Here is a 229,249-nt window from a genome sequence, read left to right as displayed (position 1 = left end):
GACGGAGAGGGCGATGAGCCCGTGGACGTGGGCGATGCGGGCCAGCAGCGTGTCGTCGCCGTCGAGGACGGCGCCGGGCCAGATCCGGTCGAGCAGGACGAGGGCTGTCTCGGGGTCGGAGCGGGAGGCGAGCCAGGCGGCGAGCCAGGACGCGGTGGCCGCCGACGGGTGGTCGTCGGGGCAGCGGGTGAGGAGTTGGAGGAGGTAGCGCAGCCCGGTCGGGGTGTGGCCCGTGACCCACCAGAACCACAGGCGGGTGGCGATCTCCAGGGCGTTGCCCGCGGCCTGCGGGTCGGGGTCGGTCAGCGCGTGCCGCAGCATGGCGTTGAGGTTGTACTGCTCGTCGGCGATCAGCCGCACCGCCTGCGTCTGATGGCCGTGGTCCCACAGGTGTTCCGCGAGCTGTACGACCCTTCGGCAGTGGCCGGCCCGGCGCCCGATGGCGATACCGAGTTCGCCGGCCTCGGTCAGTCGGTGCTCGCCGAACTCCCGTACGGCGGACGGCATGCGGTAGCGCGGCTCGCCCGGTCCGTGCGGGTCGTTCGCGTGCCGGAGCAGGCCGAGCGTGGCGAGTTGGGTCAGCAGTCCCGGCACCTGGTGCGGGGCGATCTCGCCGCCGGTGCACAGCAGGACGGCGGCCGCCTCGCCGAACGGCCCGGCGAGAACGCTCGCGCGGCTCCACACCATCCGCATCCACGGAGTGCACAGCGTGTGCGCCGCGCCGATGGCCTCCTCGAGGGAACGGTGCCGCCTCAGGCGCGTGTGGGGACTGCTCAGCCAGCCCTGTCCGTGCTCCACGAGTTCGGCGAGATCGTGCAGGGCGTACGACTTCAGCTGCGCGGCGGCGAGTTCGACCGCCAGGGGCAGGCCTTCGAGGGTGCGGCAGACGGCCTCGACGCGTTCGAGGGTGGCCGCGTCCCGGCGCCGCAGCGTGCCACCGGCCGAGGCCAGGAACAGGCGCACGGCGGGGGAGTGGCCGCCGTCGCCTTCGGGTTCGGTGGCGAGCGGGTCGAGGCGCAGCACCGCCTCGTCGCCGAGGCCGAGGGGCTGCCGGGCGGTGACCAGGACCTGGAGCGTGGGGTGGTGCAGCAGGCTCCGCTGGACCACGCCGACGCACTCGTCGTGGACCGGGTCGATGTCGTCCAGGAACAGCAACACCCGTGGGGTCGGGCGCCGGGAGGCGCGTGCGGCGTCCTGCGTGAGCGGGGTGCCGAGCAGTGCCTGCCGCACGGCGTCCCGGAAGGCGCCCGGCGGTCCGGCCGCGTCGGGCCAGGACACCCGTACCACCTGCCGCCGGGACGGCCCCCTGCGCTGCACCGCCACCTCGCTCAGCAGGCTCTTGCCGACGCCGACCGCGCCGGTGACGGTGACCAGTCGGTGGTCGGCCAACAGGCCCCGCAGATCGGTCAGTGCCGCCTCTCGCCCGATGAGGGAGTCGTCGGCCCTGCTGTCCGCGACCAGCCTGAGAAGCGTGCCGACCTCGCCGGCTTGCTTGCGCACCTTGTGTCCTTTGCCGCTTCGACGAATGGGAACGAATGGTGGGTGAAGCAAGATCAGCAGAATCGTTACTCTCGACAACTCCCGGCAGTTTCAACGCGGGTGTTACGCCCCGGTAGTGCGCTGGGGCGCAGCCGTACCCGCAGGGCAGATATTTCGGATGCACCCGATGACACATTCCATGGAAAACCCCCGTCGGGTCCACATTTCACCTACGCCGCACCACGAAATCTACACATCCGAGGTCCGGCTCGACGGGACGAGCAGCCCCCGCGTGGCCTCAGCCGTTCACATGCCGCCCGAGTGCCCCGACGAAGTCGCGGAAGTACGCCAGAGTCACGCGGGCGTCCGGCACCAGGTCGTACGCGTGGAACGCCCCCGGATACACGTGCAGTTCGGTCGGCACCCCCGCGCGGATCAGCCGCGTGGCGTACGTGACGTCCTCCTCCAGGAACAGGTCGAGCGCGCCGACGCTGAGGTAGGTCGGCGGCAGGCCCGCCACCGACTCGACGCGCGCCGCGGCGGCGTACGGGGAGACGTCGCTCCCGCCGGGTGCGTGGCCGAGCAGGGACGCCCAGCCGAAGCGGTTGTCGCCCGGCGTCCAGATGAACTCGCCCGCGTGCGGGTGGGCGTCGACGGTGCTGGAGGTGCGGTCGTCGAGCATCGGGTAGATGAGGAGCTGGTACGAGACCGGGATCTCCCCGCGGTCGCGGGCCAGGAGAGTGAGGGCTGCGGCCAGGCCGCCGCCCGCGCTCGCGCCGCCGATGACGATCCGGTCCCGGTCGACGCCGAGTTCGCCTGCCTGGTCGTGCACCCAGCGCAGGGCGGCGTAGCAGTCGTGCACCTGGCCGGGCGCCCGGGTCTCCGGGGCGAGCCGGTAGTCGACCGAGACGATTTGGACGCCGGTCTCCGTGGCGATGCGACGGCACAGGAGTTCGTCGGCGTCGGCCGTGCCGAGTACGTAGCCGCCGCCGTGGATCCACACGAGCGCGGCGGTGGTCGTGGACGCGGGGCGGGTCCTGTGCCCGTAGTGGAGGACACGGACTTCGGGGTCGCCGTCCTCGAAGCCCGGCAGCCGACGCTCGGTGGTCGTGATGCCCGGGTACAGGGCCTGCGGATCGGGCGCGTCCGGTACCGGTGTCCGCGAGCCCTCGCGGGCCAACGGCAGGGTGTCCGGGCCGAGGCCGAGGGGCGGGAAGACGTCCAGGAGCGGCGCGATCTCGGGGTCGACCAGGTGCCGGGTGCCGAACGGCCCGGGGGGTGCGGCGCGGGTGAGGGCGAAGCCCCGGTAGCCGTCCTCGGCGACCTCGTCGCAGATCTCCCGGTAGGGGCCGACACCACCCACGTAGGGCATGAAGATCCGGGGCTTTCCGGGGACGTTGGCGCCCATGTACCAGGACGCGGCCCGGGGATAGAGGGTCTCCTGCGCCACCTCGTTCACGTGGTCGACCCACTTGTCCTGCGCGTCGCGCTCCGCCTCGATCCGGACGACGCCGGTCCGGCGCGCGTGGTCGATCGCGTCGGTGATCCAGTCCACGTGCTGCTCGATGGAGACGATCATGTTGCTGAGGACGGACGGGCTGCCCGGCGCGGTGATCATGAACAGGTTCGGGAACCCTGCCGAGGCGACCCCCAGGTACGTACGGGGCCCGGCGGCCCACTCCTCGCGCAGCGCGACACCGTCGAGTCCCCGGATGTCGATCGCGTCGAGCGGACCGGTCATGGCGTCGTACCCGGTGGCGAAGACGATGGCGTCCACGGTGTGGTCGACGCCGCCGACCCGCAGGCCGTGGGGTGTGATGCGCTCGATCGGCTGGTCCCGCAGGCTCACCAGCGTCACGTTGTCGCGGTTGTACGTCGCGTAGTAGCCGGTGTCGACGCAGATGCGTTTGGTGCCGATGGGGTGGTCGGTGGGGCAGAGGAGTTCGGCGACGGCCGGGTCCCGGACCGTGGCGCGGATGCGGTCGCGCACGTAGTCGGCCGAGACCTGGTTGGCCGCCTCGTCGATCGAGGTGTCCTCGAAGGCGCCCATGAAGGTCGTCCCGCCGAAGGTCCAGCGGTGGTCGAGTTCGGCGGTGCGGCGGGCCTCGTCGATGTCGAGCGCGTTGCCCAGGGGCGGTGGCACGACGACTCCGGAGGCCGAGACACGGGCCTCGGCGCGCAGTTCGGGGTAGTCGGCCTTCACCTCGCGCTGCTCGGCGGGGTCGAGCGGCCTGTTGCGCGCCGGGACGGAGAAGTTCGGGGTGCGCTGGAAGACGGTGACGTGGGCGGCCTGCTCCGCGATCACCGGGATGGCCTGGATGCCGGAGGACCCGGTGCCGACGACGGCGACGTGCCGCCCGGTGAAGTCGACGCCCTCGTGCGGCCAGCGGCCGGTGTGGAAGGTCGGCCCGGCGAAGGAGTCGAGGCCCGCGAAGTCCGGCACGCGGGAGGCGGACAGGCAGCCGACGGCCGTGACGAGGTAGGACGCGCTCGTCCGGCGACCGTCCTCGAGCGTCACGGCCCAGGTGTTGGTCTCACCGTCGTAATCGGCGCTCCGCACCGAGGTGTTGAACTCGATGTCACCGCGCAGCTCGAAACGGTCGGCCACATGGTCGGCGTACCTGAGGATCTCGGGCTGGGACGGGTAGCGCTCGGTCCACTCCCACTCCTGCTGCAGTTCCTCGGAGAAGGAGTACGAGTAGAACATCGACTCGACGTCGCAGCGGGCGCCGGGATACCGGTTCCAGTACCAGGTGCCGCCCACGCCGCCGCCGCGCTCGAAGACCCGTACCCGCAGGCCGAGATCGTCGCGGAGCCGGTGCAGGAGATACATGCCGGCGAATCCGGCACCGATCACGATGGCGTCGTACTGAGGAGTCTGCCGGGGCTGCTGGGGCTGTTGGGATTGCCGCACGGTGCACCACCACTCCCTCCCCGGCGACGGGGCGCCGGGCTCGGTTGGCCGATCATCAGCAGCATCACCAGGCGGTGTGACGCGCGTCATTGGACAGATGGCTCGCTTGACGCGCCATCTGTCCCACCCGCCGTGCTCTCGGCCCGGAAGAGGTCACCGGACTCCTGCAGCCGCCGCAGCACCAGGGCGAGGAAGAGCCGGGTGCGCCCGTACGGTTCGGTGAAGCTGAACCCGAGGTAGCGCTGGGCGCGTTCCACGCGGTACGCGACCGAGTTGTGGTGCCGGTGCAGCAGGCGGGCGGCCTTGCGGACGGAGTCCGTGGCGGCGACCGCTTCGAGGCAGACCAGCATGTCGTCGCCGTGGTCGTCGACCAGCCGGCCGAGCCGTCGCACATCGGGCACGGGGGCGATCTGCTCGGCGCTCAGCGTCTCGGCGAGCAGCGCGTACCCGCCGAGCCCGGCCCCGTCGACGAGCATCGCCTCCTCCACGGCGTACGGTCCGCGCGCCCGCGTGCTGGGCCGGGCGAACCGCAGCGCGGTCCGGGCCAGCCGCCAGGCCCGTGGCGCGTCCGCGGTGGGGCCTGGCCCGACGAACGCGGCGCGCGCCCCGACCGGTACACCGGGCACGTCGCCGGGACGGAAGTCCTTCGCGACCACCAACTGGACGGACCCGACGGGCGCGTGCAGCACGACAGGCGCGTGCCCCCGCAGCCCGTCGACGAATGCCGCGGCCGTCCCTGGCGGCCCCACCAGCGCGAACACCGTGGCGAGCGACGCATCGCCGAACCCGAGCCGCAGCCACGCACGGGCCCGCTCCGCCGCGTCGACACCGGGATCGACGACGGACCGGAGCACGCCGTCGTCCGAGCCGGGACGGGCCTGCGGGACGCGCCCCAGGAGGGCGACCTTGGCGGCGATCCCGAGCCGCCGCAGCAGCAACGACGTCTCGTCCCCGGTCAACGCCAGGCCGTCGGTGTCGACCCAGACCTGTCCTGTGCCGGGGAGGGTGCGGGTCGAGGCGGGACCGCTGCCTGCCTGACGAGCGTCGGGCCCCGCCGTACGGACCTCGCCGTGCACGGTACGGACTCCGACGGAGCGTCCGAGGGCGTCGGCGGTGCGGTCCACCAGCACGTCCAGGTCCGCGTCGGACTCGGCCAGCTCGTCGATGAGCCGCAGCACCGCTTCGAGGTCGAGCGTGCCTGACACGGCGCCCCCTACTCCTTGACCGCCCCGCTCAACATCCCCTCGATGAACTTCCGCTGCAACGCCACGTACACGACCACCACCGGCAACGCGATCAGCACCGAGGCCGCCGCGAGCAGGGTCGTGTCCGCGCTCTGCTGTCCCTGGAAGAAGGCCAGGCCCAGGGGGACCGTGCGCAGGGACTCGTCGCTGATCATGACCAGGGCCATCAGGAACTCGTTCCACGTCCACATGAACGTGATGACGATCAGCGTGGTGATGGCGGGACGGCCCATGGGGACGAGGATGCGCCACAGCGTGGTCCACGTGCTCGCGCCGTCGACCCGGGCCGCCTCGATCACCGAGCGCGTGCTGTTCATGAAGTAGGTGCGCATCCAGAACACGCCGAACGCGAGGGACTGCGCGGTCTGCGGGAGGATCAACGCCCAGTAGGTGTCCGTGAGGTGGACGTACCGCAGGTCGAAGTAGAGCGGGACGACCAGCGCCTCCTGCGGGAGGGTGAGGCCCAGGACGAACAGGTAGAACAGCAGCGTCGAGCCGGGGAACCGCATCGTCCCGAAGGCGTACGCGGCCAGGATGGACAGGACCGTGGAGGCCGCCACCACGACCACCGTGACCAGCACCGAGTTGCCGAGGTACGTGCCGAAGCGGCCGCGCTCCCAGGCGTGCTGGAAGTTGGCCCAGTGCAGCGTGTCCGGGAGCGCGAAGCCGCCGCCGAGCGCGTCGGGGGAGGAGAAGGCGGTGGAGAGGATGCCGACGACGGGCGTGAGGGCCAGCAGCGCGAAGAGCGCCAGGATCGCGTACGTGGCCGTGCGCTCGATGCGGGAGGTCATGCGCGGCGCCCTTCGACGAGACGGGAGACCGTGACGGTCAGGGCGAAGATGAGGACGGTGAGCGCCACGCCGATGGCCGCGGCAGAGCCGACCTGATTCAGTTCGAAAGCGCGGTGGTAGACCTCGTAGGCCGGTACGGACGTGGCATTGCCGGGGCCGCCGCCCGTGGTGATGTAGATGAGGTCGAAGTTGCGCAGACCCGCGATGATCGTGAGGGTCAGGGCGACCGCGATCTCCGCGCGCAGGCCCGGCAGTGTCACCGCGAAGAACTCCCGCACCGCGCCCGCCCCGTCGAGCCGCGCCGCCTCGTACAGCTCGCGTGGAATGCGCTGCGCCCCGGCCAGGAAGAGGACCATGCACAGGCCGGTCATCACCCAGGTGCCGACGACGCCCACGGCGGGCAGTGCCCACGTGTCGTCGCCCAGCCACGGGCGGGCCAGGCCGCCGAGACCGATGCCGCGCAGCACGTCGTTGAGCAGGCCGTCAGGAGCCAGGATCGAGCGCCAGGCCACGCCCACGACGACCATCGCGAGCACCTGCGGCAGGAACAGCACCGTACGGAAGAAGGTCAGGCCCCGGACCCGGATGCGGGACATCGTCGCCGCCAGCAGGAGCCCGATGGTCACCGGCAGCGCCGCGTAGAAGACCAGCAGCACCAGCGCGTGGCCGAACGGGGCGCGCAGCGTCGGGTCCGTGAACAGCGCCGTGTAGTTGTCCAGGCCGGCCGACGTGGCGCGGGTCAGTCCGTCCCAGTGCAGGAACGACAGGCCCACCGCCTGACCGAAGGGGTAGAGCAGGAACAGTCCGTAGACCGCGAGCGCGGGCACGACGTAGAGGTAGCCGACGGCGCGGGGTTCGCCGGGGGCCCGGCTCGCGGAGGTGCGTTTTCCTGTCACGTGCCCGACGCTCCCGAACCGGCCTTGGCCTGCTGCTTCTTGATGAACGGGGCGTAGTCGGACTGGAGTGTGCGGGCGAAGCTCCGCGGTGAGGTCTTGCCCGCGATGAGGTCCTGGAGGGCCGCGGACGACGTGTCGTAGAACGTGGGTGTCGCGTAGTCCAGGTACGGGACCAGGCCGTCCGCCGATGTCAGCTGCCGCCAGCCGGCCACCATCCGGCCGTCGGGGGACTTCGCGTCGAGGGCGTCCGCCGCCTTGCCGGGGACCGCCGGGAGCACACCGTTCTGTGTCATCACGTCGGCCGCGTGTTCGTTGGTGATGAAGTCCAGGTAGGCGGCCGCGACATCGGGGTGCGCGGAGCGCGAGGTGACCGACCAGGCGAGGCCCTGGCCGCCGGTGGTGGCGGGCTTGCCGCCCGCGGTGGCCGGTGGCGGGGGCATGATGCCGAGATCGTCGCCGAGCTGCTTCTTCAGGTCGGCCTGCATCCAGATGCCGGTGATCGTGTACGCGCCCTGCCCGGACATGAACTTCTTGTTGGCGTCGTCGTAGCCGAGCCCGTTGGCGTCCTTGGGCAGGTAGCCGCGGTCCAGCCAGTCGGTGAGCGTGGTGGCGGCCTTCGTCGTACGGGAGGTGGCGAAGCCGTCGCCGCGGCCGAGGACGGTGGCACGGGCAGCCTCGGCGCCCTGCTGGTCCTGGAGCATGCCGAAGGTGTGGATCGCGGGCCACTTGTCGAGGTTGCCGAACTGGATCGGCAGCTCCCCGGCCTTCTTGAGGCTTTCGAGGCTGTCGACGAACTCCGCCCAGGTGCGCGGAGGTTGGAGTCCGGCCTTCTTCAGGATCGCCCTGTTGTAGTAGAGGCCCACGTATTCACCGGTCTGCGAGATCCCGTACAGGCGGCCGGTGCCGAAGCGGCGGGAGGCGCCGGTGGCGGTGACCCGGTTGAGGTTGAGGAGGGTGGCCGGGTAGCGGGTGTTCCACTCGTAGATGCCCGCGTAGTTGTCGAGCGGTGTGAGCAGGCCCGCTTCGACGAACGCCACCATGTCCGGGTAGCCCTGGTTGGCCTGGACGACATCGGGCGGATTGTTGCCGGACAGCGCGAGCTTGAGCGTCGTCTTAAGGTCGTCGAAGCTCCGCGAGACCCGCTTGACGGTCACGTTCGGGTACTTGTGCTGGAACTCCTTGTTGAGCTGCTCGATCTCGGCGTTGGTGCCGCCGCGGGTCTCCTGGTCCCAGACGCGCAGCGTCACGTTCCCGGCCTTCGCCGGGTCGGGTACGCCGCCTCCGCCGCCGGGCGCGTCGCCGCCTGCCACGGCGCCGGAGCCGTCCGTTCCCGGCGTGCAGCTCGCGGCGCCGACGGCGAGGGCGGCCGCGAGCACGGACCGCCGGGTGGCGCTCGATCGCATGGACACTCCTACGCGGCCCGGAAGCCGAGGGTCGGTGTGGCCCGGTGGCGCGCCACCTCGTGCAGCCGGGCGGGGACCAGGTCGTGCAGGAATCCGTAGCGGCGGGCGAGCTCCGCGGCCGCGGCGTCACCGGCCTTGGCCCGCTTCGTCAACTCGCCCCACCAGGCGGCCACTTCCACCCAGCCCGGCGCGGACAGCGAACCGCCGAAGTGCTGCACGGACAGGGCGGCCGTCAGATTGGCGAAGGCCAGCCGGTCGGCGAGCGGCCACCCGGCGAGGGTGCCGGTCACGAACCCGGCCATGAACACGTCCCCGGCGCCCGTCGGATCGAGCGCCTCGACGCGCAGTCCGGGCACGTCGGCGTGCTCCCCGGTGAGCGAGTCGACGGCGACGGCGCCCTCGGGGCCCTTGGTGACCACGGCGATGGGCACCAGTTCGGCCAGCCTGGCCACCGCGTCGCGCGGGGTGTCGGTCCGCGTGTAGTGCAGCGCCTCCGTGGCGTTGGGCAGGAAGGCGTGGGCGTAGGGGAGTCCGGTGAGTGTCGCGGTGTCCCAGCGGCCCGACTCGTCCCAGCCGACGTCGGTGAAGAGCAGGGTGCCCTGGTCGTGCGCCTGCCGCAGCCAGGCGTCCTCGCGGTCGGGTTCCAGCGAGGCCACGCCCGCGCGGGCCCGCGGCACGGTGTGCTCCGGCGGGGGCGGCGCGTGCTCGTGCGTCACCATCGTGCGCTCGCCGTCGTACGCCATGGAGACCGTGACCGGGGAGTGCCAGCCGGGCAGCCGCTGCGAGTGGGTGAGGTCGACGCGCTCGACGTCGGCGAGGGACTCCCAGCAGTAGTCGCCGTACAGGTCGGTGCCGAAGGCGGCGGCGAGCGTGGTGCGCAGGCCGAGGCGGGCGAGCGCGGTGGCCATGTTCGCGATGCCGCCGGGGCTCGAACCCATGCCGCGGGCCCAGTTCTCGGTGCCGATCCGCGGGGCGCCGTCGAGCCCGGTGAAGACCAGGTCCATGAAGACGGTTCCCGTGAGGAAGACATCGTGCTCCGGGTCACCGGTGGCGCGCACCGCCGCCAGCGGATCGATGCAGTCGCACACCGCCCTGCTCGGACTCACCCTGAACCCCTCCCTGTTCGGCCGCGCCGACCGGATGCGGAACGGCGCTGACCGATACCTTGCACCGCAGGTCACGTACGTGCAAGGAGATGATCAGGGTGAGGCCGTGCCCGGGACTCAGCTCAGCGTCTTGAGCGACGCCGCGTCGTACGGCTTCAGCTCGTCGAAGCGGCCCGCGAGCACCTTCGCCGCCCACTCCGGGTCCTGGAGCAGGGCGCGGCCGATCGCGACCATGTCGAACTCGTCGCGCTCCAGGCTGTCCAGGAGGTCGTCGATGCCCTTGACGGGGGAGTCCTCGCCCATGAAGGCACCGATGAAGTCGCCGTCGAGACCGACGGAGCCGACCGTGATGGTGGGCTTGCCCGTGAGCTTCTTCGTCCAGCCCGCCAGGTTCAGGTCCGAGCCGTCGAACTCCGCGTTCCAGTAACGGCGCGTGGAGGCGTGGAAGACGTCGACACCGGCCGCGGCGAGCGGGTTCAGGATCGCCTCCAGCTCCTCCGGGGTCTCGGCGAGGCGCGCGCTGTAGGCCTCCTGCTTCCACTGCGAGTAGCGGAAGATCACCGGGAACTCGGCGGAGACGCGCTCGCGGATCGCGGCCACGATCTCGGCGGCGAACTTCGTCCGGGCCACGGCGTCGCCGCCGTAGGCGTCGGTGCGGCGGTTCGTGCCCTCCCAGAGGAACTGGTCGAGCAGGTAGCCGTGCGCGCCGTGCACCTCGACACCGTCGAGACCGATTCGCTCCGCGTCCGCCGCGGCCTGCGCGAACGCGCCGATGACGTCGTCGAGGTCGGACTGGGTCATCGCCCGGCCGGCGTTCTCGGTGCCGTCGACGCGGATGCCGGAGGGGCCGACGGCCGGGGCCTCGGCGAAGGGCGGACGGCCCTCCTTGCGCACCATGCCGATGTGCCACAGCTGCGGAACGATCGTGCCGCCCGCCGCGTGCACGTCCTCGGCGACCTTCGCCCAGCCGGCCAGCTGCTCCTCGCCGTGGAACCGCGGCACCCGGTCGCTGTCGCCCGCGGAGTCGTGGCCGACGTACGTGCCCTCGGTGATGATCAGGCCGACGCCCGCGGCGGCCCGCCGGGAGTAGTACGACCGCACGTCCTCGCCGGGGACGCCGCCGGGCGAGAACATCCGGGTCATCGGGGCCATCGCGATGCGGTTCGGAACGGTCAGACCGTTCAGCGCGACGGGACGGGAGAGTATCTCGGCGGCGCGGGAGGTCGGGTCGGCCACGGGGTGCTCCTCAGTGGTACGGGGCGGTGGGATGCGAGTGGTGATCGCGCGGGTGCCAACCTCTGCACGGCCATGCGCATTCCGTCGTCCGGGCACGCCGCCCTGTGATCCCGGCCACGGCCCGCCCTGCCGCGTGGGTGGCGGCAGGACGGGCCGGACTCCTGCCGGCCCGCGAAACGCCGGGCTACTGCTGACCGGCGAAACGGGGGCGCGTCAGTTCGGCGAAGGAGTCCGGGGCCGCGCCCGTCAGCCGGTCCGGGGCGAAGTCCGCGAGCAGCGGATCCCGTTCACCGGTCAGCAGCTCCTGCGCCGCGAGGCGCCCGAGCAGCGGTCCCAGCGTGATGCCGCTGTGCGTGGCCAGCGCGTACACCTTGCTGTCCGGGCGCAGCCGTCCGGCGACCGTGAGGCCGTCCGCGGGCAGGGCGCGCTGTCCCACGCGGAACGATTCGAGGCGTGCGCCCCGCGTGCCGTGCAGCAGGTCGGCGAGCCGGTCGAGAAGCTGCGCGGCGTGCGGCCCGTCCACCGGCGGCGGCGCGGCAGGGTCGGCGTCCACGTCCAGGTCGAGACCCTGGACGACGAGCCGCCCGCCGCCGTCCGGGCGCACATTGATGCGGGGTGTGGTGAGCACCGCGTCGAGGCGCGTCGCCGTCGGGGAGGTGTAGCCGAGGAGGCCGACCGTGGCGGAGCCGGGTGCGGTGGTGTCCGCCATGGGGAGCGACACCCCGGTCAGGGCCGCCGTCCGGGCGCTCCAGCGGCCGGTCGCGCTGACGACCAGGTCGAAGGTCTCGCTCGTACCGTCCGCCAGCTCGATCCGGACGTCGCGGGCGCGCTCGTCGATGCCGGTCACCTCGGCCGGGCAGCGCAGCCGGGCGCCGTGGTCGCGGGCCTCGCCCCACAGGCGGGCGACGAGCGGGTGCGGCAGGACGTGGCCCTCCTTGGGGAAGTACGCGATGCGCGGCACTTCCTCGGGAACGCGCAGGTCGGGCACGAGCTCGCGGGCCTCGTCGGGCTTCAGCCACCGCCACGGGTACGCCCGCTCCGTCAGGAGTTCCAGGGACTGGGCGAGGCGTGCGTCGCCCGCCTCGTCGGCGGCCCACTCCAGGTTCCCCGAAGGGAAGAACCAGGCGGGCGCCGGTCCGCCGGACTCCCGCAGCGCGTCATGCTCGGCCACGCCCGCCACGTTCAGCTCGTGGTACGAAATCGGCTGCTTGGCATGGGAGTTGACCCAGGCGAACGTCGTGCCGGTGGTTCCCGCGGCGAATCCGGTGCTCTCGTAGAGGGTGACCGAAGCGCCGCGCAGGGCGAGGGCCCGGGCGGTCGCGGTGCCGAGGACACCGGCGCCGACGACGGCGATGCGGGGGGTGGGAGCGCTCATGCGGAGGTGGTTCCTTCCGGTGCGGGTACGGGGGAGGACTGGGCGGGTACGGCGGCCGTCGGACGGCCCGACGCGAGGGCGCAGCCGAGCAGCACGACGGCCGACGCGGCGATGCCGTACACCGCGTACGGCACGACGGTGTCGGCGAGTTGGGCCGCGCCGCAGCCGACGAGACCGGCCACCATCGCGGCGAGGGCGGCGGTGGGTGTCAGCCGGAAGCGGCGGCGCAGTGCGTAGCCGAGGAAGAGCGGAGCGGCGAGCGCGGCGGCCGAGTACGCGTAGGTGGCCACCAGCCAGGTCAGTGCGGTCGGGAAGGAGATGGCGAGCACGGCGGCGACCGCGGTGACCACGACGGTGCAGAGCCGGGAGAGTGTCACCATGCGGCGGTCGGTGCGCCGTCGTCCCGCGACGCTGCCGTACAGGTCGCGCACCAGGCTGGTCACCACCGACTGCAGGGCGCTCCCGGACGTCGACACGATGGTGGCCACCAGGAACGCGCCGTAGGTGACGAGCAGCAGGGGCGGCAGCTGCGTGATCAGCCAGCCCGCCGCCTCCTCCGGGTTCGTCAGGCCGGGGTGCTGCGCGCGGACGGAGAGGCCGATGGCCGCCGCGTAGACACCGCCGATCAGGATGGTGACTCCGCTGAGGACGATGCCCCGGCGGGCGTCGGAGACGTTCTTGGTGGCGAAGATGCGCTGGTAGTAGAGCTGGTTGGTGAGAGTGCCCGGCAGGATCGCGGCCACCCACAGCCACACCTGGTCGCCCCCGGCGGCGAACAGGCCCGACGGCTGCCACAGCCGCTCGGGCACATGGGTCGTGATGCCGCCCCAGCCGCCCGCGAGATGCACGGCGTAGGCGGCGACCACGAGCGACATCACGATCTTGAAGATACCGAAAATGAAGTCGGTCCAGGCCACCGAGGTCAGCCCGCCCGGCAGCACGAACAGCAGTGAACCGGCCGCGATGACGGCGATCAGCAGGCTCGGCGACAGGCCGGTCAGCTGCCCGAACAGCTGGGAGAACGCGACGAATTGGGTGGCGAGCCAGCCGAACGGCACGACCAGGGCGCACACCCCGGCCAGCGCGACGACGACACGGCTGTGCCCGAACAGGCGGGTGACGACATCGGGCACGGTGCCGAAGCCCTGGTCGCGCAGCCAGCGCGCGGTCAGGGCCAGGCCGAAGAAGCCGAGCACGACGCAGAGTTCGTACGCGAACACCGACCAGCCGGAGGCGTACGCGATGCCGACGTGGGCGATCAGTACGCCGCCGCCCGCCGCGGTCGCGAACTGGGTGATGACCACGACGACGAGGGGCAGTGACTCGGGCGCGGAGAGCCAGTCGGCGGAAGTTTTCGCCCGGCGCCCGAAGTAGACCGAGAGCAGCGCCCCGGCGGCGATGATGACCAGGCCCGCGACGACGATCGCGGCTATCTGGGCAGTGGAGTGGTGCGGCAAGAGGTCACGCTCCTAGGGAGGGCAGGGGGAAGCCAGGAGGGTGTGCGGTGCCGTGCGGGTGGGGGAGTGCTGAAGCGGTGTGTCTCAGCCCGTGAAGCGCGCCGGATCGAGGAACGAGATGTCGTACGGCGACGTCCCGTTCGTGACCAGCGAGGCGGCGATCTCGCCGAAGACGGGGGCGAGTTTGAAGCCGTGGCCGGAGAACCCGGCGAGGAGCGTGGCGTCGCGGGCGCCGGGCAGCGGACCGACCAGCGCGTGGTCGTCGGCGCTGAACGCCTCGGCGTACACACCGATCCGTACGGGGTGTGGGACGAGGCCGGGCAGCAGCCGGGCCACGGCGGCGGACGCGGCCTGCGCGAACTCGGTGTCCGCGCTGCGCGGCAGGTCCTCGGGGGCGCCCGTGTCGTGCCAGGGCAGGTGGTGCGGCACGATCTTGACGGCGGTTCCGTCGAGGACGGGGAAGCAGGAGAAGCCGGCCTCGTGGTGGCGCCGGATGGCGATCGGGAGCCGGTCCGGTCGGTGCGCGGCGACATCCTTGGCGGCGAACCACGCCGCCGTGATGCGCCGTCCCTGCAACGGAAGCCCCGCGAGCCGCGCGAACGATCCGGCCCAGGGGCCGGGACTCAGCACCACGTGGTCGACGTCGTACGTGCCCTGCCGGGTATGGATGTGCCAGCCGCCGCCGGGTCGTTCGTCGAGCCCGTCCACCCGGTGGTACGGGAGCAGTCGGGCGCCCAGCTCCTGTGCGCGGGCGAGCGCGGACTGCACGGCGGGCTCGGGTCGCAGGACCCCGGCGCCGGGGTCGAGGACGGCGATCTCGTCCGCGTCGAGCCGGTGCTGCGGGAAGCGCCGCGCGGCCTCGGTGGCGTCCAACACCTCGACGTCCAGGCCGTGTTCGGCGGCGCTGCCCCGCACGGCCCGCAGATCGGGGTGGCCGGGCGGCCCGAGGGTGAGCCCGCCGCACAGTGTGAGCAGCTCGCGGTCCGCCTCGCTCTCAAGGCGGCGCCACAGCTCGTACGAACGCCGCAGCAGCGGAACGTAGGACGCACCCTCCTTGTACGCGGTGCGGAAGATGCGGGACTCGCCGGCCGAGGCACCGCGGTCGTGGCCGGGGGCGTACGCGTCGAGGGCGAGCACCTCGGCGCCCCGGGCGGCGAGGTGCCAGGCCGTCATGGCACCGATGACACCGGTGCCGATCACGCCGACGCGCAGCGGGGGAGTGGACATGAGGGTTCCTTCCGGCGAGTACGAGAAGGGGTCAGGGGCCGCCCGGCGACCGGGGCGCCTCCGGCACGTCCAGGACCGACTGCTCCACGAAGAACTCGGTCAGGCCCGGCCGCATGATGTGCCACATGGCCTCCGCGAGTCCGCCGTCGGTCAGCCGGGTCAGCCGCCGCAGCCGCAGGACGGCCTCTCCGGGCGGGGTCTCCAGCAGGGCGGCGGTGGTCTCGTCGAGAACCTGCGCCTCGACGTACATCCGTGAGGTGCTGACAGGGATTCCGGTGCGGTGGAAGTAGTGCAGGACGGTGAGCTGTTCGAGGTCCTCGTCCAGCAGGCGCGGGGCGAGGGAGAACGGCACGGCGGACAGCTCGACGGCGAGCGGTTCGCCGTCCTCGCTGTACTTGACGCGCCGCAGTTCGTTGACGGGGTCGGTGTCGGAGACTCCGGGCAGGGCGACGCCGGCGTCGCCCGCCGGAACGACCTTGGCGGACTGGACGATGTGCGGACCCGGTACTTCGGGCCCCGTCTGCCGCACGTCGGTGAAGCGCAGCAGATTCTCCTGGCGGGCCCCTTCGGCGACGAACGTGCCGCGCCGCCGGTAGCGGACCACCAGTCCTGCTTGGGCCAACTCGTGCAAGGTGCGCTGCGCGGTGGCGCGGCTCACCCCGTACTCCTCGCGCAGCTCGGCCTCCGTCGGTACACGGGAGCCGGGCCGCCATTCACCCGAGGTGATCCGGGCCTCGATCTCGGCCCGGATCTGCTGGTACTTGGGGATGCCCATTGATTTGATCCAACCATTCGCCAATTGACCGGTCAATAGTGCGGAGCCGTGTGATCTCCACCCACGGGGTCATTCTCGTGGCGCGGCGGGGTGCGGAAGCGGTCGGGGCGAAGGCGGTGTCGGGGCGAGGGCGCGGTCAGCGTGCTCGCTTGCCGGGGATCGCGGCGATGAGCTCGCGGGTGTACGGGTGTTGGGGGTTGTCGAAGATGGCGGTCGGTGTGCCCTCCTCGACGACGCGGCCCCCGCGCATCACCAGCACGTGGTGGGAGACGAGACGGACCACGTCGAGGTCGTGGCTGATGAACAGGTAGCCGAGGCCCAGGTCGCGCTGGAGTTCCACCATGAGGTCGAGGATCTGGTCCTGCACCAGGACGTCAAGGGCGGACACGGCCTCGTCCATCACGATCAGTCGCGGCCCCAGCGCGAGGGCGCGGGCGATGGCCACGCGCTGCCGCTGGCCGCCCGAGAGTTCATGGGGATACCGGTGCAGGCATACGGCGGGCAGGGCCACTTGGTCGAGGAGGTCGGCGACCCGCGCCCGCTGGTCGGTCCGGCTGTCGCCGATCCCGTGCACGCGCAGGGGCTCGGCGACGATCCGGGCGATGGTGTGGCGCGGGTCGAGGGAGGCGTACGGGTTCTGGAACACCGGCTGGACGGCGCGGCGGAACGCGAGGAGGCGACGGCCGTGGGCCCTGGTGACTTCCATGTCCTCGAAGTGTGTGGTGCCCGTGTCGCAGTCCTCCAGGCGCAGAGCGATGCGTGCCGTCGTGGACTTGCCGGAGCCCGATTCACCGACCAGGGCGACCGTGCGCCCCGGCGGCACGCCGAGGCTGAGGTCGTCCACGGCGCGCAACGGCTCCCGGCGGCCGCGCAGCCGGTACTCCTTGGTGACACCGCGCAGTTCGAGGAGGGGCGCGGGGACGGGTGCCTGGTGCGGGACCAGTGTCACCTTGGCGCGGGCGATGCCGGGGGCGGCCGACAACAGGCGGCGCGTGTACGGATGTCGGGCCTCCGCGACGATCTCGTGCGAGGGGCCCGTCTCCACGACGCGACCCTCGTGCATCACGACCACCCGGTCGGAGCGTTCGGCCGCGAGGGCCAGATCGTGCGTGATGAGCAGCACCGACGTGCCCAAATCACGGGTGAGCCGCGCCATCTGGTCCAGGACCAGACGCTGCACCGTGACATCGAGCGCCGACGTGGGCTCGTCGGCGATCAGGACGTCGGGGCGACAGGCCAGGGCCATGGCGATCAGCACGCGTTGCCGCATGCCTCCGGAGAACTCGTGCGGGTACTGGGAGAAGCGGGACGCCGCGTCGGTGATGCCCGCCTGCTCCAGCAGCGCCACCGCCCGGTCGCGGGCCCGCTCGCCCCGCGCGATGCCGTGCACCCGGAGCGCCTCCGTGATCTGCGAGCCGATCGTGGCGACCGGGTCGAGGTTCGTCATGGGATCCTGCGGCACCATGCCGATCCGCGCGCCACGCACCTGGCGCAGGACCTTTGCCGAGGCCGTGGTGAGATTCACGTCGTCGAGGTGGACCGAGCCGCGGGTGATCCGTCCGTTGTCGGCGAGGAGCCGGTTGACGCTCGCCGCCAGCGTCGACTTGCCCGACCCGGACGCCCCGACCACCGCCACCGTCTCGCCCGCCGCGAGGTCGAGGTCCACCCGGTCCACGGCGGTGACATCACGGCCGGAGGTCCGGTACGCCACCGAGAGGCCGCGGATGCGCAGCGTGGCTCCGCGGCGCGTGCCGGCGCCGTCACGCGGGTCGGCCTCGGCCGGGACGGGGGCGGTCATGGCGACTCCAAGGTGTGTCCGGGGGAGCGGGACGGCTGGTCGGTGCCTGCTGGGGCGAGGGCCCGTACGACGCCGCGGTGGGCGACGGCGGCCAGGTCGCCCACCGGCACCAGACCGGCCCGGTCCGTGCGCGTGCCGTGCAGTCGGGTGGCCGCGAGGGCCAGCGCGAGCGGACGGTCGGTGGCCACCGCGACGTGTGTGCCGGTGAAGCCGTCGTGGCCGACCATCGGGACGGGGCCGTCCGGTGTGTCCAGCGCGAACCGGCGGAAACCGAGGCCCTGTTCGGGACTGCGCGGGTCCGCAGCCGCGAGGAACCTGGACCGCACCGCGGCCGGGACGAAGGACTCGTCGTGCACGAGGGCCGAGGCCAGCCGGAGCAGTTCGTCCAGCGGCGCGAACAGGCCGGCGTGCCCGCCGACCCCCGCCAGGGCGTGCGCGGCGTTGCAGTCGGCGGCCGAGCCACGGACGGGCGTCGTGCGCCAGCCGGTGAAGTCCGCCGCCGCGCAGGGCACGGGGTACGGCTCGCCGGTGGCGACCATCCGCCGCTCGATCCCGTCGCCGTCGCTGCTCACCGCAGCGGTGGCCGGGGGAACGGGCCCGTACCGGGTGCGGGTCAGGGCGAGCGGTGCGGCCACCCAGTGGCGAAACGCCGTGGCCAGGTCGGTACCCGTGACCCGCTCGACGAGACGCCCGAGCAGTATGAACCCCGGGTCCGAGTACGCGCGGTGGGTGCCGGGCGGTGTGTCCAGCGGAATCCGCTCGGCCAGGTCGAGCGCCGTCTCGCGGTCCGTGGTCCGGCAGTACAGCGGCCACCACGGGGGCAGTCCGGAGCGGTGGGCCAGCAGCTGCGCGGCAGTGACGCGGTCCTTGCCGCCCCCGCCGCGGAACCCGCCCAACTGCCGCGCCACCGGAGCGTCGAGGTCCAACCACCCCGCCGCGACGAGCCGCATGACCACGGCCGTCGTGGCCGCCACCTTGGTCACCGACGCAAGGTCGAAGACAAGTCCGGTCGTCATCGGATCGCCCGGGACGTCGCCGTCCGGACGCCGAGCCCAGCCCGCCGCGGCGTGCACCGGGCCCGTGGCGGGGGTGGACACACCCAGACACACCCCGGCAGGGCGCCGGCCGGGGTCACCCGTGTCCAGGACGTCGGCGGCCACCCCGGCAAGGTCGACACTCACGCCGGACCGCCGGTGACCACCAGCCGCTCGGGCCGTACCCGCGGCGCACCCGACGTGGGCAACCCCCGCCCACCGAGCGTGAGTTGCCCGAGCACTCGCTCGTCCGACGCCCCCGTGCACGTCACCACGTTCCCCGGCAGCCCGTGCAGGCTGTGCCAGCCGATGAGGGCGAACGCGAACGCCTCCTTCGCGTCGGACGGCATACCGAGCGCATCGCTGGGCCGCACCGCGACCCCGTCGAGCCGGTCCGTGAGCGCGGCCATCAGCGCCGGATTGCGCAGGCCGCCCCCGGACACGTACAGCACGTCGAGTCGCGCCTCGCGCACGGCGAGCGCGACGGTCTCCGCGGTGAGCGCGGTCAGGGTTGCCACCACGTCGGCGAGGGCAGGGCGGCGGCCTGCCTTCTCGGCGTGAGCGGAGACGTACACCGCGTCGAAGAGCTCCTTGCCGCAGCTCTTGGGCGGCGCCAGCGCGTAGTAGGGCTCGGTGAGGAGCGCGGCGAGCAGGTCGTCGTCCACCGTTCCGGACGCGGCGAGACGGCCGTCGCGGTCGAAGCCGTCGGCCGTTTCGGGGGAGTCGGCCACGACGGCGTCGATGAGGGCGTTGGCCGGGCCGATGTCCCAGGCGGCCGGTTCGGTGCCGGGGGCGACCACGGTGAGGTTGGCGATGCCGCCGAGGTTGAGCGCTCCGACGCGCCGCCCCTGTTCGGCGTCCGGCGCGAGCAGCAGCCGGTCGAGCAGGGGGACGAGCGGGGCGCCCTGGCCGCCCGCCGCGATGTCGGCGCTGCGCAGATCGCTGACCACGGGCAGGCCGGTGGCCCGTGCGAGCCAGGCGGGCCGGCCGATCTGGAGGGTGCCGCGGGCCGTGGCGCCCTCCACCCAGTGGTACAGCGTCTGACCGTGACTGCACACCGCGTCGGCGGGCGCCTCGGCGAGCGCGGTACGGGCCGCGTCGGCGAAGGCCTGGCCGATGCGGGTGTCCAGGGCGCAGACCGCCGCCGCGGTGGTCTGCCGGGGCGGCAGAGCGGCCACGAGGTCGGCGCGCAGCTCCGGCGCGTACGGGGTCGAACCGTGATGGGTGAGGTGGGCGCGCAGGGCCGTGCCGTCCTGCGTGAAGTCGACGACGGCGACATCGATCCCGTCGTGCGAGGTCCCGGAGATCATGCCGAGTACGCGCATCGAATCCCTTGCCCTTCCGAGGTGACAGCGGTGCGGGGCGTCATCGGCGGCCTCCCGTACGGGGATCGAGCACGTCCCGCAGCCCCGCGCCGAGCAGGTTGAGCCCGAAGACCAACACGATGAGCGCGACGCCGGGCCCGGCGAGCAGCCAGGGCGCGACGCTCGACAGGGTCCGCGCGTCGAACACCATGACGCCGAGCGACGCGGCGGGCGGCGGCGTGCCGAAGCCGAGGAAGCTGAGCGAGGCCTCGGTCAGGACCGCCCAGGAGAGGCTGAGCGTGACCTGGACCAGCACGATGCCGCGCATGTTGGGCAGGACGTGGGTGAAGAGGGTGGCGAGGCGCCGCTGGCCGACGGCGGTGGCGGCGATGACGTAGTCCGCGCTGCGCAGCGTCAGGACAGGCCCGCGCGCGACCCGTACGAAGATCGGTGCGTAGACGACCGCGATGGCGAGGGCGACCGTGGCCCGGCTGCGGGAGAGCGTCGCGGCCAGGGCGAGCGCGAGCAGCAGCGAGGGAAACGCGAACAGCACGTTGGTCAGCACGCCGACGACCCGGTCGAGCACCCCGCCGAAGTAGCCCGCGAGAACGCCCAGGACGACCCCCACGGCCCCGGACACGGCGACGGCCCCGCCGGCCACGAGCAGCGAGCTGCCGAGCCCCGCCGCGACCCGCGAGAACACGTCCCGGCCGAACTGGTCGGTGCCCAGCCAGTGTTCACCGCCCGGTGCCGTCAGCGCCGCCGCGACGTCCTGCGCGGCCGGATCGTAGGGCAGCGCGCCGAGCAGCCCCGCGGCGGCGGTGGCCACGACGACGAGCGTGAGCACGGCGCCGACGAGACCGGCCCTGCTCCGGGCGAGGGCGCGGATCAGGGAGACGCGCCGGGGCGGCGCGGACGGGGCGAGCGGCCTGGCCGACAGCGTGCTCATCGCGACCACACCCTCGGGTCGACGAGCCGGTAGACGAGATCCGTCGCCAGGTTGACCAGCACGAACAGCACCGCGATCACCAGGACCGTGCTCTGCACCACCGCGTACTCCTTCTGGCCCATGCCGAGCAGCACCTGGCGCCCGATGCCCGGCAGCGAGAAGACCTGCTCGACGACGACGGCCCCGCCCAGCAGGAACCCGAACTGCAGGCCGCTCATCGTGACCACGGGAATCAGCGCGTTGCGCAGCACGTGCCGGACCTGGAGCGCACGCTCGGGTACGCCCTTGGCGCGCGCGGTGTTGACGAAGTCCTCGCCACGGATGTCCAGGACCGCCGTGCGCGTCGTCTGCGCGATCGGCGAGGCGATGCTCACGCCGAGCACCAGCGCCGGCAGCACCATCTGCTGGAGGTTGAGGGCCGGGTCGCCGGTCGGCGGCGCGTACACCTGGCCGTTGGGGTTCCAGCCGAAGGAGTCGGCGAGGACCCGGGCGAGCACCGTGCCGGTGAGGAAGACGGGCGCGGACAGGGCGAGCAGGCTCACCGTCTGGGTCGCGCCGTCGCGCAGCGCACCCGGCCGCGAGGCGGCGAACAGGCCACCGGACACGCCGAGGACGAGCGCCAAGGCGATGGCGAGGACCGCGAGTTCGATCGTAACCGGCAGAGCATGCGCGGTGAGGTGCGCGACGCTCTGGCCCGCGTTGGAGGAGAACCCCAGGTTGCCGGTGAAGAGTCCGCCGAGCCAGGAGAGGTACTGCCCGGCCAGCGGCTGGTCCAGGCCGTAGTACTCCCGGAGCTGGGCGCGCTGGGCGCCGGTGAGATCGCCCGCGTCGGTGCCGTACGCGGCGGTGATCTGGTCGCCGGGCAGCACCCGCAGCACCACGAAGGTCAGCACGGACACGCCGATCAGGGTGAGCACGGCCTCGGCGACACGGCGCGTGACCGGGTGCGTGGCGAGACGGCGGACCCGGTCCGGTGGAGACAACGGGACAGAGGCCGTCATGCGAGCTTCGTCTCCCACAGGCTCTGCAGCCCCGCGTCGATCACCGGGCGGAAGCCGTGCACACGCGTGTTCGTGGCGATGTGACTGCGGCCGCTGTAGAGCCAGATCCACGCCGCGTTGTCCTCCAGCTCCCGCGAGATCTTGGCGTAGATCTTCTTGCGGGCGCCGGTGTCACTGGTCGCGATGCCCTCGGCGAACAGCTTGTCGAGGCGTGCGGAGTGGTAGCCGGCGACCTTGTTGAAGTTGCCGTCGCTGGTGAAGTAGCGGGCGTACGCGGGGGAGGGGTCGGCCACCGCCCCGTTGAGCGCGATCGCGGCGTCGAACGTCCCGGCCAGCCAACGGTCCACGTATGCACTGGAATCCAGCGTCTCGATCTTCATCTTGATCCCGACGTCGCCGAGTTGGGCCTGGAGATTCTGCGCCTCGTCCGCGGCGGTGGAGTACAGCCCTTGTGGGACGAGCGCGGTGAACGTGAATCCCGTGGGTTCACCCGCCTTCGCGAGGTGCTTCTTCGCGGCCTTGACGTCGCGCTTCGGGCAGGGCCGGGCATCGGGGTCGGAGGCGAAGGCGGGCGAGGTGAAGGGGCCGACGACCTTGCCCTGGCCGAGCGCCGCGGTCTTGACGACCTGCTTGCGGTCGATGGCGCACTGCACGGCGAGCCGGGCGTCCAGCTTGCGGAACGTGCGGGAATCGGTGCGCAACTGCAAGGCGTGGTAGTCGAGTTGGTCGACGACGTGCACGTCCACGGACCTCGATTTCGCGGTCTTGGCGGTGACCGGGTCGTCGAAGACGGCCATGTCCACGCTGCCCGACCGCAGCGCCGAAGCCAGGGAGTTCTTGTCCTGGATGACGCGGAACTCCAGAGAGCCCAGTCCAGGCTTGCCGCGGAAGTAGTCGGCGTTGCGCACCAGGGTGAGGGACTGGTTGGCGGTGCGGCTCTTGAACGCGTAGGGGCCGGAGCCGACGGGCTTGCGCTTGAGGCTCGCGAGCGGCTTGTCGGACGGCAGGACGACCGTGTTGACACTGGTGAGCGCGGTGAGCAGGGAGGCATCCCGCGCTGAGAGGGTGAGGACGACATGCGTCTTGTCGGGAGCGGCCACCTTCTTCACCGCGGCGAGCGAACTGCGCGCCACGGCCTTCGTGTCGGGATCGAGGATGCGGTCCAGGCTGTACTTGACGTCCGCGGAGTCGAGCGCGGAACCGTCGGTGAAGGTGACGCCCGGCTTCAGGGTGAAGGTGTACGTGCGGCCGTCCTTCGAGACGTCCGGGAGCTTCGCGAGCCCGGCGACCGGATCGAGCTTGTCGTCCTGGTCGAGGAGCGAGCTGTAGACCTGGCCGAGCACCTGCTGGGACTGCACGGCGGTGGCCGTCCAGGGCAGGAGCTGCGTGGCGTCCGCGGTGATCCCGAACACCAGTGGGCCGCCCGCGCCCTTGGACGACGCGCTGTCGGAACCGGAACATGCGGCCACGGTCGCGAGGGCGGTGGCTGCCGCGGCGGCGGCCACCAGGCCCCGCGTCGTGCGGCGGTCTCGTCTGAGCACGTGTGTTCTCGCTTTCTCCGGAGGACCTGGAGCGGCGCTGTGCGGCCGCCTTCGGGCGCGTACGGATGGTGCCGAGAGAACTCAGGCGCAAGGATTTCCAGAAACGGACGTTTCCATGTGTGTTTCGGGAAGCCAACGAAAAGGGCCTCCGGTCGGCGACACGACCTGTAGGAGCAGGTGCGCCACCAGCCGGAGGCCGGTGAAAGGGAAAATCGAGATCTGTCGGATGGATACGGGCGGCCCGCCCTCACCCCTTGAGCGCGAGGATGTCCGTTCGGGCACGCAAGAGCGTTTCGCGGGTGATGACGACGATCTTCTCGTGCTCCGCGCACGCGGCGTCGGCGGGCAGCCTGTCACCGAGCTGGTCGGTCCTGTCCGTCCCGATGACCGCGAAGCTCCCGTCGCCGAGCTCGAAGATGTCGGGGCACGCCTGGCCACCGACACTTCCGCGCTCGACGGGGGCTACGCCGATACGGCGCACAATGTGCAGGTCGGGACGGTCATCACCGTGAAGGGAATTAGCCACGGCGGACAAACTAGCGCACCGGAAGTGGGCGGCAGGCCCGGACATTTCACTATCTTGACGCCGTCGGCAAAAGGGCTGTTCGAGCGTTAGTCCTCAGGGGGCCGGCCGACGACCCACCACGACTCGCTCTCGTCCAGATCGTCGTTCGCGTCGAGATCCGCGACCAGCGCGTCGACCACCCGGCCGAGCCGGGCCTCCTCGGAGCCCTTCGGGAGGCTCGCACGGTGATGTCTGGTCGCCTCCCAGTACTCGCGCATGGAGCGGCTCTGGAAGACGTAACGCAGGTGGCCGTGGAGCTCGGTGAGGGTGAGGAGCCCGACGTGGTAGCCGTGCAGGGCGTGCTGGTACAGCTCGTTCGCGAAGAGATGACGGCGCTGCAGATCGGGCGACAGCTCCTCCTCGTACGCGTCGAGCACGGGGAGCAGGGAGGGGTCCGCCGTGGCTCGGGCGACGAGTTGTTGATGGTCGCGCCGGTACTGGGTGAGGGCCTCGCGTCGGTGGTCCTGCGCCGTCAACTCCTCGAGCCGGCGCAGGGCCACATGGACGCGGTAGACGGCGATCACGACGCCCGCAGCCTGCACGCCCGCGGCGATGTAGGCCACGGGAACGGAGCGGTGCTGCCTGCCCCCTGCTTTTCTTGTGATCATGAGTGTCCCCGCCTCGGTGTCGCCAATCCACGCGATCGGCGATGGAGAACGACACAACTTTACGTCCAGATTGTCCTGTTGGATCGTCCGGTGTGAAGTGCGGCAGACAGGCTCACTTCGGCATTGCCGGGACCCTGTCCATGCCCAGCATGTCCTCCGTGAGCCCCTTGTGCGCCCCCCTCGGGAGGGCTACGCTTTCGGCGGATCCTGGTCGGACGGGGACACCGTCTCGCCCTTGATGACGCGCGACGACCGCTGTGCGTCGCCCGCCGGGTCGTCCATTTCCTTCGCGGCCCTCGTCTCCGCCTTGAGGATGCGGGCCGCCTTGCCCGCGCTGCGCGTCAGTTCCGGCAATTTCTTCACGCCGATCACGACCGCGATCACGATCAGGACGATGGCGAGCTCACTCAGTCCGAACATGGTCAGTCCTCGCCACCCTCGTCGTCGCCCTCGTCCTCGTCCTCGAAGAAGTCGCCTACCTCGTCGACTACTTCCGCGGCGACCATACCGCCCACCACGCCGACCGCGAGGCCGGCGGCGCCCGCCGCCACGGCCGTGCCCACACCGGGCCCGGAGCGGTGCTCGCCGCCGTGCGCGTACGTGCCGTGATGGTCGACGTGGTGGCCCGTGTGGTGATCGGTGCGGGACTCGACCAGTTCCCGTACCCAGCCGTCCACGATCCCGTTCCAGTCCTGGTGGGCCACGTTCTCGTGGGACACGGTGAAGCGGGTGAGCGCGTCGTGGCCGCCGGAGAAGAGGCCGCCGCGCTTGTCCGCCTCCAGGACCACCTCCATGCCGCCCGGCGCGGCGAGGAAGGTCACCTCGATCTCGTTGACCGCGTGGGCGTACTGGGGCGGCGGCGTCAGCTCGATCTCCTGGTAGAAGGGGAGCTGCTGGCCGGTGCCGCCGATGTGCCCGTACTCCAGGTCGGCGGACGTGAAGCCGAAGCCGAGCTGCCCGAAGGCCTCCAGGATCGCCTCCTGCGCGGGGAGCGGGCCGACGGAGAGCGGGTCCAGGTCGCCCTTGTCCTTGGCGCCCGCGACCGCGAGTTCGGTGCGTACGCCGAGGGCGATGCCGAGCGACTGCCCGTACAGCTCGGTGATCGGCGTCTCCCACGGCAGCGGCACCGTGAACGGCACGCTGTGCTCGGCGCCCGCGGCGAGCCGGAAACCGCCGCCGACCGTGAACCGCTCGAACAGCACGGTGCCGTGGCCCTCGCCGCCCCCGTCCTGTCCGCTCTCCGTCTCGACCCCGGCGATGAGCTCCAGGGTGATGCGCTCGATCTCGAAGTCCCCGCTGCCGCCCTTGAGGTGGACCTGTCCGGAGACGGTGCCGCCGGGGGCGGTGGTCCAGTCGGGGAGAACGGTGTCGACGGTGGGCCCGCCCACGCCGAGCGAACCGAGCAGTCGTTTGAACACCATCGAGGCGTGAACTCCCTTGTAAGCGAAGGAGATGAGGGGATGAAGAGGGAGCGCGGACGTCCGGAAGACGCCCACGTTCTACAGACGTGTAGAAGTATAGGGGGGAGGCGGAACTTTCCGGGAGACCCGCTAGTTTCTACAGTGCTGTAGAAGAACATCTCGATCTGAGGAGCACCCGTGGCCCTGTGGGACCGCATCAAGGAATCCGCGTCGACCATGCAGACGCAGCTGGTGGCGAAGAAGAACGACCTGAAGTCCGGGGCCTTCCGTGACGCCTCCATGGCGATGTGCGCGCTGGTCGCCGCCGCCGACGGCACCATCGACGCCTCGGAGCGCCGCCGCGTCGCGCAGCTCATCATGAGCAACGAGGTGCTGCAGAACTTCGACGCCACCGACCTCCAGAAGCGTTTCGAGGCGAACCTCGACAAGCTGACGGCCGACTTCGACTTCGGCAAGGTCAGCGTGTTGCAGGAGGTCGCCAAGGCGAAGAAGAAGGAGGCCGAGGCCCGCGCCGTCATCCAGATCGGCATCGTCATCGGCGGCGCCGACGGCGACTTCGACAAGACCGAGCAGGGCGTCGTGCGCGAGGCCTGCCAGATGCTCGGTCTGGCGCCGCACGAGTTCGACCTCTAGGCCCACCGGGCGGTGGAGCCGTCTCGCGTCATAGGGGTGTGGCCGCGTGCAGCGTCGCCGCCAGGGTGAACGCGGAGTTGGCGGACGACATGGCGGAGACCGCCGCGCCGCACCCCGCCGTCCACGTGGCGAGCCCCACGGCCGTGAACGCCGTGGCCCGTCCCGGCGCGGTGGGCGGCGGCGACAGGAGCGCGGCGACACGGCGGGGCAGCGGACCAGGAGCGGCGAACGCCGCGAAGACCGGCTCGCGCGCCCCGCCCGACGTCAGCGCCACCTTGCCGATGGCCCGCGCGACCACCGTGCGGTCGCCCACCAGGGAGGCCGCCTCCTCGTCGGCCCACCGCTCCGCCGTGTACGCGACGGCCGAACTCAGCGGACGCAGAAAGGGGTTGGCGCGCGCGGCCAGCCGCACGGTCAGCAGATGACGGTGGTGCCGGGCCGTCAGATGCGTCCGCTCGTGGGCGAACAGGGCGCGCCGTTCCGCGGGCGAGAGCAGGTCGAGCAGCGCGGTGCTGACGACGATCCGGCCGCGCCCGCCTCCGGGCAGCGCGTAGCCGTACGCCTGCGGGTCGGGCAGCACCGCGACCTGCGTGGCGGGCAGGCCGGCGAGCGCGGCGTGGGCGCGGCGGCGCAAGGCGAAGTGGCGCCAGAGCGTGCGGGCGCAGGCGGCGACGACGGCGAGCAGCGCCGGGATCGCCGCCTTGCCCGCGAACTCGTCCTGCGGCACGGCGGCCCGCACCTCGGGGTCCGACCAGCCGTCCGGCAGCGGATTGCCCGGCAGCTGGGCGGTGCCGACCACCATCAACAGAGCGAGGCACACCGTGCTGCACACCGACATCACGGCGGCCACGCACGTCAGCAGCCGGGTCGCGGTGCGCGGATGCAGCCGCTGCGCGGCGAGCCGGGCCACAGGCCAGGCCGTCAGCGGCAGCACCAACGGAAGAAAGACGAAGATGCCCACAGGCTCAGTCCGTGCCTTCCCCGTCGACCGGTCCTGCGCCGCCCGCGTCCGCGCGGCGCAGCAGATCCCGCAGCAATTGCTCGTCGCCCTCGGGCAGCGACGTGACGAAGCTGGCCAGGACCGCCTCCCGGTCCGCCTCCGCGTCCAGCACCTTGCGCATCTTGAACGCGGCGAGCCCGGCCTCGTCGGCCACGGGCGTCCAGACGAACGAGCGCCCCTCGCGCCGCCGGGTGACCGCGTCCTTGGCCTGGAGCCGCGCCAGGATCGTCACCACGGTCGTGTAGGCCAGCTCGCCGCCCACCCGGTCGCGCACCCACCCGGCGCTCACCGGCCCGTCCGCCGTCCGCAGGGCCGCGAGGACCTGCGTCTCCAGCTCGCCCTGGGCGCGTCGTGGGGTCCTGTGGCGTGGCGTCGGCACCGGCTCCTCCTGATGGCTGGGTGTGCGGGCCCGTTCATCATCCCTGTTGGCACCCGTGGGGCGGGAGTCAGGTGCGGTGGCGCGGCGTCCGGACGCGGCGGAGAGTGGTCGGGAACGACCGCGCCGGCTCGGGCGTTGTCGGAATGCAGGCAAAGAGAAAGTAAAGCGCGAAGGAGCAGCCGGTTGTCCGCCAGACCGACGGACCCAGCGGGACACAGTCCCCGACCACCCCGCCCCATGATCCATGAGCCCGGCACGCGGCGAGGTGGTGGCACATGCTGAGTGCCGTGCTCGGCCTCCTCGCGGTCCTCGTGCTGACCGCGGGCACCGGCTATTTCGTCGCCCAGGAATTCGCCTACGTCGCGGCCGACCGTCTCGCCCTCGCCCGCGAGGCGGAGGCGGGCGACAAGCGGGCCGCGAAGGCCCTCAAGGTGCTGGAGCGGCTGTCCTTCATGCTGTCGGGCGCCCAGCTCGGCATCACGGTCACCGGACTGGTCGTCGGCTTCCTCGCCGAACCGTCCGTCTCGACCCTGCTGCGCCCCGCCCTCTCCGGGATCGGCATCCCGGACGCCGCGGTGACCGGGATCTCGGTGGTCCTGGCGTTCGTCCTCGCCACGGTCGTCCAGATGGTGCTGGGCGAGCTGGCCCCGAAGAACCTCGCGCTCGCCGTCCCCGAGCGCCTGGCCAAGTCGCTCGCCGGGTCCACGCTCGGCTATCTGAAGGTCGTCGGCCCCGTCGTGCACCTCTTCGACAGCGCCGCGAACAAGCTGCTGCGCAAGGTCGGCATCGAACCCGTCGAGGAGCTGCACCACGGCGCCACCCTGGAGGAGCTCAGCCACCTCATCGGCGAGTCCCATCAGCAGGGCGAGCTGCCCCGCGAGACCGCCACCCTCCTCGACCACGCCCTGGAGTTCAACGAGCGGACCCTGGACCAGGTCCTCGTGCCGCGCGCGGACGCCGTCTTCGTCCGCGCCGGAGCCACGGCCGCCGAGGCCGTCGAGCTGATCGCCAAGCACGGCCACTCGAACTACGCGGTCATGGGCGACCACCCCGACGACGTCACCGGCGTCCTCGGCGTGCGCGAACTGACACCGCTGCCGCAGTCCGCGTACGCGAGCACCACGGCCGAGCAGCTGGCCCGCCGTCCCCTCCTGCTGCCCGACCGGCTGCAGCTCCCCGCCGCCGTCGACCGCATGCGGGAGGCCGACGACGAGTTCGCGGTCGTCCTCGACGAGCACGGCGGGGTGGCAGGCGTCGTCACGTACGAGGACATCGCCGAGGAGCTGGTCGGCGACATCGCCGACGAGACCGACCGCGAGACCCGGCCGGCGGTCCGGGACCCGGACGGTACGGGCTGGGTGATCGACGCGGGCCGCCGCCCCGACGAGATCGCCGAGGCCACCGGCGTCCAGCTGCCCGAGGAGGAGGGCTACGACACCGTGGCGGGCCTCATCGTCGACCGCCTCGGCCGCTTCCCCGCGATCGGCGACCGGATCACGGTCGAGCTGGACGGTGACGGCGGGCACGCGGTCATCGACGTCCGCACCCTCGACCGGCACGTACCGGAGCTCGTCCACCTGACCCGTACACCCGCCACCGATGCGGCGGACGCCGCGGACGGTTCCGGCACCGACGAGGAGCCGCGCTCATGAGCTTCCCCATGGCCCTCTTCATCACGATCCTGCTGCTGATCGGCAGCGGATTCTTCGTCGCCGCCGAGTTCGCCCTCGTCGCCGCCAAACGGCACCGCATGGAGCAGGCCGTCGCATCCGGCGCGCGCGGCGCGAAGGCGGCGCTCGCCGGTATGCGGGAGCTGTCGCTGATGCTCGCCGGCGCCCAGCTCGGCATCACCATCTGCACGCTGGGCCTTGGCTCGATCTCCAAGCCCGCCATCTCGCACGAGCTGGACCCGCTGCTGCACAGCTGGGGCCTGCCCAGCGGGCTGAGCTACGGCGTCTCCTTCGCCTTCGCGATGGTCGTCGTGGTGTTCCTGCACATGGTCGTCGGCGAGATGGCCCCCAAGTCCTGGGCGATCGCGCACCCCGAGCGCTCGGCGATGCTGCTCGCGCCCCCGTTCCGTGCCGTGGTCCGGATCGTCCGCCCGCTGATCTGGGTCCTGAACAAGGTCAGCAACGCACTTGTGCGGATGTGCCGCGTCACGCCGCGCGACGAACTGGCCGAGGTCCACAACCGCGAGCAGCTCACCCACCTCGTCGTCGAGTCCGAGCGGCTCGGCCTGATCAGCAAGGACGACTCCGAGCTGATCACCAGCTCCCTGGTCGAGCCGCTCACCCCTGTCGACGACCTCCAGACCCCGGCCGTGCGGATCTCCTCCGTCCCCGCGGACGCCGACCTCGACGCGATCCTCGCCACGGCGGCGGCCCGCGACCGCAGCCGTCTCCTCGTCCGGGCCGGGGACCGCGTCGTCGGCTCCGTGCACGCCCGCGACGCGCTGATCGCCCGCAGCCGGGGCCGCGCCACCACGGCCGGTGAACTGGCGCGCCCGGTACCCGAGTTGCTGACGACCGACACGGTCGGCCAGGCCATCGAGCAACTCCGCCAGCGCCGCGCCTCGCTCGCCGTCGTCCACGACGACACCGGCCGCCTCACCGGCCTCGTGGCCCTCGACGACCTGCTGGCCCGGTTCACCCACCCGCAGGCGGCGGCCTGAGCGGCGCCGTCAGTCCAGCGACTTCCAGAAGGAGTCGTGGTGCTCCCCGGCGAAGTCGACGGGCCGGATGCCACCCGGCCCCGAGGCGAGGGACTGGACGTTGAGCGCGGACGCGGTGGTGGGCTTCCACGGGGCCCTGCCGTCGCGGGCGAAGTCCGACCAGATGTCGATCATCGCGGCGGACAGGGTCCGCTGGCGCCGGTCGAGCGGCCGGTGGGCTGAGAGGTCGAAGAGGTAAGGGAGGTCGAACGTGTGCATGGCGCCGGCGGGGAACGAGGGCTCGGGGTAGGCCGGATCGGCGTACCAGGGGCTGGGATCGTCGGCGAACTCGTAGGTGTACGTGGGGGTACGGTCGGCCAATGACTGCCCATTGGTCACCGTGGCGCGGCCATGGTCGGCATCGGTGAGCGCCGCCCCGAGGGCGAGCGCGGGGGAGCCGTCGTGGGCGGCGACGGGGTATTCGGCGGCGACCTTCCGCGCCTTCTCCTCGCCGAAGGTGGCTTCGAGCCCGTCGCGGTAGTCGTTCTCGTCGAGAGTGGCGTCCGGGTCTCCAGTGCTCCGCCGCTTGGTCAGCTCCATGCTGTAGACGGCGCCGAGGTTCTCGTCGCGGGTGATGCCCTGGAGGACGGGCACCTTGTTGAACCGGCCGGTGGAGAAGGCCTGACGGGGCGTGCGAGGCAGCAGCTCACCGCCGTACACCGGACCGTAGTGCGGCCCGGTGCCGAAGGGGTGCACCAGTTGTGCGGGGGACGCGGCGCGCCAGTCGTCGATGCCTTGCGTCTTCTCGATGTCCCGCGCCGTCGCCCCGCCCTGCCGCAGCGCGTCGGCCCGCTTCGTCGTCGCGTCGGCCCGAGTGCAGGCGCCGCTCTGCAGGATCACCCGGTCGAACAGCCCGGCCGAGGTGGGGGCGACCAGATGTGCGCAGGTGCTGGTGGCTCCGGCGGACTGGCCGAAGAGGGTGACGTTGTCGGGGTCGCCGCCGAACGCGGCGGCGTTGCGCTGCACCCACCGCAGGGCGGCCTGCTGGTCGAGGAACCCGTAGTTCCCGGACTCGCCGCCCTTCTTCTCCAGCGCGGGGTGGGCGAGGTAGCCCAGGGCGCCCAGCCGGTAGTTGACCGTCACGACCACGACATCGCCCCGGGCGGCGAGCCGCGCGGCCCCGTTCATAGCGCCCTCGCCGTCGGTGTGATCACCGCCGTGCAGATAGACCATGACGGGACGCGGCTGCGACGAACGTCCCTTGGGAGTCGTCACGTTGACGGAGAGGCAGTCCTCGTTGTCCGAGCGCGGGCCGACGGGCGGGACGAGCCCGGTCTGCGGGCAGGCGGGACCGGGCCGGGTGGCGTCCCGGACGCCGTGCCACCGGGCGGCGGGCGCGGTCGGCGCCCATCTGAGCCTGCCGACGGGCGGGGCCGCGTACGGGATCCCTTCGAAGGTGCGGACGGAACCGTCGGCCGAGCCGCGTACGACCCCTGTGTCGGTCCGCACGGTGGTGCCAGTGGTGGCGGTGGCGGTCGCCGCGGTGGCGACGAGGGCTCCGGAGGCGAGGGAGACGGCGATGGCTGCGTGTGCTGTCCGCTTCAACATGCCCATGAACCTAGGGAGTTGTGATCGACGCCGGGAGCCGGGCAGCCACCGTCTCCATGGTGGGGCCAACACCACCTTCGGCGCTCAACCGTCGGCGACGGGACTGCGTCCCCCATGCCGGGGAACACGTAAATCGACATTCGACAGCTGTGTCGAAACGTCGAAGTGGCAGATCAAGGAGAGGCAGACAGGCATGGAGATCTCCGGAATCTTCACCGCGATCGTCGTCGGCATCGTCATCGGCGTGCTGGGGCGCCTGGCCATCCCCGGCAGGCAGCGCATCGGCATCCTGTGGACGCTCTTGGTCGGCATCGTCGCGGCACTCATCGGAACCGCCCTCGCGACTGCCTTCGACGTCGCCGAGACCAAGGGCATCGACTGGATCGAACTCGCCATCCAGATCGGCCTCGCCGCGATCGGTGTGGTGGGCGTGGAGCGGATCAAGGGGCGGCGCTGAGCGGCGCCCATGGACCCTTCACGTTCTACGGACGGCGGACGCCGCGCCGTCAATCCGTAGCGGAATTCGGCTACCCTGGGGCAACGCCCGGCGGAGGAGCACGGATTGAGCAAGGCGACCGGATCGGGGAGCGCGCGCTCCCTGCTGCTCACCGTGCTCGGTGAGTACGTGCTGCCCCGCGGCGTCCCAGTCTGGACCTCGGCGCTGTTGCGCGTCCTGGACGGTCTCGGCGTCGAGGAGAAGGCGGCCCGGCAGGCGCTGAACCGGCTCTCGGCGGGCGGCATCGTCACCGCCGAGCGGTCCGGGCGGCGGGTGCGGTGGGCGCTGACCGAGCACGGCAGGACGCTGCTGAGCGAAGGCGCGGAGCGCATCTACGCCTTCGGCAAGGGGCGGGAGCGCTGGGACGGACGCTGGCTGGTGCTGCTCGTCAGCGTCCCGGAGACGCGCCGCGAGCTGCGGCACCGGCTGCGCACCCGGCTGACCTGGGTGGGCCTCGGCAGCCCCGCGCCCGGCCTGTGGGTGGGGCCGCACGCCGCACGGGAGGCCGAGGCCAAGCAGGTGGTCGAGGAACTGGGCCTCGGGACCGAAGTCTCGTCCTTCTGTGGCCCTTTCGCGGGGATCGGTTCCGAGCGCGACATGGTGGAACAGGCGTGGCGGCTCGGCGATCTGGCCACTCAGTACGAGGAGTTCGTCCGCGCCTTCGCCGGGATGCGCGTCGAGTCCGGCGAGGCGACGCTCCTCGCGCAGATCCGGCTCGTGGACGCGTGGCGCCGCTTCCCGGCCCTCGACCCGCAACTGCCTCTGGAGTTGCTGCCCCCGCACTGGATCGGCGTCCGGGCCGCGAACCTCTTCACCGAACTGCACGAGCGCTGGCACGAGGACGCGCAGCGCCGGTGGAGTCGCCTCACGGCCGACGGCTGACGGCCGGCCGCCGCACTCACTCCTCCAGCTTCAGCCGGTACACGTGTGCCGCGTTCCCCGCCAGGACGAGTCCCGCGGTCGCCTCGTCCGGGCACAGGGCCGCGACGGCGCGGGCGTTCTTCGCGATGCCCGGCACCCCCGGCCAGTCGGTGCCGAAGATCATGCGGCGGGTGAGGCGGTTCCAGTCGTACCGGCTGTAGTACGAGCGCAGCCGGGACGGCGGGAGGCCGGAGAGCTCGATCCAGACCCGTTCGTTGGAGAGGGCCATGAAGGCCGCCGCGTCGTACCACCAGCCGCGCCCGCCGTGCGCGAGCGCGATGTCGAGCCTGCGGAAGTCGCGCAGCACGTCGTCGAGGAAGAGCGGGTCGGCGTACTTGTTGAGCGCGCCGGGGAACGTGCTCGTGCCGCAGTGGACGACGAGCGGGATGCCCGCGGACTGGCACAGCTCGTACGCCGGGTAGAGCCGCCGGTCGTTGGCGGCGACGCCCGCGTGCACGGGATGCAGCTTGCAGGCGACCGCGCCCAGGTCGAGCTGGCGCCGCAACTCCTCCTCGATGGGGTAGTGCAGGTGCGGGTTGATGTTGGCGATCGGCTTGGCCCTGGCCGGATCGTAGGCCGTGAGCGGCAACAGGTCCTCGATGGGCTGAATACCGGTCGTGCGGGGGCTGTACTCCGACAGCAGGAGCGCGATGTCGACGCCCTCGGAGACGAGGTGCCGGTGGAACGCCTCCGGGTCCACCGTGTCGCCGTCGTACACGCGGGCGAGGAGGTCGTGGTCGGCGACGCCCTGCGTCCACTCCTCGTACGTGGGCTTCAGCGTGGACAGGCGCGCCGGGTGGAGATGGACGTCGATCAGCGGGTGTCCGTCCAGCATCAGGTCTCCTCGTGCTCTGCTCGGGAAGCGGTCGGGTCGCCGGTCGCGGTCGTCGGCAGCGCCTCGGTGAAGTGCAGCTCCGCGTAGCCGAGTTCGCTCATCCTCGACTCCCGACGTCAGGTGAGGTGCACGTACTCGTAGTCGAACGGCTTGCCGTTGATGCCCTGGCGCGGCGGGGCGATCCAGGAGGCGATCCGGCCGGGCTCGTGCACGGGCCGCATCAGGGAGCGGATGTACGCCTTGTCCACCTCGGTCGGCAGCCAGGCGCCCTTGCCGTCCTCCCAGGCATCGGGCGTGAGGACGGTGCCGTCGGGCCCCGACTCGATCCCGGCGAAGGCACCGACCTGCCGGTTGAACGCGACGTGCGGCAGATGGAGGCGGCGGTCGACCCCGGCCTCGTCGAGCAGCCGGTTCCAGCGGTTCAGGCCGCTGTGGCAGTCGCGGATGTACTCGCGCCGCAGATCGGTGTTGAGGCCCACGAGCGCCGCTACCTCCCGCTGCCCGAACGCGCCGTCGACCAGCGCGTCGACGAGGTACGAGTCGTCGGTCAAGGTGTGGTCGTCCTTGCGGCGCTCCTCGCCCCAGCGGCCCTTGAGCCCTGAGGTGTAGTAGTTGGCGACGTTCGTCGACGTCTCGGAGCCGAACAGGTCGAGCGAGACCGAGTAGTGGAAGTTGATGTACTTCTGGATGACGTCGAGCGGGATGCCGCCGCGGGCGGTGACGTCGTCGGTGTCGTGTTCGCGCATCAGCTCGGCCGTGCGCCGCACCACCCGGTCGATGCCGGTGGTGCCGACGAACATGTGGTGCGCCTCTTCCTTCAGCATGAACTCACACGTGCGCGACAGCGGATCGAAGGCCGACTCCTTGAGCGTGCCCAACTGGTACTTGCCGTCGCGGTCGGTGAAGTACGTGAACATGAAGAAGGACAGCCAGTCGGGCGTCTCCTCGTTGAACGCGCCCAGGATGCGCGGCGATTCCTCGCTCCCGGAGTTGCGGTGCAGCAGTTCCTCGGCCTCCTCGCGGCCCTCCCGGCCGAAGTGGGCGTGCAGCAGATACACCATCGCCCACAGGTGCCGGCCCTCCTCCACGTTCACCTGGAAGAGATTGCGCAGGTCGTAGAGGCTGGGCGCGGTCGCCCCCAGGTTGCGCTGCTGCTCGACGCTGGCCGGTTCGGTGTCGCCCTGGATGACGATGAGGCGCTGCAGATCGGCCCGGTACTCGCCGGGCACCTGCTGCCAGGCGGGCTCGCCGCGGTGCGCGCCGAAGGCGATACGGCGGTCGGGCTGCGGTTCGGCGAGGAAGACGCCCCAGCGGTAGTCGCGCATCGCCACGTGCCCGAACCGCGCCCAGCCGTCACGCCCGACGTCCACCGCGGTGCGCAGATACACGTCGTCGGTGGGAAGGGTGGGGCCCATGGAGTCCCACCAGGTGAGGAAGTTGGGCTGCCAGGACTCCAGGGCCCGCTGGAGCCTGCGGTCCTCGTGCAGGTCCACATTGTTGGGGATCTTGTCCGTGTAGTCGGCGGTGAGCGCCATCGTCACACCCGCTTCCGGTCGAATTCGGCGCGCTGCCCGGTGCCGTACCTGCGCAGGGCCCCATCCGGGCCCGAGGCGTTCGGGCGGTTGAAGATCCAGTTCTGCCAGGCGGTGAGCCGTCCGAAGATCTTGGTCTCCAGGGTCTCGGGGCCCGCGAAGCGCAGGTTCGCCTCCAGGCCGGTGAGGGCGTCCGGGCTGAACCCGGCCCGCTCCTCCAGGCTGATGCGCACCTCCTCGTCCCAGTCGATGTCGTCGGGGGCGAAGGTGACAAGGCCGAGCCGCTCGGCCGCCACGGCGTCGAGCGGCTGCCCGTCGGCGGCCCGCGCGGCGGCGAGCGACTCCTCGTCGCCGAGGAACCGGGTCTGCAGGCGGCTCAGACCGTTGCTCATGGGCAGCGGGCCGAGGTTCATCGGGCCGACGACGACGGTGGCCGGAGCGGCATCGGGGTCGATCTCCTCGAAGACACCGGCCAGATGGAAGGAACGGTCGGCCGCGAGCACGACCTCCAGGAGCGTCCCGGCGAAGCAACTGCCCGGCTCGACCAGGGCGACGATGCTGCGGCTGCTCAGGTCGAGGCGCTTCAGCGTGCGCTTCAGGTAGAGCGTGATCTCGCGGGCGAGCCAGTCGTCGCCGTGGGCGAGCAGCAGGGCGTCGTGGTCCAGGACGCGGGAGACGTCGCCGCGGCTGCGGAGGACCCAGGTGCCCAACTCCGGTTCGTTGGTGCGCAGATCGAGGACGAGGTCTTCGAGCTGGCGGGCCAGGGCGAGCGACCAGCCTGCGTCCCCCTGCGCGTGCAGGGCGGCGAGATCGGCCGGGGCGTCCTCCCGCGGTCCTTCGAGGGTGATCTCCACGGTGCGGCGGGCGCGGTCGAGGGCCGCGTGCACGTACCCGTAGTCGACCCGGTCGTCGGTCCGTGTCTTCTCCAGCGGGGTGAGGCGGATCCCCCGCGGTTCGCCCGCCGGGCGGTCGGAGCGGGCGGCGGCCTCGGCCGCGCGGGCCGCGACGGCGCCCTCCCACTCCCCGCGCGGCACGGCCTCGTCGACCAGCCGCCACTGCGCCGCCCGCCTGCCGCCCACACCCTCCGGCTTCGTCGCGAAGTAGTCGGCGCGGTCCCGGCGCACGTGCCGCTTGTCGACCAGCCGGGTGAGGCCGCCCGTGCCCGGCAGGACACCGAGCAGCGGCAGCTCGGGCAGCGACACCGTCGACGAACGGTCGTCGACCAACAGGATCCGCTCGCAGGCGAGCGCCAGCTCGTAACCGCCGCCCGACGCCGTGCCGTTGACGGCGGCGAGATAGCTCTGGCCGGAGTGCGCGCAGGCGTCCTCGATGGCGCCCCGCGTCTCGTTGGTGAACTTGCAGAAGTTCACCTTCCAGGCGTGACTCGACGCCGCGAGCATCCGGATGTTCGCCCCCGCGCAGAACACCTTCTCCTTGCCGCTCGTCACCACCACGGCCCGTACCTCGGGGTGCTCGAAGCGCAGCCGCTGCACGGCGTCGTACAGCTCGATGTCGACACCGAGGTCGTACGAGTTCAGCTTCAGCTCGTAGCCGGGGACGAGGCCGGCCTGCTCCGCCACGTCCATGGTGAGCGTGGCCACGGACCCGTCGACCTTCAGCGTCCAGTGGCGGTAGTGCGTCGGGGCGGTCCGGAACTCGACGCTCGGCATGGCGGTTCCCCTCGTCCTCGGACGGTCCTCGGACGGTCCTCGGATGCTCCTCGGATAACACAACACTCCACGCTCGGTTGCAGCAGCGTCAATAACCCGTAGTACGTTTCCCGGTGCGGCTGCGCGCCATCGCGACACCGGGGACACGAAAGGTATGGTCGCGATCATGACGGCCTACAAAACGGTGAACCCCGCGACCGGCGAGACCCTCAAGGAATTCCCCGAGGCGACCGCGAAGCAGATCGAGACCGCGCTGGCGGACTCCCACGCGGCCTACCAGAGTTGGCGCGACTCGTCCGTCGAGACCCGCACCGCGGTGCTGCGGCGCGTCGGCGAGATCTACCAGGAGCGCAAGGACGAGCTCGCCCGCATCATCAGCCTGGAGATGGGCAAGCCGCTCGCCCAGGCCAAGGGCGAGATCGACATCGTCACCAGCATCTACGAGTACTACGCCACCGAGGGCCCCGGCTTCCTCGCCGACGAGGAGCTCTCGGTCAGCGGCGGCGGCACCGCCACCGTGCGCACCGCCCCGCTCGGCTCGCTGCTCGGGATCATGCCGTGGAACTACCCGTACTACCAGGTCGCCCGGTTCGCCGCGCCGAACCTGATGCTCGGCAACACGATCCTGCTCAAGCACGCCCCCAGCTGTCCGCAGTCGGCGCTCGCGATGGAGCAGATCTTCGTCGACGCGGGCCTGCCCACCGGTGCGTACCTCAACATCTTCGCCACCAACGACCAGGTCGCCGACATCATCGCCGACCCGCGCAACCAGGGTGTCTCGCTCACCGGCAGTGAGCGGGCCGGCTCGGCCGTCGCCGAGATCGCGGGCCGCAACCTCAAGAAGTGCGTCCTCGAACTGGGCGGCTCCGACGCGTTCATCCTTCTGGACACCGAGGACGTCGCGAAGACGGCCCGCGCCGCGGCGGGCGGCCGGCTCGGCAACGCGGGCCAGGCCTGCAACTCGCCGAAGCGCTTCCTCGTCCAGGACGGCCTCTACGAGGACTTCGTGCGCGAGCTGACCGCGAACGTCGGAGCGGTGCAGGCCGGCGACCCGCTGGAGCCCGGCACCAAGTTCGGCCCGCTGTCCTCGCGCGCGGCCGCCGACCAGCTGCTCGAACAGATCAAGGACGCCGTCGACAAGGGCGCCACGCTGCACACCGGCGGCGGCCGCGGCGAGGGCCCGGGCGCGTACGTCCAGCCGACCGTGCTGACCGGCATCACGCCCGAAATGCGCGCCTACACCGAGGAGTTGTTCGGCCCCGTCGCCGTCGTCTACTCGGTGTCCGACGAGGACGCCGCCGTCGAGCTGGCCAACAGCTCGCCCTACGGCCTCGGCGGTGCGGTGTGGAGCGGCGACGTCGAGCGCGCCAAGCGCGTCGCCGACCGGCTCGACACCGGCATGGTGTGGATCAACGGCTTCGCCGGCACCCAGGCAGACCTGCCCTTCGGCGGCGTCAAGCGCTCCGGCATCGGCCGTGAGCTGGGCAAGTACGGAATGGCGGAGTTCGCGAACAAGAAGCTGATCCGCGTCCAGGGCTGATCCGCGTCCAGGGCTGATCCGCGTCCAGGGCTGATCGGCTGAGCGGCCACCCGGCCCGTCCTCGCACGTCAGGGGCGGGCCGGACGGCCGTGACGCTACTTCCGGCGGCTACTTCCGGCGCCGGAAGAACAGCAGCACCCGCGTCACCATGAGGCCGAGGACCACCACGCCCGCCGTGATCTGGAGCCAGCGCGGGACCGCGTCCAGCATCGGCAGGTACAGCGCGAGCGGCGTCATGGGCACCCACCTGATCGGCGTCGGGTTCGGGGACGGGGTCGCGACGCTACCAAGGCGGGCGCGGGACGGAAGCCCCCGCGCGGTGGCTCGGCGCGCCGCGCGGTACGCTGTGCGCGGCGGTGGTCGCGATCACCGTACGGCGGTGGGGCCCGCCGTACTCCAACCGCGGCGACGACGCCGCCAACGGTCCCTACTTGCGACGACGCGCACCCGTACCGTGTGCCCGGCGAGTAGGAGACATCCGTGGGAGAGGCCCGCACCCCAATGCTGAACGAACCCGTCGACCCGGACGTGGAGCTGCACACGCCCGTCCGCCGCAGACCCGCATGGCAGGGTCAGGGGCCCGTCGTCGCCGTCGTCTCCCTCGGCGGAGCCGTCGGCGCGAGCGCCCGCTACGGCGCGACCCTGCTGTGGCCCACGGCGACCGGCGCCTTCCCCTGGACGACCCTCGTCGTCAACGCGATCGGCTGCGCGGTCATAGGCGTCTTCATGGTCGTCATCTCCGACGTGTGGGCGGCCCACCGATTGGTCCGGCCGTTCTTCGGCACCGGCGTCCTCGGCGGCTTCACGACCTTCTCCACGTACGCCGTGGACATCCAGAATTTGATCGACGAAGGCCACCCGCGCACCGCTCTCGGCTACCTCGCCCTGACGGTGTGCGTGGCGCTCGCGTCGGTGTGGGCCGCGGCGCACCTGACCCGCCGCGCCATCGAACGGAGGAAGCGGTGATGACATCCGCGAACCAGTCCCGCCTGACCGGCACCGCCCTGCGCGTCACGATCTTCATCGGCGAGAACGACACCTGGCACCACAAGCCCGTGTACGCCGAGATCGTGCACCGCGCGCACGCCGAGGGCCTCGCGGGCGCCTCCGTCTTCCGCGGCATCGAGGGCTTCGGCGCCTCCTCGCTCATCCACACCAGCCGGCTGCTCTCGCTGAGCGAGGACCTGCCGGTGGCCGTGATCATCGTCGACACCGAGGACCGGATCCGGGCCTTCCTGCCGCGGATCGACGAACTCGTCGCCGAAGGTCTCGTGATCCTCGACGACTGCGAGGTCATCCGCTACGTGGGACGGGAAGCGAAGGAAGCGGACGAGGGCGGGGGCGGCGCGTGAACTGGCTGTTGGTGATCGTGGGCGCGATGGTCGGCGCCCCCCTGCGCTATCTCACCGACCGGGCCGTCCAGTCCCGGCACGACACGGTGTTCCCCTGGGGAACGTTCGCCGTCAACGTGACGGGCTCCCTGATCCTCGGCTTCCTCACCGGCGCCGTCGCGGCCGGTGGCGCCTCCTCCCGGGTGCAGCTGCTGATCGGCACGGGCCTGTGCGGGGCGTTGACGACGTACTCCACGTTCTCGTACGAGACGCTGCGCCTGGCCGAGGGCGGGGCGCGCTTCTACGCCGCCGTCAATGTCGTCGGCAGCATCGCCGCCGGACTCGGCGCCGCCTTCACCGGCGCGGCGCTCGCGGCGGCCGTCTGGGCATGAGGGGGACGGGCCACTGCCCCCCCCATGAGGCATGATCGGGGCCATGGAGCATCCGCGTCTGCCGAGCACCGAGTCCGCTGTGGCGGCGGTGCGTGAGATCGCCCGGGAGTACAACCTGGACGTGGCCGTCACCGACGACATCGGTGCCGACCAGACGTCCCGCCGCGCCTCGGCCGGGGCGTTCGTGGTGACCGATCCGGACGGCTCGCTGCCGCACGAGGCGCTCGTCGAGCTGGGCGGAACTCCTGCCGTGACCGTCCGGATCTTCCCGGAGGACGACGCGCGGATCACGGTCGAGAACATCGACTTCGAGGACGTGCCCCGGGACGCCGTCCCGGCGTTCCTGCGCTCCGTCTACGGCGGACTGGCCCATGTGAGGCGGAGGGCCTTCCCTCCTGCCCTGTGGCTGATCGTCCCCCTGCCCGGTGACGAGACCTACAAGGAGCTGATCCCGCCGGTCGCGCTCAGCCCCTGGCTCGCCCGCCACGTCCGCGGCTAGGACGGATCCCGCCGCAGGAACGTCGCCCCGCGGTCAGGCCGCGACGGCCAGCTGCCCGACGAGGGTCGGGTACGTGCGGTGCGGGGCCACGACGCCGCCGTCGGGCCGCAGCTCACCCGTGTCGTCGAAGACGATCGTGCCGTCGCAGCACAGGCTCCAGCCCTGCTCCGGGTGGGCGGCGACGACGTGCTCGGGGTTCGGGCACGCGGGGTGGTGGAAACACATGGCGAACCTCCGGGGCGGTCGGTGGTGCGGCCCTGGCGGGCCGCTTCCCTGTGTCGACGATGCGCCCGTCCGGCCGCGCGGAACAGACCGGGGCGCCGACTGTGACAGCTCCCGGACACTCCCGGAACCGTTCCACGACCGCCGTACCCGCCCGGTGTCGTAAGAGACGCGTCAAGGGCGTGTCCGGCGCCGTATGGGAGCCGTCAAGGGAGCGTGAAACCGGCTCTGACCGGGGGTTTCCTCTGAGTGTCAGTTTCACGTCACGACCTTCACCCAGGGAGCTCACGATGGCCGACGTGGCCTTCGTCGTCACCACGATCGCGGTCTTCGCGCTGGTGGCCCTCGTCGCCAAGGGGGTGACCAAGCTGTGACCGCCGAGAACATCGTCGGCCTCGTCGTGGCCGTCGCCCTCCTGGGCTATCTCGTCCTCGCCCTCATCTACCCGGAGAGGTTCTGAAGCCCGACATGAGCCCCGAACTCGCCGGCGTGCTCCAACTGCTCGCGCTCATAGCGGCGCTCGCACTGGCGTACCGCCCCCTGGGCGACTACATGGCCCGGGTCTACTCCTCCGCCAAGCACCTCCGGGTGGAGAAGTGGATCTACAAGGGCATCGGCGCCAACCCCGACGCCGAGATGCGCTGGACCGCCTATCTGCGTGGCGTCCTCGCCTTCTCGGCCGTGAGCGTCCTCTTCCTGTACCTGCTCCAGCGGATCCAGGGCAGCCTGCCCGGCTCGCTCGGCTTCACGTCCATCGACCCGGACCAGGCCTTCAACACGGCCGCGTCCTTCGTCGCCAACACCAACTGGCAGTCGTACGCGGGCGAACAGTCCATGGGTCACGTCGTGCAGACCGGCGGCCTCGCGGTGCAGAACTTCGTCTCGGCGGCCGTGGGGGTCGCCGTGGCGGTGGCCCTGGTGCGCGGCTTCGCCCGCTCGCGCACCGGTGAACTGGGCAACTTCTGGTCCGACCTGGTGCGCGGCACCGTCCGCATCCTGATCCCGATCTCCGTGATCGGCGCGCTGGTCCTCGTCGCCTGCGGCGCCATCCAGAACTTCTCCGGCATCCACTCGGTCGGTCAGTTCATGGGTGGCTCGCAGCAGTGGAACGGCGGCGCCGTCGCATCCCAGGAGGTCATCAAGGAGCTGGGCACCAACGGCGGCGGCTACTTCAACGCCAACTCGGCCCACCCCTTCGAGAACCCCACCGGATTCTCGAACCTCTTCGAGATCTTCCTGATCCTCGTCATCCCCTTCGCCCTCACCCGCACCTTCGGCACGATGGTCGGCTCGGTGAAGCAGGGCTACGCGATCCTCGCCACGATGGCGACCATCTGGGTCGGCTTCGTCGCCCTGATGATGTGGACCGAGTTCTCCCACCACGGCCCCGCCTTCGACGCCGCGGGCGGCGCCATGGAGGGCAAGGAGACCCGCTTCGGCATCGGAGCGTCGTCGATCTTCGCCGTCTCCACGACGCTCACCTCGACCGGAGCCGTCAACTCCTTCCACTCCTCCTACACCGGCTTCGGCGGCGGACTCACCATGCTCGGCATGCAGCTCGGCGAGATCGCGCCCGGCGGCACCGGTTCCGGCCTCTACGGCATGCTGATCATGGCGGTCATCGCGGTGTTCATCGCGGGCCTGATGGTCGGCCGCACCCCCGAGTACCTCGGCAAGAAGATCGGCACCCGCGAGATCAAGTTCGCGGCCTGCTACATCCTGATCACCCCGGCCCTCGTCCTCGTCTTCACGGCGCTCGCGATGGCCCTGCCGACCCCGCCGAACTCCATGCTCAACTCCGGCGCGCACGGCTTCTCCGAGATCCTGTACGCGTACACGTCCGGCGCCAACAACAACGGGTCCGCCTTCGCGGGCCTCGCCGCCGACACCCAGTGGTTCAACACCACGATCGGCCTCGCCATGCTGCTCGGCCGCTTCCTGCCGATGGTGTTCGTGCTCGCGCTCGCCGGATCGCTGGCCGAGCAGAAGCCGATCCCCGAGACGGCAGGCACCCTGCGCACCAACAAGCCGCTGTTCACCGGACTCCTGGTGGGCACGCTCCTGATCATCACCGGTCTGACGTACTTCCCGGCGCTCGCGCTCGGCCCGCTCGCGGAAGGGCTCGCGTCATGACCGTACGTACTGAGGGACCTGAGGAAACCGAGGACGAGATGTCCACTGCGACACCCACCAGGGCGCCCCACCAGGACGTGCCCACCGGGCACAAGTCCCGGCAAGACGGAGCCGGCAAGGTCGGCGCGGGCCTGTTCGACCCCAAGCAGCTGCTGAAGTCGCTGCCCGACGCCTGCCGCAAGCTCGACCCGCGCGTCATGGTCAAGTCGCCCGTGATGTTCGTGGTGCTGATCGGGTCCGTCCTGACGACGGCGTTCTCCTTCACGGACCCCACCGACTGGTTCGGCTGGGCGATCAGCGCCTGGCTGTGGCTCACGGTGATCTTCGCGAACCTGGCGGAGGCCGTCGCCGAGGGCCGCGGCAAGGCGCAGGCCGACACGCTGCGCAAGGCGAAGACCGACACGGTGGCCCGCAGGCTCACCGGCTCCGCCGAGGAGCAGGTGCCGGGTACGCAGCTCAAGGTCGGCGACCGCGTCGTGTGCGAGGCCGGCGACATCATCCCCGGCGACGGTGACGTCGTCGAGGGCGTGGCCTCCGTCGACGAGTCCGCCATCACCGGCGAGTCCGCCCCGGTCATCCGCGAGTCCGGCGGCGACCGGTCCGCGGTCACCGGCGGTACGAAGGTGCTCTCCGACCGCATCGTCGTCAAGATCACGGCGAAGCCCGGCGAGACCTTCATCGACCGCATGATCAACCTGGTCGAGGGCGCGGCCCGGCAGAAGACCCCCAACGAGATCGCGCTGAACATCCTCCTCGCGTCCCTCACCATCGTCTTCCTGCTCGCCGTGGCCACCCTGCCGCCGTTCGCCACTTACGCGGGCAAGCACCTCAACATGGTCGTCCTCGTCGCCCTGTTGGTGTGCCTGATCCCGACCACCATCGGTGCCCTGCTCTCCGCGATCGGCATCGCGGGCATGGACCGCCTCGTTCAGCGCAATGTGCTCGCCATGTCCGGCCGCGCGGTTGAGGCCGCCGGAGACGTGTCCACCCTGCTGCTCGACAAGACCGGCACCATCACCCTCGGCAACCGCCAGGCCGCCGAGTTCCTGCCGGTGCGCGGCACCACCGAGGCCGAGGTCGCCGACGCCGCGCAACTCTCCTCGCTGGCCGACGAGACACCCGAGGGCCGCTCCGTCGTCGTCCTCGCCAAGGAGAAGTACGGACTGCGCGAACGGCACCAGGGCGAGCTGACCGGCGCCGAGTGGATCGAGTTCACCGCCCAGACCCGGATGTCCGGCGTGGACGTCGACGGACGCAAGATCCGCAAGGGCGCGACCGGCTCCGTCATGGCCTGGGTCGAGGAGCGTGGCGGCGAGGTCGCCGAGGACGCACAGGAACTCAACGACCGCATTTCACAGGCTGGTGGCACGCCGCTGCTGGTGGCCGTGGAGGACGCCGAGGGAGTCCGCGTCCTGGGAGTCATCCACCTCAAGGACGTCGTCAAGGACGGCATGCGCGAACGGTTCACCGAGCTGCGCCGCATGGGCATCAAGACCGTCATGATCACGGGCGACAACCCGCTGACCGCCAAGGCGATCGCCGAGGAGGCGGGTGTCGACGACTTCCTCGCCGAGGCGACTCCCGAGGACAAGATGGCCCTCATCAAGCGGGAGCAGGCGGGCGGCAAGCTTGTCGCGATGACCGGCGACGGCACCAACGACGCCCCGGCCCTCGCCCAGGCGGACGTCGGCGTCGCGATGAACACGGGAACGTCGGCCGCGAAGGAGGCCGGCAACATGGTCGACCTCGACTCCAACCCGACCAAGCTCATCGAGATCGTCGAGATCGGCAAGCAACTCCTCATCACCCGAGGCGCGTTGACCACGTTCTCGATCGCCAACGACGTCGCTAAGTACTTCGCGATCATCCCGGCCCTGTTCGCGGCGGTCTACCCCGGCCTGGAGACGCTGAACATCATGCAGCTGTCCTCGCCGAACTCCGCGATCCTGTCCGCCGTCATCTTCAACGCGCTCATCATCATCGCGCTGGTGCCGCTCGCCCTGAAGGGCGTCCAGTACCGGCCGGTGAGCGCGGACCGGCTGCTCCGACGCAACCTCGCGATCTACGGACTCGGCGGGCTCGTCGCGCCCTTCGTCGGCATCAAGCTCATCGACCTCCTCATCTCCCTCGTCCCCGGCCTTTGACCCGCAGAAAGCGTGCTGATCACCATGAACAACGCGGTAGGAAACACGGGCCGGTTGCTGTGGGCGGGGCTGCGCGCCCTGATCGTCCTCACCGTCGTGTGCGGCGTGCTCTACCCGCTCGCGATCACGGGCGTCGCGCAGGCGGCCTTCCACGACAAGGCCAACGGCTCGGAGATCACATCCGAGGGCAAGGTCGTCGGCTCCTCCCTCATCGGCCAGCGGTATCTCACCAAGGACGGCAAGCCGGACCTGAAGTGGTTCCAGCCCCGGCCGTCCAACGGGCTCGGGGAGAACAGCGTCAACACCCAGTACAAGCTGCTCATCTCCGGTGCCACCAACCTGGCCGGTGACAGCAAGGAGCTCGTCAAGCAGGTCGACGCCGCCAAGGCCGCCGTCGTCAAGGACAACTCCACGGCGACGTACACGGTGCGACCCTCCGACATACCGGCCGACGCCGTCACCTCCTCGGGCTCGGGCCTCGACCCGGCGATCTCGCCCGAGTACGCCGACCTCCAGGTGCACCGGATCGCGGAGCGCAACCACCTCTCCGTCGCGCGGGTGCAGAAGCTCGTCGACGCGCACAAGGACGGCAGGACCCTCGGCTTCATGGGTGAGCCGCAGGTCAATGTCCTCGAACTCAACGTCGCGCTCAAGCAGGTGACGGCGGAGAGCTGACCAGCCCCCGACGGCCGAGGGCCTGACGGAACCGGCCGGGAGCCGGCGGACCGGGAACGCGCTCCCGGTCCGCCGGCTCCCGGCCGGGCGTCACAGCTGGCCGGGGAGAATGAAGATCAGCCAGGTGGCGAGCGGGGCGATCAGCGTCATGCTGAGGCCCCATGTCATCAGCCGTCGGAACACGGTGTCCCGCATCTCCTCCGGGGCACTGGCGACGGTCAGCGCGCCGCTCGTGGAGAACGGCGAGGAGTCCACCACCGAGGACGAGATCGCCAGGGCGCTGATCATGCCGATGGCGCCGATCTCGCCGCCCGCCAGGAACGGGACGGCCAGCGGGATGAGGGCGCCGAGGATGCCGGTGGTGGAGGCGAACGCGGACACCACACCGCCGATCACGCAGATCAGCAGCGCCGACACCAGGGGAGTGCCGAGATCGCTGACGCTCTCGCCCGCCCACTTGATGGTGCCCATCTTGTCCATGAGGCTGACGTACATCACGATGCCGCACACCAGCAGGACCGTCGGCCAGGCGCAGCGCTCCACTGCGCCCTTCGCGGAAGCGGGGGAGACGAGGCACAGGACCGCGGAGACGACGAAGGCCATCAGACCGACGTCGAGGTCGAAGGTGAGCGAGCCGACCGCGAGGCTGATCACCCCGAGCACGGTGAGCGCGCGGACGGGGTCGAGCCGCATCACCTCCTCCTCGGCCGGGGCCGTCCCTCCGCCCTGCGCCGGGACCCGGTGGGCCGTGGGGGCCGGAGCGGTCGCGGTCGCGGTGCCGTCGCCCGGCCCCGCGCCGTCCGCGGGGACCGGGACCCGGCCCGCCACCACCGCGTCACCGTCGTCGTCCGGCGCGGGGCCCGCCCCGGACGACGACGTGGCGCCGCCCGGATGCGTGGAGGGGGTCTCGACGCGTCGGCCGATCAGCTTGCGCCCGCCGAACAGGAAGAAGACGACGACGCTGAGCGCCAGGTTGAAGAGGAACGAGCCGAGGAAGAGCATCCCCGAACTGCCCGGCAGATCCTCGCGCTGCACCACGCCGTTGGTGATGGTGCCGAAGATGCTGATCGGGGAGAATCCGCCGGCGCTCGCGCCGTTGATGATGAGCAGACCCATCAGGATCGGGTTGATCTTGTGGCGTACGACGAAGCCCATGCCGATGGGGGCCATGATGCCCACGGCGCCGGGCACGACCGCGCCGGATGCCGTCAGCGCCGCGGTGATCAGGAACATCACCCACGGGATCAGGGCGATCCTGCCGCGCACGGCACGGGTCGAGGCCTGTACGAGCCAGTCCACGGTGCCGTTGTTCTTGGCGATCGCGAACAGCAGAGTGACACCTACGAGCACCACGAACAGGTCGCCGGGAAATCCGGCGAAAATATCGTCGGCCGACTCACCGGCGACGGCCGTGCCGACGACGAACGCGGCGACGATGGCGAGAACGCCCATGTGCACCTTGGAGAAGGTTGCAATGACGAACACGAGCACGAGGCCGATGATGGAGATGACTTGATCTGACACGAGGCTTCCTCGCCTTCGGTCGGTGGTCACCACACATTCAGGACATTCCGGGATCCGGAATCTGCGTTTCGGGTTGGGGCGAGAGTATGGAAGCGGGCGTGACGACTCGTCAAGACATGTCACATGAGGCCGAGTTCAGCCACGGGTGAGGTGTCAGGAGATTCGGGCGCTGATGGTCCGGGCCGCCGCCTGCACCAGTTCCCCGAAGGTCTCGGTCGCGTCCGCAGTCATCCGGCTGGTCGGGACATTGACGCTGACGCTCGCCACCGGCAGCCCTTCGGAACCGATCACCGCGGACGCCACCGCCGAAACGTCCGTGCGCCACTCGCCGCCGTTCGTCGCATAGCCGCGCGCCCTGATCTCCCGTACCTCCGCGAGGAGTTCGGCACGGTCGGTGACGGTGGTGCCGGTGTAGCGCGGCAGTCCGGAGTCGAGGTACCGCTCGATCGCGTCGTCCGGGTCGGCGGCCAGCACGGCCTTCCCGTTGGCCGAGGCATGCATCGGCAGATCCTGGCCGAGCGGCAGGATGATGCGCACCGCCTTGGTGGTCTGGAGCCGCTCGACCAGTAGCACCCTGCCGCCCTCCCGGACCGCCAGGTGCACCGTCTCGTCGGTCTGCCGGCGCAGCTCCTCCATCACCGGCAGCGCCGCGTCGCGCAGCCCCAACTCGTCCGTCGCGTGCCGCCCGACGTGCAGCGCCTTGGTGGTCACGACCCAGCGGGTGGGGGTGCCGCCGGCCGGGCGGATCCACCCCGTGCTGTGCAGCGTGACCAGCGAGCGCTGGACCGAACTCTTCGGCAGGTCGAGGGCCCTGGCGAGATCGGCCACGCCGACGGGCTGACGGGCCGCCACTTCCTCGAGCGCCCGCAGGGTGTTGGCGACGTTCTGCATCATCGCGAGTCCTTACGCGTCCGTTGATCGCAACCGGCAGCCCTTGCACGGCCGTTGACTCGTTGGCGAGGGGAAGCCTACGCTCCACGTGCCGCTCAACGGTACGGCGTGCCACCTCACGGCACAACACCTTTGAGGAGTCGACCGCATGACGCTCCGCACCGGCCGCCACTTCCTGCAGATCCCCGGCCCCACCAACGTCCCCGACCGGGTGCTGCGCGCCATGTCGGCGCCCACCATCGACCATCGAGGACCCGAGTTCGCCGAGCTGACGAAGCGTCTGCTCAAGGCGCTGGGGCCGGTGTTCGGCACGACGGGCCCCGTGGTCGTCTATCCGGCTTCGGGGACCGGCGCCTGGGAGGCCGCGCTCGTCAACACGCTCAGCCCCGGCGACCGCGTGCTGTCCTTCGAGACCGGCCACTTCGCCGTGCTCTGGCGGGAGATGGCCCGCACCCTGGGCCTCGACGCCGACACCGACGCCGTTCCCGGCGACTGGCGGCACGGGGCCGACCCGGAGGTGCTCGCCGAGCGGCTCGCCGCCGACACCGCCCACCGCATCAAGGCGGTCTGCGTCGTCCACAACGAGACATCGACCGGAGTCACCAGCCGCATCCCCGAACTGCGCGCGGCCATCGACTCCGTGGGCCACCCGGCCCTGCTGTTCGTCGACACCATCTCCTCGCTCGGCTCCATCGACTACCGGCACGACGAGTGGGGCGTCGACGTCACCGTCGCCGGATCGCAGAAGGGGCTGATGCTGCCGCCGGGCCTCAGCTTCAACGCCGTCAGCGACAAGGCCCTCGCCGCCGCCGGGACCGCCCGGCTGCCCAAGTCCTTCTGGAGCTGGCAGCCCGTCATCGACGCCAATGCCAAGGGCGCCTTCCCGTACACCCCCGCCACCAACCTCCTCTACGGCCTCGACGAGGCGCTGCGCATGCTGGCGGAGGAGGGCCTCGGACACGTCTTCGCGCGGCACGCCCGGCATGCCGCCGCCACTCGCGCCGCCGTGCGGGGCTGGGGACTCGACGTGCTGTGCGCGGACGAGCGCGAGCACTCCGGCTCGCTGACCGCCGTACTGATGCCCGCCGGACACGACGCGGACAAGCTCCGCAAGATCGTCCTGGAACGCTTCGACATGTCACTCGGCGCCGGACTCGGACAGCTCGCGGGACGGGTCTTCCGCATCGGCCACCTCGGCCACTTCAACGACCTGACCCTCGCGGGCACCCTCTCCGGTGTGCAGATGGGGCTCGAACTCGCAGGAGTGCCCATCGAGCGGGGCGGCCTGGAGGCGGCATTGGACGTGCTGCGATGACGGCCCCCGGAGACATCCGCGCCGCCGCTCCCACCGGCGCGGCCAGGACCACCGCCCGCGACCTCGAAGCCGCGCTCCGCCGCGACCTCGACGGCGAGGTCGCCTTCGACGACTACACCCGCCACCTGTTCTCGCGCGACGCCAGCATGTATGCCATCGAGCCGCGCGGCGTCGTCTTCCCGCGGCACGCGGGTGACATACAGGCCGCGGTCGCGGCGGCGGCCGAGCACGGTGTGCCGCTCGTGCCGCGCGGCGCCGGGACCAGCCTGGCCGGGCAGACCGTGGGCCCCGGACTCGTCCTCGACCTGTCCCGCCACATGCACCGCATCGTCGAACTCGATCCCGAGGCGCGCACCGCGCTCGTCGAACCCGGCGTCGTCCAGGACCAGTTGAACCGGGCCGCCGCACCGCACGGCCTGATGTTCGGCCCGGACACCTCCACCAGCAACCGCGCCACCATCGGCGGCATGGCGGGCAACAACTCCGCGGGCAGCGGATCGATCCGCTACGGCATGACCATCGAACACGTACGCGAGATGGACGTCGTGCTCTCCGACGCGAGTACGGCACGCCTTGCCCCCGTCGACGAGGAGGAGCGGGCCCGGCGCGCCGGTCTCGACACCCTGGAGGGGCGGATCCACCGCGAACTCCCCGAGATCGTGCGCGCCCACGCCGCGTCCATCGCCTCGGACTTCCCCGCGTACTGGCGCCGCTCCGGCGGCTACCGCCTCGACCGGCTCGCCGGGTTCTCCGGCGCCGGCCACCACGGCTCCGGCGACGGCCGCTTTGACCTCGCGAAGTTCGTCGTCGGCTCGGAAGGTACCCTCGTCGTGGCCACCCGCGCCCTCGTCGACCTCGTGCCCAAGCCCGCTCGCACGGTCATCGCCGTCGGCCACTTCACCTCCGTCGCCGGGGCCGTCGAGGCCACCGAGGACGCGCTCGCCTGCGATCCGGCCGCCGTCGAGATGATGGACCGGACGATCCTCGACCTCTCCCGGCAGAAGATCGAGTACGCCTCGCTCGGCAGCATCCTCGAAGGCGACCCGGAGGCCCTCCTCTTCGTCAGCTTCACCGGCGACGACGAGGCCCAACTCATCGGCCGCCTAAGGAAGTTGACCGCACTGTGGAAGCGGCACGGCCACGGATACCACACCCTCCAGGCCGTCACCCCCGCCCAGCAGTCCGGGCTGCTCAAGGTCCGCAAGTCCAGCCTCGGCCTGCTGATGGCGGCGAGCGAAGGGACCCGCCGCCCGCTCGCCTTCATCGAGGACACCGCGGTCGACCCCGTGCACCTCGCCGCGTACACCCGCCGCTTCAAACAGATCCTGGACCGGCACGGCCTCAACGCCGGTTTCTACGGCCACTGTTCGGTCGGCTGCCTGCACATCAGGCCCTTCGTCGACGTCGCCGACCCCGACCAGGTGCGCACGATGCGGACGGTCGCCGAGGAGATCAAGGAGCTGGTACGGGAGTACGGCGGCGTCAACTCCAGCGAGCACGGCGACGGACTCGCCCGCAGCGAGTTCAACCGCGAACTGTACGGCGACGACCTCTACGAGGCGATGCGCGAGGTCAAGGGCCTCTTCGACCCGGACAACCGGCTGAACCCCGGAAAGATCGTCGACGCACCGGCGATGACCGAACACCTCCGCGACGCCGCCCTGCCACCCGCGCCGCCCCTGCGGACCCACCTCGACTTCGAGGTCGTCGGCGGAGGCGGCGGCATGCGGGGCGCCGCCGACCGCTGCATGAACATCGGCCTGTGCCGCAAGAGCGACGCGGGCGCCATGTGCCCCTCGTACATGGTCACCAAGCACGAGGCCGACTCCACGCGCGGCCGGGCGAACGCCCTCGTCAAGGCGCTCTCGGAGCCCGACCCGAAGGCCGCGCTCGGCGACGAGCGGCTGCACGAGGTCCTCGACCTGTGCCTGATGTGCAAGGCGTGCAAGAGCGAGTGCCCGCTCGGCGTCGACATGGCCACGCTCAAGGCCGAGACACTCGCACACCATCACGAGCGGCACGGCACACCACTGCGGTCGCGGGTGTTCGGCGCCATCCGCCGCCTCAACCGCCTCGGATCGGCGACCGCGCCCCTCTCCAACCTCCCGCTGCCCCGCCGACTGCTGGAGCGCGCGCTCGGCATCGCCGCCGCCCGGCCGCTGCCGGTGTTCGCCCGCCGCAACCTGGTCTCCTGGTTCCGCCGCAGGCCGGCGACGGTCGCGGGCAGTCAGGGCACCGTCACCCTGCTCGCCGACTCCTTCACCACCTACACCGACCCCGATGTCGGCCGGGCCGCCGTCGAACTCCTCGAACGGGCGGGCTGGCAGGTGCGGTTGGAGAGCGGCGGCTGCTGCGGCCGCGCCGCCTTCTCCAAGGGGCTGCTCGACCAGGCGAAGGCACAGGCGGGTGATCTCGTGCACCGACTCGCGGACGCGGGCGACGGACCCATCGTCGGCTGCGAACCCTCCTGCCTGCTGACCCTGCGCGACGAACACCGCGCCCTGCTTCCCGGCGACCCCGCCGTCGCCGACGTGTCAGGCCGGGTGCGGCAGATAGAAGAGCTGCTCACCGAGGCGATCGACGACGGCAGGCTCCGGCTGCGCGACGACGTGCGGCCCGCGGGCCACCGCATCGTCTTCCACGGCCACTGCCACCAGAAGGCCGAGGTCGGCACGGCGGCCACCGTCGCACTCCTCCAGCGCATCCCCGGCGCCGAGGTCGTCGAGCTCGACGCCGGATGCTGCGGAATGGCGGGCTCGTTCGGCTTCGAGGCCGAGCACTACGACACGTCCATGGCGGTCGGCGAGGACCGGCTCTTCCCGGCGGTCAGGGCCGAACCCGGCGACACCGTCCTCGCCGCCACCGGAGTCTCCTGCCGCCAGCAGATCCACCACGGCACCGGACGTGGCGCGCAGCACCCGCTGCAACTGCTGCGGGAGGCGCTGCGATGACCGGCGCACCGGGAGCCCTGGACGGCGTCCGCATCCTCGACCTCTCCCAGGTCATGGCGGGCCCGTACTGCACGATGCTGCTCGCCGACCTCGGCGCGGACGTCATCAAGGTCGAGTCACCACGGGGCGGCGACCAGACCCGCACGTCCATGGGCACGCCACGGCCCGGCAGCGACACCCCGGCCTTCCACGCCCTCAACCGCAACAAGCGCAGTGTCACCCTCGACCTGCGCACCGACGCCGACCGCGCGGAGTTCCTCCGGCTCGCCGCCGACGCCGAAGTGGTGGTGGAGAACTTCCGCCCCGGCGTCGTCGACCGCCTCGGCGTCGGCTACGAAGCCGTCCGCGAGGTCAGGCCCGACATCGTCTACGCATCGATCTCCGGCTTCGGCCAGTACGGGCCGTACGCCGACCGCCCCGGCTACGACCTCATCGCCCAGGGCATGGCCGGTGCCGTCAGTGTCACCGGCGACCCGGAAGGGCCACCCGTCAAGTGCGGGCTCCCGGTCGGTGACCTCGGGGCGGGCATGCTGTGCGCGCTGAGCATCGCCGCCGCACACGTCCACCGGCTGCGCACGGGGGAGGGCCAGTACCTCGAAACATCGCTCTACGAGGCGGTGCTGGCGATGTCCGTCTGGGAGTCGGTCGAGTACTTCTCCGGCGGCGAACCCCCGCAGCGCCTCGGCTCGGCACACCGGATGTCCGCGCCCTACCAGGTCGTCCGCACCAAGGACGGCCATGCCACCGTCGCAGCCAACAACCAGCGCCTGTGGCTGCGGCTGTGCGAGGCCCTCGGCCTCCAACACCTGGCGGACGACGAACGGTTCGCCACCAACACCGACCGGATGCGCCACCGCGCCGAACTCATCGCCCTCCTGGAGGGACGGCTCGCGGCCACCAGCACCGAGGAGTGCGTGGACCTGCTCCTCGCCGCGGGCGTCCCGGCGGGCCCCATCCTCGACTACGGCCAGATCCTCGACCACGACCCGCACGCGCGGGCCCGCGGCATGGTCGAGGAGTACGACCACCCGGTCGACGGCCGCGGCCGCGTCGTGGGCTTCCCGGTGAAACTCGCCCGGACCCCGGCCAGGCTGCGCTGCCATCCGCCGGTACTCGGCGAGCACAACACGGAACTCCTCAGAAAGGGGGCCGAGTTGACGTCCGACGACGAAGTGGGCGGTGGCTCCGTCACCTGGACCCGCCACCCGGTCCCCGGCACCGACACCTACGCCGCTCACCTCACCCTCGCCAACCCCGACCGGCGCAATGCCCTGACCCTGCGCATGTACGACCAACTGGAGCGCGCCTGCGAGGAGATCGACGCCGATCCGGGGATCAGGCTGACGGTCCTGCGCGGAGCCGGCGGACGGGCCTTCGCGGCCGGGACCGACATCCGCGAGTTCCGCGACTTCGAAAGCGGCGAGGACGGAGTGGCGTACGAACGCCGGGTCGCCCGCGCCGTCGACCGGCTTGCGGGGCTGCGGATGCCCGTCGTCGCCGCGGTGGAAGGGCCGGCCGTCGGGGCGGGCAGCGCGCTCGCGAGCTGCTGCGACGTGGTGCTGTGCACCCCCGACGCGGTGTTCGGCGCCCCCATCGGCCGCACCCTCGGCAACTGCCTGTCTCCCGCCGTGCTGGCCCGCCTCTACGCGGGGCTCGGCCGCGCCCGCACCCTGCGCGCCCTCCTCGCCGCCCGGCTGATCACCGCGACGGAGGCCCACGAGGCGGGATTCGTCGCGGAGATCGTCGACCCGGCCGACCTGGACGAGCGGCTCGCGCTGCTCACGGGAGACATCGCCCGCTGCGCCCCGCTCACCCTGGCCGCCCTGAAGGAGGCGGACCGCCGTGTCCTGTCCGCCTCCGCACCCGCTCACGCCGAGGACCTGTACGCGAGGGTCTACGGCAGCCGCGACTTCGCGGAGGGTGTGACGGCGTTCCTGGACAAGCGGAAACCCCACTGGCAGGGCCGGTAGCCAGAGCGCCGCCGCCGGCCCTGTGTCACCTGGCAGGCGGCGTCGTCTCCCGCACGAAGTGCCGGGTGTCCAGGCGCAGCCGCCACACATTGCGACGGTGTGCCAGCGCGAGCTCGGCCGCAAGCGCGGGCGGCGGGACGGCGAGCACCGGGCACACGGCATGGGTGAGGCAGTAGCGGCTCACCGACGGGTGCAGCGCCCGATGGAGTCGGCCGCGGTGTCCGGCGCCGAGGACCAGCAGATCGTCCTCCCGGTCGGCCGTCTCGGCCAGGGCCCGGCCCGGTGTGCCCCGGGCGAGGACGGCGCGCAGCGGTACGCCGGGTCCGTCGGGGAACACCTCGTGGATCGCGGTGACGAGCGTGGTGCGGGCCAGGTTCTCCCAGTCGGCGCCCGCGAGCGGAGCGGCCGGGACCCGGCGTGAGTGGAGTTCGCCGCCGGGCGGCTGCCAGGCGAGCACCGCCCAGAGCGCGGCCTGCCGCCGCAGTGCCTCGGCCGCGGCCCGGCGCAGGGCGGCGCGGCTGCCCGGCGACCCGGTGACTCCGACCACGACACGGGGCACGGTTCGCTCCCCGTCGGAACCGGACATCGCCTCACGCTCCCTGATCCACCACTCGTGCGCCCCACCCGGGGCCTCCTGAGCCATCTCACCCCCGTGCAGGGGCCCGCGCCCAGCTCTTGGGTCGCTTCTTGGCGCACCTCTGACGGTCGCCGACCGCCGTCGTGGCACCACCCGTCACGAGGGCGTCAGGGACACGGCGTTCGACGTCAGGGTGCCGTCAGGACGGCGCGGAGGCGGGGGAGTACGGGCATAGCGTCCTTGCCGATCACCAGATCTCCAGGAGGCACCCCATGGCAGAACCTCTGAGCGGCGAAGACCCGGAACCTTCCGAACGGTTCCCGGCCGGACCCCTGTACGTCCCCGTCCGGCCGGGCCCGCTCGGGCACGCCGCCCGGCTGTTCCGCACCCCGCTCGGCGACCGCACGGCGGTCGGCTTCACCTCCGTGCGCGCGCTGACCACCACGCTCGGCCCCGACCAGCCGTGGATCCGGCTCGCCGAACCCGCCCTGCGCGCCCTGACCGCGCCGCTCGGCGCCGCAACCGTCACGGTGGACCCACAACTCTCGGCGCCCGCACCGACGTCGGCCACTGACCGGCGTGTCGGCGTGCCCCGGAGCGCCGCGGTCGCGGCCCTCGTCATGGCGCTGTCGTACGGGATCGGCTGAGGAAGGGCGACGACACACGATGACCACCGTTCACGAACCCACGTCCACCACCGCCGAGGAACTGTCGGTGTGGCCCGCCTCGACCGCCGAACCGCATCCCGGAGACGCCGCCGTCGCAGGTGTGCCGCTCGCGGAGGTCGCGGGCCGCTACGGCACCCCGGTGTACGTCCTCGACGAGAGCGAGGTCCGCAGCCGTTGCCGCGGCTACCGGGACGCCTTCCCGGAGGCCGAAGTCCACTACGCCGCCAAGGCGTTCCTGTGCCGTGCGATGGCGCAGTGGGTGTCGGACGAGGGCCTCGGCCTCGACGTCTGCTCGGCCGGCGAATTGGAACTCGCGGTCGCCGCGGGGTTCCCCGCCGACCGCATCGTCCTGCACGGCAACGCCAAGACACCGCAGGACCTGCAGCGGGCCCTGTGGTACGGAGTCGGCCGCATCGTCATCGACAGCCCCTCCGAGATCGCCCGGATCGCCGCCGCGGTCGGCCCCGACGGCCACCAGAAGGTGATGGTCCGCGTGGTCCCCGGCATCAGTGCGGGCGGCCACGACAAGATCCGCACCGGCACCGAGGACCAGAAGTTCGGCCTGTCCATCAGCGACGGCTACGCCCAGCACGCCATCACCCGCATCCTCGACCAGCCGCAGCTCGAACTCACCGGACTGCACTGCCACTTGGGCTCACAGATCACCGACGTCAAGCCGTACCTGTCGGCCGTGCGCCGGATGGTCGGGCTGATGGCCCGCCTCAAGGAACAACACGGTCTGGTGCTGCGGGAGTTGGATCTCGGCGGCGGGCACGGCATCGCCTACCGCCCCGGCGAACCCGCCATGGACCTGACCCGGCTGGCCCGCAAGGTACGCGCCGAGCTGACCGAGGCGTGCGCGGCGGCCGGGCTCACCGTGCCGCGCCTGATCATCGAGCCGGGCCGGGCCGTCGTGGGGCCCGCCGGGGTCGCCCTGTACCGCGTCGTGTCCGTGAAGCGCACCGGCGGGCGCACCTTCGTCGCCGTCGACGGCGGCATGAGCGACAACCCGCGGCCCGCGCTGTACGGAGTGCGCTACGTGCCCCGCCTCGTCGGCAGGCGGGGCCGCGCTGACCTGGCGCCGGTCACGGTCGTCGGCCGGCACTGCGAGGCCGGTGACGTGCTCGCCACCGACGTCCGGCTCCCCGCCGACGTGCGCGCGGGCGACCTGCTGGCCGTGCCGGTGGCCGGCGCGTACCACCTGTCGATGGCCTCCGGTTACAACGCGGTCGGCCGTCCGCCGGTGGTCGCGGTCCGGGGTGGCCGCGCCCGACTCCTCGTACGCCGTGAGTCGTTGGAGGACATCCGCAGCCGGGACGTGGGTCTGTAGGGCCTGCCCCGGCCGGTGTCGAGCGGTCCCGCGGTTCAGTCGTCCCACCGTTTGCGGGCGGCCGCCGCGGGACCGGTCACCAGCGTGTTCGGCGGCACGTCCTTGGTGACCACGGAGCCCGCCCCGACCACGGCGCCGTGTCCGATGGTGACACCGGGCAGCACCGTCACGTGCGCGCCGAGCCACGCGTTCGCCCCGATGGTGACGGGTGCCCGCGTGATGAACTCGACGCGGTCGGAGGCCCGGAGCGGGTGGTCGGACGAGATCAGGTTCGTCTTCGGTCCGACGAGTACACCGTCGCCCAGGTGGATGCCGCCCTGGTCCAGGAACGTGCACCCCTGGTTCACGAAGACGTGCTCGCCGAACTCGATGCCGAGCCCGTGGTCCGTGTAGAAGGGCGGATAGACCGTGACGGACTTGGGGACCGGCCTGCCGAGGATGTCTCCCAGCAGCGCCGCGCGGGCGGCCTTGTCGTCGAAGGGCAGGACGTTGAGCCGTGATGTGAGTCCGGTGACGTACTCGATGCGCTCGGCGGTGCGCGCGAACTCGGGCGTGCGGACGTAGAGGCGGTTCGTATCAGGCATGACCGTCAGCAAAGCGGTCACCGTGTGCCGGGATCAAACAACGCGCGGGGTGCGGTGCACAACGGTTGGTTGTGCAGCTCGCATCGTGAAAAAGGCAACTCGGTTACGTTATTCTCGTGTGCGTGACGATGGACGATACGCAGCAGCAGGAGAAGACGGACAGCGGCCAGGACGGGGCGCGACCCGTGCTCGTGACAGGGGCCACCGGACGGATCGGCCGGGCGGTGGTCGACGAGCTCCTGGCCGCGGGGGTGCCCGTGCGTGCGCTCACGCGCAACCCTGTGGCCGCGAACCTCCCGGACGGGGTCGAGGTGGTGGCGGGCGACTTCACCGAGCCGGGCTCGCTCGACGACGCACTGCGAGGCGTGCGCTCGGTGTTCCTCCTGTGGACCGCGCCACCCGCCACGGCCGGAGCCGTCGTCGAACGGATCGCGGCGCACACCCGACGCGTCGTCCTCCTCTCCTCGCCGCACCGGACCCCGCACCCGTTCTTTCGGCAGCCCAACCCCATGGCCGACCTGCACGCAGGGATCGAGCGCCTGATCACCGCCGCGGGTCTCGACGCCACGTTCCTCAGGCCCGGCATGTTCGCCTCGAACGCACGGCTGTGGTGGGAGCCCGCGATCAGCACGGGTGCCCCCGTCCGATGGCCCTACGCCGACGTCGAGACCGCACCGGTCGACGAGCGCGACCTCGCCGCCGTGGCGGCCCGCACCCTGTACGAGGACGGGCACACCGGCGGCGACTACGTCCTCACCGGCCCCGAGGCGCTCAGCCACGCCGAGCAGGTAAGGGTGATCGGCGACGCCGTCGGCCGCCCGATCCCCTTCGAGGAACTCTCACCCGAGGAGTTCCGGCGCGCGACCGAAGGTGTCTGGCCGCCGCCGGTCGTCGACATGCTGCTCGACGCCTGGGGTGCGAGCGCAGGACACCCGGCGTACGTGACCACGACGGTGGCCGATGTCCTCGGCAGGCCCGCGCGCACGTTCCGTGAGTCGGTCACCGATCACTGGAAGACGCCGCTGTAGGCGTTGAGGGCCGGCTGGCCGCCCAGGTGTGCGTACAGAACGTTCGAGTCCTTGGGGATGTCTCCGTCGCGCACGAGGTCGATGAGGCCGGCCATCGACTTGCCTTCGTAGACCGGGTCGAGGACGACACCCTCCAGTTCGCCGGTCAGCCGGATCGCGTCCACCGTGGAGTCGACCGGGATCCCGTAGCGGTCACCGGCCCAGCCCTCCAGGACGGTGATCTCGTCCTCGCGCACCTCCCGCCCCAGGCGGATGAGTTCCGCCGTGTTGCGGGCGATCTTCGCCACCTGTGCGCGCGTCTCGTCGATCTTCGCCGACGCGTCGATGCCGATGACGCGGCGCGGCCGGTCCTGGCCCGCGAATCCGGCGATCATGCCCGCGTGGGTGCTGCCGGTGACGCTGCACACCACGACCGTGTCGAAGAAGACGCCCAACTCACGCTCCTGCTGCTCCACTTCGTACGCCCAGTTGGCGAAGCCGAGGCCGCCGAGCGGATGGTCGGAGGCGCCCGCCGGGATCGCGTACGGGGTGCCGCCGGACGCGCGTACGTCCTCCAGGGCCTGTTGCCAGCTGTCCTTGAAGCCGATGCCGAAACCGGCCCGCACCAGGCGTACGTCGGCGCCCATGATCCGGGACAGCAGGATGTTGCCGACCTTGTCGTTGACCGCGTCCGGCCAGTCCACCCAACTCTCCTGCACCAGAACGGCCTTGAGGCCCAGCTTGGCGGCGACCGCCGCCACTTGCCGGGTGTGGTTGGACTGCACGCCGCCGATGCTGACGAGCGTGTCCGCGCCCCGGGCGAGCGCGTCGGGGACCAGGTACTCCAGCTTGCGGGTCTTGTTGCCGCCGAAGGCGAGCCCGGAGTTGCAGTCCTCCCGCTTGGCCCAGACACGCGGGCCGCCGAGGCGGTCGCTGAGCCGGTCCAGCGGGTGCACGGGGCTGGGGCCGAACAGGAGAGGGTGGCGCGCGAAGTCGTTCAGTGACATGGGGACTCCTTGCGTGGACGGGCCGGTCGGACGCGGATCATCGAGGGGTGGTGCCGCGGCGGCGCAGCACGGCGAGGGAGGCCAGGCTCGCCACGGCGGCGCACGCCACCCAGTAGGCGGGAGCGGCGTCCTGCCCCGTCGTGTCGAGCAGCCAGGCCACGATCATCGGGGTGAAGCCGCCGAAGACGGTGACACCGATGTTGTAGCCCACCGCCATGCCGGTGGCACGGGTCCCGGCCGGGAAAATACCCGCCATCAGGGCGCCCATGGGTCCGTAGTAGCAGGCCTTGAACAGTGCCATCACCATGACGACGCCGATGAGCAGGCCCAGCGAGGGCGCGGCCACGAGCAGCGCGAACATCGGGTAGATCAGCAGCAGGACCGCGCCCGCCGCGGGCGCCATGATGGCGATCTGGCCCACCCGGTCGGAGAAGTGGCCCGCCACACTCGTCACCACGAGCAGGACCAGGCCACCGGCGAGCGCCGCGACGAAACCGGTGGAGTCCGGGAGGTCCAGGGTCTTCGTCGCGTACGTCGGGATGTACGTGATCAGGTAGTTGAGGCAGGTGGTCACGGCGAGCAGTCCGACGGTGAGCAGGACGCCGGTCTTGTGCTCGCGCAGCAGGGTGCGGACCGGGCGGGCCGGGCCCGCCTCCGGGGTGGGTGCGGTGGCCGGGGGCTCGGGGACGTTGCAGCGGATGTAGAGGCCCACGGGTGCCACGAGCAGGCCGATGAGGAACGGGATCCGGAAGCCCCAGGAGGTGAGCTGTTCCTCACTGAGCGACGAGGTGAGCACCGTGCCGAGCAGGGCGGCGAGCAGGGTGCTCGCGGCCTGGCTGGTGAACTGCCAACTGGCGGCGAAACCGCGCCGGTTCGGCATGAGCTCGACCATGAGGGCGGTCGCGCTGCCGAATTCGCCGCCCGCGGCGAAGCCCTGGACGAGCCGGGCGACGAGGATCCCGACCGGTGCGACGACACCGATCGCCGCGTACGACGGCATCGCGCAGATCAGCAGCGTACCCAGCGCCATCAGGCCGATCGACCAGGTCAGCGCGGCCTTTCGGCCCGCCCGGTCCGCGTACGAGCCCAGCACGAGGGCGCCCACGGGCCGGATCAGGAACGAGACGCCGAAGGTGCCCAGGGTCAGGAGCAGGGACAGCGTCGGGTCGTCGTTGGTGAAGAAGACCTTCGACAGGTACGTCGCGAAGTAGCTGTAGACCGCGATGTCGTACCACTCCAGGGCGTTGCCGACGCACGCCGCGGTGATGATCTTCCCCGGGCTCGGGGTGGCGGCCCTCCGCGCCGTGTCGCTTGCTGGTGGCGCGCTCATGGGGCGGTCCCGTCGATGACGGCGGCGGTGGCGGGGGACGGGGGAGGCCAGGTGCCGGCGTCGGCGAGTTCGGCGAGATCCCAGAAGAGGCCGGCCATCACCTGGAGCGACTCGCGGACGAGAGGGGCGGGCAGATGCTCGTCGGGGGCGTGCTGGGAGCAGCCGGGGTAGGAGTGCGGAACCCATACGGTGGGCAGGCCGAGGCCGCGGGAGAAGGCGGCGTTGGGCAGCGAGCCGGCGAGGTTGGGCAGGAGCGCGGGCGTGGTGCCGGTCGTCCGCTCCAGCGAGTCGAGGGTCCAGCGCACCCAGGGGTCGGACGGGTCGAGCCGCGACGCCTCCATGCCGTAGTCGGCGGTGACCTCGACCGTGTCGAAGCCGTGCTCGTCGAGGTGCTTGCGAAGAGCCCGCTGCACCTCGGACGACTCCAGGCCGACGACGAAGCGGAGCTGGCAGTGGGCGCGGGCGTTGCCCGGAATCGCGTTGGTGGGGTTGTCCGGCTGGCCCGTGGTCATGGCGAGGACCTCGATGGTGTTCCACGCGAAGAGGCGCTCGTTCGGGGTGAGCCCCGGCTCGCCCCAGCCGGGGTCGGGGGTGGGCCCGTCGGCGCTCGCCGGGATGTCGGCCAGGGCCTGGCGCACCTCGTCGGGGATCCCGGCGGGCCGCAGACCCTCGACGCGGATGCTGCCGCGGTCGTCGACGAGGCAGGCGATCGCATGGGCGAGGACGGTGCCGGGGTTGCGAAGCAACCCGCCCCAGTTGCCCGAGTGGTGGGACCCCTCGCGCAGATCGAGGGACAGCGTGAAGTTCGCGGCGCCGCGGGAGCCGAGGAAGACGGTGGGCCGGTCCTGTGCGACGCGCGGTCCGTCGGAGCCGATGAGCAGGTCCGCGGCGAGGAGCCCCTCGCGTTGCCGCGCGCAGAACTCGGCGAGGCCGGGGGAGCCGAACTCCTCGCCGGTCTCCAGCAGAAGCACCACGTTGTGGCCGAGGCGCCCGCCGCGCTGCTCGATGACGTGTTCCAGGGCGACGAGGTTGACCAGGTGCTGCCCCTTGTTGTCGGCGACACCGCGCCCGTACCAGCGCTCGCCCTCGACGGTGAGCCGCCAGGGATCGAGGCCGGTGCGCCATCGGGCCGGGTGGCCCGGCTGTACGTCGGCGTGCCCGTAGGTGAGGAGCGTGGGCAGGCCCTCGGCCTCGGTCCGGCGGGCGACGAGGAACGGATGGCGGGCGGAGACGGGGTTCTCCGCGATCTCGACGGCGAACCCCATGCGCTCGAGGCGGGGAGCGATCTCCTCGGTCAAGTAGCGGTGCAGCGCGGGTTCCTGGTGCGGGTCGTGGCTCTCGGTCGGGACCGCGACGAGACGGGTGAGTTCTTCCAGGAACGTCCCGGAGTCGAAGTGGTGTGCTGCGTTGTCGATCGCGTCCTGTCTGCTCATGGGCCACGACGGTGACACCGTGCGGAAGGCGTCAACAAGGGTTGGTGGGACGTCCGTCGGTGACAATATGGGAACGCGTGCGTTGCCGTAGCGGCAACGCGGTGCCGATGCGGCGCATGGAGCGGAGAGACACCCGATGCCCCTGATCGACCCGGCCCTGAAGTACTTCATCGCCGTCTTCGAGACGGGTTCGGTGAACGCGGCGGCCCGTCGCCTCTTCGTCGCGGGCTCCGCGGTGAGCCGTCAAATCGCCCGCCTGGAAAGGGAGGTGGGCGCACCGCTCTTCGACCGCCGGCCGAGCGGGGTCACCGTCACCGCGGCCGGGCGTGCCTTCGCGGGCTTCGCGCGGCGGGCGATCCAGGACGCCGAGGCGATCACCGAAGAGGTGCACCAGCGGCGCACCACACGTGCGGTCATCACGGTCGCCGCCACCATCGGCGTCACCCACCACCTGCTGCCCGACGTCGCGGCCGCCTTCCACGCGGAGCACCCGGAGGCGCGCGTCGTCCTGCACGTGGCGCGGCCGACGGAGGCGACCCAGATGGTGGCGGAGGGCATCGCCGACCTCGGAGTCACCTTCAACATCGCGCTGCCGGCAGGGGTGTCGATCCGCTACACGCAGGAGGCCCCGCTCTGCGCGATCGTCCGCAGAGGCCATCCGCTCGCGGAGCAACCGGCCGTCTCGGTACGCGACCTCGTCCGGCACCCCGTGGCTCTGCCGTCGACCGACACCACGAGCCGTCTCCTCCTGGAGGCCTCGGCGGCCGCGCACCAGCTCTCGGTGGAAGGTGTCTTCGAGTGCACCACGGTGGACGCCCTGCTGCGCTTCGTCCGGGCCAGTGGCGCGGTCACCCTGGCCAGCCGCGTCACCCTCAGCCCCTCCGACCGCCGGGCACTGACCGCCGTCCCCCTGGAGGAGAAGGAGTTCCGCCAGCGCACCCTCCAGGTCCAGTGCCGTGCGGGCCGCGAACTGCCGCCGGCGGCAGCGGACTTCACGGACCGGGTGATCGACGCGCTGGGGCATCGGTCGGTGTGAGGCGGCGACGGCCCGGCACACCATGGCAAAAGGCCGCGGGCGGGGCAGTGGTCTGCCCCGCCCGCGGCGGTGTGATGTCAGGCTTTGGTGAGCGTCAGTCGCCGTGGCCGAGGGCGACGTCGAGGTCGCCCGGGTTGCCGCTGCCCGCCACCGTGACCGGCTTCGACACCGGCGGGTAGCCGCTGGCGATCACCGTGTACTGGGCGCCGGACAGACCGGCGAAGGCGTAGGCGCCGTCGGAGCCCGTGGTGTGCACCGCGACCACGTTGCCCGCCTGGTCGAGGAGGGTGACGCGGGCGTCGTTCACCGGGGTGCCGTCGGTGCCCCGGACCGTACCGGTGAGGCTCGCGGCCGAGCGGAGCACGGCGTCCTGGCGGGTGGCGGTGCCGCCCGCGACCGTGGCCTGACCCGCGTACGGCTGGAAGCCCTCCGCGCTGGCCGTGAACGTGTACGTGCCCTGCTGCAGCTGCGGCAGCGAGTACTCGCCCTCCGTGTCGGTGAGCGCCGAGCCGACGGTCTCGCCGCGCTCGTCGGTCGTGACCACGAGCGCGCCGACGACGGGCGCCGAGTCGGACTCGGAGCGCACGGTGCCGAAGAGGCCGCCGTCGCCGCTGAGGACGAGGTCGAAGCCGACCGGTCCGTCCGCGCGCAGCGCGAGCGCGGCGACCCGCGGGTCCCGGCCGGGGGCCGAGCCGACGAGGACGTAACCCTCGCCTGCGGCGGCCGGGGCCGACACCGCGTAGCTGCCGTCGGCGGCGGCGCTGCCGCGACCGAGCTGGGCGCCCGCACTGTCGATCAGAGTGACCACGGCGTTCGGCAGGGGAGCGCCCTGCTCGTCGAGGACCCGGCCGTGCACGCCCGGACCCTCCACCGCGGGGGCGGTGGCCACGGGGGTGACGGGCGCCGCCGCGGCCACGGACTCACCGGCGGTCTCGGCGGCAGGGGCGGTCTCGGTGGCCTCGGCGGCCGACTCGACCTTCTGCTGCGCCTGAGCGTGCGGACGGCCCGCGCGGTACATCAGGACCGACACGATGAGACCGGCCGCGAAGAACCCGGCGGCCCACCAGTACGCGGTCGCGTAGCTGTGCACGGCGGCCTCGGCCTGGCTGGCCTTCGAGACACCGTGGTCGGCGATGTAGTTCGAGGCGGCCGTCGCGGCCATGGTGCTGAACAGCGCGGTGCCGATCGAGCCACCGACCTGCTGCATCGTGTTGACGGTCGCGGCGGCGACGCCCTGGTCCTTCGGGTCGACACCGAGGGTGGCGAGGCTCATCGCGGGCGGCATCACGAGACCGATACCGACACCGATCATGATCAGCGGCGGCAGCACGTGCGAGGCGTAGCTGCTGGTCACGTCGAGCGCGGTGAGCCAGGCCAGACCGCCCGCGGTGAGACCCATGCCGACCGGGACGACCGGCTTCGGGCCGAGCTTCGGGATCAGCGCCATGGTGGCGATCTGCGCCGTCACCATCAGCGAAAGGATCATCGGCAGGAAGGCGACGCCCGTCTCCATGGGGCTCTTGCCGAGGATCGTCTGCAGGTAGTACGTCAGGAACAGGAAGATCCCGAACATGCCGGCGCCGGTGATGAACACGCTCACGTAGGAAGCGGCGCGGTTGCGGTCGGCGAGGACGCGCAGCGGCAGCAGCGGGTGCTTGGCCCGGGTCTGCCACACGATGAAGAGCGCGAGCAGGACGACGCCCGCGGCCAGGAAGACCCAGCACATCCAGTTGCTCCAGCTGTGCGTCTCGGCGTTGGAGAAGCCGAAGACGATGCTGAAGAGCCCCGCCGCGACGAGCAGTGTGCCCAGCAGGTCGAGCTTGGGGCGCGGGCCGGGGGCCGGCTTGCGGATGAAGACGAGCGCGCCGACGACCGCGAACGCGGCGATGACCAGGTTGACGTAGAGCGTCCAGCGCCAGTCGAGGTGCTCGGTGAGGAAGCCGCCGAGCAGCATGCCGATGGCGCCGCCGGAACCGGCGATGGCACCGAAGATGCCGAAGGCGCGAGCGCGGTCCTTGGGTTCGGTGAACGTCGTGGTCAGCAGCGCCATCGCGGTCGGCGCGAGGACGGCGCCGAAGACACCCTGGAGGGCGCGGCCCGCGACGAGCATCGAGAAGCCGGTGGCGGCACCGGCGAGGGCGGACGAGCCCGCGAACCCTATGAGGCCGATGAGCAGCGTCGCCTTGCGCCCGAAGAGGTCGGACAGCTTGCCGCCGAGCAGCAGGAGGCTGCCGAAGGCGAGCGAGTACGCGGTGACGACCCACTGGCGGCCGTCGTCGGAGAAGCCGAGGTCCGCCTGGGCGGACGGCAGGGCGATGTTCACGATGGTGGCGTCGAGCACCACCATCAGCTGGGCGAGGCCGATGACGGCCAGCACCCACCAGCGGTGGGGTACGTGGTGCGCGGCCGGGGCGCCCGGCGGCTGTGCGGACGAGGCCGCGGCCGGACGCTCGCGCGCGTCGAGCGGGGTGGGCATTGCGTGGTCCTTCGAGGTCTGTCGTGAGCCGGAGGCCGTCAAGGGGCCGGAGGCGGTCAGGCGTCCAGCAGCAAGGGGAGGACGACGGTGTCCACATAGCGCTGGAGATATTCGGTGTCGGCCGCCTGCCGCTCGAGGAGCGGCCGGGAGAAGACGGAACCGACGAACATGTGCGGAAGGAAATCGCAGGCGGGTGCGGAGCGGTCGATCTCGCCGCGCTCCGCGGCCCGCGCGAGCATCGTCTCGAACAGGTCGAGCTCGGGCTGGACGAGCGCCTCGTGCACGGCGTCGGCGAGCTCCGCGTCCTTGCGGATGGCCAGCGAGATGCCGCGTACCAGGTCGATGTCCTTGTGGGCCTCGCCGATCCGCTGCGCGAGCGCGTACAGATCGCCCTTGAAGGACCCGGTGTCGAGATCGTCGAGGGAGAACGGCCGCATCTCGCGCAGCGCCCGGGACACAAGCTGTGGCTTGCTGCCCCACTGCCGGTAGAGCGTGGCCTTGCTGCACCGCGACTCCGCGGCGACGGCGTCGAGCGTCATCGTCTCGTAGCCGACGTCGCGTACGAGGTCGAGAGTGCGTCCGTACAGTTCGCGCTCCCGCTCGGGGGTGAGCCGGGTACGCCGCTTCCGGCGCGTGAGGGGTTCGGGCAGCCCCATGGATTCCTTGCCTGACGGGTTGGTCCGCGGGTCCGCCCGCGCTGTGCGCCGTACGAATAAGCGAACCGAAACGGTTTCGTACCGCTAAAGGTACGCCCTCCCCTGATCGAAACGCAAACGTTTCGTTGTGTGTCCTCGTCCGTGTGTCCGGCGCTACGCTGTCGCGACCGGAGGAGGGGGCGCTGTGACGGTTGGGGTGTTCGGCGACGGCTGGGCGGACGCGGCGGCCGAGGTGGAGCGATTGCGGGCGGCCGGGCACTGGTCGCCGGGAGCGGCCACGACGCTCGAGGTCCTCGGCGCCGTTCACCTGGAGCGCCATCACCAGTGGCTGGTCGCCTGGCTCCTCGACCCGGCCGGATCCCACCACCTGGGCTCGCGCGTGCTCGCCGCCGTACTCCGCCGGGCGGGGCGGGCCGACCTGGCGGCCGCGCTTCCCCCGTCGGCCCTGGTGCGCAAGGAAGTCGTCCATCCGGCCGACACCCGGGCGGACATCGTGGTGACGACCGACATCTGCACGGTGGTCGTCGAGATGAAGGTGTACGCGTCCGAGGGTCAGGACCAGACCCGGCGCCTCGTGCGCGGATACCTGCAGGCGGTCGAGCCGGTCTGGATCTACCTCACGCTGAACGGCGAGGCCCCGAACGACGCCCGGTTCGACTCGATCACGTTCGCCGAATTCGCCGCGGACCTCGGCCAGGTGCTCGACGATGCCCCGGAACCCCGCACCAGCCATGAGACCGCCGGCCGGGCCACCGCCCTGGACTACCTCACGACGCTGCGAAGGATGACCGGCATGACGGCTTTGGACCATGAGGCGGCCCGTTTCTGGCTGACCTACGGAGCGGAGATCACGAGGGCCGAGGAGGCGTCACGGCAGCTGCTCCGCGACGTGGCCCTGGGTATGGAGGGCAGGCTGCTGAAGCTCGCGGCCGCTCTGGGGCCGGATGTCGAGGTCCGCACCGTCGACTACAGCTTTCAGTCCGAGGTGAAGAAGGTGTTGCCGTACGAGGAGAGCGCGGTGGTGCTCACCCGCAGGTCCTGGCTCGACGCGGCAGGCGGCGCACGAGTCGGCATCGGCTTCGGAGTGCGGCGCAAGAACATCGACGCGTTCCGCAACGACCACCGGCCCTTCGTGGGAGTGTGCGCACTCGACCCGGGGATCTACCAGGCGCTCGCCCCCGAGACGTACGCCTGGGCCGGTCGCTGGCCCTCGTGGCAGGTCGCGGACCTCACCCCACCCGCGGAATCCGTGGATCTGGTGGCACACCTGCGGGACCGGATCGCCGATCAGATGGCCGCGTTCTGGGCCGGGCACGTGGACAGGATCGAGGCGGTCGTGTCCGCCGCTCCATGACCTCGGAATCCGGCACCGACCTCGACTCCGCGGATTGATTCCCAACGGGCATCGCAAGATGCGAAATCGGTGTTGGACGTGCATCAGCGGCAGCTCATAGCGTCTCGCCAGACCAGTGACGCGGGCCATACGGGAGATGGGCCGCCTCCGGTACGTCTGTCGCACACCTTGAGTTCGGGAGCACCACCGCTATGACCGCATACACGCCTGCCGACCTCGGTCGACGACTCGGTTCGGGCCTGTTGTCCTTTCCCGTGACCCACTTCCGGGCCGCGGACCACTCCAAGGCCTTCGACTTCGACGAGGACGCCTACCGGGAGCACGTCGGGCGCCTCGGCGCGTACGACGCGGCCGGGCTGTTCGCGGCGGGTGGCACCGGTGAGTTCTTCTCGCTGAGCGTGTCCGAGGTGGAGCGCGTCGTCGCCGCGGCCGTGGCCGCCGCGCCCGAGGGCACGCCCATCCTGGCGCCGGTCGGCTACGGCACGGCGATCGCCGTGGAGATGGCCCGGGCCGCCGAGCGCGCGGGCGCCGACGGCATCCTGCTCTTCCCGCCGTACCTCACGGAGGCCCCGCAGGACGGGCTCGCCGCACACGTCGAGGCCGTGTGCCGGGCCACGGAGCTCGGTGTCATCGTCTACAGCCGGGCCAACGCCAAGTACAGTGCCGACACCGTGGCCAGGATCGCCGAGAGCTGTCCCAACCTCATCGGCTTCAAGGACGGCGTCGGTGACATCGACGCCATGACCCGCCTGTACGCGAAGCTCGGCGACCGACTCACCTACATCGGCGGACTGCCCACCGCCGAGACCTTCGCCCTGCCGTACCTCGAACTCGGTGTCACCACCTACTCGTCGGCCCTCTTCAACTTCGTCCCCGAGTTCGCGCTCTCCTTCTACGAGGACGTCCGGGCGCGTCGGCACGGCGAAGTGCTGCGCAAGCTCGACGAGTTCGTGCTCCCTTACACCGAGATCCGCAACCGCAAGAACGGCTACGCGGTCAGCATCGTCAAGGCCGGACTCACCGCCACCGGCCACCACGCCGGACCGGTCCGACCGCCGCTGACCGACCTCGAACCGGACGAGCTGGACGAGCTCACCACGCTGATCAAGGGCATCGGCCGCTGAGGCGACCCGACGCCTCTCCACCCCCACCACAGTCGAAAGCCCCGCGCAACGCCCCAAGAACCGCCCCTTCCGTAGGCACCCCTCAGCCGCCTGCGAGCCGCACGCGAAAGGCCCCACCGTCCATGAGTACTCAGGCCGTTCCGCCCACCGCCACCCCCGTCGTCGCCTCGATGCGGGTCGTCCCGGTCGCAGGCCAGGACAGCATGCTGCTGAACCTGAGCGGCGCCCACGCCCCGTACTTCACCCGCAACCTGGTGATCCTCACCGACTCCGAAGGACGTACCGGCGTCGGTGAGGTTCCCGGCGGCGAGCCCATCCGCGCCACCCTCGACGAGGCCCGCGACCTCGTCGTCGGCCGGCCCGTCGGGGACCCGCAGGCCGTGCTGCGCGCGATACGCGAGCGCTTCGGCGACCGGGACGCGGGCGGCCGCGGCGCGCAGACCTTCGACCTGCGGATCACCGTGCACGCGGTCACCGCCGTCGAGGCGGCCCTGCTCGACCTCCTCGGCCAGTACCTGAACGTGCCGGTCGCGGCCCTGCTGGGCGAGGGCGTGCAGCGCACCTCCGTCCCCGTCCTCGGCTACCTCTTCTACGTCGGCGACCGCCGCCGCACCGACCTCCCGTACCGCGACGAGTCCGACGCCAAGGACAACTGGGAGCGGCTGCGCAGCGAGGAGGCGCTCACCCCCGAGGCGGTCGTCGCCCTCGCCGAGGCGGCTCAGGAGCGGTACGGTTTCCAGGACTTCAAGCTCAAGGGCGGAGTCCTCGACGGCCGCGCCGAGGCCGAGGCCGTCACCGCGCTCGCCGACCGGTTCCCCGAGGCCCGCATCACCCTCGACCCCAACGGCGGCTGGCTGCTGAAGGACGCCATCGAGATCGGCCGCTCCCTGCGCGACGTGCTCGCCTACGCCGAGGACCCCTGCGGCGCCGAGGGCGGCTACTCGGGCCGTGAGGTCATGGCCGAGTTCCGCCGCGCCACCGGTCTGAAGACCGCCACCAACATGATCGCCACGGACTGGCGGCAGATGGGCCACGCCATCAAGGCCGACGCCGTCGACATCCCGCTCGCCGACCCGCACTTCTGGACCATGAACGGTTCGGTGCGCGTCGCCCAGCTCTGCGACGCCTGGGGCCTGACCTGGGGCTCGCACTCCAACAACCACTTCGACGTGTCGCTGGCGATGTTCACCCACGTCGCCGCCGCCGCGCCCGGTGACATCACCGCCATCGACACCCACTGGATCTGGCAGGACGGCCAGCGCCTCACCCACGAGCCGCTGCCCATCGAAGGCGGCGCCATCGCGCTGCCCGAACGCCCCGGCCTGGGCATCGAGCTCGACCTTGACCAGGTCGAGGCCGCCCACCAGCGCTACCTCTCCCTGGGCCTCGGCAGCCGGGACGACGCCGCCGGCATGCAGTACCTGATCCCCGGCTGGACCTTCGACGCCAAGCGCCCCGCACTGGTGCGCTGAGTCTCTCTTCTCTCTTTCCCCCGGCCGGGGCGGTTCCCCACCGGCGCGGTGTCGTGCCCCGCTCGTCCGACGCCGCGCCGAGCCGTCGCATGCCCTGATTTTCCGAACGTGCCCCCCTCGTCACTTCGAAGGAGAAGTGATCATGCCAATGCTCGTCGTTGCGCTCAGTGTTGTGGCGCTGCTGTTCCTGATGACCAAGGTGAGGCTCAACGGCTTCATCGCCCTGCTCCTCGTCGCGGTGGTCGTCGCGATGGTCCAGGGCATCAGCCTGCCGGAGATCTCCGATGTCCTGGAGACCGGTATCGGTGACCAGCTCTCCGGCACCCTGCCGGTGATCGGCCTAGGGGCCATGGTCGGCCGCGTGATGGGTGACGCGGGAGCGGCCCAGCGCATCGCGACCAAGCTGACCAAGGCCTTCGGCGACCGCTGGGTGCAGGTGGCGATGGTCGTCACCGCGATGCTCATCGGCGTCACCATGTTCTACGAGGTCGCCTTCGTCATCATCGTCCCGGTGGCGTTCACCCTGGTGCGGGTCACCCGGCAGAACCTGCTGTGGATCGGCCTGCCGATGTCCATCGCGCTCTCCACGATGCACAGCTTCCTGCCGCCGCACCCCGGACCGACGGCCGTGGCCGAGATGTTCGACGCCTCCGTCGGCCAGACCCTCTTCGTCGGCCTGTTCATCGCCGTCCCGGCCGGCGCCCTGATCGCCCTGGTCTGGCCCCGCCTGCCGTTCGTCCGCCGGATGAACCCCTCGATACCCACCGGCCTCGTCACCGAGCGCGTCTTCGAAGAGGACGAGATGCCGGCCCTCGGCTGGTCGCTCGCGGTCGCCCTGCTCCCGGTCGTGCTCATCGCCGGCGCCGCCATCGCCGAGATGTCCCTCGACGACCACGCCCCGGGCATGGGTGTCATCAAGTTCATCGGTTCCCCCGAGTTCGCCCTGCTGCTCACCCTCCTGCTCGCGATCTACGTCTTCGGCCCGCGCGTCGGCCGCTCCCTGAAGGACATCGCGACCTCCTGCGGCGACGCCGCCAAGTCCATGGCCATGATCATGCTGGTGATCGCGGCCGGCGGCGCGTACAAGAACGTCCTCGTCGAGGGCGGCATCTCGGACTACATCAAGAACACCACCGAGCACTGGTCGATCTCCCCGCTGCTGCTCGCCTGGCTGATCGCCGCGATCCTGCGCATCGCCCTCGGCTCGGCCACGGTCGCCGTGTCCACCGCCGCCGGCATCGTGGCTCCGATGGTGGCCGGCAGCGGCAGCTCGCCGGAGCTGATGGTGCTCGCCGTCTCCTGCGGTTCGATCGCCTTCTCGCACGTCAACGACCCCGGCTTCTGGATGTTCAAGGAGTACTTCAACCTCTCCGTCCTCGACGCCATCAAGGCACGGACCACGTACACGACGGTGCTTGCCGTGCTCGGGCTCGGTGGTGTCATGGCGCTCAATGCCGTGATGTGACGAGCCGGTAGTCGTTTGTAACAGCCATGTATGAGTGCGCGGTCGACAGGAACGGTTCACCCGTCGGTCGGGGTCTTGAGGAGCAGTGACGCTCGCCCCCACCGAACGCACAGCACCACCGACCACGGAGGAACCACGACCATGCGTGCTCAGAAGACCACCCTCGTCTCCCTGGCCCTCGTCGCCGGGCTCTCACTGACGGCCTGCCAGGGGAACGGGGACTCCGCCGCGGGCAGCGACGACTCGGGCTCCTCCGCGTCGTCCCCGGCGCAGAACTCCGGTGGCGGTGACTCGCAGCAGGGCTCGGACGACAAGCAGTCGAGTGCCCCCGCCGCGGGGAACGGCGGAGCCGACACCGGCTCCGCCGACCCCGCCGAGGGCAGCGGCGGCGGACAGATCAACACCGGGCCCTGCAAGACCGCCAACCTCGCGTTCAGCACCGCTCACGGCATGGGCGAGGGCGACCTCATGGTCACCATGAAGAACACCAGCGACGCCTGCTCCCTCAAGGGCTTCCCCGGCGTCGACCTCAAGGCGGACAACGGCCCCGGCGGCATCAGCGCCCAGCGCAGCGACCGCACCGCCCCGGCCGTCGTCCTCAAGAACGGCGAGGAGACCCGCTTCACGCTGCACACGCCGCGCAACGACACCGGCGGCTCGGGCCTGGACATCGTCAGCATCGTCGTGACACCGCCGAACGAGACCCACTCCAAGACGCTCCCGGTCTCCCTCAATCTGCCGGTGAGCGACTCCACCGAGTCCAAGGTGACGGTGGACCCGGTCGGCTCCGGCAAGCAGTGACACCGGCTCACGGGAGGAGCGCGGCGACCTTCCGCCAGCCCTCGCGCGGCAGCCGGTCCGACGGTGTGCCGTCCACCACCTGCAGCGCCACATGGTCCGCGCCCGCTTCGAAGAACGCGCCGATGCGGGCGCGGATGCGGTCCTCGTCGCCCCACGCGTACAGCGCGTCGACGAGGCGGTCGCTGCCGCCGTCGGCGAAGTCGTCCTCGGTGAAGCCGAGCCGCAGCCAGCTGTTCGTGTAGTTGGGCAGGGCGAGGTACATGGCGAGGACCTCACGGGCCAGCGTCCGCGCGCGCTCCGGGTCGGTCTCCGGCACGACCTTCAACTCCGGAGCCAGCAGCGGCCCCTCGCCGAGGATCTCGCGGGCCCGCGCCGTGTGCTCGGGCGTGACCAGATAGGGGATCGCGCCCGCCGCCCGGTCCCCGGACAGCTTGAGGGTCCTCGGGCCGAGCGCGGCGAGCAGCCTGCGCTCGGCGGGCACCCCGGCCGCGTCCAGCGCGTCGAGGTAGTCGACGAGCGCGGAGTACGGCCGCCGGTACTGCTCAGCCAGCTTCGCGTGACTGACCCCGAGGCCCAGCTGGAAGCGGCCGGGGTGGGCCTTCTCGACCTCGGCGAACGCCGCCGCGCTCGCCTGCGCGTCGTACTGCCAGATGCTCTGGATGCTGGTGCCGACCGTGAGCCGCGACGTGGCGTCCAGCAGCGGCAGGGCGTGCGGCGCGGAGCTGTTGCCGCCCAGCCAGACCGCTCCGTACCCCAGTTGTTCGAGTTCCGCGGCGGCCTCGGGGATCTCGGCGCGCAGGGCGGGGTCCTCCGAGCGGAGCCCGCCGCTCCAGACGCCGTACCGTCCGACCTTGTCCTTCAGGGTGGTTCCAGGGGTGGTGCTCATGGGTGTGCGATCCCTCCGATGGGTGGGTGTGGGGCGCTCACAGCTAGACGATCACAACCGGTGCGGGGGCGCGCTGTATTCCGCTCGCCGTGTCCGAGAGGCGTTCTCGTCCGGGACGGGAGCGTTCTCGTACGCACCCCCTGGACGGACTCCGCGAATCATCCGATGATTGCTGGGCATCGCACGCGCTCCACTTCCGCCCCAACGGCCACCGGAGACGCCCCAGATGACCGAGACCGGACGATCCGCCTCCCCGCCGCCCGCCCCGTTCCCGCTGCGCACCAAGCTTCTCCCGCCACCCGCCGTCCGGGAGCTGCCCGCTCCGCCCGCGAAGACCTGGCGCATCATCGGCCCCGGTGTCGTGGCCGCCGGGGTCGGGCTGTCCTCCGGCGAGTTCATCCTCTGGCCCTACATCGCCACGCAGGCCGGCCTGGTCTTTCTGTGGGGCGCCGTGGTGGGTGTGGTCACGCAGTGGTTCCTCAACATGGAGATCGAGCGCTACACCCTCGCCACCGGCGAGACCGCGGTGACCGGCTTCAACCGCTACTGGCGCCACTGGGGCCTGGTCATGGTGGTGTTCACCTACGCCGCCAACCTCTGGCCCGGCTGGGCCACCAGCTCGGCGACGATGCTCAGTTACGTCTTCGGCGGGAGCCCCGCCTACATCGGCATCGGGCTGCTGGTCCTCATCGGCCTGATCCTCACCCTCGCGCCCGTCGTCTACAACGCGCTGGAGAAGCTGCTCGGCGTCAAGATCCTCGTCATCGGCGGCTTCTTCCTCCTCGCCCTGATCCTCGCGGTCACCGCCACCACGGTGGGCGACCTGCCGAAGGCCGTCACCGAGGCGACGTTCCCCTCCGAGCTCGGGGTCGCCGTCCTCATGGGCGCGCTCGCCTACGCGGGCGCGGGCGGCGGGCAGAACCTGGTCCAGAGCAACTGGATCCGCGACAAGGGCTTCGGCATGGGCCACTACGTGCCCCGCCTGGTCAGCCCGGTCACCGGCAAGGAGGAGGCCGCGGGACCCGTCGTCGGCTACGTCTTCGAACTCACCGAGACGAACATGGCGCGCTGGCGCCGCTGGTGGCGGTTCGCCAACGTCGAGCAGGCGATCACTTTCGTCCTCGTCACCGTCGTGACCATCGTCCTGTCGTCGATGCTGGCGCACTCGACGCTGTTCGGGACCGGCGGCCTGGAGAACAACGTCGGCTTCATCGAGAAGGAGGGACAGGTACTCCAAGCCCGCGTGGGGGACTGGTTCGGTGTGTTCTTCTGGCTGGTCGGCGCGTTCTCCCTGTTCAGCGCCGCCACCGGCATCATCGACTACACCAGCCGGATGGCGGCCGACGTCCTCAAGTCGACGTATCTGCGCGGCAGCCGGGCCAGCGAGTCGCGGATGTACGCGCGGCTGGTGTGGGCGGTCGTCGCCGTCGGCGCGATCGTGCTGCTCTCCGGGCTCGACCAGCCGCTCGTACTGCTCGTCATCTCCGCCTGCGTGTCCGGCCTGATGATGTTCGTGTACTCGATCCTGCTGCTCGTCATGAACCGCACCGCCCTGCCGAACCCCCTGAAGGTGCGCGGCTTCCGTGTCGCCGCGCTCGTGTGGGCGGTGGTGCTGTTCGGTGTGCTGTCCGTACTGACGGTGCGGCAGCAGCTCACGGACCTTTTCGGCTGAACTACCCGGCTACGTACAGGAGTGGAACCGCATGACGGATGGTCGTACGCCCCGACGCAGCCAGGCCTGGTTCGGTGCCGCCGGGCGCGGGGGCATGGTGTACCGGTCGTGGATGCGCAACCAGGGTTTCGGGCCCGAGGTGTTCGACGGGCGGCCGGTGATCGGCATCGCCGTGTCCGCGTCCGAACTCGCGCCCTGCAACGCCCACTTGACGCGCGTCGCCGAGGCGGTCAAACGCGGGGTGTGGCAGGCCGGTGGCTTCCCCCTGGAATTCCCCACCATGGCGACCGGCGAGACACTGATGCGGCCCACGGCCATGCTGTACCGCAACCTCATGGCCATGGAGGTCGAGGAGCTGATCCGTGCCAATCCGCTGGACGGGGTGGTGCTCCTCTCGGGCTGCGACAAGACGACACCCGCCATGCTCATGGGCGCCGCGAGCGTCGACCTGCCCGCCGTGATGGTGACCGGCGGCCCGATGCTCAACGGCAAGTTCCAGGGCCGCGACGTCGGTTCCGGCACGGCGGTGTGGCAGATGGAGGCCGAGGTCAAGGCCGGGCGGATGACCGAGGAGGAGTGCTTCTTCGCCGAGGGCTGCATGGCCCGCTCCAACGGCCACTGCATGACCATGGGAACCGCCTCCACGATGGCCTGCATGGCGGAGACCCTCGGCATGCAGCTGCCGGGCTCCGCCACCTGGCCCGCCGTCGACATGCGCCGCTACGAGACCGGGCAGGCGGCGGGCCGCCGCATCGTGGACATGGTGGACGAGGACCTGCGCCCCTCCAGGATCCTCACCCGCGAGGCCTTCGAGAACGCGATCCGCACCAACGCGGCGATCGGCGGCTCCACCAACGCCATCATCCACCTGACGGCGCTCGCGGGACGGGTCGGCGTACGCCTCGACACCGAGGACTTCGACCAACTGGCGCGCGACGTACCGACCTTGCTGAACCTGATGCCGTCCGGCAGGTACCTCATGGAGGACTTCTGCTACGCGGGCGGACTGCCGGCCGTCCACCAGGAGCTGGTCAGGGCCGGGCTGCTGCACGGCGAGCAGCTCACGGTCACCGGTCGCCCCCTCGCCGAGAACGTCGCCGACGCGGAACGCATCGGAGACGAGGTGATCACGGGAGTGCTCGCCCCGTTCCAGCCGGCCGGTACCGGCACCGCCGTCCTGCGCGGCAACCTGTGCCCGGACGGCGCGGTCATCAAGCAGTCCGCCGCCTCGCCCCACCTGCTCAACCACAGCGGCACGGCCCGCGTCTTCGACACCCCCGAGGCCTACCACGCGGTGTGCGACGACCCCGACCTCGACGTCGACGAGAACACCGTGCTCGTCATCCGCGGGGCGGGCCCCAAGGGCTACCCCGGCATGCCCGAGGTCTCCAATGTGCCGCTGCCCACCAAGCTGTTGAAGGCCGGTGTCACCGACATGGTGCGCGTCTGCGACGGCCGGATGAGCGGCACGGGATACGGCACGGTCGTCCTTCACGTGGCACCGGAAGCCGCGGTCGGCGGCCCGCTGGCACTCGTCCAGGACGGAGACACCATCACGCTGGACGTACCGAAGCGCTCCCTCCACCTGGAGGTGGACGAGGCCGAACTGGAGCGCCGCCGCGCCGAGTGGCAGCCGCCCGCGCCGCGCCACACGAGCGGCTACGCGTGGCTGTACACGCACCACGTCGAAGGCGCGGACCGAGGCGCGGACTTCGACTTCCTGCGCGGCTGCCGGGGATCGGAGGTGCCGCGCGACTCGCACTGACCGTCCCGGACTCGCCGGGGAAGGCCATGTCAGCCGGACCTGCGGACGGCCCGGCGCACCAGTGGATGGTTCACCGCCTCCACCAGCCAGTCGAGTTCCTGCTGTCCGACGGTCACCCGGTTGGTCAGGACGCCCACACCGTCGATCGACGTCTCGACCACGTCGTCCGCGTTGAGGGTGAAGTCCAGGTCCGGCACGATGCCGGTGCCGGTGGAGAGGACGGCGCCGTCGGGGAACGGCTGGCAGTGCCACAGGTGCTCCGCCAGTTCCTCCGGCGAGCGGTGGAACGCGGCGGTGGAGATCGCGCCACGGAACGCGGCGGAGCCGTTCCGCCACACGGTCAGGGAGATCTTCAGCGCCCGTGGTGAGTCGATCTCCCACACCGGGACGATGCCCGAGGACACCGCCGCGCTCCCGGCGTAGATCTTGGCCTGGGGGAGGTAGAGCGGGTTCTCGCCCTCGATGGAGCGCGAGCTGACGTCGTCGTCGATCACGTATCCGACCGTCTCGGCCGACCGGTTGAGGACCACGCCCAGCTCCGGCTCCGGCACGTTCAGCTCGGAGTCGTCCCGCACCGCGATCGGCTCGTCGTCGGTGATCAGTCGCCACGGCAGCGCCTTGAGGAACAGCTCAGGCCGGTCGGCCTCGTAGACGCGCTCGTACACGGACTGTTCGGTGCTCTCCTCGACACGTGCCTCGCGCGAGCGCTCGTACGTGACGCCCGCGGCCCACAGCTCCATCAGGCCGTCCATCGGCGGGAGCAGGAGCACGCCGGACTCGTCGGTGTCGGGTTGTGGCCGTGCGGCCGTCGTCCCCACCAGCTGCCGCAGGTCTCCGACCGGCAGCCGCAGCAGATCGGCGATGCGGGGTGCGCCCTCGAAGTCGCGGATCGCTCCGGAGGCGTCGGCGATTCCTGTCCTTACGGTCCCGGTGTCGTCGGCGAAGCGGACGATGCGCGTCATGCGGGGGTCCTTTCCTCGGGCTTCCGGTGCGTGTGCCGTGCGGGCGCGTCGCGGTCGGTCGGGTGCCGCGATGCAGGCGATGCGCCGACGTCGCCACCAACAGCGCGTCGCTGACGGCCTTCCGGGTGGGCATCGCCTCGTTCAGTACCCAGTACGACGCGAACCGGAACTACGTGCGGGCCGCCGCCGTGGTCGCGGTCGTCCCGATGCTCGCCCTCCTTCTCGTCCTCCGGCGCCGGATGGTCGAATCCATGAAGACATCCGGCCTGAAGCAGCGACAGAAAGGGTGGCCACCGTGCCCCAGTCAGCAGTCATCGGCGTGGACATCGGCACGTCCAGCAGCAAGGGGATCCTCGTCGCCCTCGACGGCACCGTGCTGCACACCGCCGTCCGCGAACACACCGTCGACCGCCCCGCCCCCGGCCACGTGGAGATGCCGGGCGAGGTGTGGTGGGACGAGTTCGTCTCCCTCGCCCGCGAGCTGACCACCGCCGAGGAGGCGGACGTGGTCGCCGTCGGCGTCAGCGGCATGGGACCGTGCGTGCTGCTCACCGACGCCGACGACACGCCGCTGCGGTCCGCGATCCTCTACGGCGTCGACACCCGCTCCGTCGCACAGATCGAGCGTCTTGAGCGGGAGTTGGGGGCGGAGGAGATCGTCGAGCGGTGCGGCTCGCGGCTCACGTCGCAGGCGGCGGGCGCCAAGGTGGCGTGGGTCGCCGACGAGGAACCGGAGCTGTTCGCCCGCGCCCGCCGCCTCTACATGCCCAGCTCCTGGCTTGCCCGCAGGCTCACCGGCGCGTACGTCCTCGACCACCACTCCGCCAGCCAGTGCACCCCGCTCTACGACATCACGGCCCGCGACTGGTACGCGCCGTGGGCCGAGCGCATCGCACCGGGCCTCGAACTCCCGCCGCTGCGCTGGTCCGGAGAGGCGGCCGGCACGGTCACCGCCGAGGCCGCCCGCGCCACCGGCCTGCCCGAAGGCATTCCCGTCACCACCGGGACCGTCGACGCCTGGGCCGAGGCGCTCAGCGTCGGGGCGCACGGCGTAGGCGACCTGATGCTGATGTACGGCACCACGATGTTCCTCGTGCACACCGTGCCCGACCTGCTGCGCGATCCGGCGCTGTGGAGCACGGTCGGCGCGCTGCCCGACACCCGCAATCTCGCGGGCGGCATGGCCACCTCCGGCGCCGTCACGGGCTGGCTGCGCGACCTGTTCGGCGACGTCGACTACCCCGAACTGCTGGGTCTCGCCGAGAAGTCGGGGCCCGGCGCGAACGGCCTGCTGATGCTGCCGTACTTCGCCGGGGAGCGCACGCCCGTCGACGACCCCCGCGCCCGTGGTGTCATCGCCGGACTGACCCTCGGCCACACCCGCGGCGACCTGTACCGGGCCGCCCTTGAGGCCACCGCCTTCGGCGTGCGGCACAACATCGAGGCCCTCGAAGCGGCCGGAGGCGACATCCGCCGCGTCGTCGCCGTCGGCGGCGGCACGCAGGGGCGGCTGTGGACCCAGATCGTCTCCGACGTCACCGGCCGCACGCAGGAGGTGGGCACGACCTCCGTCGGCGCCTCCTACGGAGGGGCGCTGCTCGCCGCGCAGCTCGTCACGGACGACGCCCGCATCGACGACTGGAACCCCGTCGCCGAACGCCTCGCCCCGCGCCCCGGGATGACATCCCGCTACGACGAGCTGTACGCGCTGTACCGCGACCTCTACCCGGCGTCGGCGGACGTGGCACACGCCCTGGCCGACCTCCAGACCCGCTGACGCCGACGTCGGCGGGGCGCCGCGGCACCGAACAAGGCGGAGTCGTTCTCAGACGAGCGCCGGGGCGGGAGTCGGCAAGTAGGGAGTGATGTTGCGCCACGCGCGCTCGACGTACTCCTCCTTCTCGCCGACCGGGGCGACGTAGTGCAGCGCGCCTTCGGCGGCCTCGTTGCCCTGGAGCCGGGCGATGATCCAGGCGGCGAGGTAGTGCGAGGCCAGGCATCCGCCCGCGGTGGCGATGTTGTCCTTGGCGTAGAAGGGCTGGTCGAGGACCTCGACGCCGGCGGCGACGACCCACGGCCTGGTGGTGAGGTCGGTGCAGGCGGGGATGGAGCCCAGCAGGCCGAGCCGGGCCAGCACGAGCGCACCGGAGCACTGCGCCGCGATGAGCTGGCGCGAGGGGTCGAGGCCCCGCAGGATGTTCATGATCGCCGGGTCCTCGGTGACCTCGCGGGTGGCGATGCCGCTGCCGACGATGACGGCGTCGGCGGCGCACGCCTCCTCCAGCGTGGACATCTGCTCGATGACCACCCCGTTCATCGACGTCACCTTGGGGCTGGGGGTGGCGATGGTGACGCGCCAGTCGTCGGTCCTGATGCGGTTGAGCACACCGAGGGCGATCAGGGAATCGAGCTCGTTGTAGCCCTCGAAGGTGAGGATGGCGATGTGCACGACGGCTGTCCTTTCCGGGAGTCGGGACTCGACGGGGACTTGAGGTTATGAACCCGCGAGCAGGACAGCCAAAGAATTGTCATGGATACAATCCGGCGCATGGCGGCTCCGCGGTACAAGAAGCTGGTCGACGCGCTCGCGTCCGACATCCGGAGCGGGCGCCTCGCCCCGGGGGCGCGGCTGCCGACCCACCGCGCCCTCGCCGCCCGCGAGGGCATCGCCGTGGTGACCGCGACCCGGGTGTACGCCGAACTGGAAGCGATGGGCCTGGTCAGCCGGGAACAGGGCCGCGGCACGTTCGTGCGGGACATCGCGGTCCCCGCCGGGCACGGCATCGATCAGCAGGCCGTCGCCACGGACGCGGTCGACCTCAACTTCAACTACCCGTCGCTGCCCGGCCAGGCCGATCTCCTGCGGCAGGCCCTGCGAGAGGTGGCCACCTCCGGTGACCTCGACTCGCTGCTGCGCTACCAACCACACCGGGGGCGCCCCCGGGACAGAGCCTCCGTCGCGCGACACCTCACGCGTCGGGGAATCACCACCGATGCGGACCGGATCCTGATCACCAACGGCGCCCAGCACGGCCTGGCCGTCACCGTCATGGCCACGCTGGGCGCCGGCGACGTCGTCGTGGTCGACGCGCTCACCTACCCGGGTTTCAAGGTGCTCGCGCACGCCTTCCATCTCGACCTGGAGCCCGTCCCCGCCACCCCCGACGGGCCGGACCTCGATGCCCTGGAGGAACTGTGCGCGACCCGCCCGGTGCGTGCGATCTACACGATGCCCACCCTGCACAACCCGCTGGGCTGGGTCATGCCGGACACCGACCGCGCACGCCTGGTCAGGATCGCCCGACAGCACGGTTCGCTCCTCATCGAGGACGCCTCGTACGCGTACCTGGCCGAGGACCCGCCACTACCGCTGGCCGCGACGGCACCGGACATCACCGTCTACGTGTCGGGACTGTCCAAGAGCATCGCCACCGGCCTGCGGGTCGGCTTCGTCCTCGCCCCGCCGTCCACGGTCGCATCCCTCGAACGCGCCATCCGGGCAACCACCTGGAACACCCCCGCCCTCACCACCGCCATCGCCTGCCGCTGGCTCGACGACGGCACGGTGGACGACCTGGAAGCGCGGAAGCGGGACGACGCGAGGGCCCGCCAGGCAATCGTCAGGCAGGAGTTGGCGGGCCTCCCGCTCATCGGCCACCCCTCGTCCTACTTCACGTGGCTGCCGCTGCCCGACGACGCACGCGCCGACCGCCTGACCGCCACCCTCGCGCGCCGGCACATCTCGGTCACCACGGCGGAGCCGTTCAGCACCTCGGCACAGACGCCACAGGCGATCCGTCTCGCCCTCGGCTCGACGGATCCGGACAGTCTCCGGTCGACGCTGCGCACGGTGCGCCGGATCGCCGTCGAGGACGCCTACACCTGAACCGGGGCGTCGGCCTCTCGGTCGGTGTCCCGCAGCGCCGACCTGCGCCGACCGAACGCCAGGTACAGCGCCGCGGCCAGCGCCAGCCAGCCCAGGAACAGCGTCCAGGTCAGGCCCGGCAGTTGGTAGGCGAGGTAGCAGCAGGCGGCGGCGGTCAGGACCGGCACGGCTGGGTAGAGCGGGACCCGGAAGGGACGCGGCGCGTCCGGGGCGACGCGGCGCAGCACCATGACGGCGGCGGCGACCGCCACGAAGGCGATCAGCGTGCCCATGCTGGTCAGGTCGGCCAGCTCCTGGAGCGGCACGAACCCGGCCAGCGCGGCCACGGCGGCGCCGACGATCCACGAGTTGGCGGCGGGCGTGTGCCGCTTGCGGTCCACCCGGCGGAAGATCTGCGGCACCAGCCCGTCCCGTGCCATCGAGAACAGGATGCGGGTCTGCCCGTACAGCGTGACCAGGACAACGCTGAAGATGGAGACGACCGCCCCGGCCGACAGGATGAGGGCGGCCGTGCCGGATCCGGTGACCGACGTGAGGATCGACGCGAGCACCGCCTCGCCCGCCGCCTCCTGACGGGCGAACGCCCCCTGCGGCTGGGCGCCGATGCCGGCGACCGCGACCAGGATGTACAGGGCCGTCACCACGAGGAGCGTGAGCAGCAGCGCGAGCGGGATGGTGCGGCGTGGATTGCGCACCTCCTCGCCCGCCGTGGAGACCGTGTCGAACCCGACGTACGAGAAGAACACCGCGGAGGCGGCGGCCGTGATGCCGCCGATGCCGTGCGGGGCGAAGTCGGCGAACCGGTCGGCGCGGAACGCGGTGAGCGCCACCACCGCGAACATCACGAGAACGCCCAGCTTCACGCACACCAGCACCGAGTTGACCAGGACGGACTCGCGGGTGCCGCGGGCGAGCAGCGCCGTGCACGCGAGGACGACCACGACGGCCGGGATGTTCACCAGGCCGCCCGCGCCCGGCGGCTGGCTGATCGCGTCGGGCAGCGTGACACCGAACAGCGCGTCCGACACCTCGTTGAGGTACTGGCCCCAGCTCACCGCGACGGTGGACACCGCAACCCCGTACTCCAGGACCAGACACCAGGCGACCAGATACGCGATGCCCTCGCCGAGCGAGGCGTACGCGTACGAGTAGGTGCTGCCCGCCACCGGGATCGCCCCGGCCAACTCGACGTAGCAGAGCGCCGCGAGGGCGGCGACGGTGCCCGCGATGACGAACGACAGCACGACGCCGGGACCGGCCGTGGGCACGCTCGTCCCGAGCACGAAGAAGATGCCGGTGCCGAGCACGGAGCTGATCCCGAGCAGCGTCAGCCGCCCGAGCCCCATGGTGCGCTCCAGGCGGGGGCCGTCGTGCGCCGTCGTGCCCTCGGCATCCGCGACGATGCTGTCCAGGGGTTTGCGGCGGCACAGCTGAGTGGCCACGGGGCCCATGGGTCCTCCTGTACGACGAGTACGGTGACGGGTCGTCGGTGATCGGTCGGTGAGGCTGCGGATCCTTCGGGACGGGCGGGCCCCGCACATTGGCCGATCGGCACAAGTGCCGCGCGGGGTGTTGGCCGATGTCACAACCCGCTGCCGGGGCGGCCGTCCGAGCATGGTGGGCGCACCCCGCGGACACCCCGCGCCGCAGACGCGAAGGAGATCAGCCGTGCCCCTCGACCTCGCCGCCGACGTCGTCGCACTCACCGAGGCACTGGTCGACATGCCCTCCGAGAGCGGCGCCGAGGGGCCGCTCGCCGACGCCGTGGAGGAGGCGCTGCGCGCGCTGCCGGGCCTGGCCGTGGAGCGCGTCGGCAACTCCGTCGTCGCCCGCACCGACGCGGGACACCCCGAGCGCGTCGTCGTCGCGGGACACCTCGACACCGTCCCGGAGGCGGGCAACCTCCCGGCGCGCCGCGAGGGCGAGCGGCTGTACGGGCTCGGCGCCTGCGACATGAAGGGCGGCGTCGCCGTCGCCCTCAAGCTGGCCGCCGCCGTGGCGGGCCGCCCGCTGAACCGCGAGGTGACCTTCGCCTTCTACGAGTGCGAGGAGACCGTCGGCGACCGCAACGGTCTCGCGGTGATCGCCGCCCGCAGGCCCGAACTGCTCGAAGGCGACCTGGCGTTGCTCCTCGAACCCTCCGACGGCGGCGTGGAGGCCGGCTGCCAGGGCTTCCTCCTCGCCGACATCGTCGTGCCGGGACAGCGGGCACACACCGCCCGCGCCTGGATGGGCAGCAACGCCGCACACCTCGCGGGCGACGTCCTCACCCGGCTGCACGCGCACGTCCCGGAGCGGATCACGATCGACGGCCTGGAGTACCGCGAGGGCCTCAACGCCGTCGCCGTACGCGCCGGGGTGTCCTCCAACGTCGTCCCCGACGAGTGCGTGGTCACCGTCAACCTCCGCTTCGCGCCCAGCCGTTCGCCCGAACAGGCACAGGCGTACCTGCGCGGGCTCTTCCCGGAGTACGAGGTGCGGATCAGGGAGGCCGAGCCGGGCGCGCTGCCGGGCCTCGACCGGCCCACGGCGGCCGGTCTCGTGCGGGCCCTGGGCGTCGCACCGCGGCCGAAGCTGGGCTGGACCGACGTGGCACGCTTCGCGTCGCTCGGCGTACCGGCGCTGAACTGCGGCCCCGGCGACCCGCAACTGGCTCATACGCCGAGCGAGTTCGTACCGATGGGAGAGGTGCGGGCGTGCGAGGAGCGGCTGCGCGGCTGGCTCCTCGACCGGGACTCAGCCTCGTAGCCCCGCCAACGTACGCAACTGCACCCACAGCACGAGCCGCTGGTCCGGATCGTCGAGGTCGATGCCGAGCTGCTGCTGGGCCTTGCGCAGCCGGTAGCGGCAGGTGTTGGGGTGCACGACCAGCTTCTCCGCCGCCCGCCCGGCGTCGCAGCCCGCGTCCAGCCAGCTGATGAGCGTGCGGGCGTACTCCGTGCCGTACGCGGCGTCGTGCGCGAGGACGTCCCGCCAGGGACCCGCGGCCTGGTCCCTGCGGTCGGCCAGGAACTCACCGAGCACGAGCAGCGAGGTCTGCGCCCGCACCTGCCCGGCGTCCGCCACCTGCCCGGCCCCGAGCACCCGCAGCACCAGATCGGCGTCGGCGCGCGAGTCCCGGACCCCGCCGACGCCCGCCACCGCGTGCCCGAGCCCGGCCCGCACGGAGATCCGCAGCGCCTCCTCGGCGCGGCGCACGATGTCCTCCGCGATCCGCAGATGCCGGTCGGCCGCGTGGTCGGCGGCGCCGACCACCGGAAGCAGTGCGTACACCACCCCGTCGAGCAGGACGCAGGCGTGCTGCCCGTACCGGGTCTGGCACTGCAGCCGTACGAGGTCGAGCAGGCGCAGCGCCGCCTGCCCGCCGTCCTGCGCGGTCGCCGCGCCCGCGAGCGCGAACGCCGCGACCCGCACCGGGGCGTCGGGCGCGAGGCCGAGGCGGTGCGCGGCGGCGCCCGGTTCGATGGAACCGTCGAGGAGGCGGCGCAGCAGGTCGCTGCTCAGGTGCCGGGCCAGCTCGTCGGCGGCCCGCGCCCGCAGCAGCAGCATCGCGGCGGCCGAGGCGCCCTGACGCAGCGCGTCCGCGGCGTCGGCGGCCAGGTCCCCAGCGTCCACCGCCCAGATCGAGCCGAGCAGTTCGCCGCCCGCGCGCACGGTGGCGGCCAGTCGGGGCAGCTCGTCGGCGGTCACTCCGGGAAGCCTCAGCGGGCCCTCGGCGGCGTACAGCAGGCGGTAGTCCTCGTCGTTCTCGGGGCTGCCGGGGACCTGGCGGCCGAGAATGCCCTGCCGCCGGGTCTCGTCGACCTGCTGGCCCGCGATCGTGGAGTACGCGAGGATCTGCCGGCCGAGGTCCTCCACGGCGATCGCCCCGCCGACGGCCGCCGCGACCGCGTTGGCCAGGGCGAACAGATCGCCGGGCAGTGCGTCCTCGCCCAGCGGCGCGGTGCGTGCCCCGTGCGCGCCGACGACGGACGACAGTAGCTGGAACACCTGGTGCCAGGCGGCGTCCCGGTCCGTCCCGAGCAGCGCGGCCCCCGCCGCCTCGGCGTCGGCCGCCGCCCCCGCCCCGTCGCCGCGCACCACCACGCCCGCCATCCCCGCTCGACCGGCGGCCCGCACCAGCGGCCCCGCCTCGTCCGCCCGCACGCCCACCGCGAGGAGCAGGGCGCCCGGCGCCCGCTCCGGCAGCGGGGCGTGCGGATCGTGCAGCAGCACCTCGGTCACGGGGACGGTCAGTCCGTGCGGGGCCTGGAAGAGACGCAGCGTGGAGCCGCCGAGGGCGTCGAGGAGGTTTCCCAGCGTGCAGGTGTCCATGGGTGAACCTTTCGCCGACGGCGGGAGCGGGGGGTTGGCCGATCGCAACAGGCTAGACGCCGATGATTGGCCTCCTCCACAAGCCCCTCCCCGGCGCCCGCCCCGAGACTCGTGCCATGAACGATCTGACGACCTCGACCGTCGACGACGTGGCAGGGCTGCGGGCGGTGGCCGACTTCCTCGCCGACGTGTGGCAGATGCCCCGCTCCGCGCCGCCCTTCCACACCGACGTGCTGCACAGCGTCGCCCACGCGGGCGGCGCCGTGCACGCCGCCCGCGTGGGCGACGACGTGGTCGGCGCGTCGGTGGCGGTGTTCGGCCCGCCGGCCGAGCGGGACGTGTACTCGCTCGCCGCCGCGGCCGCCGTCTCCGACCGCGGCACCGGACACGCCGTCAAGCAGGCCCAGCGGGTCTGGGCCCTTGAGCGCGGCGCCCGCACCATGCGCTGGACCTTCGACCCGCTCGTCGCCAGGAACGCCCGCTTCAACCTGGTGAAGCTGGGCGCGGTCGCCAGCGAGTACCAGGTCGACTTCTACGGGCCGATGGACGACGGCATCAACAACGGCGACGAGACCGACCGCCTCACCGCCCTGTGGGACCTGACGGCCGACGCCCCGTACGCCCCCGACCCCGTGGCGGGCCGCGCCGAGGCCGCCGTGCTCGCCAAGGCCCCCGACGGCGGTCCGCTCGCCGCACGCGACGACGACCGGGTGTGGTGCCGCGTGCCCGAGGACGTCGTCGCCCTGCGCGCCACCGACCCGGACACGGCGCTGCGCTGGCGGCACGCCGTGCGGGAGGTCTTCACCTCGGCGTACGCGGAGGGCCTGCGCGCGACCGCGATGTCCCGCGACGGCTGGTATCTGCTCACCCACCCGACCGCCCCCACCGCCCCGGAGGACCAGGCATGAAGATCGAGCGCGTAGAACTCCTGCACATCGCGATTCCGCTGGTCAAGCCGTTCCGTACGTCGTTCGGCAGCGTCGACACCAAGGACGCCTTCCTGCTGCACGTGGTGACCGACGAGGCCGAGGGCTGGTCGGAGTTCGCCGGCGACCCCGATCCGCTGTACTGCTCCGAGTTCATCGCCGGCGCCGAGATCGTCATCCGGGACTTCCTGCTGCCCCGCGTCAAGGCGCTTCCCGAGCCGCGGGCCGCCGCGGCCGGGGCGGCGATGGAGCCGGTCAAGGGCAACGAGCTGGCCAAGGCCGCCCTCGAGACGGCGCTGCTCGACGCGGAACTGCGCGCCCACCACATGCCGTTGGCCACCTACCTCGGCTCGGCCACCGGGCAGCGGGTGCCCGCCGGTGTCTCCGTCGGCATCAAGAACTCCATCCCCGACCTCCTCGACGACGTGGAGGAGTATCTGGCCGAGGGGTACGTCCGCATCAAGCTGAAGATCGAGCCGGGCTGGGACCTCGAGCCGCTGCGCGCGGTGCGCGAGCGCTTCGGCGACGCGCTGCCCCTCCAGGTGGACGCCAACACCGCGTACACCCTCGCCGACGCCGAACGCCTGCGAAAGCTCGACGAGTTCGGGCTGCTGCTCATCGAGGAGCCGCTCACCGAGAACGACCTGCGCGCCCACGCCCGGCTCCAGCAGCGCATCAGCACGCCCGTCTGCCTGGACGAGTCGATCCACAGCGCGCGGGACGCCGCCACGGCCATCGCCATGGAGGCCTGCCGGATCATCAACGTCAAGCCCGCCCGCGTCGGCGGCTACCTGGAGGCCCGCCGCATCCACGACGTGGCCGTCGCCAACGGTGTGCCGGTGTGGTGCGGCGGCATGCTGGAGACGGGCATCGGCCGGGCCCCCAACCTGGCGCTCGCCGCGCTCCCCGGCTTCACCCTGCCCGGCGACACCTCCGCCTCCAGCCGCTACTACGCCGAGGACATCACCGAACCGTTCGTGCTCGACAAGGACGGCTGCCTCTCGGTGCCCACGGGGCCCGGCATCGGCATCGAACCGCTGCCTGACACCCTGGCGCGCTTCACCACCGCCACTCACCGGCTGTAACCGGCCCCATCGGCTGTAACCGGCCAGTCGGTACCCGGTCATGTTCGTCGGACGACTTCCCGGGTAGCGGCCCGAACGTCGCCACCGGAGGGCCCGCCCGCACTGGGCCCCACTGTGGGCGTCAACTGTCCGGCAACAAGGGAGACTTGGGTGTCAGAGAGTCAAGATCGGATAAAGCGGGCGCACCGTCTCGACGGGATCCCCGACCGCATCGACACGTACTACGGCGACTGGGCGGCCTCGTACGACGAGGACCTCCGGATCACCGACTACCGCGGGCCCGGCGAGATCGGCGAGCTGTTCGGCGCCATGGCGGACGACCATCCGAGTGCGATAGGGGCCGGGTCCGTGGTCCTCGACGGGGGGTGCGGGACCGGCCTCGTCGGATCGGTGCTCACGCGGCGCGGTGTCACCGTGATCGACGGGTTCGACCTCAGCGAGGGCATGGTGGCCGAGGCCCGCAAGACGGGCATCTACCGCTCGCTCACCGCGGGCGTGGACATGAACAAGGGCCTGGTGGAGTTCGCGGAGAACACCTACGACGTCAGCGTCTCGTGCGGCGTGTTCACCCTGGGCCATGTGCCTCCGACGGCCCTTCGCGGGCTGCTGCGTGTCACGAAGCCCGGCGGCCTCGTCCTGGTGAGCACCTTCTCGAAGTACCTCCAGGGCACGGACTTCGTGGAGTACGTGCAGGGGCAGGTGGACGACGGCGCCGTCAAGGTCGTCGAGCGGCGGCGCGACGTGCCGTACACCGCTGAGGGCCCCGCGGACTACTGGGCGCTCGAAGTACTGCGCTGACGGATCGGTCCCCTCCGGGCGCGGCCCGGAGGGGACCGCTGTCGGTGGGCTGTCGGCGGCGGTCGGTGGTCTGTAGGCGCCCTGTCGCCGGGCGCGGCGAGATTGTGGTCATGACTTCCTCGACGACACCTTCCGCGACCACCACCGTCACGATCGTCGGCGCCGGCCTCGGCGGCCTCACGCTCGCCCGCGTCCTGCACCTGCACGGCATACCGGCGACCGTCTACGAGGGCGAGTCCTCGCCGATGGCACGCGCCCAGGGCGGACTGCTCGACATCCACGACTACAACGGCCAACTCGCCGTCGAGGCCGCGGGCCTGATGGACGAGTTCCGCGCGATCGTGCTGGAGGGCCACCAGGCGATGCGGGTCCTCGACCCGGACGGCACCGTCCTGTTCGAGGAGGACGACGACGGGACGGGCGGCCGCCCCGAGGTCTACCGCGGCGAGCTGCGCCAGATCCTGCTCGACTCCCTCCCGGCCGGCACCGTCCGGTGGGGTCACAAGGTCACCGGCGTCCGCGCGCTCGGCGAAGGCCGCCACGAGGTGACCTTCGCGGACGGCACACAGGTCGACACCGGCCTGCTGGTCGGCGCCGACGGAGCCTGGTCACGGGTCCGGCCGCTGCTCACCTCCGCCACCCCCGAGTACTCCGGCAAATCGGTCGTCGAGACCTACCTGTACGACGCCGACACCCGGCATCCGGCCACGGCGAAGGCGGTCGGCGGCGGGATGATGATCTCGATGAAGCCGGGCCGCGAGCTGTTCGCGCACCGCGAGCGGGGCGGCACCCTGCACGCCTACGTGGGTCTCGAAGAGCCGCGGGAGTGGTTCGACGCCCTCGACTTCACCGATGCCGCCGCGGTCACCGAGCGGCTCGCACGCGAGTTCCACGTCTGGACGCCGGAGCTGGCCGCGCTGATCACCGAGGCGGACGGCACGCCGGTCCTGCGTCCGCTGTACGGGCTGCCGGCCGACCAGCACTGGGACCGCGTCCCCGGCGTCACCCTGCTGGGCGACGCCGCCCACCTCGCGCCCCCGAACGGCGAGGGCGCCAACCTGGCGATGCTCGACGGAGCCGGCCTCGGCCGGGCCCTGGCCGAGCACCCCGGCGACGTCGAGGCCGCGCTGACGGCGTACGAGCGGGAGATGTTCGTCCGCACCGCCGAGACGCAGGGTGCCGACGCCGACGACCACGACCTGGCGGCGATGATCGCCGAGCTGAACCGCCAGAGGCGGGCCGCCTGAGCCGGTCGGCCGGTCTTCCCGGTGCGGGGGCGCGGCCGACGTCGAATAATGCGGAAGTCCGAGCACTCCACGCGAATCATCCGGAAAGGAACGTGCTGTGGCTTCTCGCCTCAACCCCTACATCGCCTTCAACGGGGACGCCCGCCAGGCCATGGAGTTCTACAAAGAGGTGTTCGGCGGCGAACTCGCCCTGAACACCTTCGGGGAGGCCGGTGGCGGCGGTGCGCCCGCCGACTTCGCCGACAAGATCATGCACGCCCTCCTGGAGACCCCGGACGGCTTCACGATCATGGGCTCGGACACCCCGCCGGGCATGGACCACACGGCGGGCACCAACATCTCGGTCAGCGTCAGTGGCGACGATGCCGCGGCGCTGCGTGGCTACTGGGAGGGGCTGTCCGCGAGCGGGACGGTCGCCGTGCCGCTGGAGAAGCAGATGTGGGGCGACGAGTTCGGCATGTGCACGGACCGCTTCGGCGTCAACTGGATGGTCAACATCAGCGGCCAGTGAGCCGGAGGCGGCCCGCCCGGCACGGTTCAGGGGGCGCTGAACCGTGCCGGGCAGTCAGGGGCGCGGCACGTGCCGACGCACGTGCGGCAGCAGTTGAGTGAACCGTGCATCCACCACCATCGGTCCGATCTTGACCACCTGTTGACCGCTCGTGAGCGGAAGCTTTCCGCAACGGTGAGTACCGCTTGGTGAGCGCTTGAGGACATCCGCGTCCGGCACCGGCAGTTGGACCCGGATTCATGTGTCGGGGCTTGTGATTGACTGGCCGCATGGCCCCGCTCCTGTCACCGTCCCCGCACCCGTCGGCCCGTTCATGACGGCGGAGCCCATGGCGGCCACGCGCCCCCGCAACCGCAGGCAGCTCATCGTCGAGGCGGCCGGCCGTCTCTTCAGCGAGCGCGGCTACCACGCGGCGTCCATGGAGGAGATCGCCGCCCAGGTGGGCATCACCGCGGCGGCCCTGTACCGGCACTTCCCCAACAAGTACGCACTGTTCTCCGAGTGCGCGCACGCCATGGTGGACGGGCTCGTCGCCACGCTCGACGCGCTGCCGCCCGAGGCGGACACGGCGGAGCTGCTCACCGCCCTGATCCGGATCACCGTCAAGCGCCGCGCCGAGGGTGGCGTGTACCGGTGGGAGGCCCGCTATCTCAACCGGGAGGACCGCAGGCTGCTGCGGGGGAAGTTCGCGCGCCTCGTCGGGCGCGTCACCGAGGCGGTGCGCCGTGAATACCCCGCAGGCCGCGAGGAGTTGCGGGTCGTGGCGGCGCTCGGCGCGGTCGGCTCCATCACGATGCACCGCACGTCCATCGCCCAGCGCCGCGCCGAGGAACTGCTGCTGACGTGCGCGCTGCGGGTCGTCGAGGCGGACCCTGCGCCCGGCCCGCAGGCCGCGGGCGGGGAGCGCCCCGTCGAACTCCCGGTCCTCCCCGTGGCGCGCTCGCGGCGCGCGGAGATCCTCGCGGCGGCCGTCCCGCTGTTCGCGCGGGACGGATTCGCCCAGGTCACCAACGGCCAGATCGCGGAGGCCGTGGGCCTGGCCCCGTCCGCGCTGTACCGGCACTATCCGGGGAAGGTCGACATCCTGGCGGCGGCCTGCCTGCAGGCGGCGGGGCTGCTGGCCCAGGCGGTGGAGCAGAACCTGCACGGGACGACCGGCCCGCACGAGGCGCTGTCGGCGCTCGCGGCGACGTACGTGGCCTACAGCTTCGAGCACACCGCGCTGACGAGCGTCGCCGAGGCCGAGTTCGTCGGCCTGCCCGCCGAGTTGCAGCGCCCCCTGGTGCTGGCGCAGCGTGAGCACATCGCCGTGTGGGAGCAGCAGTTGCGCCTTGCACGGCCCGAGTTGGACCCGCGGCAGGCCCGCGTCCTTGTGCACGCCGCGTTCGGCGTCGTGGTCGAGGCCGGGCGGAGCATGCGGTGGCGGGACGGCGCCGAGCAGCGGGGCACCGTGGCCGGGCTCGTCGTGCGGGCGCTGGGGCTCTGAGCGGTGAGCCCCGGCGCCCGCACGGGCCTTGTCAGTCCTGCCGGTTGTGCGTCGGGATCACGATCGGCGTGGTCTGCCCGGAGGCGCCCTTGTTCAGGAACGCCATGGCCAGCGCGCGGATGAACTGGTCGAACATGTAGAACGCGCTGGGTGCGACGGGGTTCAGCCCCTCACGGAAGAGGATGAAGGCGGGCCACACCGTGCGGATCAGCGTCGCCGACGCGTAGTCGCGCTTGAGCCCCAGCCAGTCGCCGATCTCGTTGCTGAGGACGTAGCGCACGAACTCGTTGAGGAACCCGCGCGTGACGCCCAGGTCGATCTGGGCGGTCAGCCCGAGCAGGTCCTCGGCCAGCTCGATGCCCTCGGTGGTGGGGGAGAGGATCGGCGTGAGGACCTGCGCCGACTGCTTGTCCGCCTCGTCCCACGACTTGGGGATGTACTCCGTGCGCACACCGAGCAGGTGCAGGGCGACCTGCCAGCTGTGCAGGAACGCCTCCTGGTCCTCGGCCCCGAACGGCACCTTCCACTCCAGCAGCTTCCTGCGCACGAACGTGCCGAGGCTGTGGAACGTGACCAGGATGTCGGCGTTGCTGATCGGGATCTTCTGATCCGCGACCGCCGACCAGTGCGGCGACTGCGGCAGCATGTGCCGCACCGCTGCGTGCACCATGCGCGTCTTGTTCGCGGTGACGATGAACTGGCCCTCGGGCTCCAGGCCCTTCAGCTGCGCCAGGTCGTAGCCGAACGTGAAGGTCTTGGCCGCGCGGTCCTGCATGTCCGCGCCGCCGGCCGACCAGTAGACGCTCTTCGCCTCACGCGGGATCACGGTGCTCATGATCCCGCTGCCGAGTCCGTACAGCAGGAACAGGTAGGTGTCCTTGCGCCGGTTGAAGTCGGCGGCGCGCGCCAGCTTCTTCGGATCCGCCCAGCTCGGCAGCTTGTTGACGCCTTGCAGGTACGTCGTGAGCTCGGGGGGCAGTCCGCTGGGCAGTGGGTCGTTGTTGTTGACCCAGGGCTCCATGGCCTTGTTGACCGCCGGGACCTGACCACTGGTGATGATCTTGGCCATCAGCGGGTCGATCTCGTCGTCCCACACGTACTCGGGGTCGGTGCCCGCGCCGGCTCCCGCGACCGAGCCCGTCGGCGACCAGGCCCAGGCGTTGGTGGCGGTGCCCGTCGCGCCGACGAGCCCGAGTGCGGCGCCGAGCGACAGGACACTTCTGCGGCTCAGATTTGTCATTGACTTACTCGCTTTCCTGGTTGGCCAGGCGGTTCAACAGGCCAGCTTGTGCAGGCCGTTGGCGTTTCCGCCACGCTTCAAATCTTGTTCCAGGATGTGATTTCTGATTAACATAGCGAGGCGCGCAGTCATCGACAAGAGAGTCGGCAAGAGTGCCGACAGAGTGTCGGAGTGACCGGTGCGCATCGGACCCCGACACGGGCCCGGTCCCGTACGAGCGAGGAGCCCGCATGACCACGGAACAGGCCCGACCCGCCTGGGTGACCGAGGAGTTGATCGCGCGGTGGTGCGGGTGGGTGCGCCGGGACGCGAAACGTGCGGAGGCGGAGAGCCCCGAGCCGCTGACCGCGGTGGCCCCCTTCGACCTGACGCCGACCGCCACCGTCCCGACGTGCACGCCGGACGACGCGGCGGAGGCGGTGACGGGCGCCCGGGCCGCCCAGACGTCCTGGGCGGGGACACCGCCGAAGCGCCGCGCCGAGGCCGTGCTCGCCTTCCACGACCTGCTCCTCGCACGCCAGGACCAGGCGCTCGACCTCATCCAGTGGGAGACCGGCAAGGCCCGCTACCACGCCTGGATGGAGGTGGCCCAGGTCGCGACGATCGCCCGCCACTACGCCCGGCGCGGCCGTCACTACCTCGCCGACCGCCGGGTGCGCGGGATGGTGCCCGGCGCGACCAGGGTCAGGGAGGTGCGGGCGCCCAAGGGCGTGATCGGCATCATCTCGCCCTGGAACTACCCCCTCTACCTCGGCGTCGGGGACGTCCTGCCCGCCCTCCTCGCGGGCAACGCCGTGGTCTCCAAGGCGGATTCGCAGACGGCGCTGACCCTGCTGTGGACGCGGGACCTGATGGGGCAGGCTGGTCTGCCGGCCGACCTGTGGCAGATCGTCACCGGGCCGGGATCCGTGGTGGGCACGGCCCTGGTCGAGGCCGTCGACTACGTCTGCTTCACCGGCTCGACCGGCACCGGACGCACCGTCGGCGAGCGCGCGGGCCGCCGCCTGGTCGGCGCCTCCCTCGAACTCGGCGGCAAGAACCCGCTGATCGTGCGCGCGGACGCCGACATCAAGGCCGCGGCCGCCGGCGCGGTCACCGCGGCCTTCGCCAACACGGGCCAGATGTGCATCCACATCGAGCGCGTCTACGTGCACGAGTCGATCTACGCCGCCTACCGCGACGAACTCGTCCGCGCGACCAAGGCCCTGCGCCTCGGGCGGCCCTACGACTACTCGGCGGACATCGGCTCCCTCACGTCCACGGCCCAGCTCGCCTCCGTCGAGGAGCACGTCGACAGCGCGGTGGCCAAGGGCGCGACCGTCCTCGCGGGCGGCAGGAAGCGCCCCGACATCGGCCCGCTCTTCTACGAACCCACCGTCCTCGAAGGTGTCACGCCCGAGATGGCCGTGTGCGCGCAGGAAACGTTCGGCCCGGTCGTCTCGCTCTACCCCTACGCCTCCGACGACGAGGCGGTCGACCTCGCCAACCAGGGCACCTACGGTCTCTCGGCGTCGATCTGGTCGAAGGACACCCGCGCCGCGGCCCGGCTGGCGGGCCGGATCCGGGCCGGATCGGTCAACATCAACGACGGCGCCGCCGCGGCGGCAGGCAGCATCGAGGCCGGGATGGGCGGCATGGGCGACAGCGGCCTCGGCCGCCGCCACGGCGCCGAGGGAATCCGCAAGTACACCGAGAGCCGGACCATCGCGACCCAGCGGCTGCTGCCGCTCGGACCGACCACACCCGAGGAGAGTTCGGTGAAGGCCTTCATCCGCCGCACGAACGGCCAACTGGCCCTGATGCGCCGACTGGGGGTGCGATGAGCACGGTGAACGAACGCTGGCAGGCACTGCGCACGGCGGACGGACCGCTGGACCCGGCCGAACTCGACGCCCTGTGGGCCGATCTGGAGACGCTCGACGCCTCGGAGCTCCTCGGCTCCTGGCGCGGCTTCGCCTTCCTGACCGGCCACCCCATCGAAAAGGTGCTCGCCGCGAGCCGCTGGCACGGAAAGCGCTTCGACGCGCTCGACGACGCCAAACCGCTGATCTGCCGCGCCGAGGACGGCGCCCTCTATTCGGACACCACGTCGGGCCGCGGCGAGGCCAGCGTGTGGAACGTGGAGTTCCGCGGCGAGGTGACCGCCACCATGGTCTACGACGGCATGCCCGTCCTCGACCACTTCAAGCGGGTCGACGAGGACACGCTGATGGGCGTGATGAACGGCAAGCCGGGCGTCGTACTCGCGGACGGGCGGCACTTCTACTTCGGCCTGGAACGCGAAACCCCGGACCACGCATGACCGGACCACACAGGAAGACGTCGGTTCTGCTTTCACGCGGCGCCGCGCCCAGTGAACTCGTCGAGGCCGAACTCGACGATCCCCGGCCGCACGAGGTGCTCGTCCGTATCGAGGCGGTCGGCGTCTGCCACACCGACCTCGCCACCCGCAAGGCGCTCGGCGACCGCCCGGCGGTGCTCGGCCACGAGGGCTGCGGTGTGGTGGAGCGGCTCGGGTCGGAGGTCGACACCCTGGAGGTGGGGGAGCGGGTCGTGCTCTCGTTCGCGCACTGCGGCCGCTGTGGCCAGTGCCGGTCGGGACATCCGGCCTACTGCGACCTCGCGACCACCCTCAACAACTCCGGACGACGCCCCGACGGCACCCCGACGATCCGTGTCGGCGGCGCCCCGGTGTTCGGCTCCTTCTTCGGGCAGTCGTCCTTCGCCACGGCCGCGCTCGCCGACGCCCGCTCCTGCGTGCCGGTCGGCGACGTACCGCCGTGGGTCGCCGCCCCGCTCGGCTGCGGATTCCTGACCGGGGCGGGCGCGGTCCTCAACGTCCTGCGACCGGGTCCTGGCGACCGGCTCCTGGTGGTCGGCGCGGGCGCCGTCGGTACCGCGGCCGTGCTGACCGCCCTGTCCGAGGGCGCGGAGGTCGTGGTGGCGGAGCCGGTCGCCGCGCGCCGCGACCTCGCGGTCCGCTTCGGAGCGACCGCGGTCGCCTCACTGGACGACCCGCTCCCGTCGGTGACCCACGCCCTCGACACCACCGGCCGCCCGGAACAGCTGACCCGCGCCCTCGCCCTGCTCCGGCCGCGCGGCGCGCTCGCCGTGGTCGGCCTCGGCCCCGCCAGGGCCGAGATCGACGTGCGGGACCTGATGCTGCGGGGGATCCAACTCCGTGGCTGCGTCGAGGGAGACGCGGAACCCTCGCAGCTCGTGCCGGAACTGCTGGGGCGTTACGAGAAGGGAAGGCTGCCGCTGGACGAGCTGGTGACGACGTACGGTCTCGGGGAGTTCGACCGGGCGGTGGCGGACCAGCGGGGCGGGCGGACGCTGAAGGCGGTGCTGCTGCCGGGGAATTGACGGCGGCCCGGCACCCGCCCGCAGCCGACGGGCGGGTGGTCAGGCGTCGTGCCGCAGCGGGACATGCCCGCGGGCGCGCCCCTCGTCGTCCAGCAGACGTCCCATCCGCTTGGCGGTCAGCAGACTGACATCACGGCGCAGGACGCGGGCGGCGGGCAGCCGGGAACCGAGGCGGACCTCGAAACCGGCGGCGTCACTCAGCGAGCGCGCCCAGGTCGACACCAGCAGATTGGCCTCGCCGGTCACCGCCATGCACAGCCGCACACCGGGCAGCGCGGCCACCAGGTGTCCCGCGGCGTCCAGTTCGGCGGAGGGCACGGCGACCCGGTACGTGCTGATGACGGGGCGCCCCGCCGCCAGATGGGAGACGTCGCAGCGGATCCTGACCTGGCCCGAGGACAGCATCCGCGCCAGTCTGCGGCGGACCGTCGCCTCGCTGGTCCCGGTGGCGCGGGCGAGGTCGCTGTAGGGGCGGCGGGCGTCGAAGGACAGGGCGTGCAGCAGCGCGCGGTCGGCGTCGCCGTGGCCTTGGCCCGCCGCGCCGCCACCGGCCCCGTCGGACGCGAGACGGGAGCGCTGGCCCCGGTCGAGCGCGTGCACTTTCCAGTCCGCGCCCTCGCGGTATCCGTGCAGCACCACGGCGAGTTGGATGTCGCGGACTCCCGGCAGCCGGGCAAGCGGACCGTCGGCGAAGCGCGCCAGGGCCGCCGTACCGGAGCAGAAAAGCGTGAGGAAGAGGCCGCCGTCCGTGCCGCCGGAGCCGCCCCCGGTGGTCCGCTCGACGCTGGCCACGCGCGGATCCGCGCACGCCGCCTCCACGGCGGCGGCCATGCTGCCGGGAGCCACCGCCACATCGGCGAACGCGGTGCACAGCCCCTGCCCCCGCGCATGCCGCTCCCACGTCTCGTAGGCGGTGCTCCAGGCGAGGCCGGAGACGCGCAGCCGGTCCCAACGGCGGGCGGCGGTGGTGGCGTCGATGCCGAGGACCGCGCCGATCCGCGACCACGGGGCACGGGGACTCGTCTGCAAGGCGTCGACGAGCGCCATGTCCGTCTCGTCGAGGTCCCGCATATCGCACATGTCGGCAGTGGGGGAGCCGGGCAGGTCGACGGCGTGTGTGTCGTACATGTCGGCAGAGGGGGAGACGGAATCCTGCGCCTCAGGGGCGCTGGATTCCGGCATCGGTGCGGGAGCGGACGGCATGGCGACCATTGTGGGGCCACTCGCACCCGCCGTTGCGGCGGCCCCGGCACAGGGGCGGACACCCGCCGCACGGACCTGTGCGCGCCTGCCCGGACGTCGACCCGTCCGCGGGTCCAGGCGTGCGCGCCCACCCCCAGACGCGACACACACCGTGGAGCCGCCGTGAGCGCCACCAAGACATCCACCGACGAGAACACCGCGCCCGCCGAGGGCCGGGTCCGGCTCGACCGGGCCGCGAAGACGACCGTCGGCCTGCTGTTCCTCGCCTGGATCGTCGACTACATCGACCGGCTCGTGATCAACCTCGCGCTGCCGCACATCGGCGCCGAATTCGGCATCGACCGCACCCAACAGGGCCTCGTCCTCTCCGCGTTCTTCCTCGCCTACGCGGCGTGCCAGATCCCCGGCGGACTGCTCGCCGACCGGTTCGGATCCAAGCGGATCCTGCTGTGGGCGATGCTCGTCTGGTCGGCGTTCACGGCACTGACCGGGACCGCCTGGTCCTTCGCCGCGCTCGTCGTGATCAGGGTGCTGTTCGGCGCCGGGCAGGGCATCTTCCCCGCCGCCGCGATGAAGGCCGTCGCCGAACGCACCGGGCCGCGCGAGCGGATGACGGCGAGCGGCTGGATCTCCTCGTCCAACTCCTTCGGCGCCGTCGTCGCGCCGCTGATCGCCGGACCCGTCATCGCCCTGTGGGGCTGGCGCATGTCGTTCTACGCCGTCGCCGGCCTCGGCGTCGCGACCTTCGTCCTCGTCCAACTCCTGCTGCCCCCGGCGCGCCCCGTCGCCGCGCGGGAGTCCGCCGAGGGCGGCGGCGGAACCCGTGCGCTGCTCGCCACCTCCGCGATGTGGCTGTACGTGGGGATGCTGTTCGGCTACGGCATGCTCGCCTGGGGCCTCACGTCGTGGGTGCCGTCGTACCTCCAGACCGAGCGCGGTCTCTCGCTGGAGAGTTCGGGACTGCTCACGGCGCTGCCCGCACTGTTCGGCGGCCTCGCCATGATCGTCAGCGGCTGGTGCGCGGACCGGGTGAAGGGCCGCCCCGCGCTGCTCGTCGCCCCGTCCATGACGGTCGCGGGCGCCTCGGTGCTGGCGATGACACAGGCCGAGGGCCTGGCCGCGTTCGAGACCCTGCTGTGTCTCGCCTTCGCCGCCTGCACATTCTGTTTCACACCGGTCTTCGCCGTCCCGCTGCGGACGCTGTCCACCCGGCTGAGCGGCGCCGCCTCCGGAATGATCAACTTCGGCGGTCAGTCGGCGGGCGTTCTGGTGCCGATCCTGATGGGATATCTGGCGGACACGTACTCGTTCACCGTCGCCTTCGCCGTGCTCGCCCTGGGGGCGGCGCTCACCGCCGTCCTCGCCCTGATCGCCCCGCAGACCTCCGAGGCCCTGCGCTCCCGACTCGGACCCGCCGTCCGCGACTGACCCACTCGTCCCACGTACTCAGCGAAGGAGCTCCGACGCATGACCGTCACCACGCCGCCCGCCTGCCCGGTCGACCCCGCCCGGCTCGCACTGCCCGCGGGCACCCCGGCCGACGAGGGCCTCGCACAGCTGCTGCCCGTCCTCGGCGAGCTGTACCGGGACCTGCACACCCACCCCGAGCTGTCGATGCACGAGACCCGCACCGCCGCGATCATCGCGTCCGTGCTCCGTGCCCAGGGCTGGGAGGTCACGGAGCACGTCGGCACCACCGGCGTCGTCGGCACGCTCACCAACGGCGAGGGCCCCACGCTCCTGCTGCGCGCCGACACCGACGGGCTGCCGCTCGCCGAGGACACGGGACTGCCGTACGCGTCGACCGACACCGCCACGGGCCCCGACGGCCACGAAGTACCGGTGATGCACGGCTGCGGTCACGACCACCACGTCACCGCACTGCTCGGCGCGACCGCCCTCTACGCCGCGGACCGCACCACCTGGAGCGGCACACTGCTCGCCGTCTTCCAGCCGGGCGAGGAGATCGCGGCGGGCGCGCAGGCCATGGTCGACGACGGTTTCGCGGACCGCTTCCCGCGGCCCGACGTCTGCCTCGGCCAGCACGTCAGCCCGCTGCCCACGGGCACGGTGGCACTGCGTCCCGGCACCACGATGTCGGCGGCGGACAGCTTCCGGATCCGCCTCTTCGGCTCCGGGGGACACGGCTCGCAGCCCGAGCTGACGGTCGACCCGATCGTGCTGGGCGCGCACGTGGTGACCCGGCTGCAGACGGTGGTCTCCCGCGAGATCGCCGCCCAGGACGCGGCCGTGGTGACGGTCGGCTCGTTCCGGGCCGGGCACAAGGAGAACATCATCCCGGACACCGCCGAACTGAAGGTCAACGTCCGCACCTTCGACCCGAAGGTGCGGACGCGGGTCCTCGCCGCGATCGAGCGGATCGTGCGTGGTGAGGCGCAGGCCGCGGGAGCCCCGCGCGAGCCGGAGTTCGAGCCGCTGAACGCCTTCCCGCTCACCGTCAACGACGACGACGCCACCGAGCGGGCGCGCGCCGCCCTGGTGGAGGTCTACGGCGAGGAGGGCGTGCAGCACATGGCGCGCCCGCTCTCCGGCAGCGAGGACTTCGGCGTCTTCGGCACGACGCTGGACTGCCCCTCGGTGTTCTGGATGTGGGGCAGCTTCGACCCCGGGCTCTACGCGGGCGAGGACCCGACGCAGCCACGGCCCGGCATCCCCGGCAACCACTCGCCGCGCTTCGGCCCGCAGGCGGAGCCGGTCATCGAGTACGGGGTGCGGGGGCTGCGCGCGGCGGCCGCGGCGTTCCACGGCCCGCGCGCCTGACCCCACCCCTTCGAGCCCCATCGAGGGCTCACGGCTCGATCTTCTCCAGGTCCTCGAGCAGGCCCGGACGGGTGGGCTGCCAGCCGAGCGCGGCGCGGGTGTGCGCGCTACTGGCCGGCTGGTCGGTCGCGAAGATCGGGCCGAGGGGCCCGAAGTTCTCCTCCGGCACGGACTCGGACGGAACGCCGAGCCGCCGACCGATGACCGCGGTGATGTCCCGTACGGCATCGCCCTCGTCGGCGACGGCGTGCCACGCGGTCCCGGCGGGGGCCTTCTCCAGCGCGAGCCGGAACAGGACGGCCGCGTCGAGCGCGTGCACGGCGGGCCAGCGCTGCGTGCCGTCTCCGGGGTAGCCCGCGACACCGGTGCGGCGGGCGATGTCGGTGAGGAGCCCGGCGAAACCGCCCTGGCCCTCGTTGTGCACGGTGCGCGGCAGCCGGATCGCCGAGCTGCGCACGCCGCGCGAGGCCAGGTCGAGGGCGCGCTGCACCGACACGCTGCGACCGCCGACGGGGCCTTCTGTGGGCAGCGGGTCCTCCTCGGTCGAGGCCCGCCCCTCCGTGTGCGGCGTGCCGGACACCGTGACCAGAGGCCGGTCCGTTCCGACGAGGGCGTCGCCGAGCGCCGCGAGCGCGTCACCTTCCTCGGCCACTCCGCGCGCGAGCGCCTCGGGGGAGCTGAAGTCGTTGCTGAAGGCGAGGTGGACGACGCCGTCCGCCTGCTCGGCGCCGGTGCGCAGCACGTCGAGGTCGGTGAGACCGCCGCGGACCACGTCCGCGCCGGCCGCCGCGGCCTTCTTGGCGGAGGCGTCGGAACGGGCGAGGGCGGTGACCGAGTGACCCGCGGCGATCAGTTCGGCGACGACGGACGAGCCGATCAGGCCCGTGCCGCCGGTGATGAAGACGCGCATGGCGGACTCCAAGGGGTGAAGGGAAGTGATGCGACACATGTCGCATCACTGACCAAGGTACACCCGGTGATGCGACATGTGTCGCATCACTTAGGATGGTCGTATGCCGAGATGGAAGCCGGACGCCCGGCAACGCCTGGTCGTGGAGGCGCTGCGCCTGTTCGCCGAGCAGGGCTACGACGACACGACGGTCGCCCAGATCGCCGAACGCGCGGGGCTCACCCGGAGCACGTTCCACCGGCACTTCGCCGACAAGCGGGAGATCCTCACGGCGGGCCAGAAGACCCTCAGCCGGCTGCTCGTCGAGGGCATCGCCGGAGCGCCCGACGACGCGACGCCGGTGGCGGCGGTCGCGGCCGGTCTGGAGCGCGCGTCCGGCGAGATGACCTCGTTCAACCGCGAGCTGAGCCCGCTGCTGCAGGCGGCCGTCGAGGCGAACCAGGAACTGCAGGAGCGCAACGCGCTGAAGAGCATCGGCATGGCCGCCGCCATGGTCGAGGCGCTGCGCGGCCGCGGCGTCCCGGAGCCCACGGCGCGGGTGGCCGCCGAACTAGGCGTCCTCGCCTTCAAGCTCGGCTTCGACCAGTGGGTCGACCCGTCCCGCGACGAGAACCCCGGCGAACTGGCGACCCTCACCCTGGCCGCCCTCGAAGAACTGCGCACGGCGGCAGCCGACCTCCGCTGACTCTCCACTGGAGGGCCCCGGGGGCTGTCAGCTCCCGGCCCGCTCCTGCTGATGCTCGGTCAGCTCCAGGTCGACGAAGGCCGCCACCATGGCCCGCCACACGGCCTCCGCGACCTGCGGGCTCAGCCCGGCCGCCTCCGCGCTGGCACGCGCCGCCTCGATGACGCGCTGAGCGCGATCGGGCGCGCGCACCGCGTCCTCGTCCTTCTTGAAACCGGCCGCCGCACGCACCAACGCCTCGCGACGGGCCAGGAGTTCGACGAGCTCCGAGTCCAGGGCGTCGATACGGTCCCGGACCTCGGCGAGCGAGGCGGGGACGGCGGGGGCGGCGGGTGTCGCGGGGCGCTCGGGCTGCGGCATGTGCGACATCGTGGCGCAGGGGGCGTCAGCGGTCCGTCGCGGCTGCGAGGACGAGTTGCGTGAACTCCTTCGTGGTCGCCGTTCCGCCCAGGTCCGGTGTGCGGGCGTCCGTCGTGGCGAGGACGGAGGCGAACGCGTCGAAGACCTCGGTCGCGGCCTCGGGGTGGCCGAGGTGGTCGAGCATCATCGACGCGCACCAGATCGCGCCGAGCGGGTTGGCGACACCCTGCCCCGCGATGTCGGGGGCCGAGCCGTGCACGGGCTCGAACATCGACGGGTACTCGCGCTCCGGGTTGAGGTTGGCGGCGGGCGCGATGCCGATGCTGCCCGCGACGGCGGCAGCGAGGTCGGAGAGGATGTCACCGAAGAGGTTGGAGCCGACGATCACGTCGTACCGGGCCGGGTCGAGGACGACCTTCGCGACGAGCGCGTCGATGTGCTCCTGCCGCCACTCCACGTCGGGGAAGCGCTCCCCGGCCTCCCGCACCAGCTCGTCCCAGAACGGCATGGTGTGCACGATGCCGTTGGACTTCGTCGCCGAGACGAGGCGCCCGTCGCGTCGCTGTGCCGCCGTGAAGGCGTAGTCCAGGATGCGCTCGACGCCGGGGCGGGTGAACACGGCTTCCTGGACGGCCATTTCGTTGGGGAAGCCGCGGTTGAGGCGCCCGCCGATCTCCGAGTACTCGCCCTCGACGTTCTCCCGCACGACGACGAAGTCCACGTCCGCGCCGGCCTTCGCCACCGGGCTGGGCACGCCGTCGAGCACCTTGATGGGCCGCAGGTTCACGTACTGCCGGAACTGGCGGCGGATCGGAATGAGCAGCCCCCACAGGGAGACGTGGTCCGGCACGCCCGGCCAGCCGACCGCGCCGAGCAGCACCGCGTCGTGGTGCCGGATCCGGTCCAGGCCGTCCTCCGGCATCATCGCGCCCTCGGCGAGGTAGCGCTCGCAGGACCAGTCGAACGAGTCGTAGGAGAAGGAGAGTCCGTGGCGCTTGCCGACGGCGTCGAGGACGGCGCAGGCGGGCGGCAGCACCTCGGTGCCGATGCCGTCACCAGGGATGAGAGCGATGCGGTGGCGAGTGGTCGTCATGGTGACCATGGAATGCCGAGGTGTCCGGGGCTGTCCAAGACACGTTTGCAGCCCCTTCGATAACACGCGCCTATCGGTTGTCCGGGGAAGCCTCCCGCTCCGCACTGCGCGACTTCTCGATCACGTCGATGAACGCCGCGGCCGCCGGACTCAGCCGGTGCCTGCGCCACACGAGCCCCACGTCGAGCGTGTCCTCGATGGCCAGCCGGCGCACACGCAGCCCCACCGTGTCGGCGAGCGGCCGCCAGGAGTCGGCGACGACCGCCACCCCCACACCGGCCATGACCAGGGGTAGCAGCCCCTCGCGGTGCTCGATCTCGACCGCGATACGGGAGTCGGTCGCGGCCACGATCGCGTCGGCGACCCGCCGCATCCCGGTCCCCGGCTGACCCGCGACGAGCCGCAGCGCGGGCAACTCCTCCAGCGACAAAGGGTGTTCGCCCGCCGGAAGCTCGGCGTCGTCCCGCGCCACGAGCACGAACGACTGCGTCTCGATGGGCACCCGGTCCAGATCCGCGTACGCCTCGTGCGCCCCGGACGCGGCGAGAACACCCACCTCCGCGACACCCCGGGCCAGCGCGTCGCGCACGTCGTCCGGCCGGGCGGCGGCCACCACCGCCACCTGCACCTGCGGATACGCCTCCGCGTACGCGGCGACGAGCCCGGTCAGCGGGCTGACGACCTGCGAGGGCATGGCCGCGATCCGCAACTGTCCGCCCCGCAGCCCGTCCACCGCGAGCACCGTCTCCCGGGCCACCTCCAGCGAACGCACCACCTCGCGGGCGGGAGCCACCAGGGCCGCACCCGAGGGGCTGAGCACGAGACCGCGGCCCTGCCGCAGAAACAGGCTGGTGCCGAGCGCGGTCTCCAGTCGGCGGATGGTCTGTGTCACCGACGGCTGCGCCACGAAGAGGTGCTCCGCGGCCCGGTGCACGCTGCCGTGGTCCACCACGGCCAGGAAGTGCCGCAGCTGTCGTACGTCCATGGTCTTCCTGTTCTGCTTCCGCTTCTGCTTCTGCTTCTGTGGCGGCGGTGTTCCGATAGGCCGACGTTATCGGTCGGGCTGCAAATGGGTCTTGGACGCGAGGAGTGACCGTCGTCACGATGTACGGCAGTTCGCAACGGAGCGAGAACGAGAGCGGAGCCTGCCGTGTCCCACGAAGCCCTGTTGTTCCTGAGCACGGCGGTCGCCATCGGCGGCATTGTCGTCGCGATCACCTGGCTGAAGGTCCCGCCGGTGCTCGCGCTGCTCTTCGGCACCCTCTTCCTCGGGCTGACGACCTCCGTCGGCGCCAAGGGCACACCGGACGCGGTCGCGGACGGATTCGCCGATGTCCTCGGGGAGATAGGCATCCTGGTGTCCCTCGGTGTCATGCTCGGCGCGCTGCTCACCGCGGCGGACACCATGCGGCGACTCGTCGAGCGAACGCTCAGGGCGTTCGGCCGGCGCGGCATTCCCTACGTGTTCGCGGTGACGCTGAGCTCGGTGTTCACGGCGATCTACTCGGACGTACTGCTGGTCCTCTCCGCGCCCCTCGCGCGCCGCCTCGCCCCGAAGCTCGGCGAGCGGGGCCGCGCCCTGATGGGCGGCGCGCTCACCGCGGGCATCGAGGTGGGCCTGGTGTTCGTGGCGCCAGGCGTCGCGGCCGTCGCCGTCGCCGGCATCCTGGACGTCCCGCTGGGGCAGATGTTCCTGCTCGGCCTCGTCGTCGCGCTGCCGACGGCGCTGCTGACCATGCTCGTCTTCTCGATCGTCCTGCGCTGGATGAAGTGGGACCCCGCGAGCGACGAGATCGAGACGGTGGAGGGCGCAGAGACGAGCGACGACTTCGACGCACCCGCCGCCATCCCCGCCGCCCGAACCGCCGACCCCACGCCGCGCTCGGCCCCAACACCACTCTCAGAAGCGGCCGTTGGCACGGTCACCGACGCTCCGGCCGCGATCACGACGTCCCCGGTACGCAAGCCCCGCCCACTGCCCCTCGCCCTCGCGGTCGCCCCGGTCCTGCTGGTCCTCGTCCTCATCGCGGGCGGCGCCTTCGCCGACGGGCTGTCCGTGGATGCGGCGGCGGTCGGCTTCCTCACCGACCCGGTGGTGGCCCTGCTCCTCGGCACCACCGTGGCCTACGTGTTGGCGCGGCGGGTCCGGTCCAGGGACGAGATCGGCGATGTCATCGGGAAGGCGCTTTCGCAGTGCGGATCCATCCTGGTGCTGAGCGGCATCAGCGGCTCGCTCGGAGCCATTATCGAGCGCTCCGGCATGGGCAGGACGCTCGGCGACCTGTTCTCCTCCGGCATCCTGCCGCCGCTGCTGCTCGTCTGGATCATGGCCGCGGTGCTGCACGTCGCGCTCGGCTCCATGTCCGTGGCGGGCATCACCGCCGCGGGCATCCTGGCCCCGATCGCCGGCCACCTGGACACACCTCTGGTCCTGGTGGCCCTCGCGGCGGGCTCGGGCGCCCTCTTCGTGCCCCACGTGTCCAGCAACTTCTTCTGGATGTTCCAGTCGCTGCTCGGCTTCTCCACGCGGGGCACGATCAAGACCCACACCGTCCCGATGACCCTGGCCTCGCTCATCTCGCTGCCGATCATCCTGACCGTGTCGGTGTTCCTCTGACCTCTCCGTCGGTCAGGTCTCCTGGAGCCGCACCGTGTCGACCGCGGCGCCGCGCGCGGCGCCCATCCGGTACGTGGCGTCGGCGCGTACGCGGGCGTCGGGGGAGCCCGGCCCACCCGTCCCGGACACCGTGAACCGGCCCGTGAACGCCTTGCCGGGAGCCACCTCCGCCGCGTCCACCGGGCCGTCCGCCCGGGCGGTCAGCCCGGCGGGCAGGTCGAGCGAGAGCCGGACGTCGCGCGCCGCCGCGAGACCGTTGCGGTTGGTGAACGTGACATCGACGGTGACCGGCCCGGTGTGTGCGGCCGAGACGTTCAGCGTCGCCTGGTGTGCGGCGCCCGCGAGGGTGTCGTGGATGCGGCGGGCGAGCCGCTCGGTCGATCCCGAGGGGCGCGTCGGATACGCCTCGTGCCCGTGCGCCCACGCGTCGTCCACCGCGAACCAGTCGATGTCGGCGGGCTCCCGGTCCTCGGCGAGCGCCGCCGACAGCTCGGTGAAGTACCGGAGCCAGCGCGGCAGATAGAGGCCCGAGACCAGTCCCGCCCACTCCCGGTTGGCGTAGTCGCGCAGCCCCGCCTCGCTGCCCGCCCGGTCGCCCCACGTGGTGAGAATCGACCGCGCGTCGTACTCGAACCGGTCCGCCTCCGCCCGGTCGGCGCCCCGGGAGCGGGCCTCGGCGAGCCATCGGCCCAGCAGGTGCTGCTCGGAGGTGGCCAGCGCGTCGTCGAGGAGCTTCATCCAGTCGAGCCACGTCCGCGTCAACTGCCCGAACAGGGCCTTGTCCCGCACCTCGTAGGCCGCCCTGATCTGCGGCAGCAGCACCCGGCTGCGGTTGGCGAGGACCTGCCGGGCGACGTCGAGGAGGTCGTACCGGTACGCGGAGCTGTCCCGCAGTCGCGCGTCCACGTGCAGGAGGTGGGTGAGGGCCCCGTCGAACGCGGCCGTGTCGTACCGCTCCGCCTTCGGGCTCCACGAGGCGGCGGACCGCGCGCCGAGGCCGGGTCTGGCCCCGAAGAGACCGTCGGGCGCCTCGCTCCAGGAGTCGGTGCGGCGCATCCCGTACGCCGTCTCGCGCAGCACCCGCCAGGCCGCGGCCGCGTGCCGGTCGGCGCCGCCGTACCGGGCCGCCGCCCACCGCCCGAACCACTCGTCCAGGTCGATGTCGCCCGCCGTCCACGCCAGGTCGCCGAGGAGTGCGAGCGCCGCCGGATTGTTGTCGGCGCCCTCCGGCATCGCCGCGATCCCAGACAGCCCGCTGCCGTCCTTGTCCCGCCAGCGCGGGTAACTCTCCACCCAGTCCGGGGTGTTGGCGCCGAGTGCGGTGTGCCCGCCGAAGTTCCAGATGCTGCCGTACGCGTACGGGGTGTCGGCCCAGTCGCTCTCCCGGTCGGTCACCTCGGCGTACCGGTCGGACAGCCCGTCGACGACGAGCATCCGGGAGCGGTCGACCGCGTCGAGGATCTCCCGGCGTGGATTCGTCTGCCAGCCCAGGATGACCCACACGGCCTCGGGGTGGGCCGTGCGCAGCGTCTTCTCGACGGCGCGCGCGGCCTCGCCGACCGGTACGTCGCCGGGTCTGCCGCCCTCGTGCAGGAGATCCATCTTGTACATCGAGGTGCCGCCGAGCCGTTCGTCGAGCCGCGCGTAGAACTCGGCGCCCACCTCGGCGAACGGCCCCGTGCGCGGGTCGAGCCAGTCCGGCCGGTCGAACCCGCTCCAGGTGCCCTGCGGGACCACCTCCGCCCCGTCGACCCGCTCGGCGAACCCGTCGGGCACGGTGCCGAACCAGCCCGGCAGCACCGGTGTCATGCCCAACTCCCGCACCCGGTCGGCGATTTTGCGGCCGAGGTCGGCGCGCCGCTCCACCAGGCGCCGGCTGACCGGGCCACCGAACCCGGACATGTTCTGCAGCAGCCACCACGGCTGGTGCGCCGGGGCCGGGATCCATGCCAGCAGCTCGGCCTCGGAGTACCCGAAGCGGCGGAACGTGTCGAGGTACGCGGCCTCCACGCCGGTCGTCACCAGCACCTCGTTGAAGCCGTGCAGCGCCAGCACGTCCAGCTCCCGCTGCCAGGCGTCCCAGCCCCGGTAGGGGCCGGTGTAGCCGTCGTTGGTGTCGTTGAGGGCGAACCGGTGGGACACGTTCGCCGAGGCCGACAACTCGCCCGTGGGGGAGGGGAGTCGGCCCGGCAGGTTCAGCTGCTCGCCGTTCCAGGTCACGCAGGCGTGGGCGACGTCGCGCAGGTAGTGGTGCAGGCCCGCGAGAAGGGTGGCCGGGCTCGACGCCTCGACGACGATGTGACCGCGCCCGCCGGAGACGCGGAACCGGTCGGCCGCACCCCTGCCGCTCGCGGGGCGGAAGGTGACCTGATCGTGGTGGCGGGGGAGCAGCCTGCGCAGCGCCGCGACGGCGGGCGCGGTGTCGAAGCCGCCGACGCTGCCCCCGCTGCCGCCGTCTTCGGTGGCGGCGAAGGCGGGCGTGCTCGGCATGGGCAGGGAGGTGAAGCCCAGGACGAACGCCGCGCCCGACAGCAGCCGTCTGCGGCTCGGCCGGGGCTGGTCGATGTGGTCCGGTGAGGGTCGGGTCACGAGGTCAGCTCCCGTATGACGGCCGCTCTGGCCTGCTCGATGTCGGCATCGCTTCCGGTGGTCCACGAGTGCGTCGCGCGTCAGCGTGATCGACTCGAAGGACAGGATGCCCTCCCCGAGTTGTTCCCACCGGGCGCGCCGCATCGGCATGTCGGCGCCAAGATGCACCAGATGTTTGCCGGGCGGTCCCTCGGACGTCCGCGTCAGGCGGCGTCCGCCTCGGCCCCGCGTCGACGGACCGAGCGGGCCGCGGCCGCCGCCAGGATCAGCGCGCCCGCCCCGAAGACGACATTGCCCGTCAGGGCCACGCTCATCGTGACGCCCATGTCCGACGCGTGCGTGAAACCCACCCAGACGTACGTCAGCAGCGCGCCGACAGCCAGTGCGATCCGGTGGCCGGGGCCCCAGGAGGGGCTCCGCGACCAGCGGGCGCCGAGGTGGACGGCCACCGCGGCCAGCAGCACCCAGAAGGCGACCACGAGCCAGTCCGACACACGGTCCCGCAGCAGCGACTGACCGGCCCAGTAGGCGCTGGTGAGCGCGAAGGCGGCGCAGCCCGTCCACCACGGGCCGGGCGCATCGGGCCGGAGCGCGGGCTTGGGGAACCGGTCGACGCGGAAGGCCGCGACGACCAGGGCGACCATCAGCACGACCGCCACGGCCCACTGTCGCGCCGAGGCCATGAACTCGTCGTTGTACGCGTACTGCAGGGCCGCGAGACCCAGCGAACCCAGCACGAACACCGCCACGGTGGCACTCAGCGCGAGCCGCCCCGTCCAGGGGCGCTGCGGCTCGCGGCTGAACGCCTCGACCAGCGCGATCGGCACGCAGATGCTCCAGACCATGTGCATCGACACGACGTCCTGGAGCAGGGCGACGCTGGTCCCGAGCAGGGGCACCGTCGTCCCCTCGTAGACGAGGCCGAACGGGACGCCGCCGTAGTCGGGGTTCCAGAGCATCTGGTCGACCGGCCCCTCCTCGAACAGCCCGTACGCCGCCCCGAGCAGCAGCATCGTCGGCCAGCCACTGCCCGTCCGCCGCGCGATCTCGCGGACGAGCAGGGCCCCGCACCCGTACAGCGGGAGGTAGAGGAAGAACGAGCCCGCGTCGCTGATCGGCGTGTTGCCCAGCAGGAACTCGCCCACCAGCGGGGCCAGCAGGACCAGCGCCAGGGCCGACCGCCGTCGGTGCGGGGTGTCTCGCAATGCGGTCACGACCCGAGGCTAGCGGCGGGGCCCGCCCCGGCAGCCGTGGCCGCGGGACGGGCGCCGGCTGATGCGTACGTGAACCACCCACGTAGAAGGGACGTACGTTGTAAGAGGCGGGCGTACGCCTCCCGTGACGTACGCGCGTCCTGCGAGACACAGGACTTGAGGCACCAGGTAAGGACACACGCGTCATGAGCACCATTCCCGAGGTCACCCTCAACAACGGCGTCACCATGCCGCAGCTTGGCTTCGGCGTCTTCCAGGTCCCCGACGACGAGGCGCACGCCGCGGTCACGAGCGCCCTGGAGGCCGGTTACCGCAGCATTGACACGGCCGCCCTCTACAAGAACGAGAAGGGCACCGGGCAGGCCGTCGCCGACTCCGGCCTGGCCCGCGAGGACGTCTTCGTCACCACGAAGCTGTGGAACACCGAGCAGGGCCGGGACACCACGCTGCGCGCGTTCGACGCCTCCCTCGACCGGCTCGGCATGGACTACGTCGACCTGTACCTGATCCACTGGCCGGTGCCGTCGCTGGACAAGTACGTCGAGACGTGGAAGACGTTCGAGGAGATCCTCGCCAGTGGCCGGGCCCGCGCCATCGGCGTCTCCAACTTCCTGCCCGAGCACCTGGACCGGCTCGCCGCCGAGACCTCCACGGTCCCGGCGCTCAACCAGATCGAGCTGCACCCGCGCCTCCAGCAGGAGGCGCTGCGCACATACGACGCGAAGCACGGCATCGCCACCGAGGCCTGGTCCCCGCTGGGCCGCGGCAACGGCGTCCTCGACGACGAGACGGTCACCGCGCTCGCCCGCAAGCACGACCGCAGCCCCGCGCAGATCGTGCTGCGCTGGCACCTCCAGCTCGGCAACGTCGTCATCCCGAAGTCGGTGACCCCGGCCCGGATCCGCGAGAACATCGCGGTCTTCGACTTCGAGCTGGACGCCGACGACCTCGCCGCGCTCACCGGCCTGGAGACGGGCGAACGCGTGGGTCCCGACCCGGCCGTGCTCGGGTCCTGACGGAGCCGGGCCCCGCGGGGCTCACAGGTCGAGCGGTCGCCCCTCCCACAGCTGGAGCTCCCAGCCCTGCTCCGGCGAGCCGGAGAGGGCGACGACGCCGGTGTTGGGCAGCGGGCGGGCCGCGACGAAGTCGACGTCGACGTTGCCCGCCCGCGCGGCCGTCCACGTCCGGATCACGGCGCCGTGGCTGACCATGGCCACGGTGTCCGCGCCCGTCCCGGCCGCCTCGGCGACCACGGCGTCGAACCGGCCGAGCGTCTCCGCGCCGGTCTCGCCGCCGGGCATCCGGCGTGCCGTGTCACCGGCGGACCAGGCGAAGGCCGTGGAGAGATAGGCCAGGGCCGCCTCCTCGTCGCCGCGCATCTCCAGATCGCCTGCCGCGATCTCCCGGATCCCGTCCCGGATCTCGACGTCGAGACCGGTCGCGCGGGCCAGTGGCTCGGCGGTGAGCTGCGTACGGACGAGGGTCGAGGCGTACAGGGAGTCGATCCGCTCGTCCGCCAGCGTCCGCGGGAGCGCCGCCGCCTGCTCCAGGCCCAGCGGTGTCAGGCCGGGCCCCGGCACCCCGGAGTCCAGGAGCCGCTTGAGGTTGGACGGGGTCTGGCCGTGGCGTATGAGCAGCAGGCGCATGCGGTGGGTACCTCCACGAGACGAACGGAACGCTTGCGTCCCACTGTGTCATCCGTGGAGGAAATCGGTGGTCAGGCCAGCTTTTCCAGCAATGTGGCCGCGAGCGGGCCGGCGGACGCCGGGTTCTGGCCGGTCACGAGATTGCGGTCGGCGACGACGTGCGGCGCCCACGCCTCGCCCTCCTGCACGTTCACCCCGGCCTCGGTGAGCCGGTCCTGGAGCAGCCAGCGCGCCTTGTCGGCGAGCCCGGCCTGGGTCTCCTCGACGTTGGTGAACGCGGCGACGTCGTAACCGGCGAACACATTGCTTCCGTCGGGCTTCGTGGCGGCCAGCAGCGCGGCGGGGGCGTGGCACACGACGCCGAGCGGCTTCCCGGACTCCAGGGCCCGGGTGAGCAGGGCGCCCGATGTGGCGTCCACGGCGAGGTCCTCCATCGGGCCGTGGCCGCCGGGGTAGAAGACGGCCGCGTAGTCGTCCAGATCCACCTCCTCCAGCTTGACGGGGGAGTGCAGCTCCGTGTTCTCGGCCACGGCCGCGGCCATCCGGTCGGCGTTCTCCTGGCCGTCGTTGAACTCGGGGGCGAGGCTGCCCGCGTCGACTGTGGGGACGACGCCGCCCGGCGTCGCCACGACGATCTCGTACCCCGCCGCCTTGAACGCGTCGTACGGGGCGATGGCCTCCTCCGCCCAGAAGCCGGTGGGGTGACGGGTGCCGTCGGCCAGCGTCCAGTGGTCGGAGCCGGTCACTACGAAAAGAATCTTCGACATGGGGTGCTCATCTCCGCGGGATGCGTCGGTGGTGTGCGGTCATGACGGTGAAGTCCTGACCTCTACGAAGGTAGGGCCGGGGAGCGGGTCCGACCAACGGTGGGCTACCGTGCCCGGCGTGGCAGAGCGGATCCAGTCGGTTGAGCGGGCGGCGCTGGTCCTGCGGCTGCTCGCGTCCGGGCGCCGGTCCTTCGGGGCGACGGAGCTGGCCCGCGCGATGGGGCTGCCCGAGTCGGCCCTGCACGGAATCCTCGGCACGCTGGTCACGGCGGGCCTGGTGGAGCGGGACCCGGTCACCGACGGCTACCGGATCGGCGCGGCGCTGCTCCACCTGAGCAACGGCGAGCTCGACGCGAACGAACTGCGTGCCCGCTCTCTGCACAGCGCCGACACCCTGGCCGCGCGCAGCGGCGAATCGGTGTGGATCGCCACGCCCCACGAGTGCCGGGCCCGCGTCGTCCACCACGTCTTCCGCCCCGACGACAGCACCCAGGCCCTCCGCCTCGGCGCCCACCTGCCTCTGCACGCCTCGGCCGTGGGCAAGACCCTGCTCGCCTTCGACCACGAGCTCGACGTGCCCGAGAAACTCCCGCCCCACACCGGCCACACCCTCACCGAACGCGCCGCTCTGGCCGCCGAGTTGTACGAGATACGCCGCCGCGGCTGGGCTGCCGCCGTCGACGAGCACACCACCGGAAGAACCGCGATCGGCGCCCCGCTGCGCGCCCCCTCGGGCCGCACGGTGGGCGCCATCAGCATCGCGGGCCCCACCTCGCGCCTGACCGAGGCCGGCCGCGCACGGGCGGACCTCGCGGCGCTGGTCGTGGCGGCGGCGGAGGAGATCGGCAGCGCCCTGGCGCGCTGAGCCCGTGGGCGCGGCACGGTCATCTACCGCCGCCGCGAGCCGGGTCAGCCGGCGGGCGGGACGAACTCCGGCTGGTCGAGCAGGCGCAGCCAACTGCCGTCCGGCTGGCGGCGGACGACCTGCGCCCGCGCGCCCGCCCCGTCCTTCGGCGGAGTCGACGTGAGGGCGATGTCACCGCTGACGAGCGTCGGCAGCGGCTGTTCCGGTGTGAAGTGGGGGCGACCGGCCAGCACCTTCTCCCACAGCGCGCGGATCGCCTCCCGGCCGACCGTCTCCTGGCCCGGCGGATAGGCGAGCACCGCGTTCTCCTCGTAGAGCGCGGCGACCCCGGCCGCGTCGCCCGCGTTGGACCGCTCGACGAACAGGCGGGTGATGTCCTCGGGCCGCATGGCCTTCTCGTACCCGGACTCCGGCATGGGCTCCTCCTCGGTTCGCTGTCGTCCTTACAGCGTCGTCCCCCACGGGGTAGAAGTCCAACAAATGGTTTTGTTGCAAACTAGAACCTGTGGTCATGAAAGGCGGGTCATGGATCTGAGACAGCTCGAATACTTCGTCGCGGTCGCGGAGGAGCGGAACTTCACGCGGGCCGCCGAGCGGGTGCACATCAGCCAGTCCGGCGTCAGCGCGCAGATCCGGCAGCTGGAGCGCGAGCTGGGGGCGGAGCTGTTCGACCGCTCGTCCCGCACCGCCACGCTCACCGTCGCGGGCAAGGCCGCGCTCGAACACGCCCGCGCCACCCTCGCCGCGGCCGGGACGATCGGGCGGGCCGTGGCCGAGGTGTCCGAACTGATCCGGGGCCGGCTCACCGTCGGCATGGTCATCGGCTGCACCGTCACCCCGCTGTTCGACGCCCTCGCCGCGTTCCACGCGGCGCACCCCGGCGTCGAGGTCTCGTTGCTGGAGGACAACTCCGACCGCCTCGTCGACGGCGTACGCGGCGGGGACACCGATTTGGCGCTCATCGGTGCCGCGCACTCCACCCCCGACGACCTCGAATCGCTCACCGTCATCGACGAGCACCTCGTCGTGGCGGTACCTCCTGATCACCCCCTGGCACGCCAACCACGCGTCCTGCTCCGTGATCTGATGGACCGTCCGGTCATCTGCATGCCGCCCGGCACCGGCCTGCGGACCGTCTTCGACCGTGCTTGCGCCGCGCAGGGCCTGCGCCTCACGATCGCCCTGGAGGCGAGCGCCGCGGACGCCATCGCGGCCCTCGCCGACCGCGGCCTCGGTGTCGCCGTCCTCAGCGAGTCGATGGCCGCCGCCTACGGTGACCGCCTCACCGCACGCCGGATCGACGACGTCGACACGCCGGCCCTGCTCGCCCTGGTCTGGAAGCGGACGCACAACCCGGCCCTGCGCGAGCTGCTGACGTACGCGCGGCAAGCGTTCCGGTGAGTCGCCGGGGCGCCTCACTCCGGGGTTCGGCTACCACGGCCGGATCGGGCGGACCCCGATGCGGCGGCTGTCCTCGTCCAGTAGGTGGCCCATGCGCTTGACCGTGTGGAGGCCGACGATGCGGTCGGTCACCTCCAGCGTCGGCAGGCGTGCGCACAGGGCGGCCTCGCGGCGTTGGATGTCGCCGAGGTCGCGGACCCACAGGGTGGCGAAGACGTTCGTGCGGCCGGTGACCGCGGCGACGAGGCGGCACTCCGGCAGCGCGGCGAAGGCGCGGTGGACGGCGGCGGTGTCGCGGGCCGGGGCCCGGCCGAGCAGTGAGACCGGGAGCGGGCGACCGGCGAGCGCGTTCGCCATGTCGCAGCGGAAGGTGAGGACGCCCGATTCGGTGAGGCGGCGCAGGCGCCGGCGGACCGTGGCGGGGCTGGTGCCGGTGCGCCCGGCGAGCTCCGCGAGGCCGAGCCGGCCGTCGCCGACGAGCGCGTCGAGCAACCCCCGGTCCACCGCGTCGAGTTCGACGGTCGCCGCGGGCTCGGGCGGGACCGCGCCCGTCCGGCCGAGGGCGGTCAGCTGCGTCGGGTCCAGTGAGCGGAGCCGCCAGCGGCTGCCCTCCACGGACAGCGACGTGGCGAAGAGGCAGTCGACTCCGACGACTCCGCGGAGCGGTTCGAGGTGGGTCGTCAGGAATCGGGTGAGCGCGGGCAGGTCCGGCGCGAGGACGTCGATGAGCAGATCGGCGCTGCCCGGACCGGTCAGCTCGATGGTCACGGCCTCTTCGTGCACGAGCAGCTGCTGAGCGATCCGCATACGGCTGCCGGGACGGCAGCGCACCAGGACGAACGCCGTGCAGCGCGTGCGCGAGAACTCCCGGCCGGGTGCCGCGTACACCCAGGCCAGACCCTCCGCGGTCAGCCGCTCCCAGCGGCGGGCGAGGGTGCTCGCGGTGACGCCCAGCGGCGGTGCGAGTTCGGTCCAGGAGGCGCGGGGACGCAGCTGGAGGGCGTTGACGAGGGCGAGGTCCAGCTCGCTCACGGCGACTGTTTCTCGCATGCCACCCACCCTGCCTGCTCGTTTCCGACGAATTCGCGGCCCGATACGACCGCAGACCGCACAGTAGCCAGCGCATTCGAATCCGGCCAGACGAGTCGGCACAGCCGCCGTCGCCGTAGCCGTCAGAAGGGACGTCTCCTATGCGTACGGATGTGGGCACCGGGCGCGGCATGCTCGGCGCGATGGCCGTGGTCGTCGTGTTCAGCGGTGTCGTACAGGGGTATCTCACGCCGCTGCTCCCGGAGCTGGGGCAGAGCCTCGGCATCGGCGGAGTGGCTCAGAACAACCTGTATCTGCTGTCGCAGTGCGCGTTCGCCGTGCTCACCCCGCTGCTGTCGCGCCTCGGCGACCTGTACGGACACCGCCGGCTGCTGCGGGTGGCGCTCACGATGGTCGCGGCCGGTTCGCTCCTCATGGCGGTGCGGCCGACGGTGCTGACCCTCGCCGTGGGGATGGTGCTGCAGGGCGCGGTCGTCGGGTTCTTCCCGCTGCTCGCCGGGATCCTGCGCTCCCGCGCCCCCGAACGCGGCCGCACCGGCATGTCGCTGCTCGTCGGCGCCCTGCTGATCGCCGTCGGCGTCGGTGGCCTCGCCGCGGGCGCCCTCAGCGAGCGGCACGCCGAGGCCGGGCTGTGGGCGGCCGTGCCGGTGGCGGCCCTCGCCGTGACCGCCGGCCTGCTGCTCCCGGACAGCGACGGCGAGTTCGGCGGACGCTTCCACTTCGGCGCGGCGGCGCTGCTGACCGTCGGCCTCGTGGCGCTGGTCCTGGTGCTCGCACAGGGCGGTACGTGGGGCTGGACCTCGCCGCGCGCCCTGGGCACGGCCGCCCTCGCGGTCGTGGTCTTCGTCGCCTGGGTGGGGGTGGAGCGCCGTGCGAAGAGCCCCCTGGTGAACGTCGGCATGCTGCGCGACCGACGGCTCGCGGTGGTGAGCGTGCACACGTTCTGCGCGGCGTTCGGCGCCATCGGATTCCTGGGCGCCAACGCCCTGTTCCTCGGTGCCGACCCCGCGGCCGTCGGCTACGGCATGGGCCTCGGCCCGCAGTCCATCGCGACGGTGTCCCTGGCGATGGTGGTGGCGGGCTTCGCCGGGTCCACGGCCACGCCGCGCCTGGCCCGCCGGATCGGCGACCGCGCCGTCCTGGCCACCGGCGGGATCCTCATCGGGGCCGGCTTCCTCGGCATGGCCCTCTTCCACGCCACGCTCCCGCAGTACGTCGCCTCGGCGCTGATCGTCGGCCTGGCCACCGGCGTCTTCGAATCCATCACCCGAACCCTGTCGGCGGAGATCGTGCCCGAGCGGCAGACCGCGCTGGCCGTGGGCATCAACGAGCTCGCGCTGTCACTGGGCGCGGCGATCGGCGCCGCCGTCATCGGCGGGCTCTTCGCCGCACATCAACTCGGCGGCTCCAGCGGCCACATCGCGGTCTCCGGCTTCGTATGGAGCTGGGGCGCCTGCGCCGCGGTGGCGCTGGTCGGCGGCGCGTTCGCCCTGCTCTACGGGAGCGACCGACAGGCCGCCGGGACGGCTGCCGCCGCCGACCATGACGTGCCCGCAGACCTGAAGGAAGGCCTCGTATGACCACGGCGAAGACCACGCGACCCACGACGACGGCGGACTCCGCGCACTCCGCCCACGGCGAGGTGGCACAGGCCGTCCAGGCCTGGCGCGAAGAGCTCGTCGCGCTCAGCCACAGCCTGCACGCCGAACCGGAGCTCGCCCTGGAGGAGCACCGCTCGGCCACGAAGATCGCCGAACTCCTCGACGCGGCCGGCTTCACCGTGACCCGCCCCCTCGACTCCCTGCCCACCGCGCTCGACGCCACGTACGGCAGCGGCGAGCTGGTGCTCGCCTTCTGCGCCGAGTACGACGCGCTGCCCGGCATCGGCCACGCCTGCGGTCACAACGTGAACGGTGCGGCGTCCGTCGGCGCGGCGCTCGGTCTCGCGGCCGTCGCCGACCGGCTCGGCATCACCGTCCGGCTCATCGGCACCCCGGCCGAGGAGGACATCGGCGGAAAGGTGCTGCTCATCGAGGCGGGCGTGTTCGACGACGTCGCCGCGGCGCTGATGGCGCACGCCGCCGCCGAGGACTCCGTCGGCGCCTCCTCGCTGGCGATCGGCGCCTGGGACGTCACCTACCGGGGCCGGCCGGCCCACGCGGCCCTCGCGCCGTGGGAGGGCGTGAACGCGCTCGACGCGCTGACCGTGGCCCAGACCGCGATCGGCGTGCTGCGCCAGCAACTGCCGCCGGGCTCCCTGGTCCACGGCATCGTCACCGACGGGGGCCGGGCACCCAACGTCATCCCCGACACCGCCGCCGCCCGCTACGAGGTGCGGGCCCCCACCGTCGAACAGCTCACAGCGGTCCAGGGCCGGGTCCGCGCCTGCTTCGAGGCGGGCGCCCTCGCCACCGGCGCCGCACTCGAACTCGTCCCGCACGGCCGGGACTTCGCCGACCTCCGCCAGGATCCGTTCCTGACCGAGGCCTACGTGGCGGCGGCCCGCTCGCTCGGCCGCACCCCGCTGCCCCGGCACGGCGCCACCACCGCCTCCACCGACATGGGGAACGTCTCCCGGCTCCTGCCCGCGATCCACCCCACCATCGGCTACGACACCGGGGGCGCCACCCAGCACACGGCCGAGTTCGCCTCCTACGGAACGTCCCCCGGCGCGGACCGCGCCGTCGTCGAAGGGGCGACGGCACTGGCGCTGACCGCGCTGGCCGCCGCGACGGACGAGGAGCAGCGAACCCGCCTGCTGAGCGGAGTGCGGGAGCGCCGCTCCTGAAGCAGGAGGGGTGGCCGGGGGGGGGCTTTCAGCCCTCCTGGCCCCTCGCGCTCGCCTGGCGTGAGTTGAACTCCTCGACGTTTTTCTTCTGCTCCTCGTAGCTGTCGGTGAACCGGGTGTCTCCCGGCCCGACCGTCACGAAGTACAGCCAGTCGCCCTTGGGCGGATGGATCGCCGCGTCCATGGCGTCCTGCCCCGGATTGCCGATGGGCGTGGGCGGCAGACCCTTGTGCTTGTACGTGTTGTACGGGCTGTCGAGCCGGGTGTCCGCGTGGCTGGTGTCGAGCGTCGAGCGGTTCAGGGCGTAGTTGATCGTGGAGTCCATCTGGAGCGGCATGTCCCGGGCGAGCCGGTTGTAGATGACACGGGCCACCTTCCCCATGTCCTCGTGGGTGTCGGCCTCCGCCTGCACGATACTGGCGATGACCACCGTCTCGTAGACCGTGACGCCGTTGCGGTCCGCTCCCTCGGTGACATGCTCGGCCCGCAGCCGCTGGTTCGCGGTGTCGTTCATGTAGGCGAGCAGGGACGCGGAGCTGGTCCTGCGGCCGACCGGATACGTGGCCGGGAACAGATAGCCCTCCGGGTTGCCGTCCGCCGCGCTCGGCAAGGTGAAGTCCGCCTTCGCGGCCGCCTTCTTCGTGGTCCCCCCGTCGACCCCGAGCGCCTTGTCCACGGCCTCGTACACCTGGCTCGAACGGTATCCCTCCGGGATCACGAGCTTCTCGGAACGTCCTGACCCCCGCTCGCCGGAGAGCACGACCAGCGGTACGACGACGGCCGCGGCCACCGCGAGCAGCACGACGGCCAGCACGATCAGCCTGCCGCGGGTGAGCCGCCGCTTCTTCTCTGCCCCCTGATCGGTGGGGGTCTTCTCGTCCTCGGGCACAGCGGAACGCTAGCGTGCCCCGCGGTGCGAACTCGACACCATCCGCACCACCAGCCACCTCCGGGCAGTCCGGTATGCGGTCCGAGCTTGACGAAACCGCCCCGCGGACGGCTCAATTGACCCATGACTGCCCAGCGCCTGGTCTCGCGTGACCACATCGACTTCGGTCGGGTGTGGTCCGCGGCGTGTTGCGCCTGATCCGGCAGCGGGCCCTCTGACCGGCCCTTTTCTCTCTCGGTGACCCCGTAGCGGGCCGAGTTCCGACGCTTTTCGCGCGCTGCCGCCGCACCTCCTCCCACGACGTACCGCGTCGCTTCCGTGTTCTCACACCCGTGTCGGCCCGTCCTCTGACGGATCGTCACCGCCGCCTGCGCGCAGGGCTGTTCCGGCATGCCCCCGTGCGGTCGCCGCCGCCTCCGAAAGGCCATCCCGTGCCCGTGGAATTCCTCGGCATAGCCGCCACCAACGACGGCTCCGAAACCACCGCCCGCTCCGGCGAGGCCTTCGACAAGGAGTACACACTCCGGCTCGCCCGCGCACACGAGGAGCACGGCTGGGACCGGGTGCTGTTCGCCTACGGATCGGGTTCCCCGGACCCGGCGCCGGCCGCCGCGTACATCGCGAGCCGTCTGGACCACCTGCAGATCCTGCTCGCCCACCGGCCCAATGTGTCGTATCCGACCTACGCCGCCAAGACCTTCGCCACCCTCGACCGGATCAGCGAGGGGCGCCTGACGGTCCACTTCATCACCGGCGGCAACGACCACGAGCAGGGCCGTGAGGGGGACACCCTCACCAAGGACGAGCGGTACGCCCGCACCCGCGAATACATCCGCATCGTCAAGAAGATCTGGACCACCCGCGAACCCTTCGACCACGAGGGCGAGCACTACCGCTTCCACGATTTCGTCAGCGACGTCTTCCCGGTCCAGCAGCCCCGGCCGAACGTCTCGTTCGGCGGCTCCTCGCCCGCCGCGTACGCGGCCGGGGGCGCCGAGGCCGACATCTACGCCCTGTGGGGCGAGCCGCTGGCGAAGACCGCCGAGCAGATCGAGACCGTCAAGGCCGCCGCACGGGCCGCGGGCCGCACCGACGTACCGCGCATCCAGGTCGCCTTCCGCCCGATCATCGCTCCGACCGAGGAACTGGCCTGGGAGAAGGCCCACCGCACGGTCGGCGCCATCCGCGAGCGCCGCGAGGCCGGTCTCGTACGCCACCACCGCAGCGGCGCCCCGCAGAACACCGGCTCCCAGCGGCTCATCGCCATCGCCGAGGCGGGCGAGCGCTACGACCGCGCCCTGTGGACCCCGACCGCCGCCGCGACCGGCGGCGCGGGCAACTCCAACGCCCTCGTCGGCACCCCGGAGACCGTCGCGCAGGCCCTCCTCGACTACTACGACCTCGGCGTCGACATCCTCTCCGCCCGCGGCTACGACCTGCTGGACGACGCGATCGACTTCGGCCGGTACGTGATCCCGATCGTGCGCGAAGAGGTCGCCAAGCGCGACGCCGAGCGTGCGCAGCGCGGCGCCGAGGCACCCGCGGCGGTGGGCGCATGACCTCCGTGACCCAACCACCCACCAGAGACGTCGAGGTGACGGTCGTTCACGTCCCCGTGTCCGATCCGCGCGTCGAGCCCCTGCTGCGCGAGCTCGGCGACGAGTACTCGACGCGGTACGGCAAGGACGCCCACGCGGAGATCGCCCGCTACCCGGACGAGGAGTTCACACCCGACCACGGCGGTCTGCTGCTCCTGATCCTGGAGGACGGCGAACCCGTCGCGGGCGGCGCCTTCCGCCGCTACGACGCGCACACCGCCGAACTGAAGCGCATCTGGACGCACTCCGCACACCGGCGGCGCGGCCTCGCCCGCCGCGTGGTCGCCGAGCTGGAGCGCGAGGCGGGGGAGCGCGGCTACCGCCGGATCCACCTCACCACCGGCCCGCGCCAGCCCGAGGCCCGCGGACTGTACCTGGCCGCCGGGTACACGCCGCTGTTCGACACCGAGGCCGACCCGGAGACCATCGGCCCGCTCCCGTTCGAGAAACGGCTTCGGGGCCGCGCGACCGACGATCCGGGCGCCCTCACCGTCGTCCCCGTCCGGCACTACGCGCGCTGGGCGGCGGCCGCCGCGGTGCTGGTGGTGGTCGCGCAGCTCCTGCACGGACTGCTGACCAACCCCGTGTGGGAATGGGACGTCTTCCGCGACTACGTCCTGTCCGAAACGATCGTGCAGGCCGTCTGGGTGACCCTCCAACTCACCGCCTACGCCACGGTGTTGGGCTTCCTGCTCGGTACCGTGCTGGCCTTCATGCGGCTCTCGCGGAGCCCGGTGCTGCAGTCCGTGGCCTGGACGTACATCTGGATCTTCCGGTCCATCCCGATGATCGTCCAACTGGTCTTCTGGTTCAATCTCAGCGCGCTCTACAAGGAGTTGGGCCTCGGCATCCCCTTCGGCCCGGTGTTCTGGTCCGTCGACAGCAACAGCCTCATCGGCACCATCGGCGCCGCCGTCATCGGCCTGACCCTGCACCAGGCCGCGTACGCCGCCGAGATCGTCCGCGGTGGTGTCATCTCCGTCGACGGCGGGCAGCTGGAGGCCGCCGCCGCGCTCGGCATCCCGCGCCTGCGGCAGATTCGCCGGATCGTCCTGCCGCAGGCCATGCGCGCCATCCTGCCCACGGCGGGCAACGAGATCATCGGCCTGCTCAAGGGCACCTCGGTGGTCTACGTGATGTCCATCGGCGAGCTCTTCTACCAGGCCCAGGTCATCTACGGCCGCAACGGCCGCGTGATCCCGCTGCTCCTCGTCGCCACCGCCTGGTACGTGGTGCTGACCTCGCTGCTCTCCGTCGCCCAGCACTACGTGGAGCGCCGCTACTCCAGGGGCACCGCCCCGAAGACCCGCCGAACCCAGGGAGCCCGACGATGATCAGCCCGACGAAGACCGAGCCGATGGTGGACATCCAGGACGTCCACAAGAGTTTCGGCCCGCTGGAGGTGCTGCGCGGCGTCGACCTCCAGGTGAACGCCGGCGAGGTCACCGTGATCCTCGGCCCGTCGGGCTCGGGGAAGTCCACGCTGCTGCGCACCATCAACCACCTGGAGAAGGTCAACCGCGGCTGGATCAGCATCGACGGCGAACTCATCGGCTACCGCCGCTCCGGGAACCGACTGCACGAGCTGCGCGAGAAGGACGTTCTCAAGCAGCGCACCAACATCGGGTTCGTGTTCCAGGACTTCAACCTCTTCCCGCACCTGACCGTGCTGGAGAACCTGGTCGAGGCCCCCGTCTCCGCCCTGCGCCGCCCGCGCAGGCAGGCGGAGGACACCGCCCGGACACTCCTTGAGCGGGTGGGACTCGGCGACCGCGCCGACGCCTACCCCCGCCAGCTCTCCGGCGGCCAGCAGCAGCGCGTGGCCATCGCCCGCGCGCTCGCCCTCGAACCCAAGGTGCTGCTCTTCGACGAGCCCACCTCCGCGCTCGACCCGGAACTCGTGGGCGAAGTCCTCGACGTCATCAAGGACTTGGCGAGCACCGGAACCACCATGATTGTCGTCACGCACGAGATCGGCTTCGCCCGCGAGGTCGCCGACACGGTGGTGTTCATGGACGGCGGTGTCGTCGTGGAGCAGGGGACACCCGCGGCCGTCCTCGACGCACCGCGGCACGAACGCACCCGCGCCTTCCTCTCCAAGGTCCTGTGACCGGCGTCCTGTGACCGGCGTCCTGTAACCGGCCTCCTGTGACCGTCTCCCACCCCGCTTCCTACGCAAGGACAACCACCGTGCCCACCACCCTCACCCGCCGCCGCACCACCACGGCCGCGCTCTCACTCGTCGGCGCCGTCCTCCTCGCCGCCTGCAGCAACCCCTCCGACGGCGGCACGACCGAGGTCGCGGACGGATCAGGCGCCAAGGCGAAGATCAACCTCAGCCCCGAGCAGCACCGCGTCACCACCGGCAAGGTCGACTCCATAGCCGACGAGGTGCCCGAGCGGATCCGCAAGAGAGGAACCCTCGAGGTCATCGGCTCCTCCAGCTCCGCCGCTCCGCTCGGCTTCCACGCCACCGACAACAAGACCGTCATCGGCGTCGAGCCGGACCTCGCCCACCTCGTCGCCGACGTCCTCGGCCTCAAGGTGCACCGCACCACCGCCTCCTGGGAGAACATCTTCGTCGGCCTCGACAGCGGCAAGTACGACGTGGGCCTGAGCAACATCACGGTCACCGAGGAACGCAAGGAGAAGTACGACTTCGCCACCTACCGCAAGGACAACCTGGGCTTCGAGGCCAAGAAGGGCAGCGGCCTGAAGGTCACCGGGCCAAAGGACGTGGCAGGCAAGACGGTCGCCGTGGGCAGCGGCACCAACCAGGAGAAGCTGCTCATCGAGTGGAGCAAGGCGAACGTGAAGGCCGGTCGCAAGCCGGTCGACATCAAGTACTACCAGAACGACAGCGACACCTACCTGGCCCTGCAGTCCGGCCGCATCGACATCTACCTCGGCCCCAACCCGACCGCCGCCTACCACGCGGCGAGCACCGGAAAGACCGAGGTCGTCGGCACCTACTCCGGCGCGGGCGCCGAGCTCCAGGGCCTCATCGCGGCCACCACCAAGAAGGACAGCGGGCTCGTGAAGCCGCTCGCCGACGCGCTCGACCACGTCATCGACAACGGCAGCTACGCGAAGGTGCTGAAGCGCTGGGGCCTGTCCGACGAAGCCGTGTCGAAGTCGAGGATCAACCCGCCCGGACTGCCCAGGACGGGCCAGTAGACCCCTCGCTCAGCCGCTTCAGAAAGGCACCCGTCGTGTCCCCTTCTCCTTCCTCCTCCACCGCCCCCTCCACCTCCCTGCACCTCGCCGTGGCCCTCGAAGGCACCGGCTGGCACCCCGCGTCCTGGCGCGAGCACGTCGCACGGCCGCACGACCTGTTCACCGCCGCGTACTGGGCGGAGCTCGTCGCCGAGGCCGAGCGGGGCCTGCTCGACTTCGTCACCATCGAGGACGGCCTCGGCCCGCAGTCCGGCCACTTCCTCGAACCGGACGAGCGCACCGACCAGGTCCGCGGCCGTCTCGACGCCGTGCTGATCGCCTCGCGCGTCGCCCCGCTGACCCGGCACATCGGGCTCGTCCCGACCGCCGTGGTCACGCACACCGAACCGTTCCACCTCTCCAAGGCGATCGCCACCCTCGACTACGTCAGCTCCGGCCGCGCGGGCCTCCGGGCACAGGTCACCGCCCGCCCGAACGAGGCCGCCCACTTCGGCCGCCGCACGATTCCCCGCATCGACGCCTACGACAGCCCGGACGCACGGGAGTTGGTGACCGAACTCTTCGACGAGGCCGCCGACTACGTGGAGGTCCTGCGGCGGCTCTGGGACAGCTGGGAGGACGGCGCCGAGATCCGGGACGCCACAACGGGCCGCTTCATCGACCGGGACAAGCTGCACTACATCGACTTCGAGGGCAGCCGGTTCAGCGTCCGCGGCCCCTCCATCACGCCCCGTCCGCCGCAGGGTCAGCCGCTCGTCACCGCGCTCGCCCACGACACCGTCCCGTACCGTCTCGTGGCCCGCGCCACCGACGTCGGATACGTCACCCCGCACGACGCCGAACAGGCCCGCACCATCGTGGGCCGGGTCCGTACCGAGCAGGAGGCGGCAGGGCGGGCCGACGAGCCCCTGCACGTCTTCGGCGACCTCGTGGTCTTCCTCGACAAGGACCAGGGCGCCGCGACCGCCCGCAGGGAACGGCTCGACGAGGTCGCCGGAACGCCGTACGTGAGCGACGCCCCGACCTTCGCGGGCACCCCCGCTCAACTTGCCGACTGGTTGCAGGAGTTGCACGGTGCCGGGCTCACCGGCTTCCGGCTGCGCCCCGCCGTCGCGGGACACGACCTTCCCGCTGTCACCAGGGAGCTCGTCCCCGAACTCCAGCGCCGCGGCGTCTTCCGCCGCGCCTACGAGGCCGACACCCTGCGCGGACTGCTGGGCCTGCCGCGTCCCGCCAACCGCTACGCCACGGCGACCGCCACCGCCTGAGCCGGAGGACACACCATGACCAAGCCACTGAAGCAGATCCATCTGGCCGCCCATTTCCCCGGCGTCAACAACACCACCGTGTGGAGCGACCCCGAGGCCGGAAGCCACATCGAGTTCAGCTCCTTCGCCCACTTCGCGCGCACCGCCGAACGCGCCAAGTTCGACTTCCTGTTCCTCGCCGAGGGGCTGCGGCTGCGCGAACAGGGCGGGGAGATCTACGACCTGGACGTCGTCGGCCGCCCCGACACCTTCACCGTCCTCGCCGCGCTCGCCGCCGTCACCGAGCGCATCGGACTCACCGGCACCATCAACTCGACGTTCAACGAGCCCTACGAGGTGGCCCGCCAGTTCGCGAGCCTCGACCACCTGTCCGCCGGCCGCTCCGCGTGGAACGTCGTCACCTCCTGGGACGCCTTCACCGGCGAGAACTTCCGGCGCGGCGGCTTCCTCCCACAGCGCGAACGCTACTCACGCGCCAGGGAGTTCCTCACCACCGCCAACGAACTCCACGACTCCTGGCGCGGCCACGAGATCCTGGCCGACCAGGAGACCGGCACCTTCCTGCGCGACGCCAAGGCCGGTGCCTTCGCCCACACGGGAGCACACTTCGACATCCACGGCCGGTTCAACGTCCCGCGCTCCCCGCAGGGCCGCCCCGTCGTCTTCCAGGCCGGCGACTCCGACGAGGGCCGCGAGTTCGCCGCCGCCGAGGCCGACGCCATCTTCAGCCGGCACGGCACCCTCGACACGGGCCGCGCCTTCTACGCGGACGTGAAGTCCCGCCTCGCCGCGTACGACCGCCGCCCCGACCAGCTGCTCATCCTGCCCTCCGCGACCTTCGCCCTCGCCGACACCGACGCCGAGGCCGCGGAGCTCGCCCGCGAGGTGCGCCGCCGCCAGGTCAGCGGGGCCACCGCCCTCAAGCACCTGGAGTTCGTCTGGAACCGGGACCTGTCCTCCTACGACCCGGACGGGCCGCTGCCGGACATCGACCCGGACGTCCGTGAAGGACACATCGCCGAGGGCCGCGCCCAGGTCCGCATGTACCGGGATCCGCTGGCCACCGCCCGCGAATGGCGCGAACTCGCCGCGGCCAACAAGTGGTCCATCCGCGACCTCGTCATCCACACCGGCAACCGGCAGAACTTCGTCGGCTCCCCGGCCACCATCGCGCAGACCATCAACGAGTACGTCCAGGCCGACGCCGCCGACGGCTTCATCCTCGTCCCGCACCTCACCCCCGGCGGTCTCGACGAGTTCGCCGACAAGGTGGTCCCGCTCCTCCAGGAACAGGGCGTCTTCCGTACGGAGTACGCGGGCACGACCCTGCGCGACCACCTCGGCCTGGCCCACCCCGACGCCGTGTCCGCGCCCACCGAGGAGCTCTCCCGTGCCTGACACCCCACTCGCCGTCCTCGACCTCGTGCCGATCCCCTCCGGGGCGACGGCGGCCGACGCCCTGCGCAACTCCATCGACCTCGCCCAGCAGGCCGAGCGTCTCGGCTACGCCCGGTACTGGTTCGCCGAGCACCACCTCAACCCCGGTGTGGCGGGCACCTCGCCCGCCGTCGTCCTGGCCCTCACCGCGTCCGCCACCGAGACCATCAGGCTCGGCTCCGGCGCCGTACAGCTCGGACACCGCACCGCACTGTCCACCGTCGAGGAGTTCGGGCTGCTCGACGCCCTGCATCCGGGCCGCATCGACCTGGGTCTCGGCCGCTCCGGTGGCCGCCCGCCCGCCGGGCCCTCGGCTCCCGGACCGACCTCGACACCGGTCGTCGACGGCCGCGCCCCGGGCGGCCTCGTCATCCCGCCCCGGTTCTCCTTCGCCCATCTCCTCGGCTCGCCCCGCGTCGCGTTGCAGCGCAAGCTGCTCCAGCAGCCGGGTGCGCAGGCGCAGGAGTACGCCGAGCAGATCGACGACATCCTCGCCCTGCTCGCCGGCGAGTACCGCTCACCGGACGGCGTCGAGGCACACGTCGTACCGGGGGAGGGGGCCGACGTCGAGGTGTGGATCCTGGGCAGCAGCGGCGGCGAGAGCGCCGAGGTCGCGGGTGCGCGCGGACTGCCGTTCGCCGCGAACTACCACGTCAGCCCCGCCACGGTCCTGGAGGCCGTGGAGGGCTACCGGTCCTTCTTCCGGCCCTCCGACACCCTCGACAGGCCGTACGTCAGTGTCTCCGCCGACGTCGTCGTCGCCGAGGACGACGCCACCGCCCGCGAACTCGCCACCGGCTACGGCCTGTGGGTGCGCAGCATCCGCACCGCCGAGGGCGCCATCGACTTCCCGACCCCGGAGGAGGCACGCAAACACGTGTGGAGCGACGCCGACCGCGCACTCGTGCAGGACCGCGTCGACACCCAGTTCGTCGGCTCCCCGAAGACGGTCGCCCGCCGTCTCGCCCAACTCCAGGAGGCCACGGGCGCGGACGAACTGCTGGTCACGACGATCACCCACGACCACGCGGACCGGGTGCGTTCCTACGAGCTGCTGGCCGAGGAGTGGCACCGCTCTTGACGCGGCGTCGCACGGGCCACAGACTCAACCACAGGAATCCTAGTGAATTGGTAGGGAATCATGGGTGGTGCGGCGCGCGAGCTCGGCGGGGCGGCTGCCCGCGCCGCCGTCGCGGCGCTGCCCCGGCTCACGTCCCGGCGTCACATCGATCTGGAGCGCGTGTGCAGCGCGGCGAGTTCTCCCCTCGGCGGAGGACAACTCGCCGCCCGCGCCTGACACTTCCGTACGCCGTCGCGTACGCCCGTGATCGAGCACCCCCAGGGAGACGCATGTCCGCCCCAGCCCCCTCCGCCGTGCCGCCCTTCCGGAGCAGGATCGGCGGCGACGCCCGCAGCGGCTACTACGCCGCCCCGCACCGCTACCGCCTCCACCTGTCACCGTCCTGCCCGCATTGTCTCCAGATCGCCGTCACCCACAGCCTGCTCCGCCTCGACGACACCCTCCCGGTGACCCTGCTGCCCGCCGAACCCGACACACCCGACGGCGGGCACCGGGCACTGCTTCCCCTGTACGAGGCCACGTCCCACCAGCACCCCGGGCCGGCCGTGGCCCCCGTGCTCAGCGACGACTGGACCGGACGGATCGTCAGCACCCACCCCGCCGACATCCTGCGCGACCTGGCCCGGCACTTCGCGGGCCGCGGCCCCGACCTCAGCCCGCCCGGTGCCCGGGAGGCGATCGACGCGGTGGGCCGGCTCGGCGAGCAGGGCATCGTCGCGTCCGCCCGGCGCGCGGCGCAGCCCGGCGGCGACACCACCCTCGGCACCCTGCTGCACACGCTGGCCGTCCTGGAGCGGCGGCTCGTGGGCCGGGAGCACATCGTCGGCGACGCGCTCACCCTCGCCGACGTGCGGCTGTGGGCGGCGCTCGTGCAGCTGGACACCGTCCACCGCCACCACCTCGACGCCGAGACGGTCCGCCGCATCACCCGCCACCCCCGGCTGTGGCGGTACGCGCGACGCCTCGGCGCACACCCCGCCTTCGCCCCCCACCTCGACCGCTGGAATCGCGTCCCGCACCCGCAGGACTGACCCCCCGGCCTCACACCACCCGCAGCGCCACCGCCAGCAGTGCCGCGTCCGCCGGCCTGCGCAGATCGCGCCCGGTCAGCTCGTGGAACCGGTTGAACCGGTGCTGCACCGTGTTGCGGTGGCAGTACAGTGCCTCAGCCGTGTCCGCAATGGAACCGGACCCCGACAGATGGGTGCGGACCGTGTGCAGGAGACGGTCCGCCTCGCTGCGGGTGACGCCGGGGCCGCGCAGCGCGCCCAGCACGTCCGCGGCCAGGTCGCGGCCGAAGTCCCCGGCGCGGTGGGCGAGGACGTCCAGCCAGGAGTCTTCCAGGAGGCGCGGCGAGCGCGTGTCGGCGGGCAGCACCTGCGCCGTCGCCACCGCGAGCACCGTGGCGCGCGGCACGGCGGCGAGCCCCGCCGCGGGCGGCGCGATCCCGCACGGCGAGTCGTGCAGCTGGTCAAGCAGGTACGGGCGGGTGACGCGCGTACTGAGCTGCACCACCAGGACCGCGTCCCCGCCGACCATCTGCTGCTGCACCTGGGCCCCCGCCGCGCGCAGCGCCATCCCCGCACGGTGCAGGCCGGGACCGGCCGCCGCGGACGACGCCGCGCACAGGAACCGGCCGTCGTCCGCGAACCCCAGCGCGCGGCCCGCGTCCCGCACGACCGTGGGATGGCGGCCCTCGGTCTCCAGGAGCCGCGCGAACCACATCCGCCGCTCGTCGTCCTCGCGTCGCCCCATCTCCAGGACCGTGCGCTGATACGCCGTCATGATCCCGGTGACGTGCCGCTCCACCGCCTCCCACACGTGGTACGCCGAGCCCGCCAGATCGGCCATGTCCTGCGGGCCCGCCCGGTTCACGAGCGCCTGCCACACCACCCGGAAGTCCAGGCGCGCCGCCTCCAGGAGCGCGTCCAGCGGGACGCCCTGCCGGGCCCGCTCCTCGCCCACCCGCCGTGAGACGTCCGCGACGTGCGGCGGCACCGGCAGCCGCGCCACCGAGCGCAGCAGCAGCTCGAAGGCCTGCCAGGCCGAATCGCGGAACTGGCCGTCCGGCACCTGCGTCGCGTACGAGGTGCGCACCGGGCCGACCATTTCCAGCCACTCGCCGATCAGGTCGTCCACGGTGTCCAGGCACTGCCCGGCGAGTTCGGCGATGCGCGGCGAGGTCGGGGGAAGTCCGGGGCGGCCCCGGCCTGCGGAATTGTGCATGTGACCAATTCTCGGTGGTGCGATGGCGATGTTTCAACGTTGGTTCGGTGCCCGATGCCAAGGATCCTGGTGCGGTCCCTGGGCGGAGCGTCCGGGGCCCGCCGAGCAGGAGGGCCAGCCGACCGTGCACTTGACCCCTCGTGAACAGGAACGGCTCCAGCTGTTCACCGTCGCGGAACTCGCGCGCAGACGCCGCGCGCGGGGCCGCCGTCTGAGCGCCCCCGAATCGATCGCCCTGATCTGCGACGAGATCCTGGAGGCCGCCTGGGACGGGCTGAGCCTCGACGAGGTGATCGAGGCGGCGGGCCGGGTCCTCACCGTCGACGACGTCCTCGAAGGCGTCGCCGACATCGTGACGACCGTGCAGGTGGAGGCGCTGTTCCCGAGCGGTACGTCGCTGGTGGCCGTCGACCGGCCGATCGGACCCGCCGGCCCGGAGGGGCCGGGCGCGGTACGGACCGCCGACGCCCCCGTCGAGATCAACGTGGGACGCCCGCGCACCGGCCTCACCATCCGCAACACCGGCGACCGCGTCGTCTACGTTTCCTCGCACTACCCCCTGCACGAGGCCAACCAGGCCCTCGAACTCGACCGCGAGGCCGCCCGCGGGCTGCGGCTCGACATCGCCGCCGGCACCGCCCTCGCCTTCGAACCCGGCGAGACGCGCGATGTCGTCGTCATCCCCGCCCGCCACAAGGCCCGTACGACCGAGGAGCGCGCATGACCAGCCTCGACCGCCGCACGTACCACGCCCTGTACGGGCCCACGACCGGCGACCGGATCCGCCTCGGCGACACCTGCCTGTGGGTGGAGGTCGAGGCCGACGACGGCACTCCGGGTGACGAACTCCTCGGCGGCTGCGGCAAGACCGTCCGTGACGGACTGCTCGCCTCGCCGCGCTCCGACCGGGACTCCGCGCTCGACATGGTGGTCGCCGGGGTCGTCCTGATGGACCCGGTGCTGGGTGTGCGCAAGACCGACATCGGCATCAAGGACGGCCGGATCGTCTCCGTCGGCGGCGTCGGCAACCCGGACGTCATGGACGTCGAGTACGCCATCGACTCGCACACCTCCGTCGTGCCGGGGGAGGGGCTCATCGCCACGCCGGGCGTCGTCGACAGCCACGTCCACCTGTCCTCGCCCGAGGTGGCGCCCGCCGCGCTGTCCGCCGGAGTCACCACGCTCGTCGGCATGGGACTCGGCGGCGTGTGGGAGATCGGCTGCAACCCGACGCACAACCTGCACACCCTGATGAGCGCCTGGCAGGACACCCCGCTCAACATCGCTTTCCTGGCCCGCGGTTCGTCCAGCTCGCGGGCGCTGCTCGACGAGATCACCCTCGCGGGCGCCGGCGGCTTCAAGATCCACGAGGACTTCGGGGCGACGCCGCGCATCATCGACACCTGCCTCGACACCGCCGAACAGGCCGACCTGCCGGTGGCGCTGCACACCGACTCCATGAACGAGTCGGGGTACTTGAGGGACACCCTCGGCGCCACCCGGGGCCGCACCGTGCACGCGTACCACGTGGAGGGCGGCGGCGGTCACCCCGATCTCCTGGAGATCCTCTCCGAGCCGAACATCCTGCCCTCGTCGACGACGCCCACCGTCCCGTACACCCCGAACACGGTCGGCGAGCTGTTCCCGATGACGATGACCGTGCACCGGCAGAACCATGCCTCCGCGAGCGATGTCGCGATCTCGAAGGGCCGGATCCGCGCGCACGCCATCGCCGCCGAGAACGCCCTGCACGACCTCGGCGCCATCTCCATCGTCAACTCCGACTCCATGGGCATGGGCCGGATCGCCGAGACCGTGCGCAGGACGTGGCAGCTCGCCCACGTCCAGGCGCTCGCGAACGGCGGCGGGGGAGTGGAACACCCCGACAACGCGCGCGTGCTGCGCTACCTCGCGAAGATCACCCTCAACCCGGCGCTCGCGCACGGCCTCGCCCACGAGGTCGGCACCGTGCAGTCCGGGCGGATGGCCGACCTGGTGCTGTGGGACCCGAAGTGGTTCGGCAGCAAGCCCGAGCTGGTCATCAAGTCGGGTTTCGTGGCGTGGGGCAACACGGGCTCGGGGTCCGGGTCGACCCGTCTGACCCAACCGCGCTCCTACAAGCCCTACTTCGGTTCGCTGGGCGCCGCGCCCGCCCGCCTCGCCAAGGTCTTCGTCGCCGAGGCCGCGCTCACCGACCGCGCCGCACGGGCCGCCCTGCCCAAGGGCCTCTCGTACGCCCCGATCCGTGACAGCCGCGGACTCACCCGCTCCGACATGCTGCACAACACGGCGACGCCACGGGTCGTGGTGCCACGTGAGCCCGCGCCGGTCCTCGTCGACGGGGTCGAGACCGGGACGCCGCCCGCCACCGAGGTGCCACTGGCGCAACTGCACCACTTCGCCTGAGGACTTTCGCCTGCGACCTGAGGGGGCTTCCGTCTCATGCAGCTCAATCTGCTGGTCCGCAACGCCCGCATCCGCCCCCTCGCCCCCGAACGACCCACCGCCACCACCCTCGGCGTCCTCGTCACCGTCATCGGCGGCGACCCCGCCCACGACCCGCACCACCTCACCCGCACACCCGCACGCTCCGGTCCCCCTTCCGCTCCGGCCGTCCAGGCCGCCCCTCCCCAGGAGACCCCGTGAGCACGACAACCAAGCCCCCGGTCAAGGACATCAGAAGGCTGCTGTTCGCCGCGTTCAGCGGCACCGCCCTTGAGTGGTACGACTACTTCCTCTACGGCACCGCCGCCGCGCTCGTCTTCAACAAGCTCTTCTTCACCGACCTCAACGCGGCGGCCGGCACCCTCGCCTCCTTCGGCACCTTCGCGGTCGGCTTCGTGGCCCGGCCCATCGGCGCCGCCCTGTTCGGGCACATCGGCGACCGCTACGGGCGCAAGGTGTCCCTGATCATCACCGTCGTCATGATGGGCGCCACCACCGGCTGCATCGGCCTCCTGCCCTCGTACGACACCATCGGCATCTGGGCACCCGCCCTGCTCACCGCGCTGCGTTTCCTCCAGGGCATCTCCGTCGGCGGCGAGTGGTCCGGGGCGATGCTGCTCACCCTGGAACACACCCCGAAGGAGAAGCACGGCAGCTACGCCTCCGTGCCGCAACTCGGCTCACCCGTCGGCACGTTGATGTCCAGCGGTGCCTTCGCCCTCGTCGGCATGCTGCCGGACGACGCCTTCTACTCCTGGGGCTGGCGCCTTCCGTTCCTCGCCGCGTTCCCGCTCCTCGGCTTCGCGCTCTACCTGCGCGTACGCATCGAGGAGTCCCCGGTCTTCCGCGCCATGCAGGACGACGCCGAGCGCAACGGTCTGCCGCCCGCGCCGCTCGTCGAGGCGTTCCGCCGCACCTGGGGCCGCATGATCGTCGGCATCGGCGCCGCGCTCCTCGGCGTCGGCGGCTTCTTCCTCATGACCACATTCATCATCAGCTACGGCACCGGTGAACTCGGCATCGACAAACAGACGATGCTCAACGCCACCGTCGTCGGCGCCGTCGTCGAGATCGTGGTCATCATCATCGGCGGACGCCTCGCCGACCGCATCGGCTCGTGGAAGGTGTGTGCCATCGGCGCCGCCGTCACCATGGTGGCCGCGTTCCCCGCCTTCTGGCTCGTCGACACCAAGCAGACCCCGCTGGTGTACCTCGGCGTCGCGCTCGGCATCGGCGCGCTGTCCATCCCGTACGGCCCGATCGGCGCGGTCGTCGCCTCCCTCTTCCCCGAGGAGTTCCGCTACAGCGCCGTCGCCATGTCGTACAACCTCGCCGGTGTCCTCGGCGGCTTCATCCCGCTCGTCGCGGCCTCGGTCACCGGCGCCGCGGGCGGCGCCTCGTGGGGCGCCGCGCTGCTCCTCGTCGGCGTGGCCGCCTGCACTGTCGCCGGGTCGGTGGCGGCCGGCACGGTGCTGCGCAGGCACGGCTCCCTTCCCTCCAGCGACACACTGAACGAAAAGGTTGCAGCATGACCGTGCACCCCCCTGCCCGCACCGGCGGCCAGGTCCTCGTCGACCAGCTCCGGGCGCACGACGTCGACACCGTCTACGGGGTGCCCGGCGAGAGCTACCTCGCCGTGCTCGACGCCCTGTACGACGCCCCGGTCCGTATGGTGGTGTGCCGCCACGAGGGCGGCGCCGGGTACATGGCGGAGGCGTCCGGCAAGCTCACCGGGCGCCCCGGCGTGTGCTTCACGACGCGGGGCCCCGGCGCCACCAACGCGCTGGTCGCCCTGCACACCGCCCACCAGGACGGCACCCCGCTGGTCCTGTTCATCGGCCTCGTCCCGCGCGACCACACCGACCGGCACTCCTTCCAGGAGCTGGACCTGCGGGGCACGTTCGGCACGAACGCCAAGCTCGTCGAGACCATCGACGATGCGGCCCGGATCCCCGAGTACGTGGCCCGCGCCTTCGCCGTCGCGCGCAGCGGACGGCCGGGGCCCGTGGTCCTCGGCCTTCCGGAGGACATGCTGACGGACGTCGTCGAGGTCCCCGACGCCAGGCCGCTGCCGGTACCGCAGGGCGGGGTGTCGAGTGATGAACTCGCGGCGCTGGAAGGGCTCTTGAGCGACGCCGAGCGGCCCATGGTGCTGCTCGGCGGCAGCCGCTGGACGGACGCGGCACGCGCCGACGTCCGCGCCTGGGCCGAGGCCTGGTCGCTGCCCGTCGCCGTCGACTTCCGCTGCCAGGACCTGCTGGACAACGAGGCGGACGGATACGTCGGGAACCTCGGCTACGGCCGGGCCAGGCCGCTCGCCGAGCGGATACGCGGGGCGGACCTGCTCATCAGCGTCGGCACCGCGCCCGGCGACGTGGCCACGGACGGCTTCCGACTGCTGCCGCACAACACTCCAGACGGGCCGGGACCGCGCCTGGTGCAGGTGCTCCCCGAGGCGCAGCCGCCGGGCGTCCTGCACCGGGCCGAACTCACCCTGCTCGCCGCGCCCGAGGCCTTCGGCACGGCGATCCGCACCCTGCGCCCCGCCACGCCCGTGCCCTGGGCGGAGCACACCAAGCAGGCCCGCTCCGCGCACCTCGCCAACCGCACCCCGGAGCCGGACGGCGACCCGCTCGACCTCGGCGCGGTCTTCGCCCACCTCGACGGGCGGCTCCCGGACGACACCATCGTCACGTTCGGCGCCGGGAACCACGCCATCTGGGCGCAGCGCTTCCTGACGTACCGCGACGGCATGCGCCAACTCGGCCCGCGCAACGGCTCGATGGGCTACGGCGTGCCCGCCGCGGTGTCCGCCGCCGTCGCGCACCCGGACCGGCGCGTCGTCTCCGTGGCGGGCGACGGCTGCTTCCTGATGAACGGCCAGGAACTCGCCACCGCCGTGGCCGAGGGCGCGGCCCCGCTGATCCTCGTCCTGGACAACTCCCAGTACGGCACGATCCGCGCACATCAGGAGCGCGAGTACCCGGGCCGGGTGAGCGGCACGGCCCTCGGCAATCCCGACTTCGCCGCGTACGCCCGGGCCTTCGGTGCCCACGGCGAGACCGTCACGACGACCGAGGAGTTCGCCCCGGCCCTGGAGCGCGCGCTGACCTGCGACCGCGCGGCGCTCATCCACCTGAAGGTGACGGAGGGGCGGCTGTCGCCCGGCGTCACCGTCGACTCGCTCCGGGAGAGGGGGCGCGCCAGGCTCTGAGCCTCACGGACGCAGATGGATCAGGCCCGCCTCGGTGGGCCTGAATCCGCACGCCTCGAAGTAGAAGTCGCGGAGCCCGGGCTCGAAGTCGACATGGAGCCACTCGCAGCCCGACTCCCGCGCGCGGGACGCCGCGAGCCGTACGACCGCCGTGCCGATGCCGCGGCGCTGATGCGAGCCCCGCGTCTTGGTGTCGATCAGGAAGGCGTGGTCGCCGCCGTCCCACGCCACGTTCACGAAGCCGACGAGGAGCCCGTCGCCGTCGCGGGCCGTCACCCAGCCGAGACTGTACTTCCGGACCTTGGCCCACCAGCCGGAGACGTCGTTCCCGCCGTGGGACCGGACGAGATCGACCATCTCCTCGTCGGAGACCGGGTCGCGCCATGTGTACGTGATCGCTCCGCTCATGGGGCCCCACCCTGGCACAGGGCACGCCCGACGTGACTCGGGCCACGTACGAAACGGTTTCGTTTCATATGGGAGGCGGGATAGTCTGCCGCCGTACGAAACAGTTTCGTTCGGCGCACCTGTGGCGCGTGAGGATGTGGGCGTGATGCTGCGTGCCTGAGACCGGCACCGTGCGGCGCGGACGCATGACGGCCGAGCGCCAGGCCGAGTTGTACGACGCCGTGCTCGGACTGCTGCGCGAGGTCGGCTACGACGCGCTGACCATGGACGCCGTCGCCGCCCGCACCCGGTCGAGCAAGGCCACGCTCTACCGCCAGTGGGGCGGAAAGGCCGCGCTCGTCGTCAAGGCGATGCGGCACCACAAACCGGTCCACATCGCCGAGATCGACACGGGCACCCTCCGGGGCGACCTGCACACCCTTGCCCGCCGGCACGACGACTGCTCGGTCGAGGAGTCGACGGCGCTGATGCGGGGACTCGCCATGGCGATGCACAGCGACCCGGATCTGCTGCGCGCGTTCCGCGAGCTGCTGATCGAGCCGGAACTGGAGGAGCTGGACCAGGTCCTCCAGAGAGCCGTCGGCCGGGGTGAGATCCGCGAGGACAACCCGGCGATGGACTACACGCTGCACTTGATGGTCGGCGCCATGGCCACCCGCGGCGTGATCGACGAACTGCCGCCCACCCAGGAGTACCTCATCTCATACATCGACGCAGTGGTCCTCCCCGCCCTCTGCGCCTGATCCCCCCCACCACCCCCTACAGACTCTCCCCGTTCCTGACGCCACCGCTCACCGTCGTCGGGCCGAAGTCCCCTGCCCAGCACCAATCACGACCTGACCGGGAGTACGCCCTCGTGGCACGTTTTCTCTACAAGATGGGCCGATTCGCCTTCCGGCGGCGGTACTTCGTCGCCCTGTTCTGGGTGGCGGTCCTCGCCGCGGTGGGAGTGGGCGCCTCCCAGGCCCCCACGGCCGCATCCTCCTCCTTCTCGATTCCGGGCACGGAGGCCCAGAAGGCCTTCGACCTGCTGGAAGAACGATTCCCCGGTGCCAGCGCCGACGGCGCCACCGCACGCGTCGTGTTCCAGGCACCGGACGGGGAGAAGATCACCTCCGCCGCCAACCAGGGCGTGGTGCGCGACACCGTCAAGGAACTCGGCGGCGGCTCCGAGGTCCAGAGCGCGACCGACCCGTTCCGGTCCAAGTCCGTCAGCCGCGACGGCACCATCGCGTACGCGCAGGTGTCGTACAAGGTCTCCGGCATGGAGCTGGAGGACTCCTCGCGCGACGCGCTGGAGGACGCCGCCCAGGACGCCCGTGACTCCGGACTCACCGTCGAGGTCGGCGGCGACGCGCTGCAGACCGTGCCCGAGACCGGCTCGACCGAGGTCATCGGTGTCGTCGTCGCCGCCGTCGTCCTCGTCATCACCCTCGGTTCGCTGATCGCGGCCGGACTGCCGCTGGTCTCCGCGCTGTTCGGCGTCGGCATCGGTGTCTCCGCCATCACCGTGCTCGCCAAGCCGCTCGACCTGGACTCCACGACGTCGACCCTCGCGATGATGATCGGCCTCGCCGTCGGCATCGACTACGCGCTGTTCATCGTCTCCCGGTACCGGGCCGAGCTGGCCGAGGGCCGAGAACGCGAAGAGGCCGCGGGGCGGGCCGCCGGTACCGCCGGGTCCGCCGTCGTCTTCGCCGGACTGACCGTCGTCATCGCCCTCGTCGGTCTTGCCGTCGTGAACATCCCGATGCTGGCGAAGATGGGCTTCGCGGCCGCAGGCACCGTCGTCATCGCCGTGCTCGTCGCGCTGACCCTGATCCCCGCCCTGCTCGGTATCGCCCGCGGGCGCGTGCGCCCCGCCGGAGCCAAGAGCGAGCGCAAGCAGCGCAAGGCGGAGAGCAAGGCGCAGGAGCAGGGCCACGTCCACGGCGAGCACGCCGAGCCCAAGCCCGCCATGGGCACCCGCTGGGCCCGCCTCGTCGTGAAGCACCCGGTCGCCGTGCTGCTGCTCGGTGTGCTCGCCCTCGGCGCCGCCGCCGTACCGGCCACGTCGCTCGAACTCGGCCTGCCCGACGACGGTTCGCAGCCCACCGACACCACGCAGCGCAAGGCCTACGACCTGCTGTCCGAGGGCTTCGGCCCCGGCTTCAACGGGCCGCTGATGGTCGTCGTCGACGCCAAGGGCAGCGACCGGCCGAAGTCCGCGGTCGCCGATGTCACCAAGACCGTCAAGGGACTCGACGACGTCGCCGTGGTGACCCCGCCGACGTTCAACAAGTCCGGCGACACCGCGATGCTCAACGTCGTCCCGAAGTCGAAGCCGACCTCCACGGACACCGAGGACCTGGTGCAGAACATCCGCGACGCGGGTGACGGCATCAAGGCCGACACCGGCGCCGAGCTGATGGTCACCGGCACCACCGCGATGAATATCGACGTGTCGCAGAAGCTCAACGACGCGCTGCTGCCCTATCTCGCGCTCGTCGTGGGTCTGGCCTTCCTGCTCCTGATCGTCGTGTTCCGGTCGATCCTGGTGCCGCTGAAGGCCGCGCTCGGCTTCCTCCTTTCGGTGCTCGCCGCGCTCGGCGCCGTCGTCGCCGTGTTCCAGTGGGGCTGGCTCGCCGACCTCATGGGCGTCGAGGAGACCGGGCCCGTGATGTCGATGATGCCGATCTTCATGGTGGGCGTCGTCTTCGGACTCGCGATGGACTACGAGGTCTTCCTCGTGACGCGGATGCGCGAGGCCTACGTCCACGGTGAGACGGCCAAGGAGGCCATCGTCACCGGGTTCCGGTACAGCGCCCGGGTGGTGACAGCGGCCGCCGTCATCATGATGGCCGTGTTCGCGGGCTTCATCGGCTCGACCGAATCCATGATCAAGATGATCGGCTTCGGGCTCGCCGTCGCCGTCTTCTTCGACGCGTTCATCGTGCGCATGGCGATCGTCCCCGCGGTCCTCGCGCTCATCGGGCGCGGCGCCTGGTGGCTGCCCAAGTGGCTCGACCGCGCGCTGCCCAACGTCGACGTCGAGGGCGAGGGCCTGCGCGAGCTCGACGAGGCCCGCGCGGCGCAGCCAGCCGACGAGGTGCCCGGCGGCGCCGTCCCGCACCCGACCGAGCCGGAGCGCGAACTCGTCACGGCCTCGGTCGGCGCGCAGGGCGCGGCCCAGCCGCAGAAGCACCTCGTGACCGCGTCCACCGCGGAGGCCGACGGAGCCCGCTCGTTCACCCCGAGCGGCAACGGCATCCTCGGCACCGTCCGCACCGGCGGCGGCGAGCCCGTCTCCCGCGCCGCGATGACGCTGATCTCGACCGGCGGCCGGCAGATCAGCCGCTCGGTCACCGACGGAGGCGGCTCCTACAGCCTCGACGTGCCGGGCGCGGGAACGTACGTGCTGATCGTGGCGGCCGACGGCCACCAGCCGCAGGCCTCGACGGTCACCGTGGACGGGGAGCTCCTCTCCCACGACATCGTGCTCACCGGCACCGGCGGCCTCGCCGGTCTGGTGCGCGAGGCGGGCGGCCGGCCGGTGCCCGAGGCGATGGTCGTGGTGACGGACGTCCGCGGCGAGGTCGTGGCCACCGCGCGCACCGGACTGCACGGCGACTTCGCCTGCGGCGGCCTGGTGAACGGCCTGTTCACGCTCGCCGTCAACGCACCGGGCTTCCGGCCCACGGCGCAGCAGGTGGAGACCGGCGCCCAGGGCGTCACGCAGGTCGAGATCGTCCTCGGCATCGGCAAGCGGGTGCAGGGCGTGGTGCGCGCGGGCACGGACGACGGTCCGCTGGCCGACGCGCGGGTCACGCTCGTGGACGCCGCGGGCAATGTGATCGCCACGACGACGACCGGGACGGACGGCGCGTACGCCTTCACCGACCTGGACGCCGGCGACTACTCGGTCATCGCCACGGGCTACCCGCCGGCCGCGCAGACGCTGCGGGTGGGGAGCACCGAGCCGGACGACATCGACATCAGGCTCCAGCACCCGGAGGCGTAGCCACCGCCTGAAGCCGTCTCAGGGGCGGCATCCGCCGGCAAGGTCGGCGGGTGCCGCCCCTACTGATGCGCAGTTCAGGAGTACGAGCCCGGCGGCTCCCCGAATGTGGGAGCGTGGCCAAGATCCCTGTTACCGATCGCCACGCGAGAATTCCGATCTCCACGCGAGAGAGAGCACGTCACCGATGGACCTGGACACCCGCCGCAGACGGACGGCACTGTTCCTCTTCTTCCTCATACCCGGCCTGTCGATGTCGTCCTGGGTTACGCGCACACCGGCCGTACGCGACCAGCTGGGCGCATCCACCGCGCAGATGGGCCTCATCCTCTTCGGGCTCTCGGTGGGCTCGATGCTCGGCATCCTGTGCTCCGGCACGCTCGTGTCCCGGTACGGCACCCGGCCCGTCATGGCCCTGGGGACCCTGCTGATCACCGTCAGCATGGCGGTCGTCGCCGTCGGCGCGATGCTCTCCGCCGCGCCCGTCGTCACCGCGGGACTGCTGCTCTTCGGCGCCGGAATGGGCGGCGGAGAGGTCGCCATCAACATCGACGGCGCCGAGGTGGAGCGCATCACCGCGCGCACGATCCTGCCGACGCTGCACGGATTCTTCAGCCTCGGCACCGTCGTGGGAGCCGCGATCGGCATCTGGTGCTCGGCGGCCGACGTGCCGGTGAAGTGGCACCTGATCGTCGTCGCCGTGGTCACCACGGCCATGTTCGGGTACGCGATCCGGGCCGTTCCGGCGGGCGTCGGCAAGGCCTCGGGCAGCTCGCGGACGGAGGACACCACCGACGGTGCGGCCAAGGCGAAGGTCTGGCGCGACCGGCAACTGCTGCTGCTCGGCGGCATCATCCTCGCCATGGCGCTCGCCGAGGGCGCCGCGAACGACTGGCTGCCACTGCTGATGGTCGACGGCCACGACATGGACCCGGCGCTCGGCTCGGCCGTCTACACCGGCTTCGCCGCCGCCATGACGATCGGCCGGTTCGTCGGCGGATTCTTCATCGGACGCCTCGGCCGGGGCCCCGTCGTTCGGGCCAGCGCCGTCTCGGCGACGATCGGCATCGCCCTCGTCGTCTTCTCGGACTCGGCGGCCCTCGCCAGCGCGGCCGTCTTCTTCTGGGGCCTGGGCGCCTCGCTCGGCTTCCCCGTCGCGCTCTCGGCGGCCGGTGACTCGGGCGAGAACCCGGCGGCCCGGGTGAGCCTGGTGGCGATGATCGGCTACGTGGCGTTCCTCGTCGGGCCGCCGTGTCTCGGCTTCCTGGGGGACCACTACGGGCTGCGGACGGCCATGGTGGTCGTGCTCGCGTTCACCACGCTGGCCGTCTTCCTGGCCCCGGCGGTGGGGCCGCGCTCGCCGGCGACGGTGGCGTCCCGGGCCGAGGGCGAGCGGTCGCACCAGCATTGCGAATGACCGAAGCGGCCCCGCCTCCCGAAGGAGGCGGGGCCGTGCCGGCTACGGCAGCGTGTGCCCGGCCGCGCGGAACAGGCGGTACCACTCCTCGCGGGTGAGCGGAATGTCCGAGCCCGCGGCCGACTCGGCGACCCGGCCCGGATTGGTGGTGCCGAGCACGACCTGCATGTCGGCCGGGTGCCGGGTGATCCACGCGACCGCGATGCCGGTCGGGGTCACCTCGTACGTGGCCGCCAACTCGTCGAGCGCGGTGTTCAGTTCGGCGAAGTTCTCGCGGTCGCCGATGAAGACGCCGTCGAAGAAGCCCTTCTGGAACGGCGACCACGCCTGCAGGGTCATCTTGTGCAGGCGCGAGTAGTCGAGCAGCCCGTTGTCACGGCTCACCGACTGGTCGAGCCCCGCCATGTTCGCGGCGATTCCCTGAGCGATCAACGGGGCGTGCGTGATGCTCAGTTGCACCTGGTTGGCGACGAGCGGCTGGCGCACCGCCGACTTCAGCAGCTCGACCTGGCCGGGCGTGTGGTTGGAGACACCGAAGTTCACGACCTTGCCCGCGGCGTGCAGCTCGTCGAAGGCCGCCGCGACCTCCTCCGGCTCCACCAGGGTGTCCGGGCGGTGCAGGAGAAGGACGTCGAGGTAGTCGGTGCGCAGCGCCGCGAGGGACTCGTCGACGGTGCGCAGGATGTGCTCGCGTGAGAAGTCGAAGAAGCCGGGTCGGATGCCGACCTTGCTCTGGATGACGATCGACTCGCGCTCCGCGGCGCTCAGCGTGACCGCCTGCCCGAAGCGCTCCTCGCAGGCATGCCGCGTGGGCCCGTAGATGTCGGCGTGGTCGAAGCTGTTGATCCCGGCGTCGCGGGCGCTGTCGAACAGGACGCGGATGTCCTTGTCGTCCATCTCGGCGATGCGCATCAGACCGAGGACGACGTTGGAGGACGGCGTCCTGGCACCGGGGAAAGAGATCGATTTCATGGTGCCATCCTCGCAGAGCCCGCTACGCGTCGTCCGCATCCGAAAGCGCGTACAGCTTCGGAAGGTTGACCACGATCGCCTCCTGCGTGCTGCGGGCGATGACGACCACGGCCTCGTCGGCGGGGTCGGGGTTCTCCTCGCGGTGCGGCACGAACGGCGGGACGAAGATGTAGTCGCCGGGGGAGGTGCGCAGCCTGACCTCCTCCTCGCCGTCCCCGGAGTCGTCGAGGAACACGAACTCGGGGTGCCCGCTCACCACGTAGATCGCGGTCTCGGACTCGCCGTGGTGGTGGTCGGAGGACGCGGTCGCCGGGGCGACATGGGTCTGGCCCATCCACAGCTTCTCGGACCCCACCGTGTTCCCGCTGACGGCCGCGAACCGTCGCATGCCGCCGCTCTGCGCGGTGTCACCGTCCAGACCGTCGGCGCGGATGTGGTGCAGCCGTGAACGCAGGGGAGTGGAAGAGGAGTTCGGGGCGTCGTGGAGATGGGGGTGGAAGCCCTCACCGGGTGTCGTCAACGGCTCGGTCATGAGGGGGAGGCTAGAGCGGCCACGGAAAAGATGTCAAGAGGTGTCCATTGCCTCTCACCTGCGGCAATGTTCCCGCAACAATCGAGGCGACGCTCCCGTGGACCTTGCCCCGCGAGCGTCGTCGGGCATCATGTGCCCATGCATATCTCCGCGAAGGCGGACTACGCCACGCGCGCGCTCCTCGAACTGGCCCGCGCCCCCGAACGACCGCTCACCTGCGAGGCCATCGCCGACGCCCAGGGAATCCCGTTCCGCTTCCTCAAGTCGGTGGTGGGCGAGCTGCGCAGGGCCGGGCTCGTGCGCAGCCAGCGCGGCTGCGTGGGCGGGTACTGGCTGGGTGTGCCGGCCGACGCGATCACGCTGCTCGATGTCACCCGCGCCGTCGACGGTGAGCTGATCACCTTGCGCGGCGAGCCGTTGTCCGGGCTCGGCTACTCCGGCGCCGCGCAGGGGCTGCCGGAGGTGTGGCGGCGGATCGAGGCGGACGCCGCCGCCGTGCTGGGCGGGGTGACGGTGGCCTCGCTGCTGGCCGAGGCCGAGGCCGCGCCGGAGGCCCGACCGGGGGCGGCGCCCGTCGCCGCCCGGGGCGCCGCATGAGCGCCGGGCCCGTGGCCTCCCCGCTCGAAGTCGTCGAGTACACCGACCCGCTGTGCCCCTGGGCCTGGGGCTCCGAGCCGACGTTCAGGATGCTGCGGCAGGCGCTGGAGGGGCGGGCCCGCTGGCGCCGGGTGTACTGCATCCTCTTCGACGACGACGATGACCCCGCTCCCGATCCCGCCGCGGAGACCGCCTGGTACGCCCGGTACATCGAGGAGGTCGGCGCACACACGCGAGCCCCCTACGCCGCCCGACTGAGCAGGGTCGCTGCGAGCTCCTGGCCCTCGTCCCTGGTGGCGAAGGCGGCGGAGGCCCAGGGCGAGGAGGTGGCCGCGCGGGCGCTGCGCCGCCTGCGCGAGACCGTTTTCGTCCTGGGGGAGCCCGCCGACACACTCGCCCTCGCCCTGGCCGCCGTACGCGACGTGCCCGGCCTCGACATGGGTCGCCTGCGCGGTGATGCCACGTCGGAAGCCGTGCGGGACAAGGTCCTCGCCGACCGCGCCGAGGCCCGGCGGCCGGTCCCGGACGTGCTCGCGCCGCCGCCCGGCGACTCTCCGCACCCCGGCACCGCCAAGGAGACGGACGACGGGGAGGGGCTGCGGTACGCCCTGCCCACGGTCCTGGTGCGCGGCGAATCGGGGCATCGAGTGGTGCCGGGCTGGCGGCCCTACCGCGAGTACGTCGCGGCCGTCGAGGAGTTGAGCCCCGGCGCGACGGCACCGGTGCGGGCACTGCCCGCCGACGCGGCGCTGCGCCGCCACCGCACCCTGACCGAGCCCGAGCGGACGGCCCTGGCGAGCGGACCGTGGCCGCCCCCGGAGGCGGTCCGTGTCGACACCGCGAACGGACCGCTGTGGCTCTCGCCGGACGAGGCCGAGGCGCACCCGGCGACACGCGCCGACAACAACTCGACACCTTCGGAAGGGCGTTGACCAGCGACGTCACGGCATCCCGCGTAATGAGACACCAATTGGTGTCCATTGACAGCCGGGGACCGGGCAGGTCAGGATGTGCAGCATGCTGACGACGCACCCCGGCGTGGTGTGCCGCTACGTGGACCTGCGGCGCACGTGCAGCGCGCTCTGTCGCTGACACCTTCCCTCTCCACGTAACTTCCCGCGTGCCTGAAACCTCCCCCTGGGGCCCTCTCGGCTCCCCGGACCCTTCGCGCGCTCTTTCCTGACGGCCGGCTCTTCGAGCCCCTCACCCGTCATGCCCTCTTCACCGTGTTCCGCCCCGCTCGTCGGTGTGCCCCGGCGCACCCCGCGCGGTGGCGACGCGTGCCTTGTCCTTCGCTCCTCCGCGCTGCCCTCGATGCGCGGGAGCCGTCGCAGAGAGACACACATGTCCCGACGCCCCATGCCCAGAATGCGCCGACGACCCCTCCGTGCCGCCGTCCCGGCCGCCGGGGCCGCCCTTCTCCTCGTCTCCACCCTCAGCGGATGCGGTGGCGACAGCGCCTCGGCGGCCGGCGGGGACGCCACCCTGAAGTGGACCTCCACCTACTTCCCGAGCCACTGGGACCCGGTGGTCGGCGGCAGCGGCGCCCAGTTCCGTGAACTCTCCATGGTCTACGCGTCGTTGACGCGCACCGACGAGAAGGGCGACGCGGTCCCCGACCTCGCCAAGAGCTGGGACTACAACAAGCGCGGTGATCAGATCACCTTCCATCTGCGCCCGGGACAGAAGTTCAGCGACGGCGAACCCGTCGACGGAGCCGCGGTCAAGGCGGCGATCGAGCGGGCCAAGAAGCAGAAGAACTCCGCCCTGTTCGGCGACCTCACGTCGATCGAATCGGTGCGCGCCAAGGGGCTCGACGCCATCGTCGACCTCAAGCAGGTCGACTACCAGATACCGCAGTTGCTCGGTCAGCGCGTCCTCCAGATAGCCAGCCCCAAGGCCGCCAAGTCGCCCGCGAAGCTCGACCAGCAACCCGTCGGCGCTGGACCGTTCACCGTCACCCAGCTCATCCCCGGCACCAAGGCCGTCCTGAAGAAGAACCCGGAGTACTGGGACGCCAAGAACATCCACATCGACCAGGTCGAGCTGACCTCGGCACCCGACGCCTCCACCGTCGTCTCCGGTCTGCAGACCGGCGTCTACAACTTCGCGGACATCGAGCCCAGCCAGGCCGACGCCGCGAAGAAGGCCGGACTCGACGTCTTCGTACAGCCCGGCTTCAACGCCTCCAACATCAGCCTGAACGTCAACAAGAAGCCCTTCGACAACGACAAGGTCGTCGACGCGGTCCGGCATGCGGTCAACCGTCAGGAGTTCGTCGACAAGCTGACGTTCGGCTACGGCGAGGAGACCGACCAGCCGTTCCCCAAGGGGTACGTGGCCTACGACCCGAAGTCGGCCAACGCCTACCCGTACGATCCCGCGAAGTCGAAGAAGCTGCTCTCCGAAGCCGGATACAAGGCGGGTGACATCAAGCTCGACCTCGTCATCCCCGAGGAGCAGCCCGAGGCCGAGATCGTGCAGTCGCAGCTCGCCGCGGTCGGCATCAAGGTCAACATCAAGATCGACAAGAACTGGGCGACATCGTTCTTCGCCAAGGACCTCACGTTCTCCCTGTACGCGACGACGGGCCGTGACGCGGCCGCACAGACCCTCACCGCGCACTTCGGCCCCGACGGACCGCTGAACCTCAGCACCCCGTACCAGCCGAAGGGCTTCGAGGACGCCGTCGCGAAGGTCCGCGAGACCCGCATCGACGACCCCGACTACCCGAAGGTCCTCCGGGCCGCGACCCGCGCCGGACTGCACAGCAAGGCGCTGGTCTTCACGTACTCCCAGCCGAACCTCATCGCGAAGAGCAAGAAGGTCTCCGGCCTCCCGAAGAACCCGGCCCACATCGACTGGACCGGCGTCACCATCAAGCCCGGGGTGTGAGCGGCATGCCTCTCACGCGCAACCGGACCGCGCACGTGCTCGGCCGGATCCTGGCCGTCGTCGGGCGCTCCGTCGCCATCTTCGTCCCCGTCTTCGTGGTGGCGACGTTCGTGACGTTCGCGCTGCGCTCCATGAGCGGGCTCAGCCCGGCCCGCATCCAGCTGGGGGAGAAGGCGACCCCGGAGGCCATCGCCCGTGTCGAGGCCCAGTGGGGACTCGACCGGCCCTTCCTCGCCCAGTACGGCGACTGGTTGGGCGGCATCCTGCACGGCCGGCTCGGCACCAGCTGGACCAGCGGCTCCGACATCTCCACCCTCATCGCGACCGGCCTCGGCGTCAGCCTGTCCGTGGCGGGCGCCGCCCTCGTCATCGGCGTGGTCCTGGGCTTCGTCCTCGGCACCGTCGCCGCGCTGCGCCGCACGACCTGGATCGACCGGGCCGTCACCGGCTTCGTCACCGTGATCTCGGTGATGCCCGCGTTCGTCGTCGGCATCGTCCTGGTCACCGTGTTCGCCGTCGGGCTCGGCTGGTTCCCCTCCGCCGGATACGTACCACTGGCCCAGGGCTTCGGGCCGTGGTCGCTGCACATCCTGCTGCCCGCGCTCGCGCTCAGCTGCGACGTCGTCGCCGACGTCGCACGCCAACTGCGCACCAGCCTGATCGCCGCCTCCCGCGAGAACTACGTCACCGGGGCCGTGGTCCGGGGCCTGAGCCCCCGGCGGATCTTCCTCGGACACGTCCTGCGCAATGCCCTCGGCCCGACGCTCGCCACCCTCGGCCTGAAGTTCCCCGCCCTCGTGGGAGCCTCCGTCGTCACCGAATGGATCTTCGGCCTCCAGGGCTTCGGCCGCTTCGCCAACGACGCCGCGCAGGCCGGCGACGTACCCGCCGTACAGGGAGTCCTCGTCGTGTCGATCGTCCTCGTCGTCGGCTTCAACCTGATCGTCAACCTGGTCCTGGCGCGCGTGACGCCGGCCGCCCAGCGGGGGGTGTGAGCCACCATGATCCGTCGCATCCTCGCCCGCGGCACGGGCCGCGTGGCCGTCGTCATCCTCTCCGTCGTCGCGCTCCTCGCGCTTCTCGGTCCGCTGCTCGCCCCGCAGAGCCCTCTCGCGACCAGCGGAGACACCCTCGCCGCCGCCTCCGGGGAGCACTGGCTCGGCACCGACTACCTCGGCCGTGACGTGCTCAGCCGACTCCTCGACGGCTCCCGCGTCAGCGTCCTCGGCTCGCTCGAAGTCGCCCTGACCGCGCTGGTCGTGGGGGCGATCCCCGGAATCCTGTCGGTGTACCTCGGCCGGGTCTTCGAGTGGCTGACGCTGCGCCTCGCCGACACCCTCGTCGCGCTGCCGTTCCTGCTGTTCGCCGTCGCGGTGATCGCCCTGCTCGGCAACGGCATCACACAGGCGATGCTCGTAACCGGTGTCCTGGTGTCACCGCTGTTCTACCGGGTGTCCCGCGCCGCCACGCTGGGGGTGGCCCGATCCCCGTACGTGGAGGCCGCGTTGATCTCCGGGGCGTCGATCGGCTGGATCGTCCGGCGCCATGTGTGGGCGAAGGTGCTGCCGCCGCTCGCGGTCGCGCTCGCGCAGACCATCGGCACCGGCTTCGTGATCGTGTCCAGCCTGACGTTCCTCGGCATCGGCGTCCAGCCGCCCGAACCCACCTGGGGCGGGCTGCTCGCCTCCGACCTCGGATACCTCGGCCAGCAGCCCTGGGCCCCGCTCCCGCCCGCCCTCCTGATCATGGCCACGGTCTGGGCCGCGAACCTGCTCGCCGACGCGATCCGTGACGTGTCGGACCCGGCCGCGATCGGCCGGACTCCCGCAGGCACCGGCGAGAACCGCCGCGCCGAGACCGCCACCGCCACCGCCGGAGGTACGACATGACGACAGCGCCCACCGACCTCGACCGCGAGCAGGACCGCCGCGACGACCTCCGGGCCGCGCCCGTGCTGTCCCTGCGCGACGTGCACATCGCTGACACGGCCACCGGCCGGGAGTTCGTGCACGGCGTCGGCTTCGACCTCAGGCCCGGCACGACCGTCGGCATCGTCGGCGAGTCCGGCAGCGGGAAGACCCTCACCTGCCGCGCGGCGCTCGGCATCCTGCCACCGCACTTCGGGATCACCCGCGGCCACGTCGAACTCGACGGCACCGACACCGCCGCCCTGACCGCGAAGCAGTGGACCCGGCTGCGCGGCACCACCATCGCCGCCGTCTTCCAGGACCCGGCCTCCTACCTCAACCCCTCCATCCGCGTCGGCGCACAGCTCGCCGAGGTACTCCGCGTGAAGAAGGGCCTGAACCGGCGCGAGGCGCGTGAGCGGGCCGTCGAACTGCTCCGCACCGTGCACCTGCGCGACCCGGAACTCAGCTACGGCCAGTACCCGCACGAACTCTCCGGCGGCATGCTGCAACGCGTCCTGATCGCCACCGCGATCGCCGCGGAGCCCCGCATCCTCATCGCCGACGAGGCCACGACGGCGCTCGACGTCACGGTCCAGGCGGAGATCCTCGACCTCCTGGCCGACCTGCGGGACCGCGAAGGCCTGGCCCTCGTGGTGGTCTCCCACGACCTCGCCGTGGTGGCCCAGCTGTGCGACGAGGTGCTGGTCATGAAGGAGGGCACCGTCGTCGAACAGGGCCCCACGAGCGAGGTACTGCGCACCCCGCGCCACGCCTACACCCGGCTGCTCATCGCCGAACACGAGCTGTACGGCCTGGAGCGGTTCCGCACGCAGGCGCCGGCCGATGCCGTCAAGGAGGACGCATGAGTGACAACGCCCCCACGGAATCAGCGGGTTCGGTCCTCGACATCGCCTCGCTCGACGTCCACTACGGCCCCCGACGGCGCCGCCGCCAGGCTCTGCACGGGGTCTCCCTCAGCGTCGCACCCGGTGAGACGCTCGGGCTCATCGGCGAGACCGGATCGGGCAAGTCCACGCTCGCCCGCGCCGTCCTCGGCCTCGTCCCCGCCACCTCCGGCACGATCACCGTCGGGGGAGCGGACGTCACCGCCCACAGCCGCCGCCAGTGGCGCGCCCTGCGCCGCCAAGGCCTCGTCCAGTACGTCTTCCAGGACCCGCTGCGCAGCCTCGACCCGGACCTGACCATCGAGGAGTCGCTGAGCGAGCCCCTGCGCGTCGGCGGCGTGCCGCGCGCGGAGGCGGCCGAGCGGATCCGCGCGTACCTGGAACGGGTGCGCCTGAGCGAGGAGCTGCTGGCCCGCCTGCCCGGTGAACTCTCCGGCGGACAGCGCCAACGCGTCGCCGTGGCACGGGCCTTGGTGACCCGGCCCCGCCTCGTCATCCTCGACGAGCCCGTCAGCGCCCTCGACTCCGCCAACCGCGTCCAGATCCTGGAGATCCTCAAGGAACTGCGCGCGGACGGCACGGCCCTGGTGTTCATCTCCCACGACCTCGGCTCCGTCGCCGGCGTCGCCGACCGCGTCGCCGTCCTCTACCGGGGCGAACTCGTCGAGGTCGGCGCGACCGACACCGTCGTCAACGAGCCACAACACCCGTACACCCGGCTCCTGCTCGGCTCCGCACCCACCCTGCACGGCGCCCCCGTCGACCGGAGTGAACGCGAGGCGCTGCGCGCCCTGCTGCCCGCCTGACGAGCCACACCACAGCATTCGAAGAGAGGCACACGCATGCCCCGCAAGAAGATCCACCTCGCGCTGCATCCCTACGGCGTCGGCGGCCCCGGCCAGCACGGTCTGTGGAAGGACCCGCGCGTCGCCAACAACGCCAGCATCGACATCAACTACTACATACGCCAGGCGCAGGCCGCCGAACACGCCCTGTTCGACGCCCTGTTCATCGTCGACAGCCAGTTCATCAACGCCACCTACCCCTCCCACTACCTCAACCGGCTCGAACCCCTCACCCTGCTCTCCGCCGTCGCCACGCACACCCGGCACCTCGGCCTCGTGGGCACGGCCAGCTCGACGTACAACTCCCCGTTCAACCTGGCCCGCCGCTTCGCCTCCCTCGACCACATCAGCGGCGGCCGGGCCGGCTGGAACGTCGTCACCAGCTTCGACACCGGCACCTCCCGCAACTACGGCTTCGAGGAACACCTCGACTACGCCACCCGCTACGGCAGGGCCCTGGAGTTCGTCGAGGTCGCCCGCGGACTGTGGGACTCGTACGAGGACGACGCGTTCCCCGCCGACGTCGAGGGCAATGTGTTCCTCGACCCGGCCAAGCTGCACGAACTGAACCACGTGGGCGAGCACTTCAGGGTCGCCGGTCCGCTCAATCTGTCGCGCTCCCCGCAGGGCCAGCCGGTGATCTTCCAGGCCGGTGTCTCCGAGGAGGGCCGCGACCTGGCGGCCCGCGTCGCCGAGGGCATCTACGCACCCGGCGCCTCCCTCCAGCAGGCCCGGGAGTACTACGCCGACATCAAGCGCCGCACCGCCGCGCACGGCCGCGACCCCGAGCACATCAAGATCTTCATCCACGGCGGCCCGGTCGTCGCCGCCACCGACGAGGCGGCCCGCCGCCGCGAGCGCGAGATCTTCGAGGAGGACAACGACTTCGACCGCCACCTCGCCCTGCTCGGCCGCTCCTTCGGCGCCTACGACTTCAGCGTCCACGACCTCGACGCGCCCTTCCCCGACGTCGCCCACCTCGCCGAGAAGGGCGGCAGGACCGGCGCCGCGAAGATCATCGAACGCGCGCGGACCGAGAACCTGACCCTGCGCCAGGTCGCACAGTCGCTCGCCGAGTTCCGCCGCTCGCCGTTCGTCGGCGCACCGGAAACCGTCGCCGACCGGATCGAGGAGTGGTTCGACGCCGGCACCTTCGACGGCATCAACCTCGCCTTCCGCACCGAGGAGGAACTGGAGCTCTTCGTCGACGGAGTCGTCCCGATCCTCCAAAAGCGCGACCTGTTCCGCACCGCGTACGAGGCCGACACCCTGCGCGGCCACCTCGGCCTGCCGATCCCGGCCAACCGACACACCACCGAGACCGCCCTCTTGGGAGCCCAGCGATGACCCAGCAGTACACCGACCACCTCGCCCCCGAGGGCCTGTTGACCCGCGGCACCGTCATCGTGGTGCCCGGACGCGGCGAGACCCGCGCGGTCTACGAGCGGTTCGGCAGGCGGCTCGCCGCGGACGCCTACCGCGTACGCGTCGTGGACACCCCCGACCTGAGCGGCGACGACCTCGACGCCACCCTGGACGCCCTCGACGCGCGGCTCGCCGAGGCGGCCGAGGGCACGGCGTCCGGACCCGGCGGCGCCGTGGCCTCCCCGCTGGTCCTGGTGGGCGCCGACAGCGGCGCCGCGGCGCTCGCGGCCCTCGTCGCGGAACCGGCCCGGGCGCGCCGGCTGCGCGCGGACGGCGTGGTCCTCGCGGGACTCCCGGGCAGCGCGGCCGCCACCACCGAGGCATGGGACGACGAACTCGACGTCCGCACCGCCTGCCCCACCCACCGTGGTGTCCTCACCGACGACACCCGCGTACGCCGCGGAGCGCTGAACGCCCCCGTCCCGGAACCGGTACTCGAAGCGGCCCACGACAGCGCCACGGACCTCCCGCAGCTGCTCCTGGTCGGCGACGCCGATCCACTGGCGGACCGCGACGCCCTCGCGCTCACCGCGCAGAAGCTGGCCTCCGCGCGCCTGGCCGTCGTCCACGGCGCCCACCACGACGTACTCAACGACAAGCAGCACCGCTCGGTGGCCGCGGAGGTCGTGACGTTCCTCGAAGCACTGCGCGAAGTCCTGACCCCCGCGGTCACGGTCGTGTCGAGCGCGTGGTGACCGGCACGGCGCAGCGACACCGCCCGCACTGATCCCCACCTCTGACGAAAGGTCCCACCATGGCCACCATCCTTTCCGTGTCCGGCAGCCCCTCCGCCACGTCCCGTACCGCGCGGCTCCTGGAACATCTCGACGACCGGCTGCGCGGCCAGGGGCACGAGGTGACCTCGCTCCAGGTGCGCACCCTGCCGGCCGACGCGCTGCTGGGGGCGCAGTTCGGGCACCCGGCGATCGTCGAGGCCGTCGCCCGGTTCGAGCGGGCGGACGGCGTCGTCATCGGCACACCCGTCTACAAGGCCGCCTACTCGGGCCTGTTGAAGTCGCTCCTCGATCTGCTGCCGCAGTTCGCGCTGGCAGGAAAGACCGTCCTGCCGCTGGCGACGGGCGGCACCACGGCCCACGTCCTGGCCCTCGACTACGCCCTGCGCCCCGTCCTGAACTCGATGGGGCCCCACCACATCCTGCCGGGGTGGTTCACGCTCGACAAGGACGTCACGGTCGGCGAGGACGGCGAACTGGTCGTCGCGAAGCCGTCCGCAGAGGCGCTCGCGGAGGTCACGGACCGGTTCTCCGCGGCGCTGGGTGGGCGGACGGTGGCGCTGGCCCAGGCGGGGTGACCCGCACCGCCCCTGTGTCGGTGGCGGTCGTGGACCGCCACCGAGGGCAGGTGCGGTGGCGGACAACTGCATGTCGTCGCAGCGGAGTTGTGGTGCCCCGTGTTCGTCGTCCTCGTGGGCGACGAATTAGGGTGTGGGCCCTGGGCCGGTTCGAACACATGCTGGGAGACGCATCTCGTGACAGACAACGCGCAGCCGGAGAATCTGCGTACCCGTATCGACACCAGCAGGCCGCACACCGCCCGCATCTGGAACTACTGGCTGGGTGGCAAGGACTGCTACCCCGTCGACGAGGCCGCGGGCGAGCAGATCCGCAAGCTGCACCCGGGCATCGCCGACTACGCCCGCGCGGACCGCGCCTTCCTGGGACGGGCCGTGCAGTACCTGACCAAGGACGTGGGGATCCGCCAGTTCCTCGACGTCGGCACCGGGCTGCCCACGGTCGACAACACCCACGAGGTCGCCCAGCGCATCGCCCCGGAGACCCGGGTCGTCTACGTGGACAACGACCCGATCGTCCTGCGCCACGCCCAGGCACTGCTGACCAGCACGCCGGAAGGCCGCACGGACTACCTCGACGCCGACCTGCGCGATGTCGACCACATCCTCGAACAGGCCGCCAAGACCCTCGACCTCACCCAGCCGGTGGGGCTGATGCTCCTCGGCGTGATCATTTTCGTCGGCGACGACGAGGACCCGTACGGCTTCGTGCGGCGCCTCCTCGACGGGCTGCCCGCGGGAAGCCACCTCGTGCTGTCGCACACCATCACCAGCCCGGCCATGCCCGACGTGGACGAGGCAGTGGCGTTCTGGAACGAGAACGGCACCCCCAAGCTGCATCAGCGCACGCCGGAGCGGATCGCCCAGTTCTTCGACGGCCTTGAGCTGCTGGAGCCGGGTGTCGTCTCCTGCTCGCGCTGGCGTCCCAAGACGAGCGACCCCGAGGAGCTCGCGGAGGTCGCGATGTTCGGCGGGGTCGGGCGGAAGGCCTAGCGTCGGCGTGCGCTGAACTGGTGGCGTGACTTCAGGCGGTCGTGGCACGCACGAGGTGGCCGGATCCCAGGGAGTCCGTGACGGTCCTGCCCAGGTAGCGGCCCAGGACCTCCGCGGCGGAATGGTCCTCGACCTCGGAGAAGCCGGTCCCGCCCAGTTCGCCCCGCAGCTCGTCCGCCGTGAACGACGACAGCCACGGTTCACCGGCGGCCGCGACGCGCTTGGCCCGTTCGTCCAGGGACGCGGCCGACGCGCCGGCCGCCGGGTGCAGGTAGTCCATCACCAGGACCGGGCGGCCGCCCTGCTCGGCCACGAAGCGCCAGGTGGCGGTCAGGGAGGGCGGCGTCAGGTACATCGCGACGCCGAGCATCAGGAACGCCGTGTCGCACTCCCGGTCGAAGTCCACTCCCGCGAGCCCCTCGGCGAGCGTGGTGGACTCGAAGTCGACGGGGACGAACGCCAGCGTGTCCGGCACCGCGATCCCGGCCTCGGCCAGCCGGTACCGCTTCCAGCGCTGCGTGTCCGGGTGGTCGACCTCGAAGAAGCACACGTCGGGGTGCGTGTTGCGCAGGGCCGATGTGTCGAGCCCCGCCCCGAGAACCACCACCTGCCGACACCCCGAGGCAACCGCGTCGGCCACCGTGTCATCGGCGAAACGGCTGCGCGCGGCGATCCACAACCGCCGCCGACGCACCAGCCCCTCGTCGAGCCCCCGGTCGAACTCGCCCTCGCTCAGCGCCTCTTCGCCCACGATGCGCACGGCGAACGCGTCGGTGAACACCCGCGGCTCGTCGGCGAGCTGGTGCTGCGCCCTGGCCCGTGCGACGGCCGTCGCGGTCCTGCTCGGCTTCCCGGTCTCCATGTCGGTCACCCTAGCCGCGCCACGACAGGCCCAGACGGGCCGGGCGCTATGTGCCGCGCAATGCCTCCACGGCCGCGGAACCGGCGCCCTGGACGATGGCCCGGAGCGCCGCGACGTGCCCCTCGAAAGCGGTACGACCACGGTCCGTCAGTCGCACGCGGGTGCGGCGGCCCCGGCCCCCGCCCTCCTTGCGGAGCTCCAGGTAACCGGCCTCCTCCAGGGTGTGCAGCTGCTTGGAGAGCGCGGAGTCGCTGAGCGAGAGGCTGTCGCGGACGAAGGAGAACTCCGCCCATTCCGTGGCGGCAAGCAGCGAGACCACCGAAAGCCGGGTGGCGGGATGGATCAGCTCGTCGAAGCCTGCGGGAACGCTCATCGGCCCGCCTCCGTGTCCGCCGCTCCCGTGCCGACCGGCCCCGGGGCCGCCGTCCGTGCCTCGTGGCCCCGTGCCGACCGGGCGGCCCAGCGGCTCGTCGGACCCACGAACAGCACGTACACCGCCGCCGAGACCGTGGCCTGGATCAGGCTGCCGCTCAGCGGTTCCAGCGAATCGACCAGGTGGCCGGAGAGCAGGACCGTCCCGCCGGTCACCACCGCCGCCGCCAGGAAGGTGGCGAGCATCCACGGAGTGCACCGGGTGTGATGCAGGAGCACCCGGCTGCGGCGCTGATGGCGCACGACCAGCCCGCCCAGCAGTGCGACGTACACCGCCGTGACCAGGCCCACGCCCCACCCCGGCAGGTCCAGTCCCAGGCAGGCCAGGAACAGCCACATGAGCGCGGCCGTGGCCCACGGGCTGCCCGAGCCGGCCGCCGCGGACCGCTCCACCTCGTCGTAGACCCGCTCCTGCGGCACACGGATGCGCTGCAGATCTCTCCAGGCCTGTTCGGCGTCGACCGGCGTGCTCACGCGTCTCGCCCTCCCGTCCCCGCTTTACTTTCCCAGCAGGAAAGTTACGCTCGGCTTTCCTGGTAGGCAAGTCGAATTCGTGTCCATGCCGGTGCGGACGCCGGTGTCGGCGGAAACGGAAAGAGGGCTCATGAACAAGGACCTGCTCGTCGTCGAAGACCTCGTGCTGCTGATGTTCGACGACGACTCGGGGGCGATCGCGGGCGCCGGAACGCTCTACTACACGCTGGGCGGCGCCGTGCTGGTCGAGCTCGCCGAGGCGGGCCGCATCAGGGTCGACGAGCAGGGCAAGGGGCTGAACGGGCTGCGCGTGCACGCCGTCGCCGGTGAACCCCTGGCGGACCCCCTGCTCCGCGACGCCCACGCGAAGGTCGCCGAGCGGGTACGGGGTGTGCAGACGCTCCTCATCGAGATCGGCACCGGGCTGCGCGAGACCGTGCTCGACCGGCTCGTCCGGCGTGGAATGGTGCGGCAGGAGAAGAAGACGAGGCTCGGCGTCTTCCGGACGACGGCGCTGCGGGCGGCCGACACCCGGCACAAGAAGGCCGTCCTGGAGCAGGTGCGCGCAGTGCTGGTGGACGGCGCGGAACCCGATGCCCGTACGGCGGCGCTGATCGGCCTGCTCTCCGCGAGCGGCACCCTGCCGAGCCTGCACCGTGTCGTCCCCTGGTCCGGCACCGTCTACAAGCGGGCGAAGCAGCTGGAGCAGTCGAGTTGGGGCGCCGAAGCGGTGAACACGGCGGTACTGCGCACCCTCGCGGCGGTCTCCGCGGGAGCGGCCGGAGCGGCGGCCGCGGCCAGCAGCTGACATCCGTCGTGTAAAGAAAAATTTGATACGGGCACAGCCCATTGTTGTCCGGCCACAGGCTTGTTAGGTTCCGGCCATGGCGAACGATCACTCCGGCCGCCCGGCCGAGGTCGGCGCACGGCTGCGTCGCCGTCGGAAGGCCCTGCATCTCACCCTGAAGGAAGTGGCCGAGCGGACCGGACTCACGGAGGGGTACCTCTCACAGGTCGAGCGCGACCAGGCCAACGCGAGCGTGCGCACGCTGCAAAAGCTGTGCGAGGTACTGAAACTGACGGTGGGTGACCTCTTCGACCAGGCGGGCAGCGCGGCCGGGCCCGTGCTGCGATTCCGGGACACCCACGGGATGTCGTTCGGCGAGGGCGCCACGAAGATCAAGCTCACCCCCGGCTCCTTCGACCACCTCGAAGTCCTCCTCGGCCACTTCGCGTCAGGCGGCTCCACGGGCGTCGAGCCCTACACCCACGGCAGCTCCGAGGAGTTGCTGCTCGTCCTGACCGGCGAGGTGGACGTGTGGGTGCGCGGCCAGCACCACCGGCTGTCCGCGCTCGACTCGATCCACTACCGCAGCAGCGACCCCCACCGCGTGGCCGAGGCCACGGGCACGGACGAGGCCAGGGTCCTGTGGGCGATGGCACCCCCCACCTACTGAGCCCACGCACGCGCACGAAGGAGCCACCGATGCCCGCCCACCGCAACGGCCGGATATCCCACTGGATGCAGGACGCCAAGAATGCCAGGACCGCCGGTGTCCCGCCCGAACGCAGTACGGAACTACCCGACGAAACACAGGACTTCGTCATCGTCGGCGGCGGCCTCACCGGCCTGTGGACCGCCTACCACGCCGCCCTGCGACAGCCCACCGCGAAGATCACCGTCCTGGAGGCCGAGGAGGTCGGCCACGGCGCGTCGGGGCGCAACGGCGGCTGGCTCTCCCCGCTCATCCCCGGCAACCGGGCCGTCTACGCGAAGGCCGCGCACAGGCGGGGCCAGGACGGCGCCGCCGCCGTCGCCGCGTTCCAGCGCGCGATGGACGGCGCCGTCGACGACGTCCTGCGGATCCTCGACGACGAGGGGATCAAGGCGGACCAGTGGCGCGGCGGACACCTGCGCGTGGCCACCACCCCCGCGGCGATGAAGCGCCTCGAACGCACCCACGCCGCCGACCTCGGGAGCGGCTACCGCGCCGACGACCTCGAACTCCTCGACGCCGACGCCGTCAAGAAGCGCATCGCGATCGGCCCCGCGCTCGGCGGCCTGCACACCCGGACCACCGCACGCGTCGACCCGGCCAAACTCGTGCACGGCCTCGCCGACGTCGTGACCGCCAAGGGTGTACGCATCCTGGAGCACACCCGCGCCACCCGCATCGCACCCGGCGCCGTCACCACACCGCGCGGCACCGTGCGCGGCACGACGGTCCTGACGTGCCTCGAAGCGTATTCGGGACAGGTCGAGAGCGAGGTGCCCGCGCTCGGCGCCCGCGAGGTCATCCCGGTCAACTCCTCGATGATCGTGACCAATCGGCTGTCCGACGAGGTGTGGGAGCGGATCGGCTGGGCGGGCCGGGAGTGCCTGGGCGACGCCGCCCACACCTTCGTCTACGCCCAACGCACCGAGGACGGCCGCATCGCCATCGGCGGTCGCGGCACCCCTTACGCGTACAACTCCGGCACACCGGGGGAGGGCCGGGTGGACGCCCGCACGGTGCGCACACTGAGTGAGCGGCTCCAACTGTTCTTCCCCGACGTGCCGTTCACCGTCGAGCACGCATGGCGCGGTGCGATCGGTGTGACCCGCGACTGGTGCGCCGGAGTCACCTTCGACCCGGCGACGCGCATCGGCGTGGTCCGCGGCTTCGCCGGCCACGGCGTCACGGCCACCCAACTCGCCGCGCGCACCCTCCTGGACCGCGCCGAAGGACGGGACACCGACCTCGCGCGGCTGCCGTGGAACGACCACGACTCGGGCCGCTGGGAACCCGAACCGCTGCGCTGGATCGGCGTCCACGCGATGTACCGGCTGTTCGGCGTCGCCGACCGCTGGGAGGAGAAGCGGCACTCCCACAACACCTCGCTCATCGCCCGCGTCGGCTCCAGATTGGCAGGACTCAGCGAATGACCGGAACTCCGTCTCCGAACACGGCACTTCGCGACGACACCCGGCAGGCACCGGCCGACACGCGGTCCCTGCGGCGCGGCCTGTGGAGCATGGCCTTCACCGAGCTGTGGGAACGCTATTCGTTCTACGGGCTCCAGGGCATCCTCTCCTTCTACCTGCTGTACAAGGTGGCCGACGGCGGCCTCGCCCTCGACCCGGCGGTGGCGTCGGGCATCGTCGGCGCGTACGGCGGCGCCGTCTACCTCTCGCAGATCCTCGGATCCTGGCTGGGGGACCGGCTCGTCAGTCCGCGGAACATGGTGCTGTACGGCGCCGTGGTGATCACCGCGGGACATGTCGTGCTCGCCTTCGCACCCGGCCTCACGGGGCTCGCGGCCGGACTGGTGTGCATCGTGCTCGGCACCGGCGCGCTGAAGACGAACATCACCTCGATCGTGGGCTTCGTCCTGGACCAGCACCCCGATGAACGCTACCGCGACGCCGGATTCACGTACTTCTACATGGCCATCAACATCGGCGCGGTCGTCGGCCCCCTCACCACCGGCCTGGCCCAGAACGAGCTGGGATTCCACTACGGCTTCGGGCTCGCGGCCATCGGCATGGCGGGCGCCCTCGTCCAGTACACCGTCTCGATGAAGCACCTGCCCGAGCGGGCCCGCACCGTCAACAACCCGCTCCCGGCGGGCCGCCGCCCGCTGGCCGTCCTCGCGGCGGTCGGCTTCCTCGCGGTGGTGGGCGGCGCCGTCGGCGCCGGGCTGCTGCGGGCCGAGAACCTGTCCACGGTGGTGACCGTGACGGCGCTGGTCGCCGCGGCCGTCTACTTCCTGACGATGACGACGTCGAAGGCCGTCGACCGCGACGAACGGCGCCGCGTCCTCGGCTATCTGCCGCTGTTCCTCGCCTCCGGTGTCTACTTCGGATTCCTCTTCCAGAAGTTCACCGCGATCTCGATCCTGATCACCGAACGCATCGACCTGCACATCGGCGGCTGGACCTTCCCCGTCGCCTGGATCACGACCGTCAGCCCGCTCGCGGCGGTCCTCATCACACCGCTGATCGCCCGGCTGTGGACCCGCCTCGGCGAGCGCCAGCCCGGCCCGGTGACCAAGGTCGCCATCGGCCTCACCCAGATCGGCTGCGCCTATCTGTTCCTGCTGGTCCTGTCCGAGGCCACCGGGAACGCGGAGATCCCGCTGGTCCTGATCCTCGTCTTCATGGCGGCGGCCGGGTCGTCGGAGGTCTTCGTCGGACCCATCGGTCTTTCCCTGGCCACCCGGATCGGCCCGCGGACCTTCCGCTCCCAGATGGTCGGCCTCAATTTCCTGACGCTCGCCCTGGGGTCATCGCTCGCGGGCCTGCTCGGCCAGCTGTTCACCGCGATCGACAACGCCTCGTACTTCACCATCACGGCCGTGTGCGGCATCGGAATCGGTCTTGCGCTGATCGCCACCCGCAAGCCGCTGGGGCGGCTGCTGAACGCGGGTCTGGACGGCTGAGCGGCGCGGTCACACCACCGCGTCGACGAGCATGAACGCCGCCACCGCCAACAGGACGAAGGCGAAGACGCGTTGCAGTGTGTTCCCGGTGACGCGGGCGGCGAGGCGCTTGCCGTCCCAGGCACCGAGGACGGCCGCGCCCGCGAAGGGGGCGATGATCTCCCAGCGGAGATCGCCGCTGCCGGTGCGGGCCGCGAGCGCGGCGAGCGAGTTGACGACGATGACCAGCAGGCTGGTGCCGACCGCCTGCTTCATCTTCAGGCCGACCACACCGACCAGCGCGGGCACGGCCAGAAAGCCGCCGCCCACCCCGAGGAATCCGGTCACCGCACCGAGCCCGGCCCCGGCGCCCGCCGCCTTCACCGGTCGGACACTGCTCGCCGCACCCCCCGCCGCGGGCCGCAGCATGCGCAGCGCCGCCAGCGCCGCGATGACGGAGAAGGCGACGGTCAGCGCAGCCTCGGGGACCCGCGCAGAGACCAGGCCCGTCGCGTAGGCGGGCACGATCCCGGCCGCCGCGAACAGGGAGCCGGTGCGCCAGGCCACGTTCCCGTCGCGGGCGTGTGCGTACAGCGCGGTCGCGGAGGTCGCGGTGACGATGATCAGGCTCGCGGTGGTGGCCGCGGCCGGCGAGAAGTCGAGCAGGTAGAGCAGGGCGGGGACGGCGAGCACGCTGCCGCCGCCACCCAGCGCGCCCAGCGCGAGGCCGATGACGGCACCCGCGGCGAGCGCGAGGAGGAGCGCACTCACGCGATCGTGCCGCCGTTCCCGTGCGCGTCGACGACCGGGTGACCCGCGGCGGCCCACGCGCTCATGCCGCCCTTGACGTCCACGGCGTCCGCGCCGCGCCGGGCGAGCAGGGCCGCCGCCCGCTGGGAGCGGTGGCCGCTGCGACAGATCACCACCAGTGGCCGGTCCTGCGCGGCGGCGGGCACCGGGGCGCCCGCGGCCAGCGCGGTCAGCGGGGCGTGCACCGCGTCGGGCGCGTGCCCCGCCCGCCACTCGGCGTCCTCACGGACGTCGAGCAGCACGGCGTCGTGGCCGGTGGTGCGGGCGAGTGCCTCCTCGACGGACAGGCGGCGCCGGTCCTTGCGGGAGCGGAACATCGTACGAATCCTTCCTGTCGGGCCCGGTCAGGCGGTGACGACGGGCAGGCCCGCTGCCGCCGCCCCGTCGAATCCGTCGTCGACGGCCACGACGTCGCGGCCGTTTGCGTCGAGGAAGGACGCGGCGATGCCCGCGCGCATACCGCCCGCGCAGTGCACCCACACGGTGCCCTGGGGGATCTCCGCGATCCGGCGGTGCACCTCGTGGACGGGGATGTGCACGGAGCCGTCGATCCAGCCGCCCGCGCGCTCGCTGTCCCGGCGCACGTCCAGGACGACGACGTCGTCCCGGTCCCGTGCGGCGAGGTCCGCGAAGGTCGCGCGGGGGAAGGCGGCGGGGCGCTCGCCGTCGCGCAGCCAGCCGTCGACCTCGCCGGTGGCCGCGGCGGCGGGGCGGTCGATGCCGACCCGGACCAGCTCCCGCTGGGCGTCGGCCAGCTGCTCCGCCGACTCGGCGAGCAGGGTGACGGGCTTGCCCCACGGGATCATCCAGGCGAGGTACGTGGCGAGGCCGCCGTCGGCGGCGAAGTTGAGCGAGCCCGCCACGTGGCCCTCGGCGAAGGCGATGCGGTTGCGCAGGTCGACGACCCACTCACCGGCCGCGAGCCGCGAGGCGATCGCCTCCGGGTCGGCGACCTCGGGCGGGGTGAGGTCGACCGGGGCGGGGCCCGCGGCGTTCGCCGGGCTCATGTGCGCGTAGTAGGCGGGCACGTCGTCGAGGTCGGCCAGGAGGTGGGCGACGAAGGTGTCGACGTCGGTGGTGAGCGCCGCGTTGGCGGTCCGCTCGTGGCCGATCGTCGTGCTGTCGCCGTCCGCCTGCGCGGAGGAGCAGAAGCTGCCGAAGCCGTGGGTGGGCAGCACCGCCGTCGCGTCCGGCAGCGCGTCGGCGAGCCGTCGCGCCGAGGCGTGCTGGGCCCGCGCGAGCTCCTCGGTCAGCCGGGGGTCGACCAGGTCGGGCCGGCCGACGGTGCCGATCAGCAGCGAGCCGCCGGTGAAGGCGGCGACCGGGGTGCCGGACTCGCCGAGGACGTACGAGGTGTGGTGCGGGGTGTGGCCGGGGGTGGCGACGGCCGTCAGGGTCAGCCCGGTGTCGATGTCGAGCGTGTCGCCGTCCGCGACGGGCACCCGCTCGAAGGCGACACGCGCGTCCGCCGGGACGACATAGGCGGCGCCGGTCGTGCGCGCCAGCTCCAGACCGCCGGTCACGTAGTCGTTGTGCAGGTGTGTCTCGACCACGTGCGAGATGCGGACGCCGCGGCGTGCGGCCGCCGCGATGACCTGGTCGATGTCACGGGGCGGGTCGACCGCCACCGCGGTGGCCGCGCCGCCTGCCAGGTAGCTGCGGTTGCCGAGGCCCGGCAGCTCGATGGTGTCGATGAAGAACACGACGTACTGCTCCTTCCGTGCGAAAGCCCAGGCTGCTTACCCCCTGGGGTATGTATTCACCGTAACAGTTTTACCCCAGGGGGTATGTGTGGGGGCAGGGTGACGTACGTCCCTCACGGGGCACATACGCGTGACACCCATGGCGCTGGTGCCATGGGTGTCACGGGTGCAGGGCTTGCGGGCGACGAGGCGGATTCCGGTGCCGCCTCGTCCACGGGATCAGGTCTCCGTCGGCTCCACCGCGTTGATCAGCGGTTCGCCGTTCGCCCAGCGTCGTACCTGATCGGCGACCAGGCGCTCGGCCCGCGGCCGGAACGTCGCCGAGCCGCCGCCCACGTGCGGGGTGACGAGCACGCCCGGCAGCGCGCGCAGCGGGTGGTCCGCGGGCAGCGGCTCGGGGGAGGTGACGTCGAGGGCCGCGCGCAGCCGGCCCGTGCGGGTCTCGGCGAGCAGTGCCTCGGGGTCCAGGGTGCGGCCGCGGCCGATGTTGACGACGAGTGCGTCGTCGGGCAGCGCCGCCAGCTCGGCCGCCCCGAACAGGCCGACCGTGGACGGGTTCTCGGGCAGTACGAGCACCGCGATGTCCACCTGCGGCAGCAGGTGCGGCAGGTCCGTGACCGCGTGCACGTCGCTCTCGAACCGGGCCCGGCGGGCCACGCGCACGACGGTGGCCTCGCACGCGAGCAGCCGCCGCTCCAGCGCCTCGCCGATGGATCCGTAGCCCACGATCGCCACCCGCGAGTCCGCCAGCGAGCGCGTGAAGTGCGGCTCCCAGCGGCCCCCGTCCTGGTCGCGCACCCAGCGCGGCAGGTCGCGCTGTGCGGCGAGGGTCAGCGCGAGGGCGTGCTCGGCGGCGCTGGCGTCGTGCAGGCCCCGCCCGTTGTGCAGGGCCACCCCCTCGGGCAGCAGTGGCCGCAGCTTCTCCACGCCCGCGCTCAGCGACTGCACGGCCCGCAGCCCGGGGAGCTCGGGCAGCAGCTTCGTGGCCTCGGGGGTCGCGTACGGCATGACCCAGTAGCCGATCCGGGCGAGCTGCTCCGCGTCGAGGTCCATCGGCGCCACCCCGTCCCACACATGGACGCGCACGCCGTCCGGCCAGGGGCCGTGGGCACGGTCGAGGCCGGGCCAGGGCACCAGCACGTCCGGCGCCTCGGAACGGGGGCCGGTCTGGGCGGACATGGGGGCGGAGTCGTGGTGGGACATACATGCACCTTTCCGGGCGGCATCGGCCGAAGGGCGGTAAATCGCGGCTGCGTCACGCCTGTTGACCTGGCGACGCGTCGACCCTAACGTCTTTCCGTCTCGCAGAACACTTTCCGCCCCACGGAAAGATTCCTCGGAAAACCCTCACGGAAACAGGAGGTGCGACGGATGACAGCGACGTCGTCCCGCGCCGCACGCGGCAGTGGATTCTGGTCGTCCACGCGGACCAAGCACATGATCCCGATCGCGTTCGTCACGTACTCGCTGGCGTATCTCGACCGGTCGAACTACTCGATCGGCTCTGCCGGCGGCATGGCCGAGGACCTCAACATGTCCAGCGGCATGGACGCGCTGGTCGCCGCCTCCTTCTTCCTGGGCTACTTCTTCTTCCAGATCCCCGGCACCATCTACGCCGAGCGCCGCAGCGCCCGCCGCCTCGTCGCCTACTCGACCATCGCCTGGGGCATCCTCGCCGCCGTCCAGGGGCTCCTGCACAGCCCGACACTCCTCGTCGCCGTGCGCTTCCTGCTCGGCGTGGTCGAGGGCGCGGTCATGCCGTCCATGGTGATGCTGCTCGGCCGCTGGTTCACCCAGCGCGAGCGCGGACGCGCCAACACCTTCCTGATCCTCGGCAACCCGGTCACCGTGATGTGGCTCTCCGCCGTCTCAGGACTGCTCATCGAGGCCACCAGCTGGCGCGAGATGTTCATCATCGAAGGCGCCCCCGCGGTGCTGTGGGGCCTGCTCTGCCTCAAGATGATCAAGGATCACCCTTCGGAGGCCGCATGGCTGCCCAACGACGAACGGGCCGCGCTGGACGCGGAGCTGGCGAAGGAGCCCACCGTCGCGGTCGCCCGCACCGCCGAGTACCGCAAGGTGCTCTCCTCGCGCCCCGTGCTCATCCTGGCGGCCCAGTACTTCTGCTGGTCGATCGGCGTGTACGGGTTCGTCTTCTGGCTGCCCTCGATCATCAAGGAGGCGTCGGGGCAGGGCATCGGCGCCACCGGACTGCTCTCCGCCGTCCCGTACCTCTTCGCCTCGATCGCGATGCTCGTCAACTCCCAGCTCTCCGACCGCAGCGGCCGGCGCAACATCGCGATCTGGCCGTGGCTGGTGGTCGCCGCCGCCACGCTGTACGGCTCGTACCTCGCGCACGCCTCGTTCGCCATGTCCTTCGTGCTGCTCGTCGTCGCCGGACTGTGCCTGTACGCGCCCTACGGTCCGTACTTCGCGCTCGTCGCCGACCAGGCGCCCAAGAACGTGTCCGGTGCGGCCGTCGCGCTCGTCAACTCCTTCGGCGCGCTCGGCTCGTTCGTCGGCACGTACCTCGTCGGCTGGATCCGCGGCAGCTCCCTGGGCGACATGGGCGCCTTCGCCGTCATGGCGATCGGCACGCTGATCTCGGCGGCCCTGATGGCCCTCGTGCGACGCCCGGTCGCGCTCGACGCACCGGCTGCCAAGGTCGGCCGGGAACACGCCGCGTAAGCTCGGCGACGACAGCGAAGCACCAGGTGGGGAGGCGTGCACGGTGGGCGACGACATGTTGGGCCGCGGGCTCAGGCTGCTGACCACGCTCTCCCGGCACCCCGAGGGCCTCGGCGTCAGCGCCGCGGCCCGCGCCGCACAGCTCCCGGTGAGCAGCGCCCACCGGCTGCTCGCCCGACTGGCCGACGAGGGCTTCGTCGTCCACGACCCCACGGCACGGACCTACGCCCTGGGGCTGCGCGCCCTGGAACTGGCGCACGGCTTCCACCGGACACCGGCCGGGTTCAACCATCTCCTGCGCCCCATGCGGCAGTTGGCCGAGCGCACCGGCCTGGTCGCCATCGCGGGCATCCTCGACGGCGACCAGGTCCTCCTCGTCCGGTCCGTCCAGGGCAGCCAGCACCTGCAACTGCGCAGCGACGAGGGCACCCGCAACCCCTGGCACGCCACCTCGCTCGGGAAGGTGCTCGTCGCCGCCCGGCCCGAGGCGGAACAGGACCGCCTGCTGGCCGGCCCGCTGCCGCGCTCGACGCCGAACACCCTCACCGACCCGGCCGCGCTCCGCGCCGAACTGGCCCGTGTGCGGGAGCTCGGCTGGGCGGAGGCAGAGGAGGAGAACGAGCGCGGGGTCCGCTCCATCGCCGCCTGCGTCCCCGCCACCGACCCGGACGGCGGGCCGCCGCAGCTCGCCCTCTCGCTCGGCGCGACCGTGGTCCTCACGGGCCGCGACGAACTCCACGACATGGTGCCGCTGCTGCTGACCGCGGCGCGGGAGGCGGCGGCGTACGGCAGGTGACCGCACGGCGACCGCCCGCCCGAGTCACCCGTGTCGGCGCAGGTCCCGCAGCTGGGCCGACTGTGCGCGCAGCTTGCCGAGCAGCCAGCCCTGGAAGATGCCGACGGCGAAACCGGCGGCTGCCGGGCCGTACTTCGCGAGCAGCGGGCCCGCGACGAGGGACATACCGTCGAGCTCGGCGGACGCCTGTGTGCTCCCGGCCGCGGGGCGCGCCGCCACCGGAGCGGCAGCGGCCGACGTGGTGGCGGTCGGGGCGGCCTCCTGCTCCAGCAGCAGGTTCCCGAGGTTCTGTGCGAACTGCTGAAGGATCCGGTCGGACACCGTGGCGATCGCGCCCTTGCCGAACTGGGCCAGCTTGCCGCGGATCAGCAGATCGGTGGCGAGTTCGAGCCGTGCGCCCTCCGGGGCCTCGCCGATGTCCAGCACCACCTCGGCCTCGGCGTCGCCGTTGCCGTGGGTGTCGGCGCCGCTCGCGTGGACGCGCAGCCGGCGCTTCTCGGCGTCGACCTCCAGGAACCGCACCGTGCCCGCGTACGCGGCGCCGATCGGCCCCACCTTGACCTTGACGGAGCCCCGCCAGGCATCGCCGTCCCGGCCTTCGAGCGCCGCGCCCGGCATGCAGGACGCCACCTTCTCCACGTCGCTGACGAGCGCGAACACCGCGTCCGGAGCGGCGTTGACGACGACGGTGTTGCTCAGCTGCATGCTGTCTCCTCGGTCGCGGTACAGGTCTTGGCGCAGCCGGCGCGACGGGCCGTGGCGCAGGCGTCGATCGCCTCGACGATGGTCTGGTAGCCGGTGCACCGGCACAGGTTGGCGGCCACGACCTCGCGGATCTCCTCCTTGGTGGCCTCCGGCCGCTCCGCGAGGAACCCGTCCGCGAGCATCAGGAAGCCGGGCGTGCAGAAGCCGCACTGCAGTCCGTGATGCTCGGTGAACGAGCGCTGTAGATCGCCGAGTTCACCGGTCGCCGGGTCCCCGAGGGACTCGACGGTGCGTATCCGGGCCCCCTCGGCCTGCGCGGCGAACATCAGACACGCCCGCGCGGGCCGTTCGTCGACCAGGACCGTGCACGCGCCGCAGATGCCGTGCTCGCAGCCGACGTGGGTGCCGGTGAGCCGCAGGTCGTGGCGGAGCACGTCGACCAGGGTGCGACGCGGCTCGGTGATCACCTCGTGCTCCTCGCCGTTCACGTTCAGGGTGAGCAGCAGCAGGTTGTCGGGGGTGGTGGTCATGAGGTGGGCTCCAGGTTCAGGGCGCGGTGCACCGTCTCCGGGGTGATCGGCGTGTGGTCGAGTTCGGTGCCGGTGGGGCGCAGTGCGTCGTTGACGGCGTTGAGGACCGCGGCGGGCGCGCCGATGGTGCCGCCCTCGCCCGCACCCTTCGCACCGGTCTCGTTGAAGGTGCACGGTGTCTCGAGGTGGTGGATGAGCACGTCGGGGATCTCGTGCGCGGTGGGCACCTTGTAGTCCATGAAGCTGGTGGCCGACGGCTCGCCCTGCGCGTCGTACGTCACCTGCTCGAAGAGGGCGCCCGCGATGCCCTGGGCGATGCCGCCCCGGCACTGCCCCTCCACTACCTGCGGGTTGATGGCGACACCGCAGTCCTCGACGCACACGTACCGCAGGATCTCCACCTGCCCGGTGCCCCGGTGGAGTTCGACGACGACGGCGTGGGTGGCGTTGGAGAAGGTGCCGTCGTTGAACACGTCGAAGGTGGCGGTGGCGCTCAGCCCCGGCTCGATGTCGCGGGGGAGCAGGTGGGCGCGCAGGTACGCGATGTCGGCCAGTTCCTCGTACGTGAGGACGCTGCCGTCCGCGCGCCGCACACCGCCGCGCGTCACCTCCGCCTCGCCCGGGTCGCACTCCCAGAGCGCCGCCGCGATCCGGCACAGCTTCTCGCCGAGCTTGGCCGCGGCGAGGCGGACCGCGCTGCCGCCGATGGTGACGGAGCGGCTGGCGAAGGTGCCGTAGCCGTAGGTGATCCGGTCGGTGTCGCCCTGGTGCAGCTTCACCTTCTTGATGTCCAGGCCGAGCTCGTCCGCGGCGATCTGGGCGAGCGTCGTCTCGTGGCTCTGGCCGTGGCTCATCGTGCCGCTGGTGACGGTGACCGCGCCGCTCGTGTCCATCCGCACCTCGGAGATGTCGAAGCCGGGGACCACCTGCATCTTGCGCTGGGCGAAGGCCGTGGACCCGTACCCGGTGCGCTCGCTGAAGCAGGAGTAGCCGATGCCGAGGTACCGGCCCTCGGCGGCCGCCGCGTCCCGCTTCTCGTACCAGCCCTCGTCCTTGACGAGGCGCTCGCACAGGTCCAGGGACTCCAGGTAGGAACCGGGGTCGTACGTGATGTTGTTGACGCCCGTGTACGGGAACTCCGTGATGACATTGCGGCGGCGGATCTCGACCGCGTCCAGGCCCAGTTCGCGGGCGGCCCGCTCGAAGAGGCGCTCCATCACCATCACGTACTGCGGACGGCTGACCCCGCGGTACGGGGCGGTGGGCGCCTTGTTGGTGGTGACCGCCCGGCCGCGCACCCGGTAGGCCGGCACCTTGTAGACACCGGGCATCTCCGCCGACGCCATCAACGGCTCGATGCCGGCGGTGAACGGGTAGCAGGAGTACGCGCCCATGTCGCACACCACGTCCGCGTCGAGCCCGAGGATGTGTCCCTCCGCGTCGAAGGCGGCCCGCACATCGTAGTGCTGCTCGCGGGCGAGGAACGACGCGGACAGCGCGTCCTTGCGGTCCTCGATCCACTTCACCGGCCGGCGCAGGCGCAGCGCGGCGGCCGCCGCGGCGATCTCCTCGCGGCCCACGACACACTTCTGGCCGAAGCCGCCGCCCATGTCCGGCACCACGACCCGTACCGCCCGCTCGTCCAGGCGCAGACAGCGGGAGGCCACCGTCCGTACCTGGTGCGGGACCTGGGTGCAGGTGTTGAGGACGAGCTGTTCCTCGCGGTCGTCCCAGTGGGCGACGGCGCCGCGCGTCTCCAGCGGCAGCGCGTTCTGCCGTCCGGTCCGCGCGTCGACGTGGACGACGCAGTCGGCGGTGTCGAAGACCGTGTCGATGCCGTCCGTGGCGAACAGCGAGACGTCCACCAGCGTGTTCCGTGCGGCCTCCTCGTGGACGAGCGGGGCGCCCGGCGCCAGGGCCTCGTGCTCGGAGGTCACCGGTGGCAGCGTCGTATAGCGCACCTTGGCGGCCTCAAGGCCGTCCTCGGCGGCGTACGCGTCGCGTGCCACCACGATCGCGACGGGCTCGCCGACGTAGCGCACCAGGTCGCGGGCGAGGACGGGCATGGCGGTGGGCACGAACTCCTCACGCGGGCGGCCCAGTTCCGCGGTGATGTCCGTCAGGTCCAGGTCCTCCGCGGTGAACGCGGCGACCACGCCCGGCACCTCGCGTACGGCCGTCAGATCGACCGAGGCGATGTCACCGTGCGCGACGGTGCTGCGCACGAACTGGGCGTGCAGCATGCCCGGCAGCGCGATGTCGTCGACGAACCGGCCGCGCCCTGACAGTAGCCGCGGGTCCTCCCGGCGCGCCACGGAGCGTCCTTTCAACTGCCCCTTGCTTTCTGCCGGTTCGGTCATCGGCTCATCGCCTCCTCACAGGCCCGCAGGACCAGCGTGCGGACCAGCTGTTTGCGGTAGTGCGTGCTGCCCGATGCGTCCGCCGGCGGATCGACGGCCTTGGCCGCGGCTCCCGCGCAGTCGGTGAAGGAACCGCCGTCCGCGAGCACCGCCTCGGCGTCCGGCACCCGGACGACCGAGGCCGCCACGCCGCCCAGCGCCACCCGGCCGCCGCGCACCGAACCTTCCGCCACATCGAGGTCCACGGCGGCCGACGCGAGCGCGAAGTCGCCCTGCCGTTCGGCGAACTCGGTGAGCGCGGCGTGCGGCGCCGGGCGCGGGAAGACGACCTCCACCAGCAGCTCGTCGGGTTCGAGCACGCTCGTGTAGTAGCCGAGGAAGAAGTCCCCGGCCGCGATGCGGCGCTCGCCGCGCGGCCCGCGCGCCACGAACTCCGCCCGCAGCGCGAGCGCCAGCAGACACCACTCGGCGGTGGCGTCCGCGTGCGCGATGCTGCCGCCGACGGTGCCGCGCGTGCGGATGGGCAGATGCCCGATCCACCGCATGGTGTCGCGCAGCACCGCGAACTCCCGCCCGAGCACACCCTCGGGGTCCGTCTCCACCGTGTGATGGGTGGTGAGAGCCCCGATGTGCAGCGCGCCCGCCGAGTCACGCTGCATCCGGTCGAGTTCCCGCAGGCCCGCGATGTCGACCAGGTGACCGGGCCGGGCGAGCCGGAAGTTCATCATGGCGACCAGGCTCTGGCCGCCGGCGATGACCTTCGCGTCGTCGCCGAGCTCGGCGAGGAGCCGGGTGGCGCCGTCGACGTCACGAGCCCTGTGGTAGCCGAAGGGGGCTGGTTTCATGGTTCTCCTGGTTGTCCTGGTTCTCCTGCTGCGGGGAAAGCGGCGTGCCGCCGTCGTGCTCCGGGTCGTCCAGCTCCCGGCCCTTCGTCTCCGGGGCCGCCACGGCCATCCAGCCGACGGCGAGGAGCACGGCCGCGCCGAGCACCGCGAACGTCAGCGGGAGACCCAGCAGCGGCCACATCACGGACCCGAAGAGCATCGGGGCGAAACCGGTGAGCGCCCGGCTGACGGAAGAGGCCCAGCCGAAACCGCTGGCCCGCAGCTCGGTGGGGTAGAGCTCGGAGACGTACGCGTACAGGGCGGGGATGGCGAGTTGGGCGAGGAAGCCGAACACGGCGATGGTGACGACGGCGCCCGTCGGCATGTCCCGCAGCATCGCGAACACCACGAGGGCGGCCGAGGCGATGGGGGCCGAGACACCGATCAGCCACTTGCGGCCGACCAGGTCGACCAGTGCGGTCGAGGCGAGGACACCGACGATGCCGACACCGCTCATCAGTGTCGTGCTCATGAAGGCGGCCGTGTCACCCTGCCCCTCCTCCTTGAGGATCGACGGCATCCAGCTCAGCGCCGCGTAGTACACGAGCATGATCGTGGCGAACAGCAGCCAGGAGGCGGAGGTGATCCGCGGGCTGAACGACCAGATCAGGCGCAGCTGCCGGGTCGCCGCCGCCACTCCGCGCGGGCCCTCGTCGGGGACCGGCTCGGGGATGACGTACGGCTCGACCGGCGCGCCCGTGCGGGCCACCAGGTCGTCGATGACGGCGCGTGCCTCGGCCTCGCGGCCCTTCTTCGTCAGGTAGATGGGTGACTCGGGGATGCCGCGGCGCGCCCAGAAGAGCAGCAGCGCGGGCAGCACCATCGTGGCGAGCATCCACCGCCAGTTGCCGTCGAGGGTCAGCATGCCCGTGCAGACGAGGCCGCACAGCGTCACCCCCACCGGCCACCAGGCGTCGAGCGCGGTGAGGACCCGGCCCCGGTACTTGCGTGGCGAGAACTCGCCCACCAGCGCGTAGTCGACGGGGATGCAACCGCCGAGCCCGACCCCCGCGAGGAAGCGCAGCAGCAGGAAGACCGGGTACGTGGGGGAGAGCGCGCCCAGGACCGAGAAGAGGGCGAAGATCAGCAGGGTGACGCTGAAGGCCTTCTTGCGGCCGATCCGGTCCGCGACCGCGCCCCAGGCGATGGCGCCGACCGCCATGCCCACCAGGTTGGCGGTGGCGACGAGCCCTCGTGCGCCGAGGGAGAGGTCGAAATGCTGGCCCAGGAGCGGCATGAGGAAGCCGTTCAGGGCGATGTCGTACGCGTCGAAGAGGTAGCCGAGACCTCCGATGATGAAGATCTTGCCCTGGACGTGCCATCTCCAGGGGAGATCCTGAACGATCTGATCGCCTGTTCTCACGTGCGCTCCACAGGGTCGTGTCGGGGACGAACTGCGACGGGAGGTGCCTGAGTTGCCGATGAGGCGGGGTGAGCGGGGCGGTGCGGGAAGCTGCGGTGGAAACCGTCAGTGCGCGAACGGTTCGGGGCCTGTTCGGCGCTGTCCGGGAATGGAGGTAATCCGAGCACGTACGAATGTGCTTGGCAAGGGGTCGCGCACGGAGTTAACGCGGTGGTTTCACGGCGCGGTCGGGGCGGCCAGCAGGCTGCCCGCGTTCGGGGCCACCGGCGGCAGCCCCAGCTCGGACAGGATGCGGAACGCGGTGGCGGTGGCCGCCGACAGGACCGGGAGGCCCAACTCGTCCTCGACGGGCTGGATCGCCGGCAGCGACGGCATCTGTACGCAGGCCGACAGCACCAGCGCCTCCGCGTCGCCCAGCTTCAGCCGCTTGTAGTGCTCGCGGAGGTCCTGCGGGTCGAGCCGGGCGACGGCCAGATTGTCCGGCACCTCCAGGCTCAGCGCGTCCACCACCTCGACGCCCGCGTCCTCGATGTAGTCGGCGACCTTGCGGGTCAGCGGTTTCATGTACGGCGTGACGATGGCGACCTTCTTCGCGCCGAGCGCGGCGATCCCGTCGAGCAGCGCGCCGGCGCTGGAGACCACGGGGACCAGCGCCTCCTGGGCGCGCAGCACGTCCTTGATCTCGTCCTCGGCCGTGCAGTGATGGCCGGGTCCCTGCGCCATGATGGCGACGAGGCAGGCCGTGGCGACGACGTCGGGGCGGGCGTCCGCCAGCTCCAGGACGGCGCGCTCCGTCTGCGCGTTCATCGCCCGCAGCTCCTCCGGCGTGACGTGCTTCATCCGCATCCGGCTGCTGTGGAAGACGAAACGGTCCTCGGGGGCGACGGACTCGCGCGCCCGCAACAGTCGGGGGAGCTCGGTCTCCATCGTGAGGTTCGAGCTGGGGACGATCATCCCTATGTGGTGATCCGGCATGGTTCACTCCAAGTTTTGAGGCATGCCTGATGAGGGCGGGGGCCTGAATGTGTGTTGCGAAAAGGGTCGGTCGCGAAAGGTCAGTGCTCCTGGCCGAGCCGCTCCCAGTGGTCGGCGAGGACCGCCAGGTGCCGCAGCACCTCGCCGCGCTGCTCCGCCGGGATCGGCCGCAGCAGCTCCTCGTCCAGCTTGCGCGCCCGCAGGTTCGCGTCGTGCACCGTGGCGCGGCCCTCGTCGGTGAGGTTGAGCAGCTTGCGCCGCGCGTCGGCGGGGGAGGGCGTGCGGGACAGCAGGCCCCGGTTCTCCAGGCGCCGGGCGACATCGGCCATCGTCGAGGTGTCGAGCGCGGCCAGGGCGGCGATGGACCGCTGGTCGCAGCCGGGGTTCTCGCCGACGATCTGCAGCACGGCGAACTGCGGCCCGGTCAGCGTCGCGTCGACGTCGTGGAGCCACGCGGCGAGGTACGCCTGGTACATCCGGCGGGCCAGGAATCCGGGGGCGTGGCTGAGTTCGTCGGGCGTGGCGACGTCGTCGGCCCGGTCGGGAGTGGAGGGCAAGGTCATGGCACCGCTGTCGTGTGGAGGAATCGGTTCGTGCGCCGGCTCCGGGGACAGGGTCTGCCGCAGCGCGGTGCGCAGCAGCTCCAGGGCCGGTGCCGGGTTGTCCCAGAAGACCATATGTCCCGCGTCCGGGATGCGAACCAGGCGCGCGGCGGGGTGCGCGGCGGCGGCCTCCGCGGCGCCCTCGGCGGTGACGACGGGGCTGTCGGCCCCGTACAGCAGCGTCGTGGGCGCGGGCACGCGCGGCCACCAGGCGAAGAAGTCCTCGCTCTCGAAGCCCCGGTGGGCGCCCTCGATCGCCTCCAGGGCGCAGCTGGCGAGCCAGCGGGCCCGCAGCTCCAGCTCCCGGCGCGGCCAGGTCGGCCAGAAGCCGCCCACCTCGTCGGCATCGGTGCCGCGCCGCGCCTGCGACAGCTGTCGGGTGAACGCCGCGAGCGTCGTCGGGTACGGTCCCCGGCCGGGCCCGCTCATCGGCGGATCCACCAACAGCGTCCCGCCGAGCGGGACCTGACCGCGCACCGCGGTGGCGGCGGCGATCCGGGCCCCCATCGAGTGCCCGAACAGCACCGGGTCCGCCAGCTCCAGCTGCTCGATCACGGCCTCCGTGTCGGCGGCGAGCGCGTCCAGGGAGTGGTCCTCCGCGTCGTCGCTGAGTCCGCGCCCGCGGATGTCGAGAACCAACGGGCGCGCCAGGTCGGTCAGTTCCCGGGCGACGAAGTCCATGGTGATCGCCGGGCTGGTGATGCCGGGCAGGACCAGCAGGGGCACGCCGTCGCCGCCGTAGTCCAGGACGTGCAGCCGCACGTCCCCGCTGCGGACCCAGCGGCTGACCGCCGGGATGTCGGCGAGGTTTGCGAGGCCGGGCTGCGTCAGGTAACGCTCCCGCGACCGAGCCCCCCGATCCGCCACTGAAGCGGCCTGCTTTCCGTTGTCGTGTGCGGCCCCGGAAGACGCGTCCATGGTCTCAAACTCCCCTCGTCGTCAGGTACTTCACCACGTCCTCGTGGCCGACGACATCCCCGTACTTGGCCTGGATGTCGAAGAGCGCCGCCTCGTGCGGTCCCGCGGCCCGGTCGCCGCAGGCCCCGGCGGGCACGAGAACCGGCCAGCCGTGCTGCACGGCGTCCACCGCCGTGGCGCGCACGCACCCGCTGGTGGTGGCGCCGCAGACGACCGCCGTGTCGCTGCCACGGCCGGTGAGCAGGGAGGCCAGCGCGGTGCCGAAGAACGCCGACGCGCCCTTCTTCACGATGAGATGGTCTGTCTCCTCGTACGGCAGCCGGGGGTCGAGGGCGACGGCCTCGCTCCCCTCGCGCAGGGCGCGCAGGCCGGGCGCCTTGGCGAGCCAGGTGACCGCGTCGCCGTCGGCCTCGGCCGCCGTGTAGGCGATGACCGTCCACACCACGGGGACGCCGCCGGCGCGGGCCGCGCGCACCAACTCCGCCGTGGCCTCGACGGGGGCGGTCAGATCGCTGCCGGTGGCGAAGCCCGGCTCGGTGAAGCCGCGCGTCAGGTCCACCACGATCAGGGCCGGGCGGTGGCCGCGGGCGACGGCGGCGCCGAAGCCGGCGCGCTCGTAGACGCGGTCGGTCGCGGGATCGTACGGGGTGGGCACGGGACCTCCGGGGGGCCGATGCGGATCAGTGGTGGTGGCGGTAGGCGAAGGACTCGTCGTCGGAGGTGTCCAGCGGGGTGCCGCGCCAGAGCCACTCGTACGACACGTCGGACTCGCCGTCGTAGCGCTCGCCGAGCTTGGCGTCGCGGGCCTGCTGGTCGGGGCCGTCGGGGTAGCGGTAGAAGACCTGGTTGCGCAGCGAGGCCTGCTGCACCATCCCGGCGTGCCGGGCACGGCGGTTGACGTACCGCTGCAGCGCCCCGGCGATACCGTCGCGGGTCACCGCGCCCAGCTCCTCGGCGAGCACCGCCCCGTCCTCCATGGCCTGCGAGGCGCCCTGCGCCTGGTAGGGGAGCATCGCGTGGCAGGCGTCGCCGAGCAGGGCCACCTGCCCGTCGACCCAGTTCGGGTCGCGGCGGCGGTGGTAGAGCGGGAAGCACGTGATGTCGCCCTTGGCCTTGGCGAGCATGGCCGGGGCGCGGTCGTCCCACTCCGCGTACGCGTCGACGAGCATGTCGGTGGTGCCCATGAAGGTCTGCTTCTCGCCGTACTCGTCCTTCCAGGGCACGCAGCCGACGATGTTGAGCCACTCGCCGCCGCGGATCAGATAGTGCACGAGGTGGCGGCCGGGGCCGTACCAGATGGTGCTCTGGTAGCGGTCGAAGAGGAAGCGGGTGGCGGGGTCGGCGTGCAGCAGCTCGCCGGGGATGAGGGTGCGGAAGGCCATGTCGCCGGAGAAGACCAGCGTGTCCTCGGCGCCCATGAGGTCGCGGACGCGGGAGTGGATGCCGTCGGCGCCGATCAGGACGTCGGCCGCGTGCCGGGCACCGTCGGAGGTGACGGCGACGGGACGGTCCGGGTGCGTACGGTCGAGTTCCACGACGCGCGCCCCGGTGACGATCTCGACGGCGGGACCCGGGCCCAGCGGGTCCGTGCACGCGTCCAGGATGGTGCGGTGCAGATCGGCGCGGTGGTAGTGCCAGTAGGGGGCGTTGAACTCCTCCTGGACGCGGCGGCCGAGCGGGGTGAGGCCGATGATGCTGCCGTCCTGCCAGCGGCGGCGCACCTGGTCCTGCGGCTCGGTGCGGATGGCCTCCAACTGCTTGCGCAGGCCGAGCCGCATCAGGACCCGGCTGGCGTTCGGCGCGGTCTGGATGCCGGCGCCCACCTCGCCCAGCTCGGCGGCCTGTTCGAGGACGGTGACGCGCAGTCCCTTGTGGCGCAGGGCGAGTGCGGCGGTGAGGCCGCCGAGGCCGCCGCCGACGACGGTGACTTCGTAGGACTGGCTGAGAGGCAAGACTCCTCCAGGGATGCGGCGTTGGGGTGGGGATCCGGAGTCGGGACGGGGATCCGGGAAGGTTCAGCCTTCGACGAGGTGTCCGTCGGTGACGACGTCCGTGCCGTCGAGGCTGACCGTGCAGCCGCGCATCGCGATGTCGAGGTGGGCGTAGGAGTCTCGCTGGAGGTGCGGGTGCGGGCCCGTGGACCACAGGAAGTTGCCGGCGAAGGCGCGGGCGTCCATGCCCATCAGTTCGTCCTTGCCGTACATCGCCGTGGCGAACCAGTCGGCGCTCTTCATCAGGCCCCAGCCCATGTGGGAGAGGCTGCGGGCCCACTTGTCGTGTGAGTCCTCGAAGAAGGTGTTGAGCAGCTTGGCCTCGGCCCCGCCGGTCACGTCCTGGATGTGCCCGCCCGAGACGTGGAGCGTGACGGGACGCTGCACGTACTCCTTGAACGGCAGCAGGATGTCGCCCTCGGCGAGCACGATCCGCCCGTCCGAGATCTCCGGCCAGCACAGCACCATGGTGCTCGGCCAGTGGTCCCAGCGGCCGGGGTCGTCGGCGAAGCCGGTCTGGAACTCCGGGTGCGAATCGGCCAGTTGGACGGTGAGGTCGGTCCCTGCGGCGGAGGTCACCCGCATGACCCCGGCGGCGCGCACCCGGTCGACACCGTCCTGGACGCGCGCCTTGTCCCGCTCGTCCGGCAGATTGCGGATGAGGACGTCGGGGGCGTCGCAGACGAAGATGATGCGGGTGCCGGTCTTGAGGATGTCCTGTTGCAGCGGGGCGTGGATGAACCCCTCGCGGGTCAGGTCCACGACCAGGTCGGCGGCCTTCAACAGCTCTTGCGCGGCGGTGTCGTTGAGGACGGACACGAGGCCGGGGCCCGCGCCGGTGTGGGTGCTGGGCAGCGGGGCCGGGCTGCCGCCGGGCACGGTGGCGGACACGACGTGGGCGCCGAGGCTCTTGGCCGCTCCGAAGGCGGCCGCGACGTAGTCGCCACGGCTGCCGGGCTCGGAGAGCACGACGACGTGCTCTCCCTCGCGGACCTTGCACAGCTGCAGTTCACGGGTGAAGGCGTCGAGGACGTCGACGGACGAGAAGTCGAACATCGTGGTGTTCCTCCGGGAGACGAGCGCGGACGTACGGGGCACGTGCGAGTGGTGCGGAGGGTGCGAAGGCATGCGGGACGACCGCGGCGGACGCCGTACGAGGGCGTCGCCGGGGGTTCTGCCGAACCCGCCTGCCGAGATAATCCGAGCACGTACGATCTCGGAAATCAAGGGGTCGGGTGCCGAGACCGGGTCGGTGGGGGACGCGTGATCGCACTGAGGCGCACTTGTCGGTTGCCCACAATGTCTCGCACCCGAATCGGTCGACTCCATCCCTGATAACAACAGCAATCGCTGGAAGGATCGCCATGAGAACAGGAACGCCGCTATGTAGCATCTGAACAATGCAAGGAGGCCCCAGGTGACTCGGAACGGTCGCGTGCAGGTGACGGGCGTCGGTGCGATGACGCCGCTGGGACACGATGCGAAGTCGTCATGGGCGGGGATGCTCGACGGCAGGTCCGGGGTGCGGGCCCTGGAGGAGGAGTGGGCCGCGGAGCTGCCCGTGCACGTCGCGGCCGGGCTCACGGTCGACCCGGCCTCCCTGATGCCGAGGCCCGAGGCCAGGAAGCTCGACCGCGGCGAGCAGCTGGCCCTGCTCAGCGCGCGGGAGGCGTGGCAGGACGCCGGCGCCCCGCAGGTCGAACCGGAACGGCTCGCCGTCGTCATCGGCACCGGCACCGGTGGCGTGCTCACCACGCTGGGGCAGGACGACCTCTTCGAACGCTCCGGGATCCGCCGCCTCTCACCGTTCGCGGTCCCCATGCTGATGCCGAACGGTCCCGCGGCCTGGGTCAGCATGGACCTGGGCGCGAAGGGCGGCGCACGAACCCCCGTGAGCGCCTGCGCGTCCGGGGCGGAGGCCCTCGCCCTGGGGCAGGACCTGATCCGCGCCGGACGGGTCGACGTGGTCGTCGCGGGCGGCGTGGAGGCGTGCCTGCATCCCTTCACCCTCGCGGCGTTCGCCCAGATGAAGGCCCTGTCGACGCGGTCCGAGGACCCGGAGGCCGTGTCCCGCCCGTTCGACGTCGGGCGGTCCGGGTTCGTCATGGGCGAGGGCGCGGGGATGATGGTGCTCGAACGCCCCGAGTTCGCGCAGGCCCGCGGCGCACGCGTCCACGGCACGCTGGCCGGCAGCGCCGTGAGCTCCAGCGCCGACCACATCACGGCCTCCGACGCGGACGGCCAGTGCTTCGCCATGGACCTGGCGCTGCGCGACGCCGACGTGACCCCGGCGGACATCGGGGTCGTGCACGCCCACGCCACCTCCACGGAGTCCGGTGATGTGGCGGAGGCCGAGGCCATCGGCCGCGTCATCGGCGACCACGCCGCGGTCACGGCCACCAAGTCGATGACCGGTCACATGCTCGGCGCCTCCGGCACGGTGGGCGCCATGGCCGCCCTGCTCGCGCTCAGGGACGGTGCGGTGCCGCCCACGCGCAACCTCGACACACTCGACCCACGCGTGGACCTGGACGTCGTCCACGGCGAACCGCGCACGGGGAAGTGGCAGGCCGCGCTGGCCAACTCGTTCGGCTTCGGCGGCCACAACGTCAGCCTCGTCTTCACCGGCTGACCGAGGGGCCTACGCGTCGACGCGCGCCACGAACAGCGGCTGGAAGAAGCCGGTTTCGTGCGGTGCGCGCCAGGCGCCGCCGACGAACCCGGCCTCCGCCGCGAGCCCGGCCAGCCGTTCCTGAGCGAGCGCCCAGTACGTGGACCGACGGACCCTGACGCGCCAGTCGCCGTCGTCTGGGAGCAGCTGAAAATGCTCCAGGTCGTAGTGCTCGCCGTCGTCGTGCCAGTGCCAGAGCTGAAAGGTGACCGTCCGCTCCCGCTCGCCGGAGCCGTCGGCCGGCGGGTGGACCTGCGGGGGCATCGACGCGGGGCGCTCGCGCAGCAGATCCTCGTACGGGCGCGTGCTGACCAGCAGCAGGCCACCGGGCCGCAGCACGCGGCGCATCTCGGTCAGGGCGGTGCGCACGTCGGGCGCGGTGAGCAGGTGCGGCAGCGAATTGTCGGCGCACACCACCACGTCGAACCGTCCGTCGGCAAAGGGGAGTTGTCGCATGTCGGCGGCGGCCGTGCGCAGCCTCAGCCCCCGGTCCTCGGCCTCACGGGTGGCGCGCGCCGCGGCGCGGGGGCTGAGGTCGGCCCCGGTGACGCGGTGCCCGCGCAGCGCGAGGCCGACGGCCTGTGTGCCGATGCCGCAGGAACAGTCGAGCACTTCTGCGCCGTCCCGGCCGATGGCGGCGTCCAGGGCCGCGCCCTGCCGCCTGAGGCTCGCGTCCCAGTCCGGGTAGATCAGGTGGTAGTCGTCGGCCAACTCGTCGTAGAAGCGCGCCACGCTGGGTTCGGACATGGCGCGAGGGTACCGTCGTCGATTCGTGTCATCCGCGCCCGAGCCGCTGCCCGAACGTCCGGTGCCGGGGACGGACCACCACGCTGCCGTGGGCCTTGCGGCCGACGAGTTCGATGCGCAGGACAGCCGGACGCCCCGGGGGCGCCGGATTCCCTGGGAACACAGGAGCGTCGGCACCGTCCCGGCCGGGTACCGGTCGTCCGCGTCTCTCCGTGGCGCCGGGAGCCGTACGCTCCCTCCGTGGGCCGGGAAGCGGATGCGGCGGCCCGCAGGACGACGAGGAGGGCGCCAAGTGGACGCTCGGGCATGGGAGTCGTTGCGTGCGGCCGAGGCCGCGCGGTTGCGGTACGTCGAGGGCCTGCCGGTCGCGGAGGTCGCCGAGCGGCTCGGGGTCAGCCGCTTCAAGGCCGGGCGGCTCGTCCAGGCCGCGCGCGAACAAGGGCTCGTACGGATCGTGCCGCCGCCGCTCGCCGATCCGGAACGCTCCGCCGCGCTGCTGGAGCGGTACGCGCCGCACGGCCTGGAGCGCGCCCTCGCCGTCCCCGCGGGCGCCGGACGGTCAGCCCTTGACCGGGCCGCGGCCGAGGCGGTGGAGGACACGGCGCGCGCCGGAGACGTCCTCGGCTTCGCCTGCGGCCGCACCGTCAACCGCGTCGTCGCCGCCGTCCAACGCCTGCCCGACTGCGACGTCGTCCAGCTCACCGGGCTGACCGCGCCCGGCGACGTGAACGACGGTTCGGTGGAGACGATCCGTCGGGCGTCCCGCCTGGCCCGGTCGACCGCGGTGCCCGTCCACGCGCCGATGGTGCTGCCGAGTCTCGCCGACGCCGAGGCGCTGCGCGTGCAGCCCGCCATGGCCAAGGCCCTCGCCCGTCTCGACCGGCTCACCGTCGCGCTGATCAGCGTCGGTGCCTGGCAGTCGGGTGAGTCCCACCTGTTCGACTCGCCCGCCCTGGCGGAGAGCGACCGGGCGACCGCGACCCGGCGCGGCGCCGTCGCCGAGTGCGCCGGGCACCTCGTCGACGCGGCAGGCCGCACCGTCGCCCCCGAACTCGTCCGCCGCTGCATGGTGGTCCCGCTGGAGCGGCTGCGCGCGGCCCGCGACGTCGTCGCCGTCGCCGCCGCCACCCGCCGCGCCCACGCCGTGGACGCGGCGCTGCGCAGCGGAATCGTACGGACGCTGGTCACGGACACCAACGTGGCGGACGCCCTGCTGGCGCACCCCGCGCCCTGAACGGGCGCTAGGCGAGCTCCGGTTGCGGGTCCGCCGTGCCGGCCTTCGGCTGGGGCGGCGGCGGGGGAGCGGCCCGCGGATGCCACTCCCGCGTCGTCCGTACGTAGAGCATGACCACGGAACCCGTCAGCACCAGGAGCAGCGGGCCGAACGCCCAGGGGTGAGCGGCCATGTGCGTCGGCAGGTAGCGGTAGGACACCAGCAGCAGGGTGAGGACGGCCGTCCCGTAGCCGACCATCAGCGTGGCCTGGCGGTCCCAGCCGCGGGCGAAGGCGCGCATCGCGGCCTCGATGGAGAGCGCGAACACGGTGCCGGCGAGCAGGTCCACGCCGTAGTGGTAGCCGAAGCCCAGGGTCGCGGTGAGCGTTCCGACGAGCCAGAAGGTGCCCGCCCAGCGCATGGCGCGGGAGCCCTCGCGGGTGTGGATGAACAGCGAGATGGCCCACGCGGTGTGCAGGCTGGGCATGCAGTTGCGCGGGGTGATCTCGTCGAACGGGAAGGGGTGCGGGACACCGATCGTGGGGAGGGCGTCCGGCCAGACGTTGGCGACCGCCCAGTTGCCGCCGTCCGCGCCGAAGGCGTAGAGCGGTCCGACGACCGGGAAGATCATGTAGATGGCCGGGCCGAGCAGACCGATGGCCAGGAAGGTGCGCACCAGGTGGTGGGCCGGGAAGCGGCGCTCCGCCGCCACGTGCCGCAGCTGGTAGAGGCCGACGAGGGCTGCGGCCAGGGGCAGTTGACCGTAGACGAGATGGAGGAAGACGCTGCTGAACGGAGAGGTGGCCTCGACGAGCCGGCCGACCAGCCACGAGGGGTTGGCGAGGGCGTGGTCGGCGGCGGCCACGTACTGGTCGAGGACCATCGGGCGGGTCTTCGACGTGATGAGGAGCCAGGTGTCGCCCGTCTTGTGGCCGAAGACCAGCAGCAGTCCGAGCCCGGAGCCCTTCAGCAGGAGCGATCTCTCCCGGCCCGTACGGCGCGCGAGACCGAGGCCCGCGACGCCGAGGATCACCCACAGCGCGCCGTTGCCGAAGTTCAGGTCGGCGCCGGCGATCAGCCGCACGAGCAGGAAAACGATGTCGACGGCGATCGCCGCGCATGCCGCGATCAGTCGCTGCCGCCAGGTGAGCACCACCATGGTGAGGGCCAGACCGGCGTAGAGCAGCGGGCCCGAGCGCGGCGCGAAGATCAGCTCCCGGGCCTCTACGGTGATCGGCCCCGGCTGCCCGTAGCGGCGCGCCACGAACTCCAGGCCGATGTGGAATGCGAGCGTCACGATGCCGACCGCGATCCACAGCAGGGTGCGCGGCCGGCGCCAGCCTGGCGTCCGGGTCTCGGCGTCCCGCTGACGCGGCAGGGATATGGGAGGTGGTGTGGTCTTCAATTGTCCGACTTGGTGGTTAGGTTCGGGCTGCGGGCAAGTGCACTGTTCTGGGTGATCATTGCAGTTCGAACATGCTAACGGTGGGTCGGGTCGGTAGATAGGGGCGCGTACGGGGCTACTCCGCGGGCAGCACCCGCGCCAACGTCCGCAGCACCGGCTCCCTTCGGACCTCGATGTGGGCGTACGCGAGCGCCTCGGCGAGCCGGGGACGGCCCTCGCCGATCGCCCGGCGGAGCTGGTCGTGCTCGGCGCGGTGCCGCTCCGCGCCGTGCTCGGTGGCGGTGAGCCGGAACAGCCAGTGCATCAGGCCCAGCGAACGCTGGAACGAGGACTGGAGCAGCCGGTTGCCCGTCATGCCGATCAGCTCCGCGTGGAAGGCCGTGTTCGCGGCGGCGATCCCGGCCGGGTCCGCGCTGCGGGTCGCCGCCTCGGCCTCCTCCATCACCGTGCGCAGGCTCTCGTCGCTGCCGCCGTCCGCGACGATCTCAGCCGCCCGGCGCGCCGCGAACACCTCCAGGCTCAGCCGCAGATCGAAGAGTTCCTCGACGTCCCGCAGGGTCAGGCGGCGCACGCGCGCACCGCGGCGCGGCTCCAGCTCGACGAGCCCCTCGGCGGCGAGCCGCATCAGCGCCTCGCGGACCGGAACCCGCGAGACGCCGAGCGCCTCCGCCACCTCGCGCTCCCGGAGCCGCGAGTCCGGCGGGTACGCGCCGGAGTGGATGCCGGCCCGGATCAGCTCCTCGGTGCGCTCCACCTGCGAGGCGGTCCCGGTGCCTGCTCCGGCGCCCTCTGCCGTGAGTGTCACGCGGGCGTCCCGCTCTCGGTCGTACCGGCGGCGGGGGCGTGGAACGCGGGGAACGTCGGCGGGAAGAGCACATCGGTGGCCCGGCGCTCGGTGTCGCGTTCGCTGTACGCCGCGCGCATCTTCTCGAACAACGCCTGTGCGTCGCGGGCCAGTTGCGGTAGGTCCGTGCCGGGCAGCGCGCCGTCGACGAGGACCGGGTCGCCCGCGACGACCGAGTCCGTGGCCTGCCGCGCCGTGCCGTTGAGCAGGAACGTGCGGACCGGGTCGTCCATGACCCCGTCGCGGATGTCGTCGAGGGAGAAGGCGACCAGATCGGCCTTCGCGCCGACGGCGATCCGGCCCAGGTCCTCGCGGCCGAGGGCGCGGGCGCCGCCCAGCGTGGCCGCCTCCACGTAGTGCTCGGCGGGCGCTGCGTCCGAGCGGCCCGAGGCGATCTTCGCCAGGTGCACGCCGACGTCCATGCCGCGGATCAGGTCCGGCGGGAAGGAGTCGGTGCCCAGGCACAGATTGACACCGGCCTCGCGGTAGGCGCGGAACGAGTGCAGCATCTCGCTGTAGCGCAGGGACGTCTGCGGGCAGTGGATCACCGAGACACCACTGCGGGCGAGCAGCGCCAGATCGCCGCGGTCCTCGCCGTGGACAGCCGGGTGGCGGTCGAGCAGCACCGTGTGCGGGATGAGCAGATTCGGGTTCAACAGGCCGTGCTTGTGAAGGAGTTCGAGCGGCGTCAGTCCGCCGTGCCGACGCTGGACGATCTCGCGCTCGGCCAGGCCCTGGAGCGCGTGCAGCCGGATCAGGGCCCCGCGCTCGCGCCCGATCCGGGCCGTCTCGCCGAGCAGTTCCTCGGTGAGGGTCTCGATGCGGCAGGGGAGCAGGACGCCGGTCAGCAGGGGGTCGTTCAGGCCGTCGATGTGGTCCAGGAAGCGGATCGCGTCGCGCAGGCCCGCGCGGCCCTCCTCCTCGTCGAAGGCCACGTCGCGGGTGCCGTCGGGCAGGACCACGTTGACGCCGGAGCGGTAGGCCGGGCCGAGGTAGCCGCGCAGGCCGATGCGGCGCGCGGTGTGCGCCATGTCGACCAGTTCGTCGTAGGGCTCGGCCCAGCGGCTGTGCACCTCCGAGGCGATCGGCATGAAGGTGGTGATGCCGTGCAGGGCGAGCTGAGCCAGCGCGTACTCGCGGATGGTGGCCCGCTCCTGCGGGGTGAACACGTCGTGACGGCGGTGGGTGAAGTAGTCGAGCGACCACTGCAGTCCCTTGCCGCGCTCGGGCCCGGCCCAGGAGTCGAGGACGAGGTGGTCCACGTCGGTGAGCGCGTCGAGGTCGATGAGCCCCGGCAGCACCAGGGAATCGCCCAGGTCCCGCTCCTCGTCGACCTCGCCCTCGTACCGCGGCCCGACGTAGATCACGGTGTCGTCCTGCCACACCACTTCGCCGTCCCGCAGCAGCGCGTGGCCGCCGTCCTGGTGGGCGAGGACGTGTCGGGCGCGCCAGCGGGTGCGCATAGGTGCCTCCTGTGCTCGGGCCTGCTCTCGGCCGGTGTGGACGCCGCCGATCGTACGAGTTGGTATACCGGGAGGGGAAGAGGGGGTCTGTGGCGTGGGGCGGGGCGGGCTGGGAGGTGTACGGATGTACCTAAATATCCCACCGTGAGGCTTACTTGGCGGTGCCGGTATACCAAAATCCGGATACCCCTATCGCTGCCCGCCGGAGTTGGTATACCGTCCCGGCCAACCTTCCCCCTTGCGCCGAATGGACCCTGCGACGTGACGGATTCCCCAGTGCTGCCCGCCCGGCCGCCCTCCGGCGCCGACGGCGACGAAGCGGCCAACTCCACCACGGAGACGGAGACTTCGGGCCCGCCCGTGGTCGCCGCCCGCTCCCTGATCGGCACCGCCTGGCTGCGCATCCGCCGCAGCCGGATCGCCCTCGCCGCGCTCGCCGTGGTGGTGCTGATGATCCTGTTCGCGGTGCTCGCCCCGCTGCTCACCACGATCGAGGGCCAGGACGCCTACACCACGAGCACCAGCCCCGACGTCCTGGACGACTACGGCACGCCGGGCCTGCCGCTGCCGTACTACCGCTACCCCTCCGGCGAGCACTGGCTCGGCCTCGAACCGGGCCTCGGCCGGGACATCTTCGCCCGCATGGCACACGGCGCCAGGGTCTCCCTCGTCATCGCGCTGCTCGCGACCGCCGTCTCCGTCGTCCTCGGCACCGTGCTCGGCGCCGCCGCCGGCTACTTCGGCGGCAAGGTCGACATGGCGATCAGCCGGGTCATGGACCTGTTCCTCGCCTTCCCGCACCTGCTGCTCGTGCTCTCCCTGACGCCGATCCTGCAGTCCCGGCTCGGTGACACGGCGCTCGGCAACGGCAGTCTGCTGCCGATCGCCTCACTGGTGATCATCCTCGGCTTCTTCGGCTGGGCCTATCTCGCCCGCGTCGTGCGCGGGCAGGTGCTGTCCATCAGGGAGCAGGAGTTCGTCGAGGCCGCCCGCGCGTATGGCGCCTCGCACCGCTCGATCATCCTCAAGCAGATCGTGCCCAATGTGATGGGCGTCGTCCTCGTCTACGCCACGATGATGATCCCCACCAACATCACGGCCGAGGCCGCCCTCTCGTTCCTCGGCGTCGGCGTCAAGGACCCCACCCCGTCCTGGGGCCAGATGCTCAACGCCGCCCAGCAGGGCAACTGGTATCTGACCGACCCCTGGTTCCTCGCCGTACCCGCGGGCGCCCTGGTGATCACGGTGCTCGCCTTCAACCTGCTCGGCGACGCCGTCCGCGACGCCCTCGACCCCAAGTCCTCCCGTGGCTGACCCCGCCGGACCCCGACCCTTCATGGAGCAGCAGTGAATCGACGCACCGTGGCGGTGCTCGCCCTGACGGTGGCCACCGGGATGACACTCACCGCCTGCGGCGCCCCCAAGCCCGCACCGGGCTCGGGCTCCCGCGCCCCCGAGGACGCCTTCGACCCGGTCAAGGTCGGCGAAGGCGACACGACCAGGGGCGGCAACGTCAACGTCCTGATGTCCACCGACTTCCAGACCCTCGACCCCGGCAACAGCAACTACGTGCAGACCGCCAACGTCGGACAGCTCTACTACCGCACGCTCACCATGGCGAAGGAAGAGGCCGGCAAGCCACCGAAGATCGTCCCCGACCTCGCCACCGACCTCGGGAAGGTCTCCAAGGACGGGCTGACCTGGACCTACACCCTGAAGAAGGGGCTGAAGTTCGAGGACGGCAAGCCGATCACCGCCAAGGACGTCAAGTACGGCGTCGAGCGCACCTACGCCCGCGACGTCTACACGCAGGCGCCGCAGGAACTCAACGCTGCCCTGTCCGACGACGGCTACAAGGGCCCGTACGCCAAGGGAGCAGCCGGTGACTTCAAGGGTATCGAGACACCCGACGACCGCACCGTCGTCTTCAAGCTGAAGCAGCCCTTCGCCGAGTTCCCGGCCCTGGTCTCCCGCTCCAACACCGCGCCCGTGCCGCGCGCCGAGGACACCAAGCTCGACTACACGAACCACCCGGTGTCCACGGGCCCGTACAGGATCGCGTCGTACGAGCGCGGCCGCGCCATGAAGCTCGTCCGCAACAAGCACTGGGACCCGGACACCGACCCGAACCGCAGCGCCCTGCCGGACACCTTCAGCTTCAGTCTCTCCACCGCGCAGTCCACCATCAGCCAGCAGCTCATCGCCGACTCCGACCCCACGGCCGTCACCCTCGACAGCGCGGGCGGACTCCAGGCCTCGGACGCGGCCAAGCTCGACCAGCCGAGCGTCGCCCGGCGCACCGCCTCCGGGATCATCGGCTGCACCGACGTCCTCGACTTCAACACCGAGACCATCAAGGATCCGGTCGTCCGCAAGGCCCTCGCCCTCGCCATCGACCGCAAGGCCATCCAACTCCAGTACGGTGGCGCCCGCTTCGGCAAGCTCACCCAGTCGTACATCAACGCCCAGCAGCGCGGCTACGTGAAGCAGCACACCGACCTCGACCCCACCGGCCAGCCCCGCCTCGCGGAGGCGAAGAAGCTGCTCAAGGGGCGGTCGTACCCGAAGAAGCTGATCTACGGCTACGCGGACGCCACACCCCGCTACAAGAACATGGGCACCTCGCTCCAGGAGAACCTGCGGCAGCTCGGCATCGAACTCGAACTGCGCCCCATCCCCGCGGCGAACTACTTCACGACCCTCGCCGGCAAGGCGATGCCGGACCTCGCCCGCAGCGGCTGGTGCGGCGGCGCCGACAGCGCCTCGGTGCGCACCACCATCGACCCCAACCTGGGCCCGAGCGTCGACGGCAAGACCTTCGGCTTCTCCAACATCCCCCGCTACCACGACCCGGAGATCGCACAGGCCATGTACGCGCTTCGCGGTGAGAACGGCACGAGCGAGGAACTGGGCCGCAAGTGGTCCAAGCTCTTCGACCGCGCCATGCAGGACTATCCGCTCGTCCCGTTGATCAGGAACGTCACGCGCAGCGTCGTCGGCTCCGACGTCCGGGGCGCGCAGGTCGGCTACTTCTTCGGCGGCATCGACCTGTCGACGGTCTCCGTCGCATCGCACCCGGGGAAGGGGTGACCTGACGTGCTCGTCTTTCTGACCCGGCGGCTCGGCGCCACCGTCGTCCTGCTCGTCGTCATCAGCTTCGTCACCTTCACGCTCTTCCAGTTCGGCCCCGCCGATCCGGCGGCCGCCGCCTGCGGCCAGGAGTGCACCCCCGAACGCGTCGCCGAGGCACGGGTCGCGCTCGGCATGGACAAGCCGTTCCTCACCCAGTACGTGAACTACATGTCGGGCCTGTTCCACGGCCGGATGATCGGCGTGCCCGGCGCCGAGTCGCTCTGCCAGTGGCCCTGCCTCGGCAAGTCCTTCCAGACGAACGAGAACGTCGCCGCCGTCCTGGAGCGCGCGCTGCCGTACACCGTGTCCGTCGCCGTCGGCGCCATCGTGCTGTGGACCGTCGCCGGAGTCACCCTCGGCACGCTCGCCGCGCTGCGCAAGAACAAGTTCACCGACAAGCTGATCGTCGGCGCCGCGTCCATCGGTGTCTCGCTGCCGATCCCGGTCACCGGACTGCTCCTGCTGCTGGTCTTCGTCTCGACCTTCGACGTGCTGCCGTTCACCACCAACGCCATCACCTCACCCTTCGGACCTGCCGGGTTCGACGGCTGGTTCCTCAACTACCTGCTGCCGTGGGTCGCGTTGGCCGTGCTGTTCAGCGCCCAGTACATCCGCGTCACCCGCAGCTCCATGCTGGAGACCTTCGGCGAGGACTTCATGCGCACCGCCCGCTCCAAGGGCCTGTCCAAGGCGGCCATGGTCGTCCGGCACGGCGCCCGCGCGGGACTCACCCCCGTCGTCACCATGCTCGGCCTCGACATCGGCCTGCTGCTCGGCGGCGCCGTCCTCACCGAGCAGATCTTCTCCGTGCCCGGCATCGGCTTCACCGCCGTCCGCGCCGCCCAGGCCGGCGATCTGCCCGTGACCATGGCGATCACGCTGCTCGCCGCCTTCTTCATCATCATCGCCAACGTCGTCGTCGACGCCGTCTACGCCGTCATCGACCCGCGAGTGAGGGCCGCCTGATGAACCGTTCCCCCGACGAACCCCTGCTGCGGATCAGAGATCTGCACGTCGCGTTCCCCACCGACGACGGACTCGTGCACGCCGTCAACGGCATGGACCTCACCCTCGCCAAGGGCGAGACCGTCGGCATCGTCGGCGAGTCAGGATCCGGCAAGACCGTCACCAGCCAAGCCCTGATGGGCCTGCTCAAGGAGACCCGCGCCCGGGTCAGCGGCGAGATCCTGCTCGACGGCACGGACCTCAACACCCTGACCGAGGACCGGATGCGGGCCTGGCGCGGCAAGAAGATCGCCATGATCTTCCAGGACCCGCTCTCCGCGATGCACCCCTTCCACACCGTCGGCGACCAGATCGCCGAGGCCTACCGGGTGCACAACAAGGTGTCCAAGCGGGCCGCGCTCGCCGTCGCCGTCGACATGCTGGGCCGCGTCGGCATCCCCGACCCGAAGCGGCGCGCCCGCGCCCACCCGCACGAGTTCTCCGGCGGGATGCGGCAGCGCGCGATGATCGCCATGGCCCTCGTCTGCGAACCCGAACTCCTCATCGCCGACGAGCCGACCACCGCCCTCGACGTCACCGTCCAGGCGCAGATCCTCGACCTGCTCGGCGAACTCCAGCAGGAGACCGGCACCGCCGTCGTCATGGTCACCCACGATCTCGGTGTCGTCGCCGAGGTCTGCCACCACGTCGCCGTCATGTACGGCGGACAGTGCGTGGAGCGCGGCAGCGTACGTGAGCTGTTCCGCGACCCGCGCCACCCGTACACGCAGGGGCTGCTCGCCTCCATGCCGACGCTCGGCGACGACGGCGAACGGCTGCGGCCCATCCCCGGATTCCCGCCCGCGCTCACCGCGCTGCCCGCCGGTTGCCTGTTCGCCGACCGCTGCCCGCAGACCCACCTCGTACCGGACGGGCTGTGCCACGGCGAGCGGCCCGCGTTCGTGACCGGCGGAGCCGCCGACCATCCCTCCCGGTGCCACCAGGAGAACCTTGCCACCGCCGGGGAGGCCGCGCGATGACATCCACGTCCGCCGAGACATCTGCCGAGACATCTGCTGAGACACCGCTGCTCGAGGCAGAAGGACTGACCAAGCACTTCCCCGGAAAGGGCGGGCTCTTCGGCCGCGGCGGCGCGCCCGTCAAGGCCGTCGACGGCGTCGGCTTCTCCGTCGGCGCAGGACAGACCCTCGGCCTCGTCGGCGAGTCCGGCTGCGGAAAGTCCACCACCGGAAAGCTGCTGATGCGGCTCCTCGACCCCACCTCGGGCACGATCCGCCTCGACGGCCGCGACATCACCACCATGAACCGGTCCGAGGCCCAGGAGTACCGGCGCCAGGTCCAGATGGTGTTCCAGAACCCGTCCTCCTCCCTCAACCCCCGCCAGTCCGTCGGCTCCGCCATCGCGGCCCCGCTGCACGCCCAGGGCATCGACCCGCCCGGCGGCGTCAAGACCCGGGTGCGCGAGCTGATGGACCGCGTCGGCCTGCGCCCCGACCACTACAACCGGTTCCCGCACGAGTTCTCCGGCGGCCAGAAGCAGCGCGTCGGCATCGCCCGCGCCCTCGCCCTCGAACCCCGCCTCATCATCTGCGACGAACCGGTCTCGGCCCTCGACGTCTCCGTGCAGGCGCAGGTGGTGAACCTCCTCCAGGACATCCAGGCAGACACCGGTGTCTCCTACGTCTTCATCGCCCACGACCTCTCCGTCGTGCGGCACTTCGCGGAGCGGGTCGCCGTGATGTACTTGGGAAAGATCATGGAGAGCGGACGGACGCGGCAGGTCTTCGACGACCCCCGCCACCCCTACACCCGCGCCCTGCTCTCCGCCGTTCCGCAGCCGGACCCGGAAGCGGACCGGGGCCGGAGGATCCGGCTCACCGGAGACCTGCCCACGCCCGCCGACCCGCCCTCGGGCTGCGTGTTCCGCACCCGCTGCCCGCTGCGCCCCACCCTCGACGGGGCCGAACAGGCGCGGTGCTCGGGCGAGACACCACCGGTGGCGGCCGCCGGGGAGCCCGCGTGCCACTTCGCGGACCGGGTCCTCGCGGCGCACTGACCTGACGACGCACCACCGACACCACCTCACACCACACTTCCCACCGCACTTCACACCGCACTTCCCACCGCACTTCACATCAAGCTTCACTACCGAACAGAAGGAAGTCGCACCACATGCTCATCCGTGACGTCCGCCCCTGGGGCGGCGAGCGCAGTGACGTACAGCTCGACGGCGCCCGCATCGCCGCGATCCGCCCGCACGACCCGCAGGCCGAACCCGTCGGGGACGTCGTCGAGGGCCGCGGCCGGCTCCTCTTCCCCTCCTTCAGCGACGTGCACGTCCACCTGGACTCCACCCGCATCGGCCTGCCGTTCCGTCCGCACACCGGCGGCCCCGGCGTGTGGCGGATGACGATGAACGACCGCGAGAACTGGCGCGACGCCGAAGTCCCGCTGAACGAGCGGGTCGCCGGCACCCTGGAGCGCATGATCGCGCGCGGCACGACGCGTGTGCGGTCGTACGCGCAGGTCGACGTGGACTGCAAGCTGGAGAAGTTCGAGGCCGTCGTCGCGGCCAAGGAGAGGTTCGGGCACCTCGCCGACGTCCAGATCATGACGTTCCCGCAGGCCGGCATCCTGCTCGAGCCGGGAACCGAGGACTACCTGGAGGCCTCGCTCAAGGCCGGCGCCGACGTGATGGGCGGCATCGACCCCTGCACCCTCGACCGCGACCCCAAGGGCCACCTCGACGTCGTCTTCGGGCTCGCCGAGAAGTACCAGGTCGAGGTCGACATCCACCTGCACGAGCCGGGCGAACTCGGCGTCTTCTCCACCGACCTGATCCTGGAGCGGGTCCGCGCCCTCGGCATGCAGGGCAAGGTGACGATGTCGCACGCCTACGAACTCGGCTCGGTGAACGAGTCCACCAGCCGCCGCCTCATCGACGAGTTCGCGGAACTGGACATCGCCATGGCGACCGTCGCCCCCGCCGCCCGCAACCAGCTCTCCCTCGTCGCGCTCACCGAGGCGGGCGTCCGCGTCGGCCTCGGCGAGGACGGGCAGCGTGACTACTGGAGCCCCTACGGCAACTGCGACCTCCTCGACCGCACGTGGCAGTTGGCCTTCACCAACAACTTCCGCCGCGACGACCACATCGAGATGTCCCTGGCGGTCGCCACCATGGGCGGCGCCTCGATCATGAGCCACGACGTGCCGCGCCTCGCCGGCGTCACCGACCGTCCGGGCCTCGCGGTGGGCGACCGCGCGGACCTCGTCCTGGTCGACGGCGAGACTCCGTCCAGCGCGGTCATGGACCGCGGTAAGGACCGCACGGTCCTGCACGACGGCCGGGTCGTGGCGGAGGGCCTGGAGCTGGTCGCCGGGGCGTGACACGAGAGGCGCGGGGGCCGGTTGCCGGTGCGGCGGCCGGCCCCCGCGCGTCGGGGACGGGGGTGAAACGGGGTGAGTGTGTGCCACCACACGTCCGGCACGGTGGAAATCGCGTGTCCGATGTCAGTGGCAGCCACTAGTCTCTTCACATGATCCCCACGCCCGAGCCCGGTGCCTCGCGGTCTGCCGATGAACTCAACGAGCAGATCCGCGCCCTCATGCTGTGCTCCGGCGGGCGGTTGAGCGCAGAACAGCGTCGTGAGTACGAGGTGCTGGTCGCGGCCTGGGCCGCGGCGGTGCGTGGCGAGATCGTGAAGGCCGCGTAAGGGGAGCGCCGGGTGGGAGCAGGCGGGACGCCCCCGCGGAGCTGCGCTGTCGGGCCGTGCCCGGGAGCCGGACGACCGCTGTGCCGCCGTCCAGATTCACCGTCGTCCTGTTCGGCGGCGCCCCTTCGTCCTCGCTGTCCGGAATGACCAGGGCCGACTGCCGCTCCTTCAGCTCGTGCTGCTTGCCCGGGGACAGCGCGCCGTGCAACTGCTCGAACCCGGTCGCCGACACCTGCCCGTGCCGGGTACCGGGGCGCCACGGCAGCACCCGAACTCCATGACCAGGACAACCGGCCCCGCCCGCTCAGAGTTCCCGGCGCCGCCACCCCCTGCCGTCCGCGAACGGGGTGAAGTGCGCGGGGGAGTGATCGATGGGCAGCTCCGGACGCCATGCCGTCAGGATCTGCGCGCTGCACTCGAACAACTCCTGCGGCAACTGCTGGAGCGCACACCAACGCCAGTCCCCGACACTCTCCTCGGGCAGGGTGCGAGGCTCGCCCTCCCACGCCGTGACGAGCGCCCCCACGGTCACGCGGACCACGTCGCCCGCGCGACCGACGAGGGTACCGATGAGCTCCACGTCCTCGGGCCGGGCCCGTAGCCCCGTCTCCTCTGCGAGTTCCCTGACCACGGTCTCCTCGAAGGACTCGCCCGCCTCGACATGTCCGCCGGGCAGCTCCCACGTTCCGTGCCGGTGCCGGCCCAGGAGTACGTGCTCGCCGCCGCGTACGAGGAGGGCGCCCACGCCCACGGTGGCGTGCGGCACGGGTGGCTTGTCGGTGCGCGGCCTGCTGCTGACGCGCCGGGAGTCGTCCGCGACGCGGCGGGCCCGGACGAGCTGGTGCACGACCGGGTCGTCGGCCCCGGCCTCCGGGGCGCGGAGGAGGTCGATCGCCTCGACACGGAAACCGTGCTCGGCCAGCACGTCCTCCCACAGCTGGGGCGACAGCACCCACATCCGCACGGGAAGCGGCGGCTCGCCACGGAGCCGGATCGACTGCTCCCGTGGCTCCAGGGTCGTGGACGGGCCACGGCCGTGCAGATCGGTGTGCAGCGCCGCGAACACGAGAGGCGCCCCCACCCGCAGACCCCCGCGCAACGCGGCCAACGTCCGGTGCGGATCGGCGAACGCGAGGCTGCCGACGGCGTAGGCGGCGTCGTACGGCTCGCCGTCACCCATGTCCCTCAAGTGGTCGACGACATCGCCGCACAGGAACCGGACCCCCGGCTCTCCGCCGTGCGCCTCGATCGCCCGCTCGTGCTGGGTGGGTGACACGTCGACCGCGGTGACCTGCGCGCCGCTCGTGCGCGCGAGGAGCACGGCGTGCCGCCCGCCACCGGATCCGACGTCGAGCACCCGCTTCCCGCGCAGCTCACCGCCGAGCACCTCGGCTCCGGGTCCGACGCCTTCCCAGGGCCCCCAACTCATCCGCTCGGGCACGCCTCCCACGACCCCGGCGTCGAGCTGCCGTCGCCCGTAGGCGGTCCAGCTCTCGTGGTTGAGGGTTTCCGCGCTGAGGGAGTCCATGGCCAAGACCGGTTCCTCCTGCCTCTCCGTACGATCCGCGCCGAACATGTCCCGGTCCTGCATACCGGTCACGGGCCCGCCTCCGCGAGGGAGCGGTCAGGACGGGGAGCGAGGTTCGACTTGCGATTGACATGCAGCCGGGAGGCTGCCTATCGTCAAATGTGCAGCCGATTGGCTGCATGTCGAACCGTTTAAATCGAACCGGTAAATCGAACCGGTCGATCGGTCAGAGGGTCGGTCAACGGCTCGGCCGGAGGAGGGCCCACAACCGTGGACGCGATATTCAAGGCGCTCGCCGACCCCGGACGCCGCCGGCTGCTCGACAGCCTCAACGAACGGGGCGGCCAGACGCTGGGCGAGCTGTGCGGCGAGCTGGACATGGCGCGCCAGTCGGTCAGCAAGCACCTCGCCGTCCTGGAGGCCGCGGGCCTTGTCACGGCCGTGCGCCGGGGCCGCGAGAAGCTGCACTACCTCGACGCCGCGCCCCTGAACGCCGTCGCCGACCGCTGGCTCAGCCGCTACGACCGGCATCGCGCCGCCGCCCTCGACGACCTCCGCACCGCACTGGAAGAGGAATCCCCCATGAGCAACACCAGCCCCAGCGGCTCCGGCGCTCCCGTCGCCGTGGAGCCCTTCGTCCACACCAGCTACATCCGCACCACGCCCGAGCGGCTGTGGGAGGCACTCACCTCGCCCGCGTTCACCCGCCGCTACTGGGGCGTGGAGTTCGAGACCGACTGGAAGCCCGGTTCGACCATGGCGTGGCTGGAGGGCGGCGGCCGTACCGAGGACCCGGAGCAGGTCGTCCTCGAGGCCGAGCCGCCGCGCCGGCTCGCGTACACCTGGCACACGTTCACGCCCGCGTGGGCGCGGTCCGTCGGTGTGGACGAGGAACTGCGGCAGCGCATCGCCCGCGAGAGCCGCTCCAAGGTCTCCTTCGACCTGGAGCCGGCGGGGGAGACCGTGAAGCTGACGGTGGTCCACGACGGCTTCGCCCCCGAGAGCACCGTCCGCACCATGATCGGCGACGGCTGGCCGGCCCTGCTGTCGAGCCTCAAGACCCTCCTGGAGACCGGGGAGCCGCTGCCGGAGCCGGAGGCCGCTCCGCAGGGCTGAGGGGCAGGCGCGTCGAGAGGGGGCACAGCCCCGGCGCGACGCCTATCCTGTAGGTCACCGCGTTGCCATCCGGGGGGAAGGGGCGGTAGATGAACTGGATCTGGGTGGTCCTCATCTTGTTCTGGACGGGGGCCTTCGCGTGGGTGGCGGACACCGCCCGCGGCGCCCTGCGCAATCGGCACGAGCGGAGGCTGGAGCGGCTGGAGGCCGCCAAGCAGGCGCGGCTCGCGGTGGAGGCCGCGAACAAACCGCCGGAGCCGGTCTGCGGCTGCACCCACCACCTGGCCAAGCACGACAAGACGGGCCGCTGCCACGAGCGCGTCGAGGTGCCCACGGCCTGGGACGAGAACAAGAAGCCCGTCCAGTACGAGGCGGGCCAGTGCAACTGCCAGCAGTACGTGGGGCCCCAGCCGCTGTCGCAGGTCTACGCGGAGGAGCTGACGGACCGGATCTAGCATCCAGTCATGGCCCGACGAGAGACGACATCAGACGCAGCACCTGAAACCGCTCCGCTCGAACCCGCCCCGCCTGCGCCGACCCCACCGACGACCGCTTCGCCCTTCGACACGGTCGTCGACCGCACGCGCTCGAACTCCATGAAGTGGACCTTCGCCGACTCGCTGCTCGCCCCCGACGAGGCCGCGGCGCAGCCCTTGCCGATGTGGGTCGCCGACACGGACTTCAGGGCCCCGCAGGCGGTCCTCGACGCGCTGCACGATGCCGTCGACCACGGAGTCCTCGGCTATCCGGGCGGTGCGACCGACAGCTACCTCGACGCCGTGCACGACTGGCAGGCCCGGCGGTTCGGCTGGGAGATCTCGCGCGACTGGGTGGTGCCGACGGCGGGCGTCATCACCTCGCTCAAGACGATCGTCCAGGCCTTCTCCGCACCCGGGGACTCCGTCCTGATCCAGCCACCCGTCTACGTGCACTTCCACGAGGACGTACGCCTCAACGGCCGCCACCTCGCGTACGCGCCGCTGGAACGCACCGACGACGGCTACCGCTTCGACGCCCGCACCTTCGAAGCCGCCATCCGCCCCGACACCAAGCTGTTCATCCTCAGCCACCCCCACAACCCCACCGGCAATGTCTGGACCGAGGGCGAACTGCGCACCATGGGGGAGATCTGCGCCCGGCACGGCGTCCTGGTCGTCTCCGACGAGGTCCACCAGGACCTGATCGTCAATCCGGCGCGGACGCACATCCCGTTCGCCTCGCTCGGCCCTGAGTTCGCCGGCGCCAGCATCACGTGCACGGCGCCCAGCAAGACGTTCAACCTCCCCGGACTCCAGTGCGCGAACATCATCGTCCCCGACCGACGGCTGCGCGCGGACTTCGCCCGCCAGTACGAGCGCAATCTGTTCCCGGTCGTCAACGTGCTCGGAATGGTCGCGGCGGAGGCGGCGTACACGCACGGCGAGCCCTGGCTGGAGGAACTGCTCGGCTATCTGCGCGGCAACCACGAGCACTTCGCGAAGGCGGTCCACGGCGCGACCTCGAAGCTCCGCGTCCTGCCCGCGGACGCGCTCTACCTGGCGTGGATGGACTGCCGGGGCCTCGGTATGGACGTCGAGGCGCTGGACCGGTTCATGCTGACCGGGGCCCGCCTGTGGCTGGACCGGGGCCCGAAGTTCGGCGCCGAGGGCCACGGCTACATGAGAGTGAACCTCGGCTGTCCGCGCTCTACGGTGGACGAGGCGGTCCGCAGGCTCGTCGCCGCGCTCGACCGGCTCGACCGACAGGCCCCTCACGGCCGGTGACTCCCCGTTCAACTCCTGGTCATGGGCTGCCTGTTGAGGATCTATGGCGTACGGTCACCAATCGCACCTGTGACAGACCGAATTTGCCAGGAGCAAGGAGCGGAGAGTGACGGACATCTTCAACTCGTGGTGGGAGAAGGCGGAATGCCGGACCACGGACCCGGAGGACCTGTTCGTGGAAGGCGCGGCGCAGTCCCACGCCAAGCGGTTCTGCGACACATGTGAGGTCAGGACCGAGTGCCTGGCGCACGCCCTGGACGAGCGCATCGAGTACGGCGTCTGGGGCGGCGCCACGGAGCGCGAACGGCGCGCCCTGCTGCGCCGCCGCCCCACCGTCACATCCTGGCGCCGCCTCCTCGAAACCGCCCGCGCCGAACACGCCCAGGACGCCAGCCGCGCCCAGGCTTCGTGACGACCGGGAGGCGTCCGGTCGGACGGTGTCTTCTCGGGGCGCTCGGCTCCGTGGCCGCGGGATCGGCCACGGTGGGCGCCTCGGTGCACCGCGCGTCCGCGGCGGGACGGCCCCTCGCCCGCTAGTTGAACACTGCGCGATTCCTTGACATGGACTCGACCAGGGAGCACTCTCGCGGAGGTTTTGGTCCCGTGCACCGTGGCTCGACCGATGGCAGGGCAGGGAGTCGCCGTGAAGACGCGCAGCGCAGGGGTAGAGGCGGGGCGGCAGGGTGTCGAGCGTGGGCACCGGAATCGGGCGGTCGTCGCCAGTACCGTCGGTACCGCCATCGAGTGGTACGACTTCTTTCTCTACGGCACGGCCGCGGCGCTCGTCTTCCCGCATCTGTTCTTCCCCGGCCAGTCCGAGTACACGGGCGTGCTCGCGTCGTTCGCCACGCAGTTCGTGGGCTTCGCCGCCCGGCCCATCGGCGCCGCCGTCTTCGGGCACTTCGGCGACCGGGCAGGTCGCAAGTCCACGCTCGTCATCACGCTGCTCCTCATGGGCGTCTCCACCGTCCTCATCGGCAGTCTGCCCACGTACTCCTCCATCGGGCTCGCCGCGCCGATCCTCCTTGTCGTCCTGCGGGTCTTCCAGGGCATCGGAGTGGGCGGCGAGTGGGGCGGCTCCGTGCTGCTGTCCATGGAGTGGGGGTCGAAGAAGCGGCGTGGGCTGATGGCGAGTTGGCCGCAGATGGGGGTGCCGCTCGGGCTGCTCATCTCGACCGGCATGGTCAAGTGGCTGAGCTCGGCCTCCGGCGACGGCTTCGAGAGCTGGGGCTGGCGTGTTCCGTTCCTCGCCAGCGGCGTGCTCGTCGCCATCGGACTGTACGTACGGCTGAAGGTCCTGGAGAGCCCCGACTTCACCGCCGTGAAACGCGAAGAGGCCGTCGTCCGCATGCCGTTGTGGGACGTGCTGCGCCACCAGTGGCGCGAGGTGATCGCCGCCGCGTTCGTCCGGCTCTCCGAGCAGGCGCCGTTCTACCTCTTCATCACCTTTGTTCTCACGTACGGGACCTCCCACCTCGGGCTCGCCCGCGACGACCTCCTCGACGACACCCTCGTCGCCGCCGCGATCGGCCTGCTCACCATCCCCGTGTTCGGGCATCTCTCCGACCGGTACGGGCGGCGTCTGGTGTACGGCATCGGCATTGTCTGTGTGGGCGCGTTCGCGTTCCCGTACTTCGCCCTGCTCAACACCAGGACACCGGGGCTCGTGCTGCTCGCCATCGTGCTGTCCCTGATCTTCCACGACATGCAGTACGGGCCCCAGGCCGCGCTCATCGCGGAGGGCTTCGGCGCGAACGTCCGCTACAGCGGTGCGGGGCTCGGCTACCAGCTCGCCTCGGTCATCGCCGGAGGCCCCGCTCCGCTGATCGCCGCCGCCATCCTGGAGGACACCGGATCCAGCACCGGCATCAGCCTCTACATCCTGGGCTGCTGCGTGCTGTCCATGGGCGCGCTCTTCTTCGTCCCGCGGCGGAAGGAGGCCGCGCCCACCGAGCGGACCGGGGCGTAGCCACGTACCTTCGGAACACAGGCATGGCGCAGGGGGTGGGAGAGCGAAGGGTTCCTACCACGATGAGCTCCGAAGCGGACAGGCAGAGCGGCACGCCCGCGGGCGGCTACGGGCCCACGCGCGGCGAGCCGGAGCGCAGCCCCTACCACCACCCCACCGCGGGCTGGGGCGCCGCGAAATCCGTCGGCAAGGTACTCGCCAGGGCCAAGGAGCCGGTCAACAGCGTCCGACTGATGACCGTCATGAACCACGAGGACGGCGGCTACGACTGTCCGGGCTGCGCCTGGCCCGACGACCTGCACGGCCTCAAGCTCGACCTGTGCGAGAACGGCATCAAGCACGCCACCTGGGAGATGACACCCAAGCGCGCGGGCAAGGAGTTCTTCGCCGCGCACACCGTGACCGAGCTGTCCACCTGGCCCGACTACGACCTGGAGGACCAGGGGCGCCTCGTCGGACCGCTCTCGTACGACCCGGAGACCGACCACTACGTGCCCGTGTCCTGGGCCGAGGCCTTCGCCCTCATCGGCGAGACCCTGCGCGGACTCGACTCGCCCCACCGGGCGCTCTTCTACACCTCGGGCCGGCTCAGCAACGAGGCGACGTTCCTCTACCAGCTCTTCGCCCGCGAGTACGGCACGAACAACCTGCCCGACTGTTCCAACATGTGCCACGAGGCCAGCGGCCGCGCCCTGACCGCCGCGCTCGGCACGGGCAAGGGCACCGTCGACCTCAACGACCTCGACCAGGCCGACGCCCTCTTCGTGATGGGCGTGAACGCCGCCTCCAACGTCCCCCGCATGATCACCACACTCGCCGAGGCCCACCGCCGCGGCGCGCAGATCGTGCACGTCAACCCGCTCGTGGAGGCCGCGGCCGGGCGCACCATCGTGCCGCACGAGTTCGCCGCGATGGCCACCTTCAGGTCCACCCCCACCGGGACCATGAACCTTCAGCCCCGCATCGGCGGCGACCTCGCCCTGCTCCGCGGCATCGCCAAGCACGTCCTGGAGCGGGCCGAGAAGGACCCGAAAACGATCGACGAGGAGTTCCTCGCCCGGCACACCGAGGGCTTCGAGGCCTACCGCGACCTGTGCGCGGCCACCCCCTGGGAGGACCTGACCGCGGCGAGCGGACTGCCGGAGGGCCAGATCCGCGCGGCCGGCGACGTCTACCTCGCCTCGGCCCGTACGGTCATCAGCTGGTGCCTCGGCATCACCCAGCAGGAACACGGCGTCGACACGGTCCGTGAGATCGTCAACGTCCTTCTCCTGCGCGGCAACATCGGCCGCGAGGGCGCGGGCCCCTGCCCCATCCGCGGCCACAGCAACGTCCAGGGCAACCGCACCTGCGGCATCGACCACCAGCCCAAGGCCGCCTTCCTCGACCGACTCGCCGCGGCGTGCGGCATCGACCCGCCGCGCGAGCCCGGCCTCGACACCGTGCACTCGCTCGCGGCCATGGCGAGCGGCGAGGCCACCGTCTTCGTCGGCATGGGCGGCAATTTCGTACGGGCCGCACCCGACACCGAGTTCAGCGAACAGGCCCTGCGGAAATGCGAATTGACCGTGCAGGTGTCGACGAAGCTGAACCGCTCGCACCTCGTCCACGGCCGCCGCGCCCTCATCCTGCCCTGCCTCGGCCGCACCGAGAAGGACGCGCAGAAGGCCGGCGCGCAGGCGGTGTCCGTCGAGGACTCGATGAGCATGGTGCACCTCTCGCGCGGCATGAAGCGCCCCGCCTCCCGGCACCTGCTCTCCGAACCCGCGATCATCGCCGCGATGGCCCGCGCCACGCTCCCCGGCTCGGCCACCCCCTGGGAGTCGTACGTCGAGGACTACGACCGGATCCGCGACACCATGGAGCACGCCCTCGACGGGTTCGAGGACTTCAACCGCCGGGTCCGCGGACCGCACGGCTTCCGGCTGCGCCAGCCCGCCCGCGAGCGCGTCTTCAACACCCCTTCCGGGCTCGCCGAGTTCAGCTTCGCACCACTGCCCAACCCGAACCCCGGAGCGGGCCTGCTCACCCTCGCCACGGTCCGCTCCCACGACCAGTGGAACACCACCATCTACTCGTCCGACGACCGCTACCGCGGTGTGCGCAACCTGCGCACCCTCGTCTTCCTGAACGATGCCGACATGCGCGAGCGCGGCCTGTCCGACATGGACCTGGTGGACATCACCAGCATCGCCAAGGACGGCACGCGCCGCTCGGTGCGCGGCTACCGCGCCCTCACGTACGACGTGCCGCCCGGCTGCGCCGTCGGCTACATGCCCGAGCTGAACTCCCTGTGCGCGCTGGGCGACTACAGCCCGCAGAGCGACCAGCCGCTGATGAAGCACCTGACGGTGGAGGTCGTGCCCGCCGCGCTCAGCTGAACACGACCGTGCGGTTCCCGTGCAGCAGGACGCGGTTCTGGCAGTGCCAGTTGACCGCGCGGGCCAGCGCGAGGCGTTCGGCCTCGCGTCCCACGAGGACGAGTTCCCGCGCGCTCTGCCGATGGTCCACGCGGATCACCTCCTGCTCGATGATCGGCCCCTCGTCCAGGTCCGCCGTGACGTAGTGCGCGGTCGCCCCGACCAGCTTGACGCCCCGCGCGTGGGCCTGGTGGTACGGTTTGGCGCCGGCGAAGCTCGGCAGGAACGAGTGGTGGATGTTGATCGCCCGCCCCTCCAGCGCCTTGCACAGGTCGTCCGAGAGGATCTGCATGTACCGGGCGAGCACCACCAGATCGACGGAAGTCTCCTCCACCAGGCGCAGCAGCCGGGCCTCGGCCTCCGGCTTGGTGGCCCGGTGGACCGGCACGTGGAGGAACTCCACCCCCGCCTGCTCCACCTGCGCGCGCAGATCGGGGTGGTTGGACACGACGAGGGCGATGTCCCCGTCGAGGGTGCCGCTGCGCCACCGGTACAGCAGGTCGGCGAGGCAGTGGTCGAACTTCGACACCATGACCAGAAGCCGCGGCCTGGCCGCCGCGTCCCGCAGCCGCCAGTCCATCGCGTACGCCTCGGCCGTCGCCGCGAAGCGCTCTTCAAGCCGGGCGGGCCCGGCCTCGCCGGGTGCGGTGAAACTGGTGCGCAGGAACACGACGCCGTTGTCGGTGTCGTCGAACTGCTGATGCTCGGTGATGTCACAGCCCTCACCGACCAGGAAGGACGTGACGGCGTGCACGATGCCGGGGCGGTCCGGGCAGGTGAGCGTCAGGATGTACCGGCTGCCCTGCGCGGCCGCGCTCACGCGGCCGTCCCCACGTACTCGGTGCAGGCGTCCGCGAGCCACGCGCCGACGTATCCGGCGAAGGACGACCGGACCAGCAGCCACACGTTCCGTGGCCCCGCCTCGCGGACCACGAGCGTCACCCCCGCCTGCGCGAGCAGCGTCGTGTGGCAGGCGCCGGTTCCGGTGGTGCGCGGGTCGAGGTCGAGGGCGCAGCCCTGCGCCAGGACGTCGGGCACCAGCGCCCCCGCCAGCGCGAGCACGGTGCGCTGCGCCGACGTGTCGGTCACCGTGGCGAACGCGTCGCCGATCGCGGCGCGCAGACCGGTGACGAGTTCGTCGCCCCGGCCCGCCGGGGCCACCAGGAGCCATTCGTCGGGGCCGAGCCACAACGCCTCGACCTCCGTGTCCAGGTGCGCGCGGCCGGGGCCCGGCAGCGCGTGCCCCAGGTACGACTCCACGCTTCGGGCTGCCGCGCTGCCGGGCGTCACCCGCAGGGTGAGCTGGGTCAGGAACGGGATCTCGTGGGCGTCGAGCCCGGACGGGAGCCGCGGGTCCCAGTCGGCGAGCGGGCTGATGCGGGCGGGGGTGTGGGTGTCAGCCGTCACGGCGGGCTCCCTCCTTGTCGAAGAGGACGGGTTCGGCGACGGTCACGGGCACGGTGGCGCCGTCGAGCGGGACGTAGAGGGTCTCGCCGACGCGGGCGGCGCCGGAACGCACGAGCGCGAGGGCGAAGGTGCGGTGGAGGGCGTCGCTGCGGTAGCTGGAGGTGACGTGGCCGAGCATCGGGACCGGCGGCGCGGGGACGGCCTCGGTAGCGATGATCTGCGCGCCCTCCGGCAGCAGGGTGCGCTCGTCCGTGGGCAGCAGCGCGACCAGTTGCTTGCGGTCCTCGCGCCGGTTCTCCGGCCGGGCGAAGGAGCGCTTGCCGACGAAGTCGGGCTTCTTCTTGGAGATCACCCAGTTCATGCCGAGGTCCTGCGGGGTGACCGTGCCGTCGGTGTCCTGCCCGATGATCGGGTACGCCTTCTCGGCGCGGAGCACGTGCATGGTCTCGGTGCCGTACGGGGTGAGGCCGAGCGGCTGCCCGGCGTCGTACAGCGCCTGCCAGACCGCGGTGGCGTACCAGGCCGGGACGTTGACCTCGTAGGCGAGTTCCCCGGAGAAGCTGATCCGGCACACGCGGGCGTCGACGCCGGCGATCCGCGTGTCGCGCCAGCTCATGAACGGGAAGGCCTCGTTGGAGACGTCGAGGTCGTCGTCCACGACCGCCGCGAGGACTTCGCGGGAGCGCGGGCCGACCAGCGGGATCGTCGCCCACTGCTCGGTGACGGAGGTGAGGTGGACGCGCAGGTCGGGCCACTCGGTCTGGAGCCACTCCTCCATCCATTCGAGGACCTTGGCGGCGTTGCCCGTGGTGGTCGTGACGAGGAACTCGTCGTCCGAGACGCGGATGACGGTGCCGTCGTCGAGCGTCATGCCGTCGACGCCGCACATCACGCCGTAGCGGATCCGGCCGGGCTTCAGCGTGGCCATCATGTTCGTGTAGAGCCGGTTGAGGAACTCGCCGGCGTCGGGGCCCTGCACACTGATCTTGCCGAGCGTCGAGCCGTCCATCATGGCCACGCCGTTGCGTGCCGCGCGGCACTCGCGTTGTACCGCGTCGTCCATGGTCTCGCCGGGCAGCGGGTAGTACCACGGCCGCTTCCACTGGCCGACGTCCTCGAACAGGGCGCCGTGCCGCTCGTGCCAGGCGTGCAGCGCCGTCACCCGCACCGGGTCGAACAGCTCGCCCCGGTTGCGGCCCGCGAACGCGGCGAACGCGATGGGCTGCACCGGCGGCCTGAAGCTGGTGGTGCCGAGGTCGGCGATGTCGGTGCCGAGCGCCTCGGCGACGATCCCCGAGGTGAGGATCCCGGAGGTACGGCCCTGGTCGTGCGCGGTGCCGATGGTCGTGTACCGCTTGACGTGCTCGACGGAGCGGAGCCCGGCGCGGGTCGCCCGGAAGACATCACTGGCGAGCGCGTCGCGTTGCAGGTCCACGAATTGCGCCGCACCGTCGGGTCCCTCCTGCGGGCTGGGGACGCGCCACAACTCCAGCGGAGGGGAGGGGAGTTCCGTAGCGGCCGCGGGGACGCCGACCGGCACGGACGGGACCCCGAGCGCCTCCAGCGCGGTGGCCGTCGCGGCGATGCCCGCGCCCAGACACTCGCCGAGCGTGCGCAGACCGGTCGCCGCGCCCGCCGTCCGTACGGTCGGCAGCGCCCCGGACGGCACGAACGTGGCGAGCGCCGCGTCGTGGCGCAGCTTGCCGCGCGCCTGGCTGAACAGGGCGACGGCCGGGTTCCAGCCGCCGGAGACGAGCAGTACGTCGCAGTCGACGCCGTGCCGCCGGGCGTCGTCCTTCGAGCGGTCGGCGATGTGCACCCGGGAGATCCGCCCGACGCCGCTGGTGCCGGTGACGACGTGCCCGGTGTGCACGGGGATGCCGCGCTCGGCGCAGGCCCGCGTCAGCCGCTCCGGCACCGTGTTCCGGGCATCGACCACGGCCGCGAACTCGACCCCGGCGTCGGCCAGTTCGAGCACCGTGTCGTACGCCGAGTCGTTCGTCGTGAAGACGGCGGCGCGGCGGCCGACGAGGACGCCGTAGCGGTGGAGGTAGGTGCGGGCCGCCGAGGCGAGCATGATGCCGGGACGGTCGTTGTCGTCGAAGGCGATCGGCCGCTCGGTGGCACCGGTCGCGTGCACGACCTGCCGGGCCCGGATCCGCCACACCCGCTGACGGGACACGTGGGCCGGGGCGGCGGCGCCGAGGTGGTCGGTGCGCTTCTCCAGAGCGAGGACGAGGTTGTCGTCGTAGTGGCCGAAGGCGGTGGTGCGGGTCAGGACGGTCACGTTCTCCGCCGCCGCGAGCCGGTGCGACGCCGCGTCCACCCACTCCTGCGCGGGGCGGCCGTCGATGGTCTCCCGCGTGCCGAGCAGGCTGCCGCCCGGTTCCGGCGCGCTGTCGACGAGGACGACCCGGATGCCCGTGTCGGCCGCGGCGAGCGCGGCCGCGAGACCGGCCGGGCCCGCGCCGACGACCAGCAGCTCCGCGTGCAGGTGCTTGGCGTCGTAGCGGGCGGGGTCGGGCTCGGCGGCGAGCCGTCCCTGGCCGCCGAGACCGCGTGCGACCAGGCCGTCGTAGAGCTCGACGGTGGTGGCCGTGAGCATCGGCTCGGGGAACGGCGCCTCGATCTGCACGAGCGCGTTGGGCTCCTCGACACCGGCGGCCAGGATGCCGCGCGGGCGCCCGTATTTGATGCTCGTCGCCACCCGGTGCACACCGTTCGCGAGGAGCGCGGACGCGAGGGTTTCGCCGGGGTGCCCTGTGTACCGCTCGCCGTCGAAGACGAAGTCCAGCGTGGCGGAGCGGTCGACGCGGCCGTACGCGTCAGGGGCTCGGAAGTCGGCGTGGGTCATGCGGTGGCCTCCTGACCGGGGCGCTGCACGCTGAGGAACTCGTAACTCACCGTGTCGCGGACGGCGTTGAACCAGCGGCGGCAGCCCGCCGTGTGCGCCCACCGCTCGGCGAACGGTCCCTTGGGGTTGTCGCGGAAGAACACGTACTGCGCCCACTGTTCGTCGTCGAGCGCGTGGGGATCGGCGGGGTGCTCCACGTGGGCCTGGCCGCCGTAGTGGAACTCGGTCTCCTCGCGCGGGCCGCACCAAGGACAGGGGATCAGCTGCATCTCACGGTCTCCTCTGGACTCTGCGGGTGCTCAGTGGGCGACGGCGGCGGCGCCGTGCTCGTCGACGAGGGCGCCGGTCGTGAACCGGTCGAGGGTGAACGGCGCATTGGTGTCGTGCGGTGCGCCGGTCGCGATGGTGTGCGCGTACGCCCAGCCCACGCCCGGTGTCGCCTTGAAACCACCGGTGCCCCAGCCGCAGTTGAGGTACAGGTCCTCGACCGGGGTGAGTCCGACGATGGGGGAGGCGTCCGGGGTGGTGTCGACGATGCCGCCCCAGGTGCGCAGCATGTGGGCGCGCGCGAACACGGGGAACAATTCCAGGGCCGCCGCCATCTGCCGCTCGATGATGTGGAAGGCGCCGCGCTGGCCGTAGCCGTTGTAGCTGTCGATGCCGGCGCCCATGACGAGCTCGCCCTTGTGCGCCTGGGACACGTACACGTGCACGGCGTTGGACATCACGACCGTCGGGTGCACGGGCTCGAGGAGTTCCGACACGAGTGCCTGGAGCGGGTGGCTCTGCAGTGGCAGGCGCAGGCCCACCATCTGCGCGAGCACCGAGGTGTGTCCGGCCGCCGCGAGCGCGACCTTTCCGGCGGCGATCCGCCCCCGCGTGGTCCGCACCCCGGTGACCCGGCCGCCGCTCACGTCGATGTCGGTGACCTCGCAGTTCTGGATGAGGTCGATGCCGTACGCGTCGCAGCGGCGGGCGAAGCCCCAGGCCACGTAGTCGTGCTTGGCGATGCCCGCGCGCGGCTGGTAAGTGGCGCCGTGCACGGGGTAGCGGACGTCGGGGCTGGTGTTGACGATCGGGCACACCTTGGCGACCTCGTCAGGTTCCAGCCACTCGGCGTCGATGCCGTTGAGCTGGTTCGCGTACACGCGGCGCTTGCTGTCGCGGACGTCCTGGAGGTTGTGCGCGAGGTTGAGGACGCCGCGCTGGCTGAACAGGATCGGGTAGTCGAGGTCCTGCTCCAGCGTCTCCCACAGCTTGAGCGAGCTCTCGTAGATCCCCGAGCTCTCGTCCCACAGGTAGTTGGAGCGGATGATGGTGGTGTTGCGGGCCATGTTCCCGCCCGCGAGCCAGCCCTTCTCCAGGACGGCGATGTTCGTGATGCCGTGGTTCTTGGCGAGGTAGTACGCCGTCGCCAGGCCGTGCCCGCCGCCGCCCACGATCACGACGTCGTAGGACTTCTTCGGTTCCGTGTTGCGCCACAGGAAGTCGGGGTGGTCGGGCAGGGCGTCGCCGGGGGTCGTCATCGCCGGCCTCCTTCTTCCAGGGTGGTGGCTGCCAAGGTGGGGTAGAGGGGGAAGCGCTCGGTGAGCGCGGTGACCCGCTTGCGCAGGGCGGTCGCCGCCTCGTCGTCGAAACCGGGCAGGAACGCGGTGGCGACGATGTCGGCGACCTCGGTGAACTCCTGGGCGCCGAAGCCGCGCGCGGCGAGCGCCGGGGTGCCGATGCGGACACCGGACGAGACCATCGGCGGGCGCGGGTCGTTGGGGACGGCGTTGCGGTTCACGGTGATGCCGATGCGGTGCAGCCGGTCCTCGGCCTGCTGTCCGTCGAGCTCGGACTTCCGCAGGTCGACGAGGACGAGGTGGACGTCGGTGCCCTTGGTGAGGACGTCGATCCCGGCGGCCCACGCGTCGTCCCGCAGCAGCCGCGTGGCCAGGATGCGCGCGCCTTCCAGGGTGCGGCGCTGGCGGTCGGCGAACGCGGGCTCGGCGGCCAGCTTGAACGCCACCGCCTTCGCCGCCACCACGTGCTCCAGCGGACCGCCCTGCTGACCGGGGAAGACCGCCGAGTTGATCTTCTTGGCGAGTGCGGCGGTGGACAGGATCACGCCGCCGCGCGGACCGCCCAGCGTCTTGTGCGTGGTCGTGGTGACGATGTGGGCGTGCGGTACGGGGGAGGGGTGGAGCCCCGCGGCGACCAGGCCCGCGAAGTGCGCCATGTCCACCATCAGATACGCGCCGACCTCGTCGGCGATCCGCCGGAACACCGCGAAGTCGAGACGGCGGGGGTACGCCGACCAGCCCGCGATGATCAGCTTCGGCCGGTGCTCGCGGGCGAGGCGGGCGACCTCCTCCATGTCGACGCGGTGGTCGTGCTCGTCGACGTGGTACGCCACCACGTCGTACAGGCGGCCCGAGAAGTTGATGCGCATGCCGTGCGTGAGGTGGCCGCCGTGCGCGAGGTCGAGGCCGAGGATCGTGTCGCCGGGGGAGAGGAGGGCGGCCATCGCGGCGGCGTTGGCCTGCGCCCCCGAGTGCGGCTGCACGTTCGCGGCCTCCGCGCCGAACAACTCCTTGACCCGGTCGATGGCCAACTGCTCGATGACGTCGGCGTGTTCGCAGCCGCCGTAGTAGCGCCGGCCCGGATAGCCCTCGGCGTACTTGTTGGTGAGCACCGAGCCCTGTGCCTGCATCACGGCGAGCGGGGCGAAGTTCTCGCTGGCGATCATCTCGAGGGTGCCGCGCTGCCGGGACAGCTCCGCGTCGAGGGCGGCGGCCACGTCCGGGTCGGCGGCGGCCAGGTCGCGTGCGTCGGGGGTCATGGGGACTCCTTGGTCTCCTTGGAAACCGACTGATTGCGCTCTGATATATCAATGGCGGGGCGTCGTCACGGTAGCCAGCGGCTCAGGGCCGCGTCAATGGGGTGCGAGAGGGGGAAACGGCGACGTGATCGCCGCGGCAAAGCGGCCGGTCGTCAGCCGGGCAGCACGTCCAGGACGGTGTGCATCCGCGAGGCACGGGCCAGGTCCGCCAGCGCCTGCTCCATCACCGACAGCGGAGTGCGCGGCGGCAGCAGCAGACCGATCCGCGCGCTGCGCCGTGGTCCGATCAGCGGCACGGCCTCCATCCCCGCGGGAATCCCGAAGACGTGCAGCCAGGTGTGCGGGATGATGCTCGACCACTGGCCCGTCCGCACATGCGCGATCAGCGAGGCGATGGAGTCCGTCTCCACGCGCGGCGCCACCGACAGGGACAGCTCCGCGAACACGTCGTCCAGGACCCGCCGCCCCAGCATCCGCGGATGCAGCAGGCACAGCGGCAGCGCCGCCGCCTCGGCCCAACTGATCTCCTGCGCCGCCCGGTCCGGGTCCTCCTGGGTGAGCACGACATAGCGCTCCCGGTACAGCGGCACGAACGGCAGATCCAGGGTCCGGCTGTGGTACGAGACCGCCCCGTGCAGCTCGAAGGCGCGCAGCCGGCGCACGATGTCGTCGGCCTGGAGATCGGCCTGCACGTTCACCGTGGTGTGCGGGTTCGCCGCGCAGAACGGCTGGGTCAGCAGGGCGACCGCACCGACCGCCGTGGGCACCGCGCCGAGCCGCAGCTCACCGCTCAGCCCCTCGCGCAGCGCCGCGAGCCCCGCCTGCATGGCGTCCCGGTCCGCGAGCATCCGGCGCGCCCACAGCACGACCTGCTCGCCCTCCGCCGTCAGACCCTCGAAGCGACGGCCGCGCCGCACCAGCGGCACCCCCAGCTCCGTCTCCAGCTTGCGGATGCCCTCGGAGAGCGTCGGCTGCGAGACGAAGCACTGCTCCGCGGCCTTGGCGAAGTGGCCGGTACCGGTCAGCGCGACCAGGTATTCGAGCTGGCGCAGAAGCACGGTCCCACCGCCTCTCCGGCCGACTTCGATGGACAACGCCCGCCCATGATCGTAGCTGCCTATCAACGATCGGACTTTCCGCTTTGACCGTGGACCGGACGCCGACGAATGCTGGGCGCCGGGGGCGTGTCTGCTCCCGTGAGTCGGATACGTAGAGGTGATGGGCGTGCGCGCGATCGAAGAGCCCGAAGAGGATCTTTCCCTGAGCAAGCCCAAGACCTGGGCCACCGGAGCGCCCGCCGTGGCCCACGCCCTCCAGTACGCCCTGAGCCAGACCTCGCCCAAGCGCACCGCCCTGACCCTGCTGAACATCAACCAGGACGGCGGCATCGACTGCCCGGGCTGCGCCTGGCCCGAGGGCGCCCCGGACAAGCGGCACCGCAACGAGTACTGCGAGAACGGCGCCAAGCACATCGCCGACGAGGCCACCACGCGCCGCGTCACCCGCGAGTTCTTCGCAGAGCACCCGGTCAGCGAACTGGCGGAGCGGTCCGACTACTGGCTCAACCAGCAGGGCCGGCTGACCGAGCCCATGGTCAAGCGCCCCGACAGCGACCACTACGAGCCGATCGGCTGGGACGGCGCGCTCGCTCTGCTCGCCGACGAACTGAACGACCTGGACACCCCCGACGAGGCGCTGTTCTACACGTCGGGGCGGCTCGCCAACGAGCCCGCATTCCTGCTCCAGCTGTTCGCGCGGGCCCTCGGCACCAACAACCTGCCCGACTGCTCCAACCTGTGCCACGAGTCCAGCGGCTCCGCCCTGAACGAGACCCTGGGCATCGGAAAGGGCAGCGTCAGCCTCGACGATCTGCACAACAGCGACCTGGTGTTCGTCGTCGGCCAGAACCCCGGCACCAACCACCCCCGGATGCTCACCGCCCTGGAGGAGACCAAGCGGCGCGGCGGACAGATCGTCGCGGTCAACCCGCTGCCCGAGGCGGGACTGCTGCGCTTCAAGCACCCGCAGAAGGCGCGGGGCGTCATCGGCCGCGGCACCGAGATCGCCGACCAGTTCCTGCAGATCCGGCCGGGCGGCGACCTCGCGCTGTTCCAGGCGCTGAACCTGCTGCTCCTCGAAGCCGAGGACGAGGCGCCCGGCACCGTCCTCGACCGTGAGTTCATCGAGACCCACACCTCGGGCTACGAGGTCTTCACCGACAACATCCGCGGCCTCGACTGGGCCGAGGTCCTCAAGGCCACGGGGCTCACGCGGGAGGAGATCGAGCAGGTCCACCAGCGGGTGCTCGGCGCCAAGAACGTCATCGTGTGCTGGGCCATGGGCCTGACCCAGCACAAGCACGGCGTCCCCACGATCCGCGAAGTCGTCAATTTCCTTCTGCTCCGCGGAAACATCGGCCGGCCCGGCGCCGGAGTCTGCCCGGTCCGCGGCCACAGCAATGTGCAGGGCGACCGCACCATGGGCGTGTGGGAGCGCATGCCGCAGTCGTTCCTCGACGCCCTGGAGAAGGAATTCGGCTTCGCCCCGCCCACTCGGCACGGGGCCGACGCCGTCGACGCGATCCGGGCCATGCGCGACGGACAGGCACGGGTGTTCGTCGGCGTCGCGGGCAATTTCGTGCGGGCCACGCCCGACAGCGACGTCACCGAACGGGCCCTGCGCAATTGCCGGTTGACGGCCCACATCTCCACGAAACTCAATCGCTCGCACGCCGTCTGCGGACGGACCGCGCTGATTCTGCCCACGCTCGGGCGCAGCGACCGCGACCTCCAGGCCGGCGGTGAGCAGTTCATGACGGTCGAGGACTCGATGAGCGACGTGCACGCCACCCGCGGCAGGCTCGCGCCCGCCTCACCGGCGCTGCTCAGCGAGGTGTCCATCATCAGCCGCCTCGCCCACAGGACCCTCGGCGACCGGCACGGCATCGAGTGGCGGTCCTTCGAGGACGACTACGACACCATCCGCGAGCACATCGCGAACGTGGTGCCCGGATTCGACGACTTCAACCGGCGCGTACGACAGCCGGGCGGCTTCAACCTGCCCAACCCGGTCAACAAGCGGGTCTTCCAGACGGCGAGCGGCACCGCGGTCTTCACGGCGAACACCTTCACCGGGCTCACCGCGCCGCCCGGCCACCTGATCCTGCAGACGCTGCGTTCGCACGACCAGTGGAACACCATCCCGTACGCGATGGACGACCGGTACCGCGGCGTCAAGGGCGCGCGGCGCGTCGTCCTGGCCAACGCGGAGGATCTCGCCGAACTCGGCTTCGCCGAGGGGAGCCTGGTCGACCTGATCAGCGTGTGGACCGACGGCAGCGAACGCCGCGCGCCCGCGTTCCGCGTCGTCGGCTACCCCACACCCCGAGGGTCCGCCGCGGCGTACTACCCCGAGACGAATGTCCTCGTCCCGCTGGACAGCGTCGCCGAGAAGAGCAACACCCCCACCTCCAAGGCCGTGATCGTCCGGCTGGAACCGGCCGGGGAGGACGGCTCCGCTCAGTCCAGGTAACCCATCTTGCGGCTGATGTCCTGGGCGCTGCGCAGCAGCGTCGGGGACAGCTCGTGCATCCGCTCCTCGGTGAACCGGTAGGCGGGACCCGAGGCGCTGATCGCGGCGATCACCTCGCCCTGGGCGTTCCTGATGGGTGCCGCCATTCCGTGCAGACCGATTTCCAATTCCTCGAGTGTCACCGCATATCCCCGTTCAAGGGTCTGTGCGAGATCCTTCTCCAGCTTTCCCTTGGCGGTGAGAGTGTGCGCCGTCATCTTTTTCATGTGAGAGGCCGCGAGCATTTCCGCGCGCTCGTCCTCCGGAACATGAGCGAGTAGCACCTTGCCACTCGATGTGGCATGCATCGGGGTGAGTTGGCCGACCCAATTGTGGGTGCTGACCGCCCGTGGTCCGCGGACCTGAAGGACATTCACCGCGTAATGCTCCTGGAGGATCGCGATGTTCACCGCCTCGCCGAATTCCTCCGCGAGCTGCTCACAGAACGGGCGGGCCTGCTGTGTCACATCGAAGTTGTCGGTGACCGAGCTGGCCAGGCGTACGATGCCGAAACCGATGCGGTACTTGCCCCGGTCGCCCGACTGCTCGACGAGATCGCGCGCCTCCAGTGCGCCCAGCAGACGGAAGGCCGTCGACTTGTGCACGTCGATTTCCGCGGCGATCTCGCTCACACCGGCTTCACCGCGCCGGGCGAGAATCTCCAGAACGCTCACCGCGCGGTCGACCGACTGTACTCCGGTGCCCGACGAGCCCGTTGTCTCGCTGTCCGCGTCATGCTTTCTCATGGCGCGACTATAGGCGCTGTCGGCGGGCGGTCGGCAGGGCGATGCGGAAGCGCATCTTCGGCTTCATCCGCACACTGGTTCCAAGCAAGTTGCGCCCTCCTGAATTTGGGCACACGGCCCCCGTATAGCCACTCCTGCTACCCGAGGTCACGCGAGTCATGCTTCGCGCGTCGGGCCCCGGTGCCGGAGACGGGGTTCTCGGGGTGGTGTCGGCGACCGCTCCGACGTGCGGGTTTGCGGTGCCCCGCGACAGTTCTCAGATCCCCCTTGACACACGCCTCCGACGGAGACGACAGTTTGGGCGTTGCGTAGAACGCGTCAAGGTTCTTCATGCGCAACAGAGTTCGGCTCTCCTGAACAGCTCCTCAGCAGCCCCCAACGGCTCTCTGCCTCCCTCGACAGACCCCAAGGAGCTCAACCGTGACGCATGAGGTACGCGCAGTGGTCGCCCGGAAGCCGGGCGCCCCCGTCGCAGTGGAGACAATCCTGGTCCCGGACCCCGGACCGGGGGAGGCGCTGGTGCAGGTGCGCGCCTGCGGCGTCTGCCACACCGATCTGCACTACCGCGAGGGCGGGATCGGGGACGACTTCCCCTTCCTGCTGGGACACGAGGCCGCGGGCGTCGTCGAGTCCGTCGGCGACGGGGTGACCGATGTGGCCCCCGGCGACTTCGTGATTCTCAACTGGCGTGCCGTGTGCGGCAGTTGCCGGGCCTGTCGGCGCGGCAGGCCGTGGTACTGCTTCGACACCCGCAACGCCGCGCAGCCCATGACCCTGCCCGACGGCACGAAGCTCTCGCCCGCGCTGGGCATCGGTGCCTTCGCCGAGAAGACCCTCGTCGCCGCCGGGCAGTGCACCAAGGTCGACCCCGCCGCACCGGCCGCCGCCGCGGGCCTGCTCGGCTGCGGCGTCATGGCGGGCTTCGGCGCCGCCGTCAACACCGGGGCCGTCGGCCGGGGCGACTCGGTGGCCGTCATCGGCTGCGGCGGCGTCGGCATCGCGGCGATCGCCGGGGCGAAGGTGGCCGGCGCCGCCCGCGTCATCGCCGTGGACATCGACGGACGGAAGCTGGAGCGGGCCGAGCGGTTCGGCGCCACCGACACCGTCGACTCGTCCAGGACCGACCCCGTCGAGGCGGTCCGCGCCCTCACCGGCGGCTTCGGCGCCGACGTCGTCGTCGACGCGGTGGGCCGCCCCGAGACCTACCAACAAGCCTTCTATGCCCGCGACTTGGCGGGCACCGTCGTCCTCGTCGGCGTCCCCACCCCCGACATGAAGCTCGAACTGCCGCTCGCCGACGTGTTCGGCCGCGGCGGCGCCCTCAAGTCCTCCTGGTACGGGGACTGCCTGCCCTCCCGCGACTTCCCCGCCCTCATCGACCTCTATCTCCAGGGCCGCTTCGACCTCGGCGCGTTCGTCAGCGAGAAGATCGGCCTGGCCGACGTGGAGTCCGCCTTCGAGGCCATGCGGCGCGGAGACGTACTGCGCTCCGTGGTCACCTTCTGAGCCCGCGGACCGCCCGCATCGCCCGCGTCACCCCCACATGCCACACAACTCGCATCGCTTCGGCACCTGCCGCATGTCCGCACGACATCTACCGAGGTGACATCTGATGAGCGTCACGAGCCTGCCCCCGAGCCTGATCTCCACCCTTCCGGGCGACTACTACACCGACCCGCAGATCTTCGCGCGGGAGCAGGAGCAGATCTTCGAGTCCATGTGGTTCTGCGTGAGCCGGGCGTCCGACCTCACCAAGCCGGGCAGCTTCCGCACCTACCAGGTCGGACGCGAGAGCGTCCTCGTCTCGCGCTCCCGCGACGGCTCCGTCCGGGCGTTCCTCAACATCTGCCGGCACCGCGGCGCCAAGCTGTGCACCGGGGAAGTGGGCGAGGTCAGGCGCAACTTCCAGTGCCCGTACCACGCCTGGACCTACGGCCTCGACGGCAAGCTGATCGCCGCACCGAACCTGACGTCGATGCCCGACATCGACCGGACCGCCTACGGCCTGGTCACCGTGCACGTCCGGGAATGGCTCGGATACGTGTGGGTGTGCCTCGCCGAGCAGCCGCCCTCCTTCGAGGACGAGGTGATCGGCGCGGTGACCGAGCGCCTGGGCGGCGCCGACGCCATCGAGAACTACGCGATCGAGGACCTCGACCTCGGCCGGCGCATCACGTACGACGTGAAGGCCAACTGGAAGCTCATCATCGAGAACTTCATGGAGTGCTACCACTGCGCCACCATCCACCCCGAACTCACCGAAGTCCTCCCGGAGTTCAAGGACGGCCTGGCGGCCCAGTACTTCGTCGGCCACGGCGCCGAGTTCGCCGAGGAGGCCAGGGGCTTCACGGTCGACGGATCCGAGGGCCTCGACCGCATCCCCTCCGTCGCGGACGACCAGGACCGGCGCTACTACGCGATCACCGTGCGACCCCAGGTGTTCGTCAACCTGGTCCCCGACCACGTCATCCTGCACCGGATGTACCCGATCGCCCACGACCGCACGATCGTCGAGTGCGACTGGCTGTACCTGCCGCACGTCGTCGACAGCGGCACGGACGTCGAGCGCTCCGTCGAACTGTTCCACCGCGTCAACCAGCAGGACTTCGACGCCTGTGAGCGCACCCAGCCCGCGATGAGCTCGCGCGCCTACGTCAAGGGCGGCGTCCTCGTCCCCAGCGAACACCACATCGGAGAGTTCCACGCCTGGCTCCAGGCCAGGCTCGGCACACAGCACGCCAACTGACCGTCCATTTGTTCCCCGGAGGTTCCCCATGATCCCGGTGTGCCGCATCGAAGACCTGCCCCCTGGCGAGTCCGTCCGCGTGACCGAGGGCGTGCCCGCGCCCGTGGCGGTGTTCAACGCGGACGGCACGGTGTACGCCATCGACGACACCTGCACCCACCAGGACGCCTCGCTCGCCGAGGGCTTCGTCGAGGGCTGCTTCGTCGAATGCCCCCTGCACGAGGCGTTCTTCGACCTGCGCGACGGCCGACCGACCTGCCCGCCCGCGAAGACCCCCGTCCGCACCCACACCGTCACCGTCGAAGACGGCCAGATCCTGCTGCACGTCACCGTTGGGGAGCCCGCATGAAGCACATCACTGTCGTCGGAGCCTCGCTCGCCGGCCTCAGCGCGGTCCGGTCGCTGCGCGCCGAGGGATACGACGGACGGATCACCGTCGTCGGCGAGGAACTGCACCAGCCCTACGACCGTCCACCCCTGTCCAAGGCCTTCCTCAAGGGCGACCTCGCGGCCGAGGACCTCGCGCTCGGCGACGCCGAGGAGTACGAGGCGCTCGCGGTCCACTGGGAGCTCGGCCGGCGCGCCGTGCACCTGGACTGCTCCACCGCCACCCTCACCCTCGCCGACGGGCACCGCATCGACACCGACGGCGTCGTGGTCGCCACCGGCTCCACCGCCCGTCGCCTGCCCGGCACGGAAGGACTGGCCGGCGTCCACACCCTGCGCACCCTCGACGACGCCCGCGGCCTGCGCGCCGACCTGACGAGCGGAGCACCGCGCATGGTCGTCATCGGCGCCGGCTTCATCGGCGCCGAAGTCGCCGCCACCGCCCACCACTTGGGCCTCGACGTCACCGTGGTCGAGGCGCTCGACACCCCGCTGGAGCGCCAACTCGGCGCCGAGATGGGCCACCTCTGCGCCTCGCTGCACACCGACCACGGCGTCCGCCTGCTGTGCGGCACCGGGGTGGCGGGCCTGACGAGCGGCGGCGGCCGGGTCACCGGCGTGCGGCTCACGGACGGGCGGCTGCTGCCCGCCGACATCGTGCTCGCCGGAGTGGGGGCCCGCCCGGTCGACGACTGGCTCGCCGACTCCGGCGTCTGGGTGGACAACGGCGTGGTGTGCGACGCCGGTGGCGCCTCCAGCATCCCCAACGTCGTCGCCGTCGGCGACGTCGCCCGCCGCCCGCACCCCTTCACCGGCCGCCACGACCGCATCGAGCACTGGTCGAACGCCACCGAGTCCGCGGCCACCGCCGCCCGCACCCTGCTCACCGGCCACTCCGCGACACCGCGGGCCACCCCGCCGTCCTTCTGGTCCGACCAGTACGACGTCCGTATCCAGCTCGCTGGCCGCGTGGGCCCGGGCGCCCGTCCCGAACTCGTCGAGGGCTCCTACGAGGGCCGGTCCTTCGCCGCCGTCTACCGGGAGGACGGGGCACCGACTGCGGTCCTCGCCATGAACCGGTCCAAGATCTTCAACCGCCTGCGCCGCACACTGATCCCCGCCGCGGAACGGGTCGCGCCCGCCGCCGTATGACCAGCCACCTCCCGAAGCCCGCCCCTTCCGTGCCGCGCCGCACCTCTGATATATCAATGTGTGGATGCGGTACGGTGAGGTCCGTCCGCGGACACGTCGAGGGAGGGCGAGATGGCCACTGTGCCTGCCGCCGGAGGCCGGGAGTCGGGAGCGACGCTGGCCGACCAGGCGTACCAGGAGATCACGGACCGCCTCGTCACCCTGCAGATCCGCCCCGGCGAGCCCGTCCACGACGCACGGCTCGCCGCCGAGCTGGGCCTCGGCCGTACCCCGGTCAGGGAGGCCCTCAAGCGCCTGGAGACCGAGCGGCTCGTCGTCGCCTACCCGCGGCGCGGCACGTTCGCCACCGAGGTGCAGATCGCCGACCTCGGGCACATCTCCGAGGTCCGCCAGGAACTGGAACCCCTCGCCGCCGCCCGCGCGAGCAAGCGCGCCACGGCTGCGGACCGGGAGCGGCTCGGCGTACTGCTGACCCGCGTCGAGGAGGAGTCGCGGGCCGCGTCGGCACACGGCGACATCGGCCTGCTCCGCCTCGACATGGCGGTGCACCGCGCCGTCTACGCGCTCACGTACAACCCGTACCTCGAAGCCACCCTGGTCAACTACGACAACCTCGCCACCCGGATCTGGTGCCTGTTCATCGACCGCCTGGCCGGTCTCGAACAGCACGTCCACGAACACGGCCAGCTGCTGCGGGCCGTCATCGAGGGCGACGAGGCCAAGGCGGCGGCCGTGTCCGCCGAGCACGTGGACAACTTCGAGCGGGCCATCCGCTCGATCATCTGACACCGCTGGACCATCTGGCACTGTTCGACCATCTGGCACCGCTGGACCATCTGGCACTGTTCGACCATCTGGCACCGCTGGACCATCTGGCACCGCTCGATGATCTGGCGCTGCTCGACCACCTGACGTCGCTCGACGGTCCGAGTCCGCTCGGTCACCCCCTGTCCGCTCGATCGGCCGAGCCGGCTCGACACCCCTCGACCACCCGTGACACCGGGCGCACCGACGCCCGGCGGTCCGGCGCGACCCACGCCGCCCACCCCACCACCACCGGCCCTTGCGCCGCCGTCCCCCGGTACCACCGCACAGCCTCCCGCCCGGACCCTCGTGCACCCTTGAACTCCCGGAGGAACCCCATGACTTCGCAGCCCAAGGTGGTCATCATCGGAGCCGGCATCGTCGGCTGCTCCCTCAGCGACGAACTGACCGCGCTCGGCTGGACCGACGTGACGGTCCTGGAACAGGGCCCCCTGTTCGCCACCGGCGGCTCCAGCTCCCACGCGCCCGGCCTCGTCTTCCAGACCAGCCCGTCGAAGACGATGACCGAGTTCGCCCGCTACACCGTCGAGAAGACCTCCGCCCTAGACCTCGACGGCGACTGGTGCTACCGGCAGGTCGGCGGCCTCGAAATCGCCACGAGCCCCGAGCGCCTCGCCGAACTGGAGCGCCGCCACGGCTGGCTCACCTCCTGGGGCGTGGAGAGCCACCTGCTCAGCCCGCAGGAGTCCGCGAAACTCCACCCGCTGCTCGACCCCGACGCCATCCTCGGCGGCTACCACATCCCCACCGACGGCCTCGCCAAGGCGCTGCGCATCGGTGAGGCACAGGCCCGCCGCGCCATCGCCCGCGGCGCCACCTTCCTCGGCCACCACACCGTCACCGACATCGAGACATCGGGCGGCGCGGTGCACGCCGTCGTCACCGACCGCGGCACCTTCCCCGCGGACATCGTGGTGTCCTGCGCCGGATTCTGGGGCCCGCGCATCGGCCGGATGGTCGGCCAGGACGTACCGCTCGTCCCGATGGGCCACCAGTACGCCACCACCACGGCGCTCACCGAACTCACGGGCCGCAACAGCGAATCGGCCGAGGCCAACCTGCCGATCCTGCGCAACCAGGACGCCGGCCTCTACTACCGCGAACTCGTCGACCGCATCGGCATCGGCTCCTACGCCCACCGCCCCATGCCCCTGTCGCCCGACGACGTCGCCCACCCCGCCGACAGCCCCGACCAGCCCTCCAAACTCGACTTCACCAAGGCCGACTTCAAGGGCGCCTGGACCGACAGCCGCAGGCTGCTGCCCGCCCTGAACGACGCGGAGATAGCCGACGGCTTCAACGGCGTGTTCTCCTTCACCGTCGACGGCATGCCCCTGATCGGCGAGTCCCCGACCGTGTCCGGCTTCTGGCTCGCCGAAGCGGTCTGGGTCACCCACTCCGCGGGCGTCGCCAGGGCCGTCGCCAAGTGGATGGTCGAGGGCAGGCCCGGCATCGACGTCCACGGCTGCGACATCAACCGCTTCGAGGACGTCCAGCTCGCCCCCGCTTACGTCCACGAACGCAGCTGCCAGGCGTTCGCCGAGGTCTACGACATCATCCACCCGCTCCAGCCCCCGGCCCGGCCGCGCCCGCTGCGCGTCAGCCCCTTCCACACCCGCCAGCGGGAACTGGGCGCCGTATTCCTTGAAGGCGGCGGCTGGGAGCGCCCGCACTGGTACGAGGCCAACGCCGACCTGCCCGAAGTCGCCGGCATCGGCGGACGCAACGACTGGGCGGGCCGCTTCTGGTCGCCGATCGCCGGAGCCGAGGCACTGGTCACCCGCGAGCGCGTGGCGATGTACGACATGACACCCCTCAAGCGCCTGGAGGTCACCGGCCCGCAGGCCCTCGCCTTCCTTCAGGGCCTCACCACGAACCAGCTGGACAAGCCGGTCGGCGCGGTCACGTACACGCTGCTGCTCGACGAGGCCGGGGGAGTGCTCAGCGACCTCACCGTGGCCCGGCTCGCCGAGGACCGGTTCCAGGTCGGCGCCAACAGCAACCTCGACCTCACCTGGCTCCGCCGCCACCTGCCCGCCGACGGCACCGTCCAGGTCCGGGACATCACAGCGGGCACCTGCTGCATCGGTGTGTGGGGCCCGCGCGCCCGCGACCTCGTACAACCCCTCACCGAGGCCGACTTCTCGCACGAGGGCTTCGGCTACTTCAAGGCGAAGCAGGCCTTCATCGGCGACGTCCCGGTGACCGCCATGCGCCTGTCCTACGTCGGCGAACTCGGCTGGGAGCTGTACACCACCGCCGACCTCGGCCTGCGCCTGTGGGACACCCTCTGGCAGGCCGGACAGGACCACGGAGTGATCGCCGCGGGCCGCAGCGCCTTCAACTCCCTGCGCCTGGAGAAGGGGTACCGCGCCTGGGGTCACGACATGACCAGCGAGCACAACCCGTACGAGGCCGGGGTCGGCTTCGCCGTACGCAAGAAGAAGGGCGACTACCCGGGCCTCCACGCGATCCGCGACGTCACCAAGGACACCGTGGACCGCCGACTCACGGCCCTCCTCATCGAGGACGACCGCTCGGTCGTCATGGGCCACGAACCGGTCTTCGTGAACGGGGAGGCGTGCGGCTATGTCACCAGTGCCGCGTACGGCTACACCCTCGGCCGCCCCATCGCCTATGCCTGGCTCCCCGCCGAACACACCGAACCCGGCACCCGCGTCGAGATCGGCTACTTCGGCGAGCGCGTGTCGGCGGTCACGGCGGCCGAGCCGCTCCTCGACCCGGAGATGACACGTATCCGCAGGTGACGCATCCGGCGGTGCCCGGTACGGGGAAGTCCCGGTGAGTGTCGACCGGACCAATCCAAAAGCCCACGGGGTCCGGATTACGCCTTGACAATCCCCGACCACGGAGGGCCCCGTGAAAGAAGCCGTACACATCGGCAGAAACCCGTCCACTGAACCGGATCTGCAGGAACTGGTGGGACGCGTCGCGCTCGGCGACGAGGAAGCATTCGCCTCGGTGTACGACATGGTGATGGGCCCCGTCCTCGGTACCGTGCGCGCCGTCCTGCGCGATCTGGCCCAGTCGGAGGAGGTGGCCCAGGAGATTCTCGTGGAGGTCTGGCGCACCGCTCCGCGCTACCGCACCGACCGAGGCACCGCCATCAACTGGATCCTGACCCTGGCGCACCGTCGGGCGATCGACCGGGTGCGTTCCGTGGAGGCCGCAGCGGCCCGTGACCACAAGGCCGCGCTCCTCGACCGCACACCCGCGTTCGACGAGGTGACCGAGCAGGTGGAGGCGCGCCTCGAACGGGAACAGGTGCGCCGCTGTCTGCGCACCTTGACCGAGATCCAGCATCAGGCCGTCACGCTCGCCTACTACCGCGGGCTGACGTACCGCGAGGTCGCCGAGGCCCTGACCCTGCCCCTCGGCACGGTGAAGACACGGCTGCGCGACGGACTCATCCGGCTCCGGGACTGCCTGGGGGTGACCGCGTGACCATCGCCGAACTGCACACCCTGACCGGTGCGTACGCCCTCGACGCGCTGTCAGACGAGGACCGGACCGACTTCGAGCGGCATCTGCGGGACTGTGAGGCCTGCGCACAGGAGAGCGCCGAACTGGGCGCGACGGCAGCCCGGTTGGGCCTTGCCGCGACCGTCACACCCCGCCCCGAGATCCGTGACCGGGTGCTGCGTCGCATCACCACGGTCCGGCAGGACTCGCCCGGCGAGCCGGGCCTGTCGCGGGGCAACCGAACCGCGGCCGCACGGCGGCGTCTGCTGTCGCGGTGGGCGCTCGCCGCCTGCTTCGCGGCCGCGGCCGTACTGGGCGGCACCACCGTCTGGCAGCACCAGCGTGCCCAGGACGCCCGGGAGCAGGCCCGGCAGGCGGAAGCGGGCAACGACCGGATCGCCGCGGTGCTCGCCGCGCCGGACGCCAAGACCGACTCGGCGCAGCTGGGCGACGGCGCCAGTGGCACCGTCGTCGTCTCCAAGAGCCAGAACCACGCCGTGTTCATCGCCTCCGGGATGGCACATCCGCCGCGCGGCAAGGTCTACCAACTCTGGTTCGACGACGGCGGAGCGATGCGCTCGGCGGGGCTCATGAACAGCGACCGCAGCGACCAGGCGGTGCTGCTGCACGGTGGCATCGACGGGGCGTCGGGCATGGGCATCACCGTCGAGCCCGCCGGCGGCTCGGACCGGCCCACCTCCGACCCGGTGGCGCTGATGCCCCTGCCCGCCTGAGCGGTACCGGGCAGGCAGAGTGTGGAGGCCCCGCATCGGCTGGACGGGGCCTCCACACACTTCAACGGCGTGGTGGCAGCGGAAAGAAACCGCTGGTACGCGCCGCGTACTCGGCATAGCCGGGACGCCCGGCCATGTGCTGCTCCAGCAGCCTTTTCCCACTGCCCTTGGTGAGCAGCAGGCTCATCACCAGCGGCGAGACGACCGAGACGGCCGCCGCGGTGAGCGAATCGCACGTGATCAGGAACAGGCCCCACCAGACGCAGAAGTCCCCGAAGTAGTTCGGGTGACGCGTCCAGCTCCACAGCCCCCGGTCCATGATCCTGCCCTTGGACGCCGGGTCCGCCTTGAACCGGTCGAGCTGCGCGTCCCCCACCGCCTCGAAGAACACACCGACGGCCCACAGCGCGGTGCCGACCAGGGCGACGGCGCTCATCGGTCCCGGCACGTACTGCGCGGCCTGGACCGGCAGGGACACGAGCCAGACGAGGGCGCCCTGAAGCAGGTACACCATGCGCAGCGCGTACAGGTTCCGGTTGCCGGGCGCCTTGGCCAGCATCCGCTCGTAGCGCGGGTCCTCGCCGTGCCCGCGCCCGCGCCGGGCGATGTGCCCGGCGAGCCGCAGCCCCCAGACCACCGTCAGTACGGTGACCAGGACCCGCCGCGCCGGATCGCCCGTGCCCGCCGACGCCGGCAGGGTCACCAGGGCGACCGCCGAGAATCCGAGCCCCCACGCCACGTCGACGATCCGGTGCATGCCCTTGCGGACGGCCACGGCGAAGGTGACCAGCATGACGGCGAACGCGGCGGCGGCCGACCACACCAGACCGACCCCGAAGTCGCCCCAGGGGAAGCCGTTCACAGCGCGTCCAGACCGAGGTACCAGTCCCGCGGCGTCGCGGGCGCACCGCTGCGCCCGGAATCCGTCGGGCGGACGGCGAGGATCTGGTCGACGCCCATGCGCCGCTCCTCGAAGGCGAGCGCACCGCCGACCAGGTACAGGCGCCACACGCGGGCCGTCTCCTCACCGACGAGTTTCACGAAATCGGGCCAGCGTTCCTCCAGCGTGCGGTGCCAGGCGTCGACAGTGCGCACATAGTGCTCGCGCAGCGACTCCACCGACCGCACCTCGAGTCCGGCCCCCTCCAGCAGGCCGACGGAGTCGCCCAGCGGACGCATGTGCATGTCGGGCGCGATGTACGCCTCGATGAACGCGCCACCGCCCGGAGCCACCGTGCCGCGTGACATCTGCTGGACCATGACACGGCCGGCCGGGCGGACCATCCGGTGCAGCGCGGCGGCGAACGCCGGGTACTCCGCGTCTCCGACGTGCTCGCCCATCTCGACGGTGGCGACCGCGTCGTAGTCACCGCCGCTGATGTCCCGGTAGTCCTGGCACACCACGTCCACCCGGTCCCCGAGACCCCGCTCGCGCACCTGCTCGCGAACGTGGGCCGCCTGCTCACGGGCCAGCGTGACCGCGGTGACCTGCGCCTTGTGGCGTTCGGCCGCGTACAGCGTCAGCGAGCCCCAGCCACAGCCGATGTCGAGCAGCCGGGATCCCGGTTCCAGAGCGAGCTTGCGGCAGATGAGTTCCAGCTTCGCGCGCTGGGCGTCCGCCGGGGTGAACTCGGGTGCCTCGCTCGCCCAGTAGCCGCATGAGTACGCCATCGTCTCGTCGAGGAGCAGCTGGTAGAAGGCGTTGGACAGGTCGTAGTGGTGGCTGATGGCGGCCCGGTCGCGGGATTTGCTGTGCAGCGCTCCGCGCAGCCGGGCCTGAGAGGCGGGCGGTGCCGGGGGAGGGCCCACGACGCCGAGCCGGGCGGCGGTGCCGGCCGCGCGCGCCCGGTCGGCGAGGGACAGGTTGGGTGCGTGCAGGCCGCGCTCGCGGGCGGCCGACCACATGGCGCGCAGCCCGGCCGCCAGGTCGCCCTCGACGTCTATCTCTCCGGTGACGTAGGCCTGGGCGAGTCCCAACTCGCCCGGCTGCCACAGGAGTCGCCGCAGCGCGCGGCGGGAGCGGACGACGACCACGGGCCCGTCGGCCGGGCCCGTCTCGGCGCCGTCCCAGGTGCGCAGGCGTACCGGGAGTGGTCCGCCGAGCGCGGTCTCGGCGAGTTCGGCGAGGCGGTGGGCGGCACCGGTCATCGGTTGGTCTCCTTGGTGAGCAGGTACTGCTGTACGTCGAGGTATCCGGAGCGGAATCCGGCCTCGGAGTAGGCGAGATAGAAGGTCCACATGCGGCGGAACGTCGCGTCGAAGCCGAGTGCGTCGACCTCGTCGGCGCGCTCGGTGAATCGTTCCCGCCACAGCCGCAGCGTCTCCGCGTAGTGGGCGCCGTAGCCGTCGCGGCGGGCGATCGTCAGGCCGGTGTGGTCGCGTACGGTCTCGGCGACCGCCTCGACAGACGGCAGCAGGCCGCCGGGGAAGATGTACTTCTGGATCCAGGTGTACGTGGCCCGGCTGGCCAGCATCCGGTCGTGCGGCATGGTGATGGCCTGCAGCGCGGCCCGGCCGCCCGGCGCGAGGCGTTCGTCGAGGGTGCGGAAGTAGGTGGGCCAGAACTCGGCCCCGACCGCCTCGATCATCTCGACGCTGACGACCGCGTCGTACGTGCCCCGGGCCTCGCGGTAGTCGCACAGTTCCACGTCGACGCGGTCGGTGAGTCCGGCCGCCGCGATCCGTTCGAGCGCGAGGTCGCGCTGTTCGGCGGAGAGGGTCAGCGAGGTGACATGGGCGCCGCGCGCGGCGGCACGTATCGCGAGTTCGCCCCAGCCGGTGCCGATCTCCAGCACCGTGCTTCCGTCCCGCACTTCGGCGAGGTCGAGCAGCCGGTCGATCTTGCGGCGCTGGGCGTCGGCCATCAGGTCCCAGTGCGCGGGCAGGCCCCGGAAGACGGCCGAGGAGTAGCTGAGGGTCTCGTCGAGGAAGAGCGCGAACAGGTCGTTCGACAGGTCGTAGTGGTGGCTGATGTTGTTCCGGGAACCGGTCGGGGTGTTGCGCCGCGCCGACGGCTGACGCTGCGCCCACAGGCCGCGCAGCCGCTGAAGGGGAGCGGGCACCAGGTCGGCGGCGTGCGCGGCGAGCACGGTCAGGGCGGCCACCGGATCGGGGGCGTCCCACTCGCCGGCCATGTACGACTCGCCGAACCCGATCAGGCCGTGCCGGCCGATGCGGGCGTGGAAGGCGTCGGGCCGGTGGATGTGCAGAACCGGGCCGCCCTTGCCCAGTTCGGTGCCGTCGGCGAACCGTACGCGCAGCGGCAGTTGGCGCAGGGCGTGCCGGACGACGGCCGCGGCGACGGCGGTCCTGGCCGCGGAGGCGGCGGGCGGGGCGGCGACGTCGGGCCAGCGGGCCGGGTCCACGGGGGCGGGGGCGGCCTGGCATGCCGAGACGGGGCGGGGGTCGCCGGTTCTCATGACTCGTACTCCGGGGTGCTCTGTTCGGTGCTGTGATCGAGGCGGTGGTCAGTGCGGTCGGGGCGGGGCTGCACGGGCAGACCCCGCAGGTACAGGCGGATGCCGTGTACGCGGATGGCCACGGACACGGCGAGGGTGGACCACGGTCTGCGCAGGGCCAGGCCGAGCAGGGTCCGCGTACGTACTTCGTGTCGGGAGCCCCGAACGGTTGCGGTGAAGGGCCGCCCGCCGTCCCGCTCCAGTTGCACGGTGAGGTCGACCCGGTCCGCCGGGGCGGGCAGCCGCATGCGGTACCGGCCGTCGACCGGGAAGAACGGCGAGACGTAGAACTCCTTGTCGGTCGACGCCCGTCCCGCGGCGTCGGGGCGCAGCAGGTAACTGTGGCGCCCGCCATAGGTGTTGTGGACCTCGGCGACCACACAGCGCGGTGCGCCGTCGGGGCCGTGGCACCAGTAGAGAGTGAGCGGGTTGAACACATAGCCGAAGACGCGCGCGTGGGTGAGCATCGCGACGCGGCCGCCCTGGAGGTCGATGCCGTGTTCGGCGAGGAAGGCGTCGAGGCCGGCGCGGATCGAGGGGCGGTCGCCGTCGAAGTGGTCACGGGCGTCGAAGCCCGCCAAGGGGCGCAGCGCCACGGGGAGTTCCGGAGGGCTATCGGGGTCGATGAGCCACATGTACGTGCGATGCCGCAGGCCGTACCGCTGCGGCGCGGTCCGTACGTGCCCGACCGTGACGCGGTACAGGGCCGGGGTCCCGCTCACCATCGCACTCCCAGGGCCGCGGCGGCCGCGACGCCGGAGCGGCAGCCGTCCTCGTGGAAGCCCCACCCGTGATAGGCCCCGGCGAACGCGGTGGTGGAGGTGTTCAGTTCGGGCAGCCGCTGCTGGGCGGCCACCGACTCCGGGGTGTAGACGGGGTGCTCGTAGACCATGCGGGCCCGCACCCGGGCCGGGTCGACGCGGTCCTCGCCGCCGAGCGTCACCACGTACGTCTCCGGGGACTCCAGGCGCTGGAGGCGGTTCATGTCGTAGCTGACGCGCACCCGGTCGGCGCCCGCCGTGCAGGACGGCATCAGATAGTTCCAGGAGGCGCGGGCACCCCCGGCGCGCGGCAGCAGACTGGTGTCGGTGTGCAGGAGCGTGGCGTTGCGGGAGTACTGGAACGCGCCCAGCACCTCCTTCTCCGGCACGGTGGCGTCGGCCAGCAGCCGCAGCGCCTGGTCCGGGTGGGTGGCCACGACCACCGAGTCGTACGCGCGCGTGAAGCCGTCGTCGGCGGTGAGGGTCACGCCGTCCGGATGCCGGTGCACGGCGCGGACCGGGGTGGCGTGGTGCACCGCGTGCACGCCCCGGGCCACCCGGTCGACGTAGCTGCGGGAGCCGCCGGTCACCGTGCGCCACGTGGGTGAGCCGCCCACCGAGAGCATCCGGTGGTGCTCCAGGAACCGGAACAGGTAGGCGGCCGGGTAGCGCTGCGCCGTGGCCGCGTCGCAGGACCACACGGCCGACACGAGCGGCGTCATGAAGTGCGTACGGAAGTAGGGGGAGAAGCCTTCGCGGTCCAGGAACTCGCCCAGTGTGAGCTCCTGTTCGGCCTCCCGCGAGAGGTGACGTCGTGCGGCCCGGTGGAAGGCGGGCACCTGCGCGAGAAGGCGCAGGAAGTCGGGGCGCAGGGCGTTGCGGGGGCGGGCGAACAGGCCCGCGGGTCCGCGGGCACCCGCGTATTCGAGGCCGCAGCCCTCGCACCGCACCGACATGCTCATCTCCGACTCCTGCGTGGCGACGCCGAGCTCGTCGAAGAGCCGCAGGAGATTCGGGTAGGTGTGCCGGTTGTGGACGATGAACCCCGAGTCGACCTGGTGGTGCGCCCCGTCGGGGGCGGTCAGGTCGTGGGTGTGGGCGTGCCCGCCGAGCCGGTCGTCGGCCTCGTACAGGGTGACGTGGTGTGTGCGGGCGAGGATGTGAGCGGCGGTGAGCCCGGCCACGCCGCTGCCTATGACGGCAGTGCGCGGTCGGCCTTCGCCGCCGCTCGGGACCCCCGTCCCTCCGGCCGCCCTCTCGGTGCCCCCCGGCGCCGTCGACATTCCCTCTCCTCTCACCCGCTGCGAACGCTGTCTCACGGGTAATCCGGAGCGGGCCGGGGAGCGGATTGGAGAGAGTTGATCTTTTTCCGGGCCGGGGCGGACCCGCCGTGTCCGCTGTTCCGGCGGGCCCGAACTCCGAGGTCAGCTCTTGGGCATCAGGACGT

201 protein-coding genes and 4 pseudogenes (1 of these 205 cut by a window edge) are annotated in these 229,249 nt (G+C 71.6%); 109 read left to right on the top strand and 96 right to left on the bottom strand.

Features of this window, described 5'->3' with window-relative positions:
- The 22 genes from ACY34M_RS16550 to ACY34M_RS16445 form a co-directional block, all read right to left on the bottom strand.
- Positions 1–1,500 carry the 5' portion of an ATP-binding protein gene (locus tag ACY34M_RS16550; protein WP_462717005.1) on the bottom strand. The gene continues 402 nt to the left of window position 1, outside the view, so 1,500 of the gene's 1,902 nt are visible here — the first part of the coding sequence; it begins with the start codon at positions 1,498–1,500; its stop codon lies beyond the left edge, outside the window.
- A gap of 277 nt (positions 1,501–1,777) precedes the next feature.
- Entirely contained in the window at positions 1,778–4,393 is a 2,616-nt protein-coding gene (locus ACY34M_RS16545; RefSeq protein WP_462717006.1) for a flavin-containing monooxygenase, read from the bottom strand.
- 86 nt (positions 4,394–4,479) lie between these two features.
- Positions 4,480–5,598 (bottom strand): helix-turn-helix domain-containing protein, encoded by a 1,119-nt coding sequence (locus ACY34M_RS16540; protein ID WP_462717007.1) that lies wholly within the window; start codon positions 5,596–5,598, stop codon positions 4,480–4,482.
- 8 nt (positions 5,599–5,606) lie between these two features.
- Positions 5,607–6,428 (bottom strand): carbohydrate ABC transporter permease, encoded by an 822-nt coding sequence (locus ACY34M_RS16535; protein WP_462717008.1) that lies wholly within the window; start codon positions 6,426–6,428, stop codon positions 5,607–5,609.
- Positions 6,425–7,324: a carbohydrate ABC transporter permease gene (locus ACY34M_RS16530; protein ID WP_462717009.1), complete on the bottom strand. Its 900-nt coding sequence runs from the start codon at positions 7,322–7,324 to the stop codon at positions 6,425–6,427. The genes ACY34M_RS16535 and ACY34M_RS16530 overlap by 4 nt, the downstream gene beginning before the upstream one ends.
- Entirely contained in the window at positions 7,321–8,727 is a 1,407-nt protein-coding gene (locus tag ACY34M_RS16525) for an extracellular solute-binding protein (RefSeq protein ID WP_462717010.1), read from the bottom strand. The genes ACY34M_RS16530 and ACY34M_RS16525 overlap by 4 nt, the downstream gene beginning before the upstream one ends.
- A gap of 8 nt (positions 8,728–8,735) precedes the next feature.
- Complete coding sequence (locus ACY34M_RS16520) at positions 8,736–9,833, bottom strand: carbohydrate kinase family protein (RefSeq protein ID WP_462717011.1); 1,098 nt, start codon at positions 9,831–9,833, stop codon at positions 8,736–8,738.
- A gap of 117 nt (positions 9,834–9,950) precedes the next feature.
- The gene (locus ACY34M_RS16515; RefSeq protein ID WP_462717012.1) at positions 9,951–11,069 is read right to left on the bottom strand and encodes an NADH:flavin oxidoreductase; all 1,119 of its coding nucleotides are present in this window, start codon (positions 11,067–11,069) and stop codon (positions 9,951–9,953) included.
- A gap of 184 nt (positions 11,070–11,253) precedes the next feature.
- Entirely contained in the window at positions 11,254–12,444 is a 1,191-nt protein-coding gene (locus ACY34M_RS16510; protein ID WP_462717013.1) for an NAD(P)/FAD-dependent oxidoreductase, read from the bottom strand.
- Positions 12,441–13,901: a sodium:solute symporter family protein gene (locus tag ACY34M_RS16505; RefSeq protein ID WP_462717014.1), complete on the bottom strand. Its 1,461-nt coding sequence runs from the start codon at positions 13,899–13,901 to the stop codon at positions 12,441–12,443. Before ACY34M_RS16505 ends, ACY34M_RS16510 begins: the two co-directional genes overlap by 4 nt.
- Positions 13,902–13,985: 84 nt before the next feature.
- A complete protein-coding gene (gene solA, locus ACY34M_RS16500; protein ID WP_462717015.1) occupies positions 13,986–15,128 on the bottom strand; it encodes an N-methyl-L-tryptophan oxidase in 1,143 nt (380 codons plus the stop codon).
- 31 nt (positions 15,129–15,159) lie between these two features.
- Positions 15,160–15,903: a GntR family transcriptional regulator gene (locus tag ACY34M_RS16495; protein ID WP_462717016.1), complete on the bottom strand. Its 744-nt coding sequence runs from the start codon at positions 15,901–15,903 to the stop codon at positions 15,160–15,162.
- Positions 15,904–16,039: 136 nt separating this feature from the next.
- Entirely contained in the window at positions 16,040–17,701 is a 1,662-nt protein-coding gene (locus tag ACY34M_RS16490) for a dipeptide ABC transporter ATP-binding protein (protein ID WP_462717017.1), read from the bottom strand.
- Positions 17,698–18,882, bottom strand: coding sequence for a serine hydrolase domain-containing protein (locus tag ACY34M_RS16485; protein ID WP_462717018.1), 1,185 nt, complete (start codon positions 18,880–18,882; stop codon positions 17,698–17,700). Before ACY34M_RS16485 ends, ACY34M_RS16490 begins: the two co-directional genes overlap by 4 nt.
- Positions 18,879–20,060 (bottom strand): anhydro-N-acetylmuramic acid kinase, encoded by a 1,182-nt coding sequence (locus ACY34M_RS16480; RefSeq protein ID WP_462717019.1) that lies wholly within the window; start codon positions 20,058–20,060, stop codon positions 18,879–18,881. Before ACY34M_RS16480 ends, ACY34M_RS16485 begins: the two co-directional genes overlap by 4 nt.
- Positions 20,061–20,100: 40 nt before the next feature.
- On the bottom strand, positions 20,101–20,988 hold the full coding sequence (locus ACY34M_RS16475; protein WP_462717020.1) for an ABC transporter permease: 888 nt from the start codon (positions 20,986–20,988) through the stop codon (positions 20,101–20,103).
- Positions 20,985–21,989 (bottom strand): ABC transporter permease, encoded by a 1,005-nt coding sequence (locus ACY34M_RS16470; protein ID WP_462717021.1) that lies wholly within the window; start codon positions 21,987–21,989, stop codon positions 20,985–20,987. The genes ACY34M_RS16475 and ACY34M_RS16470 overlap by 4 nt, the downstream gene beginning before the upstream one ends.
- A complete protein-coding gene (locus ACY34M_RS16465) occupies positions 21,986–23,530 on the bottom strand; it encodes an ABC transporter substrate-binding protein (RefSeq protein WP_462717022.1) in 1,545 nt (514 codons plus the stop codon). Before ACY34M_RS16465 ends, ACY34M_RS16470 begins: the two co-directional genes overlap by 4 nt.
- 247 nt (positions 23,531–23,777) lie before the next feature.
- Positions 23,778–24,056: a hypothetical protein gene (locus ACY34M_RS16460; RefSeq protein ID WP_462717023.1), complete on the bottom strand. Its 279-nt coding sequence runs from the start codon at positions 24,054–24,056 to the stop codon at positions 23,778–23,780.
- A gap of 86 nt (positions 24,057–24,142) precedes the next feature.
- The gene (locus ACY34M_RS16455) at positions 24,143–24,703 is read right to left on the bottom strand and encodes a DUF6082 family protein (RefSeq protein WP_462717024.1); all 561 of its coding nucleotides are present in this window, start codon (positions 24,701–24,703) and stop codon (positions 24,143–24,145) included.
- A 189-nt stretch (positions 24,704–24,892) separates the two neighbouring features.
- Entirely contained in the window at positions 24,893–25,123 is a 231-nt protein-coding gene (locus tag ACY34M_RS16450; protein WP_462717025.1) for a twin-arginine translocase TatA/TatE family subunit, read from the bottom strand.
- 2 nt (positions 25,124–25,125) lie between these two features.
- Positions 25,126–26,124, bottom strand: a complete 999-nt coding sequence (locus ACY34M_RS16445) for a sporulation protein (protein WP_462717026.1) — start codon at positions 26,122–26,124, stop codon at positions 25,126–25,128.
- 177 nt (positions 26,125–26,301) lie between these two features.
- On the opposite strand from ACY34M_RS16445, the gene ACY34M_RS16440 reads away from it, so the two are divergent.
- Positions 26,302–26,757 carry a tellurite resistance TerB family protein gene (locus ACY34M_RS16440; RefSeq protein WP_462717027.1) on the top strand — a complete coding sequence of 152 codons (456 nt, stop codon included), beginning with the start codon at positions 26,302–26,304 and terminating at the stop codon, positions 26,755–26,757.
- Positions 26,758–26,785: 28 nt separating this feature from the next.
- Here the strand turns inward: ACY34M_RS16440 and ACY34M_RS16435 are convergent, their stop codons facing one another.
- Together ACY34M_RS16435 and ACY34M_RS16430 are read right to left on the bottom strand one after the other, a co-directional pair.
- Positions 26,786–27,718, bottom strand: coding sequence for a M56 family metallopeptidase (locus ACY34M_RS16435; protein ID WP_462717028.1), 933 nt, complete (start codon positions 27,716–27,718; stop codon positions 26,786–26,788).
- Positions 27,719–27,722: 4 nt separating this feature from the next.
- Complete coding sequence (locus ACY34M_RS16430) at positions 27,723–28,136, bottom strand: BlaI/MecI/CopY family transcriptional regulator (RefSeq protein ID WP_462717029.1); 414 nt, start codon at positions 28,134–28,136, stop codon at positions 27,723–27,725.
- 278 nt (positions 28,137–28,414) lie between these two features.
- On the opposite strand from ACY34M_RS16430, the gene ACY34M_RS16425 reads away from it, so the two are divergent.
- Positions 28,415–29,788, top strand: coding sequence for a hemolysin family protein (locus ACY34M_RS16425; protein ID WP_462717205.1), 1,374 nt, complete (start codon positions 28,415–28,417; stop codon positions 29,786–29,788).
- Positions 29,785–30,807, top strand: a complete 1,023-nt coding sequence (locus ACY34M_RS16420; protein ID WP_462717030.1) for a hemolysin family protein — start codon at positions 29,785–29,787, stop codon at positions 30,805–30,807. The genes ACY34M_RS16425 and ACY34M_RS16420 overlap by 4 nt, the downstream gene beginning before the upstream one ends.
- Before the next feature lie 9 nt (positions 30,808–30,816).
- Here the strand turns inward: ACY34M_RS16420 and ACY34M_RS16415 are convergent, their stop codons facing one another.
- A complete protein-coding gene (locus ACY34M_RS16415; RefSeq protein WP_462717031.1) occupies positions 30,817–32,394 on the bottom strand; it encodes a carboxylesterase/lipase family protein in 1,578 nt (525 codons plus the stop codon).
- A 193-nt stretch (positions 32,395–32,587) separates the two neighbouring features.
- On the opposite strand from ACY34M_RS16415, the gene ACY34M_RS16410 reads away from it, so the two are divergent.
- Together ACY34M_RS16410 and ACY34M_RS16405 are read left to right on the top strand one after the other, a co-directional pair.
- Positions 32,588–32,851 carry a GlsB/YeaQ/YmgE family stress response membrane protein gene (locus tag ACY34M_RS16410; protein ID WP_462717032.1) on the top strand — a complete coding sequence of 88 codons (264 nt, stop codon included), beginning with the start codon at positions 32,588–32,590 and terminating at the stop codon, positions 32,849–32,851.
- A gap of 105 nt (positions 32,852–32,956) precedes the next feature.
- Positions 32,957–33,772, top strand: a complete 816-nt coding sequence (locus ACY34M_RS16405) for a PaaX family transcriptional regulator (protein WP_462717033.1) — start codon at positions 32,957–32,959, stop codon at positions 33,770–33,772.
- A gap of 16 nt (positions 33,773–33,788) precedes the next feature.
- Here the strand turns inward: ACY34M_RS16405 and ACY34M_RS16400 are convergent, their stop codons facing one another.
- From ACY34M_RS16400 to boxC, 3 genes are all read right to left on the bottom strand, one after another.
- Positions 33,789–34,646: an amidohydrolase family protein gene (locus tag ACY34M_RS16400; protein WP_462717034.1), complete on the bottom strand. Its 858-nt coding sequence runs from the start codon at positions 34,644–34,646 to the stop codon at positions 33,789–33,791.
- A 116-nt stretch (positions 34,647–34,762) separates the two neighbouring features.
- Entirely contained in the window at positions 34,763–36,181 is a 1,419-nt protein-coding gene (gene boxB / locus ACY34M_RS16395; protein ID WP_462717035.1) for a benzoyl-CoA 2,3-epoxidase subunit BoxB, read from the bottom strand.
- Between the two features lie 2 nt (positions 36,182–36,183).
- Positions 36,184–37,848, bottom strand: coding sequence for a 2,3-epoxybenzoyl-CoA dihydrolase (gene boxC, locus ACY34M_RS16390; protein ID WP_462717036.1), 1,665 nt, complete (start codon positions 37,846–37,848; stop codon positions 36,184–36,186).
- Between the two features lie 166 nt (positions 37,849–38,014).
- On the opposite strand from boxC, the gene ACY34M_RS16385 reads away from it, so the two are divergent.
- Complete coding sequence (locus tag ACY34M_RS16385; protein WP_462717037.1) at positions 38,015–39,388, top strand: NAD-dependent succinate-semialdehyde dehydrogenase; 1,374 nt, start codon at positions 38,015–38,017, stop codon at positions 39,386–39,388.
- 108 nt (positions 39,389–39,496) lie between these two features.
- Here the strand turns inward: ACY34M_RS16385 and ACY34M_RS16380 are convergent, their stop codons facing one another.
- The gene (locus ACY34M_RS16380) at positions 39,497–39,625 is read right to left on the bottom strand and encodes a hypothetical protein (RefSeq protein ID WP_462717038.1); all 129 of its coding nucleotides are present in this window, start codon (positions 39,623–39,625) and stop codon (positions 39,497–39,499) included.
- Between the two features lie 264 nt (positions 39,626–39,889).
- On the opposite strand from ACY34M_RS16380, the gene crcB (ACY34M_RS16375) reads away from it, so the two are divergent.
- Genes crcB (ACY34M_RS16375) through ACY34M_RS16360 form a run of 4 tightly spaced genes read left to right on the top strand, consistent with a single transcriptional unit; the run spans position 39,890 to position 41,610 of the window.
- A complete protein-coding gene (gene crcB / locus ACY34M_RS16375) occupies positions 39,890–40,354 on the top strand; it encodes a fluoride efflux transporter CrcB (RefSeq protein WP_462717039.1) in 465 nt (154 codons plus the stop codon).
- Complete coding sequence (locus ACY34M_RS16370; RefSeq protein ID WP_462717040.1) at positions 40,354–40,740, top strand: DUF190 domain-containing protein; 387 nt, start codon at positions 40,354–40,356, stop codon at positions 40,738–40,740. The genes crcB (ACY34M_RS16375) and ACY34M_RS16370 overlap by 1 nt, the downstream gene beginning before the upstream one ends.
- Positions 40,737–41,111 carry a fluoride efflux transporter CrcB gene (gene crcB, locus ACY34M_RS16365; protein ID WP_462717041.1) on the top strand — a complete coding sequence of 125 codons (375 nt, stop codon included), beginning with the start codon at positions 40,737–40,739 and terminating at the stop codon, positions 41,109–41,111. The genes ACY34M_RS16370 and crcB (ACY34M_RS16365) overlap by 4 nt, the downstream gene beginning before the upstream one ends.
- Before the next feature lie 43 nt (positions 41,112–41,154).
- On the top strand, positions 41,155–41,610 hold the full coding sequence (locus ACY34M_RS16360; RefSeq protein ID WP_462717042.1) for a hypothetical protein: 456 nt from the start codon (positions 41,155–41,157) through the stop codon (positions 41,608–41,610).
- A gap of 33 nt (positions 41,611–41,643) precedes the next feature.
- Here ACY34M_RS16360 and ACY34M_RS16355 read toward each other — a convergent pair whose 3' ends face one another.
- Positions 41,644–41,835 carry a DUF5999 family protein gene (locus ACY34M_RS16355; RefSeq protein ID WP_462717043.1) on the bottom strand — a complete coding sequence of 64 codons (192 nt, stop codon included), beginning with the start codon at positions 41,833–41,835 and terminating at the stop codon, positions 41,644–41,646.
- Between the two features lie 367 nt (positions 41,836–42,202).
- Here ACY34M_RS16355 and kdpF point away from each other — a divergent pair, with 367 nt between their 5' ends.
- Genes kdpF through ACY34M_RS16335 form a run of 4 tightly spaced genes read left to right on the top strand, consistent with a single transcriptional unit; the run spans position 42,203 to position 46,784 of the window.
- Positions 42,203–42,292, top strand: coding sequence for a K(+)-transporting ATPase subunit F (gene kdpF, locus ACY34M_RS16350; RefSeq protein ID WP_018533641.1), 90 nt, complete (start codon positions 42,203–42,205; stop codon positions 42,290–42,292).
- A gap of 8 nt (positions 42,293–42,300) precedes the next feature.
- On the top strand, positions 42,301–43,965 hold the full coding sequence (gene kdpA / locus ACY34M_RS16345) for a potassium-transporting ATPase subunit KdpA (RefSeq protein WP_462717044.1): 1,665 nt from the start codon (positions 42,301–42,303) through the stop codon (positions 43,963–43,965).
- Between the two features lie 38 nt (positions 43,966–44,003).
- A complete protein-coding gene (gene kdpB, locus ACY34M_RS16340) occupies positions 44,004–46,109 on the top strand; it encodes a potassium-transporting ATPase subunit KdpB (RefSeq protein WP_462717206.1) in 2,106 nt (701 codons plus the stop codon).
- Between the two features lie 24 nt (positions 46,110–46,133).
- Complete coding sequence (locus ACY34M_RS16335) at positions 46,134–46,784, top strand: potassium-transporting ATPase subunit C (protein WP_462717045.1); 651 nt, start codon at positions 46,134–46,136, stop codon at positions 46,782–46,784.
- A gap of 90 nt (positions 46,785–46,874) precedes the next feature.
- Here the strand turns inward: ACY34M_RS16335 and ACY34M_RS16330 are convergent, their stop codons facing one another.
- Positions 46,875–48,308 (bottom strand): SLC13 family permease, encoded by a 1,434-nt coding sequence (locus ACY34M_RS16330; RefSeq protein WP_462717046.1) that lies wholly within the window; start codon positions 48,306–48,308, stop codon positions 46,875–46,877.
- 153 nt (positions 48,309–48,461) lie between these two features.
- On the bottom strand, positions 48,462–49,202 hold the full coding sequence (locus ACY34M_RS16325) for an IclR family transcriptional regulator (RefSeq protein ID WP_462717047.1): 741 nt from the start codon (positions 49,200–49,202) through the stop codon (positions 48,462–48,464).
- Positions 49,203–49,347: 145 nt separating this feature from the next.
- On the opposite strand from ACY34M_RS16325, the gene ACY34M_RS16320 reads away from it, so the two are divergent.
- Genes ACY34M_RS16320 through ACY34M_RS16310 form a run of 3 tightly spaced genes read left to right on the top strand, consistent with a single transcriptional unit; the run spans position 49,348 to position 55,435 of the window.
- Positions 49,348–50,514 (top strand): pyridoxal-phosphate-dependent aminotransferase family protein, encoded by a 1,167-nt coding sequence (locus tag ACY34M_RS16320; RefSeq protein ID WP_462717048.1) that lies wholly within the window; start codon positions 49,348–49,350, stop codon positions 50,512–50,514.
- Positions 50,511–53,465 carry an FAD-binding and (Fe-S)-binding domain-containing protein gene (locus ACY34M_RS16315; RefSeq protein ID WP_462717049.1) on the top strand — a complete coding sequence of 985 codons (2,955 nt, stop codon included), beginning with the start codon at positions 50,511–50,513 and terminating at the stop codon, positions 53,463–53,465. Before ACY34M_RS16320 ends, ACY34M_RS16315 begins: the two co-directional genes overlap by 4 nt.
- Complete coding sequence (locus tag ACY34M_RS16310) at positions 53,462–55,435, top strand: enoyl-CoA hydratase (protein WP_462717050.1); 1,974 nt, start codon at positions 53,462–53,464, stop codon at positions 55,433–55,435. Before ACY34M_RS16315 ends, ACY34M_RS16310 begins: the two co-directional genes overlap by 4 nt.
- A gap of 25 nt (positions 55,436–55,460) precedes the next feature.
- On the opposite strand, the gene ACY34M_RS16305 is transcribed toward ACY34M_RS16310, so the two are convergent.
- Positions 55,461–56,021 carry a universal stress protein gene (locus ACY34M_RS16305; protein ID WP_462717051.1) on the bottom strand — a complete coding sequence of 187 codons (561 nt, stop codon included), beginning with the start codon at positions 56,019–56,021 and terminating at the stop codon, positions 55,461–55,463.
- Positions 56,022–56,284: 263 nt separating this feature from the next.
- Here ACY34M_RS16305 and ACY34M_RS16300 point away from each other — a divergent pair, with 263 nt between their 5' ends.
- Together ACY34M_RS16300 and lysA are read left to right on the top strand one after the other, a co-directional pair.
- On the top strand, positions 56,285–56,659 hold the full coding sequence (locus tag ACY34M_RS16300) for an SAV_915 family protein (protein WP_462717052.1): 375 nt from the start codon (positions 56,285–56,287) through the stop codon (positions 56,657–56,659).
- A gap of 19 nt (positions 56,660–56,678) precedes the next feature.
- Positions 56,679–58,010 (top strand): diaminopimelate decarboxylase, encoded by a 1,332-nt coding sequence (gene lysA, locus ACY34M_RS16295; RefSeq protein ID WP_462717053.1) that lies wholly within the window; start codon positions 56,679–56,681, stop codon positions 58,008–58,010.
- 35 nt (positions 58,011–58,045) lie between these two features.
- On the opposite strand, the gene ACY34M_RS16290 is transcribed toward lysA, so the two are convergent.
- Entirely contained in the window at positions 58,046–58,594 is a 549-nt protein-coding gene (locus ACY34M_RS16290) for a sugar O-acetyltransferase (RefSeq protein ID WP_462717054.1), read from the bottom strand.
- A 128-nt stretch (positions 58,595–58,722) separates the two neighbouring features.
- Here ACY34M_RS16290 and ACY34M_RS16285 point away from each other — a divergent pair, with 128 nt between their 5' ends.
- The gene (locus tag ACY34M_RS16285) at positions 58,723–59,622 is read left to right on the top strand and encodes an NmrA family NAD(P)-binding protein (RefSeq protein ID WP_462717207.1); all 900 of its coding nucleotides are present in this window, start codon (positions 58,723–58,725) and stop codon (positions 59,620–59,622) included.
- Here the strand turns inward: ACY34M_RS16285 and ACY34M_RS16280 are convergent.
- The 3 genes from ACY34M_RS16280 to ACY34M_RS16270 are packed head-to-tail and all read right to left on the bottom strand — an operon-like array spanning position 59,601 to position 63,371.
- Positions 59,601–60,608 (bottom strand): 1-aminocyclopropane-1-carboxylate deaminase, encoded by a 1,008-nt coding sequence (locus tag ACY34M_RS16280; RefSeq protein WP_462717055.1) that lies wholly within the window; start codon positions 60,606–60,608, stop codon positions 59,601–59,603. The two genes, ACY34M_RS16285 and ACY34M_RS16280, sit on opposite strands and share 22 nt — an antisense overlap.
- 37 nt (positions 60,609–60,645) lie before the next feature.
- Positions 60,646–61,938 carry an MFS transporter gene (locus tag ACY34M_RS16275; RefSeq protein ID WP_462717056.1) on the bottom strand — a complete coding sequence of 431 codons (1,293 nt, stop codon included), beginning with the start codon at positions 61,936–61,938 and terminating at the stop codon, positions 60,646–60,648.
- Positions 61,935–63,371 (bottom strand): M20 family metallopeptidase, encoded by a 1,437-nt coding sequence (locus ACY34M_RS16270; RefSeq protein ID WP_462717057.1) that lies wholly within the window; start codon positions 63,369–63,371, stop codon positions 61,935–61,937. The genes ACY34M_RS16275 and ACY34M_RS16270 overlap by 4 nt, the downstream gene beginning before the upstream one ends.
- Positions 63,372–63,507: 136 nt before the next feature.
- On the opposite strand from ACY34M_RS16270, the gene ACY34M_RS16265 reads away from it, so the two are divergent.
- On the top strand, positions 63,508–64,407 hold the full coding sequence (locus ACY34M_RS16265) for a LysR family transcriptional regulator (RefSeq protein WP_462717058.1): 900 nt from the start codon (positions 63,508–63,510) through the stop codon (positions 64,405–64,407).
- 94 nt (positions 64,408–64,501) lie between these two features.
- On the opposite strand, the gene ACY34M_RS16260 is transcribed toward ACY34M_RS16265, so the two are convergent.
- A complete protein-coding gene (locus tag ACY34M_RS16260) occupies positions 64,502–66,883 on the bottom strand; it encodes a DHA2 family efflux MFS transporter permease subunit (RefSeq protein ID WP_462717059.1) in 2,382 nt (793 codons plus the stop codon).
- 56 nt (positions 66,884–66,939) lie between these two features.
- Positions 66,940–67,539 carry a TetR/AcrR family transcriptional regulator gene (locus ACY34M_RS16255; protein WP_462717060.1) on the bottom strand — a complete coding sequence of 200 codons (600 nt, stop codon included), beginning with the start codon at positions 67,537–67,539 and terminating at the stop codon, positions 66,940–66,942.
- Between the two features lie 184 nt (positions 67,540–67,723).
- On the opposite strand from ACY34M_RS16255, the gene ACY34M_RS16250 reads away from it, so the two are divergent.
- From ACY34M_RS16250 to ACY34M_RS16230, 5 genes are all read left to right on the top strand, one after another.
- Positions 67,724–68,893 (top strand): PD-(D/E)XK nuclease family protein, encoded by a 1,170-nt coding sequence (locus tag ACY34M_RS16250; protein WP_462717061.1) that lies wholly within the window; start codon positions 67,724–67,726, stop codon positions 68,891–68,893.
- A 191-nt stretch (positions 68,894–69,084) separates the two neighbouring features.
- Positions 69,085–70,017, top strand: a complete 933-nt coding sequence (kdgD, locus tag ACY34M_RS16245) for a 5-dehydro-4-deoxyglucarate dehydratase (RefSeq protein WP_462717062.1) — start codon at positions 69,085–69,087, stop codon at positions 70,015–70,017.
- Positions 70,018–70,139: 122 nt separating this feature from the next.
- Complete coding sequence (gene gudD, locus ACY34M_RS16240; RefSeq protein ID WP_462717063.1) at positions 70,140–71,489, top strand: glucarate dehydratase; 1,350 nt, start codon at positions 70,140–70,142, stop codon at positions 71,487–71,489.
- A 142-nt stretch (positions 71,490–71,631) separates the two neighbouring features.
- A complete protein-coding gene (locus ACY34M_RS16235) occupies positions 71,632–72,954 on the top strand; it encodes a GntT/GntP/DsdX family permease (protein ID WP_462717064.1) in 1,323 nt (440 codons plus the stop codon).
- A gap of 141 nt (positions 72,955–73,095) precedes the next feature.
- On the top strand, positions 73,096–73,755 hold the full coding sequence (locus ACY34M_RS16230) for a DUF4232 domain-containing protein (protein ID WP_462717065.1): 660 nt from the start codon (positions 73,096–73,098) through the stop codon (positions 73,753–73,755).
- A 7-nt stretch (positions 73,756–73,762) separates the two neighbouring features.
- Here ACY34M_RS16230 and ACY34M_RS16225 read toward each other — a convergent pair whose 3' ends face one another.
- Complete coding sequence (locus tag ACY34M_RS16225) at positions 73,763–74,641, bottom strand: LLM class F420-dependent oxidoreductase (RefSeq protein WP_462717066.1); 879 nt, start codon at positions 74,639–74,641, stop codon at positions 73,763–73,765.
- Positions 74,642–74,867: 226 nt separating this feature from the next.
- Here ACY34M_RS16225 and ACY34M_RS16220 point away from each other — a divergent pair, with 226 nt between their 5' ends.
- A complete protein-coding gene (locus tag ACY34M_RS16220; RefSeq protein WP_462717067.1) occupies positions 74,868–76,313 on the top strand; it encodes an Nramp family divalent metal transporter in 1,446 nt (481 codons plus the stop codon).
- 31 nt (positions 76,314–76,344) lie between these two features.
- On the top strand, positions 76,345–78,078 hold the full coding sequence (locus tag ACY34M_RS16215) for an IlvD/Edd family dehydratase (protein ID WP_462717068.1): 1,734 nt from the start codon (positions 76,345–76,347) through the stop codon (positions 78,076–78,078).
- A 29-nt stretch (positions 78,079–78,107) separates the two neighbouring features.
- On the opposite strand, the gene ACY34M_RS16210 is transcribed toward ACY34M_RS16215, so the two are convergent.
- On the bottom strand, positions 78,108–79,040 hold the full coding sequence (locus ACY34M_RS16210) for a fumarylacetoacetate hydrolase family protein (protein ID WP_462717069.1): 933 nt from the start codon (positions 79,038–79,040) through the stop codon (positions 78,108–78,110).
- A gap of 295 nt (positions 79,041–79,335) precedes the next feature.
- On the opposite strand from ACY34M_RS16210, the gene ACY34M_RS16205 reads away from it, so the two are divergent.
- Positions 79,336–80,817, top strand: coding sequence for an FGGY-family carbohydrate kinase (locus ACY34M_RS16205; RefSeq protein WP_462717070.1), 1,482 nt, complete (start codon positions 79,336–79,338; stop codon positions 80,815–80,817).
- A gap of 48 nt (positions 80,818–80,865) precedes the next feature.
- On the opposite strand, the gene ACY34M_RS16200 is transcribed toward ACY34M_RS16205, so the two are convergent.
- The gene (locus ACY34M_RS16200) at positions 80,866–81,489 is read right to left on the bottom strand and encodes a DJ-1/PfpI family protein (RefSeq protein ID WP_462717071.1); all 624 of its coding nucleotides are present in this window, start codon (positions 81,487–81,489) and stop codon (positions 80,866–80,868) included.
- 99 nt (positions 81,490–81,588) lie between these two features.
- On the opposite strand from ACY34M_RS16200, the gene ACY34M_RS16195 reads away from it, so the two are divergent.
- Positions 81,589–82,926, top strand: coding sequence for an aminotransferase-like domain-containing protein (locus tag ACY34M_RS16195; RefSeq protein WP_462717072.1), 1,338 nt, complete (start codon positions 81,589–81,591; stop codon positions 82,924–82,926).
- On the opposite strand, the gene ACY34M_RS16190 is transcribed toward ACY34M_RS16195, so the two are convergent.
- The gene (locus ACY34M_RS16190; protein ID WP_462717073.1) at positions 82,917–84,377 is read right to left on the bottom strand and encodes an APC family permease; all 1,461 of its coding nucleotides are present in this window, start codon (positions 84,375–84,377) and stop codon (positions 82,917–82,919) included. The genes ACY34M_RS16195 and ACY34M_RS16190 overlap by 10 nt on opposite strands.
- A gap of 163 nt (positions 84,378–84,540) precedes the next feature.
- Here ACY34M_RS16190 and dapE point away from each other — a divergent pair, with 163 nt between their 5' ends.
- Complete coding sequence (dapE, locus tag ACY34M_RS16185; protein WP_462717074.1) at positions 84,541–85,674, top strand: succinyl-diaminopimelate desuccinylase; 1,134 nt, start codon at positions 84,541–84,543, stop codon at positions 85,672–85,674.
- Here dapE and ACY34M_RS16180 read toward each other — a convergent pair.
- The gene (locus tag ACY34M_RS16180) at positions 85,663–87,240 is read right to left on the bottom strand and encodes a PucR family transcriptional regulator (RefSeq protein ID WP_462717075.1); all 1,578 of its coding nucleotides are present in this window, start codon (positions 87,238–87,240) and stop codon (positions 85,663–85,665) included. The two genes, dapE and ACY34M_RS16180, sit on opposite strands and share 12 nt — an antisense overlap.
- A 116-nt stretch (positions 87,241–87,356) precedes the next feature.
- Between ACY34M_RS16180 and ACY34M_RS16175 the strand changes: the two genes are divergently transcribed.
- From ACY34M_RS16175 to ACY34M_RS16150, 6 genes are all read left to right on the top strand, one after another.
- Positions 87,357–88,148, top strand: a complete 792-nt coding sequence (locus ACY34M_RS16175) for a chorismate synthase (RefSeq protein WP_462717076.1) — start codon at positions 87,357–87,359, stop codon at positions 88,146–88,148.
- Positions 88,145–89,251, top strand: a complete 1,107-nt coding sequence (gene menC / locus ACY34M_RS16170) for an o-succinylbenzoate synthase (RefSeq protein ID WP_462717077.1) — start codon at positions 88,145–88,147, stop codon at positions 89,249–89,251. The genes ACY34M_RS16175 and menC overlap by 4 nt, the downstream gene beginning before the upstream one ends.
- Positions 89,252–89,401: 150 nt before the next feature.
- Entirely contained in the window at positions 89,402–90,049 is a 648-nt protein-coding gene (locus ACY34M_RS16165) for a class I SAM-dependent DNA methyltransferase (protein ID WP_462717078.1), read from the top strand.
- A 110-nt stretch (positions 90,050–90,159) separates the two neighbouring features.
- On the top strand, positions 90,160–91,296 hold the full coding sequence (locus tag ACY34M_RS16160) for an FAD-dependent oxidoreductase (RefSeq protein WP_462717079.1): 1,137 nt from the start codon (positions 90,160–90,162) through the stop codon (positions 91,294–91,296).
- A 97-nt stretch (positions 91,297–91,393) separates the two neighbouring features.
- A complete protein-coding gene (locus ACY34M_RS16155; RefSeq protein WP_462717080.1) occupies positions 91,394–91,807 on the top strand; it encodes a VOC family protein in 414 nt (137 codons plus the stop codon).
- 313 nt (positions 91,808–92,120) lie between these two features.
- Positions 92,121–93,293 carry a TetR/AcrR family transcriptional regulator gene (locus ACY34M_RS16150; protein ID WP_462717081.1) on the top strand — a complete coding sequence of 391 codons (1,173 nt, stop codon included), beginning with the start codon at positions 92,121–92,123 and terminating at the stop codon, positions 93,291–93,293.
- Positions 93,294–93,324: 31 nt separating this feature from the next.
- Here the strand turns inward: ACY34M_RS16150 and ACY34M_RS16145 are convergent, their stop codons facing one another.
- Positions 93,325–94,533, bottom strand: coding sequence for an oxygenase MpaB family protein (locus ACY34M_RS16145; RefSeq protein WP_462717082.1), 1,209 nt, complete (start codon positions 94,531–94,533; stop codon positions 93,325–93,327).
- Positions 94,534–94,763: 230 nt separating this feature from the next.
- Here ACY34M_RS16145 and ACY34M_RS16140 point away from each other — a divergent pair, with 230 nt between their 5' ends.
- Genes ACY34M_RS16140 through ACY34M_RS16130 form a run of 3 tightly spaced genes read left to right on the top strand, consistent with a single transcriptional unit; the run spans position 94,764 to position 97,899 of the window.
- A complete protein-coding gene (locus ACY34M_RS16140; RefSeq protein ID WP_462717083.1) occupies positions 94,764–96,356 on the top strand; it encodes a succinic semialdehyde dehydrogenase in 1,593 nt (530 codons plus the stop codon).
- Positions 96,353–96,835: a DUF4334 domain-containing protein gene (locus ACY34M_RS16135; protein ID WP_462717084.1), complete on the top strand. Its 483-nt coding sequence runs from the start codon at positions 96,353–96,355 to the stop codon at positions 96,833–96,835. The genes ACY34M_RS16140 and ACY34M_RS16135 overlap by 4 nt, the downstream gene beginning before the upstream one ends.
- Positions 96,832–97,899 carry an NAD(P)-dependent alcohol dehydrogenase gene (locus tag ACY34M_RS16130; protein WP_462717085.1) on the top strand — a complete coding sequence of 356 codons (1,068 nt, stop codon included), beginning with the start codon at positions 96,832–96,834 and terminating at the stop codon, positions 97,897–97,899. Before ACY34M_RS16135 ends, ACY34M_RS16130 begins: the two co-directional genes overlap by 4 nt.
- Before the next feature lie 39 nt (positions 97,900–97,938).
- Here the strand turns inward: ACY34M_RS16130 and ACY34M_RS16125 are convergent, their stop codons facing one another.
- Complete coding sequence (locus tag ACY34M_RS16125; RefSeq protein ID WP_462717086.1) at positions 97,939–99,102, bottom strand: Lrp/AsnC family transcriptional regulator; 1,164 nt, start codon at positions 99,100–99,102, stop codon at positions 97,939–97,941.
- Positions 99,103–99,264: 162 nt separating this feature from the next.
- Here ACY34M_RS16125 and ACY34M_RS16120 point away from each other — a divergent pair, with 162 nt between their 5' ends.
- Positions 99,265–100,530, top strand: a complete 1,266-nt coding sequence (locus tag ACY34M_RS16120) for an MFS transporter (RefSeq protein WP_462717087.1) — start codon at positions 99,265–99,267, stop codon at positions 100,528–100,530.
- Between the two features lie 39 nt (positions 100,531–100,569).
- Positions 100,570–101,883, top strand: a complete 1,314-nt coding sequence (locus tag ACY34M_RS16115; RefSeq protein ID WP_462717088.1) for an amidohydrolase — start codon at positions 100,570–100,572, stop codon at positions 101,881–101,883.
- Positions 101,884–101,911: 28 nt separating this feature from the next.
- On the opposite strand, the gene ACY34M_RS16110 is transcribed toward ACY34M_RS16115, so the two are convergent.
- Positions 101,912–102,793: an SDR family oxidoreductase gene (locus tag ACY34M_RS16110; protein WP_462717089.1), complete on the bottom strand. Its 882-nt coding sequence runs from the start codon at positions 102,791–102,793 to the stop codon at positions 101,912–101,914.
- A 103-nt stretch (positions 102,794–102,896) separates the two neighbouring features.
- Here ACY34M_RS16110 and ACY34M_RS16105 point away from each other — a divergent pair, with 103 nt between their 5' ends.
- The gene (locus ACY34M_RS16105) at positions 102,897–103,478 is read left to right on the top strand and encodes a TetR/AcrR family transcriptional regulator (RefSeq protein ID WP_462717090.1); all 582 of its coding nucleotides are present in this window, start codon (positions 102,897–102,899) and stop codon (positions 103,476–103,478) included.
- A gap of 27 nt (positions 103,479–103,505) precedes the next feature.
- Here ACY34M_RS16105 and ACY34M_RS16100 read toward each other — a convergent pair whose 3' ends face one another.
- From ACY34M_RS16100 to ACY34M_RS16090, 3 genes are all read right to left on the bottom strand, one after another.
- Positions 103,506–103,838, bottom strand: coding sequence for a chorismate mutase (locus tag ACY34M_RS16100; protein WP_462717091.1), 333 nt, complete (start codon positions 103,836–103,838; stop codon positions 103,506–103,508).
- Between the two features lie 25 nt (positions 103,839–103,863).
- On the bottom strand, positions 103,864–104,931 hold the full coding sequence (locus tag ACY34M_RS16095; RefSeq protein WP_462717092.1) for a tartrate dehydrogenase: 1,068 nt from the start codon (positions 104,929–104,931) through the stop codon (positions 103,864–103,866).
- Between the two features lie 70 nt (positions 104,932–105,001).
- Positions 105,002–105,916, bottom strand: a complete 915-nt coding sequence (locus tag ACY34M_RS16090; protein ID WP_462717093.1) for a LysR family transcriptional regulator — start codon at positions 105,914–105,916, stop codon at positions 105,002–105,004.
- Positions 105,917–106,081: 165 nt separating this feature from the next.
- Here ACY34M_RS16090 and ACY34M_RS16085 point away from each other — a divergent pair, with 165 nt between their 5' ends.
- Complete coding sequence (locus tag ACY34M_RS16085; RefSeq protein ID WP_462717094.1) at positions 106,082–107,548, top strand: GntP family permease; 1,467 nt, start codon at positions 106,082–106,084, stop codon at positions 107,546–107,548.
- 12 nt (positions 107,549–107,560) lie between these two features.
- On the opposite strand, the gene ACY34M_RS16080 is transcribed toward ACY34M_RS16085, so the two are convergent.
- A complete protein-coding gene (locus ACY34M_RS16080; RefSeq protein WP_462717208.1) occupies positions 107,561–110,038 on the bottom strand; it encodes an alpha-N-acetylglucosaminidase in 2,478 nt (825 codons plus the stop codon).
- A 302-nt stretch (positions 110,039–110,340) separates the two neighbouring features.
- Positions 110,341–111,351 (bottom strand): hypothetical protein, encoded by a 1,011-nt coding sequence (locus ACY34M_RS16075; protein WP_462717095.1) that lies wholly within the window; start codon positions 111,349–111,351, stop codon positions 110,341–110,343.
- 185 nt (positions 111,352–111,536) lie between these two features.
- Between ACY34M_RS16075 and ACY34M_RS16070 the strand changes: the two genes are divergently transcribed.
- On the top strand, positions 111,537–112,367 hold the full coding sequence (locus ACY34M_RS16070; protein WP_462717096.1) for an aldo/keto reductase: 831 nt from the start codon (positions 111,537–111,539) through the stop codon (positions 112,365–112,367).
- A 21-nt stretch (positions 112,368–112,388) separates the two neighbouring features.
- On the opposite strand, the gene ACY34M_RS16065 is transcribed toward ACY34M_RS16070, so the two are convergent.
- Positions 112,389–112,997 (bottom strand): histidine phosphatase family protein, encoded by a 609-nt coding sequence (locus tag ACY34M_RS16065; protein ID WP_462717097.1) that lies wholly within the window; start codon positions 112,995–112,997, stop codon positions 112,389–112,391.
- A gap of 71 nt (positions 112,998–113,068) precedes the next feature.
- Positions 113,069–113,764 carry a type 1 glutamine amidotransferase domain-containing protein gene (locus ACY34M_RS16060; RefSeq protein WP_462717098.1) on the bottom strand — a complete coding sequence of 232 codons (696 nt, stop codon included), beginning with the start codon at positions 113,762–113,764 and terminating at the stop codon, positions 113,069–113,071.
- 118 nt (positions 113,765–113,882) lie between these two features.
- On the opposite strand from ACY34M_RS16060, the gene ACY34M_RS16055 reads away from it, so the two are divergent.
- On the top strand, positions 113,883–114,629 hold the full coding sequence (locus ACY34M_RS16055) for an IclR family transcriptional regulator (protein ID WP_462717099.1): 747 nt from the start codon (positions 113,883–113,885) through the stop codon (positions 114,627–114,629).
- 44 nt (positions 114,630–114,673) lie between these two features.
- On the opposite strand, the gene ACY34M_RS16050 is transcribed toward ACY34M_RS16055, so the two are convergent.
- The gene (locus tag ACY34M_RS16050) at positions 114,674–115,045 is read right to left on the bottom strand and encodes a YybH family protein (RefSeq protein WP_462717100.1); all 372 of its coding nucleotides are present in this window, start codon (positions 115,043–115,045) and stop codon (positions 114,674–114,676) included.
- 109 nt (positions 115,046–115,154) lie between these two features.
- Between ACY34M_RS16050 and ACY34M_RS16045 the strand changes: the two genes are divergently transcribed.
- Positions 115,155–116,030, top strand: coding sequence for a LysR family transcriptional regulator (locus ACY34M_RS16045; protein WP_462717101.1), 876 nt, complete (start codon positions 115,155–115,157; stop codon positions 116,028–116,030).
- A gap of 30 nt (positions 116,031–116,060) precedes the next feature.
- On the opposite strand, the gene ACY34M_RS16040 is transcribed toward ACY34M_RS16045, so the two are convergent.
- Positions 116,061–117,080, bottom strand: coding sequence for an Lrp/AsnC family transcriptional regulator (locus tag ACY34M_RS16040; RefSeq protein WP_462717102.1), 1,020 nt, complete (start codon positions 117,078–117,080; stop codon positions 116,061–116,063).
- A 140-nt stretch (positions 117,081–117,220) separates the two neighbouring features.
- Here ACY34M_RS16040 and ACY34M_RS16035 point away from each other — a divergent pair, with 140 nt between their 5' ends.
- Entirely contained in the window at positions 117,221–118,660 is a 1,440-nt protein-coding gene (locus ACY34M_RS16035) for an MFS transporter (protein WP_462717103.1), read from the top strand.
- Positions 118,657–119,868, top strand: a complete 1,212-nt coding sequence (locus ACY34M_RS16030; protein ID WP_462717104.1) for an amidohydrolase — start codon at positions 118,657–118,659, stop codon at positions 119,866–119,868. The genes ACY34M_RS16035 and ACY34M_RS16030 overlap by 4 nt, the downstream gene beginning before the upstream one ends.
- Positions 119,869–119,896: 28 nt before the next feature.
- On the opposite strand, the gene mltG is transcribed toward ACY34M_RS16030, so the two are convergent.
- Complete coding sequence (gene mltG / locus ACY34M_RS16025; RefSeq protein WP_462717105.1) at positions 119,897–120,757, bottom strand: endolytic transglycosylase MltG; 861 nt, start codon at positions 120,755–120,757, stop codon at positions 119,897–119,899.
- A gap of 431 nt (positions 120,758–121,188) precedes the next feature.
- Between mltG and ACY34M_RS16020 the strand changes: the two genes are divergently transcribed.
- The 10 genes and pseudogenes from ACY34M_RS16020 to ACY34M_RS15975 all read left to right on the top strand — a co-directional run bounded on the left by ACY34M_RS16020 (position 121,189) and on the right by ACY34M_RS15975 (position 130,349).
- Positions 121,189–122,316 carry an LLM class flavin-dependent oxidoreductase gene (locus tag ACY34M_RS16020; RefSeq protein ID WP_462717106.1) on the top strand — a complete coding sequence of 376 codons (1,128 nt, stop codon included), beginning with the start codon at positions 121,189–121,191 and terminating at the stop codon, positions 122,314–122,316.
- Positions 122,313–122,708 (top strand): annotated as a pseudogene (locus ACY34M_RS16015) (GNAT family N-acetyltransferase); the annotation flags it as partial. The gene ACY34M_RS16020 and the pseudogene ACY34M_RS16015, both read left to right, overlap by 4 nt.
- A gap of 72 nt (positions 122,709–122,780) precedes the next feature.
- Positions 122,781–123,689 carry an amino acid ABC transporter permease gene (locus ACY34M_RS16010; protein WP_462717209.1) on the top strand — a complete coding sequence of 303 codons (909 nt, stop codon included), beginning with the start codon at positions 122,781–122,783 and terminating at the stop codon, positions 123,687–123,689.
- Positions 123,686–124,465, top strand: a complete 780-nt coding sequence (locus ACY34M_RS16005) for an amino acid ABC transporter ATP-binding protein (RefSeq protein ID WP_462717107.1) — start codon at positions 123,686–123,688, stop codon at positions 124,463–124,465. The genes ACY34M_RS16010 and ACY34M_RS16005 overlap by 4 nt, the downstream gene beginning before the upstream one ends.
- Positions 124,466–124,545: 80 nt before the next feature.
- Positions 124,546–125,532 carry an ABC transporter substrate-binding protein gene (locus ACY34M_RS16000; protein ID WP_462717108.1) on the top strand — a complete coding sequence of 329 codons (987 nt, stop codon included), beginning with the start codon at positions 124,546–124,548 and terminating at the stop codon, positions 125,530–125,532.
- Positions 125,533–125,567: 35 nt separating this feature from the next.
- The gene (locus ACY34M_RS15995; protein ID WP_462717109.1) at positions 125,568–126,800 is read left to right on the top strand and encodes an LLM class flavin-dependent oxidoreductase; all 1,233 of its coding nucleotides are present in this window, start codon (positions 125,568–125,570) and stop codon (positions 126,798–126,800) included.
- A 15-nt stretch (positions 126,801–126,815) separates the two neighbouring features.
- Positions 126,816–128,198 carry an NtaA/DmoA family FMN-dependent monooxygenase gene (locus tag ACY34M_RS15990; protein ID WP_462717110.1) on the top strand — a complete coding sequence of 461 codons (1,383 nt, stop codon included), beginning with the start codon at positions 126,816–126,818 and terminating at the stop codon, positions 128,196–128,198.
- Complete coding sequence (locus ACY34M_RS15985) at positions 128,191–129,318, top strand: MsnO8 family LLM class oxidoreductase (RefSeq protein ID WP_462717111.1); 1,128 nt, start codon at positions 128,191–128,193, stop codon at positions 129,316–129,318. The genes ACY34M_RS15990 and ACY34M_RS15985 overlap by 8 nt, the downstream gene beginning before the upstream one ends.
- 60 nt (positions 129,319–129,378) lie before the next feature.
- The gene (locus ACY34M_RS15980) at positions 129,379–129,534 is read left to right on the top strand and encodes a hypothetical protein (protein WP_462717112.1); all 156 of its coding nucleotides are present in this window, start codon (positions 129,379–129,381) and stop codon (positions 129,532–129,534) included.
- Between the two features lie 53 nt (positions 129,535–129,587).
- Positions 129,588–130,349, top strand: a complete 762-nt coding sequence (locus ACY34M_RS15975; RefSeq protein WP_462717113.1) for a glutathione S-transferase C-terminal domain-containing protein — start codon at positions 129,588–129,590, stop codon at positions 130,347–130,349.
- 10 nt (positions 130,350–130,359) lie between these two features.
- Here ACY34M_RS15975 and ACY34M_RS15970 read toward each other — a convergent pair whose 3' ends face one another.
- On the bottom strand, positions 130,360–131,544 hold the full coding sequence (locus ACY34M_RS15970) for a PucR family transcriptional regulator (RefSeq protein WP_462717114.1): 1,185 nt from the start codon (positions 131,542–131,544) through the stop codon (positions 130,360–130,362).
- Positions 131,545–131,668: 124 nt separating this feature from the next.
- Here ACY34M_RS15970 and ureA point away from each other — a divergent pair, with 124 nt between their 5' ends.
- From ureA to ACY34M_RS15945, 5 genes are read left to right on the top strand one after another with little or no spacing between them, the layout of a single operon-like run.
- The gene (ureA, locus tag ACY34M_RS15965) at positions 131,669–132,268 is read left to right on the top strand and encodes an urease subunit gamma (protein WP_462717115.1); all 600 of its coding nucleotides are present in this window, start codon (positions 131,669–131,671) and stop codon (positions 132,266–132,268) included.
- Positions 132,265–133,950 (top strand): urease subunit alpha, encoded by a 1,686-nt coding sequence (locus ACY34M_RS15960; protein WP_462717116.1) that lies wholly within the window; start codon positions 132,265–132,267, stop codon positions 133,948–133,950. Before ureA ends, ACY34M_RS15960 begins: the two co-directional genes overlap by 4 nt.
- Before the next feature lie 36 nt (positions 133,951–133,986).
- Positions 133,987–134,190: a hypothetical protein gene (locus ACY34M_RS15955; RefSeq protein ID WP_462717117.1), complete on the top strand. Its 204-nt coding sequence runs from the start codon at positions 133,987–133,989 to the stop codon at positions 134,188–134,190.
- Positions 134,187–135,521, top strand: a complete 1,335-nt coding sequence (locus ACY34M_RS15950) for an MFS transporter (RefSeq protein ID WP_462717118.1) — start codon at positions 134,187–134,189, stop codon at positions 135,519–135,521. The genes ACY34M_RS15955 and ACY34M_RS15950 overlap by 4 nt, the downstream gene beginning before the upstream one ends.
- A complete protein-coding gene (locus ACY34M_RS15945; protein ID WP_462717119.1) occupies positions 135,518–137,203 on the top strand; it encodes a thiamine pyrophosphate-dependent enzyme in 1,686 nt (561 codons plus the stop codon). The genes ACY34M_RS15950 and ACY34M_RS15945 overlap by 4 nt, the downstream gene beginning before the upstream one ends.
- A gap of 3 nt (positions 137,204–137,206) precedes the next feature.
- Here ACY34M_RS15945 and ACY34M_RS15940 read toward each other — a convergent pair whose 3' ends face one another.
- Positions 137,207–137,611, bottom strand: a complete 405-nt coding sequence (locus ACY34M_RS15940) for a GNAT family N-acetyltransferase (RefSeq protein ID WP_462717120.1) — start codon at positions 137,609–137,611, stop codon at positions 137,207–137,209.
- Positions 137,612–137,763: 152 nt separating this feature from the next.
- Here ACY34M_RS15940 and ACY34M_RS15935 point away from each other — a divergent pair, with 152 nt between their 5' ends.
- The 4 genes and pseudogenes from ACY34M_RS15935 (at position 137,764) to ACY34M_RS15920 (ending at position 143,025) form a co-directional block, all read left to right on the top strand.
- Complete coding sequence (locus tag ACY34M_RS15935) at positions 137,764–138,354, top strand: TetR/AcrR family transcriptional regulator (protein ID WP_462717121.1); 591 nt, start codon at positions 137,764–137,766, stop codon at positions 138,352–138,354.
- A gap of 113 nt (positions 138,355–138,467) precedes the next feature.
- A pseudogene (locus ACY34M_RS15930) lies at positions 138,468–140,756 on the top strand (MMPL family transporter); the annotation flags it as partial.
- 42 nt (positions 140,757–140,798) lie between these two features.
- Positions 140,799–141,611 (top strand): MSCRAMM family protein, encoded by an 813-nt coding sequence (locus tag ACY34M_RS15925; protein WP_462717210.1) that lies wholly within the window; start codon positions 140,799–140,801, stop codon positions 141,609–141,611.
- Between the two features lie 184 nt (positions 141,612–141,795).
- Positions 141,796–143,025, top strand: a complete 1,230-nt coding sequence (locus ACY34M_RS15920; protein WP_462717122.1) for an MFS transporter — start codon at positions 141,796–141,798, stop codon at positions 143,023–143,025.
- Positions 143,026–143,067: 42 nt separating this feature from the next.
- On the opposite strand, the gene ACY34M_RS15915 is transcribed toward ACY34M_RS15920, so the two are convergent.
- Together ACY34M_RS15915 and ACY34M_RS15910 are read right to left on the bottom strand one after the other, a co-directional pair.
- Positions 143,068–143,997 (bottom strand): aldo/keto reductase, encoded by a 930-nt coding sequence (locus tag ACY34M_RS15915; protein ID WP_462717123.1) that lies wholly within the window; start codon positions 143,995–143,997, stop codon positions 143,068–143,070.
- A gap of 22 nt (positions 143,998–144,019) precedes the next feature.
- Entirely contained in the window at positions 144,020–144,529 is a 510-nt protein-coding gene (locus ACY34M_RS15910; protein ID WP_462717124.1) for a cupin domain-containing protein, read from the bottom strand.
- A 138-nt stretch (positions 144,530–144,667) separates the two neighbouring features.
- Here ACY34M_RS15910 and ACY34M_RS15905 point away from each other — a divergent pair, with 138 nt between their 5' ends.
- The 11 genes from ACY34M_RS15905 (at position 144,668) to ACY34M_RS15855 (ending at position 155,411) form a co-directional block, all read left to right on the top strand.
- Positions 144,668–145,126 (top strand): RrF2 family transcriptional regulator, encoded by a 459-nt coding sequence (locus ACY34M_RS15905; RefSeq protein WP_462717125.1) that lies wholly within the window; start codon positions 144,668–144,670, stop codon positions 145,124–145,126.
- Entirely contained in the window at positions 145,123–146,058 is a 936-nt protein-coding gene (locus ACY34M_RS15900) for a DsbA family oxidoreductase (protein WP_462717126.1), read from the top strand. Before ACY34M_RS15905 ends, ACY34M_RS15900 begins: the two co-directional genes overlap by 4 nt.
- A gap of 436 nt (positions 146,059–146,494) precedes the next feature.
- Positions 146,495–148,021 carry an ABC transporter substrate-binding protein gene (locus ACY34M_RS15895; RefSeq protein WP_462717127.1) on the top strand — a complete coding sequence of 509 codons (1,527 nt, stop codon included), beginning with the start codon at positions 146,495–146,497 and terminating at the stop codon, positions 148,019–148,021.
- Positions 148,022–148,026: 5 nt separating this feature from the next.
- Positions 148,027–149,016 (top strand): ABC transporter permease, encoded by a 990-nt coding sequence (locus ACY34M_RS15890; protein WP_462717128.1) that lies wholly within the window; start codon positions 148,027–148,029, stop codon positions 149,014–149,016.
- Positions 149,017–149,022: 6 nt separating this feature from the next.
- Positions 149,023–149,910 (top strand): ABC transporter permease, encoded by an 888-nt coding sequence (locus ACY34M_RS15885; RefSeq protein WP_462717129.1) that lies wholly within the window; start codon positions 149,023–149,025, stop codon positions 149,908–149,910.
- Positions 149,907–150,797 carry an ABC transporter ATP-binding protein gene (locus tag ACY34M_RS15880; RefSeq protein ID WP_462717130.1) on the top strand — a complete coding sequence of 297 codons (891 nt, stop codon included), beginning with the start codon at positions 149,907–149,909 and terminating at the stop codon, positions 150,795–150,797. The genes ACY34M_RS15885 and ACY34M_RS15880 overlap by 4 nt, the downstream gene beginning before the upstream one ends.
- Positions 150,794–151,642 carry an ABC transporter ATP-binding protein gene (locus ACY34M_RS15875; RefSeq protein WP_462717131.1) on the top strand — a complete coding sequence of 283 codons (849 nt, stop codon included), beginning with the start codon at positions 150,794–150,796 and terminating at the stop codon, positions 151,640–151,642. Before ACY34M_RS15880 ends, ACY34M_RS15875 begins: the two co-directional genes overlap by 4 nt.
- 36 nt (positions 151,643–151,678) lie before the next feature.
- The gene (locus tag ACY34M_RS15870) at positions 151,679–153,028 is read left to right on the top strand and encodes an LLM class flavin-dependent oxidoreductase (protein ID WP_462717132.1); all 1,350 of its coding nucleotides are present in this window, start codon (positions 151,679–151,681) and stop codon (positions 153,026–153,028) included.
- The gene (locus ACY34M_RS15865; RefSeq protein WP_462717133.1) at positions 153,025–153,801 is read left to right on the top strand and encodes an alpha/beta hydrolase; all 777 of its coding nucleotides are present in this window, start codon (positions 153,025–153,027) and stop codon (positions 153,799–153,801) included. Before ACY34M_RS15870 ends, ACY34M_RS15865 begins: the two co-directional genes overlap by 4 nt.
- A 59-nt stretch (positions 153,802–153,860) precedes the next feature.
- Entirely contained in the window at positions 153,861–154,418 is a 558-nt protein-coding gene (gene ssuE / locus ACY34M_RS15860) for an NADPH-dependent FMN reductase (RefSeq protein ID WP_462717134.1), read from the top strand.
- A 177-nt stretch (positions 154,419–154,595) separates the two neighbouring features.
- A complete protein-coding gene (locus ACY34M_RS15855; protein ID WP_462717135.1) occupies positions 154,596–155,411 on the top strand; it encodes an SAM-dependent methyltransferase in 816 nt (271 codons plus the stop codon).
- A gap of 31 nt (positions 155,412–155,442) precedes the next feature.
- Here ACY34M_RS15855 and ACY34M_RS15850 read toward each other — a convergent pair whose 3' ends face one another.
- The 3 genes from ACY34M_RS15850 to ACY34M_RS15840 are packed head-to-tail and all read right to left on the bottom strand — an operon-like array spanning position 155,443 to position 157,179.
- Positions 155,443–156,273 carry a class I SAM-dependent methyltransferase gene (locus ACY34M_RS15850; RefSeq protein WP_462717136.1) on the bottom strand — a complete coding sequence of 277 codons (831 nt, stop codon included), beginning with the start codon at positions 156,271–156,273 and terminating at the stop codon, positions 155,443–155,445.
- 46 nt (positions 156,274–156,319) lie between these two features.
- Positions 156,320–156,646 carry a transcriptional regulator gene (locus ACY34M_RS15845; protein WP_462717137.1) on the bottom strand — a complete coding sequence of 109 codons (327 nt, stop codon included), beginning with the start codon at positions 156,644–156,646 and terminating at the stop codon, positions 156,320–156,322.
- Entirely contained in the window at positions 156,643–157,179 is a 537-nt protein-coding gene (locus ACY34M_RS15840; protein ID WP_462717138.1) for a hypothetical protein, read from the bottom strand. Before ACY34M_RS15840 ends, ACY34M_RS15845 begins: the two co-directional genes overlap by 4 nt.
- A gap of 130 nt (positions 157,180–157,309) precedes the next feature.
- Between ACY34M_RS15840 and ACY34M_RS15835 the strand changes: the two genes are divergently transcribed.
- From ACY34M_RS15835 to ACY34M_RS15820, 4 genes are all read left to right on the top strand, one after another.
- Positions 157,310–157,987: a GOLPH3/VPS74 family protein gene (locus ACY34M_RS15835; protein ID WP_462717139.1), complete on the top strand. Its 678-nt coding sequence runs from the start codon at positions 157,310–157,312 to the stop codon at positions 157,985–157,987.
- A 76-nt stretch (positions 157,988–158,063) separates the two neighbouring features.
- Complete coding sequence (locus ACY34M_RS15830) at positions 158,064–158,636, top strand: helix-turn-helix domain-containing protein (protein ID WP_462717140.1); 573 nt, start codon at positions 158,064–158,066, stop codon at positions 158,634–158,636.
- 29 nt (positions 158,637–158,665) lie between these two features.
- Complete coding sequence (locus tag ACY34M_RS15825) at positions 158,666–160,105, top strand: NAD(P)/FAD-dependent oxidoreductase (protein WP_462717141.1); 1,440 nt, start codon at positions 158,666–158,668, stop codon at positions 160,103–160,105.
- Positions 160,102–161,601 (top strand): peptide MFS transporter, encoded by a 1,500-nt coding sequence (locus tag ACY34M_RS15820; RefSeq protein WP_462717142.1) that lies wholly within the window; start codon positions 160,102–160,104, stop codon positions 161,599–161,601. Before ACY34M_RS15825 ends, ACY34M_RS15820 begins: the two co-directional genes overlap by 4 nt.
- A 9-nt stretch (positions 161,602–161,610) precedes the next feature.
- On the opposite strand, the gene ACY34M_RS15815 is transcribed toward ACY34M_RS15820, so the two are convergent.
- The 4 genes from ACY34M_RS15815 to ACY34M_RS15800 form a co-directional block, all read right to left on the bottom strand.
- Positions 161,611–162,351: a sulfite exporter TauE/SafE family protein gene (locus ACY34M_RS15815; RefSeq protein ID WP_462717143.1), complete on the bottom strand. Its 741-nt coding sequence runs from the start codon at positions 162,349–162,351 to the stop codon at positions 161,611–161,613.
- Positions 162,348–162,707, bottom strand: coding sequence for a rhodanese-like domain-containing protein (locus tag ACY34M_RS15810; RefSeq protein ID WP_462717144.1), 360 nt, complete (start codon positions 162,705–162,707; stop codon positions 162,348–162,350). The genes ACY34M_RS15815 and ACY34M_RS15810 overlap by 4 nt, the downstream gene beginning before the upstream one ends.
- A gap of 27 nt (positions 162,708–162,734) precedes the next feature.
- Complete coding sequence (locus ACY34M_RS15805; protein WP_462717145.1) at positions 162,735–164,093, bottom strand: MBL fold metallo-hydrolase; 1,359 nt, start codon at positions 164,091–164,093, stop codon at positions 162,735–162,737.
- Positions 164,094–164,312: 219 nt separating this feature from the next.
- Positions 164,313–165,296 (bottom strand): 2-hydroxyacid dehydrogenase, encoded by a 984-nt coding sequence (locus ACY34M_RS15800; protein ID WP_462717146.1) that lies wholly within the window; start codon positions 165,294–165,296, stop codon positions 164,313–164,315.
- 168 nt (positions 165,297–165,464) lie between these two features.
- On the opposite strand from ACY34M_RS15800, the gene ACY34M_RS15795 reads away from it, so the two are divergent.
- Positions 165,465–166,781 (top strand): MFS transporter, encoded by a 1,317-nt coding sequence (locus ACY34M_RS15795; RefSeq protein ID WP_462717147.1) that lies wholly within the window; start codon positions 165,465–165,467, stop codon positions 166,779–166,781.
- Positions 166,782–166,824: 43 nt separating this feature from the next.
- Complete coding sequence (locus ACY34M_RS15790) at positions 166,825–167,577, top strand: IclR family transcriptional regulator (protein ID WP_462717148.1); 753 nt, start codon at positions 166,825–166,827, stop codon at positions 167,575–167,577.
- 24 nt (positions 167,578–167,601) lie between these two features.
- Here ACY34M_RS15790 and ACY34M_RS15785 read toward each other — a convergent pair whose 3' ends face one another.
- The 10 genes from ACY34M_RS15785 to ACY34M_RS15740 form a co-directional block, all read right to left on the bottom strand.
- Positions 167,602–168,282 carry an SRPBCC family protein gene (locus tag ACY34M_RS15785; protein ID WP_462717149.1) on the bottom strand — a complete coding sequence of 227 codons (681 nt, stop codon included), beginning with the start codon at positions 168,280–168,282 and terminating at the stop codon, positions 167,602–167,604.
- Entirely contained in the window at positions 168,273–168,812 is a 540-nt protein-coding gene (locus ACY34M_RS15780; RefSeq protein WP_462717150.1) for a (2Fe-2S)-binding protein, read from the bottom strand. The genes ACY34M_RS15785 and ACY34M_RS15780 overlap by 10 nt, the downstream gene beginning before the upstream one ends.
- On the bottom strand, positions 168,809–171,172 hold the full coding sequence (locus ACY34M_RS15775; protein ID WP_462717151.1) for a xanthine dehydrogenase family protein molybdopterin-binding subunit: 2,364 nt from the start codon (positions 171,170–171,172) through the stop codon (positions 168,809–168,811). The genes ACY34M_RS15780 and ACY34M_RS15775 overlap by 4 nt, the downstream gene beginning before the upstream one ends.
- Complete coding sequence (locus tag ACY34M_RS15770) at positions 171,169–172,017, bottom strand: FAD binding domain-containing protein (protein ID WP_462717152.1); 849 nt, start codon at positions 172,015–172,017, stop codon at positions 171,169–171,171. The genes ACY34M_RS15775 and ACY34M_RS15770 overlap by 4 nt, the downstream gene beginning before the upstream one ends.
- Positions 171,980–173,419: an MFS transporter gene (locus tag ACY34M_RS15765; protein ID WP_462717153.1), complete on the bottom strand. Its 1,440-nt coding sequence runs from the start codon at positions 173,417–173,419 to the stop codon at positions 171,980–171,982. The genes ACY34M_RS15770 and ACY34M_RS15765 overlap by 38 nt, the downstream gene beginning before the upstream one ends.
- Before the next feature lie 216 nt (positions 173,420–173,635).
- On the bottom strand, positions 173,636–174,394 hold the full coding sequence (locus tag ACY34M_RS15760; protein WP_462717154.1) for a maleate cis-trans isomerase family protein: 759 nt from the start codon (positions 174,392–174,394) through the stop codon (positions 173,636–173,638).
- An 80-nt stretch (positions 174,395–174,474) separates the two neighbouring features.
- Positions 174,475–175,914, bottom strand: a complete 1,440-nt coding sequence (locus ACY34M_RS15755) for an alpha/beta fold hydrolase (RefSeq protein WP_462717155.1) — start codon at positions 175,912–175,914, stop codon at positions 174,475–174,477.
- Between the two features lie 4 nt (positions 175,915–175,918).
- Positions 175,919–176,569 (bottom strand): isochorismatase family protein, encoded by a 651-nt coding sequence (locus ACY34M_RS15750; protein WP_462717156.1) that lies wholly within the window; start codon positions 176,567–176,569, stop codon positions 175,919–175,921.
- A gap of 25 nt (positions 176,570–176,594) precedes the next feature.
- Complete coding sequence (locus ACY34M_RS15745) at positions 176,595–177,866, bottom strand: FAD-dependent monooxygenase (RefSeq protein ID WP_462717157.1); 1,272 nt, start codon at positions 177,864–177,866, stop codon at positions 176,595–176,597.
- Positions 177,867–177,929: 63 nt separating this feature from the next.
- On the bottom strand, positions 177,930–178,961 hold the full coding sequence (locus ACY34M_RS15740; protein WP_462717211.1) for a hypothetical protein: 1,032 nt from the start codon (positions 178,959–178,961) through the stop codon (positions 177,930–177,932).
- 361 nt (positions 178,962–179,322) lie between these two features.
- Here ACY34M_RS15740 and ACY34M_RS15735 point away from each other — a divergent pair, with 361 nt between their 5' ends.
- Positions 179,323–180,537 (top strand): beta-ketoacyl-[acyl-carrier-protein] synthase family protein, encoded by a 1,215-nt coding sequence (locus tag ACY34M_RS15735; protein WP_462717158.1) that lies wholly within the window; start codon positions 179,323–179,325, stop codon positions 180,535–180,537.
- Between the two features lie 9 nt (positions 180,538–180,546).
- Here ACY34M_RS15735 and ACY34M_RS15730 read toward each other — a convergent pair whose 3' ends face one another.
- Positions 180,547–181,323, bottom strand: coding sequence for a class I SAM-dependent methyltransferase (locus ACY34M_RS15730; RefSeq protein ID WP_462717159.1), 777 nt, complete (start codon positions 181,321–181,323; stop codon positions 180,547–180,549).
- Between the two features lie 292 nt (positions 181,324–181,615).
- Between ACY34M_RS15730 and ACY34M_RS15725 the strand changes: the two genes are divergently transcribed.
- Complete coding sequence (locus ACY34M_RS15725; RefSeq protein WP_462717160.1) at positions 181,616–182,557, top strand: sugar-binding transcriptional regulator; 942 nt, start codon at positions 181,616–181,618, stop codon at positions 182,555–182,557.
- Positions 182,558–182,564: 7 nt separating this feature from the next.
- Here ACY34M_RS15725 and ACY34M_RS15720 read toward each other — a convergent pair whose 3' ends face one another.
- The 3 genes from ACY34M_RS15720 to ACY34M_RS15710 form a co-directional block, all read right to left on the bottom strand.
- Positions 182,565–183,941, bottom strand: a complete 1,377-nt coding sequence (locus tag ACY34M_RS15720) for a phosphatase PAP2 family protein (RefSeq protein ID WP_462717161.1) — start codon at positions 183,939–183,941, stop codon at positions 182,565–182,567.
- A 115-nt stretch (positions 183,942–184,056) separates the two neighbouring features.
- On the bottom strand, positions 184,057–184,746 hold the full coding sequence (locus ACY34M_RS15715; RefSeq protein ID WP_462717162.1) for a GntR family transcriptional regulator: 690 nt from the start codon (positions 184,744–184,746) through the stop codon (positions 184,057–184,059).
- Positions 184,743–186,248, bottom strand: a complete 1,506-nt coding sequence (locus tag ACY34M_RS15710) for a chlorohydrolase family protein (RefSeq protein WP_462717163.1) — start codon at positions 186,246–186,248, stop codon at positions 184,743–184,745. Before ACY34M_RS15710 ends, ACY34M_RS15715 begins: the two co-directional genes overlap by 4 nt.
- Before the next feature lie 276 nt (positions 186,249–186,524).
- Here ACY34M_RS15710 and ACY34M_RS15705 point away from each other — a divergent pair, with 276 nt between their 5' ends.
- From ACY34M_RS15705 to ACY34M_RS15675, 7 genes are all read left to right on the top strand, one after another.
- Positions 186,525–187,562, top strand: coding sequence for an ABC transporter permease (locus ACY34M_RS15705; protein ID WP_462717212.1), 1,038 nt, complete (start codon positions 186,525–186,527; stop codon positions 187,560–187,562).
- Between the two features lie 33 nt (positions 187,563–187,595).
- On the top strand, positions 187,596–189,338 hold the full coding sequence (locus tag ACY34M_RS15700) for an ABC transporter substrate-binding protein (protein ID WP_462717164.1): 1,743 nt from the start codon (positions 187,596–187,598) through the stop codon (positions 189,336–189,338).
- Positions 189,339–189,344: 6 nt separating this feature from the next.
- Positions 189,345–190,346 carry an ABC transporter permease gene (locus ACY34M_RS15695; protein WP_462717165.1) on the top strand — a complete coding sequence of 334 codons (1,002 nt, stop codon included), beginning with the start codon at positions 189,345–189,347 and terminating at the stop codon, positions 190,344–190,346.
- Positions 190,346–191,365 (top strand): ABC transporter ATP-binding protein, encoded by a 1,020-nt coding sequence (locus ACY34M_RS15690; protein WP_462717166.1) that lies wholly within the window; start codon positions 190,346–190,348, stop codon positions 191,363–191,365. The genes ACY34M_RS15695 and ACY34M_RS15690 overlap by 1 nt, the downstream gene beginning before the upstream one ends.
- Entirely contained in the window at positions 191,362–192,402 is a 1,041-nt protein-coding gene (locus tag ACY34M_RS15685) for an ABC transporter ATP-binding protein (RefSeq protein WP_462717167.1), read from the top strand. The genes ACY34M_RS15690 and ACY34M_RS15685 overlap by 4 nt, the downstream gene beginning before the upstream one ends.
- Positions 192,403–192,518: 116 nt before the next feature.
- A complete protein-coding gene (locus tag ACY34M_RS15680) occupies positions 192,519–193,733 on the top strand; it encodes an amidohydrolase (RefSeq protein WP_462717168.1) in 1,215 nt (404 codons plus the stop codon).
- Positions 193,734–193,882: 149 nt separating this feature from the next.
- On the top strand, positions 193,883–194,059 hold the full coding sequence (locus ACY34M_RS15675) for a hypothetical protein (protein WP_462717169.1): 177 nt from the start codon (positions 193,883–193,885) through the stop codon (positions 194,057–194,059).
- A 61-nt stretch (positions 194,060–194,120) separates the two neighbouring features.
- Here the strand turns inward: ACY34M_RS15675 and ACY34M_RS15670 are convergent.
- Positions 194,121–194,324: pseudogene (locus ACY34M_RS15670) on the bottom strand (DUF6191 domain-containing protein); the annotation flags it as partial.
- A gap of 39 nt (positions 194,325–194,363) precedes the next feature.
- Positions 194,364–195,587, bottom strand: a complete 1,224-nt coding sequence (locus ACY34M_RS15665) for a bifunctional class I SAM-dependent methyltransferase/NUDIX hydrolase (protein WP_462717213.1) — start codon at positions 195,585–195,587, stop codon at positions 194,364–194,366.
- Between the two features lie 270 nt (positions 195,588–195,857).
- On the opposite strand from ACY34M_RS15665, the gene ACY34M_RS15660 reads away from it, so the two are divergent.
- From ACY34M_RS15660 to ACY34M_RS15635, 6 genes are all read left to right on the top strand, one after another.
- Positions 195,858–196,703, top strand: coding sequence for an ArsR/SmtB family transcription factor (locus tag ACY34M_RS15660; protein WP_462717170.1), 846 nt, complete (start codon positions 195,858–195,860; stop codon positions 196,701–196,703).
- Positions 196,704–196,792: 89 nt separating this feature from the next.
- Positions 196,793–197,158, top strand: coding sequence for a hypothetical protein (locus ACY34M_RS15655; RefSeq protein WP_462717171.1), 366 nt, complete (start codon positions 196,793–196,795; stop codon positions 197,156–197,158).
- A 9-nt stretch (positions 197,159–197,167) separates the two neighbouring features.
- Entirely contained in the window at positions 197,168–198,466 is a 1,299-nt protein-coding gene (locus ACY34M_RS15650) for a MalY/PatB family protein (protein ID WP_462717172.1), read from the top strand.
- A gap of 115 nt (positions 198,467–198,581) precedes the next feature.
- Complete coding sequence (locus ACY34M_RS15645) at positions 198,582–198,878, top strand: WhiB family transcriptional regulator (RefSeq protein ID WP_462717214.1); 297 nt, start codon at positions 198,582–198,584, stop codon at positions 198,876–198,878.
- A 231-nt stretch (positions 198,879–199,109) separates the two neighbouring features.
- A complete protein-coding gene (locus ACY34M_RS15640; RefSeq protein ID WP_462717173.1) occupies positions 199,110–200,435 on the top strand; it encodes an MFS transporter in 1,326 nt (441 codons plus the stop codon).
- A gap of 62 nt (positions 200,436–200,497) precedes the next feature.
- On the top strand, positions 200,498–202,816 hold the full coding sequence (locus tag ACY34M_RS15635; RefSeq protein ID WP_462717174.1) for an FdhF/YdeP family oxidoreductase: 2,319 nt from the start codon (positions 200,498–200,500) through the stop codon (positions 202,814–202,816).
- On the opposite strand, the gene purU is transcribed toward ACY34M_RS15635, so the two are convergent.
- The 6 genes and pseudogenes from purU to ACY34M_RS15605 form a co-directional block, all read right to left on the bottom strand.
- Complete coding sequence (gene purU / locus ACY34M_RS15630; protein ID WP_462717175.1) at positions 202,809–203,675, bottom strand: formyltetrahydrofolate deformylase; 867 nt, start codon at positions 203,673–203,675, stop codon at positions 202,809–202,811. The genes ACY34M_RS15635 and purU overlap by 8 nt on opposite strands.
- The gene (locus tag ACY34M_RS15625; protein ID WP_462717176.1) at positions 203,672–204,262 is read right to left on the bottom strand and encodes a sarcosine oxidase subunit gamma; all 591 of its coding nucleotides are present in this window, start codon (positions 204,260–204,262) and stop codon (positions 203,672–203,674) included. The genes purU and ACY34M_RS15625 overlap by 4 nt, the downstream gene beginning before the upstream one ends.
- A pseudogene (locus ACY34M_RS15620) lies at positions 204,252–207,385 on the bottom strand (sarcosine oxidase subunit delta family protein). Before ACY34M_RS15620 ends, ACY34M_RS15625 begins: the two are co-directional and overlap by 11 nt.
- Before the next feature lie 30 nt (positions 207,386–207,415).
- Positions 207,416–208,642 (bottom strand): sarcosine oxidase subunit beta family protein, encoded by a 1,227-nt coding sequence (locus ACY34M_RS15615; RefSeq protein WP_462717177.1) that lies wholly within the window; start codon positions 208,640–208,642, stop codon positions 207,416–207,418.
- Positions 208,639–209,940: a serine hydroxymethyltransferase gene (locus ACY34M_RS15610; protein WP_462717178.1), complete on the bottom strand. Its 1,302-nt coding sequence runs from the start codon at positions 209,938–209,940 to the stop codon at positions 208,639–208,641. Before ACY34M_RS15610 ends, ACY34M_RS15615 begins: the two co-directional genes overlap by 4 nt.
- 152 nt (positions 209,941–210,092) lie before the next feature.
- Complete coding sequence (locus ACY34M_RS15605; RefSeq protein ID WP_462717179.1) at positions 210,093–210,998, bottom strand: LysR family transcriptional regulator; 906 nt, start codon at positions 210,996–210,998, stop codon at positions 210,093–210,095.
- Between the two features lie 166 nt (positions 210,999–211,164).
- Here ACY34M_RS15605 and ACY34M_RS15600 point away from each other — a divergent pair, with 166 nt between their 5' ends.
- The gene (locus ACY34M_RS15600; RefSeq protein WP_462717180.1) at positions 211,165–213,471 is read left to right on the top strand and encodes an FdhF/YdeP family oxidoreductase; all 2,307 of its coding nucleotides are present in this window, start codon (positions 211,165–211,167) and stop codon (positions 213,469–213,471) included.
- On the opposite strand, the gene ACY34M_RS15595 is transcribed toward ACY34M_RS15600, so the two are convergent.
- Positions 213,459–214,256 (bottom strand): IclR family transcriptional regulator, encoded by a 798-nt coding sequence (locus ACY34M_RS15595; protein ID WP_462717181.1) that lies wholly within the window; start codon positions 214,254–214,256, stop codon positions 213,459–213,461. The two genes, ACY34M_RS15600 and ACY34M_RS15595, sit on opposite strands and share 13 nt — an antisense overlap.
- A gap of 420 nt (positions 214,257–214,676) precedes the next feature.
- Between ACY34M_RS15595 and ACY34M_RS15590 the strand changes: the two genes are divergently transcribed.
- The 8 genes from ACY34M_RS15590 to ACY34M_RS15555 all read left to right on the top strand — a co-directional run bounded on the left by ACY34M_RS15590 (position 214,677) and on the right by ACY34M_RS15555 (position 223,583).
- Entirely contained in the window at positions 214,677–215,762 is a 1,086-nt protein-coding gene (locus ACY34M_RS15590; protein ID WP_462717182.1) for an S-(hydroxymethyl)mycothiol dehydrogenase, read from the top strand.
- 106 nt (positions 215,763–215,868) lie between these two features.
- Positions 215,869–217,002, top strand: coding sequence for an aromatic ring-hydroxylating oxygenase subunit alpha (locus tag ACY34M_RS15585; RefSeq protein ID WP_462717183.1), 1,134 nt, complete (start codon positions 215,869–215,871; stop codon positions 217,000–217,002).
- Between the two features lie 28 nt (positions 217,003–217,030).
- Entirely contained in the window at positions 217,031–217,351 is a 321-nt protein-coding gene (locus ACY34M_RS15580; RefSeq protein ID WP_462717184.1) for a bifunctional 3-phenylpropionate/cinnamic acid dioxygenase ferredoxin subunit, read from the top strand.
- Positions 217,348–218,541 (top strand): NAD(P)/FAD-dependent oxidoreductase, encoded by a 1,194-nt coding sequence (locus tag ACY34M_RS15575; protein WP_462717185.1) that lies wholly within the window; start codon positions 217,348–217,350, stop codon positions 218,539–218,541. The genes ACY34M_RS15580 and ACY34M_RS15575 overlap by 4 nt, the downstream gene beginning before the upstream one ends.
- A 111-nt stretch (positions 218,542–218,652) precedes the next feature.
- Entirely contained in the window at positions 218,653–219,327 is a 675-nt protein-coding gene (locus tag ACY34M_RS15570) for a GntR family transcriptional regulator (protein ID WP_462717186.1), read from the top strand.
- 356 nt (positions 219,328–219,683) lie between these two features.
- Positions 219,684–222,134: a GcvT family protein gene (locus tag ACY34M_RS15565; RefSeq protein WP_462717187.1), complete on the top strand. Its 2,451-nt coding sequence runs from the start codon at positions 219,684–219,686 to the stop codon at positions 222,132–222,134.
- A 112-nt stretch (positions 222,135–222,246) separates the two neighbouring features.
- Positions 222,247–222,831: a sigma-70 family RNA polymerase sigma factor gene (locus tag ACY34M_RS15560; RefSeq protein WP_462717188.1), complete on the top strand. Its 585-nt coding sequence runs from the start codon at positions 222,247–222,249 to the stop codon at positions 222,829–222,831.
- Positions 222,828–223,583: an anti-sigma factor gene (locus ACY34M_RS15555; protein WP_462717189.1), complete on the top strand. Its 756-nt coding sequence runs from the start codon at positions 222,828–222,830 to the stop codon at positions 223,581–223,583. Before ACY34M_RS15560 ends, ACY34M_RS15555 begins: the two co-directional genes overlap by 4 nt.
- Before the next feature lie 61 nt (positions 223,584–223,644).
- Here the strand turns inward: ACY34M_RS15555 and ACY34M_RS15550 are convergent, their stop codons facing one another.
- From ACY34M_RS15550 to ACY34M_RS15530, 5 genes are read right to left on the bottom strand one after another with little or no spacing between them, the layout of a single operon-like run.
- Positions 223,645–224,445 carry a DUF1295 domain-containing protein gene (locus ACY34M_RS15550; RefSeq protein WP_462717190.1) on the bottom strand — a complete coding sequence of 267 codons (801 nt, stop codon included), beginning with the start codon at positions 224,443–224,445 and terminating at the stop codon, positions 223,645–223,647.
- Positions 224,442–225,731, bottom strand: coding sequence for a class I SAM-dependent methyltransferase (locus tag ACY34M_RS15545; protein ID WP_462717191.1), 1,290 nt, complete (start codon positions 225,729–225,731; stop codon positions 224,442–224,444). Before ACY34M_RS15545 ends, ACY34M_RS15550 begins: the two co-directional genes overlap by 4 nt.
- The gene (locus ACY34M_RS15540) at positions 225,728–227,002 is read right to left on the bottom strand and encodes a class I SAM-dependent methyltransferase (RefSeq protein ID WP_462717192.1); all 1,275 of its coding nucleotides are present in this window, start codon (positions 227,000–227,002) and stop codon (positions 225,728–225,730) included. The genes ACY34M_RS15545 and ACY34M_RS15540 overlap by 4 nt, the downstream gene beginning before the upstream one ends.
- Positions 226,999–227,766, bottom strand: coding sequence for a DUF1365 domain-containing protein (locus tag ACY34M_RS15535; protein WP_462717193.1), 768 nt, complete (start codon positions 227,764–227,766; stop codon positions 226,999–227,001). Before ACY34M_RS15535 ends, ACY34M_RS15540 begins: the two co-directional genes overlap by 4 nt.
- Positions 227,760–229,085 carry an NAD(P)/FAD-dependent oxidoreductase gene (locus tag ACY34M_RS15530; protein WP_462717194.1) on the bottom strand — a complete coding sequence of 442 codons (1,326 nt, stop codon included), beginning with the start codon at positions 229,083–229,085 and terminating at the stop codon, positions 227,760–227,762. Before ACY34M_RS15530 ends, ACY34M_RS15535 begins: the two co-directional genes overlap by 7 nt.
- Between the last annotated feature and the right edge of the window lie 164 nt (positions 229,086–229,249).

The sequence above is a fragment of the Streptomyces sp. EDA2-14 genome, from assembly GCF_054963755.1.
Note: the sequence above shows the minus strand (reverse complement) of the source record. Positions and strands in the feature narration are given on the sequence as shown.

Excerpts from the sequence above, each read along its gene's own strand:
- ACY34M_RS16535 (WP_462717008.1), bottom strand. The coding sequence starts at position 6,428 with ATGACCTCCCGCATCGAGCGCACGGCCACGTACGCGATCCTGGCGCTC.
- ACY34M_RS16525 (WP_462717010.1), bottom strand. The coding sequence starts at position 8,727 with ATGCGATCGAGCGCCACCCGGCGGTCCGTGCTCGCGGCCGCCCTCGCC.
- ACY34M_RS16510 (WP_462717013.1), bottom strand. The coding sequence starts at position 12,444 with ATGAGCGCTCCCACCCCCCGCATCGCCGTCGTCGGCGCCGGTGTCCTC.
- solA (WP_462717015.1), bottom strand. The coding sequence starts at position 15,128 with ATGTCCACTCCCCCGCTGCGCGTCGGCGTGATCGGCACCGGTGTCATC.
- ACY34M_RS16495 (WP_462717016.1), bottom strand. The coding sequence starts at position 15,903 with ATGGGCATCCCCAAGTACCAGCAGATCCGGGCCGAGATCGAGGCCCGG.
- ACY34M_RS16490 (WP_462717017.1), bottom strand. The coding sequence starts at position 17,701 with ATGACCGCCCCCGTCCCGGCCGAGGCCGACCCGCGTGACGGCGCCGGC.
- ACY34M_RS16480 (WP_462717019.1), bottom strand. The coding sequence starts at position 20,060 with ATGCGCGTACTCGGCATGATCTCCGGGACCTCGCACGACGGGATCGAT.
- ACY34M_RS16475 (WP_462717020.1), bottom strand. The coding sequence starts at position 20,988 with ATGAGCACGCTGTCGGCCAGGCCGCTCGCCCCGTCCGCGCCGCCCCGG.
- ACY34M_RS16470 (WP_462717021.1), bottom strand. The coding sequence starts at position 21,989 with ATGACGGCCTCTGTCCCGTTGTCTCCACCGGACCGGGTCCGCCGTCTC.
- ACY34M_RS16455 (WP_462717024.1), bottom strand. The coding sequence starts at position 24,703 with ATGATCACAAGAAAAGCAGGGGGCAGGCAGCACCGCTCCGTTCCCGTG.
- ACY34M_RS16450 (WP_462717025.1), bottom strand. The coding sequence starts at position 25,123 with ATGTTCGGACTGAGTGAGCTCGCCATCGTCCTGATCGTGATCGCGGTC.
- ACY34M_RS16445 (WP_462717026.1), bottom strand. The coding sequence starts at position 26,124 with ATGGTGTTCAAACGACTGCTCGGTTCGCTCGGCGTGGGCGGGCCCACC.
- ACY34M_RS16420 (WP_462717030.1), top strand. The coding sequence starts at position 29,785 with ATGAGCTTCCCCATGGCCCTCTTCATCACGATCCTGCTGCTGATCGGC.
- ACY34M_RS16415 (WP_462717031.1), bottom strand. The coding sequence starts at position 32,394 with ATGTTGAAGCGGACAGCACACGCAGCCATCGCCGTCTCCCTCGCCTCC.
- ACY34M_RS16410 (WP_462717032.1), top strand. The coding sequence starts at position 32,588 with ATGGAGATCTCCGGAATCTTCACCGCGATCGTCGTCGGCATCGTCATC.
- ACY34M_RS16400 (WP_462717034.1), bottom strand. The coding sequence starts at position 34,646 with ATGCTGGACGGACACCCGCTGATCGACGTCCATCTCCACCCGGCGCGC.
- boxB (WP_462717035.1), bottom strand. The coding sequence starts at position 36,181 with ATGGCGCTCACCGCCGACTACACGGACAAGATCCCCAACAATGTGGAC.
- boxC (WP_462717036.1), bottom strand. The coding sequence starts at position 37,848 with ATGCCGAGCGTCGAGTTCCGGACCGCCCCGACGCACTACCGCCACTGG.
- ACY34M_RS16385 (WP_462717037.1), top strand. The coding sequence starts at position 38,015 with ATGACGGCCTACAAAACGGTGAACCCCGCGACCGGCGAGACCCTCAAG.
- ACY34M_RS16380 (WP_462717038.1), bottom strand. The coding sequence starts at position 39,625 with ATGACGCCGCTCGCGCTGTACCTGCCGATGCTGGACGCGGTCCCGCGC.
- crcB (WP_462717039.1), top strand. The coding sequence starts at position 39,890 with ATGCTGAACGAACCCGTCGACCCGGACGTGGAGCTGCACACGCCCGTC.
- ACY34M_RS16370 (WP_462717040.1), top strand. The coding sequence starts at position 40,354 with ATGACATCCGCGAACCAGTCCCGCCTGACCGGCACCGCCCTGCGCGTC.
- ACY34M_RS16360 (WP_462717042.1), top strand. The coding sequence starts at position 41,155 with ATGGAGCATCCGCGTCTGCCGAGCACCGAGTCCGCTGTGGCGGCGGTG.
- ACY34M_RS16355 (WP_462717043.1), bottom strand. The coding sequence starts at position 41,835 with ATGTGTTTCCACCACCCCGCGTGCCCGAACCCCGAGCACGTCGTCGCC.
- kdpA (WP_462717044.1), top strand. The coding sequence starts at position 42,301 with ATGAGCCCCGAACTCGCCGGCGTGCTCCAACTGCTCGCGCTCATAGCG.
- kdpB (WP_462717206.1), top strand. The coding sequence starts at position 44,004 with ATGTCCACTGCGACACCCACCAGGGCGCCCCACCAGGACGTGCCCACC.
- ACY34M_RS16335 (WP_462717045.1), top strand. The coding sequence starts at position 46,134 with ATGAACAACGCGGTAGGAAACACGGGCCGGTTGCTGTGGGCGGGGCTG.
- ACY34M_RS16325 (WP_462717047.1), bottom strand. The coding sequence starts at position 49,202 with ATGATGCAGAACGTCGCCAACACCCTGCGGGCGCTCGAGGAAGTGGCG.
- ACY34M_RS16320 (WP_462717048.1), top strand. The coding sequence starts at position 49,348 with ATGACGCTCCGCACCGGCCGCCACTTCCTGCAGATCCCCGGCCCCACC.
- ACY34M_RS16315 (WP_462717049.1), top strand. The coding sequence starts at position 50,511 with ATGACGGCCCCCGGAGACATCCGCGCCGCCGCTCCCACCGGCGCGGCC.
- ACY34M_RS16310 (WP_462717050.1), top strand. The coding sequence starts at position 53,462 with ATGACCGGCGCACCGGGAGCCCTGGACGGCGTCCGCATCCTCGACCTC.
- ACY34M_RS16305 (WP_462717051.1), bottom strand. The coding sequence starts at position 56,021 with ATGTCCGGTTCCGACGGGGAGCGAACCGTGCCCCGTGTCGTGGTCGGA.
- ACY34M_RS16300 (WP_462717052.1), top strand. The coding sequence starts at position 56,285 with ATGGCAGAACCTCTGAGCGGCGAAGACCCGGAACCTTCCGAACGGTTC.
- lysA (WP_462717053.1), top strand. The coding sequence starts at position 56,679 with ATGACCACCGTTCACGAACCCACGTCCACCACCGCCGAGGAACTGTCG.
- ACY34M_RS16290 (WP_462717054.1), bottom strand. The coding sequence starts at position 58,594 with ATGCCTGATACGAACCGCCTCTACGTCCGCACGCCCGAGTTCGCGCGC.
- ACY34M_RS16285 (WP_462717207.1), top strand. The coding sequence starts at position 58,723 with ATGGACGATACGCAGCAGCAGGAGAAGACGGACAGCGGCCAGGACGGG.
- ACY34M_RS16280 (WP_462717055.1), bottom strand. The coding sequence starts at position 60,608 with ATGTCACTGAACGACTTCGCGCGCCACCCTCTCCTGTTCGGCCCCAGC.
- ACY34M_RS16275 (WP_462717056.1), bottom strand. The coding sequence starts at position 61,938 with ATGAGCGCGCCACCAGCAAGCGACACGGCGCGGAGGGCCGCCACCCCG.
- ACY34M_RS16270 (WP_462717057.1), bottom strand. The coding sequence starts at position 63,371 with ATGAGCAGACAGGACGCGATCGACAACGCAGCACACCACTTCGACTCC.
- ACY34M_RS16265 (WP_462717058.1), top strand. The coding sequence starts at position 63,508 with ATGCCCCTGATCGACCCGGCCCTGAAGTACTTCATCGCCGTCTTCGAG.
- ACY34M_RS16260 (WP_462717059.1), bottom strand. The coding sequence starts at position 66,883 with ATGCCCACCCCGCTCGACGCGCGCGAGCGTCCGGCCGCGGCCTCGTCC.
- ACY34M_RS16255 (WP_462717060.1), bottom strand. The coding sequence starts at position 67,539 with ATGGGGCTGCCCGAACCCCTCACGCGCCGGAAGCGGCGTACCCGGCTC.
- kdgD (WP_462717062.1), top strand. The coding sequence starts at position 69,085 with ATGACCGCATACACGCCTGCCGACCTCGGTCGACGACTCGGTTCGGGC.
- gudD (WP_462717063.1), top strand. The coding sequence starts at position 70,140 with ATGAGTACTCAGGCCGTTCCGCCCACCGCCACCCCCGTCGTCGCCTCG.
- ACY34M_RS16235 (WP_462717064.1), top strand. The coding sequence starts at position 71,632 with ATGCCAATGCTCGTCGTTGCGCTCAGTGTTGTGGCGCTGCTGTTCCTG.
- ACY34M_RS16230 (WP_462717065.1), top strand. The coding sequence starts at position 73,096 with ATGCGTGCTCAGAAGACCACCCTCGTCTCCCTGGCCCTCGTCGCCGGG.
- ACY34M_RS16225 (WP_462717066.1), bottom strand. The coding sequence starts at position 74,641 with ATGAGCACCACCCCTGGAACCACCCTGAAGGACAAGGTCGGACGGTAC.
- ACY34M_RS16220 (WP_462717067.1), top strand. The coding sequence starts at position 74,868 with ATGACCGAGACCGGACGATCCGCCTCCCCGCCGCCCGCCCCGTTCCCG.
- ACY34M_RS16215 (WP_462717068.1), top strand. The coding sequence starts at position 76,345 with ATGACGGATGGTCGTACGCCCCGACGCAGCCAGGCCTGGTTCGGTGCC.
- ACY34M_RS16210 (WP_462717069.1), bottom strand. The coding sequence starts at position 79,040 with ATGACGCGCATCGTCCGCTTCGCCGACGACACCGGGACCGTAAGGACA.
- ACY34M_RS16195 (WP_462717072.1), top strand. The coding sequence starts at position 81,589 with ATGGCGGCTCCGCGGTACAAGAAGCTGGTCGACGCGCTCGCGTCCGAC.
- ACY34M_RS16190 (WP_462717073.1), bottom strand. The coding sequence starts at position 84,377 with ATGGGCCCCGTGGCCACTCAGCTGTGCCGCCGCAAACCCCTGGACAGC.
- dapE (WP_462717074.1), top strand. The coding sequence starts at position 84,541 with ATGGTGGGCGCACCCCGCGGACACCCCGCGCCGCAGACGCGAAGGAGA.
- ACY34M_RS16180 (WP_462717075.1), bottom strand. The coding sequence starts at position 87,240 with ATGGACACCTGCACGCTGGGAAACCTCCTCGACGCCCTCGGCGGCTCC.
- ACY34M_RS16175 (WP_462717076.1), top strand. The coding sequence starts at position 87,357 with ATGAACGATCTGACGACCTCGACCGTCGACGACGTGGCAGGGCTGCGG.
- menC (WP_462717077.1), top strand. The coding sequence starts at position 88,145 with ATGAAGATCGAGCGCGTAGAACTCCTGCACATCGCGATTCCGCTGGTC.
- ACY34M_RS16160 (WP_462717079.1), top strand. The coding sequence starts at position 90,160 with ATGACTTCCTCGACGACACCTTCCGCGACCACCACCGTCACGATCGTC.
- ACY34M_RS16150 (WP_462717081.1), top strand. The coding sequence starts at position 92,121 with ATGACGGCGGAGCCCATGGCGGCCACGCGCCCCCGCAACCGCAGGCAG.
- ACY34M_RS16145 (WP_462717082.1), bottom strand. The coding sequence starts at position 94,533 with ATGACAAATCTGAGCCGCAGAAGTGTCCTGTCGCTCGGCGCCGCACTC.
- ACY34M_RS16140 (WP_462717083.1), top strand. The coding sequence starts at position 94,764 with ATGACCACGGAACAGGCCCGACCCGCCTGGGTGACCGAGGAGTTGATC.
- ACY34M_RS16135 (WP_462717084.1), top strand. The coding sequence starts at position 96,353 with ATGAGCACGGTGAACGAACGCTGGCAGGCACTGCGCACGGCGGACGGA.
- ACY34M_RS16130 (WP_462717085.1), top strand. The coding sequence starts at position 96,832 with ATGACCGGACCACACAGGAAGACGTCGGTTCTGCTTTCACGCGGCGCC.
- ACY34M_RS16125 (WP_462717086.1), bottom strand. The coding sequence starts at position 99,102 with ATGCCGTCCGCTCCCGCACCGATGCCGGAATCCAGCGCCCCTGAGGCG.
- ACY34M_RS16115 (WP_462717088.1), top strand. The coding sequence starts at position 100,570 with ATGACCGTCACCACGCCGCCCGCCTGCCCGGTCGACCCCGCCCGGCTC.
- ACY34M_RS16110 (WP_462717089.1), bottom strand. The coding sequence starts at position 102,793 with ATGCGCGTCTTCATCACCGGCGGCACGGGCCTGATCGGCTCGTCCGTC.
- ACY34M_RS16105 (WP_462717090.1), top strand. The coding sequence starts at position 102,897 with ATGCCGAGATGGAAGCCGGACGCCCGGCAACGCCTGGTCGTGGAGGCG.
- ACY34M_RS16100 (WP_462717091.1), bottom strand. The coding sequence starts at position 103,838 with ATGCCGCAGCCCGAGCGCCCCGCGACACCCGCCGCCCCCGCCGTCCCC.
- ACY34M_RS16095 (WP_462717092.1), bottom strand. The coding sequence starts at position 104,931 with ATGACGACCACTCGCCACCGCATCGCTCTCATCCCTGGTGACGGCATC.
- ACY34M_RS16090 (WP_462717093.1), bottom strand. The coding sequence starts at position 105,916 with ATGGACGTACGACAGCTGCGGCACTTCCTGGCCGTGGTGGACCACGGC.
- ACY34M_RS16080 (WP_462717208.1), bottom strand. The coding sequence starts at position 110,038 with ATGCCGAGCACGCCCGCCTTCGCCGCCACCGAAGACGGCGGCAGCGGG.
- ACY34M_RS16070 (WP_462717096.1), top strand. The coding sequence starts at position 111,537 with ATGAGCACCATTCCCGAGGTCACCCTCAACAACGGCGTCACCATGCCG.
- ACY34M_RS16065 (WP_462717097.1), bottom strand. The coding sequence starts at position 112,997 with ATGCGCCTGCTGCTCATACGCCACGGCCAGACCCCGTCCAACCTCAAG.
- ACY34M_RS16060 (WP_462717098.1), bottom strand. The coding sequence starts at position 113,764 with ATGTCGAAGATTCTTTTCGTAGTGACCGGCTCCGACCACTGGACGCTG.
- ACY34M_RS16050 (WP_462717100.1), bottom strand. The coding sequence starts at position 115,045 with ATGCCGGAGTCCGGGTACGAGAAGGCCATGCGGCCCGAGGACATCACC.
- ACY34M_RS16045 (WP_462717101.1), top strand. The coding sequence starts at position 115,155 with ATGGATCTGAGACAGCTCGAATACTTCGTCGCGGTCGCGGAGGAGCGG.
- ACY34M_RS16040 (WP_462717102.1), bottom strand. The coding sequence starts at position 117,080 with ATGCGAGAAACAGTCGCCGTGAGCGAGCTGGACCTCGCCCTCGTCAAC.
- ACY34M_RS16035 (WP_462717103.1), top strand. The coding sequence starts at position 117,221 with ATGCGTACGGATGTGGGCACCGGGCGCGGCATGCTCGGCGCGATGGCC.
- ACY34M_RS16030 (WP_462717104.1), top strand. The coding sequence starts at position 118,657 with ATGACCACGGCGAAGACCACGCGACCCACGACGACGGCGGACTCCGCG.
- ACY34M_RS16005 (WP_462717107.1), top strand. The coding sequence starts at position 123,686 with ATGATCAGCCCGACGAAGACCGAGCCGATGGTGGACATCCAGGACGTC.
- ACY34M_RS15990 (WP_462717110.1), top strand. The coding sequence starts at position 126,816 with ATGACCAAGCCACTGAAGCAGATCCATCTGGCCGCCCATTTCCCCGGC.
- ACY34M_RS15980 (WP_462717112.1), top strand. The coding sequence starts at position 129,379 with ATGGGTGGTGCGGCGCGCGAGCTCGGCGGGGCGGCTGCCCGCGCCGCC.
- ACY34M_RS15975 (WP_462717113.1), top strand. The coding sequence starts at position 129,588 with ATGTCCGCCCCAGCCCCCTCCGCCGTGCCGCCCTTCCGGAGCAGGATC.
- ACY34M_RS15970 (WP_462717114.1), bottom strand. The coding sequence starts at position 131,544 with ATGCACAATTCCGCAGGCCGGGGCCGCCCCGGACTTCCCCCGACCTCG.
- ACY34M_RS15960 (WP_462717116.1), top strand. The coding sequence starts at position 132,265 with ATGACCAGCCTCGACCGCCGCACGTACCACGCCCTGTACGGGCCCACG.
- ACY34M_RS15955 (WP_462717117.1), top strand. The coding sequence starts at position 133,987 with ATGCAGCTCAATCTGCTGGTCCGCAACGCCCGCATCCGCCCCCTCGCC.
- ACY34M_RS15945 (WP_462717119.1), top strand. The coding sequence starts at position 135,518 with ATGACCGTGCACCCCCCTGCCCGCACCGGCGGCCAGGTCCTCGTCGAC.
- ACY34M_RS15940 (WP_462717120.1), bottom strand. The coding sequence starts at position 137,611 with ATGAGCGGAGCGATCACGTACACATGGCGCGACCCGGTCTCCGACGAG.
- ACY34M_RS15920 (WP_462717122.1), top strand. The coding sequence starts at position 141,796 with ATGGACCTGGACACCCGCCGCAGACGGACGGCACTGTTCCTCTTCTTC.
- ACY34M_RS15915 (WP_462717123.1), bottom strand. The coding sequence starts at position 143,997 with ATGAAATCGATCTCTTTCCCCGGTGCCAGGACGCCGTCCTCCAACGTC.
- ACY34M_RS15910 (WP_462717124.1), bottom strand. The coding sequence starts at position 144,529 with ATGACCGAGCCGTTGACGACACCCGGTGAGGGCTTCCACCCCCATCTC.
- ACY34M_RS15905 (WP_462717125.1), top strand. The coding sequence starts at position 144,668 with ATGCATATCTCCGCGAAGGCGGACTACGCCACGCGCGCGCTCCTCGAA.
- ACY34M_RS15900 (WP_462717126.1), top strand. The coding sequence starts at position 145,123 with ATGAGCGCCGGGCCCGTGGCCTCCCCGCTCGAAGTCGTCGAGTACACC.
- ACY34M_RS15895 (WP_462717127.1), top strand. The coding sequence starts at position 146,495 with ATGCGCCGACGACCCCTCCGTGCCGCCGTCCCGGCCGCCGGGGCCGCC.
- ACY34M_RS15890 (WP_462717128.1), top strand. The coding sequence starts at position 148,027 with ATGCCTCTCACGCGCAACCGGACCGCGCACGTGCTCGGCCGGATCCTG.
- ACY34M_RS15885 (WP_462717129.1), top strand. The coding sequence starts at position 149,023 with ATGATCCGTCGCATCCTCGCCCGCGGCACGGGCCGCGTGGCCGTCGTC.
- ACY34M_RS15880 (WP_462717130.1), top strand. The coding sequence starts at position 149,907 with ATGACGACAGCGCCCACCGACCTCGACCGCGAGCAGGACCGCCGCGAC.
- ACY34M_RS15875 (WP_462717131.1), top strand. The coding sequence starts at position 150,794 with ATGAGTGACAACGCCCCCACGGAATCAGCGGGTTCGGTCCTCGACATC.
- ACY34M_RS15870 (WP_462717132.1), top strand. The coding sequence starts at position 151,679 with ATGCCCCGCAAGAAGATCCACCTCGCGCTGCATCCCTACGGCGTCGGC.
- ACY34M_RS15865 (WP_462717133.1), top strand. The coding sequence starts at position 153,025 with ATGACCCAGCAGTACACCGACCACCTCGCCCCCGAGGGCCTGTTGACC.
- ssuE (WP_462717134.1), top strand. The coding sequence starts at position 153,861 with ATGGCCACCATCCTTTCCGTGTCCGGCAGCCCCTCCGCCACGTCCCGT.
- ACY34M_RS15850 (WP_462717136.1), bottom strand. The coding sequence starts at position 156,273 with ATGGAGACCGGGAAGCCGAGCAGGACCGCGACGGCCGTCGCACGGGCC.
- ACY34M_RS15845 (WP_462717137.1), bottom strand. The coding sequence starts at position 156,646 with ATGAGCGTTCCCGCAGGCTTCGACGAGCTGATCCATCCCGCCACCCGG.
- ACY34M_RS15835 (WP_462717139.1), top strand. The coding sequence starts at position 157,310 with ATGAACAAGGACCTGCTCGTCGTCGAAGACCTCGTGCTGCTGATGTTC.
- ACY34M_RS15830 (WP_462717140.1), top strand. The coding sequence starts at position 158,064 with ATGGCGAACGATCACTCCGGCCGCCCGGCCGAGGTCGGCGCACGGCTG.
- ACY34M_RS15825 (WP_462717141.1), top strand. The coding sequence starts at position 158,666 with ATGCCCGCCCACCGCAACGGCCGGATATCCCACTGGATGCAGGACGCC.
- ACY34M_RS15820 (WP_462717142.1), top strand. The coding sequence starts at position 160,102 with ATGACCGGAACTCCGTCTCCGAACACGGCACTTCGCGACGACACCCGG.
- ACY34M_RS15810 (WP_462717144.1), bottom strand. The coding sequence starts at position 162,707 with ATGTTCCGCTCCCGCAAGGACCGGCGCCGCCTGTCCGTCGAGGAGGCA.
- ACY34M_RS15800 (WP_462717146.1), bottom strand. The coding sequence starts at position 165,296 with ATGTCCCACCACGACTCCGCCCCCATGTCCGCCCAGACCGGCCCCCGT.
- ACY34M_RS15795 (WP_462717147.1), top strand. The coding sequence starts at position 165,465 with ATGACAGCGACGTCGTCCCGCGCCGCACGCGGCAGTGGATTCTGGTCG.
- ACY34M_RS15785 (WP_462717149.1), bottom strand. The coding sequence starts at position 168,282 with ATGCAGCTGAGCAACACCGTCGTCGTCAACGCCGCTCCGGACGCGGTG.
- ACY34M_RS15780 (WP_462717150.1), bottom strand. The coding sequence starts at position 168,812 with ATGACCACCACCCCCGACAACCTGCTGCTGCTCACCCTGAACGTGAAC.
- ACY34M_RS15775 (WP_462717151.1), bottom strand. The coding sequence starts at position 171,172 with ATGACCGAACCGGCAGAAAGCAAGGGGCAGTTGAAAGGACGCTCCGTG.
- ACY34M_RS15770 (WP_462717152.1), bottom strand. The coding sequence starts at position 172,017 with ATGAAACCAGCCCCCTTCGGCTACCACAGGGCTCGTGACGTCGACGGC.
- ACY34M_RS15760 (WP_462717154.1), bottom strand. The coding sequence starts at position 174,394 with ATGCCGGATCACCACATAGGGATGATCGTCCCCAGCTCGAACCTCACG.
- ACY34M_RS15755 (WP_462717155.1), bottom strand. The coding sequence starts at position 175,914 with ATGGACGCGTCTTCCGGGGCCGCACACGACAACGGAAAGCAGGCCGCT.
- ACY34M_RS15740 (WP_462717211.1), bottom strand. The coding sequence starts at position 178,961 with ATGTTCGACTTCTCGTCCGTCGACGTCCTCGACGCCTTCACCCGTGAA.
- ACY34M_RS15730 (WP_462717159.1), bottom strand. The coding sequence starts at position 181,323 with ATGTCCGAACCCAGCGTGGCGCGCTTCTACGACGAGTTGGCCGACGAC.
- ACY34M_RS15710 (WP_462717163.1), bottom strand. The coding sequence starts at position 186,248 with ATGCGCACCCGCTGGCGCGCCCGACACGTCCTCGCCCACCAGGACGGC.
- ACY34M_RS15690 (WP_462717166.1), top strand. The coding sequence starts at position 190,346 with ATGAACCGTTCCCCCGACGAACCCCTGCTGCGGATCAGAGATCTGCAC.
- ACY34M_RS15685 (WP_462717167.1), top strand. The coding sequence starts at position 191,362 with ATGACATCCACGTCCGCCGAGACATCTGCCGAGACATCTGCTGAGACA.
- ACY34M_RS15680 (WP_462717168.1), top strand. The coding sequence starts at position 192,519 with ATGCTCATCCGTGACGTCCGCCCCTGGGGCGGCGAGCGCAGTGACGTA.
- ACY34M_RS15675 (WP_462717169.1), top strand. The coding sequence starts at position 193,883 with ATGATCCCCACGCCCGAGCCCGGTGCCTCGCGGTCTGCCGATGAACTC.
- ACY34M_RS15665 (WP_462717213.1), bottom strand. The coding sequence starts at position 195,587 with ATGGACTCCCTCAGCGCGGAAACCCTCAACCACGAGAGCTGGACCGCC.
- ACY34M_RS15655 (WP_462717171.1), top strand. The coding sequence starts at position 196,793 with ATGAACTGGATCTGGGTGGTCCTCATCTTGTTCTGGACGGGGGCCTTC.
- ACY34M_RS15650 (WP_462717172.1), top strand. The coding sequence starts at position 197,168 with ATGGCCCGACGAGAGACGACATCAGACGCAGCACCTGAAACCGCTCCG.
- ACY34M_RS15635 (WP_462717174.1), top strand. The coding sequence starts at position 200,498 with ATGAGCTCCGAAGCGGACAGGCAGAGCGGCACGCCCGCGGGCGGCTAC.
- ACY34M_RS15615 (WP_462717177.1), bottom strand. The coding sequence starts at position 208,642 with ATGACGACCCCCGGCGACGCCCTGCCCGACCACCCCGACTTCCTGTGG.
- ACY34M_RS15610 (WP_462717178.1), bottom strand. The coding sequence starts at position 209,940 with ATGACCCCCGACGCACGCGACCTGGCCGCCGCCGACCCGGACGTGGCC.
- ACY34M_RS15595 (WP_462717181.1), bottom strand. The coding sequence starts at position 214,256 with ATGAGAAAGCATGACGCGGACAGCGAGACAACGGGCTCGTCGGGCACC.
- ACY34M_RS15585 (WP_462717183.1), top strand. The coding sequence starts at position 215,869 with ATGAGCGTCACGAGCCTGCCCCCGAGCCTGATCTCCACCCTTCCGGGC.
- ACY34M_RS15580 (WP_462717184.1), top strand. The coding sequence starts at position 217,031 with ATGATCCCGGTGTGCCGCATCGAAGACCTGCCCCCTGGCGAGTCCGTC.
- ACY34M_RS15575 (WP_462717185.1), top strand. The coding sequence starts at position 217,348 with ATGAAGCACATCACTGTCGTCGGAGCCTCGCTCGCCGGCCTCAGCGCG.
- ACY34M_RS15570 (WP_462717186.1), top strand. The coding sequence starts at position 218,653 with ATGGCCACTGTGCCTGCCGCCGGAGGCCGGGAGTCGGGAGCGACGCTG.
- ACY34M_RS15565 (WP_462717187.1), top strand. The coding sequence starts at position 219,684 with ATGACTTCGCAGCCCAAGGTGGTCATCATCGGAGCCGGCATCGTCGGC.
- ACY34M_RS15545 (WP_462717191.1), bottom strand. The coding sequence starts at position 225,731 with ATGACCGGTGCCGCCCACCGCCTCGCCGAACTCGCCGAGACCGCGCTC.
- ACY34M_RS15540 (WP_462717192.1), bottom strand. The coding sequence starts at position 227,002 with ATGAGAACCGGCGACCCCCGCCCCGTCTCGGCATGCCAGGCCGCCCCC.
- ACY34M_RS15535 (WP_462717193.1), bottom strand. The coding sequence starts at position 227,766 with ATGGTGAGCGGGACCCCGGCCCTGTACCGCGTCACGGTCGGGCACGTA.
- ACY34M_RS15530 (WP_462717194.1), bottom strand. The coding sequence starts at position 229,085 with ATGTCGACGGCGCCGGGGGGCACCGAGAGGGCGGCCGGAGGGACGGGG.